The organism is Gracilibacillus sp. JCM 18860, from assembly GCF_055395245.1.
In genome coordinates this window covers 3,262,653-3,493,338 of record NZ_AP043868.1, presented here as the reverse complement: position 1 = coordinate 3,493,338, position 230,686 = coordinate 3,262,653, and the positions used below count along the sequence as shown (strand labels likewise).

Below are 230,686 nucleotides of genomic sequence, written 5' to 3'. Positions count from 1 at the left end.
GGAAATAATATGAATGGTTTTCTTTTGTTGACTCACGTAAAACTCCTCCAATTTGTGTTGGATATTTTCCTTCCTCATCCATCTTATCTTTCTAATTATGTATCTATAAGAGATGGAGCAATGGCTCGTCATCCTACTTCAGTAATAGATGTCAATAACGAGCCATTGATTTGGAATAGATTAGTTTTTCGCCCAGCGATCATATGCATCCTGATAGATCTCTACATAACGATCAATATTCATGTTTTCAATTGTTTCGATATATTTATCCCAATTGGTTAAAGGCTCTACACCCGTAATAAATTTTGCTTCCATTTGTTCCACATATGATTCCAAATCCACTTCAATTGTGTTAATTTCTTCTTGCTCTTCTTCTGTTAAGTAAACTAATGGATACGCAGTCTCTGCATATGGATCTACTTTGGCTTTTGTTTCTTCTTCAATAAATAAGTCAAATTCAGATCTTGGTGCATTTTCTACTAAATCTACTAACATTGGTGTAGTAATCCCATATGCTGGTGTTAATGTACCACGATAATCTTCACTACTTTCAAATTCTTCCGGCACTTCTTTAAATACCCTTTGTCCATCCTCGCCTTCTTCCCATAAATAACCTTCTGGACCTTGATCAAAGAAATCTCGTCCTTCTTGAGAATATAAATAGTCAATCCATCTCATCGAAGCTTCTGGATGATCATTATTTGAAGTAATCGCAAAAGCTCCTCTACTTATTCCCGGATTTCCTGGTAAAACAATCTCAGGTGACACCTCACTCGTCAAAGGATGGAACATTGGATTATTCATCGCTTCTTCTTCTGTTTGTCCAGTTGTAAAGAAAGAGAACCAGTCAGGAAATAGTCCTAATCTATTTTGTTGACCCTTTGCCTTTTTCTGTTCATCCGCTTGGGAGAAGGTCTCCGGATCAAGTAATTTCTCTGCATATAATTTATTCATATAGGTCAAATATTCTTTGTAATTTTCCGTAACAGGAGCATATCGAACTTTTCCTTCGACTTCTTCAATGCCCCACTCCTTCATTCCAAATGCGGCTAGAAGCCATCTTCTTGTACTATTCATTTTGACATCGACTAAAGGAATCTCGTCGGCTTTGCCGTTACCATTAGGATCTTCATCACGAAAACGTACTAATAAATCGTATAACTCATCCGTTGTTTTCGGTAATTCCTCTACACCTAATGCATCTAACCATGCCCCGTTATACCACATGGGGCCTGCTGGCCAAGCTGCTGTGGGATGTTGATTGATTGCTGGCAAAGCATAGATATGCCCATCTGTTGTGGTTATCGATCTTTCTATTTCTGGATTTTCCTCCATAAGTGCTTTGAAATTTGGGGCATACTCATCGATTAAATCCTCTAATGGGATTAAAACACCTTGTTCACCGTAATCAACTTCCATACCTGGTGTTAAGTCCGCCGTTCCTGCACCAAAAATAATATCTGCGATATCACCACTTGCAAATGCTAGGTTTAATTTTGTTTGAAAATCACTTAATGGTGGTGTATCGTATTCAAAATTTATGTTTGTTTTCTCCGAGTATTGTTGTAATGTCGGCATGTCTTCCCACTCTGCAAGACCAGTACCTGGAGCCATTAATGATAAGGTTATTTCTTCCTCTACAATCGGATAGCCTTCTTTATTTACAGCAACATCCTCAGACTGATTATCGTCATTATTATCAGCTTGATTCGTTGTGTCATCATTACTACACGCTATTAAAAAAATGAAAAGTACTGTAAACACTACGGATAACCATAATTTTCTCTTCATTACTTAACCCCTCTCCTTATTAAATGCATGGTATATTGTTCTTACAGGTAACAATCCTTCCACATCACCTCCTTAAATAAGCTTCCGATTTATCGATTTATCCTTTTAATGAACCAATCATGACACCTTTTACAAAGTACCTTTGTAAGAAAGGATAAACAATAATGACAGGTAACGAGGACACGATCATTACTCCATATTTAATAATGGCTGCCAACTGTTGATTACTATTGATTAACTGGGCCGTTTCACCAGTAATATTGGTATTATTAGAAGACATATCTTGTAACACTAATATCTCTCTTAAGACTAACTGTAATGGGAATAAATCACGATCCGAGATATAAATTAAGGCATTAAAGTAACCATTCCAATGTCCCACACCATAAAACAATGCCATGACCGCTATAATTGGTGCAGATAGTGGTAAGATTATTTTAAAAAACAATTTAAGGTTAGAGGCACCATCAATAATTGCCGCTTCTTCAAGTCCTTTTGGAATCGTTGATTGAAAAAACACTCGCGCAATAACAATGTTCCAGACTGCTGCAGCATTTGGTAATACCATTGCCCAGATTGTATCGATTAAGCCTAAATCTCTTACAACTAAGTAAGTGGGGATAAGACCACCTGAAAAGAACATAGTTAAAACGAATATGGCGGTGAAAAATCCTCTCCCATAAAAATCTTTTCTCGCTAACGCATACGCTGCTGGAATCGTTACTAATAAATTGATAAATGTACCTAATGCCGTATAAACAAGTGTCATTAAGTACCCTTGCCATATCGAATCATTTCCAAAAATCAGTCGATACCCTTCAAAGGTAACGTCTTTTGGAAGTAACCACATTTCTCCTGTATTTACAGCTGTAGGATCACTAATCGATGCACTAATGATATAAATCAATGGATAAAGCACTACCACCAAGGCGACCGTTAAGCAGAAATATACAATCAACTTAAAAAACTTATCTGTTTTCGTTTCATACAATGTTGTTGAATCCATTTCTCCACCCCTTTACCATAAGCTTGTTTCACTTGTTTTCCGTGCAATTTGATTGACTGCGATTAATAAAATGGCATTAATTACTGCATTAAATAAACCTACCGCTGCAGCAAAACTGTATTGTGCGTCTAATAAACCTGCTTGATAAACAAATGTAGCAATAACATTAGAAGATTCCATGTTTAATGGATTTTGTAATAATAAAATCTTCTCAAAACCTAATGCCATAATGTTCCCTAGGTTCATAATGAGTAAAATAATCATCGTCGGAACTAATGTTGGAATATTAATATAAATAATTCTTTGGAACCTTGAAGCACCATCTACAATTGCTGCTTCATGCTGCTGGGGATCGACACCAGATAATGCTGCTAAATAAATAATCGTACCCCACCCCGTACTCTGCCAAACACCTGATAAAACATACACTGTTTTAAACCAAGCCGGATCACTCATAAATGCAATTGGTTCCAATCCAAAAAATTGAATAATATGATTGATAATCCCTGTTGTAGGAGATAAGAAGGCAATGATCATCCCTGAAATAACAACAACAGAAATAAAATGTGGTGCATATGTAACCGTTTGAACCGTTCGTTTATAAATACCATCTTTCGCTTCGTTTAGTAACAGTGCTAATAGAATAGGTAATGGAAAACCTACAATTAACTCATATATACTAATCCCAAGCGTGTTCTTTAATAAATCCCAGAAATAATAAGAATCAAAAAATCGTTCAAAGTGTTTGAGACCAACCCATTCACTTCCCAAAAACCCTAATGAGGGAACATAATCTTTAAACGCTATTTGAATACCGTACATTGGTACATAATGAAAAATAATAAAGTAAAGGAGTGCTGGCAAAATAAAAATGTACAATTGCCAATTCTGAATTATTTTTCTATTCTTCTTCGTCTTTAGTTTTACTTTTTGTTTATTAGTTACAGCTGAATTTACACTGCCCATAAATTGCTTTCCTCCTTTTCCAACTTTTCCATTCGCTATCTGATATCATCATAATGACTAAAAGTAAGCGTTATCAATATGTCGTTTTTGCTTTGACTTGTCATTATTGCTTTATCTAGATGCTAATAAGTTGGTAGATAACGCTTTCAAAGAAAGTCAATATGTAGAAATTGATCTATATGTGGATTTTGATATATGTCTTTCTTGTCATTTGTCAGATCTACAATCTAACAATCTCCTACCCCATTTTTGCTGCACCTTAAAACTTCGACTATGTCGAAACTTCTACTGTGTAGAAATTTTATACTTCCAAACATACTAGAAAAACTCGCATTCGCTCGTCCTTTTAGCGGATGCGTTAGCTTTTCTTATACTTTGGACTTCAAAATTTCCGCTTCGTCGCTTTACTACTTGCAAAAATTTTATACTTTCTAACGTACAAAAAAAGAAATGAACTTCTACAATTAGAAATCCACTTCTTTTCCTTACTTTTACATTTCTTCACTTATCTGCTTACTATATAGTTGCCGATATTTTCCTGGTGTCATTCCAACAATACCTTTAAATTTTCTTGTAAAATTAGCTACATCTTTATAACCTACATCTACGACAATATTCTTTATGGGAGCATCTGTTGCTATTAACTCCTCCTTCACTTTTTCGATGCGTAAATTTTGCACATATTGTTTGAAGTTATACCCGGTTTGTTCTTTGATAAATCGACTTACATAAGAAGCTGATAGTTGAAATTCTAATGCTATTTTTTCTAAAGATAAATCATACAGGTGATAATGTTCATCTAAGTATGTGATGATATTATTTCTTAATTGATCATTATGACTTTTCTTACTACTATTCACCTGATCACAAGCTAGATCAATGATGCTATAAAGCTCATTGTAAAGTCCTTCAATTGACTGAAAATCAAAAACGGACTCTAATTGACCATGCTTAGGGGTAATCCCAACCTCTGTTATCGTTTTAATCACTGTATTAATGATTTCAAAACTAATCGCTCTTAAAAAAGAAGGAGATAGTTCTTTATGCTTCATTGTATCGAATATTGTAGTTAGTGATTCTTGAGCAACTTGCGTATCACCATGTTTAATGCTTTGCACAATCTTTAATAATTCTTCTTTCGGATAGCCTAATGAAGCAGTTGGCTCTTTCTCAATCTCTTCAAAATAAATACAACTACCTTGTGCATAGTAATATTTATATTCTAAAGCGGCTAATGCCTCGATATAGGACCTGTTAATGAGGGTAATATGATCAACAATAGAGCCAGCACTAATAATTGGCTTTACCCTTAATTTTTCCTTTGACTCTGTTCGTAATCTTTTTACAAAGTTTTGACGCTTTTGGGTGACAGTTGCTAAATCACCATCCATTTTAATAATTAAAGCAACTGCATCTACATACAACAAATCTACGCCAAATGCTTTTACATCATCTAATCGAAAGCTATTTACTAGCTCATAGATCGTTTCTTTTTCGATTAATTTCTTGGAGGACGAGCGACCACTTTCTAATGAAAGAATAAGAGAAGCATAATAGTCACCAGCTATATCTAAATGTAACGTATTATTGTAGTTTGTTATCTCTTCTTCCTTATTAAAATCCCCTTTTAATATTTTAGTAATAAATTGATCACGTGCAAATGATTGATGCTTATAAACGGTTTCGCTCAATTTTTCGTGGTCTTCAAAAACGGACGTGACCGTTCGTTTAATGGTCTCCAGTTCATTAATGGTAGCATTTACTGTTTTATTACGACTTACGGAGTTAAACAAGGAACGAATAGGATGATATTGTCTTCTCGCAAGGATAACGGCTAGTACTCCCCCTAATATAAAAACTCCAATACATAATAAGATAATAAGTAACCTCGTATTGGCTAATCGTTCAAAAAATTGATCTGTTTCCATTATCGTGACAAACTTCCATTGAGATATCGTTGACTCAACTGCAGCTAACGAATAATCTTCATTATTCAACTCTATTGTATTAATTTTTCTAAATTCACTTTTATCCAGTTTTACTTCATTGATGTTGATGGTCTTATCTTTAATCGTTGAAGCGAGAATTTCATTATTACCTGATACTATGTAGGCATTGCCTTTAAAATCACCCATTACATTCTCGATCAGTTCATTTAAGCTTTTCTCCTTAATTAAATATAATACAGAACCATACGTACTATTACTATCTAACGTAATTGGAGTAAAGTAGGCAACAAATTTATCCTTACTTCCATAGTTATTTTGTTTCTCAAAAAGGACATTGTTTGGAATATTCGTGTGAAGAAGCTCATCGAAATCATTTAATTCGATGTAATAAAATTGGTATTTATTCAAAAATGCAGGGAGACTAAATGACCCTTCTGATGAATAAATCGTGTTACTTTGATGATAAAAAATTAACAATTCTTCTAATATCGAACTATTTGCTTTATACTTTTTCAACTCAGCTACTGCCTCGAGCCCATAATACGGGTGATGAATCATATATGGAGTCAATCGTGGATCATGTGCAATCCTGTTCGAAATGGATTCTAATTCACTCATTCTCTCATTTGTAATAGCTGCAACCTGTTCCAATTTGGCTAAATTGGATTGTTCGATTTCTTCCTTTAAATTACTTACAGAATTTAAATAAATAATGGAACTCATAATTACAAAAGGGACAAAGAAAACGATTAGATAGGAAACAATATAATTAATAAACAATTTAGATTTAATCAAAATACCACCTTCTCCCTATACAAGCAATTAACTCCTTCCATAGGAGGGGGTTTTACTTTTTTGTTTTATTTTTTGCTGATTTTCTTCCACACCTACACACGCCCTATACGAAAACCAAAGAATGGGGTACAAGGTTAAAGGCACGCCTACAAAAGCCGTTAATACCGGAAGATACCAATATAAATAATACAAAATAATAAGGGAGATAAACATAGCGATCGCTTCAAAGGGTCTAGCTAAGGCTATAAGGATGGATTGTTTATAATACTGTAATAAGGTTAGATCATAACGTACATAGACAATAAGAAAGTGACAAAAACTCGCCAAGCCAACGATTATGAAAAACATTAATACTAAATGAAAATAAAAAGATTGGATATATGTTTTAGATACAAAATAATCGACATATAAGAATAGACCAATCAATAACCAACCTAAAAATAAAACATTTGTTTTTATAAAACTTTTCTTGTATGTATTCCAAAACTCTTTTACAATTGGAACTTCCTTATTCTCTGAAAACCACTTATGTATAATAGATGCCATTGCTACTGTAGCAGGAGCAATCCCAAATACCCCGACACCTAACAAGGTTAAGATAATCCAACAAATATTTAAAATCATCATTCTAGCTAACCAAAAGCCAAACGTATATAGATATTTAAAAAATCCGTTAACGAATACCACTGTATTTCCCCCTAACTTGTTATTTTCTCTATCATATCAAAAAAGCGCTCAAAAAAGAAAGCCCTTTCAAAATTTGCAAAATATTCAAAACAGAATTAATTTCAGGAAAAACATCTCTTAAAACCATCAAAAAACCTACCACTTCTTAACCAGAGGTGGTAGGTTTCAAACTTAGCTTAGCTGTTCTATTAATTGCTTTACTCTTTTCGTTAATTGTTCCTTTGCACTTGCCGAAATAAAGCGTTCCATCGACCGTTTCTCTACTTGTCTTTCGAACTTGGCAAGGAACTTACGCGCTTGTTTAATGGAGTCTTTTTCATAATGGTGGATCATTTGCCTATACGTATTGGTCAATTGTTTTGCCAATGGACCTCGCAGGTCTCCCGACTCGATGTATCCATCCATTAAATCTTGTAGGCTAGACAGCTGAACAGGAAATTCAACAGTGGGAACGGGAACTGTTGACCAATCCATATCCGAACCAAAATAAAAGCTCGTATAGGATGGTTGATTATAGGACGTATTTTGTCTCGCCACCTCTGCACGATACTGTGGATCATGCATTAACGTATAAAGCTTGTGATCTGTTACTTCTGTACTCAAGTAAATACGAATAGCTGAGCTATCCTCTGTTCTTACTAGTAACTCCTCACGCCAGTCACCAAATATATCTGCAACAAGGCTTGGATTTCCTTTCGTCCAGTTATTGGTTCTCGTACCTTCTGCCGTTAACACAGTACCCTTCTGCCAATCATCAATGGTTGGAGTTTGGTCTCTAGATCCATTAATAAGTTGAGTCGTCATATCAGCAGACCATTTAATGCTCATGTTGGTTCCAGGAAGCCCCTTGGATTCAGTAATGTCTTCCCCCTCAGCCGTTTGTAATTTAACAGCCCATGTTTCTAAGCCTGGTTTCGTTGGATCTATATCACCGATCATTCCGCGGCCAGTATCTTTTCCTGTGTAATCACCATAAAGAACCTCACCAGTCGCAGCATCTCTTAGTGCATAACCATAAGGAGCCCAAGCACCGCCTTCAAAAACCATATACATTTCCAAACCAGGTCTGTTCGGATCAATATCGGCAACATGCATGGCATCTCCATGGCCTAAACGAGCGATTCCTTCTCCAGCTGCTTCCTCCGGCATCTCATCCATCGAGCTATACAATAAAGAGCCATCATGATCAATCGTAGCCGAGCCATAAACAATTTCTTGTTTTCCATCTCCATCAACGTCTGCTGCACTTAAGGAATGAAAGCCTTGAGTGGTAATACTTCCAAATTCCTTGTCCGTTCCATCCACACCGTGTGGACCATCATTAAATGGGTTGCTCATCGGTGTCCAACCACTGTCTACATACCAATTTTCACGAAGATGCTCCCCATCCCAGTTGTAAGTGACAATCGTAGCTCTTGTATAATAACCTCTAGCAAAAACGGCAGAAGGCCGTTGCCCATCTAAATACGCAACACCTGCTAGAAAACGATCGACACGATTACCAGGCTCGATACGGGACATAGCATAATCTCCCCATCTTAATCCATCATCTCGACTCCCAGGCTTGTAATGAATTGTCTCTAACTCTCCACCAGTTTCTCCATCAAAAACCGTCACATACTCTGGTCCTTCTAGGATAAAGCCTTCAAAATTGCGTAAATCGTTACGACTACTTCTTTCTGGAGCATAGACATCGATAAAATAATCAGCTAGATTTTCTGCGTCCTCCTGTGATAAAGGATAAGCATATTTCGATTCTATTCCAAAGCATTCCTCTAATGTAGCAGGCCACTCTCCACTAATAACCTCTTCTTGCTCATGCCAGTTTCTAAATAAGTCTACGATATGTGCATAATAATCCTCACTACTCATGCGATAATCATCATGATGACTGTACCCCTGTTCCTTATCCTCTTCTGGCATCGTGATAAATTCTTCCGATATTACTTCACCGTTTTCATCATATCTGAGTACCTTCGTACCAGGAGCTGTCTTTAACATTATTTCTGACTTACCATTGCCGTCAAAATCATATACTAAAAACTGTGTATAATGTGCTCCTGAGCGGATATTGACACCTAAATCGATTCGGTAAAGAAGTTTTCCATCAAGAGTGTACGTATCAAGATAGGTTTTTCCAGTATAGCCAACCTGAGATACATCCTTAGCATTAGACGGCTCCCATTTGACAACATACTCGTATTGACCATCTCCGTTCATGTCCCCAACACTCATATCATTCGCGTGGTAAGTAAAAGATTCCCCTGCTAGTGTTATTCCATCTGCAGGCTTTTGTAATGATAAATCATAATACGCTTTGTCCCACGGGAGAATCGTTTTACTTTCTTCGACCTCTTTTCCATTTATTACGGCATGAACCGCATATTCATGATTGCTAGAGCCTGCTTTATCCAAATAGTTCGTGCTTTCCTCGACTGTTGCAATCTTTTCACCATCTCGATACACATGGAAATTCACACCTGTTAGCCCTGTTTCAGAATAGCCAGTGACTTCATTAGCTAGTAAACGCCAGCTCAAGAAGACACCTTCCGAAGTAGATGCAGCTACTAAGCCTCGATCTAATTTTTCTAGCTGGATACTGTTCATTGTACCTTTTTTCTCTACTGCTGAAATATTAATCACACCCGAAAATAGTAATACTAACGTACTAATGGAAACTAGTGTCTTTTTTGCCCATGATTGCTTTAACAAATAATCACTCCTTTTTGAAATCGCTTACAAATTTTAGATTAAGAAAAATTTACCTCCCTTCCTGTTTTCGATTATACCAACATAGCTTGGTTACACCATTAAAAAATCAGTGAAACTTATTGAAAAATCAGAGGTTTTTTCTAAGGAGAATAGTCTCCTATTTCTATCACGAAAAAAAGCATCCTTCTATACGTAAGTATACTTTACAAAATGCAAACGATCCTTTACAATGGTATATAAGGAGAGATCATAATGAAGAATCGGCTTAAGGAGTATCGAGCGCGTTATGGCTATTCACAGGAAAAGCTGGCAACTCTTATTGGTGTAACGCGGCAAACGATTGGATTTATTGAAAAACAAAAGATGCTCCCATCCGTATTACTAGCAATGAAGCTAGCAAAGGTTTTCCAATGTAAAGTGGAGGAGTTATTTTTGCTAGAAGAGGGAGATGAGGACTTGTGAATAAATTTAAGCTCTATCACCCACTAATTATGGCATGTTTCTACTTTGCCTTATTACTATTCTTCGGATATGTTGATTTCATTATGAATAATCCCGACCAAGCCATCTTAACCATAAATGGGTTTAGAATCCACTTATTTATGGTCATACTAATCATTGGATTCATTGGTTTTTCTAGCTTTTTAATTGTCTATACGTACTATTATCAAAAGTGGAATAAAGGGAATCCTTTGTCACTTAAACCACCAGAAATCAATGAAGAAGATGAAGGAACCCAACATATTTATACGATCGCTACGAAACGAATCTATATGTTTTATACAACCGTGATTCCGATTCTTACATTGATTGCGTTTTATTTGCACATGATTTCCTTTGAATTAAGTGCAAATATGGTAGTATATGTTCTCTTAAGTATTTTGACGATTCATTATTTCCTTTATTATAAAGTGATTTGGGATTTTATGAAATAAAATCCTACAAAGAAGCATATATACTATCAAATGTTAGATTGTTGCATTATAGGAGTACATCCTATTTGCATATTAGAAAAACTCGGCATTCGCCATGTCCAATACCGAGTGCCGAAGTTTTTCTTATACTATCAACAAATAAGAATTTTATCTTACTGATAGTATAATAAGCCTTCTAAAGCTAATAGCTTTAGAAGGCCCCCCATTACACACATTCAGCTTTTACACTAACACCCCACTTGTGCCAGCTCCAGTTACCACTGAAAGAACCACCTTGGTATACAAGACACCAGATAGTTAAACCAGCAAAGATAGTGAATGCAAGTGTTAAAAGTACTGCTAATAACACGATAAACCAACCATCGAATTGCACTTTACGATTTTCAACCATTGCAGTAAGATTGCTTTTCAAAGATGCAAGAGTAAGTACAACTAATAAAGATAAACGATTAACTAATGCCATTTTTTTCACCTCCTTTCAAGTGTAGAGTCTTTATGAAATATTGCTTTTATTATCATCATTCCATCACCAAGTGGTGGAATGATGTTAATAACATGGAACACATACAAAAAACCGGTAAACATGAGGAAATTCTGGTTTGTCCATTTCGCAAAAATAATCAGAACAAGTCCGATAACTAGTAGAATAAAAAGTGGCATCGCTGCTACCTTCATCATTTCCTTCGATGTTAAAGTGAATTTCGGATAGATAGTAATTTTGGCAAAGGTGAATTCTACCTCCAACTCTCCTTCCTCCCTACTCTTTTTCAATAAGATTGCATGCAAGTATTCATGAATAATAAAGGAAAGAAATAAGCCACCAAAAAAAATAACATAAAATTGAAGGATGTATCGAGCCATTGTCCAGCTTGTATCTATTACTAATGGAAGTAGACTGAATACTACCATTGCCACAAGTAATTTTTTGTAATGTCCAAGGAATAGTTGGACAAAAAGCCAAAAGCTCACACGATCTAGCGAATAGACAACCTTCATGAAGCTGCCGACTTTCGCTTAAACAATGATAGGATAAAAATAAATAGGACAAACAAAATAGCTATCGTTATAAAAATTGGAATACCATTAGCAACACCAAATTGCATTTCCAATGTATCCTCCGATGTTGGGGTACTATTAAAGAAGAGACTACCAAAATAGGTAGTTCGATAACCTTCCTCCCCGCTACTAAAAAGCATGATTAGGAAACTAGCCGTTAAAATAAATAATGTCGTGATAACAGCTGCTATTAAACTATTAATGTATGTCAACAAATTTTTCATTTCGAAAACTCCTTCTCAGATTGATTAAGCCCTGAATACTGAATAATATCATGACCAAGTAGAAAAAAATCAGAATAGCTATATTCATCCAAAGGCCCAAATTCATGAAGGTTAGCGAAATCCCTATCACAAGTATCGGAATCATCACAACAGCAATACTCGTGATAACGGAAAATGGATTGTCATTATAGGGGGGAAATAATATCCCTGCTAACACGAAAATTAGCACACCGAATGTAACGACAACATATGGAATGATGAAATGAATAACCGTTGTAATCATGATAAATCCAGATAATAATAAGGGGATCGAAACAAGATAAATAATAATTAGCTGTGAGACTAATAAATATAAATAATCCTTCCATGCCACATAATCAAATTTATACATCATTTGTCTCAGATTTTGTGAATGGATAAAGCTATAGATACCATTAAAACTAAGTAAAATCATCGTATAAAGGATATATTCACTTAAATTAAAAAGAATAAGTATAATTGCTGCTAAATACACAAGTGCTATCGTATTCAATGTATTCATATTTCGAAAAGTGCTTAATACATATGCTTTCATAACAGAAACGTTTTTTGCTTGAAAGGCAAGAAGATGCTTGGAGTTCGACATATGAGATTGGTCAGGGATCACAATAATGAGTCCAGTCAATATAACGACAAGACCGACATACAAGAGAGTCGTTAACCAAAAACCATAATTCTCATGAAATTGTTGAAAGAATAAGAGTATACTCTCCGTTGTATTGGTTTCTTGAATCAAATCATTAGCAAGCTCCTGTACCAATGTTTGTGCTTTTCTCAAGAAAACCGCAAAAATAAAAACAAGAATAGATAGATTAATAATGTGGAAGAGCTTTTCTATTTTGAAAAAGGTACAAGCAAAGGAAACTAGCTTGGAAATCACCTGTAACGAGAGATAAGCAAAAGTACTGACATATAACAAATTCACCATTAATACATCGATAAATGCGAATTGATGGATCAATACCATAGACAGGACAACGGAAAAGGAAAGTAGAAATATTACTACAAAGGAAATCAATGTCTCATAAAGAAAAACAGAGAAATTCCGCTCCTTACTACTAATCGGAAAATTAATCGTCATCCGTAAAAATCCATCCACTTTGGAGAAGATCACTTTGAGAAAAATCGTGACAACAATCGTCCAAAGTATGATTGTACTAGAGTATGTATTCAACAGAAATAAAACGATTTCTTCTGTCTGTAATGCTTCAGAGAAAAATATAAATACAGACACTGCAATGACTGTCATTAAAATAAGAAAGGCAACAAGTAACAAAATACGAATAAGTGGATTTTTTAATATGCCAAAGTTTAGTACTTTTCGCATAAAAAAGGTGCTATATAAATGAACTAGATGCTTAATTGGATATAATCTCATTTTTGCCCTCACTAATAGCTTTTAGATTTTTATTTACTTAGCTCGAGATAATCTCATTTTTTAAATCTTCATGATTCATTATCCCTCTAAAAATAGAGAGCAAGCTCGTAGTTTGGCGGACATCGTCAATCTTCTTTTCGGTATGAATTTTTCCTTGGTAGAGAATAACGACCTTATTACACATTTCTTCTAATAGATGCAGATCATGTGAGCACATAATCACGATCTTATTCGGCCCAGAAAAATTCATTAATAGTAGTTTCGTAATTTCTCTTGATTCGACATCCATTCCATTCAATGTTTCATCAATAATTAATATTTCAGGATCAATCAACATCGCAGCAATGAGCTGAACCTTCTTTTTCATCCCATTGGAATATTCCTCTATGAGGACATCTAATGCTGAATCAAAGGAATAATATTTGACTAAACGGTGAAAACGTTCTTCATCCATAGAGGCATTATACATTTTTAGCATAAGATTTATGTATTCTTTTCCAGTTAGAAACTCTGGAAGGACATCATCACTCGGTAAATACAATACAGCATTCTTAACTTTAAAATCATTATGATCAAGTCCGTCAAGCTTAATCGAACCTTTTTGTTTTTCTAAAAGGTCACAAATCAACTTGATTAAGGTTGTTTTTCCACAGCCATTCGGACCAATTAATGCTAGAAAGTCACCTTGTTGGACAGTTAGGTTAAGGCCATTCAGTACCGGTGTTTTTTTATCATAAGAGAAGTGAAGTTGTTGAATTTCTAGCATGACATTTACCTCCTTAGGCAAGAGTTAAAAATAGTCATTCGAAAGTCTCCTGTTTCATTCATGGAGGATTTAATCTGAAGGAATTTTCTAAAGTGATTATAACAACCTAAAAATAAGCAATCAAGGTTATTTTCCAAATTTAACATTGTTTAACAATTCCTTAACAAAGTCGTAATAGGACTAATAAAACTATTAAAACATCAATCAGTGGGAGGATTTATCCTCCCACTGATTTTCCTAGATATGCCTGTTTCATTTTTTTTAATCCATATGCAGCAACAGCTGTTGGCGTTTGATTTTCAAAGCTTTCCATAAAAAGCTCAAGTGATAAATACCCCTGATAATTTATGTTTTCTAAATAGCTGACAACTTTTTCTGTTGTTATCACCCCGTCACCTGGAAACAGACGCTCTCTATCTGTAATTTGATTTCTTGTAGGATATTTTGGATAATCATTGACATGAAAGATACCGATGTTTTCCCGTTTTAAGTAGGCTAAATTATCAAATGAACTTCCACCTTTATACATATGAAAAGTGTCTAATAAAAATTTAACATTGGGAAGTCCGCTTTCCAATGCGATAAACATTGCCTCGCTTAATGTTGCTAATTTCTTAGCATGCCCCCAAAATTCTAAATAGACATCCAAACCAATTTGTTCTGATAAAGTAGTTAATGTTACAAAATGGTCTGCAATTTCAGCTAAGCTTAGATTCTCCATATTCTCACAAGGAGGCGCTGCGACAGCTCTACTTCCTATTTCTTTCAGTATTCTCATCTCTTCTTTTGCTTCCTTCAATCCTTCTTTCATTTTTTGTTCATCCTCATCTGACCAGTTGAAAAAGGTAATCGTATTCACTAAGGAAATTCCATGATCCGTAATACAATCTCTTAATTCTCGTAATGAGCCTCCACTTTCCAAGAAAGTTACTATATCCTTCATCCAAAGTTCTATTCCGTCATAACCTGCTTCTGTAGCAATTCTGATTTGTTCTAGAATGTTCAAATTAAATGGGAACAAGGTCGAGGAATTTAGCGCAAACTTAACATGCCGCATTTGTTTCATCCTTTATCAAGTATTTGTGTCCACTCCTCACTGTTACTCGAGCATGATGGCTATATTTTAATCCCTTGCTATCGTTTAAAATAATGTCGTAAATGTTTAACCGCCTTAATAATTCCCTGTTGTTCTGCCTCAAGGGATTCACTATAACGATGATCTTCTAATTCAATACTGATAGGTCCTTTATATCCTATTCGTTCCAGACGAAGAGCAATCTTCCCCCAATTAATTTCACCATCTCCAGGAATGGTATAGCGCCATGAACCTTCAGAAAACAGATATTTTTCGCCAAAAGTTGATGGCAGGACACCACATTCATAAAGCTCATCATGTAGAATCTCCGTATCTTTACCGTGACAATGGTTGACTCTCTCACCAAATTCATTTAATACTCGAATATAATCAATACCTAGTCGTACTAAATGTGATGGATCATAAGTCATTCCAAAGTGTTGAGATGGAATGGTCTCAAACATTGCTCGTAACATTTCAGGTGTACAGCCAAGCGTAGGATAATACGGAGCTGGTCCTGGCCATCCTTCGATTGCAATATAAAGACCTGTTTGTTCAGCATGTTTTACTATTTCGGGAAATGTCTCCTTCCAAATAGCAAAGCCCTTTTTTCGAGATAATTGAGGATCCTCTGGCACGAGACATATAAATATTGTTCGTGCTCCTAACGATGATATGTGATCCATTTGCTGTTTTAAGCTGTTTACAGCATTAGCTCGACTTTCTTCATTTATACTAAGCAATTGTCCTACATTTTTTACATCAACTGTTCCGACAGTAATACCTGCATGATCACATGCTTTTATTACGTCTGGGGTTAGTTCTGGGACATCAAGGGAATCTAAGCCAACTTCTGCCGCCCAATTAGCCACCTTTTCCATACCTTGTTGACCAATCTGCCCTGGAATACGCATTCCAATTTGAAAATTCATATGTTTAGCCTCTCTCCTATTCTTCATCCATTTCATAAGGCTTGTAGCCTGCAGATTTATAAACCATTTCCGAAAATTCGACTACTTTTAATGCAAAATCTCCAGGTACCTTTACCTCATGTTTACCTAGGATTGCATCAATAAAGCTCTTGTCTTGATTAGTAGTTTGCTTAGGAAGTTCTGGGATAATCATTTCCCCATTGGATAAGTACACCTTTATTTGATCATTATCGTAAAAAAGAGCACCTTTCTCTCCACAAAAAACATATGTTTCATGCCATATAGGAGCATAACCAACAAGATTTAGTCCAGCAATGGCTCCTTCTTTAAAACGAATCGAGGTAAAAGTATCAATTTCTACTGGCGCACCCTGTTGAGAGAGCTTTGTAGATATTTCTATTGGTGTTAAACCAGTTGTCCAGAGGAGAACATCGATGATATGACTGCCAGAATCCATCAAAAATCCTCCACCTGATAATTTCGGGTCTTGCCTCCATACGTACTTATCCTGTCTTCCCCTCCACCACTGTTGGTACAGAGATGCCGTTATAGATGTTACTTTACCAAGTTTTCCACTTTGAATGATATCATGGATATAAATAAATTCTGGTTGAAAGTGACGTTGGTACGAAACTTGCATCATTTTACCCGTCCGATTTGCTGTTTCCATTAATTGTCTTGCCTCTTTTGAAGAGCAAGTCATCGGCTTTTCGATTAACACATGTAAACCTTTTTCTAATACAGCGGTTGCTTGTTCAAAATGAAGGGTATGTGGCGAACAGATCACTACACCATCTAATTCAACCTGTTCAAGCATGTCTTGATAATCAGTAAATTGCTCGACCCTTTGTAAATCATTCCTTACTATAAATTGATTTCGTGCTGTTTCACTAATGTCAGCAATTGATTTAATCTCTACATTTTCTAACTCTAAAAGTTGTTCGGCATGTACTTGAGCCATTCCCCCTGTACCAATAAAACCAATACGAATTTCTCTCACAGTTTTCACTCCTCAACGATCCTTATTTTAGGGTGATCTCCATCAGTTGTTCACTGATGGTTAGCGAAACTTAACATTTAGCAAATGAAGGTCTTAAGAACACTTTATTCTATGTTAAAGGGATTTATTTAAGATTTCTTGTATTGCTTTATATACTTTGTTCGTTATTGCTCCTTTGTCTAACCCTTTTTCTAAATGCTTCTTAAATAATTCTAAGTGATTTACTGCTTGTTTAAGGCGACCTTTATCAAGGTGATCGTTCGCTTGCTTTACTTGATTGCCAAGCTTTTTAGCTAGTACTTTATCAAGCTGATTATTTTCCTGATAATTGGCAATATGTTCCTCTAATGACGAGGTAGTTTGTTTTAAAATAATTGGTTCTAATTGTGCAGCATGCTCCATCAGCATTACACCACTTAGTTGTTGGCTTAGCTCAATTGGTAATTTATTTTTTCCTTCCCAAGAGGACCCAAATAAGATTTCAGGATCTAATTTAACCTTTTTCCAGACGTTTTTTGCATTATCTACTATCCATTGTGCTAACTGTTCCTGTGACGGATCAACCTTGACTAAATCGGTTACATAACGGACAAGGATTCCTTTAAATAGTCCACCATCACCGGAACCTCCTTCGTAAATAATATGGTTGTGATTGGAAAATATATTTTTGGCTGTATTGGCAGTTCTGACAGCTGAATTTAAATACTTTTCCTCACCTGTTACTTGATAGAGCTCTACAGATGCCCCGATATAAACTCCTTGGTTATAAGTGAATTCCCATTCTTTATCGATCTTCCCATCACCAGTTCTGTTAATTCCATCCCAAACAAATCCATTTGTCGGATCCACTAGTGTATCAGTGAGCCAGTTGTAAATTTTCTTAGCCCATTGTAAATCTTCATCATTTCCGTAGTTTTGATAAAGTCTAGTCGCTAGTATTACTGCAGGTGCGTTCGAAGGTGTGTTTTTATAGTCTAACTGAGATTTATTCCAGGCAATTCCGCCACCATATTCATTACTCCATCCTGTCTTTATATCCTCCCACAATGTAAAAACAGCTTGTTCATGTTCAGGATCATTCGTGAATTGATGGAGGCGTTGTAAAGCAAGAGCCATCCAAAGCATGTCATCATAAAAATCGTTGCGGATATCTCCCCCATTTCTCTCTTTTACTGCTGCATATAAAGCAGTCGCCTTGTCAATATATTGACTATTACCAGTTCGCTCATAGCCATCCATTAGTGTGTCTATACCATGTGCCAGCCACCAATAATGAAAGCGGTTATTCTCCTCATCATCTGGATATTGGTTGCGAAACATACTCGTTTCATTATCCCAAAAGTTATCCTCGAGTGATTGTTGGGCTAGCTCTGCTTCCTCTTTTAAATCCCATTCTACAGACTGTTTTTCACTAGGTTCTTTTACAATTAAACTGTCGTAATTCAGCCAATTGGTACTACCTTTTGCGGAATCAAAACCAAGAGTAATGGTATTCACCCCCGAGGTTAGATAAACATCCTTTACATAAGTTGTTTGCCAGTCCCCCCAGCTACCTGTTCCAGAGAAACGCACCTCTTCGATCACAACCTCACTATTAACAGATAAGTAGCGGGTAGCTGATCCTGCAGCAGCTGAATAGTTAAATACGAAAGTGTAAGCACCTGCACTAGGGACACTCACTTCAAGTTGTACAAACTGCCCATTACCATTCCAACTCGCAATGTATCCATTGCCAAAGTAACCAGCTTCGGAGTTTTCGACTGCAACATTATGCAGTTTACCTTCTGTTGCATCATACTCTTCACTCCATTCCGTTGCTGCTTTTACCTCCAAAGGATTAGAAATATTTACTAAAAACAATGTACTTAGAGGTACTAAGATCGTGGCAACAATCAATTGATTTGACTTCAAAAACAAGACTAACACTCCCTTTTATCGTTTATTCTTAAAGCTTTAGATAATATATTAACCATTACTACCCGACACCTTTTTAACTGGAAATATGCTCTTATCTTTGGAATAACTAAATTTATTAAACACCGGCTTTAAAACGATCATGGTCAAATAAGCTGAAACACTAACCATAAAAAATAAGAATAAAGCGGGAAAAACGATGAGAATGTTGGAATAAAAAATCACACTGAAATTTAAGACAAATAAGGAAAATAGAACAAATGATACTACCGGATGCCCTAAAGCAATAAATACGGAAAGCTTTAAATGGTTAATAAAAGTTCCTTTAAAGTAAGAAAAGACGGGCAGGACATATAATGAAACAATAAATGTCAATACGGCAATTACCAATACAGGCACTCTAATTACCATAGACCAATTATTGAGGGAATGAATGGCTAATGAGATAAAACAGACATTGAGAGTTGTTACAAAATATCCGTAACCATTAGCTTTTATGAAATTCTCCACAAAATAGTTTAGGAAGGAGGACCATACAACCTTGTTATTGTTCTGTGTTAAATCTCTACAAACCATTAGTAAAGCAACTGTCGCAGGGAAAAAACCGAATAAGATAAACCCAGCCAATGTTAGTAGAATCCACATGATATTCATCAAGGAGATTTTAGCAGTCCACTCCATTAACTTATACACCACATACACCTACTTTCATTACAGAGAAACTAATCTTAACTTTTGATTCCAGAAAAATTTGCACCTTCAATGAAGTATTTTTGTAAATACATGAAAATAAGGATAATTGGTAGAATGATCACAATAGTTGCCGCCATCATAGGTCCATAAGCAGTTTGTTTGTCGAAGGTAAATGCCTGCAATCCGATTTGTACGGTATAAAGCGATCGATCATTTAAAACAATTAAAGGCCAAAGGAAACTATTCCAGCCTGCCTGGAAGGTAAAAATTCCAAGTGTAGCAAGAGCTGGCTTTGTTAACGGTAGATATAGATTCCAGTAGATCCTGAATTCACTGCAACCATCAATTCTAGCAGACTCCATATATTCATCTGGCAATGTTTTAAAAAACTGCCTCATAAAAAAGACGGCAAATGAACCCGCTGCACCTGGGAGGATAACCGCCCAAAAGTTATTTAATAAGCCGTGTCCACCTTGACCAAGAATATTGTTTCCACCCATTAAGGGTATGTGATTTAATACGATATACTGTGGAATCATCACAACAACTCCTGGTATCATCATTGCTGCGAGCAGAATAGCAAATATTACCTTTCTCCCTTTAAATTTCAACTTGGCAAAAGCATAGCCACTCATCGAACCAAATAATAGATTAAAAAACACCCCCATGACAGCAAGATAAAGGGAATTAATCAGATAACGCCCAAATGGAACTGCTTCGAATGCTTCGATATAATGATCAAAGGTGATGATCGAAGGGAGCCACTGCAAAGGAATGCGGAATATTTCATCATTGGGTTTAATGGATGTTAATAAGCTCCAAATAAATGGCATTACCATAATGACGGTAATGGCTGAACCTAGGATATAAAACAGTAGCTTCTTAATATTTTCTCTTCTTCTCAATTCTTTCCCCTCCTTCTAGTAATCATTACTTTGATTAATTTTAAAGTTAATAGCAGTAAAGATTAATATTGCCAATGTAAGTACTAGCGCCTGAGCCGAAGCATAACCCATCTGCAATTGCTCAAATCCAGTGGTATATATGTGATAAACAATTGTCTTGGTTGAATTTGCCGGCCCACCTTGAGTTAATACATATGCCTGATCAAATATTTGTAAAGCACCGATAATCGTCATCGTACTTGTCAGCAATGTCGTTGGCCTCAACATGGGGATAGTGATATAAATCAATTGCTTAAATGCTGATGCACCATCAATTTTGGCCGCTTCATACAGCTGTGCAGGGATTCCTTTAATCCCAGCCATATAAATAATCATGTTTCCACCTACCCCTAGCCAGAGAGTTACCCCTATAACGGATGCCATTGCCGGTCCTGACTCAGATAGCCATGCTGGTCCCGAAATACCGACATAACTTAGAATTTGATTAATTAAACCAAACTCAGAATTCAAGAGCCACAACCAAACGATCGATGCTGCAACAGCAGAAGTTACAGTCGGCATATAGAAGGCAAGTCTGAAAAAAGTCACTCCACGATAGGGCTGTGTTACTAAAACCGCTAACAATAAAGAAATAATAACCATCAACGGTACATAAAAAAAAGCTAGTAGACCGACATTACGAAATGTCTGCCAAAGAATACTGTCATCTATTAATCTTTTAAAATTTTCCATGCCTACCCAATTCATTTGACTGATAATATCGTATTCCATAAAGCTTAGAACTATCGCCATCCCGATTGGTATCACCATAAAAATGATAAAAAGGATCAAAGCAGGAGCAATTAGAATATACGCAGCTCGAGACTGATAGCGGTTAAAGGAGCTTTTTCTAGGAATAGAGTCAATGGAGAGTACATTTTCATGGACTCTATATTGCTTATTCAGCTTCATTTTCTTCTAGCATCCTATCTCCCGCTTCTTGGGCTTTTTCCAAAGTTTCTTCTGCGGATTGCTTCTTTAAAACGAATTTCTCTAAATTCGGAATTAAGGCATCCACCTCTGCAACAGGATAACCGGGGTGCTGAGGACGAATCGTTGCAAATTCTAACGTATCAACAAATGGCTTCCAGAACGGATTGTCTTGGAAAAACGGGTCTTCCAGCGCAACTTTATTACCAGGGAGGTTCAAACTTGTTTTTCCCCATTCTAACGCAATCTCAGGATCTGCTAACCACCATTTGATAAACTCCCATGCAGCCTCTTTCTTCTCTGAGGCTTCCGTTATCGCTAGACCGTAACCACCCATTACCGCACCTTTGTCGCCATCCGGTCCAGCAGGTGGTGGAACAACCCCGTAATTTAATTGATCAGAATATTGATTGTAAGTTTGCACATCCCACGGCCCGGTATAATGCATCGAAACTTTTCCTGTAATAAATGGGTGCTGTGCACCTTCTAGCCCTTTATCAAATCCTGGCTTATATACTCCATCTTCATAGATTAATTGATTCCAAAAATTTAATACTTCTAGACCATCTTCACTATTGTAGGCAGTAGCTGATAAATCTTCTGTCATCATCTGTCCGCCCGCTTGTTGTAACCACATACTGAACAAGCCTAAATCCATTAAAGAAAAACCTGCCCGTTCAAGATCATTTCCATCTTTTATCGTTAACTTTTTTGCAACTTCCCGTAATTCATCCCAATTGGTAGGAGGCTCTAAACCAGCCTCTTCAAAATGATCTTTATTATAGAAAAGTGCTCTTGCATCAACTGTAAGGGGAAGGCCATATAACTTATCACCATAACTCAGTTCCTTTAAAGCTTCGTTGTAAAAGTCACCATCTGAAACACTGTCTTCGTCCATAAAATCATTAATTGGATGTAGTACACCCTTTGGTGCATAAAGAGCTGTTCTCCATCGATCCCAGATCATGACGTCAGGAACTTGACCTGAAGTGATACCTGTCATAAATTTAGTGATTAAATCCTCCTGAATAACGTACTCTACTTCGATGCGATCTTGTGATTCGTTAAACATTTCCACCATGTGATTGATTTGTTCTTCACCATCCCCTGTCCAATCTCCCCAAAAGGTAAGCTTTACTTCTTCATCTGAACCACTATTTCCATCAGAACTCGCATCGTTATCACTACTACATCCCACTATTACTAGACTGATCATCAAACCTAACAGCAACATACAAATAAAACGACTCTTATTCATCTCAGCACCTCTTTTTTAATCAATCATTTTTTAGAGATTTTTCAATATAGTCCAATATAAATTCACAGTACATGGAATTCGCCCATGAAAACCACTTGCGCGTAAACTTTGTTGGATCATCTGCATGGAAGCCTTCATGCATATAGCCAGTATTAGCATCCGTATTTTCAAAGAGTGTCAAGATTTCATTTTTTTCTTCCATAGATTTAGCAGTAAGACCTTGTATAGCTAGTGCTATATGCCAAACATATTGGTCGGGTGTATGCGGACTGCCGATTCCTTTGGCATATTTCCCGTGGTAATAGTAAGGATTATCTTCACTTAAAATAAAGGCCCTCGTATTTTGGTAAATTTCGTCTTCTCTATTGCCATAGCCCAGATAAGGGATGGACAATAAACTTGGGACATTTGCATCATCCATTAGATTATAATTGCCATACCCATCCGTTTCGTATGCATATATCGTTCCATATACTGGATGTTCTACGATCCCATATTTTTCTATCCCAGCTTGTATTTCTTGCTTAAGTTTATGGACACGTTCGATTAATTGGTGCTCATGATAGACTTTACTCAGAATCTCTTCCATATATCCTAGAACCACACTTGCGAACATATTAGAAGGTATTAAATATCCATAAATACATGCATCATCACTTGGACGAAATCCAGACCAGGTCATTCCCGTATATTGAACTGGATGTCCAAGACCTTCTCTAATTAGAGTATCCGATGGAGGACAGTCTGGTCGTTGAAAGCGATAAGAAGATTTTTCCTCGTGATACTGTTCTGTTTGCCATACATTGATAATTTTTTGCATTGCTTCAAGAAAGCTCTTATCAAAGTGATAAACACTACCAGTTTCTTTCCAAAATAAATAGGATAACTGGATAGGGTAGCATAGTGAATCAATTTCATATTTCCGTTCCCAGACCCAATCTGACATATCAGTTATATCACTTTGTTGCCCAGCGCCTGAAGCTTCTTTATTGAATGCATTCGCATAAGGATCAAGATTAATATAATCAATCTGCCTTTTAATCACTCCCTCGATGATAGAGGCGAGCAGTGGATCCTTTTTGGCAAGCGTTAAATACGGTTTGATTTGTGCGGTAGAATCTCTTAGCCACATTGCAGGTATATCTCCAGTGATAATAAAAACAGAATTGTCTTCAAGCTGTTCGACCGTTGTTAATAAAGTATTTTTAAAACAGTTGCAAAATATCTCCCCTAGCTTAGGGCGATTTCTAAAATATGCTCTTACTTGATCCATCTTCTTAATCATGGATTCTGGAATGGTTATTTGAGATTGATTCATCCTTTCATTCACCTCCCCTCCTTTGTAAAAGCGCTTACAAATAATATAATTGATATATTAATGATATGTCAATAGAAATTTAATATTACATGTATATATCATTTAAAGAAAAATAAAAAAATAGAGCCACCTATTAATTAAGGGTAGCTCCTATCTGTTACCTTTCATGATAGCTTATTCTGCTTTTTCGATGAAACCTCTGCTGTAGAATCTCCAACTACCAGACTGGCATCCAGTAACAAACGCTTTGGAGTTTCTTCTTGCTCCTCTTTACTTTTCAGCTTCAATAAAAGATCAAATACTTTTTGGCCCATTTTTTCCTGGTCCTGAGATAAATAAGTTAAATGAAAATCCCCTATTCGACGTGGAGGACTATCAAAACAAATAATAGAAATGTCCTCTGGTACTCTCATTCCTAATTCCTTTACCGCTTTCTTTGCCATCAGAGCAATATAATATTCTGCTGCAAATAAGGCTGTAATATAAGGAAATTTCACCAAATGGTCTTTTATCTTTTTAATATCTTGAGTAAAATTAGGCGGTCTAAATGCATTGGGCAGTGTGGAAGTTATATTATTCAACCATAAGTTACGGTCAACCATAACCCCTTTCTCCGCATGTGCCTGGACAAAACCCTCAATTCGATCCTCTAATGCTGTTGTATCTGTTGGCGGTGGAGTGAGGAGAGCTATATGCTTATGCCCCAGTTCCAAAAGGTGCTCAGTCCCTTTTTTTGCTGCTGCAACATTGTCAGTACTAACGGATGCAGTGGAAATACCTTTTAAATGGCGATCAACCAGAACAAGTGGAAATTTTTTAATTACTAATTTTAATATTTCCTCACTAAAATACTCAGCTTGAGATGGGAAAACAATAAGTCCATCGACTCCTAATTCCACTAATTCTTTGATTGCTCTTTCTTCCAATTCTGGTTTTCCGAAGGACCTTCTAAGGATTAAAAAACTCGAATGCTTTGTTGAGCATTTCTCCAGTGACGAAATTAATTCGGTACCATAGCTATCATCAAAATCGGTTATCACTAAACCGAACAGTAAAGCAGTCTGTTCACCTTTTTGGTTATTCACCTTCATTTTATGATTAAATCCTGAAGCCCGTTTGACAAAAGAACCTCTACCAGGCTGTCTTGTAATCAAATCATCTCCAGCTAATAATTCAAGTGCTTTTTTAGTTGTAATGCGACTAACACCATATTGCTGTGATAATTCCTTCTCTGACGGCACTCGATCCCCTTCTTTGTAAACTCCTGAAACAATATCTTTTTTAATATTTTCATACAAAACCTTATACAATGGCTTCGACAACCGAAACACCTACTTTCCTACCAGTAAAACCTTACTTGTTGTTATATCATGTTATATCATATATGTAAAGAATCTTCATCTCATACCTCTTTGCCTTTAAACTACTTTTTCTGTCTTTGGTTTAATATTCCACGATATCCTTAAAAGAATGGCAATGACTAATTTTAATTCCCTATTAAAATCTTAAGAATTTCAATTAAATAGAATATGACAATATATATTGACATAATTTTATTAAGGAATACAGTTTCTCAGAAAAGAGGAGGTATAACATCATATCTAAGCGCTTACAGTTTATGGTACGTATGTTGATTTCACACAAAAATGACAATTAAAGGAGAGTTATTATGGATAGAAACATTGGAAAAAAAGTGTTGTTAGCAGGATTACTTATTCTGCTTATTCTTTTTACAACAGCTTGTTCAAATAGTGATTCCGATACTGGTTCTACTGATAAGGAAAATGATCCCAAAAAAGCGAAAAATAATGAACTCACTATAACCTTCCGATCTGGTGGAAGTACCAACCAAGGTTTAATAAATTGGTTAAATGATATGGTTATCCCTAAATTCAATGAAGAAAATCCAGAGGTAAATGTTCAATTATCTCCTTTAGAAGTTAGTGAAGGCGATTATTTTGCTAAGGTTGCATTATTGCTTCAGTCAGAGGATACAGCTCCAGATATTGTTACCGAAGACACTTTTATGGTCAATTCCGATGCCAGTGCTGGCTATCTTGAAGCACTTGATGATCGCATTGAGTCATGGGATGGCTGGGATAAAGTTACCGACACAGTCAAAAAAGGTGTTATAGCGGAGGATGGAAATATTTATGGTGTCCCCTATAATACAGACACTAGAGGACTCTGGTATAACAAGGAATTATTAGCAGACGCTGGCGTGTCCGTTCCATGGGAACCAAAAAACTGGGATGACATTATTAACGCGGCAAAGGCTGTCAAAGAAACATTCGAGGATGATGTTGTACCGATGTGGATGAATTCTGGTAAAGCTACTGGAGAAGCCACCTCGATGCAGACATTTGAGATGCTTTTATACGGAACAGATGATCCGCTATATGATTATGAAGAGGAAAAATGGATTGTCAAGAGTGATGGATTAGTCGATGCCTTTAAATTTATAGATACCATTTATGAAGAGGGGCTTGGACCTAATTTATCACAAGTTCTTAATGGCCAAGGTAGTAGTATTGCCTACCAGCAACTAATGCCAGAGGGGAAACTGGCAATTGGGCTGGACGGTATGTGGCAAACAGGTAACTGGCACGAAAATGGTTCTGCACCATGGCCAGAATTTGAAGATAAATTAGGTTTTGCCGCGATGCCTACTCAAGACGGGAATGATCCTGGAACTACTTCGATGTCTGGTGGCTGGGCGTTATCTATTCCGGCAAAATCAGACAATAAGGATTTGGCATGGGAGTTTATTAAAATGGCATCTACTCCAGAAATGAATTTGGAATTACAGCTAAATGATCGTAATATTTCACCATACAAAGAGGTAGCCGAAAATCCTAAATATCAAGAATTACCGTTTTTTGAAGAAGCAACCTCTTTCCTAGAAAATACCAACTTTCGACCTGCTGTTGATAAATATCCAAATGTTTCTACTGTCATTCAATCGCTGGTAGAACAAGTAGTGACAGATTCCATTTCTCCTGAAGAAGCAGCAGAACAGTATAAAGTTCAAGTTACTGAAATCGTTGGTGCTGATAAGATTATGGAAAAATAATTCATTCCTAAGATCAGATATAATTTTCCATTTGCCTCAAAATGGTTTCAACTAGCTTGGATAATCGTAAGCTTCCAAGTCTTTGCTTACATTTTTTACTATACTACTACTCTTCTAAAAATAAACAAAATGTGATCCGCGATAGATTGCCCTTATGGCTGATTGTTTCTACTCTTTGTTCACTTGTAGTTGTCAGGTGGTAAGCTATTGCAAGAATACATCATGGTAGTGCCTTTCTAGACAATTCTATATGTGAGGTGATCTTGTGAATACTGCGTCAAGGGCGATTACATTAAGATCGATATTTTTTTTATTACCATCATGGATACTTCTATTAATATTCTTTATCGGACCAATATTATTAACCTTCTATTTTTCATTCACTGACCTAGCCCTAACAGGGGCACAAGCACAACAAATGGCATTCGTCGGCTTTGATAACTTCATCGAAATGTTTCAGGATCCTAATTTTCGAATCAGTGTAACGAAGACCATTCTATTTTTGTTTATCTCTGCCATAATTGGACAGCAGGTTCTAGGATTTTTGCTGGCATATTTAATGAAAGAAAAAAACACGACATTCCGAAGAATTATTGGAATTGTCGTCATTGCGGGATGGGTAACACCAGAGATTGTCGTTGCATTCTGCTGGGTTGCTTTTCTAAACGATAGCGGTACACTGAATGCCATCCTGCAATCCTTTGGCCTTGAGACGATCACTTGGTTGTACACCTTCCCTCTTATAAGTGTATGTGTAGCAAATATTTGGCATGGAACTGCTTTTTCTATGTTAGTTTTCCAAGCATCGCTTGACGATGTGCCTAAAACCATTGAAGAGGCAGCTATGATTGATGGAGCATCCAAATTACAAATACTAATCCGAATTATTTTACCAACAGTGAAGGGTTCGATTGTAACGAATATGATTCTAGTTACTTTGCAAACACTTGGTGTATTTACTCTAATTTATGCAATGACTGGAGGCGGACCAGGAACGTCAACTCAGACATTGCCAATCTTTATGTACAATCAGGCATTTGTTAATTACCAGCTTGGGTATGGTACTGCCATATCACTCGTCCTGTTACTTATTGGAGTAATAGCTAGCCTTTTTTATATTCGTTCAATGAAGGTTCAAATATAGGAAGGAGGTCAATTGTGAATCGATTTAAATTAGAAAAAAAACTCTCCTATATTGTATTGACGTTTATTGGTATTTTGTTTATTTTACCACTTTTGTGGGTAATCCTTGCTTCCATTGATGCAAATGCAAAACAGGCGTTAACAATACCTTCTGAATTTACGCTAGATAACTTTACGGCTATTTTATCTGATCCAGCAACTATTCGTTCCTTTATTATTGGGTTATTTATATCTCTAGGCCAATCTATTCTTGTAGTTGCAGTGGGGGGCCTCGCAGCATACCCACTTTCACGATATGCACTTAAATATAAAAAGCCTTTTATGCTGACGATTTTATTCATGACTTCATTACCTATTACCGCTGTTATGGTGCCAGTTTATCAATTATTTATGTTCTTAAATTTACAAGATTCCTTGGTCGCTACTACGTTGTTTTTAACAGCTTCTGGATTGCCCTATGGAATATGGATGCTAAAGAACTTTATGGATGCTGTCCCTCTAGAATTGGAGGAATCAGCTTGGGTCGATGGAGCTTCTATTTGGACCTGTCTTAGAAAAGTAGTAGCCCCTTTAATGATTCCAGGAATTTGTACTGTTGGAATTTTCACCTTTTCGATGAGCTGGGGAAACTTTTTTGTACCTTATATTTTAATTCAATCACCCGATAAGTTTCCAGCATCTGTTACCATTTATCAATTCTTCGGAACTTACGGAATGGTCGAATATGGAAAGCTAGCTGCATTTTCATTAGTTTATACGATGCCAGCTGTTATTCTTTATTTATTTTCACAAAAATTCATGTCACAAGGTTTTAGTTTCGGCGGTGCAACGAAAGGATAAAGTTATTGGAGAGAATGAAATGTATTTTAGCGAAAAACATAATCAAGGAGTTGAAGTATGACTGCACTTTATCAGCAAGTATATCGTTCCATAAAACATGATATAATAAATGGAAAATTCAAACCAGGAGACCGAATTCCATCTGAAAAAGATCTAGCAGAGCAGTTTCAAGTAAGCAGAATTACAAGTAAAAAAGCAATTGAAAAACTGATGATAGAGGGTTTAGTTTATCGACAACGTGGGAAAGGTACCTTTGTTTCAGATAAAGACAAACATTCTCCTGATCATAAAAAACCAAGCAAAAAACCTTTGTTTGGACTAATTATGACAAGTCTTGATGCAAGTTTTGGTAATGAATTAGTTACCTCCCTATTGCAAGGACCTGAGGAATCACACAACTTTATTCTTAGAGTTTCTTTAGGTATTCCTGAAAACGAAAAAAGAATAATTCAAGAATTAAGAGAGCTAGGTGTTGATGGCATTGCCATAGCACCTGCACATTCTGAGCATTACAATTCCGAAATATTAAAGATGGTTGTCAATAAATTTCCACTTGTTCTTATTGACAGGTCTATTAAAGGGATCGGTGTCACAACTGTCTCAACAGATAACGAAGCAGCAGCTCAAATGGGAGTTAATTACCTATTTCAACTAGGGCATGAACACATTGCGATTCTCATGCCCTCTAATTATAAGACTACTTCTATTGAAGACCGAATAACCGGAATTGTTCAAGCTTACGCAGAAAATAATCTGATTGTGGACAGACAATTATGGTACTCGGAAATCCACAGCACTCTCCCCTATCCACTTTCAGCGAAATCCGAAGATGTGGAAAGAATAAAACATCACATTCAAAGCCATCCAAAAATTACTGCCATTTTCGCTCTAGAATATAATATTGCTTTACTTGCTAAGAAAGCTGTGGAGGAGTTGTATTTGCAAGTCCCAAATGACATATCGATTATCTGCTTTGACAGTACGCCATTCAGTGACATGGAAAGCAACTTCACTCATTTAAAACAAAATGAACAAAAATTAGGCAAGATGACAACTAAACGACTGATCGATATGGTTAATGGAAATAGGAAAATTGAAAATGACTATATAGACGCTACTTTAATAAAAGGGATAACGACGAAAGCAATTGACAAGTAGATTAAAGGAACCACCACTCTCTAATCTATTCACAATTAGAGAGTGGTGCCAAATTGCTTAATTAATACCTGTTGCAGTAATTCCCTCTAACCTAAAAAAGATATCTCTTAGTTAATATACTTTCCATAATCTGGTTTCGCAATTTTATCAAAGTTCTTATCCAATTTATCTAAACTCTCTGTTAGTAATTCGCCGGAAAGTGGTGATCCATGACCAGTAAGGGCTATCGTTGGTTTTAGAGAAGCTAATTTGTGAACAGATTCCTTGGCTGCTTTCCAATCTGTTGTTAAATATCTTGGTGGACCACTAATTTCTTTATCTTGTGTTAAGACCTTAAAAAGATTTTCTTGTTTTACCGTAATAAATGCATCTCCTGCAATCAAGACCCTATCACTTTCCCTAAAAAAGGAAACATGACCAGGTGAATGACCAGGAGTATAGATCCATTTGAATTCTGGCATAGATGGTATAGATCCATCAGTAGGTAATGGCATTACATTCTTCCCTAAGTTAATGGCTTCATTAGGAAAGAATGGAGACATTTTAGCAACCATTCCTCCTTCAACAGTTGGGTCTGGTTCTGGATAACTCTTTTGGCCAATTAAATAAGGAATCTCATTCTCGTGTGCATAGACTGGAACCTTCCAATGTTCGACTAACTCTATAATGGCACCAACATGATCAAAATGACCATGGGTTAATATAATAGCCTTTGGTCTACTATTTGCACCAAACCGTTCTTCTGTTACAGAGATAATCTTTTCTGCTGAACCTGGCATCCCCGCATCAACGAGCACAAAATCATTAGTGTCCGGCTTCCCTACTAAGAAAATATTCACTATTTGTATCGTGTAATGAAAAATATCAGGTAAAACCTCCATCCCCATACCACTTCCAACCGAAGTAACGGGAATGTACTTATAATCACTACCGTAATTCATTTGACTGTCCACAGATATTGCCTCCTTTTAATCAAATTCATTCTTAGCGTTCCCCAGAAATTATTTAAAAATTACCAAAAATGTTATATGCTTAACATTCAAAGTGATGTAGCTTAACAGCCAATTCGACTAGAGATTTTTGGTGTAACTTTACTTTTATTGGAGGAACTATTATGTATTTATTACTATCAATTTTTTTGTGCACAATATTGGGAATTTCGTTATTTTTCATTCCACCCTATATAGGAATCATCCTTAGCTTTGGAATTGTTATTGGTTCTCTATTTCGGGCACTTTATATTCTGAATGATATTCATAAGAGAATATCAGATGCATTACCTAGAAAGAATCTTTGGGAAAAATCTTACGAAAGACATGTAGAAAAAAAAGAAAGCGAAGTTTAATCAAGAATTAACACTACTGGAGGTCCTACATGAGATTGCTTTTGACTTTTCTTCTTTTATTTATGGTGCCCATCACTTTATTAGGCTGTATACAAAGTCCAGGGGAAAAGGAAGGTGGTATCTTAAGCAAGGAGCAAGTGTTAAAACGAGACCCAGAGGCTGATCTCTTTGAATTTAATGGGAAAGTTTATCGTACAGGTATAGGTTGGATAGAAAAAAAGGAATTAACAAAAGGGAAAAGAGTTGGAGAAATATCGAAATGGTCGGCAACTAAGCTACCAGTTGGTGCAACAATCTACACAACAGAAGAAAGAGGAGACATCTTAATTGTTGAATATGATGGAATGGAAAATAGATATTTGTTACAGATTGGTGAGTAATATTAATATCTTTCTATTTGGGTGCCGGTGATAGGTGAATTCTTATTATTTGAGAATTATAATGGAATTTTATGTTAAAATAATATTTGATATCTTCATAGGATTATAGCGAATTTTAGGTTGAGATCAAAGGAGAAATTAGATGACAACAAATAAAGTAATCTTTCTTTTCGCACTCTTAACATTCCTATTGATCGGTTGTTCCCAAAACAAAGAAGAAATGGTTATTAACGGGACAATAACTCTTATTGATGAGAACAGTGGGGATATGGAAGTGTATGGGGAAATGATAATCAAAGAAGCTGTGTCCCCATCAGAGTCCTTTGAAATTGTACAAAATTCTATATCACATGTGATAAGCGTATCCAATCCAGAAGATTATGAGATAGGACAACGCGTGAAAGTTAATGCTACCAAAAATGATGATGGAGATAGCTGGGATTTGAATAATTTAAAATTTGAAGTAGTAAAAATAAATTAAAATAAGGTGGGGACGGAAGACAGGAGGGGTTTCCTTGAGTAAAATTGTTCTATTTTCAATCTTATTGATATCTCTAGTTGGCTGCAATCAGAATAGTGAAAATAAAAATAACTATACCACTCTAAATCTACAAACTCACCATCAAGTAGAATCCAATCCAGATTATCAAAATTTTATTATCGAAGATGTGAAAGAGACGTCTCTTTTCATTACTCCACCTGCAACAGATCTAGAAGCATCATATCCTGTGTATGAAATATATGTGGATGAAACGACACAGATAGTGGGCTATAAAAATAATCTTGATGAGTTAGCAAAAGGAGACAATGTTAAAGTTTGGGTTCAAGAAAAAGACAAAGAGCCTGCGGAAAAGATTTTTGTCAATGAGTAATGATCGAGCCTAATTAAACTAACTTAATCTCAGAAAGTAAAATGGTTAAACAGATAGGAGCTATAAAATGTTTGATCAACTAATTGGTGAGAAAGTAAAAATTGTTCCAATGGAAAAAAAACATGTACAAGGTTTATATGAAATTGCAGTAGAACAAGACGTTTGGAATCATTTACCTGAAAACGTACAAACAATAAATGATATGCAGTCCTTCATGGAAAAAGCATTAGAAGGTAAAGAAAGTAAAAAGGAATTTCCCTTTGTTGTCTTAAGCCATAACGAACAAATTATTGGATCTACACGTTTTCTTGATATATCAAATACAAATAAAAGCCTGGAAATCGGTTGGACCTGGTATAGTCCCGCTGTTTGGGGAACAAATACAAATACCGAATGTAAATATTTATTATTAAAGCACTGTTTTGAAACCATGAATCTGATTCGAATACAATTTAAAACAGATGAACAAAATATTCGATCACAAAAGGCTATTGAAAAATTAGGCGCAGTGAAAGAAGGCATCCTAAGAAATCATATGGTCCGTGCCAATGGAACCTACCGTAATTCTGTTTATTACAGCATTATTGACAGTGAATGGAGAGCTGTAAAAACTAGATTAGAAGATATTTTAGAATAGAATGGAAAGATATTTAAGAAAATCAGATGTATATGGTGATCGTTTTGCTTGAATTTCAGAAGAATAGAAAGCCTTCATCAGAGAATTCATGAATGAAGGCTTGAGTGATGATTTTTGGCTAAAAGTTCAAGTTCTATGTTGATGACTTCTCTGGACGTTGTTTATGAGTGCCAGACCAAACAATGACCGGAATAATGAATAATGAAAGCATTGAGCCAATAATCGAGAGAGTTGCGTAACTAGAATATGCTACTACTATCCCAGATAGCCCCCCTCCTAATGCTCCTGAGAAAGCAATCCAGACATCTACTGAACCCTGTGTCTTAGCACGAGTAAAAGGAGTGGTAGAATCGACTATGATGGTCGTACCACTAATCAAACCAAAATTCCAGCCAACACCGAGTAGCACGAGTGCGATAGTGATAGAAATGAGTGAATCTGTCGGTCCAATGGCAGCTAATACACCTGCAGCAAGTAATGTAACGATGGATGCGAAAGCCATAGTAGTACGTCCAATTTTATCTACAAGTACACCAGTGATAAAAGAAGGGAAATACATTCCAGCAATGTGTAATCCAATCACGACCCCTACAGCATTTAAAGAATAACCGTTGTTGCCCATATAGATTGGTGTCATTGTCATAATTGCTATCATAACGAATTGTGTTAACACCATCACAGTAGCTCCAGCTAAAACACCTCGTCTGTCTGTCGAAACCAAATTCGGACTATTTTCTTCGACATGTTGATTTTTTTCTCTTTGATTGTCAGATATTGCTTTTGCAACGATAAAAGGATCAGGACGAAGAAAAATAAACAAAACAATACCTGCCAGTATATACGCTACCGCCGCTAATATAAACGGACCAGCTAATGCAGGAATACCGACTGCCATCGCAAATTTTCCCATAACATCGACCAAATTCGGTCCCGCAATAGCACCAAAAGTGGTGGAAAACAAAGCCATACTAATCGCTTTTGCTCGTTGAGTAGAAGTGGCTAGGTCCGTTCCAGCGTAGCGTGCTTGTAAATTGGTTGCCGATCCAGATCCGTAAATAAGTAGGGAAATAAATAAAAGGAATACATTATTCATTATTGCTGAAATAACAACACCTATTGCACCAATCCCTCCTGCTAAGAAGCCTGATGCGAGGCCAGAACGACGTCCAAATCGCTGGGATATTCGCCCAACAAGTAACGCAGCCCCTGCCGATCCAAAGGTAAATACAGCCGTAGGAAGTCCAGTTACACTATCTGTTCCCAACATATCCTGTGCTAATAAAGCTCCAACTGTTATACCCGCCGCAAGTCCCGCTCCTCCAAAAATTTGAGATATAATGACAACAATTAATGTTTTCTTATATAACTGTTGTTGTTCTTTAGAATGAATATAACCTTGTAAACTGTCAGATTGAGCATCTAATTTTTCACCTCTACCATCTACCATAATTCTACCTACCTCTCTATTTAACAAGTGAAATACTGTTATTCTATGTATTATCTAACTCCTTAGTATTACAAACAAGTCCATACAGCCTTAAAATGATAAATTATATAGTCTTTTTATAGTATTTTTTCTTTTGATTCCATAAAAAGAAGCAGAAATCTGATTGCTACAGTTATGTAATTAAATACAATGAGTTTGATATTAACCATAACATGCACAAATAAACCATACAATATAATAATTGTATGGCAAACAATTTAATTTAATGCGTCTAGTAAATGTTTCAGAATGTTCAACCCTTGCTCCAAATCCTCCATGGTTTTAGGTGCACAAACTGCTATTCTTACAGCTCGCTCTGGACAGCTATTGCCAACTACAAAGCGTTCTGCTGCATACACTTGCACTCCTCTCCGTGCAGCTAAAGATTCAAATTCATTCCCGGTAATTTTTCCAGGTAATAATAGCCAACGAAAGATACCTGTTTCATACCCCAAACACGGATAATCTGCTAAATATTGATGGACTATTTTATTTCTACAAAGCGTTTGTTCTTGATGTTTCTCGATTAATACCTCAAATTGTTTCGAGACAATCGTTCTTGCTGCTAATTCAGCTAATAAAGGCGAAACAGAAACATTTAAATTATACAGTGCCTTTGAAATTTGCTCCTTAAACTTATTAGGCACTGCAACATACGCCATTCGTAACCCCGGCGCAATTGATTTAGATAAGCTTGCAATGTAGATGGTCTTCTCTGGTACAAATGATGCAAGAGCTGGAAGTGGTTTTTCGTTATAAAGATGATATGCTGCATCTTCGATAATGAACAGATTACATCTTTTGGCGATTCCAGCAATCTTTCTTCGATTTTCAATGGACATTTGGCTCGCGGTTGGATTATGGTAATCTGGTATCACATAAATTCCTTTTAGGTTTTCCTTTTTACATGCTAGTTCCAAAGCAGTAGCGCTCATCTCACCATTCTCCGATTTTATCGGCACTAATCGAATATTAAGCATGGATGCGGCCGTTTTTAAGCCTGGATATGTGTGATCATCAACACCAATCCGATCTCCAGGCTGGCAAATTCCAGCTAACGTAGCAGCAATTGCATTTTGACCACCATTAGCAAATAAGATATGATCTACTGTTGTTTCATACCCCCCTCTTTGGATTAATTTTACAGCAGCGTCCTTTTGCCAAAGATTCTCACCTTGTCGACCATAACTAAACCATTTTTCGTAATTTGGCTCTTTCAGCATACCTTTAAGTTCTTCCATTAACGGGTGATAAGAATCATTATCAGGTAATGTTGCACCCATTTCGATTAAATGATTTGGTTTCATGTCTTCTAGTAAGTAAGCATTTGCTAATGCATCATACGATATAAATGTGCCGTTACCCACAGTTGCACTTAACAATCCTTTTGATTCACATACTTTAAATGCTTTGGAAATGGTACTCACATTTAAATCTAAATAATCAGCCAATTCTCGCTGTGGAGGAAGTTTGGTACCAGGTAATAAAACACCATGAGCAATATCTTCTCTTAATTGCTTTGCAAGTGATTTGTAAATTGGTTTCTTCGTTCTATCAATCGACGGCTTCCAGCTCATCGGATAATTTTCAAAAGAGTTAACCGGCATAATACTCTTCCTTTTTATATGATTATAAGATGACTCCCAAATAAGCTAATAAAGCCGCATTCTTTCGTTGAAAAATGCAGCATTTAAAAAAGTTCTTAACATCAGCACTTCATACTTATAGGTCCAAGCTTTAGGTCATTGACTAATTTCAAATACTTCTAAATCAATATTAAGCTCCTTCATTCATATCCCGTCTATTATAACCAAGGTAACCTATTACCATCAATGAAATACTAATCACAGTTATAGTAATAAAAATTGGTGCATCAAATTCTTCCATCGGCATTTGTGGAATCCAGCTTTGAATGGCTGTTTTCGAAAACCATTCTGGTAAATCTAAAATACCACCAAAGTAGTTAAGCAAAAAGGAGTAGGCGAGGTAAACATAAACCACTTTTCCTAGCTTCGGAGCCCAACCAAGTGCTAAAGCTGCAAGACCTGTAAAAAATAATACGGAGGGTAAAAAATTGTAGCCAGCAGCCAAAAAATCAAATATATCCATCGCCCTACTATCCCCCATGACTGAGATAGCTGTCCCACCGAGTCCTACTGCAGCTAATAATACTCCTATTACACCCGCAAAGGTCGCTAAAATAATACTGGTCCAATACCATTGGCTGCGAGACACTTTTGTTGCATAAAGCTGACTTAAATGCAAGCTTCTTTCTTCAGAAAACAATTTATTGACAATGGCAATTGGTAAAATCGAAACCAAACCAATCATTACCATCATAATCGTGCTAGTAAATGATTCTTCAATGGAAACGCCTGATTGAGTAAACATCTGTTGCATCATTTCGTTACTTTCCAAGAAGGTCTGCATGTCTCCATATATCGAACCATAAGCTGCCCCCATAATAACAAAAGCAATCAACCAACCAATTATTACGCCTTTATTAATCTTGATAAGTAAACCACGGACAGACAACAAGGATTTTTTGGCGCTTTCTCGACCTTCTCTTTCTGGAAGATAACCAGCTCCCATATCACGAGCCTCTTCAAGGGCGAAAGCAATAATCACAACAATTACACTAAAAATTGTTGCAAGGATAAGTGGAAACCAGTTATTTTCCGTAAAGGGATAAGTTAAATATGTCCAACCAAGGGGATTGATCATGGATAAGTCAACGTTAGATACATCTGTTCCCGCACGAACAATATAAAGTAATCCTATAATTCCAAGTGCTGAACCTGTTGCCCCAGATGAAGTTGACATAATTTGTGCCATAAACAGAGCAATTCCAGCACCAATAATACCAGACATTCCGACTGATGCACCAAATAAAAAGGAACCTTCAGCAGAAATGGTATCGGTACCGAAACTCATCATAATCCCCGCAATAAAAAGTGCTAATAAGACATTAATGAAAACTATCTCTATAGTTGCAGCAAGAGAGTTTGCTTGACGACCTATTTGAAATGACCGCACAAGCTCCATTAGACCAAGATCTTCTTCTTTACGTGTGTGACCTACCATGTGTAAAACAGCTATTACCATCGCAAATAAACCACAGAACAGTAACATTTCTTGCGCATACATTGCTCCTAAAGTATAATCACTTGCAGTATCTACTGGAGTTGTGCCCACCATAGATATCATAGCAGGATTTTGCATAGTTTCATACATTCCGAGCAAACCATTCCCTTTTGCTATTTCTTCAAAAGCTGGAACATAAGCAGCTGAAAACAAGCCAAGTCCTAAAACCCACACAATAATTTTTTTCCAATCTCGTTTAAGATATTGTAGAAACAGTATATCCCAACGAGCGAATTTTTCCTTCATCGTATTCCATCCTCCTTTCTGGTACTTAACCTTCATAATGACGCATAAACAAATCTTCAAGAGTTGGCGGTATAGATTCAAATTTTCTGACACCTAATTTGCTTGCTTCCATTAAAATATCGTTGAGATATTGATTATCCGCAGAGAAGGTTGCTTGATTATCCTTTTGTTTGAAATCAAAAACTCCATTTACGGTGGCCATTTTAGCTACATCACCTTCTGTTGCTATAGTTACAGTAGAACGGGTCAAGTGACGCAATTCATCAAGAGTACCAGTTTCCACAATTTCACCTTGGCGAATGATGACAACCTTATCTGCTAAACGTTCTACCTCACTCAATATGTGAGAGGATAGCAGGATCGCTTTACCTGATTTTTTGATTTTTTCTACTTCTTCTTGGAAGACAGCCTCCATCAAAGGGTCAAGACCAGAGGTTGGTTCATCAAATATATATAAATCCGAATCAACAGATAATGCCGCAATCAAACCAACCTTTTGACGATTTCCTTTCGAATATCCTTTGGCTTTTTTCTTAGGATCCAATTCAAAGCGTCTAATTAAATAATCGCGTTTTTGCTTATCTCCTCCACCATGCAATTTAATAAACAAATCAATAATTTCACCACCTGTTAGACTTCCCCACAGAGAGACATCCCCAGGGACATAAGAAATACGCTTATGAATTTCAAGACTGTCTTTCCAAACGTCCTTACCGAATATTTCCACATTGCCAGCATCTCGCTTGATAATTCCCAATAAAGTACGGATAGTTGTCGATTTACCAGCACCATTTGGACCAATAAAACCAACAACTTCTCCAGCATCTACCGTGAAGGTCACGTCACTTAATGCTTGAAACTTACCAAATTTTTTTTGCAAACCTTGCACCTCTATAATTTTTGTCACGACACTGCCACTCCTTCTTTTTGATAGTATACTTTTATATTTAAAGAGAAGTTTAAAATTCTAGATAAAAACTCCTTCTTCGTTAAATATCTTACTTCTTATGCACTGATATTTAATCCTTATTTATAAAAGCTGTACTTCAGTATTTCAGAATAATTCTTCCATTCTTTGAGATATTGCTCTCCAAATTCACCAATGTTTTCAAAGGAATCTATTTGTTGGAGCGCTTTCTCTACAAATCCAAACATCGTCCAATTCAAGATTTCCATCACCTTTTCAATATCAATCCCTTCCCGGAATTTAGAGTAATCAATATCTTTATATATTTTCTCCTTGCCCTCGTCATAGATTGGATCAACTTTTTGCTTAATAATATCCTTTACCTCAGCCGATTCTTCTTGAATGGAAGAGGCCAGGAAATCAAATACATGTGGGAACTTTTGTTGGATATGAAATTTCTGTAATCCAATATTTTGGATTCTTTTAAAAAGATCTGTTTCATTATAGTCAATCTGTTCATAAATCTTTTCGATAACTTGAATACTGTGGTCGATTAAATAATAATAAAGATCCTTCTTGCTATTAAAATAGTTAAATAATGAACCTTTAGAGATGTTCGCCTCTTTGACAATTTCATTTGTAGATGCTTTTTCAAAACCACTTTTTACAAATTCTTTTATTGCAGCATTGATAATATGCTGTTGTTTTTCTGATTTTAGACTGTTAAATTTGGAATTGATAGTGATTACCTCTTTTCTGCTACGACTACATTGACCAATGTGGTCATTTCTAATATAACACAAATGACCACATTGGTCAATATGAATCAAAGAGAGGAAGAGACAGGTATGGTTGTTGATTAAATATCCTCCCTAAAATTATATGTTATGATAAAAAGTGGAATCGATTCTGTAAAAAAGTGTAAACAAAACGGATTTCCTTCGTGCAAATCGTATAAAAGTATAAAAAATTAGTAATTCCTCTGAATAAGTACACCGTGCATTTTCTTAAAGAAAGGAATTTGGGTGTTAAAAAACATTAGAAAGGTGGTTCAAAATTGAAAACCAATAATCATTTTTCAAACATGGGGATTACACTGTTCAAACCAACAGGTGTAACACATGCTTTTCCTCTAATTGATTTACAAAATAAACGCGTAACCGGAACTGTTACATACAAAGGGAAGGTCTATATGACGGTTCATATCGATTTAAAAAAGGATACAGTGGAAATCAAAGGTAGTGTTGACGAATTACAAAATATTTCAATGGATCAACAATCTTACTTAGACATGTTTAAGAGTCAGGCCGAATATTTTATCGAAAATAATATATCTGATCCACAGTAGTCTATTGATCAAATAAGAAAACCGTCACCTCACAGTAACGGTTTTCTTGTTGCTATTGCCAGAAGGCTCCACCATAAAATTTCACAAAAAATCATTCTTCTTAATTTTCGAAAAAACGGTCTCCAACGATCGATGAAACGAAATGGCCTCCTCGATTTTGTGCTCAAGTAATTTCTTTTCATCATTTGGACAATTCCCCATAGTATCTTGAATATCCGCTAAATTATCAATTTGTAGATTAAGAGAATCCAGCCAGCGATTGACGTACGTTTTCATAAATTTTTTATATAAATCTTGACGAGCCTCATATAAATCTTGACGAACTCCCTTCTGAAAAACACGTTCGACTAAATTGAACTCCAATAATCTTCTAATCGAGTAACTCATTGCAGTCTTACTCTTCCCTAACGCGTCCCTCATCTCATTTAGAGTCATGGGTGCTCCATTTAGATATAAGGTGACGAATAATTGCGCCTCTGTTTTATTTAAAGAAAACATCTCTAATGTTTTGGAAAATTCAGAAATAATCTGATTATTAATTTTTTCAAGCTCTAATCGCTCATTTTCATTTGTCATAAGTGAAAGTAATCCTCCTTAAATTCTCCTACTATCTAATTTACACTACATAGCTTCAAAATCAATGGGAACATTAAAACTATCGTATAGGATCAAAATAAAGTTTGTAAAGTTTTAACTTTACAAACAAAACATTCTGAAAAATCTAATCATATCACTTGAAATGTTTCGACAAAATCTGTAGCATTATAAAAGTGAGTATAATTTCCTAGAAAAAATCGAAGAAAATGAGGAGATATAAATTCATGTCTTTAATTAAGGTTACAAACTTATCGAAGATCTTTGGTAAGAAAACAAAAAGTGCTCTCTCCTTACTCAGAGAGGGACACTCAAAAGAAGAAATCTTGAAGAAAACTGGCTGTACAGTCGGTGTCAATCAAGCAAGCTTCGAGGTAGAAGAAGGAGAAGTCTTTGTGATCATGGGACTTTCTGGTAGTGGGAAATCCACCCTCGTTCGCTTGATGAATCGTTTGATTGAGCCTACAGAAGGCGATGTCGAAATCAGCGGGGAAAATCTTGCCAAAGTTGGTAAAGATGCTCTACGCAAAGTCCGACGCAAAAAAATTAGTATGGTATTCCAAAAATTTGGTCTCTTTCCATTCCGTACGGTTTTAGATAATGCTGCATTCGGTCTTGAAATTCAAGGCATCGGTAAGGAAGAACGAACAAAGAAAGCACAGGAAGCATTAGAATTAGTAGGATTAGGAAATTTTATTCACCAATATCCGGATCAATTATCAGGTGGTATGCAGCAGCGTGTTGGTTTAGCGCGTGCACTTGCTAACGATCCAGAGGTCCTGTTAATGGACGAAGCCTTTTCCGCGTTAGACCCATTAATTCGTAAAGAAATGCAAGACGAACTCTTAGACCTTCAGCAAAAAATGAAGAAAACCATCATTTTTATTACCCACGATTTAGATGAAGCATTAAGAATTGGCGATCGAATCGCTCTTATGAAGGATGGTGCCATTGTTCAAATCGGTACTCCTGAAGAAATTCTCGTAAACCCAGCGAATGATTATGTGGAGCGCTTTGTGGAAGATGTAGACCGTTCGAAGATTTTAACGGCAAGCCATATTATGAAGCGTCCAGAAACGGTAGATATTGAAAAACACGGTCCAAGGGTTGCCCTAGAACGGATACGTGAGCAAGGATTATCCAGTATTTACGTTGTAGATCGCTCTAGAAAATTAAGAGGATATGTAACAGCGGATGATGTCAAGCAAGCTCGCGAAAACGGTGAGAAAGACTTACAAGGCATTCTTCGTACAGATATGCGAACAGCAGAACTAGAATCACCAATTCATGAAATATTTGAAATTATTCATGATGCACCAGTGCCAGTTGCTGTTGTAGAAGATGGAAAATTAAAAGGAATTATTGTAAGAGGTGCTGTTATCGCGGCATTAGCGAATGGAAATGGAAGTGAGGTGCTAGAGAATGCTTGATTTCGTACCTGAGATTCCAGTAGCTGATTGGATTACTTTATTTGTAGAATGGGTGCAAAATACATTTGAATTTATATTCGACCCAATTAAAGAAGATTTTGGTGAATTCATTGAATGGACATCCGCTTCATTAAGCACTATTCCACCAATTGTAGTGATTTTAATTGTGGCCATACTCGCCTTCTTTATTACAGGGAAGAAGTTTGGCTTAGCTGTTTTTTCTATCGTTGGACTTTGGTTCATTTACAACCAAGGCTTGTGGGAGCATTTGATGTATACATTTTCTCTTGTGTTATTTGCAAGTATTATATCGGTCATTATCGGAATTCCTACTGGTATTTGGATGTCTAAAAGTAAATGGGCACAAACCATTATTACACCAATCTTAGACTTTATGCAGACAATGCCTGCATTCGTCTACCTTATTCCGGCAATTTTATTCTTTGGGATAGGAATGGTGCCAGGTGTTTTTGCTTCTGTAGTCTTCGCAACACCACCTGTTGTCCGGTTTACGAACCTTGGTATTCGTCAAGTGTCACAGGAACTCGTGGAAGCTGCGGATGCATTTGGCACAACTGGATCACAGAAACTATTTAAGGTTGAACTGCCAATGGCACGAAAAACGATCATGGCAGGGGTAAACCAAACCATTATGCTTTCATTATCCATGGTTGTTATCGCATCAATGATCGGTGCACCTGGTCTTGGAAATGATGTTTTAACTGCCCTACAACGCTCACAGGAAGGCCCTGGTTTTGTGGCAGGTTTAGGTATTGTTATTCTAGCAATAATTATTGACCGAATTTCTCAAAATTTAAACAAAGGCTAAAAACTTTCCCGGTTTCCTCCGGGAAGTTTCAATAAAATTTATAAAAAAGGGGAGATCATTTAGTATGTTTAAAACACGTAAAACTTTTGGATTGATGGCTGTACTAATATCTTTAGCATTAGTCCTTGCTGCATGTGGTGGCAATGATAATGGCGATGCTTCAGGTGAAGACACTGTTGGTCAAGGCAAAGAAATCGAACTAGTCTATGTTAACTGGGATACAGAAATTGCATCTACTCACGTGATTGGTCAGGTTTTAGAAAATTTAGGCTATGATGTTAAATTAACTTCTCTAGAAAATGCGGCAATGTGGGAAGCTGTAGCAAATGGGGAAGCTGATGGTATGGTAGCAGCTTGGTTACCATTGACACATGCATCACAATATGAAGAGTTTGGCGATAAAGTAGTGCAATTAGGACCAAATCTAGAAGGAGCAAAAACTGGACTCGTTGTACCTTCTTATATGGATGTTAATTCTATTGCCGACTTAAAAGATCAAGCAGAAAAAACGATTACTGGTATTGAACCAGGTGCTGGTGTAACTGCAGCAACAGAAAAGGCAATTAAAGAATATGACAACCTTAGTGACTGGACATTACAAACTTCTTCTAGTGGCGCCATGACTACTGCACTTGGTGATGCGATTGATAATGAAGAAGAGATTGTAATTACAGGCTGGTCTCCACACTGGATGTTCTCAGAATATGATCTTAAATATTTAGAGGATCCAAATGGTGGATTTGGTGAAGCGGAAACGATTGAAACAATGGTTCGCGAAGGGCTTGAAGAAGACCTGCCAAATGCCTACAAAGTACTTGATCAGTTCGAATGGACACAAGATGACATGAACTCCGTAATGGTTGAAATCATTGTAAACGGAGAAGATCCAAAGGATGCTGCTGAAGCTTGGGTAGAAGAAAACCAAGATAAAGTAGATAAATGGACAGAGGGCGTAGAATAATATAGGAAAAACTGCTTCCATTAGGTAGATACCCTTTTGGAAGCAGTTTTTTATTTCTTATACAGGATTTTGTCCACTATCCAATAGAGAGAGAGGAAGGCAATACTTGAAAACAATGGGATTGTCACTAGACCCATACCAAATTCCTTTCTACGAATTTCCCCATCCGAAACATCCCCTACCAGATAATGTCCTTTCAAATAGAAGATCCCCCTCCCCACTCTTTCACCAATACCAAGCTTAAGATAAAAGAACGTATAAATCGCAATGGATAAAAGAGTAAAAATAAAAAAACTTGCGAAAATAACTAAATAGGTAGGGAATTTTTGAACTTTTCTCTGCATTACAAAGCATATCCCTCCTCTGTTAAAAGCATTCGAAGCTTTGCTCTCGCTCGCTTGCCACAATTTTTTACTGCTCCGTATGTCTCGGCTTCCTTCTGTGCAAATTCTTTTAATGGATATCCATGTAACAAACAATGCTCGAACCATTTCCATTGTTTCATCGTTAAAGCATTCTGAATTTTATGAAGTAACTGTGGGTCTAGTTCGTGGGCTAAATCCTCTACCATTAAATCTTCTATACGAACAGTGTTTAGCCATTTTTCATGCTTTTCCTGTACGCGTCTGTTGTGATCGATTAAGTGCAATAACTCCCTCCTAACACATAGATAAGCATAGCTCGAAAACTTGGATTTGCTACTATCATATTCCCGCCAGGCCTGCCATAGTGCGATTAACCCCAATTGATAAAACTCCCCGTCTTCATCTCGAATCCCATATTTATGAATTAAATGAAAAATAATGCGTTCATGATGCTTCAATACCTTATGGAAATCTTCCATTATTCAAAGCCCCATATGTAAAGGCGCCCTTACTTGTATTCCGCGGTAAGACAAGCATAACGTTGCTTAGATTGAGCGTCATCTTCCCTTATTTAGCTGAAAAGTAGAGAAAATGCGATTTTCATGCTTGAATTTTTATAAATTACCTAACAAAAACATCATTTCTACTACCCAATTACAAATTCACCACAAATATTTTTTACAATAAAAGGTTATACTAATATCCCTTTACAGTTATATAACTGTATGGTAATATAAACTCATGAAAACAACTAGGAGTATTTTTGATATCATTTCAGAACCTAACCGCCGATTGATATTAGATTTGTTAAGAAAAAAAGCAAATTCAGTGAATGAGCTAGTTCAATTAACAGGAATGAGCCAACCAGGAGTTTCCAAACATCTTCGTATATTGAAAGAAGCAGGATTAGTAGAGGTACAGAGCGAGGCTCAAAAACGTGTTTATTATTTATGTCCTCTTCCCTTATCTGAGGTGGATAAATGGTTAGAGCCTTATCGAAATTTTTGGAAGGACAATCTTGCTTCATTGGATGAATTTCTTGAAAAGGAGGAAGCAGAAGATTAATTTATCGAATGGCACGAATTAAACCCAAATAATTATAATAGGAGTTGATTAGTATGACAAAATCAAAGGCAGTTGTTACCTACCAATTTAACGCTTTACCAGAAAAAGTTTATGATGCATGGATAAATCCTGAAAAAATAAAGAAGTGGATGTTCCCTAATGGAAATATAGTAAGGTGTGAAAACAATCCTAAAGTAGGAGGTTATTTCATTTTTGTAGACAGACGAGAAGGTGATGATATTGAGCATATTGGGCAATATTTAGAACTGGATAAACCAAATCTAATTAAATTCACGTGGGCAACAGTGGATGACCTGCCTGATATAGATATGGTTACTGTGGAAATTCAACCATCAAAAAACGGTGCCATTGCTACGTTAACACATGAAATAGATCCTAATTGGGCACAATATATCCCTCAAACAGAAAATGCTTGGAATGAAATGCTGAAAGCAATGGAAGAAGTATTGAACTAAGCGAGGAGATATTCTAAAAGATCAAATCACCTATGTAGGTTAATTCAACCATACATAGGTGAGCCTTAATATGTGCTACAATCCACTAGCTTTTCCTCACGTTAACGATTGTCATCTCCAACTGACCCCTCCAATTTACGAACTCCAAAACCTCCTGTAATCGGTGCCAAAAATCCATACAGTGCTGAAAATACAAAGCCTCCAAGATTAAAAATCGCCCAAGGTAAAAATTCAAAATTGTCAACTCCTAAAGTGGTTGCCATAAATACCCCCGAAACAGTCCAAGGCATTAACACTTCGGTAATGGTAATAGAGTCCTCCATATTACGAGACAAATTGACTGGGTGCAAATTATTTTTCTTGTATACCCTTCCATAGATATCCTGAATTAAGAAATAAGATACTAAGGCGTTGGAAGTACAGTTAATTACAGCAAAACCTGTTACAAGTGCTGAAAAAGTTATACTTCCGACTGTTTTTAAATGCTTAATAATACTCTCTAGGATTGTATTTAATGCCTGTGATACTTCTAATGCCGATGCGAAGAAAAACGCTACAAAGACAAAGAATGTGGCATTATACATCGAATATAGTCCACCTCGATTTAACAACTCTTGTAAATCATCGCCGATGTCGACTCCTACCAGCATATCCACATTAAATCCAGATACGGCAGAAGCGAATAAATTAGCTAATGACGCACCTTGGAATAAAATTGCTATAATCATGGCAGTAACAGATGAAGTAAATAGCACAATAAGTGGTGGTTTTTTCATTAAGGATCCCACAATGACCACCACAGCAGGTATTAATAGCCAGAGATTCAACTGAAATAACTGATCAAGATTTGCAACCATTTCTTGAATATTCGATAATTGGGCAGAATCGGTTTCAATCCCTAAACCAACTATGGAAAAGATGATAATAGCAAGTATAGAGGATGGAATGGCTGTATAAAGCATGTGTTTTATGTGCTCATATAAATTGGAACCAGCGGCAATCGAACTCATATTGGTCGTATCCGATAAAGGAGATAACTTATCACCAAAATAAGCACCAGATACGACAGCTCCAGCTGTTATCGCTAATGATAAATCCATTGTTTGAGCAATACTCATTATTGCTACCCCGATAGTTCCCGCTGAACCCCATGAGGTTCCTACACAGGTTGATACAATCGCAGTAACTAAGAATGCGAGTAAATATAAATAGTTTGGATCAATAATTTTAAGACCATAATATACAAATAAAGGGATCGTTCCGGATATCATCCATGTCCCGATTAGTAACCCAATACAAAACAAGATGAGAATGGCTGGAAGTGCCTTTTTTATTTTGGACCCCATCACCTCTATTATTGTCTCCCACCGATTTCCATGAAATATAGCAAAAATCGCAAAAACTATTCCTGCAAATAATAGCATTAACTCTGCGGGATATTTCATTATTCCAATACCCAAAATAAAAATAGCTAATGAAATAACGATCGGAATTAAAGCCATACCCAAGGAGGGACGTTTCAAATTATCTGTATTCATCGTTTAACTCTCCCTTTCAAGGATTTTTATCATAATTGTTGAAATGCCTTTTCTAAATCATCAATTTGCAATTCAGAGCCTTCCAGCCCAATAGATAAACGAATTAAGCCTGGTGAAATTCCTTGCTCATTTAGTTGTTGTTCATTATTATCTTTTACAGGAGAGTTTACTAAGCTTTCATATCCTCCCCAGCTGACGCCAATTTTAAATAAAGATAAGGCATCAATGAAACGAGAAACACTCAAAAAATTCGCTTCTTTAAGCTCAAAACTCAGCAGTCCTGTGAATCCTTTCATCTGTTTATCTAGATAAGGAGAATCCTTCTTTACTAGGCTGGGATGATAAATACTTGCAACCTCAACTTTTGTTTGTAAATACTCAATAACATTCAAAGCATTTTCCTGATGTTGCTTCAGACGGATAGGTAATGTACGCAAACCACGATTTATCAGATAGGCGTCATGTGCCCCTAAAACTGCTCCATTCAACTGATACCCATATTGAAAAATTTCGTCCACTAGATCCTGATCACCGATCACTGCTCCACCAATAACATCACTATGACCACCAATATATTTTGTCAAGGAATGGATCGACAAATCAAACCCTAATGTTAACGGTTTCTGAAAAATCGGAGTGGACCATGTGTTATCTATCGCAGTGACGATCCCCTGCTCTTTTGCTATTTTTGTTACTGCCTGCAGATCAACTACTTTCATTAGCATCGTTCCCGGGCTTTCTACATAAATCAATTTAGTATTTTCTTGTATCGCTTCATAAATATTGGTTAATTGGTGATCTACCACACTATATGATATATGGAACTTCGATAAATAATGAATTAACTCGGTTGTAGGACCATAAATATTATTGATTACAACAACATGATCTCCACTTCGCAAAAGTGTATGAAACACCGCACTAATTGCGCCCATCCCTGAGCTAAAGCACTTACATTTTTCTCCTCTCTCTAATGCTGCTAATTTTTGCTCTAGAATTTGTACGGTAGGATTAACCCCTCTTGAATATACATAATTTTCTCTTTCTAGCTTCTGTGCTTCCGTAAACTCTTTAAAGCTCTTGAAGGCAAAAAGACTAGTTTGATAGATAGGAGGAGAAACCGATCCATGATATTGGGAGGGATCATCCCAAAATTGTGTACAAATTTCTTCATCCGTATATTGCATAATTAATCCCTTCTTTCTCATGATGAACTTCATTTCTTTTTCATTCTATCATACTATCAACCTGTATGAAAGGTTATATTATTTTGAAATGTAAGTACACATCTATTATTGGATTAATCGTTGATAATATAATAAACTTAGAGCATAATCATTTCGAGGTGAACCGTATGAAAACGTTAAAGAAGAAACGATTATCAGAAATTGTTGCAGATGAAATAAAGAGATATATTAAAAAAGAAAAACTGAAAGAAGGAGATCGTCTTCCATCTATATCCACACTCATCGAAACCCTGGGTATCGGAAGATCCTCCCTTAGAGAAGCTCTCCAGTTGTTAGAAACACAGGGATATGTTGAAATTTTAAACGGAAAAGGTACTTTCGTAAAAAACAATAAAGCTTTTCATATTCAAACTTCTTTTGATATTGAAAATGAACGAAAATTTTTATTAGATGCTCTAGAAGTTAGAATTGCTTTAGAAGGAAAAGCAGTGGATCTAGCAGCAAAAAAAGCCACACAGGATGATATTAAAAAAATGGAAAGTTATCTAAAAGAATATGTGATGTATATCAACAATAAAGAGCGGGATAAAGCAAACGAGTCTGATTCATTGTTTCATCAAACTATTTATGAAGCTGCTGACAATGATTTATTAACTAGTATTATTGACTCTGTCGGGGATACTTTTAACCAATTTTGGAATGAACCATTTGGGATTGAGGACATATTTGATAAAAGCTATCCCTTTCATGAGGAATTACTTCAAGCAATAAAAGAGCAGAACCCTAATAAAGCATCTGACGCTTTTTTAAAGATTATGGATTCTGTTAAAACATCCATTGAGAATATCTAGTACCCCACTTTTTCAGAAGGCTAAGCCGAATTTGGTTTAGTCTTCTTTTATTTATAATTTTTTCCTTGACGACCGAACCAATATATGGTTATAATTTAAATCGTAATTATTACGATTTGATAAGGAGTGTTTATTTTGGTTTCATTATTAAAAAGATTTGGTTTCATCATGGTTGGTGTGTTAGTAATTTTAGTAGGCTGTCAATCGGAAGACTCGTCCACAGAAGATACTGATGCATCAAGCGAATCTCAAACAGAAACAACGGAAGCAGAACAAGAAACAAAAGATAAGGACGAACATGATCACGATCATGATCACGACCACGACGAGCACGAGCATGAACATCATCATGCACATGACGAAGAAACAGAAGAAATTTACAATGGTTATTTCGAGGATAGTCAAGTTCAAGACCGCACACTTTCTGATTGGGAAGGAGATTGGCAATCAGTCTATCCTTATTTACAGGACGGTACGCTTGACGAGGTATTCACTCACAAAGCAGAGCATGAAGGGGACAAAACAGCGGAAGAATATAAGGCTTATTATGATACAGGATATCAGACAGAAGTGGAACGCATTGTGATTGATGGAGAGATGGTAACCTTTGTTGAGAATGGGGAGGAAAACACAGCCCAATATATCTCAGATGGATATGAGATACTCACCTATGATGCTGGTAATAGAGGAGTTAGATACATATTTAAATTAGCAGAGGAAGCAGAAAACCTCCCACAGTATATCCAATTCAGTGACCATAGCATCTATCCAACGAAAGCTAGCCACTACCACCTTTATTGGGGCGATGATCGCGAAGCTCTATTAGAGGAAGTAACGAATTGGCCAACCTATTACCCCTCTGAAATGGATGGACATGATATTGCGCATGAGATGATGGCACATTGATTTGATACTTTCTTAAAGAATTGTAAATTCTATGAAAAAGGATTGATCGATAGTAAAAAAAAGATTACATTGAATTCAATAGAGATTATTCTCCAGACCACTGAAAGGAGAGATTGATATTGAAAAAAGGTGTTGTATGTTTGCTGTTAAGTATGTTTTTGGTAATTGTTTTTTCCAGCAGTGTAGCTGCTACAGGTAAAGGAAAAGAAGTAAACCTCAAGGTAATGTCATTCAATATCCATCATGGTGAAGGCTTAGATGGAGAATTGGATATTAAGCGTACTGCCAAAGTTATGAAGGATACAGGCGCAGAAATCATTGGCATTCAAGAGGTGGACCGATTTTATGGTGACAGAAGTGATTTTCAAGATCAAGCAAGGAAACTTGCAAAGTTATTAGGCTACCATTATGTATTTGGCGCCAATCTAAATCTAGAACCAGAAACCAGCAATAAAAATAGACAATATGGTACTGCCGTTCTCAGCAAGTATCCCATCATCGATTCAGAGAATATTCATTTAAGTAGTTTTGGCAATGAACAACGAGGTCTTCTGCGTACCAAAATTAACGTAAAAGGAATTCACGTCCATTTCTATAACACACATCTAGGTTTAAATGTAGCCGAAAGACTTGCCCAAATAGCAGAAATCAATGAGGTGAAGTCGTCCTTTTCAGGTCCTAGTGTTCTAGTTGGTGATTTAAACGCAGAGCCAGATAGTAAAGAGCTTCAATTATTATTACAAGAAGGTAACTTAGTAGATGTCTTTGCAAATGGGGATGAATCAAACACCTTTCCAGTAATAAACCCAACGAAACGAATTGATTACATCCTCACCTCTCCGTCCGTTTACCACCTGGATAGTCAGGTAATTTATACAGAAGCTTCCGATCATCTACCAATAGTAGCAGATATCGTTATTACGCGTTAGCAAAGCTGAGATTTTTGCATGGAGCTAGTTTATTAAACTTGCATCCATGCATTTTTTATCTTGGCTACTTCTCTTGACATATGCATATTGGCCAAGATATATGCTTTTATCTTGGCTATCTCGCTTAGCACAGACAGGATGACCAAGATATCACCTCTTGCCTTGGGCTTTCTCCCTTAGTACTTCGATTATTCCCAACATATATTCATTACTAACCCTCTCTCATTCTAATTAGAATATATTACCACTAAATTTTCAAATTTTTTTCGACATTATTCTTAATAACGAATCCTTTTCTGCCGATAATAACAATATGCTCTTATTTGATTTAAATAATTTCTTTATTATTTATATAGCTCTCTACTGATCACTGGAGGTGATAATTTTGCAAAATGTTGTAATAGTAGAACATAGTACTTTGTTTCGAGAAATGATTTCGAATATGATTAATGATATGGAGAACTTTCACGTTCTCGAAGCTTTTGACAATGAAGCAAAGGCAATACAGTTTCTAGAAATTTCAAATATCCCTTCGTTATGTATTATTGGTACCTATTTATCAAAAGAGGATCGAATTGCCTTTGCTAAGCAATTGAAAGCTATGCAGCCACTTATGAAGGTAGTATTAGTAGCGTCTGATAAAGATGATGATGCGATTGAGGCTTTTCCAAGTACAAATTTAGACGGTTATTTAGTAGCAGATATGGGATTAGGTGATTTTCAATCTATTATTCGTTTGGTTATGGATGGCATGTTTGTTGCACCACAAACAATGATCCAACAGTATGTAAACAAATTACATTATATAGCTACCCATGAGGATAGAGATCAATTAAAACATTTACTAATGCTTGAAGATGTCGAATTAAACATAGATATAGAAGAAATTGTGTTGCAAAAGTCTATCTTTACAGACAGGGAATTTCAGATTTTCCGTTTGCTTAGAAAAGGCTGGTCTAATAAAATGATTGCAAATGAGATTAATTTAAAAGAAGGTACCGTTAAGAATTATGTTTCTATTATTTATAAGAAACTGGAGATCAAAAATCGAGATGAGCTGATGCAGTTAGAATCGGCGAATGTTTAAAGGATATTACCATCCATGGTTCAGCTATCCCTTAAGGGGTGTAGCTGAACTTTTTTTCTAATAGTAACAAGAAATGAAATCCGTAAATAGTATACTGCTACCCCTCGCAATATGCTATAATATTTGTAAACGATTACAAATGAAGGAGACGAAAGAACTTGATTCATTCAAAATGGTATGCTGTTTTAGAAATGATCACTAATTTCATACTATTAAACATATTATGGTTGCTCTGTTCTCTTCCCATCATTACTTTATTCCCTGCTACTGCTGCAATGTTTGGCGTGATTCGAGATTGGGAAAATAACGAAAACGTAGGGATTTTCAAACAGTTTTTAATCAACCTTAAAAATCATTTTAAGCATAGTATATTCTTTAAAGTATTATTTTTGATTTTTATTGTTATTTTAGTTTTAGATTATGCCATACTTAATGAATTAAACTCACCAATCATGATCTCATTAATAACTGCATTATTATTCCTTGTCACCATATTTACTTTGTTTATTAGTATGTATATTTTTCCGCTTATGGTTAGTTACGATCTTTCTTTCAAAAATTTAATGAGAAACTCCATTTTATTCTCAATGCTGTATTTCCCATCCACTTTACTGTGTTTAATTATTGTTAGTGTTGCTATTTTCATTGTGGCCATTATTCCTATCGTCAGCTGTATTATATTTAGTCCAATGGCATTTTTAATTTTCAAAATATGCAAAAGAAATTTCGATAAAGTGAGTAAAATGACAAAGACAAAGAGTATTTATACTTAACTCCTATAAAAAACAGTAGGAACTTGTAAGTTGTTCCCACTGCTATGAATCATTTCCTTATTAAATTTCCTCGATATTCTTTGGGTGTCATACCTGTTACTTTCTTAAAAAAACGAGTAAAGGAATGTGCAGAGGCATAACCAACTGCAACACCTACATCTCGAATTTTTAGTTTTCGATTTTCTAGAAGTTCCTTTGCCTTAAGAATTCTACATTTTTCAATATACTCTGATAAATTCATTCCATACTCTTGCTTGAAAAAATAAGATAAATAGGAAGGATTAAAGAAGTGAATCTCGGCTAATTTAACAAGTGATAAATCCTCATTTAAGTGATCTTCTATGTATTTGCAAATATTTTCTATTATGCAAGAAGCTTTATCTCGTTCTCTTATTTTATGTATATGAAGGATTTTCTCTGTAGTATCTTTTAAAAAATGAAATCCATCCATTATAGATCGATGGTCATCTATGCGCAACAATTTATCATAGTTAAAAATGTGTGTATTTAATTCTAAGCGATTAATATAGGAATATAAACTCAACGCAATAGCATAATAAGCTTCCATCAATTGATGAACATCATCTGTTGCTATCTCAGAAGTTATAAATGTCTGAAGATGGATAAAAAATTCTTCAATTTTATTGGAATCTAAATTTGCAACCATACTCTCCATTCTATATTTTTGCGTCGTTTTATCAGCTGGAGATTTTTGATTTTGTTCATTATGAGTATCCCATATAATCATTGGAATATTCCTTCCAACTTTAAATTGCTGTAACTGTCGCAACTGCTCATATTTTTCCGTAATTCTATTCCATTGACATGAATGACTACTTACAGTAAATATGATGGGCAACTCTAACAAATGTATACTTTCTTGTTGGACCAATTCTAAAGAGCCTTCCAAATATTTTGAAAATCGGCCATCTAAATCATCATTCGTGTCAAGGCATGGTTGAATAAACCACAGAATATCACCATACTTATCTATAATATCCATACTTTGTAATTTTTCAGAAAGGTGATATTCCCACATATCTCTAACTGCAGATAGAATATTTGATTTTTCTAGATATGTTTTCCCTTTAGGATATGTTAAACGTCCTAATACTAACCAGACACCTTTGTTTAGATCTAAGCTTATTTCGAGCTCATTAAACTCATTACGTAATATTTCCATATCCTTCCCCAAATACTTACTATCTTGTAATAAATGCCTCATATATTCACCTTGTGCCATGAACTGATAGGCATATAGTTGCTCTCTAGATCGTTCTATCCATTTACTTGTAAATTTCTCTTGATAAATTTCATTCATCACAACTTCAACTGTGTCAATTATCTTATCATAACCTTCCGTTTTTAATAGATATCTAACATTTGTCATCTGTATCGCTCTATAGGTATACTCAAAATTATTATGACCAGTTAAAAAAACTACTTTACATTTAGGCCAAAAGTTTTGTACCTTCTCGATTAATTCTAATCCATTCATCCCTGGCATAGCAATATCTGTAAGAATAATATCAATTCTACTGCGTGCGAGCCATTCTAAAGCTTCCGTAGCCGAGTATGCTTTATATACATCTAGTTGTTCAGGATTATAACTACTGAATACCTCATACAGTCCATCTGTAATAATTTCCTCATCATCCACAATTAATAGTCTATACATTCGAATCATCCTCCTCTAGATTTATTCGAATTTCTACCTTTAAACCATTTGTTTCACTTCGCGACAGATATAGACCACTATTAGCACCATAAGTTAATAAAATCCTTCTATGAATATTTGTCATTCCTGTTTGTTCTTGATAATCTCTTGCTTCATTTAAAAGAGAACGCATATCCTCTATTTTCGAGGTACTAATTCCATCACCATTATCTTCTACAACTATATAAATCGTGTGATGCTCTTTTTTAAAATGAACCCACAAATGTCCTTCGTCGACTTTCTTTTCTAGACTATGTTCGAATGCATTTTCGATAATAGGTTGGACAATTAGTTTAGGTACCTTTATGTGTTCCATTTCTTCTGGTAATTCATCAAACTGAACCTTGATTCTTCTTGAAAATCGAAGCTGTTGAATTTCTGTGTACATTCTAGCATGCTTCATTTCTTCGGATAATGTTACGTGCTCTTCCTCATTCCGGGTAATAAATTTAAAATACTCTCCTAGCATACTAGTAAATTGTTCCATACGTTCCGTGTCCTCTGTCTTTGCTAAGGAATTTAATATAAAAAAACTATTATATAAAAAGTGCGGATTTATTTGAGATTGTAATTGTTTTAATTCCGCTTTTTGCATCATTAGCTTTTGTTTATAATCCTGCTCAATAAGTCGTCTAAGTTTATATAGCATAATATTATAACGATTATATAGAAAGCCAAACTCATCCTCCTGTTCATGCTCAATGGGATTATTTAGTTCCCCATCTTCCATTCGTCGAAAGCCATCAACTAATAAGACTAAGGGTTTATGGACCATTCTATATATCAAGTAAGAGTAAAGGATGATGACCACTAAAGAGGTAATGGCAAATCCCCAAGCCCACCTACTAAACTTTTTTAATGGGAGTTTAACTATGTCTTCAGGAATAAAGGTTACAACAGAAAGCTTTAAATCCTTAGAATAAGCACTATTTATATGAAATCTTTTATCCTCAAAAAAAGTTACATTGTCATTATTTTCTTTTGACCTCATGGTGTGATAATAAATGTTAAAAGCATTACTTGTTTTTTCGCCACTTTCTAACAGTAATTCCTTGTCATCAGACACTAGAAATGTAGAACTATTTGGATACATATTTAATGTGTTTAAATCCTCACTCATCTTTTGTTTATCTAATTCGATGTGGACTACGATTTGGGGATGTTCCTGCAGATCATTCCCGATTATTGAAGCACTTAAACTTAACGTATCCTCAGTTTGTATTAATCGTAATCCTGTTTGTGATTTGCTAGTGCGTATTTTCTCATACTCTAATTTATTAAAATCTTGTGCTGCATTCATCACAGAAATGGTTTTGTCAATGGATGGTAAATGGATCGAGATATCTTTAATATATATATTTGTGTTTTTTATGGAGGTAAGTCGATGTATGATATAGTTCACACTATCTTTTCGTTCGATATTGTCCATCATATCCCACGTATACGCAATCTTTCTTAGTTCCGTTTCTTGTAAAATATCAAATTGCTGAATTTCAATCCATTCGATTTCACGATTTAGGTTCCCTAGATATGATGTTAATTGTACTACTGTATTCTTTGAAATTTCCTGGCTTGTATTTTGATAGGTCCAATTGTACAAATAAATACCGAAAACGATAATAGGTAAGATTAATATAAAAAACATAATAAGTAGTCTTGCAAAGATAGTTTTACGCAATGAATTAACTGGAATTTTTAGCATTCCTGCCCTCCAATAGTACGATTAAACCATACTCTATTGATTTACTTGAACAGTATTTTCACTTTGATTTTGATACCATTCGTTTACCTCTTCTGTCATTTCCCTCCCCCCCATTTCCTTCCACTTTTCTACAAATAAATCAAATTCATTCATCGAACGACCTAAAATAAATTCCACATAGGAATCATGTATATAATTATCTAAAATGGTTTTCATCTCAACCATTGTGGTAGTAGGTGGCCCATAAAAACGATCATATAACAAGCTATCATTTTTAATATATTGTTCTAGTATGGAAAAGGCCCCATTTACTCCGTAAGTTTTTTCCCAGCCCCAGCCCGCTTCGTTATTCTCTGTAAAATAATGAATGATATTTTCATAGATTGATTTTGCCTCTTGCTCAAGCTCTGCAAAATTACCACTTGCTCTTACAGCTTCCAATTGGCGAAAGGCATCTAAATTTTTGGAAGCGGGATAAGGGTTTATTGGCGACAACTGCCAGACTGGATAAGGAGTGCTATAAAACAATTCGTACTCTGAGGTTTCTCCCCAATTTTTCTCTAAATAAAGATTAATCATCTTCATTATTGCCTCAGGGTGAGTGGTACCTTTTTTCACAACTAGGTAACTATTCGAATTATACTTTAAGGGAACTTTCACTTCTTTACCCGTTACGGAGACAATAGGGAGGGGTTTCCATTGTGCATCAGGATTCTGTTCTCGACTAACACCTGCTACAAATGATCCCCACTGTTCTCCATATAATATTCCAATTTTACCTGCTGCAATTTGTTTCTTCACCTTGTTCCCATCTTTTAGAAAAAATTCATCATCTAAAATACCTGCTTTATACATGTTTTGTAAAACAGATAGAGCTTCTTTCACCTCCTCTTGAACTCCTCCATTCACAAGCTCACCATATTCATTTTCTATCCAAATACCTGGATAAGCATCAAACCCAGCCATAAAATTAGTTATTCCCATTACTGGATCCCATAAATGTTTAGTAATAGCTAGGCCTAACGTGTCGTCAATATTGTTTTGATCAGGATCTTCAAAAGTAAACGCTTTCGAAATCTCAATCAGATCATTCATCGTTTTAGGCTCAGCTAGTTCTAAATATTCAAGCCAATCCGTTCGTATCCAAATATACTGCGCTTTTTCAATGGTGGAATCGATTTGGGGAATTCCCATCATTTTACCATCTATTGTTGCACTTTCTATTAATCTAGACCCTTCCATTGTGTACACTTCTTTTGTGAATGATGTTGCATATTCCTCGTACACTGCTGTTAAATCCTCTATCAGTCCAGCACGATACAGTTGTCTTAATTGTTGATCATTAACCCACACTACATCAGGTATATTTCCAGAAGTAATAACACTTCCTAATTTACGAGAAAATACATCTCCTTCCGCTTTCCAATCATATATAATGTTAATGCCTAGCATTTGTTTATAGAGTTCAGTCCATCTATTTTTTTCTAGGGTTTCTCCAGGTAAATGATTGATTAGTTCGTTCAAGCCTTGTCCTGTTTCTCTTACAAAATGAAGTTCAATCTCTGGTTCATACTTCGCCAATCCTTTATGTGCGTAAAATTTACTTTCTTGGGGTTGTACCTGTATAAGAGAGTCTTCCTTTGTATCAATTGAATCATCATCACATGACATTAAAGTAACTGAGGCAACGATAAATAGGAATAGAATGATATAAATGGATATATTCCGCTTATGCAAACTGTTTCCTCCATTTCATAATTAATCCATTAATTTATAATTCATTATCCTATTTGATTACTTATTTATCAACCTCCGTTAATAAAGCCCTTACAGAGGGAACAAATGCACTATAAATCTATCTCTTTTTATAATGAAAGAAATCAAAATCAACCATTCCATTTATATTTTGTGTTGCATAGTTGAATAAACCAACCCTACATCCCATAAAGTGATCTAATGTATAATGTAATTTAATTTTTTGACCAATCATTTCCCAAGTGATTCCATCATTTGAATAAGAAAATTCAACAAAATCTTTACTATTTTCAAAGTCAAAAGAAGCCTTCAAATAAACAGTATCCGAAGTATACAAGGTTGATGCTGTAATATCCTCTTCTCCCAAATCTCCTTTTTCACCGATCCCAATATAAAAATCCTGCTCATTACCTGCTAGTACACCGATCCAAGCATAATGTGATTGTAGAGCAACTAACCCTGCTCGATCACCAGGCTTCATTTGTTTAAAGTCAAGCTTTGTAATTGCAGTGCAACGTGGTCCTTCCGTTCTTTGAGTTAAAGTATTTCTAGCAAATTCTACACTTTTTGTAATGTGTCCTGTTCTAAGACGTAAATACCCTTTTCGTTCCGTTAATGACCATAACTCGTTGTTCGGGTTATGGTTCCATTGCCAATTTAAGGCCAGTTTATTCGTTTCATATTGGAACTCATCACTAATAACCAATGGCGCTTGTTGAGTTTCAGGCAAAGGAGAAATAAATTCACTTGGTACCTTTCCACAGGTCCCAAATATAGGCCAATCATCCTCCCAACTAACTGGGACTAGATGAGGAATACGCCCAACCGCATCATGATCTTGAAACAATAAAGCAAACCACCTTCCTTCTTTTGTATCTACAATACCCCCTTGTGCTATTCCTTTATTGTGATAGCCCATATCATCATCTAATACAACACGCATCTCATATGGACCAAGTAGATCCTTTGACCGGTAACAAATTTGTCTACGTCTTTGGTTACCATCTGCAGGCCATTCAATAAAGAACAAATAATAATAGCCATTTCTTTTATAGGCATGACACCCTTCACACCTTAGCCTTATATTTTTGGAGGCAGTTGACAATAATAATCGATGAATACCGTTCTCTTTGACTTTTGTTGCTTCTGGTGTTAGTTCTGTAATTCGAATATCTCCATTACCGTATATAACAAATAAACGATCATTATCAAACAACAAGCTTGGATCATGATAAAGACCATCAAAAACAACCCGATTCCAATCACCAGCTTCAAGGTTTTTTGTTGTGTAAATATAAAATTGTTGCATATCATTACTGGAAAAACATACATAGAAAGTTTTCTGATGATACCTTAGGCTTACCGCCCAGGAACCTTTTCCATAAATGTGTTGACCATTCATTAAATTGTGAGCATCGTTATCTTCTAATGTTTGAAAAACATAATTGATGATTTCCCAATCCTTCAAATTTTTTGACTTCATTATGGGACACCCTGGCATGGAATGCATGCTAGTACTAACCATATAATAAATATCATCTACCCTAATTACACTTGGATCAGGTACATCTGCCCAAAGGATTGGATTGGTGACAAAGGATTCTTTCATTTCTATACCTCCATTGTTTATACAATATTAACAAGCAAATTAATTCTTTTCCATAACCCGCCAAAATGCTTGTTTAGGTTGATGGTTAGTATCGAATAGAAACGGCCAGTTTTTTCTTCCTCTTACTGGAAAATTATCTAACCACGTATAATCATCAGCTACTCCCCAAAAAGTCACAGAATCGATATAATCCTTATACTCTTTGAATAGTTGAAAGATTTGATAGTACCTTTCTGCCTGAAGCTGCATCATCTGTTCTGTTGGTTGCTTTAAATCTGTTCGGCTATCATGATGATCGAAGACGGATAGATCAAGCTCTGTAATATGCAATTGCACATCTAAACTTGCATATGATTCTATTGCTCGCTTAATATGCTCTAAGGAAGGTGAGTGTAAATTCCAATGAGCTTGCAGGCCGATTCCGTGAATGGGTACATCTTTTTCTTTTAAAGATTTAACTAACCTAACTATCTTCTCTCTCTTGCTAGGTACAGATTCATTATAATCATTATAAAATAACTTTGCCTTTGGATCAGCTTCATGAGCAAACTGAAATGCTTTTTCGATAAATTTTTCACCAGCGATATCAAGCCATTTGGAAGGCCGTATAAATTCACCATCCTTATCTGATACCGCTTCATTCACAACATCCCATGCGTAAATGTTATCTTTATATCGATTTATCACCGTATCAATATGATTCTTCATTCTATTAAACAATGTATCACGATCAATTAAGCCACCGTCTTTATCATGAAATACCCAATCAGGAGTTTGATTATGCCAAACCAAAGTATGTCCTCTTACTACCTTTTTATTTTGTTCAGCAAAAGTAACCACTTGGTCTGCGGAATCGAATGTAAAATTCCTCTCGGATGGTTGGATATGACTAAACTTCATTTCATTTTCTGCTGTTAAACTATTAAAATGCTTCTTGATTAAACTTTCTTGACTTTTTATAGTCATCGGGTTCACTGCAGCTCCGATTTTAAAATAGTCCTTCATCACTTTATAAAGTTGCATTTGATTATCCTTTGAATTACCCAATGTAATTCCTCCTCTTATATAGTTAGTAATTTTTCGATAAAAATGAATGTCCTTACGAAAGAAGTTTTGCGACTCATTCGCAAGATACTATTCAGACCATGATTACCCTACAATCCCAGATCGTTCGATACTTTCAACAAAATAACGTTGAACGAATAAGTAAATAATAATAAGTGGTAAGATAGCAAGCAATATCCCCGTATCTTGTACCATACTCATATAAAATGGATCTTTATTTGTCGCAACTCCACCTTCAAGCTGAATTGACAAATTATAAGGTAATGAGGACAATTGTGTAGCCATTACATTACTTGATGTTAAATAGGTTGTTGTAAAGAAGCTATCATTCCACTGCCAAACAAATGAAAAAAGCATTACTGTAACAATTGCCGGAAAGGCATTAGGTAGCATAATACGTAAAAAAGTCTTTCCCACACCAGCTCCATCAATATAAGCAGCTTCTTCAATTACCTTTGGAATCCCTCTAAAAAATTGCCGGAAGATAAAAATATACAATCCGGCTTTTAGCGAATTTGCCGTAACAGATGTTAAAATAAAGGGCCAATATGAATTTAATAAATTTGCAGAATCACCTGTCAATAACGGAATAATTCCCATCAGTGTGAAATCTTTTAAATTCATATAAATTGGAATTAAAATAGTCGTTGGTGGTACTAAAATAGTTAGTATGACACCAGCAAATAACAGTTTACTTCCTTTAAAGCTAAGTCTAGCAAAAGCATAGCCTGCTAGGGCACAAGAAGCAGTTGTTAGAATGGTTGTAATGCTCGCTAACAAAAAAGTATTCAATAGAGTGTCCCAATAATCCATAATCTTTATAGCATTCTTAAAATTCTCTAATGTGAAATGTTCTGGAATCCAAACAACAACAGGGGAGTATAAATCACTTTTATGTTTAATGGCAGTCGCTATTTTTTGTAGAATTGGATACAAAATCACAAAAGATAAACCGACAATTAAAACAAATCGAACCATTGCCCATAGCCACCGCTTCCAATTTTCCAACGATAATAATTTTACTATCATTATCCTTCCCCCCTCTATTCCTGATAGAATACTTTTTTAGATATAACATACGTACTTACCATTAGAATGATCATTATCGTAACAAAATAGAGCCAAGCCATTGCTGAGCTTAATCCGAAATTACTGTTATCAAACCCTGTTGATAGGATCAATTCTGTGATCGAGCTACGCGAAAAAGAATCAATAATCGTATAAATTATATTAACTAAAATCAGTGGTGTAACCAGTGGAAAAGTGATTTTCCAAAATGCTTCATAGCCTGTTGCGCCTTCCATCTTGGCAGCTTCATAGAGTGCAGGAGGGACAGTTTGAATACCGGCTAAAAAAATTAATATTTGGACACCTGACTGGCTCACAATCTGATAAATTCTGTCAACTGCACCTGTAAGATAAGCTACAATCGTTTCATTTACTCCAGAACGAAGCATAATTCTCTCTAATTCAAATGCCCCAAAACCGCTAGTAACGCCACCTGAGTTCGCATTTTGCTCATTAATGGCTTGCACCAAGCTAGTTGATTCCAAGTTTAAAATGACACCTGAGGCAAGAATAACTGGGAGAAAGAAAACACCTCTCGCAAACGATCTACCAAGGAACTTTTGGTTTAATAGCACCGCTAAAAACAAACTGAATATAATGATTAATGGGATGTTTACCACCATGTTAATAATAGATTCTATTAGTGTCCTGTTAAAATTTGTGTTTACAGTAAGGGCTTCGATATAATTTTTCAAACCAATGAAGGTAATTTTCATTCCTTCCGAGCTTGCTTGTATCTTGCTAAAGCTAAATCGTAAGGAAGTAAGTAAAGGAATTAAAAAGAAAAAGATAAACCCAAGTAACCAGGGTAGAACAAATAGAAAACCCCAAAAGGCCTTTTGTCCTTCATAAGACTTTGGCATTATTGTTAGTTTTTGCATCGCTTTCATTTCTCATCACCCCCAGTTACTGTTACATAATTCATTGCTTCAATTTTTTTCCCATCTACCGTTACTTCTGTCTGATTATAGTTCACGATAATAGCTACACCATTTCCGTATACTGTTTTGAAAACTCCATCTTGTAATTTTTCATGTGTTTGTATTTGTTCATTAACTACCTGGCTCAACACTTGATTTATTTCTTGGTAAATTTCTACTGCTTCCTTCATCCATGCAGCATAATTAATAGAATATAAATAATCAAATTCCGTATCCTTTACCTCATGGTTCGGTGCATAACCCCATTTAAAATGGACACCTGAACCGTACTCTATACTTTTTAAAATATATTCCCTTGTATCGGTAAACTCGGAAAGGTTATAGGGATTCCCAGTATAATTAATAAACCCACGGATAACCATTTGGTAAAATGGAATCTCTTCATCTTCTAGCTTGTATCCACTATTACTCATTGGAGCATTGGTCAGACTTGTTATATATGGTAATGTATAAGCATTTCCACCGTTCGCCAATAAATCAAGCTCCTGGGCTCGTATTGCTTGAAATGCCTTACTCACCATTTCTTTCGATTCGTTCCGATAAATTTGTTTATTCTTTCTAAAATCACTATTTAATTGATCCGCTAAATCTCGTAAAGACAAGCCTCTCAAACCGATTTCTTCTATATTTTGAAGCATATCTACTGTGTACTTTTCTATTTGTTTAGGTGAAACAACATACGAAGGCGACTTATCTCTGTCTCTACGATTAAGTGTTATATCAATGGGATAGACTGCTGCTGACACACCTTTTAAAGTTCTTGAGGCTTCAGATTCCGCATCGAAACCACCACCATTATATATCGATAGAAGCGCGACATCTGGGAACAAAGGAATATCATTCTCGTTTGTATACTCCATCAATCGTTTCAATCCTTTACTACCACCTATTACATCATCTACCTTTATTTTCGTAGGTACCTTGTGATTAACGCCACCATTAAACCATCCTGAATACTTTAATTGAATATGATTGATATTTTTTGACTTTAACTTAGCTAAGATTACTTTTGCTTCTTCAAAGCTTGTCAATGATTCAAGTGCATGATAAGGGATACCTACAAAATGCTTTTGTTTATTAATTGCCCCTACAAGATCTAAAAAGAAAGGTACATCTTTTTTATTGTTTTTACTCTTAAACTGAGGCAATCCATCTCGCCTTGCCAAATATTCTTGATAAGACTTTGCCATTCCACTATAAGTTGCTTTATCTCCATTTAAAAATATATATCTAACTGTATAATCTGTTTTCATTGGTTTTTCCTGAAATTTTGGTAAGGTGCGTTCTTGTTCATTCGCTTGGAGTGTCACTTCATCCTTATTGATAACGGAAAAACTTGGATAAATATAATTATAACTATTTAGTCTTCCACTTATATCCGCATGAATATTTGCTACAGGTGCCCCTCTTTCAATGATTCCTAGTACAGCACTTGTATCATACAAAATACCGAATACCGGTAACCTCACCTCTTGTTCCATCGATTGGTTTTCTCGAACATTCAGTGCTAAATCCTCTCCGTAAACTGGCTGTTGATAAGAAGGATACTCTGTTTTCCCATTGTTAAAATGAATTAGCGCACCAGACCCATCTGGCACCAATAACGAACCTTCATCTTCGGTTCCCGCAGCACCAAAAAAATTCAATAAGGAAATCCTGTTAATTGGATAATTCTCTGGATAATGAATTCTCTCTATCGGCACATTCACTACTAAACTGTTCTCTTCAAGTGTATATTCTATTGCTGCTTCAAAGACACTCGAAGATGCATTTTCCTGAGTAAAATTTAATTCGGCCATATCCTCCTGTAGATGCTCCTCTGTATAACCAGCATCTTCAAACGCTTGTAATGCCTTTTCCAATTGCATACCGTTTAATGCACTATCATTTCGTTCATAGACATTCGTCTCCTTGTTCTCTTTATAAGCAATCATTAACGATCGTTGCCCATTCTTGTCTAATTTATTATTTAATTCTTCATACCTATCCTTACTAAGCATTAATGGTAAATCCTCTACAGATTTTTCGGTTTTTCCAAAACGATAAGTAACTCGAATTCCATCATTCACTTCTTCTACTCTTATCTGTTCATTAGCTACACTATCTGAAAATGTATTCACAGAATTAAGCTGATTAAATCTGTTATAAAAATCTATTTGCATCTGTGCTGATAGTAAGGATTTATTTACGCCCGTCGCAATTGCATCATTCGCTCTTTCAGGCGGATTACTGTACCAAACCTTTCCTGTCTTTTTATGATGAATAGCTATATTACCATTCTTATCATCTATAAATAACTGTAAATTCTCATTTTCTATAACACCTTTCATCCCTGCGACTTTCTCATCTGTAAATTTAGACAGAAATACCTGCCCTTGTTCGAATGGTTCAATACTCTCTGCTTCACTTCCCTTTTGTTCCTTTGATGCCGAAGTAGAGCAGCCTATTAATAGAAACAAGGTAAAGGCTATGGTAGCTAGCAATGGAATTAATTTGTTCACTCTTCCCCCTCCTTTCTCAATATCTAATGACAATTTCTTGATAAATGGCGGAAATAAATGCAATGATTTGTTGAATCAAACTAAAAAACAATAAACACAAAAATGCCATAAATCCCATAGCAATTACAGTAAGTATCATGATGGTTATCGATTTCAATGGGGTAAATTGATGTACGGTCATATTCCCGATAAATAACAAGAAGAGAAACCAAATTAATGCAAAGCTATTGGTGAAATAGTAAAAAGCTGTTTCTTCCATAGAAATTAAATTGCTGATCCAGATCCAAGGAAAATTTAAGAGAATTAATGGAATTAGTGCAAAGCAAGTGGAAGTGAAAATCTCTACAAATTTTCCTTCACCATCCATTAATGTCGTAAGTGACCAATTAGCTATACACCAAAATAACAACGGAACGATGACATATAAGATCTCTAGGAAGCTATTCATATGATTTGGGTTATAAATATTCACTAAAAAGCCACTGTATTGTGTGCGCAAAATATTGGTTAATACCATTAAAAATATAACGAGAAATGAAATAATTAAATTAATTCGTTTATTCATTTCATATTTCAAGTCCCAGTATCCATTAAATGGGTGAACAATTAAATAGAATGGGAATTTCATTATCTCCTTATTCAATAGTTATCTCCTTCCTTCTCTTTATTAATTTTCTATAAAACCTCCATACAAACAATCCGATTACAGCTACCAATATCGTTGTTAAAATGGTTGGAAAATAATCCTTTAACACTTCTTTACGATACAGCAGAAACGCTTTCGAATAATTTTTTTGATCTAAGCTTTTTTTAAAATTTTCCATTGCCCCTTTGTAGTCACCTTGTCTTAGCAATGCTTTTCCAATACCTGCATAAGCAAACTCTAAATTAGCATTCATCTCAATTACTTCTTTAAAAAAATGATATGCTGACTCCTCATCACCTTCATAGTAACTACGAACCGCTTGATTAATCATATGTCCGTAATTTGTTGCCTTAAAAACCGTAATTTCACCTAGAGCTTTGTCTAATACTAAAAATTGCTCGCTAACTCTTTCAATAGCTACAGGCGTATGAAACAATCCACGTCTATTTCCTATTCCGCCAAAAACATACATTAAATGACCATCATTATTGTAAGTAAAAATTCGACCACGTTTACTATCAAGAACGGAATACATTTCACTGTCTGATACATCGATATCAATTAATCTAGATGGACCAATATCTATCGGATAACGAATATCTCCGATCGGATCAAAATAACCCTCTCTTCTCAGAATATCCGTCCCTCTTGCATTTAATTTTTTGATTTTATCACTACTGTTATCTCCATTTGTTGCATAAATAAAGCCTTCTTCATTTATATCTAGATTGGTAAATTCTGTTGGAATAAACATCACCATTTGACTACGTTGAGCTTGTGTCGATAATCGCTTCCATAACAATTCAATAGGATCTACTTGGACACGATTTGCTCCGATAAAGGTATTAAACTCCCCGTTCACATTGAACTCCATAAATCCATCAAATACACCTTCTGCCATTGTATAAACTCTTCCAGCATTATCGACAACCACCCTTAATGGCTGGAACACAAAATCATCCTTTAATAGATCCGAGCTTGGTTGTTCAATAATTGTTACTAGTTGATAATTCTGATCCAATTGAACAATTCGATTATTTCCCGTATCTGCGATAAAAATTTGCTTTTCTTTTGTAACAAAAATACCCTGTGGATTAGATAACTGATCCTTTTTCCCATTATTATCAAAAGAAGCAACCGTATCGATTAACTGGAATCGATGGTTCAGCATAACTACTCGATTGTTACCTGAATCTACTACATAGATCATCTGATCTTCAGTGACGTGTATATCACTAGGTTCTATAAAAGGGCCAATCCCTAAGTCTTCCCCATTTACTAGTGTCGTAGGTTTATATGCATCAGGAGCTGAAATCGAATCACCCCAATAGGAATAATTATAGGAAGGTGCTTGCCCATTTGCCTGAACGTGGAAAGCTCCCATACTTATACCAGTAAAAATCACGATGGAAGCGACAAGTAATTTAAACGATCTCTCCGTCTTACCCAAAATTTTTTCAACCCCTTTCCTAATCTTTAATTCCTGAATTCGCCATTGTTTGCATGACACTACTCTGTGAAAAAATGAATAGGGTTATTGGCACAATCATTAGGAATAAAGCAACAGCTGCACCCACTCCAGCTCTTGCTATCCCACCCTGTATAATTTGTCCTAATGCATAATGAAGAGTTTTCAGATTTTCACTATAAATGAAGTTACCACCATCTGTTCCCCATAACATAGGAAATTGTAATATCATCAAGGTTAACCACGCTGGCTTCACATTCGGCATTACAATGCTCCAGAAAATCCGATACTCACTTGCCCCATCTATCTTCGCTGCTTCTAATAATGGATTCGGAATCTGCTCCATAAATTGTTTCATTAGAAATAAACCTAAAGGAAATGCCAAGGAAGGTACGATAATCGAAGCTTGCGTATTGATCCACCCTAGCCAAGACATCACCATATAGTTTGGAATCGCAGTGACATGTGGTGAAAACATCAAGGATAATACAACGATAGAGAAGATGGTTTTAGATCCGATGAATCGGTATTTTGCTAGTGGATATGCAGCTGCAGATGCCAATAAGATATGTCCTGCAGTTCCGATGATGGTAATTAGTAATGTGTTCGTGATATAACGAGACAATGGGACCCACGAATTCCCCATTAATGAAACGAGGTCAAAGAAATTATCAAGAGTTGGATTTCGGACAAAAAATCTCGGCGGAAAAATAAATAATTCATCTAATGGTTTAAAGGCATTGTTTATCGCATACACCAATGGCAATGCCATAAATGCACCAAATAAAGCTAATAAGGCAAACATGATAAAAGTAACGATAAATGATCGATTTAATTTCTTATTAGCTCGAAAAATTCTCAATGTTGTTACAGACAATGCTATGCACCTACCTTTTTAAGTAATTTCTGCACGATTATATTTGTACCAACCATGATGGTAAATAGTACGGTTGCAATTGCGGATGCATAACCCATTTCAAATCGAATCGTTCCATAATCGATCAAGTGAGTCACTACAGTATGTGCAGCATAATTGACACTTGGAAAGCCAGCTAAAGCAATAGAAATTTCCGCAACAGCAAATGACTGAGTAATTTGCATGACAGCACCAAACATAAGCATCGGACGCATAGATGGAAGTGTAATAAACCAAAGCTCTTGCCACCTGTTTTTGATTCCATCAATTGCTCCTGCTTCTATTAATGAGCGATCAATTGTTTGAAGACCTGCAATAAATGCAAGGAAACCAGTACCTAAGCTAAGCCATAATTGAACAATAATAACTACTGCTAAGATGTATTGTTCATCCTTTAACCATTGAATGGGCTCCAGAATAATCCCTAAATTCATAAGAAATCCATTAAGATAACCATAACTGTCACCTGAAAATATAATGAGCCATATAAAGAATACATTTCCTGAAATAGATGGCGCATAGAATACGACAGTCATAAATGCACGAATTTTGGGAGATAACTCATTAATAATCCACGCAAATATAAAGCAGGCTATATAACTAATCGGGCCTGTTATAATAGCAAACATAAACGTATTTTTTAAAGCAATACTGAAAATATCATCGTTTAAGAACAACCGTGTATAGTTAGACCATCCGATAAATCTAGGAAACTCTAGCATGTTAAAATACGTAAAGCTAAGTCCAAAAGAGATGATTACAGGGATAACTGTAAACAGAAGAAAAATAGTTAAATATGGTGCCATTAAAACATAGTAATGCTTGTTTTTACTTATTTCTTTCATTAAGTTTGCTATACGAGATTTCTTTTTCGGATAGCGAGATTCTTCTAATGATTGCTCGATAATTTTCGATTGCATTTCCTTCCTCCCTTCCTAATTCGGTAAATTAAATTCATCTCTTTTCATTTCAATTTCATCATTCATATACAAAATATAATCAGATAAAGCTTCCCTTGGATTTTCATTTGCATTTACCACTTTTCTAAACGCATTATCTAAATGACGGCCTGTAAAGTATCCTCCTGGGACTTGCGGGATACCTCTAACCCACTTCCACTGACTTTCGAGGTTATTATAGTCATCCACAGGCCATGGCAATTCCTTCAGAGCTTCTATATTTGCTGTTGGATAACGTGCCGCTTCTCCCATTAATCCTTCCATTTCCCGTCCGAAGGCAATTTGAGTTTCTTTATCTGTCCACCACTTCATAAACTCCCACGAAGACTTTTTATCAGAAGCGTTTTCTAACATCATTACTGCTGTCGTGTGGCTTGCAACTTCATGGTTAATGGTGTCATCGTTCGCTTTAGTGCCAGGAACAACGGTAAAGTCCCATAAGCCTTTTATTTCTGGTGCAAGCACTGTTAACATATTATAAGTGGTGTAATCAGCAATCCCAATTGGCATTTCACCAACACGGAACCGATTAGGGAAATCTGCCATCAATGGGAACTTGTAATTAGTGTAGAACTGAGTCCATTTTTTGAATTGTTTCATCGAAACCTCTGAGTCTAAAGCACTTGACTTCTGATCGTTCGCATAGAACTGTCCCCCATTTTGATAAAGCAACATCGAAAAAGTAGCATTCGGTACCATGTTTGTTTGCTCTTGTGCTTGGGGATCATCGATTGGTAAAAAGAATTCTAAATTATGCTTTTGTAGGACAGAAATCATATTATAGACATCCTCCCATGTTTCAGGTGGGGTTAATCCAAGTTCATTCAAAATATCTTTTCTATAAAAAAGCATTGGGAAAATTTGTTGTTCCGGCAATGCATATACTCCACCATCAAATTGATATGGTGTTAGTCCACTTTCCCTAAAGCGACCTGCCACTTTTTCAAAATCATCGAACTGGGATAAATCTGCAGCTGCGTTTCTCATCGCATAATTAACTGGTACTTCTTCTCCAATTTGCATGGCAACATCAGGTCCTTCTTTTGCTAATGTTGCTGGGAGGAGAATATTTGGTGGCACCAATCTTAATCTCACAGAAATATTAGTTTGTGGGGTAAACATGTCATCAATAAGTGATTTCAGAACTTGAGCTTGATCTCGTCCAGTGGTGATCCAAACTGTAATAGACTGTTCACTTTCTGCAATATTACCGATACTGTCATAATCTTCCGTATAAGAAGCTAATAATGCACCTGTCTCATGTTGAACAGTTTCCATTATTGTCGCATTTGCCTCTGGAAGCTCTACATCTGGGGAAGATATAACTAAATAATCAAGGGTTAGTGGTTGCTCACGAACGGTTAGCATCCAGGTACCTAGCCCACCAACGTTCACTTTAAAATCATCTAATCTTCTTGCTATCGTATCTGGTTTTTCCACCATGTCATTAAGCTGCCTTACCAGCGAATGGAGAATAGCCACCTTATCACTTCGTTCACCTGTCGATTCTTCCAAATAATCAGCGACACTGTTAATAATTTCACTTTGTTTCGTAAACACGTCAATCATATCTGGGATCCTTTTTTCTAGTTGATAATCACGATATGGATCTGGTGTATTGGAGGTAATCATTAAGATCTTTCGGTACATTTCATTTAATTCAAGTACACTTGATTCAATGGTTTGTAGAAGTGGCGCCATATCACCTAAAGAAACCATCAAACGGATTCGATGTGTTCCTTTTGTTAAATGAAATAAATACGGTTCCTCTTCTCCGAGCAGATCCAACTGCCAGTTCATATTATGATGAAAGCGAATTCTTTCTACTTCTTTAAAAGGTGTTTCCCCATCAATGGTTAGGCTTCTAGTTGCATATACGCCTTGAAGTTGATCTTGTTTATGCTTTAATGCAATCTGATACAACCCATCTTCTTCTACATCAAATTCCCATTCCATCCATTGGCCAGGCATTTTCCAATTCAATCCGCCAATTGTATTCATTCTTAATTTTGAAACATGATATGGTTCTACCGTTGGGCTTGATCGGTCGGATAAAGGATACAACGTAGGTGATGATTTTCGTACAGCATCCTCTGCTTGTATAACAATGGATTGACCTTTAGTAGGCTCTAATTCTTTTGTTTTATATTCGTCCACTACTTGTTCATAATTCTTTGATGGTTTATCTTGATATAATTCAATATAGTCAATAGCCATTGGTTCACGTAGAGATGTCAAGGAGATCTCTTGAACACCTTGATGAAAATAGAATTTATAAGGCTCTTCATAATAACCCTCACTATCTATAAATGGCCGTGTAATCCATTCCGGTTTTTCCACCTGACGAGGTCGTAATTCATTTCCCCTATCATCTACTTGGATTTTATCGAATCTGTTATCCCATATTCGATGAAATAACAATAAATCTGCCCCTTCAAAAGGCACTTGATCATTTATAGCAAGCTCTCTTTCAATGGCAGAACTCTTTCCTTCCATTGGATAATAGTGAATCCTTACATTATATAGTCCCGTTTCATCTATTGGAATTTCCCATTTTATCGTGCCTTCTTCTGGTGTCAAAACCGCTTTACCATTAAGTCCCTCGAAATTCTCTTCGATTAAAAACTTATCATTACTTGCGTAAATAAAATTTTCTCCCTCAATCTTTATTGTTTTTTCAGGTTTGGCTTCAGAAATGTACTTCTTCAAGTAAGAATCATAACTATTTTCATTAGTCTTATTCGTAATTGCTTCAAAATCATCCACAGCCTTTACTTGATTAGAAGCTGGTGAATCAGAAGGCTTCAATGCCCACAATAAGAAAAGTAAAATTGCTACGAAAGATAGAATTTTTATCTTATTCTTTTTTATTTTCTTCACACTTTCCCCTCCTGTAGCAAGGTACATCCGTTTTGACTTTTTTAATTGTTTTAAGGTACTTGATAAATGACAAGTACCCTAAAACTTTAATACTATTTCACATGCCTTTTAATTTCCCCATACTTCATCAATTGCTGATTGGAAGAGTGGTTTGTATTTCTCCACAACTGTTGATACAGATGTACCACTTCCAATTTCAGCTACAAAATCGTAGTAGCCTAAGTTAGGATAAGTATTATAATCCAATACTAGTAGATTTTCAGATACCATACGTAGATTATTAATATCTTCTTCATTCGTGTAATGACTTTCATAACTTGCCTGGCCTGGATAATCATAAATCGATTCAATATCATTTATTTTCTCCCAGATATACATTAATTGTTCAGGGTTTTCTACTGTTTTTGGAATCGTTAATGCTTGCAGTAATGCTTCAGCTGAATAATATTTATCTACACTTGGACCTTTAGGAAATGGAATAAAACCAATATCATAATCCGGCATATCCGTTGAAAGTCCATCAATCTCCCAATCAGCACCAGCATACATTAACGTATTACCTTGACGGAAAAACTGCCCTGGCTCTGTCCAATCTCCACCTTCAGTAGGTCGTGGAATTTGCTCTGTTACAAGCTGTGATTCAAATTCCAGAGCTTCTATCGTTGCAGGATCATCTAAATTATGTTCGTTGCCTTTTACTAAATCCGTGTTATTGGACATTAATGCAAATTGCATTAAGGATGCATTGGCTAGTCCCCATGTATCCAATTTTCCATCATTATTTGTATCCTTATTCGCTGCCTTCGCTACTTCAAGAAAAGTATCCCAATTCCAATTGTCTTCATCCACATATTCTTGAAGTGGTTTAAGCCCTAATTCATTCATTAACGTTCGATTGTAGAAAATTCCTTGTGCTAAGTTTTTGTGATCCTCTGTAAAGCCATAACCTTTTCCTTCATACGTATATAGATTACTTGTCATATTCTGATTAAAAGCATTTGGATTCTTTGTATATTCATCGATGGGCCATAATAAATCTTGTTTCACTAATGCCGGTACTGTATAGGTTTTACCGAGTCTTACGATATCACCAATTGGTTCACCAGCAATTAGAGATGCGGTAACTTTTTCTTGGTACTCGCCATAATCAATCGCAATATATTCCACTTTAAAATTATGTTTTTCCATCAATGCTTCTAAATTCTCACGACGTTGGATATTGTCTGGATTATCATCAGGTATAGTCATATCCCACCAAGAAACAATCTTTATTGTTTTACCACCTAAATCAAAGTCCATCTCAGGTGTCTGATAATAGTCAGCTTCCGATTCTTCTGGTGCGTCATTTTCCGTATCTTGATCGTTCTCCTCATTAGTATTTCCTGTGTCGTTGTTAACGCTTTCATCATTATTGTTACAAGCTACTAGGAAAACAAATAAAAAACACAAAAAAAGTGATAATAACAATTTCCTTCTGTCCATAACTAAAGCCCTCCTTATAAAGTTTATTTCTTATAATTTTAAATTTAGCATCGGGCAAATTTGTTCACAACCTGTTGCATACTAGTATTTCCACCTGTGAAATTATGGATGTTATTAATTACCATCAGCTAGTTTCCTAGCAATACTGACCTTAGAAGGACAAACTTTCATATGATCAGTACAGGACATAAAGAAATGTTACAAACATTTGGGTATTATATAAAGAAATGCACATTTTATTGTTTTCAAATATTACATATAATGAAATCGCATACATTAGTTGTTGCTGTTCCTTAAGAGAATTCCAAAATAGGGGGTATAATATGTATAAAATTTTACTTATTGGCTCAAACAAGCATTCAACAGAGGCATTTCGACATATGGTTGATTGGAACCAATTAGGATTCTGTCTTACAGTGTGCTTAGAAACACCAAATTCTGTAATGGAGTTATTCAATAAGGATAGGTTTTCCTTCATAATCATCAATATGACAGATTTAAAGGATAAAGGTCTCCAGCTTTGTGAAGCCCTACGAAAAATAAGCTCCATACCTATTTTGTTAATTGGTGGGAACAAAGATTTTCAAATCATAAGAAAAGCCTTGAATCTCCAGGTCAATGATTATATTCCTGATCCAGTGAATCCTACTGAATTGAAATCATCCTTACTATTAATAAAAGAAACACTTTCCTCTGCTCATTATAAATCTAATACTCTACTCCATCTTGCCAAGCCGATTTCAAACCAAACAAGTGATATTATTGAGAAGGTAAAAAATTATGTGAATCGATCATTAAATGAGTCGTTAAGTAAAAAAATCACCTTAAAAGAAATAGCCGATCAATTAAACTATAATTGCTCCTATTTAAGCCATAAATTTAAATGTCGAGAGAACATGACCTTCAATGAATTTTTATTAAAACAAAGAATGGAAAAAGCAAAATTATTATTAGAAAAAACAGATATGAAGATTTATGAGGTTGCTCAAGAGGTTGGATATGTTGAACTAGATTGGTTTTACAAAAAATTCAAAACATATACAGGCGTTAATGCCAACAAATATAGACAACTGGCTGGTTCCAAATAGTTTAATAATAAAGTGAAAGGCGAGGAAAATATTCCTCACCTTTCTACTACTATAATGATTTATTTTTTCTTCTATGCACAAATAAAATAATAGTGGCTATTGTAAGTAAAATTATACCTACTAACATATAGGTAAACATAGATGTCGCTGTTTCAGGTAGTTTATCATTACTTTCCTCAATAGACTGATTGTCACTTGATGAATTGTCATTATTCTTAGATCCTGAATCTGTTTCTACTTGTGCAAAAACTCCATATACGGAAAAATGAGGTACAGATAATGTAATAAAACCATTCTCCACTTCACCATTTCGCTTTTCCCATACATTCTTCCCTTCATTAAAGTAATAAATGCTTACTTCTTTTTCATTATATTTCTTCTGATCATAACCTAACGTTAACTTAAATGGTCCTTCAGAATTTTTATTGTCAGGATATTTAAAATGGACATCTAAAACATCGCCTGCAATCACATAACCAGGATGCTGGATGTCTTTTGTTTCTAGTCTATTAATCATTACGGTAGTTCCTACCGGAAGATCATCTGGCAACGTAATGGATGCGTTTGTACCTTCCACCTCAAGCGTTGCTCCAGCAAATACTGGTGTTTCTTCTCCGATCTTGATAGATGAAGTGTAAATGGTAATTTTAATTTGCTTGTTAAAGCTAGCAAAGGAAACATTCAAGTTAGTAACACCTGCTTGTTTCGCAGATATTTTCCCTTGCTTTGTTACAGTCGCGATACTTGAGTCCTCTATATGGAATTCAGCATCTTTCGTAACGTCTTGAGACGATCCATCACTTAATCGAGCAGTGACTTCTACAGTTGCCTTCTCTTTTTTGGAAAGGGAGATATCCTGGTAATTAAGTTCTATATCCACCACAACTGGTTCATTAGGAAGATTAATAGATTCCTTGAAAGTTGTTACAGCCTTCTGCAACTTAGATACCGCTTGATCGACTCTACTTTGGGCGTTGGATTCCAATGCTTCTTTCGCTTTGCCAATTGCACGAATAAGCTTCTCATTTGCAGATTTCGGATACTGACCTGGCTCTGTTCCAATTTCTGCATCTTCCAACAAGTCCTCCGCTTTTTCAATCACTGCCGATAAATCACTAGTATCTACAGATGGATACTCTACTTCAATCTTTAACTTATTGGAGTTCACTTCTGTTCCATTCATTGTAACTTCAGCCATCACTTCAATGAAATCCAGCTCGTCTGTATCTTTGGATAACGTAAGCCTGTCGTTATCAAATACTACAAAATCACTGTTATTGCTGTTAAATTTAATCGTTGCATTGCTCAGATTAGCTTTTGAATCATCACTCATCCAGCCTTCCACATGAAGCATAGTATTTTCTCCGGGTTCCAGAGATAACTTATCAGCAGATAATTGAATTTTTTCTAGAACAGGTTTAGCTATTACTGTTATTTTTGCTACAACTTTGACATCTGTACCATTGATGCTACCTCTCACTTCAAAGCTTCCGGGTTTCTCCAGTTGAGAGGGATCAATAGGATTCCATGTCACTTCAAGCTGTTGTCTCGATCCATCTTCATATGTTACCTCGATAGATGTGGGAATTTCTGGCATAATTCCTGTTTCCGTTTCAACAAGTACTTCTTCTATGTCTGCTATTACCGGAGCTTCTCCACCCTCTTTATAAATTGCATTAACTTCTTCAGCTGTCATGGCGTAGTTATAAATCCGAAAATCATCGAGTCCAGTCTGAATGAAACCATCATTGAATTGTGGATTCGTGTAGCCTAAATATTTGGGATCATCCGTTGCTGTAATACTCTCCAGTCCATCTTCTTCAGCAATCGTTACTTCCTGAGGTTCCCCATTCTTGTAAATCGCCGCTTCCTTTGTATCAGAATCAAACGTTGCGACCACATGTGTCCATTCATTCAAAGGTAGAAATTCGTCTGCAGACTCGTCAACATAAAAGCGATTGAATCCATCTACTACCATAAATGAGGAGTAGCCAGAATCATATGTTAAATACCAGCCTTCTTGGTTCCATCCACCGTCAGGTTTCGCCCAGAAAATATTATTTTTACCCATTTCTCCTGTTCGCTTCATCCAATAGGACACGGTAATATTGGATGGCTGCAGTTCCTGGCTATTGCCAACATCAATAAAATTTGTTTCACCGTTAAATTGAAGGGCGCTACCATTCACACCTTCGATCCAATTTGGTTCCCCATTAAGTTCACCCTCATTACCTTTGGGAGAAGAATCCGTAATAATGGTTCCTTTACCCTCATCAAACGTATACCTTAATACCAATTCTTTTTGGGGTTCTGTTTCAGGTTCCTTTACCGTGACGAAAGCGATAGCTGAAATATCTGTACCGTTTACCTTACCCTTCACTTCAAAGCTTCCTGGTTTCTCGTATTGAGCTGGAGCTAATGCATCCCAAGTCACCTCAACTAATTCTGTACTATCATCATCGAATAACCCCATCACAGTATCCGGTAATATTGGTTCCACACCAGCTTCCGTTGTTACTTCAACTGGCTCTATTGAGATGAGCTCAGGATCCTCTGGCTGTGGTTGCGGCTCTTCGTTTTCAGTTTGTTCCACTGTCACATGTAACAACGCTTCTTTATCTGTCCCTTCTACATCACCACTAACAGTGAATTCACCTTCTTCTGCATAAAGAGAAGGGTCTATTTCTTCCCACGTTACTCCAACATTGACATTATCCATAGAGCCATCATTGTACTGTACTTCTACAGTTGGTGGTAAAAATGGTTCTATTCCTGCTTTTGTTACAATCTGTTGATCTGCAATTGTATTGATGGTAACACTCGATTCCTCTCTTACATAAATAGTTGCTGGGATCATTTGAGAGGATGACGCAAGTGACCCCCAAATAGTAAATTGCGTATCCGACTGCTCCAATTTCTCTTTACTAATCTCATTCCACGTTACCTTCGTATCTTGACGAAGACCGTCAAACACCTTTTGTACAGTTTCCGGCAAATTGGGTTGTTCACCAGTCTGAACACGTACTTTTACTTCTTCAGGATACAGTCCGAGTACAGGTGGTTCAAAAACTTTCCATTCTAGGATTCCCGTCCACTGAACCCCCCTTGTAATCGTCATTCGTAATCCTGTCGTTACTACTGGATCAAATGTTGTCGTATTGTACTTATCTGGTTCTGTGCCCATACCTTCTATAACCTTAACATGTTCCCATTTGCCTTCTTCGGTCATATACTCCAATGTGTAAGATTCTGGCATCAGTATTCCGCCACCATCTGTCCACCAGTATACATCTGATTGATTAATGACAACAGGATCCTCCCAAGTGTACTGGACCCATTCTGTTTCAGAATCGTTGCCCCAGTTACCATAGGCTCCACCGTTTTTGTCTCCAGAATTCTCTGGATCAATGCCGTTATTAATCGCATTCAAGTCTTCCCAAGATGAAACAAAGGAAGTTGATGGCGTCGCACTCTGTGCAAGGTTCATGTTTTCCTGTACCACATCGAGTTCAATATCTTCAGTAGTTGTATACTCCCCATCATCCGCTGTTACTGTTAACACATACTTACCTTCTTCACTAAAACTCGCAACAGTTCTTATAGAGTTTGGGTTATCAAAAATAACTTCCCCTGGTCCAGATGTTTTTGACCACGATATTTCCGGAAATGCTTTAGGTTGTCCATCGTCTTCAACGGAAGCAATGAACCGCTTTTTCATCGGTTGATTGAAATCTTTATCAATGAATACACTTACTTTTGGAGCTTTATTTGGCTCAGCAGGAACTTCTATTCCTGTTTCAAAAACTTGGATTTCTTTTAGACCAACCGCAAAACCAGGGAACGGTCTCATCGAAACCCTTACTTTTTGTGAAGTTACTGCATTAAATTGTACTTCATTATAATTCGCCTGAAGCCGACTTTTCTTTTGATATGGTATATTTACCCATTCTTCACCATTTAGGTACTGGATATTGTAATACAATGGTTCACGATAATTACCTAAATGTTTATCACTGTAGAAGTATAATTTCACGTTATCAAATGTAGTTGATTTACCGAAATCTACTTCAAACCATTCTTGGTCATTATCCGAACCTTTTGTTCCCCAAATTGGATTTGGCGCTGCATAATGATTGCCACGAGTCGTCGGTAATCCACTGACCGTAAAACCATCCACAGCATTCTCTGCCTTTGTTACTTCCTCTGGTGATGTACCTTGTGAGGTATAAGAAGCTTGTACCGGCTTCCCTTTTGCAAGGTTTTCTGCGTTAGACGTTTCCACTGAAAGATCTACACCCGCTTTTTGGAACATATCTACGGCTTTTTCATTGGATGATAATGTGACAGAAGTTGCTTTCTTAAATTCATCTTGCTTCGCTTCACTGTGTAAAATCGATGCTTGGCTTTTTTCGTCCAAAATTGTAACATCACCTGTTGCGGGATCATAGCTTACATGAACTAGATCATCAATCGTGAATACACGCTGTCCATCCAGATAGAGCGAATACCCTTCAGGAGCATTTTCATAGTGTTTGTCATCATCTACTCGATCCCAGACAATCGTTAGATCACTACCATGATATTTTAAATTATTCACCGTGAAGTAATCGTAGCCCATATCAATAGGCCATAGCTCCACCACGTCATCTTCTCTAGGTTTCATCCCTGCTATATCTTCGATAATGGAGAAATTATAAGCACCTAAAATATTGTGATGTATCCAAGAGCGATATTCTATCTGACCTGTTTCTTCATTATAACTATTCCAAAACTCATTGTTATCTGGATATCGGTTGTCTCCATTCTTATATTGTGTCCATGTTAACCATTCGATTAATTTACGGTACATTGTTGGTGTAATATACTCAGAAGGATATTTTCTAATTGCTGTTGCAAACAACCTCGCCTGCAAAGTAGCGTTTATATTGGAGAAATTATTAGTACCTCCTACACCTGCTTCAATAGCTTGCTGTTTGTCATATTGATTAGCAGTAAAGAATGGCATGATTGGAAATTGCTCTCTATCCGCATAAAAGCGTAGTGCTTGCTTGTACTCGTCCGTATTTGGTACTAATTCATGTGTAAACGGTGAAAAGTTTTGCTGGTCTTTCCATGGTACCAATTCATTAGATTCAATATCTCTTTGCTTAAATACTTTGCCATTCTCTCCTTCAGAATCATCCCATAACACATCGAGCAATGATTGTTTAATATTATCAGCTAATTCATTCATCTCCTGGGCTTTCTCTTCTTCACCTAAAATAGAATAGATTTCCGCAGCTGCTAAAGCACCAGAATAATTAAATGCACTTTGATCAGTTCTTTCTTGATCCCGATCTCTCCAATTTAATGCAACGGCATCTGCATCATTTCCTGTAAGCGAGCCCCAGTCATATTGGACAAGGTAATTATTGTTTGTATCATATTTATCCAACTGTCCTTTTACATCGCCTTCTGCATAACGCGCAAGATTTTTTAGGATTTTTTCATCTCCACCATGCACTTTGTAAGATTCCCACGCTTCATCAGCAATCCATTGCTCGTATGTATTATTCCAATGAGCAGGATCACCAGGATTGTCCTGAAACGCAGAATATTTAGAACTTTCTCCAGAAGACAACCAATTACCATAAGAATAAATAGGGTCTCTGAAATATTTCAAATCTTGCATATGCATAGGCTGCGTCAACTGAATCGCATTATTATAACCGAGAATCCCCTCAATCGATACCGGAAATTGAAAATCATTTCCTGGAATGTTGGCATCAACGTAATTATAACGATTCAGGAATGTCCGGTAATAGGACATTTTTTTTATATTTTGATCAGGAATATCAATATAAGGAACGTTTTCATGCCACCACTCGTTATATTCATCCAATTGCGTTAAGTAAGCGGTCTTTGCATCATACTTCTTATAACGCTCGTAGTCAGTGGTTGATTCAGGAATTTCCTTTGTAGTTACCCCCATCTGCACTTTGATAGTAGTTTGTTCACCTGGGTCTAGATCAATTGTTTTAGTTAACACTTCATCCTTTACAGTAAAACCTTCCCCACTTAAACGTGGGTACATGGTTGTTAATTCATATCTTGCTTCTTGCACCCCAGTTAATTCTGTTCCATTCTCACTTGCCGTCCTTGCAATCGGAGAGGATACTATAGCCTCTGTATTGACAACGCTTTCAGAATTGTTTGTAATATCTAATATTGTTACAGCAACATTGTTGTACGTAATAAATTTTCTCTGTTGGATGTTTAGAGTGTTGGTTTCATCGATGTGAGAACTGATCCAATGACTTGGATACTGTTTTCGAGTAGAGGATTCTTCTGATGTATTAAAATCGGTTAGTTGAATAGTATACATATCTTGTTCATTTCCTGTTGGCATTTCACGGTATGCATATCCACCTCCAAAGCCAAGCTCGTTTGGGTTATGGACAAACATATAAAGTGCTCTTCCTTTTGTAAACAAGTCTGAACCGCCTTCAGACCCTTTCCTTTCTAGTATTCTATCTATCCAAAAAGTGTCACCACCTTCTTCGATGTCAATTTTATAGATGTCCTTTAACATGGATCGGGAAGGATCATAGGATACCCTCTCGCTAGGAATCGGATTTTCATCCCCTTGATATTCAGGTGTACCAGGATCAACAGCTTCTGGAATATCATGCGTATAAGCTGCCAAGACAGAGTTGGCATTACCTAGTAAGAGAATCCATATTGCTACTGCTGTAAAAACTCCCTTAAACCATTTCCTCATTATTTCACCTCTCATTTAATCATTTATCACACAGAACTTGTTTTATCACTGTCAACATAATGAAGAAAATCTATCACCTCCTTAAAGTAAACTTATATATTCTACTCTTTAATTGCCCCTGCTGTTAAACCACTAATGATATATTTTTGCAAGGCAATGGAAATAAGAACAATTGGTATAGTTGCAGTCACTGCCGCTGCAGTCATTTGCCCCCAATTTAAGGAATGAATACCCTGAAATTGAGATATGGCAACTGGAACTGTTCTAGCATTGTCAGAAGAGGTAAAAATTAAAGCAAATAAGAATTCATTCCATGATAAGGTAAAGGCAATAATTCCTACTGTTAAAATTCCTGGTAATGACAATGGCAGAACAATTCGAGTGATAAGTTTAAACACACTACAACCATCCATAATCGCTACCTCTTCAATTGCTGGAGGTATCGTTCTAAAGAATCCAGTGAGAATCCAAACGACAAGTGGTGTAAAGTACGCTACATAAGGGATAATTAACGCAAAATAAGTATCAATTGCTCCAATACTTCTTAAAAAGCTGAAAAGCGGACTTATAATAAATATCCCTGGAAATATCGTAATAAATAGAACTAACATAAATAATATATTTTTTAGCTTAAATTGCATACGAGCGAAGGCATATGCAGCTGGTACTCCAATCAAAATACACACCAATGCCGTTACACCAGACACGAAGATACTGTTAAAGATATTGGTCAAAAATCCACTTTGGGTGATTACCGCTACATAATTATCTAAAAAGAATGTCTCTGGTAAAATTTTAACATCGTAAATTTCTCCTTGCTGTTTCAGAGAGGTAAGGACTGTCCACAAATATGGAATAATGTTAATAAGAATAATTAACACTAAACCAATCCAAAACAACAAACTTTTTTTCTTTTTCATGTTTGACTCCTCCATTTTTTTCGTTTAGGTATCCATTTGTTTGTTCATGTTTCGGCTATAGAGGTATATTAATATACCAATAACCGTTACTCCAATTACTGCCATCGCACCACCTAAACCAAAATCGAGATATTGGAAGAACACCTTATAGTTGTAAAGTGTGAATATTTCTGTTGCTTCTCCAGGACCACCACCAGTCATTACATAAATTATATCGATGACATTGATTGTTTGGAGAGTTGTAAAAATCAACCCCATTGCAATGAATGGACGTATTAATGGAAGGGTTATATGATAATACTTTTTCCATGGACTGGCACCATCGATATCTGCTGATTCATATAATTCCTTTGATATCGTTTGAAGACCAGAGATAATAATTAAAGTCAGAAGTGGAGTAGTCTTCCATACGTTCGTTAAAATAACGCTCATCATCGCATGATCAGAAGAAACTAACCAAGGAATATTCTTTTCGATCAATCCTAAGCTTTTCAATATATGATTGATAATTCCGAAGTCGGTTTCAAACATGAATTTCCATGCCTGAGCAGCTACTACCGGTGCAACAGCCCATGGTAATAAAATAGTTGCCCGAAACAATGACCTTCCTTTAAATGCTTGATTGGCAAGCTGTGCAGTAATTAAGGCTAAAATAAGCATCCCAATAACACTTCCAGCAATATATATTAAACTGGTAAGCAGTGATGAAATAAACCGATCATCCTGAAAAAGTGCTACATAGTTATCCAATCCAATAAAGTTTGCTTTTTCTTCTGTATTAGTTAGACGATATGATTGAAAACTATATATAATTGTTGTTACCAGAGGGATAAATACCACCACAATGATCATTGTAAATACAGGCACTAATAACAGGTAAGGTAAATATTTGTATTTCAATGTTAAAACTCCCTTACTTGCGGTTGAAGTGATGTTAAACCCCAACCGCACATCAATTTTATTCTAGGTTTTCCAACTCTTCAGCTAATCCGTCCAATGCCTCCTGAGGACTTAAGTCTCCTGATAGAGCCTGGTGTATGTGAGATTGAGCAATATCAGATAGTTTAGAGTATTGTGGGTGACTTGGACGTACAGATGCATCCTCAAATACTTTTGTATACTCTTCCAAATATGGTGCAGCTTTAATTACTTCTTCATCAGAGTAAATTTCTAGCTGTGTACCTGCATACCCACCATTTATTAGCATTTCTTTTTGATTTTCAACAGAAGTAAACCATTTGATAACTTCCCAGGCTTCCTCCGGATGGTTTGAACTACTAGAAATAGCAAAATTCCATCCACCTACAGAGTTAGCTTTTTGTCCGCCTTCAAACATAAAATTACTTGCTACCCATGTTTTATCTTTTACAGCAGAGTCGTCTGCTTGATTAATAGAATAGACATATCCCCAGTTTGGATTAAATAATGCTTGTCCTTGTGTAAATGGAATTCTTGAATCTTCTGGTGTGGAATTCCCAACTGCCGAAGGAGACACCACTTCATATTCATTCATCATATCCACCATAAATTGCAATGCTTCCACTGCCTCTGGACTATTAACCGTTACATTGCCATCTTCATCAAAGAAATCACCATTGTTTGCGTGTAAAAATTCAGTAAAGCTTACAATTAATTGTTCTGATCTGCCCCAGTGCATGGTGAATCCTTGAATCCCCTCTTCTTCCTGAATGTGCTGAGCAATTTCTACTGCTTCTTCATATGTTTCTGGAACATCGTAACCATATTTCTCTAAAAGATCAGAGCGGTACCAAAGTGGGTGAAGATCATTAAACCAAGGTACTGCCCATGTTTGGTCATTGTATTTCACCGAATCAACCTGACGAGCTATATAATTAGATTGCATATCCTCCGTAAACATTTCATCAAGTGGAAGGAGCCAACCCGATTCTGCAAATTCCGCTGTCCAAACTACGTCCATGTTTACGATATCAAGGTTGTCTGAACCAGCCGATAATTGTGTAACCGTCTGATCATGCATTTGTGAAGCATCATTTGACATTGGGGTAAATTCTAGTTGAATATTGTCATGTTCCTCATTAAAGCGCTGTCTTGCAGCTTCCATTTGTCCTCCTGGATCATTCTCAAATACAGCCATATGGATAGTTACAGCTCCATCCTCACCTTCATTACCTGAAGAATTATAGTTATTATTACTGCATGCAGCCATTACAAAACCAGTACCCACCAATAATAAAAATACAAGTAATTTTTTCATTCTACTTTTCATTTATTGACCTCCTATTTTTCATAATCTTTGCTATTTTCCATTAAGATTCAACTGTGAGTAGAACAAACCACCTCCTCAATATTAGAATACGCTTTCAAACGACTTCGCTAATATGTTAATCGTTTAATCACAAATGATATATTTATGTTCATAACTTGATTTAACCGCTAATAACATATGTAATAACCGTTCTTTTCACAAGTTAATCACCTTTTGATAAAACGTTTAATCATTTTTTTCTTTAGACTATCACAGGTTTTAAAAGTCGTCAAGATTTTTTTTAGATAAGGAAGAAGCCTACACTCTCCTTCCTCTTAAGAATTTAAGTATTCATCACTTGTTGCCAAGTATTATTCCATTTCTTTATACTAACTTTATTCATGCCTTTTTGCACTTCGATGTCATCCATTTCCATATGATAGAACTTTATCTCTTTTGGAAATGCTGCAAAACTAGTAATTGTATATACTCCATCTTCTTCTTTCAATTCCCCATTTACACATATCAGCTTGTCGTTTTCACAATAAACATAAGTCTTTGTGCCAAATCCATCTAAATAGGCGACTAGCTCTTCCCCCATATCCCAGTCATCACCTGTCGCATTACCAGCAAACAACTCAGGCTCATCTTCCATAAATACTGATTGTCCGAAACGATTATGCGATAATCTTCGTTTGTTTAAGTTAGGATAAGCAACACTATAAGTAGAGGCTGCTTCTCCTTTTATTATTCGATTATTTGTGGCAGTCGCATTCCAATCATAACAATACAGTACTGACATCATTGAATTATAAGCAGCATGTAAATACCTTTTGTCGCCTGTAAGTTCAAAAACTACTAGGGCAGAGTGAGAAACAAGTCCTCCCCATAGGGAATGAATCATATAGCTTAATGCCTCCCACCAACGATCAGGATTTTGATGACGAAAATCATTGCTTGTACCGATATTTGCTAGAATTAATTCACCATATCTTTTTGCAGCTTCCACATCTCCATATAGAGACAAAGATTCAGCCGTTGGCCCAAATCCTGCATTATCATAATAATGTTCTGTAATAGCAGCAGTAAATTGTTCTTTTTGGTTAATAATATTTAGACAAAATCTATTCCACAAGTCTTGTAGTGGTTGATATAAATGTGATGAAAAAAATTTTAAATCCTTTAATAGGTCTTTAATAAATAAATTAAAGACACCATTCATTTTTGTTTCTTCTTTTTCACGTTTTTGGGAATGCATGGTTTCATCAAATCGTAAAAGCATCACTTCTGCCGCCCATTGCAAATATGTTTCTCTGTCATTTAATTGCAATGTATCATTACCATAGCAGGACAATAAATAAAAAACATGTGCAACATAATCAAAGTCTATGATTCTATAAAAATCACCATGAATATTAATAGGTTGTTGGAAGTTTCCATTCACAAACCATTTATTTTTTATATAATAAACAGCACTTTTTTCTACTTTTTGAACTTCTTCCTCGTTTATTTCAGATAACAGATTCTTTTTTAAGAGAAAACACAACTTACCTAGTGACTCTCCTTGATTAGAAATGGGTTGAAAACCATATTTATTTGATTGATTACTATCCTCTATAAATGACCGAGTAATCAGATATTCCGCTCTAGAATTAATTATTTCTTCCACCGGAGGCATTACATTAAACACTACAAAATCTGTTCTGTTGTTAGAAAAAATCACTTCTAATTTCTTCTCACCAAGCTGTTCTACAGGAAAACGTATGGAATACTTATTAACAGAAATCTTTTTCAAAAATGAATGAATTGAACTCCTGCTATCTTTCTTTACAAGTATTATATCTTTAATTTCCATTTTTTCTGGTAGCTCTATTACTGCCTGAAATTCATGTTTTGAAATGACAACAGGAGAATAATCAATTGTAGGGTGTAATTGATATTTATTCCTGTCTGCCGATTCCACCATAAACTCAAATGTCCATTCTCTAACCGATCTTGATTCTAGAACATTATTGGTCTTTATCTGATCATATATCCAATCACCATTCGAGAATTCTTTATCAATAAGGATTATTTGGTGAAACAATGCTCCGTCTAGGGAAGGTGATACTTGCTCTCGAAATCGGTTTGTATACCGACAAAATGTTCCTACATTCTTAACAGACCCTTTTATACAATACATTCCAAGGTCAGGTCCCTTATTATCTCTTTTCTTCGCTATTAGTTTTGTAAAATTCTCGGAGATATGTGGAAAAACAGCACACGAATGACTCATATTTCGTGCTACATTTACATCTCTAAACATCAAATATGCTAAAGAAGTCCATATAGCAAACTTATTAATGATTAAATCTTCATCTATAGTACTTTCTAGGGCTATTTGATATTGGAGTGCTCTGTCACTCTCAGTCCTGTATGAGAGAAACAATAAAAAATCTGAGAAGTCATATACAAACACTATCTCATTATCATTTACATTAACTGCAGGAATCATCGTCTTATTTGTGTAGATTTTATGATTTACAATCAGTTCAAAATTTCCAAAAAGTTTGTCATTATCAGGGTAGTTGTGTTCCTCTAAATAATCTTTATCAATGACCCAATTCATGTTGACTGCATCATGAACAATATGAAGTTTATCTAAAATTCCCTTTTCATCTGTTAATAAGGAAAAGTTTTTATTTGATAGGGCATACATTTACATTCCTCCAATATAGTTAAACGATTAATCTTTCGTTAAAAATGGGATTATGAAGAATCCCTCTCTATTAATTCACATAACAATTTTATTTTGTTAGTTTTAATATTGTTACCGTTGATCACATCAATCAATGTTTTAATAGACCTTTCCCCCATATCATGAAGAGGCAGTGAAACAGTGGAAAGCTTCGGTGTGTAATAACTGCTGATCTCACGATTATCAAATCCAAAAATAGCAAGTTCAGCCGGAACATCTAAGTTTAACTCCTTTGCTGCTTTTAGCACACCACCAGCCATTAAGTCGTTCATAGCTAAGATTGCAGAAGGCCTTTTTTCTTCCTTTAGTAGATCCATCGCCATCATATAGCCTGATTCAAATTCCCAATCACCTGTTTTTACATAATTAGGATTGAATTGAATACTACTATCCATCAATGCTTTACAATAACCGTTAAAACGCTCAAGTGCAGATTCTGAATTAATAAGACCACTAATAAGTGCAACTTCTCGATAACCTTTTTTAATCAAATAGTTCGTTGCATCGAATGACGCTTTATAATCATCATAGTTTATCGAGATATCTGTATCATTAGAAGTGTCACAATAAGTATAGACTACTGGTGTATTGCTCTCAGGTAATATTCCGCTCACATTACGACGATGAATCCCAATATAAATAATCCCCTCTACTTGGTTGGATAATAATTGATGAAATAATGGCATTACCATTTCCTTGTAGGTATCTACATCGGGAAATTGATTGCCGAATTTCTTAAACAATCGCAAATTTGTTAATAATATGGAGTAATCATTCTCCTCTGCAAATTCATTTATGCCATCAATTATTTCTGGAGCATTAAATACAGAAAGATCTTCTACAATGACACCAATCGTATGTGTTTTATTCATTTTAAGACTTTTAGCTACTCTGTTAGGTTTGTACTCCATCTCTTCTACAATTTTTAATATTTTTTTTCTAGTTTCTTCTCCTACACGTCCTCTGTTATTTAATACATTGGACACAGTAGCCACTGAAACTTTAGCTAAATCTGCTATGTCTTTTATATTCGCCATTATTCTCAACCTTTTATTCATATTGATAAAACGTTTAATCAATATGATAATACAATATTCTTTTATACTTGTCAAATGAGGTTAATTTTTAAAGCTTCTAAAGGAGAGACTGCGAAGACTCAGAAATTTATGTTCGTTAACCTAAGAAAAGGGATATTGTTTCAATTGTATTATGTTATCTACCATTGGGAAAAAACTGAATAATTATCACAGCTATTGCCTTCTGGCTTTAATTATATAAAGTACCATATTGTATATTGATAAGAAAAAAGAATGAATTTAATCATACAAAAATATTTGAAGATTCTCATTATTATCAATCGTAGCCAATAATATATCGTTCAACTCTACATTATATATTTCCTTTATTTTCATTAACAACCATTGTTCATCTTTTCCAAGCTTTTTTAATTCATGGTAATCTATCATTTGTTCTTTAATAATGACTTTAGTGAAACGAAATGGTTCCATGGCTGTAGTTAAATTAGACTGAGTAATTGGCTGGTATTGAGGATATAAGAATACAGATATAAATCCTCCAGGCTCCCATAATGCAAGTGCAACCTTTTGAATATCTTCTGCTTTTTCCCTTCGTAGTTCGGATAAAAGAAAATCAATCGATATTTTAGCCTTATTTAAATTATAATAATTAATTTTCCCATATTCTACTAGTGGTAGTGGAGAAGGTTCAAATACCTTTCTAATCCCTTGCCACTTCAAGCTCAGTAAAACGCCAGTAAGGTACAAAATTACGAGCACACTTATAGTAATAGTAGACCCTTTTAACCCTAGCTGTTCATCAGACAAAGGGTGTGCAATAATGTTTCCTATTAGCAATGCGATGACAAAATCCAAAAATCTTAGCTGTGAAATTGATCTCTGTCCCATTATCTTAGCTACGAATAATAAAAATAAGAAACTGACAATTGCTCTTAGAGCCCATTCCAAAGCAGTAAGCGATTCCTGACCACCTAAAAAATCCATAAAAACCACTTCCTAGTATATTAAAATGTGATAAAATCTCCCCATTTTATTCTTACCTTTTAAAAATTAGATATGTTATCAATATTTGTATCTTCATAGACAACATAGCCAACCATAAACATCCCTTATGCTTAAACAACAATTTACCAACTCCCCCTTCTACAGGACTTTAGGATATTTATAAAGGGGTAACTTCCATCAAGCCTACAGATAGTCAGCGTGGTAGGATTTGACATACAAGCTCTGATATTGTTTTATCCATTAGTTGATGGTGGTAGTTCTCTATATTTGATTTCATTTTTTCAAGATGTTCTTTACTTTTAAAAAAAGTGAGTAGCTGACTCTCCATATGGTCCCAGCTGTTTAGATAGAAAACCACTCCTAGCTTTTGTAATTGGTGAAGATTGATAACCTCTTGTCCCGGAAGTGCATGATAAATAAAAATAGGCTTTCTTTTCCTTAAGCCTTCACTTATTGTCACTCCACCAGGTTTTGTTAAAATACCGTCTATCGAATCATAAAGTTCATTCATTTCCTTTCTACATGAAATATAGGTTAAGGGAATAAAGAATGGATTATTTAAGCTTTTCAGCCTTTGATACAGCCGGTTATTTTTCCCACATAAGACGAAATATTTTATTTTACCAGTAGTTTCTATGCTTTTTAATAAATCCTCCAACGCCCCTACCCCTAAATTTCCACCAGTCACTAAAATGGATAAAAATGGGGAATGATGTTTCATAGCTGGATTGGTATTTGGCCTGATCTCATGATGAACAGGTATCCCTGTATACCAAATACGTTGTGCTTGAATTCCTTTTTTTATTAACAATTCCTTCATATAAGGAGTAGAAACTAAATGAAAATCGATATACGTTGTCCCCCAAAAGCTGTGTATAAAAAAATCAGTATAAACATTAATCACAGGGGTTTTGATCGTATTTTTTTCTTTCAAGGCATTTAGCATATAAGAAGGCAGTGCATGGGTACAAATTATACAATCTGGTTGCATCTCTTCTACTAATTGTTTCATTCGAGCTAGAAAGAGTAGTTCATACATCCTAAATTTTTTGTTTTGTTCTATATTTCGATAAACACTTTGTTGATATACCCAATTGTATAGATTAGGAAATAAATGGATCCATTTAAGATAGAAAGCTGACACAAAAGATTCCATTTTTCCATAACTATATGACAGTATTTCTGCTTTTTCACATTCCATTCGTGCTTCATTTGATTGAATATCCTGAATTAATGAATCGGCAACTTGTTGGTGACCTGAAGGAATTTTTAAAAATGGGAGAACTAATATCTTTTTTGAATGGATTTTCATGATGCACCTCTTTATAAATCAAAATCTATGTTGGTAGCTTATCCATTTATTACCTTACAAATAAAGGAATTTATTCTGTATAATTAGTACTAGAGGAGTGATATCCATATGTTAATATTTGTTTGTTTATTTATTGTAATTACCTTTTTTATTTTCAAAGCTTATAAAAACACACAAAATATTGTTGTTAAAAAAATTAAAATAGATAACAAAAATCAAAGTACATTTACTTCGAGCTTAAATATTTTACACCTTTCCGATTTGCATCTAGAGAATATTTCTATATCTGCTGATAGATTGTATGAAGAGCTAAAAAATGAAAGCATTGATTTAATTGCCCTTACAGGAGATTTTCTTGATCGAAAACGGACAATTCCAAAGCTTGTCCCCTATTTGAATGCTTTAAATCGATTAAACCCTAAGTATGGTATTTATGCTGTTTTAGGTAATCATGATTATGTTTTAAAAGGAGAAAGCCTACAATATTTGATAGATACACTTAAGAAATATAATTGTAACGTGATGCAAAACAGAAATGAGACGATTTATATTGACAATCAAGCATTAAACATTATTGGAATCGATGATTTCAGTACAAAACGTAGTGATTTAGAAATTTCTTATAAAGATATCCAAAATGGAATGAACTTAGTATTAACACACGACCCTAATATTGTACTTGAAATGAAAAAGTACCACTTTGATTATTTGTTAGCTGGCCATTTCCATGGTGGTCAAATTTGTTACCCAAAAGCATACCATCTTGCGAAAATGGGGAAGCTTGCTAGAATGAATATTATCAAAGGACTTCAATCACAGGATGGACGTCCTTACTATATAAGCGAGGGATTAGGCCAAACCGGGGTAAACATTAGGATTGGAAGTCTACCAGAAATCACGATTCATCAACTATCCATGGCAAAGAGAAATACGAGTTTACTTTCGGCTATTTAGGGGTATCCTGTTATGGCTCAATAGGCTTATTATTCATTAGATGAGTAAGAATATACATTCCTTCCAGAATTGTATGAAGCAATAGAACTTCTGAGTAGCAGCAGGAGTTCTTTCTTTTTTATATTACTTGTTGTGTATATATTTGTTTAGCAAGGTTTCCTTCGACATGAATAGATAACATGGCGAATGCTTCTTTAAATGATGTATGGAAAGTGAACGAACGGAAAGCCAATATATAGGGAGTAAAGCAGAATATTTAAAGGATTTATACAATAAACTGCTAATTTCTACAGAGTCAAAGCCTAATTTAGAGCTTCCTCGATTCAACATAGTGATACCTATAACGCCTTTTATCTCACTGAAATTAGAATGGTTTTTTACATATTCAGCAAGTTGAGGTAACGATTTTTCCACACTTTGATGAATGACCATAGCCTTTCTAACATCACTTTTTATATTTCTTACATTTTTTATTAATAGAGCATTATGTAGATGGATTTTAACTAATATATCATTTCTTTGTATGATAGTACCGTCCGATAGCATTGATTCTTTTCCTTTATATCGTGTTAAACGCACCCGAAAAATATTACGGTCGTCCCCTTTTTTATTATCTATATAGCGGAGACGAGTAAACATAAAGTAAATCGGATCTATCATTGACCATAATGTAATTACATATAACTTAATCTTCAATTTTCTTTTCCTCTCTTAAATAATTCCATTACTATTTTGCCAAATCGACTTGCGATTATTCCGGGAAAATTTTCAACCACTCTAAAAGCCATCCAGTTTTTGTTATGGTGTGAATTGGAATAAACAGTTATTTATATATATGGAAGAATTGCAAAAAATAGATTTTGTAATAAAAATGTAAAAAAGGAGTGAACAATAGTGACAGTTATAAATGATGTAAAAACGACCTTAGCAGGTTTAAAAACGGCACAAGCAAGTTTTGAAACCTTCGCACTCAGCACGGACAATCAACAAGCTAAACAACTATACGAGCAATCAGCGCAAGACACACAATCTATAATAAATAACTTGGAAAGTCGTGTTCATGAAATGGAACAAGAGGAACCGCAATACAAGCAACAGTAATGATTAAAGGAAAAGTTTTGCTAATTAGAGCTAACTTTTCCTTCTTCATCCAGCTTAGATGAAGATAAAAAATAAAACACTCTAAAAGAAAAAACATAAAAGTAGGTGTGTTCATGTCCAATAATCAAAAAAAGAACTTGACCCCTGTTCAACAAGAATATCAACAATTTCAAAGTGAACGTGAAGTAAAAAGGCCTATCCTTAAGAATTGTATAAAAGCTTTCTTAGTCGGCGGATTTATTTGCTTGATTGGTCAGTGCATCCAAACTTTTTTCATGTATTATTTCGATTTTACGGAACAAACAGCTGGTAATCCAACTGTAGCCGTATTGATCTTTATTACGATGTTTTTAACAGGATTTGGTGTCTACGATAGATTTGCTCAATTCGCAGGCGCAGGGACGGCTGTACCCGTTACAGGATTCGGAAATGCTGTTATATCGGCAGCAATTGAACATCGCACGGAAGGATTTGTTCTCGGAGTAGGTGGAAACATGTTTAAGCTTGCAGGGTCTGTTATTTTATTTGGGGTATTTTCTGCTTTTGTAATCACCCTAATAAAAACAATTTTGATTCAGTGGGGTGGCCTATAAAATGCGCACATGGATTTTCGACAACAACCCCGTAATCGTCTCAACAGGTACAGTTGGTGGTCCATTTGAGGCGAAAGGAAAAATAGCCGAAGATTATGATTTGTTACATGAGGATCTCTGGTTAAAGGAAGATTCGTATGAGAAGGCTCATAAGGTCCTATTGGAAGAAGCATCCTTACGAGCGACAGAAAAAGCGGGTATTACTAAAGAAAAAGTCGAGTATTTCCTTGCAGGTGATTTAATTAACCAGATTACACCAACAAGTTTCTCAGCGAAAACGATTGGTGCAGCTTACTTAGGTTTATTTGGTGCCTGTTCTACATCAATGGAAGGACTAGCATTAGCCTCTTTCATTGTAAATCATGGTGGTGCCAACTGTATATTGACCGGCTCATCTAGCCACAACGCAGCAGTTGAAAAACAATTTCGTTATCCAACGGAATATGGAGCACAAAAACCACCAACATCCCAATGGACGGTTACAGGTGCAGGTGTATCGTTAGTCATGAATAAAGGAGAAGGTCCTGTTGTTACTTCTGCGACAATTGGAAAAGTAATTGATATGGGATTAACCGATCCATTCAATATGGGAGGTGCAATGGCCCCTGCAGCTGTCGATACCATCGAAACGCACATGAAAGAACGAAATATTGATCCTTCTTACTATGACTTAATCGTGACAGGGGATCTTGGACATATTGGGAGAGAATGTGCACTTGATCTTTTTAAAAAACATCACACTCCCATAACAGAAAAACAGTTTCAAGATTGTGGATTAATGATTTACCGGGAAGACCAGCCTGTATTAGCAGGAGCTAGTGGTGCAGGATGTTCAGCTGTAGTGGTTTATGGGCATTTGTTGAATCGAATGAAAAAAGGAGAAATAAAACGAATGCTTGTAGTCGCTACAGGTGCATTACTTTCCCCTTTGACTATTCAGCAAAACGAAACAATACCTTGCATTGCACATGCCGTTTCGATTGAACATCAAAATATGAAAAAATAACTCTTTAAACAAAGGAGTAACAATCAATGACAGTGAGTTCTAATGTAAAGCAATGTCTTGCCACATTAAAATCAATAGAAGCCGGGCTTTCATCACTTGCAATTAACTCAAGTGATGAAGAGGCAAAACGCCTCTTTCATGAACAAATGCTTGTAATGGAAGAAATTAAACAAGACATCATGAAACGAATTGGTGAATTGGAGCGAGAGGAAGAGCAATATAAAGGATTTTAACCCAAGGAGGTATATTGATGCCAGAATGGTTAATTATAGTCGTCAGAGTCATTCTCTTTTTAGTCGCTTTATTTCTTTTGACAAGACTATTAGGAAAAAAACAGTTGTCAGAATTAAGTTTTTTCGAATATGTATCAGGAATTACGATTGGTAGTATAGCTTCCGAGGTTATTATTAATACAGACAATAAAGTCTGGCATGGCATTATAGGGATATGTGTTCTTTCTTTACTAATCTATCTCGTAGAATTTATTTCCGTTCACAGCAAAAAATTCCGTGATTTTGTAGAAGGATCTGGAACGGTAATCATTAAAGACGGAAAAATACTTGAAGAAAACTTAAAAAAAGAAAAATATACGACAGATGAGCTGTTACAATTACTACGAGGTAAAGATATATTTGATCTGTCAGAGGTAGAATATGCTGTTCTTGAAGCAAAGGGGTCGTTAAGTGTTCTCCCTAAAAAAGATTTTCGTCCCCTTACACGCAAGGATATCGGTCTAGACAGTGTGAATGAAAAAGAAACGCAATCGGTCATCATGGACGGAGAAATTTTAGATGAAGCTCTAACAGCCATCGGAAAAAATCGTAGGTGGTTACAAACAGAGTTAGCTAAGAAGAATGTTATGCTCGAAAATGTATTTCTGGGACAAGTAAATTCTTATGGAGCCCTAACTGTCGATTTATTTGATGATAAAATACAGGTTCCAGAAGATCAAGAGAGACCACTTATACTTGCTCATTTAAAGAAATGTCAAGCCGACTTAGAGCTCTTTGCCTTGGCAACTGATTCTAAGAAAGCCAAAAGTCTTTATATAAATAATGTTAAAAAGTTGGAAAATTCGATACAAAAATTAACACCATTTCTTAAAAATTAATTTTTGTACAGCAAGGGATCCAAATAACTACGTTTTGATGTCATTCAAAAAATAACCGAACTACTAATCAACTGTTGATTTCTAACAATAGCTTTACTAAGCTTTTTAAAAAGTCCTTAATTACAATTCATCGTTTATAGGGTAAGCACCTATTTCTTCTCCTGTTCATACGCTAGACTGAATAAACTAAAAAGGAGAAAGAAAATGAATCATACTCATCATCAAACACTTGCCTGGCATGAAACACTTGAGCTTCATGAGCTGGTTGCATTTCAATCCATCGGTTTAATGAAACTAAAAAATGGATTAAACAATATCCAGGACCATAATCTGTATAATATCTATTTACAGACCATTCAAGAACTTGAAGTGAACTTAAAGGAGTTACTCCAATTTTATCCTTTTGCGCCTCACCCAGGGCCATCAAGTGAATACCGTGTAACAGACAGCTTCTTAGCAGGAGATTTATTAGCCTTCGCAAAAACATCAGTTAGGAACTATGGGATTGCAATCACTGAAACATCGACCCCTGCATTGAGGGCGGTGTTTAAGAAGCAACTAAATCTAGCGATTAATTGTCATGAGCGAATTTATAATTATATGTACAATAACGGTTTATATCCTTCTTATGACTTAAATAAACTTCTGAATCATGATATGATGCTTGCAAAAAGGGCTTTGACTATGTAGTAATTCAGTCATATCGATTTATAATCCAAGAAATGAAGTCTATTCTTAGAAGCTGTACAATTAGCCAAGAAATTAATGTTGCTGAGTCGGTGTTTGGTTTCCAGATAAGCTGATCCGTCAACCAAACCTATAACGAACTTGTTCGACTTTACACAGAAGTCCAACTGCAGAACATAATTGGGTAAACCCCACTAATCCTATTCGAGGAAAAATGGTCTTACTGATTGACTTATCATTGAAGCATTTCTAACCCATCCTGATTTTGGATGGGTTAGTGACCAAGACATTATAGATGGAAATTCTAATTATAAAGGAAGTATAGAACCAAGTAATTGAAGCAATAATTCCAACAAAGATGAATCAATAGGTAAATTAGGTAGATTTTCCATTTTAAACCCTCCTTTCTTAAGGAAATTGTACAATGTACATTGAGAAGCCGATATAAGATTACTCAATAATTTAAAATTATCTTAGTATAGATTTAAGTAAAAACCTACTTGCCATAAAGACATGTGGGTATAAGATTTAAGCATGCTTAATGATACAACCTTAGAGAATCATCGAAGCTTTTGAATATACTTTTGGCAATCCAAAGTAGGATACCCCTTATATTGAAAATCACTAATTAAACGATCTAATTCTTTGGAAGCTTTGATAACATTAGGAGAATCTATCCCTTCTACACTAGCAATATCGTACATTTCCTTTCTTTTTAATTCCATACTGTGCAAAAGTAGAGATACATCACATTTATTCATCTGACCCCTCCATACGGAAAAATAACGCATCTTCTAAATAGAAACAGGACTAATAGAAGCTATTAACATAAACAGGGAGTTTACTTATATATACATAATAATCCGAAATATCCCAAGACATTATAAGTTTCATCACTATTTTATAATGGAGTAAAGAAATATCATAAATCCCTTTTATAAACTAAAACACCTTTCGAAACTCCCCTATTTCTAACGACATATTTATTAATTTCAATATATGATTATTGGACTGATGATACAGTTTCTCCTTTCATGTTCAAATCTATAGAATTTAGAACCATTTTCGAGCAAAGCATATACATGATTAACGCCCCACCTATCCTTAGCTGAGACGTTAATGTTATATATATTATAGATGTCCCTTATTTTTTATCCATATAATGGTCCAAAGTTACTACATGCCTGATAGTCTGCAAATTCTAAATTTGCTGTGCCAAAGGCATTCCATGCAGATGGGCGGAATATGTTATCACTACTAACATTGTGCATATTTACGGGTATTCTTAACATAGACGCGAGTGTAATTAAGTCCGCCCCTATATGTCCATAACTAATTGATGCATGATTGGATCCCCAATGATTCATCACATTGTACACATCTTTAAAAACACCTTTTCCAGTTAAGTTTGGAACAAACCATGTTGTTGGCCATGTAGGGTCTGTCCTATCATCTAATGTTTTACTAATTTCATTTGGCAAGCAGACGGTGTATCCTTCTGCAATTTGTAATACAGGTCCTAATCCATCCACTAGGTTTACCCGAAACATGGTGACAGGCATTTCAACATCTGTATAAAATTGTGAAGAAAACCCTCCTCCACGGAAATATTCTGTATTGGCAGGATACCATGTAATATCAGCAAGTGTATTAGATATTTCCTTCTCTGTTATTTCCCAATAAGATTTAATAGCTGGATCTTTTCCACTGTACATTTCACCTGCAAAATCGATCGCAGCAGATCCGGAATTTTTCAGATGGATAATTCCTGTTTTTGCTAAGCCCTGCAATTGATATCCATCACAAACACGCTGAACAGCTTCTGGGCTCCAATAACTTCTAACATCTGCAAATAACTGAGGAGTGTTGGTTAACAAATGACCAAACATCATCGAGACAGCATTTAAATTATCATTCTCTGTTGCAAACACTATCGGTGGCCTTAATCCATTCCAATCGAAAGAAGAATTTAAGATAGCCTCCATGAAATCGCCATTTGGGAAATGATCCGTCCATTGTCTTTGTCCCTGAAATCCAGCAATCAGTGCATGATGTCCTTCCGCTTCTTCCTCATATCCCATTTCCTTTAATAGAGGATTTCCCCTCATTAAATCTCTAGCAATCAAAGTCATCTTAATAACAAAATTCCAGTCACTCTGTTTTTGTTCTTCTGATCTTTGATTTTTAGGGTTATTTTTATCTTCACCTTGGGCGCAATTCTCTGCAACCCATTTTCTCGCTTTTTCAAATTCATTCTTATCATAAATTCCTTGTTCAATTCTTCTTATGAATTCAGTCATATCAATAAATTCATTTCTCATCCCTAAATATTTTTGAAAAAAATCTGTTTGGACATGAGATCCTAATATTCCCATTGATACTGTTCCCATTGCAAGATAGGACTTATCTTTCATCATACCTACTGCCAATCCAGCCCTTGCAAAAAGCAATAACTTCTTTTGTACATCTACAGGGATCGAATGATCATCAACATCTTGCACTTCTTCCCCATATATACCAAATGCTGGTATTCCAAGTTGATTATGTGCTGCTAAAGCTGCAGCTAAATAAACACTGCCTGGTCTTTCAGTACCATTAAATCCCCAAATCGCTTTTGGCCGTGCAGGATCCATATCAATCGTTTCAGACCCATAAGCCCAAGATGGTGTTACACTGATCGTTAAAGTTACGTTATTTTTCTTAAACTTTTCCTCACACTTATTCGCCTCTGCCACACCACCTATTGTCGTATCTGCTATCACACACTCTACAGTCTCTCCGTCTGGATAGTGAATATGCTCTTTTAAAAAGTCGACTAGCGAATGAGCCATCTTCATTGTTTTTGCTTCTAACGATTCCCTAATCCCTCTTCTTCTCCCATCGAGTATCGGCCTAATCCCGATTTTTGGTTTCCATTCGTAAATATTATTCACCTAAATACTCCTTTCAAGCTTGTATATCGTTTCTATGCATATACTCAATAAAAGCTCATTTGTTGTTAATGAATAAATTGAAATAACTCTTCTTTGCTCGGCATACCGTTTTGGGCACCTTTTTTCAATGTGGAAAGTGCAGCTGCAGCGTTGGCAAAATGACAAGCCTCAACCAATGGATGCTGTTTTGCAATAAAATAGGCAAAAGCACCGTTAAAAGTATCACCAGCACCTGTGGTATCAACTGGTTGTATTTGATATGCAGGAATGTGAACTTTCTCACCATTTTCAACTACATATACCCCATCCTTACCTGCTGTTACAATCAACTTGTTTTCCAATCCGGCTACATGTTGTACTTTAATCGATTTTTCTTCAATTGAGTTTGGTGTTAAATAAGTAACCTTTTCTAATAGATTACTAGAAAGATCTGCTGCTGGAGCAGGGTTTAAGATAAAAGGAATGTCATACTCTTTACATATTGTGGCTGTTTTCTCTACAGCTGCCATCGGAATCTCCAATTGTGAAACTACCAGATCACTCTCTTTCAATAGGTGCTTATGTTGTTCAACATAAGCACCATTCACGCTATGATTAGCCCCTGGTATAAAAATAATGCTATTGTCTCCATCAGCTAGTGTAATAAATGCAACACCAGTAGCCATGGATGGTTCCACTTTAATTCCCTTTACATCTATCTTTTCATTCCTGAGATATTCTATTAATATTTTCCCATATTCATCATCACCAATTTTTCCAATAAAATTTACTTTTGCACCTAGACGCGCCATTGCAATTGCCTGATTGGCACCTTTTCCACCTGAAAAATGATGATAGGAACTACCCTTAATGGTTTCCCCTTTATCAGGACGACGTTCCAATTCAATGGAAATATCCATATTAATACTTCCAAGGACCGTTATAACAGGCTCTCTATTCATAGTTCTCAACCTTCCGTGTCTTGATAAAATTAATTCAATAAATTTTCCGGTTGTGCCCCATTCTTCACATCAATAATCGCTTTTGCCGTCAATAAACTTACATTATGATACACCTCAAATGTCTCTGCAGCTGTATGTGGTGTGGTTATTACATTATCTAGCTCAAATAGTGGATTCTCCTTATTCGTAGGCTCTTCCTCATATACATCAATAGCAGCTGCGGTCAAGCTACCCGATTTTAACGCTCGATATAATGCTTTCTCATCTACTAAAGACCCTCTTGATGTGTTAACAAAATAAGAACCTTGTTTCATTTTGGTAAATTTATTATCATCCATAAAATGGTGCGTTTCTTCTAATAATGGTAAATGCATGCTGACTATATCACATTTTTCAAGTATCTCTTCATATGGAACGATTTGAACATTTAATTCTCTGGCAATTTGTTCATTTGGATATTTGTCATATGCATAGATATCCACATCAAAGCCTTGTAATTTTCTTGCTACACTTTGAGCGATATTACCAAATCCTAATAAACCAACACTTCTGTTTTGGAGCTCATTTCCTACGAACCGTTCCCAATTACCTTTTCTCGTAGACTCATGTAGATTTGGCGTATTTCGTAATGCATTTAAAATAAAATTAATCGTAAGCTCTGCTACAGCATTTGAATTTAACCTTGGTGCATTAGTTACTCTAATTCCATGTTCTTTTGCTTTATCGAGATCAATATTATCTACTCCTACACCAAATCTTGAAATAATCTTTAGTTTTGGTGCAATGGCAAACACAGCTTCATTCCATGTATCTACTCCTGCTACAACAGCTTCTATATCTGTTACAATTTCCTTTAATTCATCGAATGTCATCGGGCGATCATGGGGATTTTCCATTACTTCGAATCCATTATTCTCAAGTAATTGCTTTGCTTCTTCGCATAATATTGAGTAATTTGTTGCTGTCACTAGTACTTTCATTCTCTTATCCTCCTTGATTAAGGTAATAATAGATTGATTTGCGGTAAAAAGGTTACGATCATAAGTGCTAATACCATTAAGAAAAACATTGGAACAATCGCTTTACTTAAATCCCATATAGATAACCGCGAAATACCAATCCCTACAAATAAACTCCCTCCTATTGGTGGTGTAATCAAGGCAATTGCTAGATTTACAACAAGAATAATACCAAAATGAATTGGATCGACACCGATCTCCAATGCAACAGGTAATAATATTGGAGTAAGAATAATAATAGAAGCAATGACATCCATGAAAGTACCAACAAATAAGAGGAAAAGATTGATTAAAATTAATAATATAATTGGATTATCTGAAATACTTGTTATCGCAGACGCTACTATTTCAGGTATATTTTCAATAGATAGGATTCTTCCAAAAAATGTTGCCGTACCTGTAATAATTAAAATAACAGCTGTTGTTAATGCTGAATTTCTAAAGACATTGTATAATTTCTTTAGATCCAACTCCCGATACACAAACACACCAATAATCAAACCGTAAACTGTTGCAACAACAGCTGCTTCAGTTGGAGTAAACACCCCACCGTAAATACCACCAAGGATAATTACAGGCATAGCTAATGACCAAGCAGCCTCTTTGAATTCATTCCATAATCTCTGGAAAGAAAATGATTGAATATCCTTTTCATAGTTATGGAATTTTGCATAGAAGTAACTATACAAAATGAGCAATAACCCAACAATTAATCCAGGAATAATTCCTGCCATAAACATATCTCCAATAGAAGCCGAAGCTGAGACACCATAAATCACCATAGGAATACTTGGAGGAATGATTACACCGATTGTACCAGCTGCTACTATTATAGCTGTTGCAAATTTCTTATCATAACCTTGTTTAACCATCAGTGGGATAACCATTCCACCAATAGCTGCAACAGTAGCAGGACCTGATCCCGAAATCGCTGCAAAGAAGATACATGTAATAACTGTTGCAATAGCTAATCCTCCAGTAATATTGCCAACAAATATTTTCGCAAAATCAAATAGTCTCTTTGAAATACCACCTTGTCCCATTACTTCACCTGCTAGTATATAAAAGGGTATTGCCATTAAGGGAAAGGAATCGGCTGATGTCACTAACCCTTGCACTAAATATTGGGGCGATACCGAACCACTGTAAAAAATGGTAACTAGACAAGCTAATCCAAGTGAAAATCCGATTGGAACTCTTACAATCATAAAAAAAATAAACGAAACAAATAATAGTAAAGCAGTCATTTCTTATCCCCCCTTTTAGAACAAATCCTCTTGCAGTTCTGTAACATCTCCATTCTTGAATACATATACCATGTTTTGAATCACTCTTAGGATAGTCAAAGCCATCCCAACTGGAACAGATAGATAAACATAAGCCATATTGATTCTCATCGCTGCACTTTTTTGTCCAAAACTCACAATTTGTTCAATCATGAAATAGCTATAATAAATGACTACGATTGCAAAAATTCCAACTAGTATATAAGAAGCAACAAGCATTACTTTCTTAACTGGAATTGGTACAATGTCATAAACAACATCTAAGCATATATGTCTTGACCTTTTTACACCATAAGCAATGCCAATATAAATAAGCCAAATAAAGCAATATCTTGCTAATTCTTCAGACCATGCCAAAGAATTATCAAAGATAAAACGCATACAAATTTGCAATGTAATAGAAGACAAGGACACTACAAGTAACAGAACTAGCATCCATTCTTCAATGTGTTGGTTTAATTTCTTCATTATGGTCATGTTTAGACCTCCTACTTAGACTTGCATGATATCATTTGTTATTTTCTATCCTCATACACACTATTTTTTACTAAGGGATAGGAAGATGTTACAATCCTCCCTCCCTGACTTACTATTTATTACGAGAAGCGCCTAAGAATGTATCCACTACTTCGGCACCGATCTGATCTTTGAATTCTTCATAAACAGGTAATGTGATTTCTTGCATCTCTTCCAATTGCTCCTGTGAAAACTCATACACTTCCATACCCTGCTCTTCTAATTCTTGTCTAGCTGTTACTTCTTCCTCTTGTGCTAATTCACGGTTATGTTCAATAGCTGCTTGAATAGCATTATCGAAAATAGTTCGTAGGTCATCTGGAAGACTATCATAGAATTCTTTGTTGGTAATAATAACATTAGGTGCATATACATGGTTCGTTACGGTCAAGTAGTCTTGTACTTCAAAAAATTTATTAGCAAGAATAAGTCCAAATGGATTTTCTTGTCCATCCACTGTGCCTTGTTGTAATGCGGAATATAATTCGCCAAAAGCCATAGGAGTTGGATTAGCCCCAAGCAATTCCCATGCTCTTATATGTGTTTGGTTTTGCATTGTTCGAATCGATAATCCTTCAAAATCCTCAACAGATTCAATTGGCTGAACATTATTAGTAACATTTCTGAATCCGTTTTCGAAATAACCAAGCCCTTTAAAACCTGAACTCTCTAAACCATCTAATATCATTTGACCAGGTTCCCCGTCTAACACTTCATATGCTATTTCACGATTAGTGAATAAAAATGGCATGTCCAAAATGGCTACAGACTCGTTAAATCCTCCAAGTGCTGCAGGTGAAGGTGATGCTAAATGCACTTCCCCCATTTGCATTGCTTCAATAATTTCTCTATCTTCTCCAAGTTCACCAGCTACATTCAAATCTACCTTAAATCTTCCATCCGATTTTTCCTCAAGTTCTTCTTTTATAAAGTTAAAGGTTTTAGTTAAAGAATGTTCTGGCCCTACAGCTCCACCAGCTATTCTAACTGTATATTGCTCTTTGTCACTATCTCCACTAGATTTATTAGCGCCACATCCAACAATCATCAACACTAAGCCCATTAATAACAAACCTTGCAATATTTTTTTCATTTTTACCCCTCTTTCTTTTTAACTAGTTTAATGTTAGGAACTCATTATCAATTTGTTCTAATTCTTTCTTTAATTGTGTAAAATCTTTGTCCTCGATATCAAGATGAGGAGCCTTCATCACACCAGCATCTATGCCTCGTAATTGCAACGCTTTTTTGAAGTAAGACATGTTACTACCATTTTTCAATGCATCACAATATTTAGTTGCGACTCGCTGTATTTTTTTCGCCTTTTCGAGTTCTCCATTCTTAAAAGCATCATAGAGTGCCACAAACGGTTCAGGATACACTCCTGAAATTCCTGATACTGTACCTTCACAACCTAATGCTAAAGCAGGTAAAAACAGATGATCTGGTCCAAAGACAACATCAAAGTCACCATTATTTACTTCTAAATACTTACTTGTCAGAGTAAAATCAGGATAACTATATTTAATTCCAATAATGTTTTTACACTGTGCCACGATTTTCTTAACTATTTCAATATTTAATTCATTAGCTGCACATTGTGGAATACTATACAAATAAATTGGAAAATCTTCTGGTAAACTTTTTGAAATTTTGACATAGAACTCCTCTGTTTCTCGGTTATTTACACTGAAATAAATTGGAGTGACAACACCTATCCCATCTGCACCAATATTATGTGCATGTTGTGCTAATTCCAAAATATTTTCGAAATGAATATCACCAACGTGAATATATACGGTTACTCTATTTTTCGCTGTTTTGACTACTGTTTCTGCGATTGCCTTTCGTTCTTCGACAGTTAGTTTCAGCATTTCTCCTGTTGTTCCAAGAGGATATAAACAATGCACTCCTTTTTCAATTAGAAACTCTGTTAAATTTGCCAATTTCTCAAGGTTAACGCTTCCATCTTTGTTAAATGGGGTTACCATCGCAGTTGTTACACCATATAGTTTTTTCATTCAAATTCTCCCTCTATTGTTTGTCAATTTTCTGTCTTGATAACTTATTCCTGCTCGTCTAGTAGGGTAAATCACCTCCTTAATAAGAATATGTTTACATTCATACCTTAAAGTTTAGCTAAAACGTTATAGCTTTTAAGACAAAAAACTAGCAACTTGCTAGTTTGTCGCAATTAGCAACTTTTTCTTTCGATTATTTTTGTTTCAAATCTTTCATTGCTTGGTGTCGAAATTGTTTGATTAATTTGTCCCATTAACTGTTTTACGCAAGCATTTGCCATTTCTTCTACAGGTAAATGTACGGTCGTTAGTGCTGGTGTCGTAAATGGTGTTTGCTCATCATTATCATGGCCAATGATCTTCAAGTCGTCTGGTATACGTACACCATACTCATGACATGCACTGATTGCACCTACCGCCATTGGATCACTTAGGAAAAAAAGTGCTTCAGGTAGTGGGTATGAAGCTTTTATTAATGCTTCCATAGCTTCATAGCCGCCTTTTTCACTGAAGTCACCATTTTTAATTATCGTATTATCCATCCCTAACGTCTCTATGCCTTCTATAAATCCTTGGCTTCTTCGTGCAACAGCCTGTGACGATAGGTTCGGTATAACCATTCCTACTTTCTTTATGCCTTTTATGTGTAGAAAGCTGGCAACATCTAAACCTGTTTTTTTACTATCAACATTTACAGTACTATACTTGTCAGAATGCCTTTGGTATAAAACAATTGGAACCTTAAGATTCGCATTATCTAAATATTGCAAATCCTTGTCTGATGCATTTGCAATAATAGCACCATTATATTTATTTCCTGTTCGTAAGCTTTCTAGCTCACTCAGTTTTCCATTTTCATAAGGCTGTATTAATATTTCAAACTGGTTGCTTTTAAATAATGTCTTATGTTGAAGACCTTGAAGGAACCTACTTATTAATGATGCTCTTGTGTCCAATGTCCATAAAATCGTGATAAAAGGGATATTAATTGCTTCACTATTTCTTAAACGCCTTGCTGATATACTGGGGAGATAACCTAAATCTTTTGCGATTTTAAGTATTTTTTCCTGCGTTTTTATCGATATCCTCATTTGATCACCTTTTCCATTCAGAACAAAGGAAACGGTACCTGGTGAAACTTTAGCTTTTTCAGCTATTTCTCGTATTGTAGCCATCTTACGTATCTCCCAAAAATATTTTAGATTTCTTGCTAAATCGTTATAGCATTCTTTCTGTCTATCAATTTACTATATCTTTTTTGCTTTGTCAACGCTTCCAAGATAATTTTTTTGAGATACCAGAATTAGGTACTTTCTCTAATCGAATTACTTTCTATTTTAGATTGCAAATAAACAACTTCTATTATTTATTCCTATACTTTTTATTATGGACGATAAAGATAATTTGAACGATTTTATTGTATAGCATCCCCAAAAATATTTTGTGCATTATTTTTACAAAGTAAGCTACCATCAATGGGGTGTTTTCTTTATCCCCTACTGATTTGTTAGAGAAACCTATCAGGATGTTTAGCATCTGTGTTTCTTGAAGACACTTTCTTTGGACCTCTAGAATCTTGAGTGAGGGTCTTACAGACGCTTAGTCTCTACGATAAATAAATTTTGCCTATTTGCTTCCATTCTCCCGTCTAACATGATTCAATAAGAGATAGAACATCCCATTTACAACTAAAGGGGGCAAACGGATGAGCAATATACTATTCGATATTCCAGCCAATACCTATAAAACATTGAGCGAAACAGAAAAATATTTACTAGAATATATTCACAATCATCTAGATGAGATCTCTTCTATGTCGATCGTCAAGCTTAGCGAACATGCGAATGTATCCACTGCCACGATTGTTCGATTAATGAAAAAAATTGGGTATGATGGCTACACTTCCTTTAAATATAGCCTGAAAGAAAAAGTAAAACTTTCTGATGAGAATAATGAAATGGAAAATATCGATCAAAAAATTAAACAAGCCATCCAAAAAAATGAGCATGAAGTAAGCAAGACGATACAATTACAAAGTATTGGACAAATTGAAGATGCCGTTCAAAAGATCCATGATGCGGAGAAAATTTTCGTATTTGGTCGTGGGTTCTCTGAAATGATTGCAAAGGAAATGACGATCAAACTACAGCTGATGGGGAAAAATTGTGAGGAACATACTGACCCGAATATCATTCGAATTAAATCAAGAAGCATCCAAGCCAATGAAATAGCTATCTTTGTTTCTCTAAATGGCGAAACAGAGGAACTAGTAGAGGCTTGTAAAAACTTAAATATTAGACAAATTACCACCATCACCCTCACGACAAGAATGGAATCAAGTCTCGGACAGATGTCAGAAATGACGTTTGTTGGCTATAAAGGAACCCAGTCCTATTTTCCAGATTATGAAGTCCGTTCTCGTCTACCTTTGAGTGTTATTTCCAGAATATTATTAGACGCATATGCAATACGAATGCTATAAAGCTTGGCAAATACGCCAAGTTTTTTTCTTTTACAACAAGCGAAAACCTTTACATATCCTGAAAACATTTACAACATATCCTGTGCCATAATGAAATTAACAAGACAACAAGGTAGGTGAGCACATGATATATACACTAACACCAAACCCAGCCATAGATCTCTATGTAGGATTAGACCAATTAACCCCTGAAGTTGTGAATCGGACATATGAAGAAGATTATCAGCCAAATGGGAAAGCGATTAATGTATCGATTATGCTGAGCAAGCTAGGAATTACCAATACGGCCATGGGCTTTATCGGTGGATTCTCTGGAAAATTTATTGAACAAGAATTAAAGAAATTGTCGATTCACACATCCATGGTCGATGTCGAGGGCATTACGAGAATAAATGTATTCGCTAATGCAGATCGAGAATACAAAATTGTGAATAAAGGACCACTAATATCCAAAGAAAAAAAGGCAGAGATGCTTGAAAAAATTGAACAAATACCAGCAAATAGCACACTATTCGTCTCAGGTAGCTTACCGAGAGGAATCCAGGATGAGTTTTACATTCATCTCGCAAAAATATGTCACCACAAAAAAATTAAGTTGATTTTAGATATTAGTTCCCATGCTTTACTAGAATGCTTGAAATACAAACCATTTCTAATCAAACCGAATGAGGACGAGCTAGCATCTTTCTTTCAATTATCAACAGCTGATCTTTACTCAGAAAAAATCATCGAGCTAAGTCAAGAACTTTTAGACAGGGGAGCTCAGCAAGTACTCGTTTCACGAGGGGAAAAAGGAGCGATCTATACTTCTCCTCACCACACGTTAAAAGTGAGTTCCGCAAACGGACAAGTAGTAAATACGGCTTGTGCTGGGGATGCTATGCTAAGTACTTTCATTGGAAAATTAGAACAAAATCACTCACTGGAAGACGCGTTAATCTATTCCTCTGCTGCAGGAGCAGCTACAGCTTTTAGTAAAGGACTTTGTAGCCTTTCACATATTCAAGCACTTATTCCAGCTATTCAATTAGAGAAAATAAAGGAGGAGAGTTTTGATGGCACCTATTAAAATTGTTGCAGCAACAGGTTGTCCCACAGGTATAGCACATACCTTTATGGCAGAAGAAGCATTGAAGAAAGCCGCAAGCAAGCTTGGAGTAGAAATTAAGGTAGAAACACATGGACAAGTTGGGGTAGAAAATGAACTTACCAAAAAAGATATTGCTGAAGCGGATGGCGTTATTCTTGCAGCGGACAAAGATGTGTATGCCTACCGTTTCCATGGAAAGCCAACCGTAGAAGTATCTGTCGCAAAAGGAATACATGAAGCAGAAGAGCTCATTCAAACCATCATTGATGGAAAAGCAACAGTATATAAAGCGAAGAAAAGTGACACTTCTGATGAGGAAGAGAAAGAAGCATCAGAAAAAGGTAATAATAATTTTGCTCATTCTATTTACAAGCACCTCATGAACGGTGTCTCTCATATGCTTCCATTTGTGGTTGGAGGCGGGGTCCTAATTGCCATATCCTTTTTATTTGGAATCCATTCCGCTAATCCAGATCATGAAAGCTATCATCCGATCGCAGCCATGTTAAATGATATTGGAAGTCTTGGCTTTCAAATGATGGTACCGATCTTGGCTGCCTTTATCGCGGAATCGATTGCCAAAAGACCAGGGATGGTCGTTGGTTTTATCGGTGGGCTAATAGCAAGTAATGGGGGAGCCGGATTTTTAGGCGGTATTGCAGCTGGTTTCATCGGTGGCTTCATTATCGTATTACTCGGTAAACTACTTGAAAAAATGCCGAAATCACTCAATGGATTAAAATCGATCTTTTTATATCCTTTAATTGGTATCCTGTTCGTCGGTGTGATCATGACATTGTTAGTAGAGCCAATGACCGCAATTAATGAAGGTATGATCTCTTTCTTAAGTAATTTCCAGAATGCCAACCCTATTCTACTCGGTATCATTGTGGGCTCCATGAGTGCCTTCGATATGGGTGGACCAGTTAATAAAGCTGCTTATGTAACAGGCACTGCTTTACTAGGCGAAGGAAATTATTACTTTATGGCAGGCGTTTCTGCTGCGTGTATTACACCACCGCTGATTACAGCATTTGCCACATTATTTTTCAAAAAATACTTTAACCAAGCAGAGCGCAATGCCGGTGGAGTCAACTTTATCCTTGGATCCACTCACATTACAGAAGGAGCGATCCCATTTGCAGCAAAGAATCCAATTGTGGTCATTCCCATCTTAATGATTGGCTCTTCTGTATCAGCTATTTTGACCTATATGATGAAAATCCAAGTACCAGCACCACATGGTGGATTCCTCGTATTACCTGTTGTGACAGGGGCAATACAATGGATAATCGCTATATTAATCGGCTCACTAGTTGGAGCATTCCTCTACGGCTTCTATAAGAAGCGTAGTTATTCAAAAGATCAACAATCGAAAGGAAGTGAAAACGATGGACAGCAAATTGCTTAATAAAAATCAAATCAAAATAAAACAACCGCTTACGACACAGAAGGAAGTATTCCAACAGATTGCAGCAATCGCTGTAGATCAAGGAATCACATCTGACCCTGATGAAGTTATTGATGGATTATTGAAGCGTGAGCAAGAAGGTACAACGGGCTTTCAAGACGGATTTGCGATTCCTCATGTACAGGTAGATGCGATTAAACGCCCAGCTATCATCATCGTATCTTCGAATTCTGGAGTAGAATGGAACGCACTAGATGGAAAGCCTGCATCCTTTTTCATCTCGCTATTAGTTCCCAAAAAGGAAGCAGGTACTACTCATCTTCAAGCACTTGCCTCTATTTCGAGAATGTTGATTCACAAAGAAAAACGTGAAGTGCTCGCAAGTGCCGAAAACACGACAACCGTAATGGAAGAGCTCGCAGGGGCGTTCGCATAAAATTTCAGTTAAGGAGAGATTCAAATGACACTCGTATCATCCACACCAATGCTAAAAGAAGCGAGAAAATCTGGTTATGGAATCGTCGCTTTTAATATCCACTCATTCGATATGCTTTACTCGGTCGCAGAAGCAGCAGCAGAGCTTGATGCACCAGTCATTATTCAAACAACTGTTGGCACTGTTCAAAATCTAGGACCAGATAGTATTGTAAAAACAGCACGTGCTGCTGCAGAAAAATTTCATGTTCCAATGGCACTTCATTTGGACCATTGCACGGATTTAGATGTTATCATCCAATGTATTCGCGCAGGCTACACCTCTGTCATGATTGATGCTTCGATGCATCCATTTGAAGAAAATATCCGTCTTACCAATCAAGTAATGGATATTGCCAAATATATCGATGTGAATGTTGAGGCAGAACTAGGGAAAGTTGGTGGTGTAGAAGATAATATCGTTGTCTCCGATAAAGATGCTGAAAAGGCGGTACCAGCTGAATGTAAAGAATTTATAGAACGGACCAGTGTACCAACCTTAGCCCCTGCGATTGGAACAGCACACGGAATTTACAGTGGTGATCCCGATATCGACTTTGACCGTATAGCGGAAATCGCCAGCCTCGTCGATGAACCACTTGTTCTACATGGTGGGTCTGCTATACCTGAAGATGATGTAAAGCAATGTATAGCATTAGGGATGGCAAAAATGAATGTCTCAACAGAATTAAAAAATGCCTACTCAGAAGCGATTAAAGAACACTTTCTAGAAGCACCAGATTCATTGGATCCTAGAAAGTATCTAGCAAAAGCCAAAGATGTTGCGAAAGAACTCGCAAAAAGTAAAATGATCCTAGTAGGTTGTGCCGGAAAAGCACCTGAGATAAAGGAAAAGGTTTATTCGAATCCATATATAGTAGATTCATTACGAGGGTAAAAGAAGCCGTTCAAAAAGTTCCATATTATCCTAACACGAATATTTTGTTAATTTCCTAGATAAAGAAAAATAAGTGGGGTAAGTCCCCTTCTATCCTTCAATTTTATCCAGCAAAAAAGAGGCTGCACCTCAAAAGCCGTTGTTCACCAACATTTTAGGGCAGCCTCTTTCTTTAATCACTAGATATCATCTTCCTACACTAACTTTAAAATCTTCATCCTTTTTTATATTTAATTCAACTGCTCAGCAAAAGCTTCGGCTCCTTCCATTAATACTTCTTTTGCATCTGCTGTAATATACTTCTGCATCGATGGCTTGTCGATTTGAGTCAAATACTTTTCGATAAACTTGAGGGCTTGATCTTTTGAATCTTTCTCATAATGATGAACCGCTTGTTTATACGTGTTGATCAATTGCTTTGCTAATGGGCCTTTTAAATCACCCGACTCTATATAGCTATCCATTAATTCTTGGAGATAAGTTGGATTTTTCGGTAAACTTTGAAGTGTAAAGTAGTCAAAATCAGCATTAATATCTCCAGCAAAAGTTGAAGTACCGTAAAATCCTACTTTTATATTTTCTAATGAAATCGCCACTGGGTCTGCTGCTTGTACCCATTCTGTTCCATTCCAATAATAAGAAGTCACTTGATCATCTATTTTTTCTAACTTCAAATAAATAGTGTCTGTTTCAGGGTGTGCCACCATGTTATCAGGCTTAGAATACGTACCATCTTCTTCTTTAGCTGTCTCAATACTGTAACCATCTGTAGTACTAGTATCCCAAACATGCCCTAACCGGACATAGTTATCTTCATCTTCCCAAATATACAAGCCTGCTTGTTGATGATTTTGGCGAATCGGTGCAGTAACCTTCGTAGTAATTTCAAAATCACCATCAGGAGCATCTCTTAAAAAGAGATTTTTCAAAGAATTGGAGGCTTCGTGAGAATCACCTTCTGATGTTAAAATTCTTAACTTACCAGGTACATCTGTTAAGCTCCATTTGTCTTCCACTTCTCTATGAATAGACCATTCTTCGGCTAAAGTATCACTATCAAAATGGTCTACTATTGCGCCTGAAGCAATTGGAGGATTTACCTGATCTTTAAATTGTTCAATTTCTTTTTCTAGAGCCTCTATTGCTTCTTGGAGGAGTTGATCGGAATCTTCATTTTGTTCTAAAAATTCCTGTGCACTATCGATTGCTGATTTTAATGCCTCTACTACAGCTTGACCATATTGTCCTGGTTCTTCACCTATTTCCGCATTTTCAAGTAATTCTTGGGCTTTACCGATTAGCTTTTCTAAGTCACTATTCTCAACTATACCAATTAAACTTCTATGAGCTTCACGCAATTTGTCAAAGTTAGCCTTTTTGACTTTTCTATCGTAGCTAAGTAAACCGTTAATTTCAATCTCCACGTCTGTTATTTGTGTGTAGACAGCTGCACTTAGTCCAGGATCTTCTTTCAATTTTTTAATACCATCAATTAACCCGAGGTAGCGGTTAGTCAATTCCTCTTTACTGCCTTGCATTTCATAATTAAAAACATTGCCACTCCACTCATTGCCAGGAACCTGTAATCCAAGACCACCGTACTCACCTAGTACAGCAATACGATCCTCGGTAGGTGTTGGAGAATCTGGCCCTACATATGCATGGAAGTCAATCACATCACCTGCACCTACATCAGTCCATCCACTAGCATTAGATACAAGTCGAGTTGGATCTAACTCTTCTACCCAATTAGTAATTCTTTCTGTATCATATTGTCCCCATCCTTCATTAAATACAGTCCATAAGTATAATGAAGGAGAGTTATAGTGCTCGTTAATCATTTCTTCAAACTCTTGCTCAAATTGTGCAGCAACTTCCGGTGATGGATCAGAATCAAACATACTCGGCATGTCTTGCCAAACTAACATTCCCATTTTATCCGCCCAGTAATGGAAACGTTGTGGTTCTAGCTTGGCATGTTTACGAATCATGTTAAATCCGAGTGATTTTGCTTGCTCAATATCAAATTTTAACGCTTCATCTGTTGGTGCCGTATAAATTCCAGCTGGCCAATAACCTTGATCAAGTGGTCCCATTTGAAATACGAATTCACCATTCAGTAAAGGACGCAGTGTTCCGTCAACCATCCCTGTTGAGATTTCTCTCATACCAAAGTAACTAGATACTTGATCAATAATCGTATCTCCATCCTTCAACCGCACTTCCAAATCATACAAAAACGGATCTGTAGTTGACCATAATCTAGGATCAGGTACTGGCAATTGAATGTTTTCTCCAACAGCACCTGTTACTCTGCCAACTTCTTCCCCTTCCTTCAGTGCGATAGCTTCCACTTCTAAATCGGTATTTTCGGTTGCGTTCACTTGTAATTCTAAGTTTTCATGATGAATTTCTGGTGTCATTTTTAAGTTGTTAATATGCGCGTCACTAACAGGCTCTAACCAGACTGTTTGCCATATACCTGAAACAGATGTATAAAAAATCCCGCCAGGATTTAATCGTTGTTTCCCAAGTGCTTGACTCATTGAAGTCGAGTCTTTCACTTCGACTATCAATTCATTTTCTCCTTCTACTAAATAATCACTAATATTAAAGCTGAATGCATCATATCCACCTTTATGTGTGCCTACTTCATTGCCATTTACATAAACATTTGTTTCCCAATCAACCGCACCAAAATGTAGTAAGACGTCATCGCCAGACCAACCTTTAGGGATCGTAAAATGCCGTTTATACCACATATGCTCCTCATGTCTTTCCACACCTGATAATTTGGACTCAACAGCAAATGGTACCAGAATTGTTTCATCCAAGGTTTGCCCAGTTGGAACGGTATCATCAGCCAATGCTGATTCAAACTGCCATTCACCATTTAAATTCATCCAATCATCTCTAACCATCTGTGGTCTTGGATATTCCGGCAATACGTTATCTGGATCGACATCTTCTGCCCATGGTGAAGCAATAATATACTCAGAATTATTGATAGCAAATGTTGTAAAACTTTCAATTGCGTCTCCTTCTGCGGTTGTAATTGGGCCATTTCCATCATAAGATACATATAGGTAGTCATTATCTTTTGCAGTAATTGGGTGATCTAGTTCCAAAATAACTGTGGAAGGATCATCCTCTTTTCTTTCAGCGTGAACCACGTTCTTATTACCTATTGTTGAAAAATAACTGGAAGTTTCATCAGGTAATTCATTTAAAGCGCTTTCAAATCTTAATGAAACTTGCATTCCATCTGTGGAAATAACCCCATTATTAGGACCTGGTACAGAGTAGTCCTCTGGCAAGTATAGGTTTTGAATAGGAATCACTTCTTTTGGCTGTGAATCACTCGACCAGCTTAACTTTAAATTAGAACCACCCATGTCTTCAAAATACTCAATTTTAATATCGTACATTTTGCCCGCTTCTAATGAAATGGGAGTGCTTTTCTGTTCATTATCCCAATCATTCACCCAGTGGTCGATTACTAGTTCATTGTCTATCCATAAGCGAAAGCCATTATCCCCTATCATTGAAAAGGTATAATCTTCAGTGAACTCTGCCTTTAGTTGGCCTGTCCACCTAACAGATACATCATCAGCTTGTCCTGTTAATTCTTCTAATAATGACTCTAAATCACTAAAGTTGATATTTGGTGTCACAACTGTTTCTTTTTTCTCATCGAAATCAAATGCGCCTGGTTCTGAACTAGTATAAAAATCTCCCTTTAAACCATTTTTTCTATCATTTTGTGAATCAGCTATTAATACGGAGAGTGGAAGCAAACACATAATCATGAGTAAAAAGACAATAATTAATTTCCTAGTCATTTTGGCATTCATAGAATCCTCCTCATAATCTAGTTAATACAAAGTGATCACACTCTTACACGAACTTCTTATTAAAAATTACACTTAGATCACCTCCTTTCATTATAATAGCAATCTTTGTACATCAAAAGGGATTAAATATCCAATTGATTCCTAGCAAGCGTTTCATTGTCAGGCTTGACTTTTATTTTTTTATTAAATTTCATCTCCTTTCTTCTCCTATTTAAGACAACAAGTCGCTGAAGAACGATAAATATAAAAAGTAAAAGGCCAACAGCTATTTTTGTCCACCATGAACTAAGTGTACCTTGGAACATGATGATCGTCTGAATAATACCCATGCTTAAGACTCCAAGCATAGGCCCTATTAGGTAACCAAATCCTCCCGTTAATAAGATCCCTCCTATCACACATGCTGCAATCGCATCCATTTCCATACCCAATAAATGCAAACCATATCCTGAAAGCATATAAATGGTAAAAACAAAGCCTCCTAGCGCGGAACAAAAACCTGAAAACATATATACTAAAATGGTGGTCTTCCTTACAGGAAGTCCCATTAACCTTGCAGAACTTATATTACCTCCAATAGCGTAAACATTCCTCCCGAACCTCGTATATTTGGCAATAAATGTAGCGATTATTACTAACATTAACGCCATAATGGCTCCAATAGATAGATAGCCTCCCCCGAAGACCGGTAATTTCACACTTGAAAAATAACTATATGTTTCGTTAGTAATTACAATACTTTCTGTACTAATCAGAAAACTAGCACCTCTAGCTAAAAACATACCAGCTAATGTGACAATCCAAGGATGCAAATCAAATTGGCTAATTAGATATCCCTGAAATCCGCCAAAAAGAACTCCAATGATAAGCGTAAAAGCAATAACTAAATAAGCATTGAATCCAATTTCTAACAGGGTAGCTGAAACCATACTGATAAACGCCACAAATGCTCCCACTGATAAGTCAATGCCACCAGTAATTATGACAAAAGCCATCCCAGTTGCCACAATAATAAGATAAGCATTATCAATAAATAAATTCAAAAAAACTTGAGTACTAAAGAAGCCAGTAAAAGAAAAAGATCCATATCCATATAACATTACAATTAATATAGTAGTTGCAACAATGAAAATATGTTTTTCTATCAATGCTAGGTCAAAAATCCTCATGTGTATGACACCTTCTTTTTGCCCAAATTTGTAAAGATTTTTCTAAATGATTCCGACTGCATTAAACACACCAAAATCACTACCAACGCCTTAACCACCATGACAATTTGCGGATTTACTCCAACCGAATAAATAGTAGTTGATAATGTTTGAATAAATAATGAACCAACTACTGTCCCACCTAAAAAATATCTTCCTCCACGCATTGACGTACCGCCAATTACAACGGCGAGTATTGCATCCAGCTCTATCCACAAACCAGCATTATTTGCATCCGCACTATTGACATTTGCGCTTAGGATAATCCCAGCGATCGCAGCACAAAGTCCACAAATCGTATAAACAATCAAAATAATTTTTTTTGGCTGAATTCCTGCAAATTTACTGGCGGTCATGTTGTTACCAATAGATTCAAGAAATAACCCCATTGCTGTCCGTTTCTTCAAGAAAATCATGATAAAAAAAATAAGGATGCCAATGTAAATAGGGAAAGGAAAACCTAACAAAAATCCAGTACCGATATAATCATAAATTGGGTCATTCGTTGTTAAGATTTGCCCACCAGTGATCAATTGAGCAATTCCTCTTCCAACTACGAGCAAAATTAGAGTTGCCACCATTGGCTGTATTTCAAATACTGACACAAGTAAACCATTCCAAAAACCGCAGACAGCCCCAACAATTAAAGCAACGATTAAAGCAAGCCAGATGTTTTGATGTTCCATAATTGCAACTGCCGTAGCACCTGATATTGCTAATACTGAACCAACTGAAATATCTATACCTTCTTTTGCAATAACTAGTGTCATTCCAATGGAGATTATCACAAGTGGTATCGAACGATTTAAAATATCAATAAGACTGCCAAATAAATGATTATTCTTTATTTCAATTACAAAAAAACCAGGATCTATAAACAGATTTAAAACAAGTAACAAAGCTAATGCTGTTAATGGCCAAAATATTTTTTGCCTAGAAAATTTAAATAGGTAGTACTTCATTTACAACATCTCCTTTAGCAATCATGTCCATAATCTTAGCCTCCGTCATCTCCTCCCCTTGTAATTCTCCAATTTTTTGACGGTCTCGTAAGATAATCACCCGATCACAACAAGCTATAGTTTCTTCAAGTTCAGCAGATATGAATAAAATGGTAATTCCCTCTTTTGCCAAATCAAAAATTAATTGTCTAATTTCTTGCTTAGAACCAACATCAATTCCTCTAGTGGGCTCATCTAAGATAAGTAAAGTTGGATTTGTAGCTAGCCATCTAGCAAGAATGACCTTTTGCTGATTTCCACCACTAAGATTATCAATGCGTTGTTCCATACTCGGTGTTTTTATTTTTAATAATTGGATATATTTATTAGCTATCCTTTCTTGCTCTTTCATAGAAATGTATTTTAATAATCCTTTTTTTGTTTGTAACCCTAAAATTATATTTTCACGTATGGTTAGATCATTAATTATTCCTTCTACTTTGCGATCTTCTGGGCAGAAGCTCAAACCTCGTTCAATTGATGATTTTGGGTTCAAAGATCGAATCCTATCATTATTTATATATACTACCCCTTGATCTAGCTTATCAATTCCAAAAATTAATTTAGCTAATTCGGTTCTACCAGACCCTAACAATCCAGCTAACCCTAATACTTCTCCCTTACGCAACTCTATATTTAATGGATTAATAGATCCTTTTCTTGCTAGATTAGTTCCGCGAAATAGCAAATCAGATGTTTTTAAATTTTTTATTTGTTTTTCTTTATGTTTAGAATTTTCATCCCATTCCCGTCCAATCATTTTTGATACTAAGTCTTTTCTGGGAAGCCGATTCATTTCATATTCTCCGATATATTGACCGTTTCTTAAAACCGTAATTCGATCGGATATTTCATAGACTTGCTCCAGAAAATGACTAACAAATATAATTCCCATTCCTTCCTCTTTCAAAGCTCTCATTACCTTAAATAATTGTTTTACTTCATTTTTATCCAGACTGGAAGTAGGTTCATCCAAAATTATGACACCATTAGACATATCTACAGCTCTTGCTATGGCTACCATTTGTTGAATGGCGGTAGAATACGAAGAAAGAACTTTAGTTACATCAATTTCTATATTCAGTCTTGTCGAAAGTAATTGCTCTGCTCTTGTATTAATTTCTTTCCAATTAATTCTTCCTTTTTTCTTTGGTTCCCTACCAATAAAAATATTTTCTGCTACAGTGAGGTTTTCACATAAATTAACCTCCTGATAAACTGCACTAATCCCCATGTTTTGAGCACTTTGGAGAGAATCAAAATCCATTTTTTCCTCTTTAAAAGAGATGGAGCCTTTATCCATTTTGTGCACCCCTGTAAGCACTTTAATTAGTGTAGATTTACCAGCACCGTTTTCTCCCATAAGAGAATGGATTTCACCTCGTTTTAGAGTGAATTTTACATTGGATAAAGCTTTAACGCCTGGAAAAAACTTAGATATTCCTTCTGCCCTTAATAAATATTCTGAATCCATGTAGAACACCTTCTTATTTGTGTGTTTTAACCTATTGCATAAAGTAAGAACAGGCTTGGTTAAAGTATAATTTTTTCCTGTAATTTTGTATTTAAAAATAAAAGTCTTTTTTTACACATTTCCGCTTAATAATTAAATACGATTAAAGGTATTAAGCCAGAAGGGCTAAGCTACAATTTACGAGTAGTGAAACGACGTGAGCAAAAAGGTGTTGAATGGGTTATAATGATAAACAAAATATCCCCGCTTCTCTTAGTGAAACGGGGATAGAATAGATTAATAAGTTATTTCAGACTTAACAGTAAACTAACTCAATAATTCCTTTTTTTTATTTCTTTTTTTGCTTCCTCTTGTGTAAAGGTTTCTTCCGATGTGATTATCCTCATTGGTATTTCTCTTCCATTTTTCAATTCTTTAGCCGCTTGCATAATTTGTGGTCCCAACAATGGATTACATTCCACAGTAAAATTTAATTTACCAGTACTTAGAGCTTTAAAGGCTTTATTGGTAGCATCTATAGAGATAATTTTTATATCACTTCCAGGTCGTAAACCATATTCCTCAATGGCTTCAATTGCTCCAATAGCCATGTCATCATTGTGCGAATATACAATATCAATTTTATTGCCAAACTGTTGTAACGCCTTTTCCATCATTTCTTTACCTTTCCCCAATGTGAAATCGCCTGTTAATGAATCTATTATACGAAGATTGTGATGGTTTTCTAGTACTTCTTTAAACCCTTGTTTTCTATCTGTTGCCGGAGCTGAATTCTTTGTACCCTCTAACTCAATAATATTTAGAGTTTCCTTACTTGATTCCACTTGATCCACTACCCATTGAGCAGCTCTTCTTCCTTCTTCAACAAAGTCTGATCCAATAAAAGATGTCCAAAGTGAATCATCTTGAACCTTTATTTCCCTGTCAGATAATATGACAGGGATCCCTGCATTTTTTGCTTCCTGTAATACTTCTTCCCAACCATGTTCTACCATGGGGGAAAATGCAATGACATCAACTTTTTGTTTAATGAACTCTCTAATTATTGCTATTTGTTTTTTTTGATTATTATTTGCATTTTTTAATTGAAGGTCTACGTTTTCATGATCAGCTGCTTTTATAATGGAATCTGTATTCGCTGTCCTCCATGCACTTTCATTCCCTACTTGTGCGAATCCTAGTGTAACTTTCCCGTCAGTGTCTAAATGGTCAGTTAACTCATTTCTCTTTAGATAAAAGTCCTTCACATTTTGAGAGGTTACTTCATGATTTCTTAATATTATTTTTTTCGGAATTTCTGAATCTTCTGCTAGGATACGAATAGCATATTGTACCGCTTGTTTCCCTCCTGTAGGAGTTATAAATGTTGTATCTATTTTCTTTTGATTTACAAGACGAAGTCCTCCATTTGGCTTATCAACGCCATCACTACCAATTATTTTAATATCGTCGATGTCTAACGAATCAAGTGCTTTATACACACCTAAAGCCATCGCATCATTGTGGGCATATATTAGATCAGGTTGATCAATACTTGTTTTTAGTAGTGCTTTTATTTTATCTTCTGCTTTATCCCTTTGCCAGTTAGCAACAAGTGTGTTAACAATTCTAATATTTTTCGTTTGATTTATTTTTTCTCTAAAACCACGACTCCTCTCTTCTGCTTGAACTGTACCCGTTAAGCCTTGAACCTCAACTACTTCGCCACCTTGATCGCCTAATAATTTTATAGTGGCATCAGCAGCCATTTCACCTATTAAATAATGGTCAGTGCCAATATAAAGTGTATAATTATAACCATCTACACCTCTTCCTAACACAATTACTGGGATTTCATTATATACGTTCGATATGACTGATGTCATTGCTATTGAATCTTCAACAGACACAATTAATAAATCAATACCATATCCCTTTAAACCATTAATATCATCAATTTGCTGTTGTGTATTTTGCGCTGCGTCAGTGTAAATTACTCTTATATTAGGATATTTTGCTGCTTCCTGTCGTAATTCTTCATTCATTGAAATTTGCCAGGGTTCTAGTAGATTAGGTTGTGATACTCCAATAACGTAATCGACTTCCGGCTCTGAATTAGAATTCGAATGATACATTTTGAAAGTTATAACTAATACTAAACATACCATAAGTGTTCCAAACAATATAATAGTAGTGATGTTTCTATTATTCATGTATTCTTTCCCCAGTACGATAAACAGTAGGTGAAAACCCAACCACCTTCTTAAAGGCAATGCAAAAATAATGTTGAGTACTATAACCAACCATTTCAGCTACTTCATATATTTTCAAATAAGGATCCTTCATTAAGGTTAAAGCTTTATTAATTCGTACGTTTGTAAGATATTGAACAAATGAGACACCCAGTTCATTTTTAATTTGTTTACTTAAGTATGTTGGATTCACTTGCACATGGTTTGCAACCTTTTGTAACGAAATAGATTGGCTATAATAGTGTTGATCAATATAATTTTTGGCTAATGCGACAATGGGTGTCATTTTATTTGCTGATTTTAAATCACTTATTATTTTTTTATATTCCTTAGGGAAACTCAAAAATGAAGTTAATAGGTATTCTCGGCAAGTAACAGCTTTTCCTAGAAAACGCTCTAATTCTAATACTATTTTTCGATTGATATCAAATAAAGTTTCTGTATCTATCTTTGGGATAAGTAAGACAATATGACCAGATTGGTCCTCAAACATTTCCTTTGATTCATATCCACTTAAAAGATCACTAATAATATTTTTTATTGAAAAACTTAATAAAGCATCACTCCAATTTTGCTCCATACTTCCTATGTTAATTTCTTTTATAACTTTAAATACCGATAATCCAGTATGCTTTGTTAAATCGATACCAAGTAGCTTTGCATGGTTCTTCATTTCTTCTTCTTGATAATGTCCACGACTCCAATTCAATAGAAATTTTTCCTTAAGAAGTTGTTTATTTCCTTCCAATTGTTTTTCACGGAGCCTATTCCTAGACTTTCTTTTCAAGATGTTAACAGCATCCTCAACTGTCCTCTTTAATTCCGTCTTCTTCACTGGTTTTAATATATAGTCTATTGTTCCCATTTTTATAGCTTTTTGGGCATAAATGAACTCATTGTAACCTGAAATAACAATAAAAACAGCATTAGGTAATATCGGACGTAATTTTTCCATTAATTCTAATCCATTTAAAAACGGCATGTTGATATCGATAAAAAGAATATCTGGTCTCAATTCTTTAGCTTTTTTTAACGCTTCTTCTCCATCTTCTGCTTCACCTATCACATTAATGGAATAAGCTTCCCAATTTAATGATTTTTTCAACCCTCGTCTAATAATACTTTCATCCTCGGCAATTAATAATTTCCACATTAATTAGCCCCCCTTGAAAGATTAAAATGGCTTAAGAGGAAGTATTGCAAAAATTGTTGTACCTCTTTTAAATTCACTATAAACTTCCAGGCCATAATCAGTTCCGTACGATAATTTGATTCTTTCGTTAACATTGAACAAACCATACCCCTTAGATTTAGAATCAATTTCCTTTAGATAATTATTAATCTCTCGTAATTTATCACTTTTCATCCCATTACCAGTATCATGAACTGTAAATAGTAGCTTCCCATCTTGAGTATCAATGTTAATTAGAATCTTCCCTTTTCCTTTCTTATTTCTTATACCATGGTAGATTGCATTCTCCACTAGAGGTTGTAATATAAGCTTTAAGACTTGAAAATCTTTTAAACTATCATCCATGTTTATCTCATACTCTAACTTTGATTCGTATCTAGTCATTTGTATAATAAGGTAGCTTTTAACGTGTTCAACTTCTTCTTCCACTGTAATAAATTCTTTTCCTTTATTTAAGCCTATACGAAAAAGTGTTGTTAGCGCATTCACTAATTCAGTTATCTTTGTAGCACGATATTCGTCCGCCATCCATTGGATAGTATCTAACGTATTATATAAAAAATGTGGTTTGATTTGCGCTTGTAAGATTTCTAACTCTGCTTCTCGCTTCTTTTTTTGTTCTTTATAAACTAATTCGATTAAACGTTCAATTTCATCAATCATTTTATTGTAACTCTTACCTAGTTGTCCTATTTCATCTGTATATTTAGAATGGAATCGTAAATCAAATCTCCCTTCTTCCACATTTCCCATTAATGTTTTCAATTTATTAACCGGTTTTGTAATCATATTTGCAAAAAACAAGGAAAACATAGATCCCACCACCAAAGTAATTAAAGCGATTACAAAAGTGAGTTTCTGAACCTCTGAAACTACTTTAGTTGTTTCATCTAGAGAAAAAACACCTGCTACTTTCCACCCGATATCAGAAATAGTGTTGTAAATAATTTGATAATTATTCCCTTTAATAGTTTGTTCAATTGGTGAAGAGTTTTCATTTTGTAACCAGCTAGGGTGTATTCGGTAAACAATATCATTTACTGGTGCATACACAACTTTACCTTTCTCATCAGATATAAATACAAAACCACTTTTTCCCAACCTAATAGATTCAATTATATTCTTGATAAAATCTAATTTTAAGTCTATCAAAATAACTCCCATTACTTCCTTAGTAACTACGTTTCTGTATGCCCTTACAAGCGTAAGTACATTATTTACTTGATAACTTGAATTGTTTTTTATATTCCTTCCAATTGGATTACTAATTAAATGTGTTTTTTCAGGTGACTCTATTGCTTCTACATACCATGGCTCTTTTGTGAGTGGATCTCTTGAGATACGTGAGATTTCATTACTTATAAACCTATCATGCTTATTTAAGACTAATATTCCCGCAATCTCAGGATGTCTATTTTTGTAGATTTGCATTTTGTTTTTTATTAACTGTTCGGAGGTACTATTACTCACCTGTTTCATCATAAACTCTTTTACTACGTCTTCTTGAGAAAGATAAAACATTATGTTTTCGTTTTCTTTTATACGAGTTTTTATATTGCTCCAAACTTGATTAATCATTTGATCAGTATGCATATTTGCTTCTTCTTCTATTGAATCTCTATAGATATTTCCTCCAAAAAAACTTAATGTAGCTACACATAAAATTATAATAATAATAAAATAAAATAAGAGCTTAAATCGAATACTTTTGTTATTAAAATATAACATCACTTTTTTTACATTGATTGTTCTCCCCCCTTTGTAAAATTCTTAGATAAACCTATTATTTATTATTAAGAATCTTTTATCAAGAGGAACTGAAATATGAATAAAAACCGAGATTGAAAATACAATCCCGATTTTTACGACTTAATACTTTCGATCAGGTAAGGCTGCTTCAGCTTCTTCTGAACCCACAAACACTGTCTCTTCTGTTTTAATCCATCTTTCAATTTCTTTTCCTTCCATTAAATCTTTTGCTGCCTGTGCAAGCTGTGGTCCTAATAATGGATTACATTCTACAATAATATTTGCTTTACCTGCAATAACTGCCTCAAAGATATCACTAATTCCATCTACAGATACAATTTTTATATCTTGCCCAGGCTTTAATCCATATTCTTCAATGGCTTGTATGGCTCCTAATGCCATGTCATCGTTATGGGCATAAACGGCATCAATATTCTCCCCATCAGATTTTAAGAACGCTTCCATAACTTCCTTACCTTTTGACCTTGTAAATTCACCAGTTTGAGATTTAATAATATTATATTTCTCATTTTTACTTATAATATTTGCAAAACCTTCCATTCGATCATTTGCTGCACTGGCACCTACAGTTCCTTGAAGTTCTACAATGTTCGTTTCTACCTCCTCTCCAATGAGGTTAATTAATTCTTTTGCTGCATTCTCACCTTCAAGAATAAAATCTGATCCTATAAAGCTTGTATACAACGATTCATCTTCTACCTCAATACGTCTGTCTAATAAAATAACTGGAATACCAGCTTCCTTTGCCTCTGTTAAAACAGTTTCCCAGCCAGATTCTACTACAGGAGCCAATGCAATTATATCTACTTGTTGAGCTATGAAACTTCTTAGCGCCTTTATTTGGTTTTCTTGTTTTTGTTGAGCATCAGAGAATTTCAGTTCAAACTGTGGATCATTTTCTAATGTTTCTTTAATAGATTCTGTCTCAGCAGTTCTCCATCCACTCTCTGCACCGATTTGTGAAAAACCAACAACAATAGGGTCAGAAGAAGCTTCGTTATCATTTGAAACTTCACTATTGTTGTCTGTCTCACTGTTAACATTAGTTGAGTTTTCTGTACTACAAGCTGAAAGAATCAATACTACTGAAAACATAGTAATAAAAAATAAAAATACCTGTTTCATACTTTTCACGTTTCTCTCCCCTTTTATTTTTGTTTTGACTCCTTCTCATGATAAAAAGAATCTCAACAAAAGTATTTACAATATTGCTTGTTTATTTATAAATTTCCGTACATTTATATTGAACAATTAAATAAGTCGTTTGAAGTTACGTCCACATGACAAGGAAGTGCATATGGATTCACAAGGAAATTTTGGAATGGGAAGGATCTGATTAATGAGGAGCCTGTAGAGGATGTAATTACCAGGAATAAAGAAGTCCCCTACAAAAATCGAGCCTCCTCACCTGGAGCATTACATTGTAGAACGATCTATTAATCGATGTAAGCCGTAAAAAAAAAAATCGCCAACCTGTGAAGAATCCCTTGTGCTACACGGTGAATCTACTATTTCTGAAGATGATGTAAAGAAGTGAATATTACGGATGTAAAAATGAATATATCTTCGACATTTAATTAAAGAAGGCCTAGAAAAGTAGCTAAAGCAAAAAGTAAGCTAATATTAGTAGGTTGCACAAATTCATTAGGATTTTAAATAGAAAGAAGTATCCAGAATAATTTTCTGGATACTCCTTTTACTAAAGCTTAACTTTAGAACACTAAACGTAAAATGAGAATAATTTCTTTTTTGGGACAATTATTTAGAAAGATTTCTCCTTAACTAATATACCTTTTCACGATTACATAACCAGGATTTATTCAATATAAAAATCTTACTTTCCTGCTATTTACTCCTTCATCACATCTTTCAAGAATTCAATGACCATCTTTCGGTTGTGAATATTTAATTTTCTATAACACCTGCTGACATAATCTCGAACAGACTTTTCTGTTAGTTGGAGAGTATCAGCAATTTCACTATTTTTTTTATTAAGATACATTAAATATAAAATCTGTGATTCCCGATTTGATATTGGAATATTGTAATCATGTAATCTTTTTCTCATTAATTCCTCACCAAAATATCCATTATATTTAATTTCCTTCAACATCTTCTCAGCAATTTCACCTGATAGAACATATTGATCTTGATAGACATCTTTAATCACACTTATGAACTTCTCCGAGGTTAAATTATATAATAAAAATCCATCCACATTATGTTCTAGCCCATAGTAGACCATGTATTTATTAAAATTTGAAAATAAATAGATCAGTTTAACCTGAGGGTACTTCTTTTTAAATTCGTGAATACTATCGACAGTCTTTTCGCTTAAAGCATCAATATGTATTAATATAACATTAGGACTTAAATCTTTTAATTTTTTTAATAGGTTAGGTTGGCCCCTGACAATTCCAATAGAACTCATATCCTCTTCACTATTGATGATGAATTCTAAACCTCTGCTGTAAATATTCTTTTTATCTACTATAACAATCTTAATTATAATCTCCATCTCCCATCTAGTGCTTGAAGGATTAACTAGTATAAAACTAGTGATAGAGAACCCTTAGCAATTCAAGCTTTACACTATGCTAAGTATAATGATTTCTACTTAACAAATTCAGAACAATATGAGTAATAGTAAAGATAGCAACTAGGCTAATAGCACTAAATTTAAAGACTAGATGACGACTAATTTTGAACTTGTTCCTACATGAGGATGGATTCTTATAGATGTTATTGTTATTGAACTAAGCTTGTCATATTCTCCCAATGTAAGAAAGAGCGATCGCTTCCTTTACTTAAAGTGGAATGTGAAAAGATACAGTTGTACCATGTTCCAATTTACTTTTAATCGTAAGCCCTTTGCCATAAAGCTGAATCAGCCTACGATCAATGTTTCTTAGTCCAATTCCTGCTCTCTCCTTAGAGTGTTCTTCAATCTCATAAAGCTGTTCAATCTCTTGTTCTAGCATTCCTCTTCCATTATCTGAAACAGAAATGCTAATATAATCAGAAAATGCTTTTATTTGAATACAAATAGTTCCCCCTTCTTTTCGTTGTAATATACCATGTCTTACTGCATTCTCAACTAGTGGTTGTATAGACAATGGTGGTAAAAATACATTAATATTAGGCTCAATTTCCCAGCACACCTTTATACGATCTCTAAATCGTTCCTGTTCAATATATAAATAGGAGCGAACAAGCGAAAGCTCATGCTCAAGCGGGACCATCGGATCCGAGTTTTTAAAATCAAAACTTAATTGTAAATAATTACTAAATTCTTCTAAGAGAGCCTGCATTTTCGGTAGATCGATCTCTCCTAGTGCTGCAATGGAGTTTAATGTATTATACAAAAAGTGTGGTTGAATCTGGGATTGTAGCCATGCCCCTTCCATCCGCACACGTTCTTCGATGGACAGTTTTAATTCAATTAACGCCCGGACTCTTGCTTTTAATTCAGTAGAGTCTACCGGTTTTTTCACATAATCATTGGCACCAGATTGAAAACCTGTCAATATATCCTCATTACGAGTTCGTGCAGTTAATAGTAGGATAGGTAATTCCGAGATCGAATAGCGTTCTCGAATCAGTCGTGTTAATTCATATCCTGAAACTTGTGGCATCATCACATCGGAAATTACGAGGTCATACCGTTGTTTTTCTAACTGGGCTATCCCCTCCATAGCACTTGTAACCGTAAAAATCTCATAATTTTCCCTTTCTAGGAGATAGGTTAGCACCTGAAGATTCACACTATCATCATCAACAGCAAGTATTTTAGTTTTTTTACTGATCTGATGCGATGCTGTTCTCGATGGATCAGTCCCATTTGCTGCTATTATATTATTTATTATTGGAAGAGTGCCTGTTGTGCTTACTCCTTCTCTCTCCTGATATATTGGAACGGTAAATGTGAATACAGAGCCTTTATGAAGAGTAGAGTGAACGGATAATGTCCCCCCGTGTAATTCTACTAGCTGCTTACAAATGCTTAATCCAAGTCCAATTCCATCACTATCTCTTGCTGCATCGTGGTGTGCTTGTTCATATGGTTGGAAAATTCTATTAAGAGCCTCCTCTTCAATACCTACCCCCGTATCCTCGACATGTATGTATACCGTTCTATTCTGACAATTAGCGCGGATTTTAATGGTTCCTTCATCCGTGTATTTTACTGCATTATGTACTAGGTTAAAGATTATTTGAACTAGTCTATTCTCGTCTGCATGAACTGTAGGTAAATCGTCAGGTATATCAACTTGTAATTGAACATGCTTACTCTCCAGCATAAAGCGGATCATATCGACGACACCAGCTATGATAGATGGTAGTGCTACCGCTGTAAGTTTTAGTTGTATGGCGTTTTCTTTCAATCTCGTAATATCTATTAAATCATTTAACATTAATGACATGCGCTTGCCGATATTTTCCATCGTCTCCAAGCGCCTTCGTTGGTCAGACAATACAGATTCATTCGAGTCCTCTAGGAGGGAATTAGTCAAATTAATGATAGCATGTAAGGGGTTTCTTAATTCATGTGAAGTGTTGACCAAAAATTCATCCTTTCGTTTGTTTTCAAACTGCAATTTTTCAGCTAGTTGCTTAGTCTTCATGTTCGTTCGAAAATAACGTCGGAACCAATAGGACGAAAAAGCTAGTATTACAATAATGAGATCAAATGGATAGTGCATCCATTCTACATATTGAGTTTTATTTATCATAACAGTCCATAAGAAGTTTACCCCAATTGTTATACATCCAATAAGGAGAAAAAACAGATCCTCGGTATTCTTGATCTTTTTTCTAAGAATATTTACTGAAATGATTACCGATAGCGGTATGACTACAACTAATAATAAGCGCAAGAGACTTTCAATATGAGAATAAGGTACCACTAGGACTAGCAAGGCATAGAACAGACAAAAATATTGGAAACCTCGCAATGCTAGCTGATTGATTTTGCTAGGGAACAATTGGCTAATAGTAATAGGGATAAGCATTGCCACACCAATATAAGAAAAGTAAATGACCTTCTTAGACCATTCATATGGTAAATCAATCCAAACCAATAATAGCTTATCATCAGAAACTAGGACACTGAGAGAAGCAAATAGAATGAGTACAAAAAAGTAGAGTAATCCCTTGTTTCTCACACCTAGAAAAAAGAAAAGAACAGCGTATATACTATGAAGTAATAATACGACACATAGTAAAACCTGTAATCCCATAGAAAGGTTTGTACGAAATTTAATAGCATCCATTGTACCAAAACGAATCGGCTCTGTTATTCCGGCTGCTCCGGTATAGGTATAAGTTGCCACGTGTATTACTAGATCAATTTCGTTTTGAATTGGTTCGATTTCTATTGTGTAAGGTAGATCACCTGCTTGATAGTTTTCTATTTTTGTTGCAGGCTTTCCATAACTGGCTATCTTCCTACCATTCACATAAATGGTTGAAGCGCTTCTAATTTCATTTATTCGTAAACCTAGAGCCTTTTGATGTTCATCAAGCAATATACGTAGCCTATATGTTCCATAATGAAAAGGATTATCACCTTGATCAGCAAAGGCCTCATCCCAGGTCTTAGGAACAGTTAATGGACGTTTGTCATCATCCAATATATTTATATCTTTCTCCGGGGAAACAAACGCAGACGGATAAAAGTCCCACTCCCCTTTTAAAGATAGGGTTTGATTGCTTGAGAAATCCCATCCGCGAAGGTCCAACACACCGTTTTCTACAGATGGCTTTTCGGTATATTCAATGGTTGTTAAAAAATTCATCCATACTAATCGGATCGCTGTTATCACTAACATAAAAACTACTAGAATGAATATCCATTTCTTTTTATATTTTTGCTTCATTATATCCTCTTCAGATCTTTAATTTTTCTATTTTTTTACTTCCTACCATGATTATATCTCTACTGGTAATTTATTTCTATTAACTTATACTAAAAAATACCCCTTTCTAGTAAAAGACTACTAGAAAGGAGTTAAAGCTTAAAACTATACATTCTATTTCTATATTTTGTTATTTTCTCTTTAGAATTACGATTGCTCTTTTTTTCTATATACCAGTAATATTACTACCCCAACTATTAACACGCCAATTCCATAGGCTATGATATTGAAGATACTTGTTGCCGTATTTGGTAATGAACTCTCCTCACTTACCGCACCTTTTTCTTGACTCCCCTTTTGAGATGATCCAAATTCTTCATCTGTCGTTGTGTTTTGGTTATCATTTGCATCTGGCGTAACCTCATCCGTATTTTCTTCCTCTGTCGAAATTGGTAGGAGTGTGTTGATAATTTCGTAGCCATTAATCGTAGTTTCATAACCTTCAACTGGTTGTTCTTGAACAACATACTCATAGGCTACTCCGTTCTCGTCATACTTAGCCAAGTCTGTAAAGCTATATTTCCACTCATCTTCTTCAGTCACTTCTGTTGTATCGATTACTTCTCCACTTTGAAGTAATTCTACGGTTATCGATGTTGGACGGTCTTCAGCATTGTCATCCTTCCATGTTTTCGTTCCAATCACTTCGGTTGTTCCTACACGAACATTGGTGATGTCATAGCCGTCTACTGTTGCTTGATATCCTTCGACTGGCTGTTCTTGAACAGTATATTCATATGCAACACCATTCTCGTCGTACTTAGCCAAGTCTATAAAGCTATATTTCCACTCATCTTCTGCAGTTACTTCTGTTGTTTCAATTACTTCTCCATTTTGAAGCAATTCTACGGTTATCGATGTTGGACGGTCTTCAGCATTGTCATCCTTCCATGTTTTCGTTCCAACCGCTTCCGTTGTTCCTACACGAACATTGGTGATGTCATAGCCGTCTACTGTTGCTTGATATCCTTCGACTGGCTGCTCTTGTACTGTATATTCATATGCAACACCATTCTCGTCGTACTTAGCCAAGTCTGTAAAGCTATATTTCCACTCATCTTCTTCAGTCACTTCTTTTGTATCGATTACTTCTCCATTTTGAAGCAATTCTACGGTTATCGATGTTGGACGGTCTTCAGCATTGTCATCCTTCCATGTTTTCGTTCCAACCACTTCCGTTTTTCCAACTCGAACATTCGTGATATCATAGCCGTCTATCCTAGTTTCATATCCCTTAACCGGTTCTTCAGTTACTGTATATACATAAGCGATACCATTCTCATCATAAGCTTCAAGATTTGCGAATGTATGCTCCCAGCCATCTGCCTCGGTCAATTCTACGGTTTCAAATTCTTTGCCGTTTTGTTGTAAGGTTACTTGAATGGATGTCGGTCGATCAGTTGCTCCATCATCTAACCAACCTTTGGTCACTTCTACAGAAACTTTCTCTGAGCGTGTATTGGTGATATCATAGCCATTCACTTCTGATTTATAACCTGGAACACCTTGTTCTTTGACCTTATAATCATATGCAACACCATTTTCATCATATTGATCTAGATCTGTAAAGCTATATTCCCAGTTGTCTTTTGCAGTTACTTCTGTTGTTTGGATTACTACTCCATTTTGAAGTAAGTTAACTTTAATCGATGATGGACGAGCCTCGGCATTCTCATCCTTCCATGTTTTACTTCCAACCACTTCTGTTTCTCCAACTCGAACATTGGTAATGTTAAACCCATTTACTGTTGTTTGATAACCTTCAACCGGTTTCTCTTGAACGGTGTATTTATACACTACACCATTCTCATCGTATTTAGCCAAATCTGTGAAGCTATACTTCCAGTCATCTGCTGCGGTGACTTCTTTTGTATCGATCACTTCACCATTTTGAAGCAATTCGACTGTAATCACCGCTGGTCGAGCTTCAGCATTACCATCCTTCCATGTTTTGCTTCCAACCACTTCTGTTTTTCCAACTCGAAGGTTAGTAATATTATAGCCATCTACAGTTGTTCGGTAACCATTGACTGATTTCTCCTGAACTGTGTATACATATGCTACACCATTCTCATCAAATTTAGCTAAATCTGTAAAACTGAATTTCCAGTGATCCTTTGCAGTTACTTCTTTCGTGTCGATGACTTTACCATTTTGAAGTAAATCGACCGTAATTGTTGATGGTCGATCCTCCGCATTGTCATCCTTCCAAATTTTGCTGCCTGTTACAGCAGTTGTTCCAACACGTAAATTGGTAATATCAAAGCCATCTACTGTACTTTGGTATCCTTCTACTGCTCTTTCTTTTACCTCGTACTCGTATGCATTCCCTAAAGCATCCGTCTTTGGTAAATTAGGAAAATGAAATTGCCATTGATCATTTGCTGTTACTTCAGTTGTTTTCCATACTTCACCATCTTGAAGCAGGTCAACAACAATCATTTCTGGTCTGTTTGGCGAATTTCCATCTTTCCAAGTTTTCTCCCCTGAAATAGAAGTTGTTTCAATAGCTTTATTTTTAGCTGTTACTTTTACTACTTCTGTGGCTTCTTCACGGATCGTGAAGGTAATAGGCTCTTCATTCAATAAATAGCCATTAGGTGCTTTTGTTTCCACAAATTGATAATCTCCAGGCTCTAAATCTGTCACAAGGATAACACCATTTTTATCAGTTGTTATTCCTTGTCTAATTGTTTCAAAGGAGTCCTTAACCTTCTGTAGCAGCTTGAATGTAGCCCCTTCAAGTGTTTGGTTAGTTTCTTCATCCAATTTGGTAAGCTGTACTTCATACATAATAGGCTGGTTTTCTATGGTTACAACGTTCCACTCATTTGTTTCATTTACATCTTTATTAATCGTAATCGTTTGTCCATCTGTATAGTTACTTATATACCCTTCTGGTACTTTTGTTTCTTTTAAAACATAGTCTCCAAATCGAAGGTTATCAAATATAATCTTTCCATCTTGATCGGTAGTCGCAGAGAATAAAACAATTTCTCCAGCCTTATCGAATAGTGTGAATTCCGCTCCTTCTAGCGCTTCCTTCGATCTAGCATCAATCTTATGGATTTCAAGCTTTCCTACCTTTCCACTTGCACCACCATCACCACCGGAATAACGAACAGTCACCTCTTTTTGTGAATCAGTTTTCTCTGTGGTTATTTGCTCTCCTGTAAGATTCGCATTATTATTGACTTTTTCTCCATGGCCTGCCATTAAGAAGGTACGATAATCTAGCACATATGGACGATCAATTTCATCTAGGAAAGTAAGTTCAAAATATGCTTTACCCTCTTCGTCCTTTTTAAATTCAAGCGAGTAGTCTTTCCCTTCGACTAGAAGATCATCAGGGTTTTTCGTTACATCACCATTTTCATTCACAAGGCTTCCATATAATTCGAAAGAATCCTTTAAAAGAATTTGATTAGCACTTGGTTTATCTACTAGTTTTACATTAGAAATAGTAGATTGAGTGTTATTAATATTTACCGTCCATTGTAAAATTTGTTCATTTTGTGGATCTTGTATTGCATCCTTACTCGTATAGTCCCCACCGTTGTTCACCGAGACCTTTGCATGAAGCGGGAACTCTGTGTCACCATCTATTAAGATCGCTCTATTGTTATATTCTTTTACAATTAATTCGTCATCAAGCTTTGTAGTAAACTCGATGCGATAGGCAGAATCTATTTCACCTAAATTCACGCGAACTTTTGGCTGTCCATCTTCTGTTTCGGATACTTCTACTGTGTAATCTGTATCCTCTACAAGAGGTTCTCCTACTGTTGTCCAAGAACCATCTTTGTCAATGTTCATTTTGTATACTTTCAATGAGGAAATGTCTAGATTTTGGTTTCCTTGAATGATATCTTCCACAATGGCTTCCTCAATATTTCGATAGTTGTAATTCACACCGACCTGCCATGTAACCTCTTTTGTTTTGGCATTATAAGAGCCACCTTTTGCTCCATTTAGTTTCGTTAAATCATTTGGATAGAAGGTGTCACTATCGGTCTTTTCTCTTGGTTCATTTTCCCCTTCTGCAATCCATGACAGTTTGGCTTTATTGGTAAAGGATGTTTTTCCTTCTCCGATCTTATTGTAATCAAATTTTGTGGTATATACGATATAGATTTCATGGTTAACTGGATTTAGCGGTCCATTTGAAAAATCAAAGGCCATTTCTCCAGTTTCTATATTATACGTATGGTCAAAATGCTCACCATCATTTAACTCTCTGGATTCATCATTCTCCCCATCATAATATAGAACTTGATAATCTATTAACTCCAAACCTTCAGGTAATTCATCTGTTAGGACAACATTACGCATTGGATGAGAATCCTGATTAATACGAATACCCCATTGTGTTGTTTTCTCGTTATAATCCGTCGTATGGTCAAGGTGAAACTTATCAAAGATTTGCTGACGAATCCATTGGTTACCTGATTCTGTCTTTCCGTTTGCTTCTATTTTATTTTCTACATTTTCGACATCATATATTCGTTCATTGGCTTTAGTTTTATAAGTAATTTTATATGCCTTATCAATATCTTTTTTAAATTGAAACTTGAAACCATTTAGGTCGTCTTCTCGATCAGTAATTGTATAATCATTAAATGGAATTTCACTTTTTACTGCCCCAGATTGAGGATCGATTTCGACTTCTACAACAGTAAAGCTATCTTCAATCAAAACCTGATTGTCACTTAACTCATCGATTAAATAGGCTTGTTCCTTTGAAATATACTTTTCATTATAGTTATATTTCACTTCCCATGTAATGGTTTGTGTCTTCGGATCATAATGTGCTGCCCGCTTTTCCAAAGCCTTTCCGCGATTGATAGTAACTGTAGCATCTGCAGATAGACTATCATCTTTCCAGGTAAGCTTTGCTTCATTCGTATACTGTACGGCTTCTTCATCGGTTATTTCTGTTTCAAATACAACTCGATAAGCGTCACGATCGATATCACTGAAATTTAATGGGAATTCATCACCAAAGCTATGATCAGTAATTTCTTCTCCTTGTATAACCGATCCATCTAGTTGCACATCTAGTGAATATATTTTGATAGATCCAGGAACAAATTTTTGATTTGCTTCAGGAGAAATTGGATCTGATAACACGGCATCTTCCAGAAATTTTTGATCTTTATTAAAATCAATTTCCCATTCAATAGAAGTTGCATTATAGGACTGGTTAGGTGTTCCCCTTTTATCAATCGAGCTACCTACCTTTGACTCAAAATGAAGGTCAATTTCTTTTACTTCATCTTCTCGTATAGGCACCTTAATCGTTTGCTCTGTACCGCCCTCTAAGTATTTATCAATAACCGAATAGACTTCTAAATATCCCGTTATGTCAGACTTTAACTCAATATTTTTATTAAACGTGAAGGTGACTGTTCCATCTGTCGTAACCTCATATTGGCCATAATCCCCTAACTCTCCTGTTACCATATTATAAACGGTTAACTGTTCTGGTAGCTGAAAAGTGAAGGTTGAACCTGCAGCATATTCATGGTCATTCGGCAGGGCAAAGTCATAGTGAACCTTTAATTCTAATTCCTCGCTTGGGTGTGGTAATGGATCTGGAAGTGGACTTCCATCTCTTAAGGTTAGCTCAAAATCGGTAATCAGGTTTTCTTTTATTTCTGTTTTGGTGAAGCTTGATTGGACTGTTTGATCCTTTTTTGGTTGTGTAGTTTCTTCTTCCTGTTCTTCTGAAGCGGACCTATTCTTTTTGTCTAAAGGCTTTTCTTCATTTTCAACTGGCTCCTTATCCTCTGGCTCGGAGGGTTCTTCTGGTTGATCGGATTCAGTGACTGCTGATGCTTTTAATAAAAATGTTCCATTAGCATTCGCATGCTCCTCCACTTCCTTATAGAAGATCAACTCAACATTTCCATCTATAGAGGCTTGAAAGGTCCCTACTTCAATCTCCTCATAAGTCAGTGATCCAGTCTGTTCCTTTTCTAAGTATAGTCCAGAAGGAATAGTAAAGCTTTCCGTGGTCCCTTCTGTCACATCGATGTCTTTAACAGACCAATCTACTTGAATATTTTCAGGTGATGCTGTAGGAATATCTGCAATATTAAGTACATTACCCTCATCATCTGTGATCGTTACTGCGGTTACAATACTTTGTTCTAATTCTTCCGCATCATTTTCTGCGGAAAAAACTAAACTACTTGCTATTGTTTGATAAAACAGCAAGAAAACTAGTAAGAAGCTTAGTTTTTTATTCATTTCGTCTCCCCCTAACATTAATTATTAGTTGTTTCCGAACAATCTGTTCAGACCACCAATGAATTATATGGGTTATAACTTAACGAATACTCTACAATTTTTTTAAAAGATTTTATCGAATGAATACATAACACTATAAATATTCATACAAGCGTAAAAATTACATTTTTCTTGTACAGCAATCTTTTTTTTTCTATTTTTTTTGCTCTTGATTATTACTAGTTATAATTAGATTTGTAGAAAAGATGATTCTTAATAACCAAAACGAAATAATTCGTATACATATTTTTGCCTAACCATCTCTTATAACCTATAATTCTAGATAAAAAGTGGAATGGTTTTGCTGATTAAAGGAGGATTTTGATGAAAGCCATATTGATTGATGATGAGCTACTTGCCTTGGATTATTTAGAAATTCAAATAAAGAAAGTGAGCAATATAGAGGTGTCAGGAAAATATTCGAATTTCGAGCTTGAAGAAGATGATGAGCGTGTAAAAGAAGTGGATATTGTATTTCTAGATATTGAAATGCCAGAAGTGAATGGTCTAGAACTAGCCGAACAAATTCTTGAGGTTAACCCAAACATAACCATTGTTTTTGTTACCGCTTTTACTAATTATGCAGTGAGGGCATTTGAGGTTGATGCTTTGGACTATATTCTAAAGCCTGTACAGAAAGATCGATTAAAAATAACATTGGATCGTATTGAAAAGAAGTTGAAGAATACTCCAAGTCAACCTTTATCAGTAGAACAAACCTTATACATAAATGTGTGCGACGAATTAACATTTTTTTTAAAGGATAATCTAGAAATTCTAAACTGGCGAACAGCAAAAGCTCAGGAATTATTTTTATATATGTTACAGCAACTTGGTAAAACCGTTCAAAAATCTGAATTGATTGAAATACTTTGGAAGGAGAGTGAACCAAAAAAAGCATATGCTCTCTTGTACAATGCCATTTATCACGTACGAAAAGCATTAAGTAAATATTCTGACCATATTACAATTAAAAGTGTGCAGGATGGTTATATGCTTCTAGCACATAACATTTCAATCGATATTAAGGAATGGGAAGAGAGATTAGCAGCTGCTCCCCTGATTAACAATAGTACAGTCAAAGACTATGAAGCTATTATGCATTTATATAAAGGAGCATATTTACATAAATACGACTATTTATGGATTGAATCAGAAAGATATCGGTTAGAACAGCTTTGGAAGAAGATTGCTTACCAATTAGCAAATTTTTATAAAAAGCAGGAGGATTTAGAAAAGGCAGAAATTTGGTATGTAAAAATCTGTGCACAATTACCAGAGGAAGAGGAAGCTCATTTCTCTTTAATGAAATTATATGCTACGTTAGGACTTGGTTTACTTGTTGATCATCAGTATAATCGTTTAAACCAAGCTATGGAAGAACTAGGGATTCAAGTTAGTTTAAATATCCAGCAATGGTATGAGGAGTGGAAGCAAACTGGACGGTCTAGTTTAATTTATCAAAACAACATGGATTGATACTTCATCGAGAAAGCTATAGTGTTCACCACCATAACCGGGAATTCACTCAACTTGTCTGTTATCCTAATATATTGGACAGCTTGGGTTGAGGATTCGCTTATTTTGTCCGTTATCCTAATATATTGGACAGCTTGAGACGGGGATTCACTCATTTTGTCCGATATCCTATTATTTAGGACAGCTTAAGACGAGGATTTCACTCATTTTGTCCGATATTCTATTATTTAGGACAGCTTGAGATGGGGATTCGCTTATTTTGTTCGATATCCAAGAAGATCCTTTATGTAAGAATGCACCTCCCCATTATAGAACCCACTCAGACATCGTAAAAACTACCCTCCAAAAGGAAGGAGGGTAACCGACCGTCATACCGCATCCTTGGGTGCTTGCGATTCTTTTAAAAAAGGATAAATCGCACCATACAATGCCGCATGATTATGTAAAGTAGCCATCCTTACTTTTGTTTTCAGGAAATTCTCTGGTAAATAGTAGGGTATTTCTTTCTGAATAAAATCTAAGAGATAATCACCTTGCTGAGAAATTCCCCCACCAATTACGATATATTTTGGATCATAAAGCAATATAATTTGCGCTAGTCCATTCGCTATTTCCTTTGCCCAGTTATGAATGATAGTTAAGCATTCATGACACCCCAATTTTGCACGTTCAAATAACGTTTCTGGTGTAACTGTATCATCAAGAGATTCCTTTATTTTTGAGATTAATGCATTGGTAGAAGCTCTGGACTCATAGTTTGTGCCTGTAGCTGGATCATATAATAAATAGCCAACAGAATTCGCTTGTTGAAATGCACCATCTATCAATTGATGATTATAGTAAGCTCCACCAATTCCAGTGCCAATAGTGATGCAAAAAATATTATTTTTATCTATCATGGAGCCTTTCCATTTTTCCCCCAATAATGCGGCATTCACGTCATTCTCAACAACTACTGGTACGCTGAATTTCTCGATTAAAGGTTGCTTCCATTCCATTCCTTTATAGAAGGGTAATGTTGGTCCTGCATAAACAATCTTTCCAAGGGCTCTATCCACAATACCAGCAGTACTAATTCCAATTCCAGATATGTTGTATTTTTCCATTATCTCTTTAATAATTTGTTCTATTTGTTGAAATAAAGCTCGTTTACTAGTTGTTTTGGTTTGCTTCTTCCGGTGATCTGTTAACACTAGGTTCTCATTTAAAATGGCGTACTTAATATACGTTCCACCTATATCGATCGATAAATATTTCATCATACCCCCCCTATAGCTTTGCTCGTTTTATATGATTATTCAATAACTTCTTTGCTAGTTCCGGGTCTTTGTTTTGAATGGCTTCTATGATGGATTGATGCTCACGAATAACCTGCTGATATTCTTCGGGACTAAGCTGGATGTACTCCGTTTCAAAAAAGTAGCTGTTAATCATATTCGTCATTTGAATAAATAGTGGGTTTTTGGTTGCTTTGAGTAGTTGTTTGTGGAACAACATATCAAATTTTCTGTATTCCTCCATGGTATGAGCAGTTTTACTCTCGATTAAAAGTGTTTGAATTGTTTCCATCTCTTCCATATCGACTTGTTTTACAATCTCTTCTATAGCACTTGACTCAAACATAATACGGAGACTCATCATATCTTCAATCTTGCCTCCGTTTATTTGCCAAAGAAAAAAGAAGCTGTCTAGAAGTGTATCCATATTAGATTCATTTAAGTAGGCTCCCTTTCCTTGAGTAGTCGTTATTACTCCCGTGTTTTCTAAATAGCTTAATGCCTCTCTTACAACAGATCTGCTGACTTGAAACATTTCCGTTAGCCTTCGCTCTGCTGGAAGTTTGTCCCCAGACGATAATTCGTTCTCGATAATATAGTTTTTAATTTCTTGGATCACCATTTTCTTAAGCGAGAATCTCTCCGTACTTTGAATTGGTTCTATCTTCACGATTCTTCCTCCATTTGCTTCATAAATGTGAATATAGGCTTGAAGTGCTGTGTCATCGTTTGCTGTGCTTTACTCAAATTTTTTTCAGCAACTGCTTTTATGATCTGCTCATGTTCATGATAAGATTTCATGAGGTCTTCCTTATTTTGAATAAGGTCCATTTTTGCAAGTAAGAAATATTCATGAATAATTTCACTAAAATGATAAAACGTTTCGTTTTGAGTTGTTTTGATAAGTAACTGATGGAAATCATTATCATATTGGTTTGTATCCTTATTGTTCATGATTGACTGGTAATAGGAATAATTAATGTCGTAAAATTCTTCTAGATGAACATCTATATTTTTTTCTATGATTAAACGAAGTGCTCCAAGCTCAATCACTTTACGTATTTCCACAAGCTCTTTAATTTTCACACCATAGGTTTCATAGTGATGTTTTAGAATAGAAGTAATGGCATGGAGTTTTGTATCTGCAACAAAAACCCCGCCACCAGCCTTAACCTTGAGAATCCCCAATGCTTGAAGAGAAATTAATGCTTCTCTAATAACTGTCCTACTTACCTGCAATTGTTCTACTAGTTCCCCTTCAGACAAAAATTTATCATTTGGTTTAAGGTTATTGTCAATAATAGACTTTTTAATTTTTTCGATAACTACGTCCACTAATGATTGTTTTTTCACTTTCATGCTAATCTCCCCATCCATTCACTAAACCATTGATACAATGAGGTTTGTGATGATTGTTATTCATATCATATCATACTGCAATAAAAAAGCCCTTACAAAAAAGGGTTGACTTTTACAGATAAGGAAATTATGATGAAGTTACTTTAAAAAAATTGGTCTGACCATATTATAACTTGAATGAATTTATAAATCAATACATTACTGGAGGGGACAACATGAAAGGAATATTTTCTGCATTACTTGTACCATTTGATGAAAACGGAACTATAAAAGAACAGGGATTACGAGAGATGATTAGGCAAAATATCGATAAGCAAAAGGTAGACGGATTATACGTAAATGGTAGCTCTGGGGAAAATTTTATGATGACTACTGAACAAAAAAAAGATGTATTTCGAATAGCGAGTGAGGAAAATAACGGGCAAGTAAAGCTGATTGCTCAAGTAGGCTCGATTAATTTACATGAGGCAGTGGATTTAGGGAAATATGCGACAGAATTAGGCTATGACAGCTTATCTGCCGTTACCCCATTTTATTACCCTTTTTCATTTGAGGAAATTAAATATTACTATGAAACGATTATTAATGAAACGAATAATAAAATGATTATTTATGCCATTCCTGCTTTAACGGGTGTATCGATGTCATTACATCAATTTGATGATCTTTTTCAAAATGAGAAAGTAATCGGGGTAAAATTTACGGATGGGAACTTTTATTTATTAGAGCGTCTAAGAAAAAAGTATTCGAATAAGCTAATTTACTCCGGATTTGATGAGATGTTAATATATGGTGCTATTTCAGGTGTGGATGGCGCAATAGGAAGCACATTTAACATTAACGGAAAACGTGCCAAACAAATACTTTCACTTTGTCAGGAAGGTAATGTTTCAAAAGCGTATGATATCCAACATGTAACCAATGATTTAATAGAGGAAATTTTAGACTTGGGTTTATATCAAACACTGAAAGAAATTTTAAAAATGACTGGTATAGATGCTGGAGTCTGTAAAGAACCTTTTGAAGCATTTAACCCCGACAAACTAGAAAAAGTGAGAAAATTAGTAAGTACGTTTGATCTATAAAATGGATGGAAACGGTGCTGTTGGTTTCATGCATCAGCACCGTAAAATATAAATAAGGAGGAATTATTCATGGATAAGGTAGGTTTGGGAGCAATAAACTGGATTGTTTTAATTGTTTATCTAGTATCTATGCTGGGTGTAGGAGTATATTTTACCAAACGTTCGTCAAAAAATACGGATGCTTTTTTTACAGCAAGTGGGAAAATTCCTGCCTGGGCAGCAGGGTTTAGTATTTACGCTACCACCTTAAGTGCCATCACGTTTATGTCCACACCTGAACAGGCTTTTTTAAGTGATTGGTCTTATGCTGCTGGTAATCTAGCCATTTTTGCCATTATCCCAATACTCATTTATTTTTATATCCCCTTTTTTAGAAAACTCAACGTAACTACGGCCTATGAATATTTAGAAGAGCGTTTTGGTCCTTCATTAAGAGTAGTTGGTAGCCTATTATTTGTGCTATATCATATAGGTAGGGTAGCGATTGTTATTTATTTACCTACTCTGGCCATTACATCGGTTTCTAGTATAAACCCAATTATAATCGCTTCTGTAGTTGGTGGGCTATGTATTATCTATACCTTCTTAGGGGGGATGGAAGGAGTTATTTGGAGTGATGTTATCCAAGGCATTTTATTAATTGGAGGAGCAATTTTAGTGCTCGTTCTAGGTATATTAACGATAAATGGTGGATGGTCAACTGTCATAAACGATGCATTAGCAAATGATAAATTAATCACAGCCGATAATTTTAAACTTGGAACAGCAGCTGCTGCCATACCTATTATATTTATTGGATCCATCTTCAATAATTTACATCAATATACTGCTAGTCAAGATGTTGTTCAGCGTTATCAAACAACAAAATCAATAAAAGAAACGAATCGATCCTTATGGACAAATGGTATTCTAGCATTAATCACCATACCGATATTCTATGGAATGGGTACCGTTCTTTTCAGTTATTATTCAAATATGGAGACGCTTCCGGAAGGATTTAATACGTCTGCTATCGTTCCTTACTTCATTGTAACAACCTTACCAGTTGGTGTAGCTGGTTTATTGATTGCTGCCATTTTTGCTGCCTGTCAGTCAACGATATCGTCTAGTTTAAATAGTATCTCTGCTTGTATTACGGTCGACTTTAAACAACGATTTTTTGACAAAGCATTTAGGCTCAATGATGTGATCATAGCGAGACTAGTTATTATCGTTACAGGAACTCTTGGTATGATTGCCGCACTATATCTTGTTTCTACAAATCAGGCGGAAACTTGGAATCTCTTTTTGGCTATGACTGGGCTATTTGGAGTTCCAATTGCAGGAATATTTGCTCTTGGTATTTTCACGAAGAGAGCGAATGCTCCTGGAGTACTGATTGGTTTAATATTAAGTGCCATTACCTCCTACTTTATTCAACAGACTAGTTTTTCCCCATTTGCAGTTAGTGTGATGGCTTTCTTTTCATCGTACATTTTTGGATATGTTGCAAGCTTCTTTTTCCCAGCTTACAACAAAAACACTACCGGACTTACGATTTATACAAAAAATGATGATTTTATTAAGTCAGATGTTAAACAGAATATTTCTTAAAAACATTAAAATGAATGCGCTTGAATATTGTAATTTTTAGAATATAAGTCCCAGGATGAAATTTTATATATCTTGGGACTAATTTAATATAGCTATCCCTCATTCCATAATAATCATCCTATTTGATTGCTGAATTGCACCAACCTGTTTTCCTATCAGCAAAAGAATTACTTAGAAAAGTTGCCATTGAAATCTATGTTATAATCAAGATAACTATGGTATTGGGGGAAGCATCACATGAGTTCAATCTTGGATCAAATCCAACTCAATTATCAAACACTTAGTAAAACAGAAAAAAAAGTAGCTGATTATGTTTTAACGTACAATGAGGAATTATTGAATATACATATTAAAGAGCTTGCCCATCAAATAGATGTGTCTGTTGCTACGATTACACGTTTTTGTAGGAAAATCGGGGCATCTAGTTTTGTTGAATTTAAAATTTTATTACGGGATGCTGTAAAAGTTCAGGAAGTAACAGAAGATGTTATTAACAGTGTTCATCAATTTTATGAATCTGTCATTAACTCTACTAACTCCTTATCTAACCTTTCCATTTTTCAAAGAGCTTGTCAATGGATCTTAGAGGCAAAACGTATTCATGCATATGGACTGGGGAGCTCAGGATTGTCGGCTGAAGAATTAAAGTTAAGATTATCAAGAATGGGACTAACGATAGATACACATAAAGACTCCCATGCGATGATTATTGCCTCTTCCTTTTTAACAGAAGAAGATCTTGTGATTGCCATCTCTAGTTCAGGGCAAACAAAGGAAATTATTGATGCAAGTGAGCTAGCCAAAAGAAAAAATGCCAAAGTAATCTCTATCTCCAACTATTCAGAAACACCCCTAGCGAATTTGTCTGATCTCATGTTGTACACGGCAAGTATTAAACCTTATCTAGCACAAGGCTTTTTGAATAGTCAGCTTTCCATTCTTTACGTACTAGATGTTTTAAGCATACTACTCACCAATCACCAAGACACGATGAAAACCTATCAACATACCCTTCACGCTCTTGATGAATACAAGAAAATATAAAAAAATGGCAATTCATAAGCGAACTGCCATTTTTTCTTTACTCTAATTCCTTGATTGCATTTGCAAATTTTTCTGTTATCAATTGCGGACGGGTAATAGCACTACCTACCACTGTGAAATCAGCACCCGCTTCCAATACATGTCTAGCCTTATTAGGATTATCCACTTTCCCCTCCGCTACTACGGGGATAGAGACACTCTCTCTGATTTGTTTTATCATAGCAAAATCGCCATCTGCAATATTTTGACCTTTTGTCTCCTTTGTGTACCCTACCAAAGTGGTGGATACACAATCAAATCCTAGTTGCTCCGCCATAATGGCTTCTTCCACTGTTGATATATCTGCCATTAATGCAATATCCTGAGCATGGAGTTTTGCATATTGAACGATGTCCTTCAAGCTCTCGCCATGCGGTCTTTCATGGTCGGTTGCATCCATTGCGATCATTTCTACCCCCGCCTCCATTAGTGCTTTTACTTCTTTCAAGGTCGGAGTAATAAACACTTCGCTATCTGGATAGTCCTGTTTAATAATTCCGATAATTGGCAAGTCCACATTCCTTTTTATTTCTTGTATATCTACAACGGAGTTTGCACGAATACCTGATGCACCGCCTTGCTGGGCAGCGACAGCCATTCTACCCATTATCATGGGTGAATGGAGTGGCTCCTCCTCTAATGCTTGACATGATACAACTAGTTTATTTTTCAACTGTTCGAATACTCTCATATTAACTATCTCCTAACGCTTCTTCCACTTCATTTTTTATTCCAGAAACTTCTGGCCCGTACACTACTTATTAGCAAACACTATATTTCCCGCTGAACTCATAATGGTAGATTGCTTGTAGCCAACCTACATTTAGAAAAGGATATGCCTCTATTGTGGCAGCATTACTGAAAGCCCCACCAATTCCTAATAACAAACCTGCTGCAGGTAATACTGCAATCGGCAACATAAATGATTTACCAAATCATTGTGCTTTTTCAAAGAAAGAATTATTTTTTTTTCATCATTTCACCTCATTCCTTCATATATAGTGAAAATTATTTACACTTTTATATTACTATTGAAAACTAAATACATCAAGGTTATTTGAACAATTATTTAATTAAGAAATAATGCTTCTTAATAAAGCTAAATTAGGAAAAGGAAAAAATACATAATCAAGGAGACAACCATTAAAAGAACAAAGACCAGCCTTTTATCAAGGCTGGCCTTTATTTACGAAGGAAATAAAGTACCTCCGTCTATCATGATAATTTAAATTGTTCCACCGTTTGTTCTAATTCCCTAGCAATTTCGGTAAGTGATGTAGCGAAGTTTGATATTTCTTCCATGGATGCTAGCTGTTGTTCTGTCGCAGCAGAGACATTCTGGGTTTCCGCTGTAGTATTTTCAGCAATATCACTTATTTTCTTAAACGCTTGCGTGAACTCTTCTGCGCCATCTGAGATAGCTTCTACCTTTGATACAACATTTTTAATTTGAGCTGTAATAGTATCTACATAACCAGTAATATCTGTAAAGGACTCACCGGCATTGTTAGCAACTTCCATCCCTTTTTCCACCTGTTTGTTAGTTGTATTCATCGATTCGACGGTTTGAGTCGTCTCATTTTGGATTTTTCCAATCATTTCTTTAATTTGCTCGGCAGAATGAGAGGATTCTTCTGCTAAATTTCTCACCTCATCCGCAACTACGGCAAATCCCTTTCCATGCTCTCCAGCTCGAGCAGCCTCTATTGCTGCATTTAATGCAAGTAAATTCGTTTGTTCAGAGATATTCGTAATAACATCAATAATATTACTTATTTGTTGAGAAAGATTCCCTAATCCTTCAATTCTATTTGATAGCTGAAGCGTATTTTTCTTAATAGATTCCATTTGAGTTAAAGTTGTCTCAATTGCCTTGTTGCCTTCTTTGACCGCATCCATTGTACGATTAGATGTAGTAGAGACTTCATTCGAGCTAGTTGCAATATCTTGAATCGAAATAACCATTTCTTCAGCCGTTTTTTCACTCGTGGATATTCCGCTAGACTGATTATCCATACCAACAACAATATCCTGAATAGAGGTTGAAATTTGTTCTGTTGCGGTGGTATTTTGTTCTGTGCTGGCATTTAATTCGTCACTAGAGTTCGACAAATTATTAGCTTTATCCCGTATATCTTTAATGAGTTGATTTAAATGTTTTCTCATGCGATTAAAGGATTGTGCTAACTGACCTAGCTCACTATTGCCTTCCATACTAATTTCAACACTTAAGTCTCCTTGACTTATTTGATCACTTGCTTTAACTAGCCTGTTTATAGGCATGATAATGGAACGGATAATAAAGAAAACGATGAATCCACTTATAACAATAGAAATTGTGATTACCGTAATCGTTGTATTGAAAATCGGGCGCACTTCTTGGTCAACTTCACTATATAACATCGTTCCACTAATTTTCCAGCCAGTAAGTTCATTTGTTGCAAAAGCCATTTTCTTTTTATCTCCGTCCATCACATAATCAAACTGACCAGAATCGGATGTATATAAATTCTGATAAAAATCTCCCTCAGCCTCCGCTCCAGCGTCTAATGTCGGGTGACTGATCACATGACTTGTTCCATCCAAAAGAAAAAGGTATCCTTCGTTCCCGACTGTCACACTACTAATAATCTTCGCTAAGCTTTCTAGCTCTAAGTTCATTGCAACAACACCTTGATTGTTTGGAGTTGTTTTTGCTATTGTTACAACCACTTCACCTGATGAATTAGATATATATGGATCGGTAATAATAATCTGGTCTTTATTTTCCATTGCTTGCTTGTACCATGGTCGTTCACGTGGGTCATAACCTGGCGGATTTTGAAATGATGTCGGTGCATTCATAAATTCCCCTGTTACGGTACCAACATAGTGTTGTTCTGCTACATCCTCCTTAGCTGATTGAATCGTATCTAGAATATTTCTTGTTTGTGCATCTTTGTCTTGTTCAATATTCTCAGGTTGAATCGTGTTTGATAAATATTCAACACTTTCCATTTGGGCTGATATAAATTCACTAATCGTATCCTCAACAATACTTACATTTTTCTGTGCAGAAGCCATTAATGTTTTCTCAGTTTTGTCCTTTGCACTTTGATAGGAGAACAAACTAATACACAAGCTTGGCACTAATAAAATTAATACAAAAGATGCGATAAGTTTGTTTCTTAAACTTAAATTAAGCTTCATCTTTTTCTTTTTTTTCAATATAATTGCCCCCAATAATATATGATATAAAAAAGAAACTTTTTCTATATAAAAGTTCTTCTTTCTATTAATATCGGCATAAACCTTCTTATTCTTGAGAAAAAAATTTATGTTAGATCTAACATACATCCAAAAAAATCCCCACCTATCATTAGATGGAGACTTTTTTAAAGCTTAATTATGCCAATGATTACGTTAGTACATCAATGAAATTAGTTTTTAAAGCACAAGCACCCACTTTATTTTTCCCAGTTTCGAACTGGTTTGTAACCTGAATGATGGATAAAATCATGTACAGTTTCTTCACTAAGGCCATTCATCGGTATCCCTTTCTCTAATGCAGTTATATGCATTTTGGCAGAATACTCTAACGTCTGTAATGCAGTACGAGCTTCTTTAAGGTTCACATCACAAACGATGATCCCATGATTTTCTAGTAAAAATATATTCGCCTCTTTTGCTCTATCTTTTACCGCATTCGCAAGTTCCTTACTGCCAGGATTATAAAAAGGCACTCTCGTAACACGCTCTAAATAATACATAGATTCCACAAAGTAATTGGAAGGAAGCTCTAAGTTCGAATTAGCGATTAATGTACTGTAAAATGGTGAAGCATGCAAAACGGCATTAATCTCTGGCCGTTCTTGATAAATTCCTTCATGCATCAAAAATTCTTTGGATGGCTTTTTCCCCTCCATATGCTCTCCTTCTTTACAGTAAGAAAAGTCTTCCATCTCTAGTTCCCCTAAATATGTTCCTGTCGCAGATATTATATAACCATCGTCGCTTCTTCCACTAATATTGCCTGCAGTTCCCCAGGCCAAATCCTTATCCATCATGAATTTCCCTGTTCGTTGAAGTTCCTTTAATAGTTGATTATCCATTTTCCCACTCCTCGTTAGTTTATTTATTTCAGCCATTCCACAAGACTCATTGTCACAGAAGGAATAAAGGTAATAATAATTAAACAAATGAGTATGGCCATATAGAATGGGATTAATCCTTTCGTTAAATGATCAATTCTCACATTACCGATTTTAGATACTACAAAAAGATTTAGTCCAAGTGGTGGAGTGACCATACCGATAGCTAACGTTACAATCATTACGATACCAAAGTGGACCGGATCAAGCCCTAGCTCTACTGCTACAGGTACTAGGATTGGTGCTAAAATAATAATAGAAGCATTCGTCTCCATAAACATTCCGACTAATAGTAGTAGGATCACGACAATTCCTAAGAATATCATCGGACTGTCTGAAATAGAAGTGATAATACCAGCAACCTGTTGTGGTATATTCTCGATAGTTAAAATCCAACTAAACAATCCTGCTGTAGCAAGAATAAACATAATAGTAGATGTCGTTACGGAAGCTTGTGTCAAAATTTCCTTAATGTTTTCTCTAGTAATCGCTTTATAGAAAAATACACTAATTACAAATGCATACGCTACAGCTACACCTGCTGCTTCTGTTGCAGTAAAAATACCACTGTAGATACCACCTAATATGATAACAGGCATAATGATTGCTGGTATTGCTTCTACAAACGCCTTGCCTATTTCTTTTCCTGATTTTTTTGGTTCTTTTAAATAATTTCGTTTTTTCGCGAGAATATATACGGTGATGACGAGTCCAATTCCAATAATAACTCCAGGTACCATACCAGCAATGAATAAATCTCCAATGGAAGCACCAACCGCTGTACCATATAAAATTAACGGAATACTCGGTGGAATAATGATTCCTAACGTACCAGAGACCGCTTGAACACCGGAGGCAAGCTCTTTATCATAACCACGTTTAGTCATAGCTGGTATTAAAATCGCCCCTAGTGCAGCTGTAGCGGCAACACTTGAGCCTGATATAGCAGCAAAAAACATCGTAGTTACAACGGTTACAATAGCTAGTCCACCAGGGACATGTCCTGTAATCGCATTCGCTAAATTTATCAAACGTTGCGAGATCCCCCCATATTCCATTAATGCTCCTGCAAGAATAAATAACGGGATAGCCAATAAAGGAAACGAATCAAGTGAAACAAAGGCACGTTGCGCTAATGTAAGCAAAGGAATATCACCTGCAACTAATAGTGCTAGGCTTGAAGATAACCCTAAGGAAATCGCTACAGGAACCCCTATTAGAAATAATATGACTAACGATATAAGTAATACAAATATCATCGAAGCTCACCTGCCATTTCGTCTGTATCATCATTGTTTGGACTCAACAATGCAGCAACAATATTGCAAAGCATGAAAAATGAGCCAAGTGGGATGGCAGCATAAGCAAAAGCCATCGAATATTGTAATGTTGGTGTTGTTTGCCCGATTACAATATACGTTAAATGTGCACCATAATAAGATAATACAAGGCAGAAGATTGCGCTAATCCATAAAACAATTTTTTGCAATCTTTGCTTATTTTTTGCATTAACAATCTCCCACAAAAAGTCGATTGCGATATGCTGATTATGTCTCATTGCTAGGCCCGAGCCTAAAAAGACAATATAAATCATCAAATACTTTGCTAACTCTTCTGTCCAGCTAAGCGGTATATTGATAACAAATCGAGTAGTGACTTGTAAGACAACTAATATTGCTAATACAACTAACAAGAATGAAACCAAATATTTTACCCACTGATTGATATTGTCCATGATTTTCACATACGTATTCATTGGCTTCACTCCCTCATTTCCTGAATAGTGTCATAAAGTTCTCTACCATACTTATTTGCTAATTTTTCATTAACTTCTTGTACAGCTTTTCTAAAAGGTTCTTGATCTACTTCAATAACCTCTACTCCTTGATCCAACATTTCTTGAAGTGCCGCTTCCTCTTCCGAGAAAACGAGTTCATTTTGGTATTCTCGAGCTTCTTTAGCAGCTTCTATTACAGCTTCTTTTTCTTCCTCTGTTAATCCTTGAAATGTCTTTTCACTCATTAACAATTGTACATAACCGAATACATGATCGGTTTTCACCAGATAATCCTGCACTTCATGAATTCTCGCACTTGCCGTAAATGCAATGGGATTCTCTTGGGCATCAATTACCCCTGTTTGTAATGAGGAATATACTTCTCCAAAGTTCATTGGAGTTGGGCTAGCGCCCATTGCTGTCCATCCCTCTACAGAAGCTTCTATATTTGGAACACGAATTTTCACACCTTTTAAATCTTCTGGAGATTCTACTCGTTTATTTGTCGTTAATTCTCTAGGACCACGCAACCAGAATTCTAATCCTCGTACTCCCGTCGCTTCTAACATATCCTCCTGCAATTGCTCGCCTTTGGCACCGTATACAAACTCTTCCAAGTGATCTAAATCTTCAAATAAATACGGTAATTCTAAAATAGAATAAGGTTGATAAAAGTTCGACATTACACCAGCAACAAGCGCAAAATCAACTGAGCCAATTTGCATTCCTTCTATGAGATCACGGTCCGCACCCAAAGTAGAGCTTGGATAAACCTCTACTTTGACTGTACCATTCGTTTTCTCTTCTACTAGTTCAGCAAATTTAACCGAACCTTTATGCCAAGCGTTTGATTCACTTTGAATATGCCCTAATCGCAAAACCTTCGGATCTTGCGCACTCGCTGTTCCTTGATCACATGCTGTTACTAACAAAGCAACTAGTGTTAATAGTAATAAAATGATTTTGGTTTTCATGTTTATTCACCTACTCGAATGAAACAAGTACTTTCACAGAATTATCTTGCTTTTTGTTTACGATGGTGAAGCCTTTGTCGGCTTGTTGATAAGGTAATTTATGAGAAATCACTTTCTCAACATCTAATTCTCCCTTTGCAATAATCTCCAAGGCTTCCTCTGTATCTGGACGATTATATGTCATGCATCCAACTATTTCTTTTTCATTTTGTTGTAGTTGTTCAATATCAACAGACTGTTGGCCATGGAACATAGCTACAGTAACTACACGGCCACCTTTTCTCAATAAATTCAAGGAATCATTAATAATGCCAGGGACACCAGCAGTGATGAATACTTTGTCGAAAGACCCCTTGTCTAACGTCAGTTTTGCTTCCTGAATCCAATTCGCATTATCCTTGATATTTATAACATTAGATGCCCCCATCTCTTTTGCTACATCTAAAGAGTAATCTAAAACATCTGTAACTACAATATCTGTTACCCCTTTTGCTTTCACTGCGATAAGTGTAAGTAAACCAATTGGGCCTGCACCTAAAATGGCTACACGATCCGTTGACTTAATATCTGCCTTATAAGCAGCATGAACCCCAACTGCTAATGGCTCTACCAAAACTCCCTGATCATAACTAACAGAGTCAGGTAATTTAACCGCCTGAGCTTCTGGTGAGACAAAAAATTCTGCCATTGTCCCTAACCAATCACCCATTCCAGGAGCCAAGCGCTCATCGGAATAATTCACATTTCCTGTCATGATTCCTTCACTCTCACCAGTACCGATTTGTGGCTCCACTGTAACACGGTCTCCCACTTTAAAATTCGTCACAGACTCTCCAATTTGTACTACCTCACCCGCAACCTCATGTCCAATAACAACTGGTGGTTTACGGAATGGATGTAATCCTTTATACGTATGGATGTCCGATCCACAAATTCCTGCAACTGCCACTTTAATAAGCAATTCATCTTCTTTTAATGCCGGTACCTCAATATCTTTGATGCTAATTTGCTCTGCTGCCTCTACAAATACCGCTTTCATATATGATCTCTCCCTTATATACTATCGATGTTATTGAAAGTACATCATTTTGGATTCCAAAAGATGCCTTTTCATCAACTCAGAGCATCTTTCATCTCTATCTTTTAATGCTTGTAGAATTTCTAAATGCTCAGAGTAAAATTTCTGTACCCTTGCAGGTTCCTTTTTTAAATGACGTAACGTAATACGTCGCAAATGATCTTGATAGTTTAATAACACTCTCGTGATTTCATTATTTCCACTAAACTCACTTATTGCTAAGTGAAACTCATGATCTAAAGTGGCAAACAATCGTACATCTTTATCTGCAGCCGCCTTTTTCGTCGCTTCTATATTTTCCTGCAATTCTTTTAATTGTTCATCTGTAATGCGCTGATAGATTTCTTGACAATTAAATGTTTCCAAAGCAATTCGCAAGCTATAAATATCATTAATTTTCTCAATCGAAATATCATTTACGATGATTCCTTGCTTAGATGAAACGGTAACAAAACCTTCCGATTCTAATCGAACAAGTGCATTTTTAATTGGTGTCTTACTCATCCCTAATTCATCAATTAAGGTTCGTTCTGATAAGAATTGTCCTGCTTCATAATGTTCTTCTAAAATTCTCTCTTTTATTTTTTGGTAGGCAACGTCTTTTAATAACATATTCTTTTCCATCCTTTAGATTTTTATTTGGAGCCAGATTGATAGACTTTTTCAAAATACTCTGGACCACCTAGCTGACCACTTTTTAATGATATTTCTAATCTATCAAATTTTGCTCTCTCTGAATATGCTAAACATAAAGGAGCTCCTGGCGCAATAGAATCGATTACTTCTAAAGCATAAATATCCAAATTCGATGTAACAAAGCCAGATGTATCCCCACCAGAAATAATTACTCTTTGAAGTTCAACTATATCAAGCAATTGCTTGGTCCATTTTCCTAGCTTCTCCCCAATAAAAATACCTATATCCTCTCTTTTAACACCATGGTTCATTAAATGCTCTCGCGTTTTCGAAATATGAGGATCATCTGCACCCCTAGCTGTGTAGATGATTACTTTTTTATCTTCTTCTATTCTTTTTGCAACTTTTAATAAAAATGAATGTACCTTTGAGTCATCTGAAAATAATTCATATGGTATTCTTAAAAGATGAAAGCCAGCCTTTTCCGCTTTATCTAATTGTTGCTTTGTAACCTCAGATACACTACCGGAAACAGCAAAAATCTTCTTCACTTTAGTCGGCTTGGTATCGCGTTCCTTTCTCTGGACGTCCCCATGACGCTGCATCGCATCTCCAAGTGCATATTCTACTCCTGAAGAGCCCACGATAAATTGAATTTCTTCATCGCGTTTTTCCCATAATACCTCGGAAACCTTCTCCATATGTGAATTATTCAATGCATCATATAGTACAATATCAGCTTCCTTATTCTCTTGTTGATTAATTTCAGATACAGACTTTGTTTCCAAATCCATAATATTTACATTTATTACTTTTTGAGTCGTTTGTCTCGCTAGATACTTTACTAAGTTTGCCTCATCCATAGGAGTTACAGGATGCTTTGCCATGACTGGGTGCCTGTCCAATCGATAAATTTCCTCTTTAAATTTGGCAAAGTGATTCCCAAACACTGTATATCTACCTAAATTAGGTGCAGCTACCAATAGTGGGTAGCTCCCATCTGGAAAGTATTTTCTCGCCAAGTCGCTCGCGAAACCGATACTCCCTACCTCTGGTGAAGAGTCAAAAGTCGAACAAACCTTATAATGAACAAAGAATGGATTCATTTCCTTGAGAAATTCAAACACTGGAGAAATCTCTTCCTCCATGCCTTTCAATCCCTTTGCTCTCGCAGTTCCTGCAACCCCGATACAATCCACATCCTGAAATTGATTCAGCTTTTCCTGATCAGGTAGCTTAAGAAATAGTATCGTTTTCAAACCATATTGGTCGAGCGCTTCCATTGCATCCGTGGAACCAGTGAAGTCATCACCATAAAATCCTAAAATATGTCTTTTCAAATCACTCACCACCATAAAATCTAACTTAGATCTAAGTTGTATCTAAAATAGTATCAACAAAAGAAAACGATGTCAACAGTTAAAATTTTTCGTATACAGATTTAAGATTACTAACTATTATTCGTAACGCTTTCCTATATTACAAAATAGGCATCAAAAACATATGAGTTTTTGATGCCTATTTATCAAGAAATTGTTAACTACATGATTTTTTTAAAAAATCATGATATTCATTTATTCCATCTTCAATCGAATAGGAAGGCTTGAACTTCAGTACCTCTCTAGCTTTTGTACCATCAAGCGGAGAAATTTCATCATATCCAAAATCACCTGGACCTAATTCAAATACTGTATTTGGAAACAGCTGGTTCAGAACAGCTATGATTTCTTTTGAATTTGTTAAGCTCCCATTTCCTATATTTAATGTTAATCCATTTGCATTATTAGAAGTTATAGTTAACCATATCGCGTTAACGACATCCTTAACATAAATATATTCTAAGTTTTGGTCTAACCCTGTATTTTCTATTACATTTTCATTATTTAAGGCTTTTTCTAGCATATACTTAATTGGATCATGCGTCACCCGGCCAGGACCGTACACAAAGGGAAGCCTTAATGAGGTTGTCATTATTCTATATTTTTCGAAATAAACTCTAGCTAAATATTCACCTGTTACCTTAGTTACACCATATATAGAGGCTGGCGTAGGCAAAACTCTTTCATTTAAGCTAGTATTTTTGTTATTACCATAAACAGCTGCTGAGCTTAAATAAACAATTTGCTGTACATCAAAAAGTCTCCCTGCCTCCAGTACATTTGAAGTTCCTACTATATTTGTATTAATTATCTTATTTGGGGAATTTTCAAAACCTTTTGGGTGAGATATTCCACCACCATGAATAATTTTATCAATTTTATATTTTTTTAACACGGAAGCCAAAAAGGGAAAATCATCGACACTTCCCTGTTCAAAACTAAAATGAGGTAATCCTTCTTTGGGCTGATTCATATCAACACCAATAACACGAAGGTTCTTTTGTAATAAAAAATCTACTAAGTGGCTTCCTATCAAACCATTGCTACCTGTTACTAATATATTCATTCTGTACCTACCTCTTCGCGAGGCCAGTCACAAAATCTATTTCGATATAAATATTTTCCACGGCCTGTTTTTCCAACAATCTGTTTATCCATAACGATAACTTCTCCTCTGGATAAAACAAAATCAATATCCCCTTGAACCTCCATACCTTCATATACGTTATACTCTGTTCCCTGTTTCTGAGTTTCTTTCGTGATAACACTAGATTTATTTGGATCAAAAATGACTATGTCACCATCACTACCAATATTGAGGCTTCCTTTTCTTGGATACAAACCAAAAATCTTAGCAGGATTCTGGCTTGTTATTTCAACAAGCTTTGGCAACGTTATTCTACCTTCATAAACTCCGTAATGATAGAGTAGTTGAAGGGTGCTTTCTATACCTGGTAAGCCGTTCGGAGCTTTCGTGAAGTTATTAACTCCTTTTTCTTTACCATCTACATATGGATGAGATGCATGATCAGAACCAATAGTAGAGATGGCTCCTAGTTTAATTTTATCCCAAAGTGCTTCTTGATCTCTTTTTGTTCTTAATGGTGGAGAACAAATATATTTAACGGCCTCCTTATCTTCTTTTTTTAAATAATTCTCATCCAAAACTAAATATTGAGGACAAGTCTCTCCAAAAGCGTTGACTCCTCTTTCCTTTGCCCTCTTAAATTCTGTCAATGCCTCTTCAGAGGATATATGAACAATATAAGTTGGAGCTTCTGTAATCTCGGCAATTCGTAATACTCTCGCTGTTGCCTCTGCCTCCAATGATGCAGGTCTAGTATACGCATGATAAATGGCTTTTGTGTTCTTTCTGTCCAATGCCTCTTCAATAAGCTGATCGATTATCCTACCGTTTTCGGCATGGACATTGGTTACCATCCCTTCTTTTTTCGCCGCTTTCATTAGCAAATAAATCTCATCATCATTTACCATGTTTTCCTTGTATGCCGTAAACAATTTAATGGATGTTACCCCTTCTTCTGGTAGTCTAGATATTTCTTTTAGAACATCTGAGTTACATTTATTAATGATGGAGTGAAAGCCGTAGTCTATTAACGATTTTTTGGCCTTATTTTTCCATTCCATTAAATCTTCTAAAAAAGTTTGTGAATTGTCGGGATCTGTAAAGTTGATAATAGTAGTTACTCCACCAGATGCTGCTGCTTTCGTGCCAGTTTCAAAGTCATCTAAAGTACCGTTAAGTGCAAGATGAGTATGTGGGTCAATTAAACCTGGAAGTACATATTTGTTCGCAGCATTGATGATAGTATCTCCTTTTTCACCATTTATGTGATTAGATATCATACTTATTTTTCCATTATTTATTTTTAAATCTGCTTGAAAAGTGTCAGAAGCTGTAACTAATATTCCGTTTTGCACAATTGTAGCCATGTTACCCTCTCCTGTCTTTATCGGTTTATATAATGAATGGCAGTATTAGCTAATAAATCTGTCCCCAGCTTAATATCCTCTGCTGAAGCAAACTCTTTCGGATTATGACTTCCATTTTCAGATCTAACAAATATCATGGCCATATCTGTAATTTCTGCCATTAGCTGTGCATCATGACCTCCACCACTCGGCATTTCATAAGTCTTCAAGCCAAGCTCCTTGCTTTTATGTTTCATAGTTTCTAATATATGGGTAGCTGACTTCGCAGGATTGGCTTTTAATTTACTCGTAATCTCGTTCTTTAACTTCCTCCGTTCGCTGATTTCCTTCACTCTTTTTTTGAGCTCATGAAGAATAGCCTCTCTCCTATCTAAATCGGTATCACGAATATCAATAACAGTAGAAACTTTACCTGGAATAATATTCACTTGACTTGGTTCCACATCCATTGTGGCAGCTGTTCCTACGGCATTTCCTCCATACTTATTGACAATTTCTTCTACTGCTAAAGCTGTTTCACTTGCGCCTAATAAAGCATCATAACGTAAGTCCATAGGAATCGCACCCACATGATTCGATTCCCCTTCAAAAGTCACCTCTGTTAAAGATAGACCAGTAATTGCCGTTACAATTCCGACTGGGACATTTTCCCGAATCAAAATTGGCCCTTGTTCCACATGCATTTCTAAATATAGTTCAAACTCATCCCCACTTCTTATTGCTTTGGCCATATTATCTGGGTTTAAACCAAAATTTCTTAGCACTTCATACCTCGAATCGCCATTACTATCGATTACGTTAAGGTCTTCTTCCGTTAAATTACCTGTCATCGCCCTGCTTCCAAAAACACCACCAGATTGAAACCTTGATCCTTCTTCTTCACAAAATGCTATTACTTCTATAGGTCGCTTATTTGGAATACCTTCTTCCTTTATATGCTGTGCAACTTCTATTCCTGCAATAACACCAACTGTCCCATCATATTTTCCACCATTTCCAACAGAGTCGACATGAGAGCCTAATGCAACAGCCTTTAGTCCAGGCACTGTTCCTTCTTTTCTAGCAATTAAATTTCCTGCCTGATCTAATTTAACCTCCATTCCTGCCTCTTGCATCCATTCGGAAATTAAGTCCAGTCCTTGTCTATATTCTTCCGTTAAAGCTATTCTAGTAACACCTCCATCCTTAGTTTTTCCAATCTGAGCTAACGCTTCTATTCTATGTTCTAATCTTTCTTTATTAATCACAACAGAGACCTCCATATCATTTTTTGGACATATCAGTTTAAATTACTTTATCACTTGAATCTTTAGTTTTAGCATCCATCATAGTTTTTCTTTTTGACCACATTAAAATAAGATAAGTTACAGCCGCCGCTCCAACACCAATAAACCAGTTATAACTATATAAGTAGCTGATGGATGGAATGATTAATCCACTGTATGCAATTAAAGCTCCCACTATAAACGCTATTAATCCGTCTCGATTCCAGCCGCCATATATTCCATCGTGTCGGAATAAGCTCCCAAGGTCATAGTTTCTTTTCCGAATAATAAAGAAATCTACTAACATAATCCCTAGTACTGGAGCCATTGTTGCTCCAATTGCCCCTAACACCATATCTAATGATCCACCTTCTTCATACCAGAGCCAAGGTGCAGAAATAGCACCGATTGTTAAAGCGATTGCACCAGATTTACGAAAATTCAATTTAGATGGTGACAAGTTTGTTAAATCATATCCAACCGCAACTCCATTTGTTGCAACGTTTACTGATAAGGTTGAAATTAAAATGGAGACTGCGCCGACTATTATAATGAAAGGGTTTTCAAATTGAGCTAAAACATAAATTGGATTGGTTATCGGTTCTTCAAATGCATACATCGTACCTGCTGTAGTTAATAGTGCCATTAACGAAAACAGGATAAACATTGTCGGCATCCCCATTCCTTGTCCGATAATATGATCTTTTTGAGATCTTGAAAATCTAGTTAGATCAGAAATATTTAATATAAGAGTCGCAACTGTACCAAGTAAAGCAGTCATCCCTAGAAAGAATGTCGGCCAAAAATCATTATTTGATATGGTTGAATTGATGGATACTAAATTACCAAACCCATCGGCAACATTTACAGCCCAGACTACTAATCCTACTGCAATGATCATAATTACTGGACCTGCCCATGATTCAAATTTTCTTACTCGTTCCATTCCATGGGTGATGACAAAAGCGTGTAATATAAAGGTAATCGCAAATGCAACAAATTCATTTAAACCAAGACCTAAGACATTGATATCTCCGAGGCTATCCCATGCTGGAAAGGAGGAAGCGAGAATGACATTTACAGCAATACTTCCAATGTACATATGAACGCCAAACCAAAAAATTCCTAAGCACGCTCGAATAAATACAGGTATTTGTGCACCTTTTGTTCCAAAGCTAGCACGGATTAGTACAGGAAATGGTACACCATACTTTGATCCCGAATAACTATTAAATGCAATTGCGATAAAAGCAATTAAATAAGCACAAGATATACAAGCGAATGCTTGCCAAAAACTCATTCCTGATACGAGTAAATTGGCAGCGACTTCCCATGCAACTATATTGTGTACAATCCCCATCCAAATTGCTGCATAGGCCCACCATGTCCAATTTTTCTTTTTACCTGTCAATGGTGCAAGGTCAGAGTTATACAAATTTTCATGTGGCTCTTTACCATCAATTAAAACCCTTTCATTTTCCACTTTTATCCCTCCCATTAAGTTTAAAATATTACGTTTAAATTAAAACATCACATCTCCGCAATTTGGTCCTAGTGTTTGGCCTGTATATAGATTCCCATCAGGATCAGAGGCAAGAAAAACAGCGGTAGGAGCTACCTCCTCGACTTTACCAAATCGAGGAATAACCAATTCATTCTTCTTGTTATCCTTCCAGGTTTCACTTACTTCGTTCATTAGTTGTGTTTCTATAGGACCAGGGGCTATACAATTTGCTGTTATCCCATAGTTTCCAAGTTCTAATGCCACAGACTTAGTAAATCCAATAACCCCAGCTTTAGCTGCAGCATAATGACTATGTTCCACACTACCTTTTTGAGCAACCTGTGAAGATATGTTAATAATCCTACCAAATTTATTTTTTATCATATACGGAACCACTAATCTTGTAGTTAGAAAAACACTAGTTAAGTTAACTTCGATCATCCGATTCCATGTTCGTAAGTCCATTTCATGAATAAGAGTGGGGGTTGAGATTCCGGCACTATTTACCAAAATATCGATTTTGCCATACTCACCGATTGTATTAGAAATTAATTTGTTCGTCGTTTCTTCTTTAGAAATATCCCCCTCTGTTATCATCACTTTATCTCCAAATGGCTCCATTTCAGTTTGAAACTTTTCCTTTTCCTCAGAATTTCTTGCCAGATAGTTTAACGATACATTTGCCCCTTCCTGAAGGAATGCTTTGGCTATAGTAGAGCCGATACCCCCTCCAGGCCCTGCCCCAGTAATAACTGCTACTTTATTTGCTAATTTCAATCAAATCACTCCTTCTACATCTTACAATTCAGCAATAGCATCGATTTCAATAGGTATTCCTTTTAAATCACACCCAATTGTCGTTCTCACTGGTAGATTATCAATAAAGAACTCCTGATAGACTTTGTTATATGCTTCAAAATCTTCTAAATTAGTTAAATATGTGTTTACTTTAACAACATCTTCTAATTTAGCATCTGCTGCTTCTAATACATTCTTAATATTCGTTAATGCTTGTCTTGTTTGTTCCTCTATCGTTTTCGGAATTTCACCTGTTTTTGGATCCACTGGTGCCTGTCCTGCAACATAGATCGTTTGATTTACTTTAACTCCTTGTGAAAAATGTCCACCTGGTTTTGGTGCCAAGTTTGTATTAATAATTTCCTTCATAATTATCCCTCCCAAATATTTTTACTATGCTTTCTGTTCACTACGTACTACATCTAAGTAATTATAGAGTGTGTATTTTGAGATATTAAAGTAATCACAGATTTTATCACCTGATTTTTGAATAAGAAAGGCACCCTTTTCGTCTAGATACTTTATTCCCTTCATCTTATCTTCTTTACTCATAAGCGCTACTGGTGTACCTATGTGATTTTGAGCTTCTTGGATTAAAACTGCTAATACATCATTTACGTTATTTACGAATACTTCTTTTACATCAGTGTTTACATTGCTTAAATCTGTGAATTCTTTAATAGCTGATTCTGCCACCATAAGGCTTGTAATATCGTAATTAATACATATACACCCTATAGGTCTCCCTTTACTATTTCGAATGTACATGGTAGTTGACCTTAACATTCTTCCATCCTTAGTCTTTGTTAGATAGTTGTGTTTATCTCCTTCGCGATCCGTTCCCCTTAAAACTTCCAATCCTAAATTAGTTCCTGTATCCCCTACTTTCCTTCCGGTTACATGACCATTTTCAATCAATACAATTAAACCGCTTCCATATTTTTCGTGTTGTGTTAAATCCAGAAGTACCACCTCGCAATTATTTCCAAACTGCTTAGCAATACCTTTTACCATTGAAGTTAAAAATTCCATTTCATCATTAATATGTTCCAATTTTAAGAGCTCCTATCTATGAAATTTCATAATGACATCATAATTAATTTTTTTTAGGTTGTCAATATTTTTTTTAGTTTATTAATTATTTTATTCTAATTGTTGCAAAAATTTTCGACCACCATTTATCAAAAAGAAACAAATGAAATGGTTTGAAAACCAAAATCACATAGATATTGAACAATAGAAAAATGAGCTATAGATAGAACGGTCCTCCAAGTCTTTGTCTATGGCTCATTTCTAAACACTGTCTTATTTATCTGTTTTTTGTATGTAGAAGTATTCGTCAAAAAATATATTTAAAAATTTACAATTAAACTATCTGAGAGATTAGTAATAGAAGGAATGATAGGACCCGATGTGGAAATATATATAATAGTATAAAGTGTTTAATCCTACCTTATTTTCATATATATAAGCTAAGGACTCGAGCAAAAGGAGGGTCTGTATATGCGAAATTTTTATTCTGTAGTTTCTTTAGTATTTGTGATATTAAGTATGGTACCACTAATAGTCAAGTATGATTACGAATGGGTTAAATTAGTGACATTTGATCAAAAGGGACTCATTGGGGTGCTACTCCCTATCATTTATGGATTAATTAGTATAATGTTCGGTTTCGTGTCAAGAAAAGGGACTGTTAAGACATTGTTACTTGTCTTTGGTGTGAGTTTCCTTATATTGAATTCAGCCTACGTATTTGTAGCTATCTTTGGCTTTCAAGATCCTTAAATTATTTTTTAATTAAAGCTTATAAAAAGGAACTCTTCACTATTAGAAGCGAAGGAGTTCCTTGGTTTCTACCCATTCAGTCAGTATATAGCCTTTTTCTGAATCGTGACCTAACGACTCGTATACCCTGCGTCCGCATTCTGAATCCCAACAATATACCTCTTATGACATATATTATGTGAAAGTAAAGATTAGGGCATGTTCGTCTAATGATTCACTGTATCTTATCGTAGAAGATGCCGTTAATCGATCTCGAGAAACGATATCTTATAATTCTTTGCGCATTATTTCTATTGATTTCAGTGCTCATGATAGACTTATTTTTTTTCCTTAATCTCCTCTACCCTTTTATATACATCTTTACTCTCAATATTAAAAAGAAACTGCCTTATAGGTGCTCTCCATTTTAAACTCCATATTTTAACTTCAAAGAATACCTTGTCTCATTCGACATAATATGATAAATTACAAAAGTAAACAAAACTTTATCATATAATCCTGGTAATATGGTCTGGGAGTTTCTACGGAGCAACCGATAATTGCTCTACTATGGACGTTGAATGTTAGAATGCTTCATTCTTGTAAAAGCTATCATTCTTTAATTCTGTATAAATTTTTATATACAAACGTCTATGGATACCATAGGCGTTTTTTTGTTTTTCTCTCCTATTTTCTGTAGCAGTGTAATAGAGGTTCGCTCCGTAGAGAACAGAAAGGTAGGAGTACGATGGAAATACTAAAAGACATCTTAGCTGCCCTTAGTGGTGTGCTAAACGGTTTGCCTCAAGGACTACTTGCACTCGCATTTGGATTTGCCTCCGTTCCAACAGCAATGGCCTTTATTGTAGGTGCATTAGGGAATAGTCTAACTGGATCTGTTGCGGTTATCTCTTTCCAAGCAGAAACCATTACGGTAGCAGGCTCGATGGGGAAAAATATGCGCGAACGATTGTCTATGATCTTTTTTGGTGCCTTGATCATGTTTGTCATTGGCGCTTTTGGCGCTTTAGAAATGATCATTGATTGGATTGGCCCAGTCATCAGTAATGGCATGATGGCAGGTGTTGGTATTATGCTAACAAAAGTTGCATGGGATATGGCGAAAGGTGATAAAATCCCTGGAATCGTTTCTTTCGCTACAGGTTTAATCACCTATTTAGCGACACAAGACTTAGTATACACGATAACCATTTCTGTTATTTTATCTAGTATTGTTGCTTTTTTTACTAGTAGAGATAAAGAGACGAAGGAAAAGAAACCATTTGTTAATGATCGTTTTCAGCGATTACAATTTGTGATGAATCCAATGGTTATTCGTGGAGCTCTAGCAATGGTTTGTTTAAATATCGGTGCAAACATCGCCTTCGGAAATATTAATAGTGATATTGCAGGACGAGATGTAAATGTAGATATCCTTGCGATGATTAGTAGTTTAGCAGATATGGCATCCTCCTTCTTTGGTGGTGGTCCAGTCGAGGTGGTGATTTCCGCTACCGCAAGCGCTCCCCATCCCGTCTGGTCTGGTGTCGTCATGATGGCGATTATGGCCGTTATTCTGTTATTGAAGCTTTTACCTAAAATTGGTAAATATATACCAACAGCCTCTATTGCTGGTTTTTTGTTCGTATTAGGTGCTATTGTGACACTTCCTGGAAACGCAGCAGCAGCATTAACTGCTGGAGAGGGATCACAAAGTATCGTTGGGGCAATTACGATGGTTGTCACCGCTATAACTGATCCGTTTCTTGGCATGTTGTCAGGAGTAGTTATCGAATTTTTGATGAAAATACTTGGATTTTAATCGAGGAGGAGAACCATGTCAGAAACATATAAACTTATGATTAACGGATTAGAACGAGAATTACCGATCATTGAGATCAATAATCAGCTAAGTATTGCGAGCTTCGTGATTTTAGGAGATACAGAGCTTGTTTGCCATGTCGCTCCATTACTAGCAGAAAAACTACCATCTGTCGATTATATCGTAACAGCTGAAGCAAAAGGAATACCACTTATCCATGAATTAACAAGAATCATGAATAAAAAAGAATACATTATTGCACGTAAAAGTGTTAAAGCATATATGAAGAATCCAGTTATCAACCGAGTAAATTCAATTACGACAAAGGATGAGCAACTACTTTGCTTAGATGGAAAAGATGCAGCATTACTAAAAGGAAAGAAAGTGGCTATCGTTGATGATGTGATCAGTACTGGGGAATCAATTCGTGCGCTGGAGGAGCTTGTACAACAGGCTGGAGCCATGGTTGTGGCTAAAGCAGCGATTCTAGCGGAAGGCGATGCTGCTGATCGGGATGATTTAATCTTTTTGGAAAAATTGCCTATATTTGAGTAATCTCGAGTATGATTATCTTGTCTTTGACTTATCCGATAGTAGCAGGCATATATCCTATTCCGTATATGCCCTGCTATTGGAAGGTCGATTTATTGTATATTGGTATTAACTTATAGAAGATACCCCAAAAATGCTAGGCAGACCTTCAAGCACTCACCGCATTGTTTATCGATACAATGAAATAATAATAACATTGCATAGACAACCACGTCCATTGCTTTTATTTCTTACTAGAAAATATTTTACTATCGAATGCTAACCTCCCGGACGAAATAATTCACCAATTACTGTCAGTATTTTGCAACTAGAATTTTACTTTGTCTAGAATAATCATAAGCCTTCATTCCAATTAATCTAATGAATGATAAATAGCTACACGTTGGGAGCTCCATGCTTTCTTATTCGTCCACATGTCAGCTTCCTCTTGCCAAAATGGATGTCTTTGTGACAAACCTAATGGAAGGAAAAGAAAGCTACACAAATACAAGCTGCCTGTTGATATGTAAAATTCCCCTAACTCAGGTTGATGGCCTGCTAATCCAATCTGTAACCAGCCTTTTTCATCAAACAAATCGGAGTTACGAAAAGTAGTGCGCAACACTGCTGTTAAGCCAGCTCTTAATTGGCCGAAAGCCAATTCTTCTGGAAGCTCTTCACGCAGGACTTGATTAGCCAGATGATGGAAGGCACCAAATCGATAAGCAATCGATCGACCAATAACAGGAAATGTTCCTTCTGGTGAAATCATACGTTCTAAAATACGTGTATATTGAAGCGCTCTTTCCTTTATTTTTTTCTTACTATCCGACCAACCTTGATCATGCTTACCTACTATATCGACAATATCTAATAGCATCGGGTGAATAACATAGCTGTTATAATAATCAAAATGAAAGGATGCCCCATCACTATACATACCATCACCAACATACCACTGCTCAAATTGCTTGATCGCATAATCAATACGCATGGCATCCCAATCCACTTCGCCTAATTCATATAAAACAGCTTCAATGATGGCAGAAAATAATAGCCAATTTGAAAAAACCGGTTTAGTATTTCTCGTGGCTTTTAACGCCTGCAGGATATTTTTTTGGACACTTGTATCCAACTGCTTCCATAACACTTCTGGAGCACGATGGATCGCCTGTGCTAAAAAGGCACTGTCAACAAGAGGCTGACCACTTTCACCGAAATTCATATAATCCTTTGAGGCAGGATCTGTCGCATGTTCCAAACACTTTTGGATCCGAGCAATATATGTTAATCTAAGTTTTTCCTCAGCTGGATCCTCTGCCTGCCGCTCTAACCATGGTGCCATCCCATTTAATAATCTAGCAAAACCCTCTAAATGGCTAAAAGCCTCACGATTACTACCAGGAATTTGCTCTACTGGCATGTTTTCTTTTAGGGTTTCACGTTCAAGCTCTGTGATTAATGGCTCCGCAATCGCTAACATATTATTCAACCAATAAGATCGATCATCTGTCATGGACTATGTTCCTCCTTTTTTCTACAACAATTTTGTTCTCGATTTTTTGAATCGATTGATAGGCAAACCACATAACAATAAAAGTAATTCCACTCCCTAAGTATACACAGATTATTCCCGGAAAAAAATAACCAATAAAGAAAAAGGCGATGACATTAATTAGAATGAAAAGCGAATGGACCGGAGAGATGAGCGCGATCATTACTCCATGAAGAAAATAATCTATCAATCTCGCTTGATAATGAACAAAGGCTGGAAAAATATAAATGGCAAGAATAGCGAACAAAAAAGCGAAACCATATAAGATAAAAAGCAAAAGAGGCTCCAGCCAATTATTAAGTGAGCTGACAAGCGTCATATTCAAATAGATTAAAAAGCATGCTACTACTAAACTATAGCCGATAATATTAGCTGTGATAAAATTTTGCTTGAATTCTAGCCAGAATGTTTTCAAGATAGTAACATCCTTTTCCCCTCTTATCCATTTTCGTTCAATGGCAAGCATGGCAACTACTGCTGGGAAAAAGCCAAAGACTACAAGGCCAAAGATACTAAAACAAATCCACAATAAATTAAGAAACGCTAGTCGTGAAATCCAAGTGGCTGAAGTATATATGATTCCCCCATTGTACATGAAGCTTCTCCTCCCATTCTCTTAAACATTTTTACAAAAGCTAGAAACATAACTGCGCCTGTGCATCACAGGTGGATCAACATTGGTCAGAGGACGTGACCGATTCAGTCGATGAAAGAACGGTATCGTCTCTCGTTTTTTCGATTGGCAAGCCTTTTTTAACGTAGTTGCAAGGTGCCTTCCAGGGTAAAGGATATATTGGACAGTTTAGTTGCAGGTTCTCTCATTTTGTCCCATATCCTATTTTATTGGACAAGTTCAGTTGCAATTTCGCTCCTTTTGTCTTATATCACTGATATGCAACTAAAATTTCACTAAGCACAAAACGAAGGGCAAGAATGTAGTGCTCTCTAAAACTATCATCTGAACTCCCTAAATGCATGGGCTGTTGCTATAGTAGCCACTTTTTCTTGCCTTCGCTTGTGAAGGATCTTAGATAATAGATACTTCCCTTTATCTATTGTCTAGCCATGCCTTACTTTCCTCCTGTGCTTTATCTAAGGCTTCTTTGGCAGATCTTTTTCCAGCTAATGCTGCTTCAATTTCCGAGGTTAAGATAAAACGAGGCTGAGAGGATGCCCAAGGATAGCGCGGTGTCCATGGTGTTCGCATTGCTTCGATGGTTGGATTCATCATTTTTTCTACTTCCTTATAGCTCTCCCAGTCTTCAGCTGCTTTAATAACAGGCATAGCATTTGCTTCTTCAAATAGATATCTTTGAAAATCTTCACTAACAGAAAATTTAATCCATTCCCAAGCTAACTCCTTATTATCACTTTCCTTTGCCATTGCCACAGGGCTTCCCGCAAACATGCCACCAATACCATCATCATTGTTAAATTCTTGGGCTATTCCAATTCGATCTTCAAGTCCTTGTGCATACACTGGGAGAATTAAATCACCTGGTCCTTGATTCAGCATAATGGCAATATTGTTACGATCTGTTAACCACCTTTCTGCCCCTTGATTACTAATTAAGCCATCTGGAGCATATTCTTGCATCTCTAATAGCCACTCTAGGCCATTGACCATTTCTGGACTGTTATATTCAAATTGAATCTCATCCCAGGCAAAACCTGTGCCCCAGCGTCCGTTCTGACCCTCTGCCAAGTTTACTAAGGTGAAGGCAGACGACCAGTCACCTCGAAACCAAATGCCGTAGTTCTCCTCACCGGTTACAGGATTGGTCCCTGTCATTTGTTTAGCTTTTCTAGCTATCTCCTCCATTGTTGGATTATCCGAGAGATATTCTACCCCCCATTGATCAAACAGTTTTTTATCGTAATTAATAAAACGCGCATCTCCGATTAAGGGGAGTCCGTAAATGGATAGCTCGTCACTGTCAGGTCCTAACACCTTCCAGCCACTGACTTGATTTTCAATAAATACGTCTAGGCTAAATTCGGGATCCTCTTCGATATATGATTGGAGCGGTTCAAGCACTCCTTGGGCAGCGAAATCTGCTAAGCCTGGCATCTGATAAACATCAGCCTCATTGGAAGTAATCATCGCTTGTGTTTTTTCCGTATACCCTTCCCATGGCATTAAAATAAATTCAACTGTTGCACCAGGATGCTGCTTTTCAAATTCCTGTTTTATTGAGTTAAGACCCTCATTTGTTTTTCCTGTAATAGGATCTGTTGCATCCTCCATGGAAAAATCACCTATTAAATGCACGGTCAACGTTTGCCCTGCCCACTTTCCTTCTTTTTTCGATGTACTCTCTGTTCCACTTTCACTTGAGGAACACCCAGCCATTATGCCTAACATTACTATGAACCAAACAACTAGCCACTTTTTTTGTACTTGCATGACGCCAACCTCCTTCTTTCTCATCATTTATTCACCCTTTACACCACTTAGAGCAATACTTTGAATAATGTAACGCTGTAAAAAGAGATACAGGACAATAATTGGTAGGATACTTACCGTAGCTAAAGCCATCGTAAGCCCTGCTAGACTGGTTCCATTTTCTAAGGCGAAGCTTGAAAGATATAAAGGAACCGTATGCAAATCTTGATCACTTAAAACGACAAGAGGCCACATAAAGTCATTCCAGCTCCAAATGAAGGATAAAATAACCATTGTCGCTGCAATTGGACCTGCTAAAGGTAAATAAACAGTGAAAAATATCCGAAATTCTCCGGCCCCGTCAATTTGTGCTGCCTCCCGAAGTGTTGATGGTAGCTGATCAAAGAACTGTTTACAAAGAAAAATTAGCATCCCATTAATCACGGTTGGTAGAATGAGTGGCCAAAAGGTGTTAAGCAGATCCACTTTGTTAAATAGTGTATATAATGGAATCAATCTAGGCTCCATTGGGATCATCAATGTACATAGCACAAGTAAAAAAAGTAATTTTTTATACTTAAAGGTACCCTTGGAAAAGGCGTAGCCTGCCAACAATGAGGCAAAAACCTGTAAGAGAACCGAACTGATGGTGACAATAGCAGAATTAAGATAGGATTGGACAAGTCTGCCATTCTCAAAGACAATTTTATAGTTAAAGCTTGCTACCTCTTCTGGAATCAACCTTGGTGGAAAAGGCAGAGTAATATTAGCGGTTCGATCAAAGCCAACACTTACCATCCAAATAAATGGAATCATAAGTAATATACCGAAAATAAGTAAGACGACAAACTGGGCAATATTTGTTACTTTTTCATTCATTTTTGGATTCATAGAAATACCTCCCTTTCGCTCGTTATAGCTTCATTTTTGATACCTTTAAATTAATAAAGGTAAAGACAAGAATGATGATAAACATAATGTAGGTGGCTGCTGAAGCAATACCAAACTCAAAACCAGTAAAGCCTCGCTCATAAATAAAGGCTCCCATAGTTTGAATGGACCTTGCCGGGCTACCACTCGGGCCACCTAACACATAGACTTCATTAAAGCGTTGTAACCCACCGATCCAGCCTGTAATTAATAGAAACGCAAATGTTCCAGACATGTTAGGCAATGTAATAAATAGCCACTGTTGAAATTTGTTTGCTCCATCAATGCGTGAAGCTTCATACATTTCTGGTGAGATAGCCTGCAAGTTAGCTAGACAGATAATAATGACGAAGCCAATCCAATGCCAAATCGCTAAGAGAATGACCCCCCATTTTGAGGTAGCTGGATCGGAAAACCATGAAGAAGCAGGTAACCCCAGGGCTTCTAAAGCGTAATTTGCCACCCCTAAATCAGGATGTAAAACGAATTGAAAAATCATAGCTGCTGCAACGATAGAAGTAACGTGTGGTAAAAAGTAAACTGTTTTTAATAAATTTTGTCCAAACTTAACGGAGTTAATTAATGAAGCAAAAATAAAACCTAAAGGGATCGTAATAATAATTTGGAAAAAGGCGATATAAAAAGTATTCCACACCGAGTTCCAAAATGAAGTAGAGGTTAATACCTGTTGAAAGTTCTTAAGTCCGATAAAATTCTCGATCGTTCCATTAGATTGATAGAAACTTAAACGAAATGATTCTACGATAGGATAGACCATAAATAACAAAATACCTAAAAAGCTCGGGAGTAAAAAGACATACCAAATCCACCTATTGTTCTTTTTCTTAGCTTTCAATGATTGAACATGGACACTTGACGACATTGAATGGTTCATACTTACCTTGTCTTTCGCCAATTTTTTTCCCTCCTTTTGAATTACATGGCAACATTACCACTTGGCACCGCTTACAATACTTGAAAAATTTATTACAAAGAAATCTTAGAGCTCATAATAGTTTCTGAGCATACTAGACATATCTCCTTTATTTTCTCGACTACGATATTCTGAAGGCGTAACATAATAAAATTTTCGAAATTTACGACTAAAATGGGCAGCACTAACAAAGCCAGATTCTAATGCAACGTCTAATACTGATTTTTCCGGATATATATCCAATAAATATTTGGCACGCAATAATTTGCGTCGCATCATATATTGCATAATGGTAATACCAGTGACACTTTTGAATATCCTTGACATATAGTACTTGCTGATATGAAGCTGCTCGGAAATTTGATCAAGTGAGAGATTTTCATGGTAGTGATAATCAATCCAAGTCATTATCTCATTTACCTGCATAATCTTGTGGTTCTTCCCTGTAGGAACGGGTACTACTTGAGTCTTCGTTAATTCATAAATAATAAACAAGAGTTCAATTAACAAAGTAGTTGTGACACCTTCTAGCATGCGCCTTTCAATGGTTAGCTCGGTATGGCTCATCATGGTTAACTGTTTTTCATGAATCTTTTTTAGTAATCCCTGAATCTCCTCAAACTTTTTGGGACAAATATCACGTAGTAAGATATTTTCTAACTGGTTAAAGGGTGTCAATATTTCTGGAACATTTAATCTATTAATAATGGCCCTTATCCATTCAGGCGAAAAGTTGATTACCGACCGCTCATAGGGAACGTTATGGTTAGGGGCAGGCCCGTGTAAAGCAGATCCATTCATCACGATAATATCATTTTCGTGTAGTTGAATAATTTGATTGTTTAATAAATACTTACAATCACCACGATGAAACATATAAATTTCAAAATAATCATGAGAGTGGACATAAAAATCTTGTGAGTGAAATAAATAGTCTTTTTCATTCAAATTAGCGCCCATTCTTCGATAAAAGAAATGAAAATTTTCAAATTTATCCATAGACACACCCCTCGTATAAGTTGTTTGAAAAAGTTACTTTTCGTAATTATATTATACCTAGGCTAGACCACGATTATTTTTAAAAATCTACCTCCCTCATCATTTATCGATCCTTTCACTTGTAGCATTAGTTATAACACTTTCATAAAAGCTCCCTGATCAGACAGCTAAGGCAATATCTGTCAAACCCTTATTCTTGCTTCATTGCTTAATATAGTCAGTCAATTTTCGAAGCAGGGGATTATATCTGTGCATTAAAGATAACATTCACTTTCTCCTTGTGCTGTTTTAAAATTGTTTGCTTCTTGTCTGAAATTGCTTTCAATAGATGGAAATTGCTTTTTTTAGTAAAACAACCATTAAAAGTCCTTACACGTGCTAATGAGGATTTGTTTCATTACATTAATATATTAATCATAGTTATTCGAAGGGCCTATCACTAATTTGACTAGAACTCAAGTATGCAACTAGAGAGCAATCAAAGCATATCGTCGGGTGAAATAGACAGACTGTTCTCTCTACCTGAAGCCTACATTACAAAAAAACACGTTGATCTGGGAGTTAATCCAATCAACGTGTTTTCATTTTTGCTTCCTACTTTTTATTAATCTTTTTTCGGTGAAACATTATTACGATTATCTCTACAAGCAGCAAGGTAATAGCAACATGATCGACAGTATTTAGTACAAGCCTAACTTTTTTATCAAAATCCTATTTTCTATTCTGACAAATTTGGGTAGATTTTGAACTTCTGTATCAATTACCTCATCGTTGTTATAGGCAACCTCTACTAAATCTTTTACTTTAGTTTCTTGAAGCAATCAAAGACATATACACTAATCTATGATGTCAAAGTGAAAAAAGGATCACTTACCCCAAAATATGTAAAAGGAAAAATGTTTTATTTGAGAGAGTTTACTGAAAAAGAACAAGGTTTATTCCTTTTACCGCAAAGCATAACACCGTATTCATTCAATCCTATACAACTCCAGCTTTACTGTATGTAGCAAGCTATATATCCTTGATTATCTTTTGATAAATTCTTATTTCTTCATCTAATAATTCGCTATATTCTAAAGTAGAAGGTGCGGTTAACCCATCTCGAAAGCCAATATCTAATAATTCTCTGCGCATTATTTCTATTTTTTCTAATAAAACCCCTATATCGTCAACATTACTCTCCTTACTCATTTATCATGATTCACTCCTAAAATAGTACAGTTATAAAAATCTTTATTTTTACTAATAACTCACTGCTTTGCTGTTAAGGAGTGGTAATCTCCCTTACTGAGATGACTTCAATCGCCATATACATTATATACAACAAAATGTTGTTTGTAAATAAATCCAGCACCTTTTTGTTGTATTTTTATTTTCATCCAAGATAAAGTTGTATAATGCACCAAAAAAGGAGATTAGAATGTTAGTTTTTCAAGAACGATTAAAAGAATTAAGAGAGCAAAATAATATTAAACAAGAAGAAATGGCAAAAAAATTAAATATATCTACTAGTGCATATGGATATTATGAGCAGGGAAGAAATGAACCCTCTTTGGAGACGATTCAAGCGATAGCAGAAACATTCCATGTATCTACTGATTATTTACTCGGATTAAAAGATAATAAAAGATCTGATATCCAGTCCATCAGTGATTTACAATTAACCTATGAAGAACTAGACACAGTTTATCTTATGAAACAAATTGGGCTATTAAAAGAATTATCTCGCGCTTCAGAAGCAGACTTACAACGCATGCAACGATTATGGAAATTTTTACAGAATGAAATGCAGATGGAGAAATCGCGGGATTGAGGAAGATTTTGTCATCCGAGGGTAACCTTGAAGAATGGGAGTTACCATTGTATAAACAAAAAGAAATTACAGCCAGATAGTTAATTACTTTAAATGGTATCAAGGACACAGAAGGTTGCAATTATTTCGTTCTAATTAAAGGAGTGATTGTAACTGTATCTATTTATAGCTTTAATAATAGTATTCACATTATTACATATTATTTCTGGTCTGTACTTCTTAATAATGAAAAAAATAAAAATAAAACTGGTTTGATTTTAGGATATTGTTATTTATTTGTTGGGGCTATAGGGATTTTTATAATCATTTATTATTTGATTTAGATTTTTGTCTGTTGCAAAAAAGCAACATTGTAATAACTATTCACGGAACGAAAATAGTTTGAGATGCGGCTCCACTCACTTTGTCTGATATAAGGCATTGGAGAAAGCAATAATAGTAATTAATTTGCTCCTGATGTAGAAGATAATGCTAATGTTTGTACCCCAAAAATTAGATTTTCACTCTAACTTTTGGGATACATTAATAGTTAGGACATGTATTTACTTTTGGTTTTTGATAAATTTATTGTATTATTCTTTATTAAATGAACTAATAAGGCGATTAAAGGCAAAGTTGTTCCAATGAGTAAAGTTACTTCACTATTAAATTTATAGTAAGAATAACTTCCAATCCAAGAACCAAAGGCTCCTCCCAAAAAGAAAATAGTCATATATAATCCATTAAGTCTGTTTCTTAGCTCGGGATTCAAACCAAAGATAACTTTTTGACCTAATAATACATTTCCTGATACCCCAATATCGATGCTAACTCCGGAGACAAGGATTAAAATTACACTCAATAGTGAATGATCTTGAACAAAAAATAATAGTACGATAGATAGTATTACGAGCGCCATTGATACATTCGTCATGGTAAAAATATAACCTTTATCTGCTATTTTACCAATAGTAGGAGATAACAAAGCTCCAGCTATTGCAACAAAGCCAATTAATGCAATTTCATTATTTGAAAAGTTTAATGGCTCAGACCTTAATAAAATCGGCATTATTGTCCAATAAAGACTAAATGTTGCAAATAAACATGCGTGATAAAAAGCTCTTTGTTGTAAAGGAGAAGTATTTATTAGTAGCTTCACCATAGAAGCAATTAGTTTTGAATATGACATGTTACTATTTGAAACTACTTCATAGTTAGGCAAAAATTTTATAATTAACAGTAATACGGCAACTAGCGTTATTAATGAAAATAGAAATACCATCCTCCAGCCGAACCAGTCAGTTATTCCGATAGATAATGGGCGTGCAATCATAATTCCAATCAATAAACCACTCATCACCTTACCTACATATTTACCTGTCTCTTCAATGGGCACAACCCTCATTGTTAGTGGAACTAATATTTGAGCCGTACAGGCCCCAATGCCAATTATGGTTGTTAATATTAAAAAAATAATTCCTTTTGTCGAAATAAGAGTACCAATTAATGAAAAAATAGAAAGCACAATAAGAATAACAATTATTTTCTTACTTTTAAATAAGTCAGCCATTGGTACGATAAAAAATAATCCCAATCCATACCCAATTTGTGTCAAGGTAGTGAGTAATCCAGATAAATCAGAAGAGATGTTCAGATCTTTTGCAATGAATTGTACAATTGGTTGAGCATATTAGCAGCAAGTGAACCACAACTAATTGCCAAAATAAATAGTAGAAAATTTGTCTTTTTAGTCAACTTTATCATTCCTTTTGTTTATTTTTATTTTTTTGGTACGTTCGTTCCGAAATACTAAAAAAAAAGAAAGACTATAGGTCTGCAATAGTCTTATCCACTAGATGATAGGCCAGATTTTTCTCTTTTTTGTATCTGGACATTAAATTAATGCTATGATTTAGACTTAATAAAGAATATGCAACTAATTCGGAGTTAGCCTCTTGTGAAATTTCTCCTTTCTTTTTTCCTTCTTCAATGACTTGCTTAAATACTTTTTCAAGTTCATTAAAATCATTTATAAGTATTTCTTCTATGGAAGGATCAATATGTCCAATAAGCAGTGAAGAATTAGTGATAATACAACTTTTTGGAATGTCATCTGAATAGCATTTTTCAATTTGTTCATAAAAAAAGGATTTAAATGATGCTTTAATGTTTTTACCACTAAAAAGTAAATTTCTTCTTCGATAGCCATAGTTTTTATAATGTTCTAAAACCAGTTTAAATAGTTCATCCTTATCTCCAAAACTATCGTAGAGAGTAGATCGACTTATTCCCATCGTTTCAACAAGATCTGAGATATATGTAGCGTCATAACCTTTCTCCCAGAATAAATACATAGCTTTATTCAAAGCATGTTCTTTGTTAAAACTAATCCTTCTACCCAACTTACAACACCCCCATTCATATAATTTAGTATAAAGTTTACGGAACGATAAGTCCAGAAAAACTTATCTTGAAATCAAGTCCTCCGTTTAAGGCCGCTTTTACGGAGGAACATAGGTAGAAAATGTTTATTAATTCAGGGAAAAAGAATCCATTTTGATCAATATTTTTTCAAAAAGGATTCTTTTTATTTTGCCTAAAATGGGGTTCTGTGGGGTATTTTTAATCAAACTTTATTTTAAAGCTACATTTGTTTACACACGCAAAATAAATACAAAAATAATGCAAAAAATCTCCAAAAGTAACAGTTTGAAATGCGGGCCCACTCTTTTTGTCCGATACCTTTTTATATTGGGCAATTTGAGGTGCGATTCCACTCTTTTTGTCCGTTATCACTTATATCCTTCATTTATTACATCTGTTGGACAACATTCCTACTGCTTGAGACTTAATTTTCCACTAAGCCACAAGTTAGTAAAAAAGCGACTGTTCCTTGAACAATCGCTTTTTCTAATTAAATCTTATTCATTAGAATTTTTATAATAAATTAGATTATCTGTCCATTCTCCAAACTCGAATATAAACCTTTTTCTTGTACATTCATACTCCATACCGACACTCTCTGCTAATTTGATGGAAAAAGAATTATCAAGAATTTGAAAGCAATATTAAGGGCTGCTGATTACTGCCACTGGAATGTACCACCGAATGCCAGATTGTTTACCAACTCAAACCTCTTATATAATTAGTGAGCACACCTATGTGTGACACTTTTTATATATAAAGTAAATTAATCAATTATAAAAGTCCTACAGCTGTTGGTTTAAAATAAAGTTTGATTATTTTCTACCTTTGATCTTCAACAATCGCGCCCGTTGAGGAAGCTCAAGGGTGAATTTAACCACACGTTAAAATTTGCTGTGGACAGTACTTTAAGAGACAGGAACATACATACACCAAAAAAGATCTTCGTTTCCATCCACGTGGGTAGCGGAATGAATGCGGAAATGATTGGTTTGGCCTTGCTCATTATTTATCGAAATAAAACTAACCTTCTTCTGCTCAATGTGATGCTGTTCCCATAGATTTTGAAACAACTTGCTTTGCTGTTTTAGATTTACAACGAGTTGATTAAGAATGGGGTCCTCCGGAAAGCGGTCATAAATGCCCCGAAAGACTGCAACCGAATAGGTTGAAAACTCGTCCCAATTTTGAATACGATCCCGAATACTTTCCTCCAAAAATAGGAGTTGTAGTAAATACCGTTCTTCGGAAGCACAAGAAGAAAACGGAAAAAGCATTGTTTCGGCCCCTCGATTCCAAAAAATAACCTTGGAACGCTGATCTGTAATGAAGGATGGAAATGGTAAATCGTCGATTGTGACTTGTAATGAATCATTATATTGTTCTTCATTCGGCAATGATAATGCTTCATTATACGCTAAATTGAAAAGATGTTCTTTCTCGTCAGGACTAAGCTGTAACGCCTGGCCAATATTCATTAAAACCTCCCGTGAAGGGTGAATGTCTTTTCCCTGTTCTAACCATGTATAATACGTCACACTAACGTGGCTAAGATAAGCAACCTCTTCCCGGCGCAGGCCCGGAGTTCTTCGTCTTCCCGAGGTCATGTGAATACCGGCTTCTTCAGGCTGAACCCGTTCTCGCCTGGACTTTAAAAATTGGCCAAATACCTTAGAATGTACACTTTTTTGCATAATACTTGATTCATTCCTTTCTCATTGCATTACCAGTATAGCTTTCAATTTGCTTAAGATAAAATGATTTGTTCAACTTAACTGTTGATACAGGTGTTTTAATATGGGCAATTTTTAAATCCTGTTAATAACATTAATAGTATAAACATGCAGTGGTTATAGCCAAGTTTATTCGTTAAGATAAAAGCATATCACGAATCAAAGGAGGACATTCTTATGATTAATAATCAAGACGTTCCAAAACGAAAGCTAGGGAACGAAGGGTTGGAAGTTTCCGCTATCGGACATGGTACGATGACCATGCCCGACAACCAATCTTCTGTTGATACAATTCGTGGAGCTTTGGATAATGGTGTCACTTTGTTTGACACCGCAGACCTTTACGGAAATGATGGTTATCTTCAGGCAAGGTTTGGAGATAATGAAAAGCTGTTGGGCAAGGCATTAAAGGGTAGGCGTGATGAAGCTGTGATCGCAACAAAATTTGGGATCACTCATAATCAAGGTTATAAGGGAGATCCGGCTTATGTTAAAAAATCGGTTGACGCCAGCCTGTATAGTCTCGGAGTCGATTACATTGACTTGTACTATCAGCACCGCTACGATCCGAATATTCCTATTGAAGAGACTATGGGTGCTTTAGATGACCTAGTCAAACAAGGCAAAATTCGTTATGTTGGTCTTTCTGAGACTCCAGCTGAAATTATTCGACGCGCACATGCGGTACACCCGATAACCGCAGTGGAGACCGAGTATTCTTTATGGAGTAGAGACGTGGAAGATGAAGTTTTGCCGCTTCTCAAAGAACTAGGGATTGGTCTCGTCCCATACAGTCCACTAGGGAGGGGATTCTTGACAGGTCAGATTAAAAAATTGGAGGATTTATCAGAAGATTACCCACAGGAGCATTATTCTCGTTTTCAAGGTGAAAATTTCACTAAAAATGTAGAATTAGCCTCCCGCATTGAAAAAATGGCTATGCAAAAAGGGTATACGACTGCCCAGCTTGCATTGGCATGGCTCTTGGCACAGGGAGATCAAATCGTCCCAATTCCAGGAACCAAACGGTTGGAACGAGTCAAAGAAAACCTCGAGGCCACCCAAATTTCCCTTACAAATGAAGAGTTGACAGAAATTGAACGTATATCACCGAAGGGAGCAGCCTCTGGGAGCCGGTTCTAGTTGAACTGATTTATTGTTTGAAATGTTTATATAAAATCAAAACAAAAAGGCTTAGGCTATTCTTCTGAAATGTAGCCTAAGCCTATTTCCATAGTTTTCCAATGAAGCGCATGCCTTCCCTATTCCACAATATGACCCGATAATGGAATAATTCTTGATTTTATTGTAACCGTAAAAATCCCTTTGGACAACTCAAATCTAAAGGGTAAAACATCGCATCTTTTTTACAAACGTCGCAATTTTATTTTAAAGCTACAACAGCTCATTAGAAACGATGTCTGTAGGGCTTTACAAATTTATTGGTAAACACAATGGCAATGAGTGATAAATTCCTTGTCATTCAGTGGTAAAAAACATGGCAAGGCTGGTAAGGCAGTAATCAGCTGCTTTTACTGCTTCTTTACCGTAACCTATTCTCCAATACTGATTATGGATGGTATATCCTATTCTTCCCCATTGAAAATCATCTCTAGCTAAAGTTGAAAAATCGACCATACCTAGTGTACACCATCTTCTCTTCTAAACACTCCAAAAACGTGGGCAGTATCTGTAAGTGCTAACTCTTGGTGTTTATCTACTAGACTATCAAACCACTCCCGCGTACGTTCGCTCATATCTATTTTTCCTTTGTCATGGCGATGCTGAGATGGATAACGGTTTTCAAATTCATTTAGCCAATTTTCGTAGTCAGCTTTCTGTAATGGTCTTACTACTAATCTTTCTGTTTCTAAAATATACTCAAATTTTTCTTTCTCCGACTTCAATGTGATATCTACTCTGCATAGACTTTTTCCGTAAAACAAAACCTACTTTATTTCCGTCATTTAGTTTATATGCCATAAGAGATCACACCTTTCATTATGTAATATAAATCTTCTCTATTTAGCCTATTATCTAAATATATTCCCAGAATGATGGTACTCGAATTAATTCGAGTACCATTCTAAAGCATTCCTATACAATATCTTATCGGCAGCTTTTTCATCAAATAAATTTTGAATCAATTCAATGTCTTTGTACTCAAAGGGTCTTTTCGCTCTTGTAGAAGGCAAATCGGTTCCAAACATAAGGGCATCGGGATTAATATCATAAATTGTTTTTAAGGCATTTTCAATATTCAATTCTACACGACCAAAACCAGTGGCTTTCACTCTAATACCTTTATCCACGAGTTTTAATAAATATGGTAATCCATCTTCAGATAATCCTAAATGATCAATTGATATAGCAGGCATTTTTTCAATAGTTGACGAAATATCGGATAAATCCTTCGCATCAATGTAAAGTTCACTATGCCACCCAACCAAATCATAAACTCTTTTAGCAAAGTAATCGAGCTTCGATAAATCTTCTGAACCACCTCGTTTGATATTAAATCGTAAGGCTCTTACACCATGGTTATGTAGGCTAATAATTTCCTCATCAGTTACAGTAACTGGCAATTGTGTAACGCCACAAAATGCCTCTCCCATTTGCTTAAGTGCTTTTAATAAGTAGTTTTGATCAAATCCTTGGAAAGATCCAGACACAATGGCTCCACCTAATACATTTAAATCCGTAGTTTCTTTTTGATAATCTGATACAACATAGCTAGGTGGTGTATATCCATGATTTTCGATAATCGGAAAATCAAAATCAATAATATGAAAATGCGCATCAAAAATCCTCATTAAAATCCCCCTTTCTTGCACAACGTAGATTCTTTTACGAATTACATCTGTTGCTGTCACTACAGATGTCTGTTAATGTAAATTAACCAATTACTCAAAGGAATGAGCAATTGGTTAAATTAAGCGTATCTGGTTCATGCAGCATTAATCTCTACTAAACAAATCCCGAGTATACACCTTCTCCGAAACATCCTTTATATCATCTGTTAGTCGGTTTGCCACGATAACATCCGACATTTCCTTAAACTCTTTAAAATCCTTGATTACTCTCGATCCATAGAATTTTTCTTCCTGCAATACAGGTTCGTACACAACCACTTCAATCCCCTCTGCTTTTATTCGCTTCATCACACCCTGAATAGCAGATTGTCTAAAGTTATCAGAGTTTGTTTTCATCGTGAGACGGTAAATACCAACAATGTTAGGCTTTTTGGCGATAATGCTGTCTGCTACATGGTCCTTTCGTGTTCGATTGGCATCTACGATGGCCTGCATAATATTGTTAGGAACATCCTCGTAATTAGCTAGGAGCTGCTTCGTATCCTTTGGCAGGCAGTAGCCACCATATCCAAACGAAGGGTTATTATAATGGGTCCCAATACGTGGATCTAGACCCACTCCTTCAATGATCTGCTTCGTATTTAAGCCACGGACCTCTGCATAGGTATCTAACTCATTAAAAAATGCAACGCGCATGGCCAAATACGTATTCGCAAATAGTTTAATAGCTTCCGCTTCGGTGGAATCTGTAAATAGGATATCAATCTTTTCCTTAATCGCTGCATCAGCCAATAGATTGGCAAAAACCTTTGCTCGATCAGATTGTTCTCCAACAACGATTCGTGACGGATATAGATTATCATATAATGCCTGTCCTTCGCGTAAAAACTCTGGGGAGAAAATAATATTATTCGTCTTATATTTTTTGCGTAATTCTAGTGTATAGCCAACAGGAATGGTAGATTTAATCACCATTACTGCATCTCGGTTAATGTCGAGCACTGTTTCTATTACATTTTCAACAGATGACGTATCGAAGTAATTCCGGTCTGGATCATAGTTTGTCGGTGTCGATATAATGACAAACTCCGCATCCTGGTAAGCTTTTTGAGCATCAGACGTTGCTACGAGATGGAGAGGTTTTGTCTCTAAAAATTGCTGAATTTCTTCATCTACAATCGGCGATTTCTTGCTGTTAATCATATCTACTTTATCCTGCACAATATCTAGTGCGATTACTTCATTATGCTGTGCTAATAAAACCGCATTCGATAATCCGACATAGCCTGTCCCCGCTACTGCTATTTTCATCATTATCACCTTCACCCTTTTTTATCTTTTAGCTAAAAACCAACCATTTAACAATTCTTCTCGATTATAATAGAATCGTTCTCCATCTTCATGTCTTGTAACACTTCCACCAGAAGCTTCTACAATCGCTTGACCTGCTCCTGTATCCCATTCCATGGTTGGAGCATATCGTGGATAGTAATCCGCTTTTCCTTCCGCTACTAAGCAAAATTTTAGTGAGCTTCCAGATGATACAACGTCCACGTTACCATCTAATTCATTAATAAAATCCTCTGTCTCCTTAGACATATGGGAGCGACTTGCCACTACATGAATGGCATCCTTATCTTTTACACTCGGCAATAGAATGCTTTTTTCTAGTAAATCATCAAGCTTAGTAATCTCTTGCTCTGATGCCCTTTCTAGCTTATAAGCACCTTGTCCTTGCTCTCCAAAGTAGAAAGTATCTAATGCAGGGGCATAAATAACCCCCAATACAGGGTACTTATCATCTATTAATGCAATATTAACAGTAAATTCCCCATTCTTCTTCACAAATTCCTTCGTCCCATCGAGTGGATCCACTAGCCAAAATTGCTTCCACCTCTTTCGTTCTCCATAAGGAATAGCTCTTCCTTCTTCACTTAATACAGGGATGGATGAATCGATTCTAGCCAATCCACTTTCTATCGCTTGATGTGCTCGCTTATCCGCTAGCGTTAACGGGGAGTCATCCTCTTTAAATTCCACATCAAAATCCTGTGCATAAACATCTAATATTTCTTTTCCTGCGTCTAGACACACTTGAAACAAATCGAACATATGATTTTTCATTTTTATGCCCACCTTTATTATGTGATTAAAACCAAACAACATTGACAATACTTACCGTTACAATCATTACTAACAAGCTCAAAGGTGTACCGACTTTGATATAATCGATGAACCGATAGCCTCCAGGTCCATATACAATTAAATTCGTCTGATAACCAATTGGGGTAATAAAACTTGCCGATGCTGCTATCGCAATCGTGACAGCAAATCCCATATAATCTACCCCAAGGCTAGATGCCATTTCAATTCCAATCGGAAGCATCAAGACAGCCGCAGCACTATTGGTGATTAATTCTGTAAAAATATTGGTTAGCAAGTATACGAGTAAAATAAGTACCACTATACCATAAGGCTCGCCTATAGATAGCATACCATCGGCAATCCATTTTGCGAGACCAGATTTTGTCATCGCCATCCCAATCCCAAAAGCACTAGCAATTAATAGCAAAACATGAAATTGAATGTTCTTTTTGGCTTCTTCTGCGGTAATGGTTTTCGTAACGAGCAGGACGAGGACGGCAAGTAGCATTGCCTTGAACATACTTAACCAACCGACCGTCACCATAAAAATCATCAAGAGTAAAACACCTATGGAAAACAGACCTTTCTTTTGATTTCCCTGCAGATTAGAAGGAGTATCTAAAGAGGATACGACATAAAAGTCGGACGATTGCTGATAAGTCCTAATAAAATCAGAACCCGCTAGCAAAAGTAGCACATCCCCGGGGCGTAAAATAATATCGCCTATTTTACTTTTAATTCGCTCATTATTTCGATGGACGGCTATGACACCTGCATCGAATTTGGAGCGGAATTGGGATTGCTTAATTGATTTTGATAGTAAGGATGATTGATGAGAGACCACGGCCTCCACCAATTCTACATGGCTATTTTCTAAATCATCTAATTCTAAATGCGAACCTGTTTCTAGCTGAAGACCTCTCATATGTTGTAGCTCTGCAATCGTGGAAATAAGTCCGGTAAAGATTAATCGATCCCCAGCCTTGATAATCGTTGTCGATTTAACTGGAGAGATACGTTCATTTTCTCGGATGATCTCTACTAAATATAAGCCCTTTAATTCACGCAATCCAGCTTCCTGTACCGATTTATTCACATGAGGGAACTCTTTTTTCACCGTCATTTCGGCCATATATTCCTTCGTATCGGACTGAATTTGATCACGAAAACCACGATTAGATGGCAGCAACTGGTAGCCGACCGTGAGTAGATAAAGAAAGCCAACGATCGTAATCGGAATTCCGACGATAGCTAATTGAAAGAGACTAAAACCTTCTAGATCAAAATCTAATAACATCCCGTGAACAACTAGATTCGTAGAGGTACCCATCAACGTAATCGTTCCACCTAATATCGTAAAATAAGATAAGGGGATTAGAAATTTAGAAGGAGCAATCCCCTTCTCTTCACACCATTTTTTGATCATAGGGGTAAAGGTTACGACAATAGGTGTATTATTGAGAAAAGCAGAAGATAGAGATAACGGGATAAAAAAACGAATCATCGATCCTTTTACATGCTTTCCTTTGTTCAACCACTTTTTCATTATTCGGTCAATGATTCCGTGCTTCTGTACAGCCCCTGCTACGATAAATAGAAGGGCAATCGTCAGCATACCTTGATTGGAAAAACCATTAAAGGCTTCTTCTGGCGTTAATAAGCCTGTTAGCACAAAAATGACTAATGCCGAGAAAACAATGATATCAGGCCTTGCCAATTCTAGTAAAAGTGCCGCAAACATCAATATAATCATAGATAATACAAAAACCATTTCTAGAGTCATCGAAGGAGATCACCCCTTTCGGGCATATGTTTTATCAAAAAAGTTATGTATATCCTAGGAAAGCTACTACCATTTTACTTTTGATAGTAGCTTTCTCTAATGTCTAATCTAAATATTTCATGATCTCTTTTACCACATAATCGGTTGCTTCCTCTAGGGAATACTTACTTGTATCAATTTCTACCTCAGGGTTCTTCGGTGCTTCATATGGACTAGAAATGCCAGTAAAGTTAGGGATCTCTCCTGCCCTTGCCTTCTTATATAATCCTTTGACATCTCGTTTTTCACATTCCTCTAAAGGTGTACTCACATAGATTTCGATATATTCTTCTCCAATGATTTCTCTCGCATTACGACGATCACTTTCATATGGAGAAATAAACGAGGTCAAGGTGATCAGCCCCGCATCATTCATTAGCTTCGCTACCTCTGAAATTCGACGAATATTCTCGACACGATCCTGTTCCTTGAAGCCCAAGTTTTTGTTTAAACCATGGCGGACATTATCTCCATCTAAAAGCATCGTATGATGTCCTGTTGAAACTAAACGTTTCTCTACCTCATTGGCAAGTGTCGATTTACCAGAGCCTGATAAGCCAGTAAACCAAAGGGTAAGAGGCTTTTGACCTTTTTGCTGTGCTCTAATCTCTCGGGTGATATCCGTTTCTTGCCATACCACATTGGTAGAACGACGTAACGAATGCTTAATAACACCACAGGCAGAGGTCATATTGGTCACTCGATCAATCAGAATTAATCCACCTAATGACTCATTATTTTCAAAGGTATCAAATATCATATTTTCGGAAAGGGAAATATCGCACGCTACTAATTCATTTTTAAAGATACGATCTGCAGGAACTTCTTTCCCTGTATTAATATCTATTTTATGCTTAATCGACATAACCGTTCCAGGTAGTAATTTTGTTCCTACCTTCACTAAGTAATTACGCCCTTCCACTAGTTCTGTATCATCCATCCATAGGATCGTTGCGGTGAACATATCGGCAACTTGAATCTGATCAGAGGTAGTCAAGACACAGCCACGAGAGACATCCACCTCTCGATCTAATTGAACCGTCACAGGCTGGCCATACACAGCTTCCTCTGCTTCTTGATCTGTTACAAGGATGCTTTTCACCTTAGCTTTTTCTCTACTCGGGAGAGCAACAATTTCATCCCCGACTTTAATCTTTCCTGCTTCAATTTGCCCTTGGAACCCTCTAAAGGTATGATTCGGGCGGCTAACACGTTGAACAGGTAAGAGGAATTCTTCTTGATCTGCATCATCTGTGACATCGATATCCTCTAAATGAGGTAATAAAGCTTTGCCATCATACCATGGCGTATTCTCTGACTTTTTAGTAATATTATCCCCTTCTGTTGCAGAAACCGGGATAACCTGAATACTTTCTAAATGAAATCCATAGGTTAATTGATGAAAGTCATTTTTAATTTCTTCAAAACGTTTTTGGTCATAGCCAATTAAATCCATTTTATTTACTGCTAATACGATATGCTTAATTCCCATTAATGAACAAATTCGAGCATGACGTTTCGTTTGAGAGATCACACCTTTCGTTGCATCTACGAGAATAACTGCTAAATCAGCAAAGGATGCCCCTACTGCCATATTTCTTGTATATTCCTCATGACCTGGAGTATCGGCCACAATAAAGGAACGGTTGTCTGTCGTGAAGTAGCGATAGGCGACATCTATCGTGATCCCTTGCTCACGCTCTGCCATTAACCCATCTAATAGGAGTGAATAATCAATCTCTCCCCCTCGACTACCAACCTTAGAATCTAGTTCTAAAGCTTTTTCTTGATCTGCAAATAGTAGCTTTGCATCATACAGCATATGTCCAATTAAAGTTGACTTACCATCATCGACACTTCCACATGTAATAAATTTTAGTAAACTTTTCATTCTAGAAATACCCCTCTCTCTTACGACGTTCCATGCTACCAGCAGCTTCTTGATCAATAACCCGACTCGTACGTTCTGATGAAACAGCACCTAATGTCTCGTCGATGATTTCATCTAACGTATCCGCCTCTGATTCAATACCACCAGTAAGAGGGTAACAGCCTAGTGTACGGAAGCGAACCTTTTTCTGTTCAATCTTTTCACCGGGTTCTAATTTCAATCGATCATCATCTACCATCACGATATTTCCATCTCGGTAGACGACTGGTCTTTCCTTTGCGAAATAAAGTGGAACGATATCGATATTTTCTTGGCGAATATACTGCCAAATATCCTTCTCTGTCCAGTTAGAGAGTGGGAAAACACGCATACTTTCACCTTTATTAATTTTGGTATTATATAGCTTCCACATTTCCGGTTTTTGATTTTTCGGATCCCATGCATGATTTTTATTACGGAAGGAGAAGATACGCTCTTTCGCGCGAGATTTTTCCTCATCACGACGCCCTCCACCAAAGGCAGCATCGAATTGGTGCATGTCTAGCGCTTGCTTCAACGCTTGTGTTTTCATGATATCTGTATAGGATGAACCATGATCAAATGGGTTGATTCCTTGCTCTATCCCTTCTTGGTTAATATGTTCAATCATTTCAATACCAAGTTCCTTCGCTTTTCGATCACGAAATTCTATCATTTCTTTGAATTTCCATGTCGTATTAACATGTAAAAAAGGAAATGGTGGTTTCTCCGGATAAAAAGCCTTCATGGCTAGATGTAGCATAACAGAGCTATCTTTACCAATAGAGTAAAGCATTACTGGTTTTTCACACTCTGCGGCTACTTCGCGTATTATGTAGATTGCTTCTGCCTCGAGTTGGTCGAGGTGTGTAAGTTGTGTCAATTTATTTCTGCCTCCTTATTGCGTTTAATTATAAAAATTTTTTATTACCTCAATAACCCTGTACATATCTTCTGCAGTATATCGATGGTCACAAGGGATTGTTAGAATGTTTTCTGATAGGTCGTAAGATTTCGTATATATTTCTTTATTAATATAACTTGGTAATTCCCAATGAATTGGTGGATATATTTTATTTTTTATCAAATGTAATTTTAAGCCTTCACGATTAGAGCTTAAAACCGGAAAACCTAAAGGAACAATATCATCTACGTTGGATAATTGTTCTCCTACCATTTTAATACTATCATTTAAACCTTTTAAACCCTCATAAAGTATTTTGAAATTCCTAATTCTTGCATCCCTTATTTCCTTAATATCTATTCTTTGGAGTATATTTTGTGAATAATTATCTATTTTAGTGACCTTAATCTCATTGTCGTCTAAATCATTCTCTGCATCTTTAAATAACTGCATAAATTTTTCTTTTAACTTTGGTTGCTCAATTTCGTGAACATACGTATTTTTCAATACTTGACCTAAGATTCTATATTGGTGGAAAGTAGACTGCATATCACTCATAAGACTGAACTCTTCTAAATCTATATTCTTATTATTTGAAATAATTATTCCACCTGATGGTAGTGCAAACCATTTACGAATACTACCTATTAATACATCTCCGAAATCTTTCCTTCTTCTATTTAATAGTGTATGGGTAATATCTTCTATAAGAATTAAATCATTATTTGACTTTAAGTCTAAAATTTTCTTTTTAGTCTTTTCGTTAATAGATATATTAAAATAATTATTAACGAAAATTGCCCGAGTATTTTCATTTATTCTACTTTCTAAGTCATCTAAATTTATTGAGAAATCCTTATTAATTTTATAAAATTCTACAACCACATTCATTTCGAGGAATGGTTTAACCATACTTGCACATAAATAGGAAGGTAAAAGAATATGTTTCTTATTATTATCTTGAATTAAACTTATTACTGCTTTTATAGCGCTTCTTCCAGTATTGACTAGTTTATATTTTCTTTCAGATAAGCTAAATAATTCATTTAAATAAAACAAAGAAGGAGAGTTGGCTTTCTTCATTAATGATATGTAATCTAAGTCAAATTCTCCACCGATTTCATTTATCGTATTCATCATAGAAATATCCCTAACTCTGTATCTTTTAAATCATTGTAAATCTTATTAACTATTGATTCATCAAGTTCATTTTTCCAATCATTTACATCTTTCGGACCTTTGTATACACTATAAACATCCTCTTGTTTAATATTAGTTGAGTCTTTAATAAATTCTTTGGTTTGATCACTGAAGTCTAAGTCACAAAACTTGTATAGCTCCATTGATTTACCCAATGGATCCTTCACTAAATCTTCATACTTTAATAAAAATACTCTTTCAGGATATTTATCTTTCATATCTAAGAATAATTTAGCAGCTTCTTTCCATTTATGATAACCAAAGTATTCCTCAGGGCGAAATTCATTTCTGCATTGTCCAAATTCCCATTGTTCATTAAAATCCCATAAATCCTTTTTAAATTCTCTAGGTGCATTTTTCCATGATTTTAAAGAACCACATGGGTTTCTGACAATAAAAACAAATTTTATATTTTCGATATTTTTAAGTAAATGAGGAACTAGGTAATGGTACCTTACCATTTTGGTTACTAGCCATAGAGGCGAATTTGTTTTATCTTTAAACGTAGGGTGAATTCCAGTTTCTTTTTGTTTTATTTGGTCTAAAAACTCATCTGATTTATTGTAAAGTTGTTGATAAAAGTTCAATATATCTGTTTGTGTGCTTTGCAAATTAATTTTATTTTTAAATGTATAGGAAAATAAAGGTTGATACTTATACTTTACTTGAGGTGAACTATCTAGAATTTGACCTAACCACGTAGTCCCAGATCTAGGTACGCCGTGAATCGAAATAATTTGTTTGAAATCCATTTTTTTCACTCCAATTTGTTAATGCCTAAAATTGCAATATATACTATTATTCTAATGTGTAATTACTTAACAGATATCGAATTTCCTTTTTAGAGTTATTCATTAATACATCGATAATGGAAAGATTCGGTACAAAATTATTAGTATTTTGTTCATAAGTTAAATCCTCATTAGTCCTTAAAAAGTTTAACTCTATACCTTTTTCTTCAAAGTACTCTTTTGAATACAACTCTTTTCCACCAATTGCATTAATATAATGATTAGTATCTAGTAACCTATTTATTTCTATAATTCGTTCGGCCCTATTTTCTGAGGACTTTTCCAAATCTGAAGACAGAATAAACTGTGTGTCGATTCCGAGGTAATCAGCTATCATTTTTATACTTCTTGTTATGACATCAGAAATGTTTTGTTCTTGTATATTAACCTGTAGAGATTCTTCAATTAGTGGAAAAACTTCATTGAAATTTGTCGCTTTCCCATAGCTCTCTGTTATAGTTTTAAGGAACTTTTTTCTTTCTTTATTAAAATTTTGATTAAAGTATCTTTCGTTTATATTTTTTTCAAAAGAATCCTTCTTTACACTAAAGGTAAAGGTATATGGACTTTTGTTTACTAAAACTCTATTTCTGTTTATCCATCCCCCTTTCATGTATTGAACATCATCATAAATGACAAATTTATCGACAGCCTGAATCAATTGAAAATAACCTATATAAGGAAATAGATAGGGTTGCATTATGGCTAATTTCATTTATCTGCACTCCTAATCTTAAGTATTAGTTTATCTGGTATTGCTCATCGAAATATTTTTTATACTCTTCATTAATTATTGCTTCCCACCATTTTTTATTTTCTAGGTACCAATTAATAGTATGCTCAATACCGGTATCAAAATGATATTTTGGCTTCCAACCTAGCTTTTCTAGTTTAGTAGGATCTATCGCATAACGTTTATCATGTCCTAAACGATCTTCAACAAATTCAATTAAATCCTCTGATTTACCAAGTGTTCTTATTATCGTCTGAACAACTTCTAAGTTCGTTTTTTCATTGTGCCCACCAATATTATAAACTTCACCAGAGCTTGCTTCATGCATGACTATGTCAATAGCAGAACAATGATCATAAACATGGAGCCAATCGCGTATATTCTTACCATCGCCATAAACTGGAACCTTCTCGTTATTTAGCACTCTAGATATAGTAAGTGGTATTAATTTTTCAGGAAAATGATAAGGACCGTAATTATTGGAGCATCGTGTTATATTCACAGGTAAATTATATGTTTCATGATATGCCCTAACTAAGAAATCCGAAGATGCTTTACTAGCACTGTAAGGACTATTAGGCCGGAGAGGTGTTTCCTCTGTAAAAAAAGTATTCGGATCAAAATCTAATTCTCCGTATACTTCATCTGTAGAAACATGAACAAATTTCTTAACATCCATTTGCTTTGCTGCATCTAATAGAATCTGTGTACCTAATACATTCGTTCGAATAAAGATTTCTGGATCAGAAATTGATCGGTCTACATGACTTTCAGCTGCAAAATGGACCACATAGTCAAATTGCATCTCTTTAAAAATAGACATAATACTTTCGCGGTCTGCTATATCTACTTTAATAAAATGGTAGTTTTTATTATTCTCTATTTCTTTGTGCTTTGTAAGATCACCTGCATATGTCAAGAAATCAAGATTATATATATCATAATCTGGATATTTATCTACCATGTATTGAACAAAATTCCCACCAATAAATCCTGCTCCACCAGTGACTGCGACCTTCATTCAACCTCTCCTTCCAACTTTATTAAATCCATTAGATATTTACCGTAATCGGTTTTCAATAACGGCTTAGCCAATTTCTCGACCTGTTGATCATTGATATAACCTCTACGATAAGCAATCTCTTCAATACAAGAGATATAGAGGCCTTGTCTTTTCTGTACTGCTTCTACAAAATTAGATGCTTCCAACAAGGATTCGTGGGTTCCAGTATCTAGCCATGCTAAACCACGACCAAGTAATCGGACTTTTAATTGGCCATCGTTCATGTACCTTTCTATAACAGAAGTAATTTCTAATTCTCCTCTATCTGAAGGCTCTACTTCTTTTGCATATTGGACAACCTTTGAATCGAAGAAGTAAAGTCCAGGAATTGCATAAGATGATTTTGGGTGTTCAGGTTTTTCCTCTATTGATATAGCATTCTGCTGATCATCTACTTCCACTACCCCATAACGTCTTGGATCCTTAACAAAACAACCGAATATTAAACCACCTTCTCTTATGTTGGCTTCTTTCTGAACGATATTACCAAAGTTAGAACCATAGAAGATATTGTCACCAAGTACTAATGCTACTGGTGATCCCCCAATAAACTCTTCCCCTATAATAAATGCCTCTGCCAAACCTTTTGGTCTCTCTTGAATCTTATATTGAATCTCCAATCCAATTTGACTACCATCCCCAAGTAATTCCTGGAATAATGGTAGGTCTCTTTCAGTTGATATAATCAATACCTCTCTAATCCCTGCAAGCATTAATACTGATAATGGATAGTAAATCATTGGCTTGTCATATATTGGTAACATTTGTTTAGATGTTGCTTGAGTTAAGGGATATAGTCTCGTACCTGAACCTCCAGCTAGGATAATTCCTTTCATTTTGTTCACCTACTTCCTTTACTCAAATTTTTTATAATATCACATATTTGTATCACTTCTTGATCAGATAACTCTCCATAAAATGGCATTGCAAGTACCTGTTCTACCTTTTGATAAGCGGTAGGAAGATTTTCCTTCTGTGCAGTTGGCAATTTTTTATACCATTTAAAATCACTACATAATGGATAAAAATACTTTCTCGTAAACACGTTAAATTCTTTTAATCTTTCATGTAGTGAATCACGACTCATACCAAACTTTTTGTCATCAATTTCTATCACAAAGTATTGGTAACTGCTCTCTTCTTCTTTATGTATAGTAATTATTCGAATACCTGAAATTTTTTCTAAGTGAGTTTCATACAATTGTTTAATCTGATTTCGTCTGTATTTTTCTTCAGGTACAACTTTTAAAACCTCTAAGCCCATTGCAGCTTGTACATCATTTAATTTAGCATTTAATCCAGATAACTCTACAGTTTCCGGATTATCAATTCCAAAGTTTTTTAAAAGATTCAATCTCTTATTTAGACTTTCATCTCTAAATACTAACGCTCCCCCCTCAATCGTATTAAACAGTTTGGTCGCATGGAAACTAAACATTGTCATATCACCATATTCTCCTATAGGGATTCCATTAAGTTTAGTACCAAATACATGAGCACCATCATAGATAACCTTCAAATTATATTTATCAGCAATCTGTTGGATTTCATTAACATTACATGGATTACCAAAAACATGGACCCCAAGTATCGCACTTGTCCGATCAGTGATTAATGACTCAATTTTTTTTGTATCTATATTTAAAGTACTTTCATCAATATCGCAAAAAACAGGTGTTAAACCGTTCCAATCTAATGCTTCTACCGTTGCAGGAAATGTGAATGGGGTTGTAATAACTTCCCCTTCTAAACCTAAAGCCTTTATACCTAATATTAATGCTAAAGTCCCATTATTAAATAGAGAGATATTTTTAACAGATAAGTAATTTTTTAGTTCTTCCATTAATTCTTTATTTTTAGGTCCATTATTCGTGACCCATTTATTTTCCCAGACATCTTCTAGTTGATTATTAATGGAATCTAAATCAGGTAACAGTGGACGTGTAACCATAATAGGGCTATTAAAACTCTTCATCACTGGATTTTCTCCTTCAATCTCTTAAGTTTTCTCTTTAGCTTAATAATTTTACTATTCTTATTAGCTCCAATATCAGATGTCTTATTCTCCCATGGGAAATCGTTGTAGGGAGGTGATTCAATTTTAAGAAATTCACAAAACTTTTTGAATGCATCCTTCTGGCTTATGTTAATTACTAGCAAGTCATCTGGTCTATCTTTAAAATATTCTTTTACTTCAGCGTTATGTTTTTCATAATTACGAATCATAATCTCTTTATCATAAGTATTTTCGTCTGTAATACCATAAATATGTTTATGTACAAGCCAGGGTTGCCCTTTAAATATATATGTAGCATTAATTAGATCTTTTTTAGTAGGTATTCTCTTACCATCAGCAAACTTTTTTGAATGAAATTTAGTAATGGAGTTATACCATTGTTCGCTACTATCCCTTTCTGTTAGTATAAATTTGCTACCTGGAAAAGCTTTGTCTATATGTTTATATGTATCTGGCCAGCTAAATGGGACATCTTGGAATACTTCTGCTGTATTACAGTAGTTAACAATTGATTCAAAATCATGTTCAATATAGTTTATGAGCAATTTTTCTGCATCTCGTTGGTTGCCTACTTTATAATTAAGATCCTTGAAGGCTTTCTCTAGAGAAGTTGTTCCAGTTTTATTTCGTCCAATACAAAATATTTTTGACATCCAATCATTCCTTACAATATATTTTAGTTCTTTCTAGAATTGATCAAACTTATGGCAGATTTAAGTTCCCAGTTATTCATTATAATACTTAATAATATATAAACTAATAAACCACTAATAATTTGTATGGCTAGATTTATAAAAGGGTTGAACACTAGATAACCGCTAAGTGTATTTACAATAATGTATAAGATTACTACAGATAACAGTAATTTCCCCAAGTGGAAGAGTTGTCGTATGAATGTATAATTTATATATCTACTTGTAACATAACAGTGAATAAGTAATGCTATATATGAATTAACAATGGCTATAACTATTAGACCTTCAATACTGAAATCATTATATATACCTATACCTAATAAACTAAAATGGATTGAAACTTTTATTAAAGACAGTATTAAAAAAATATCCGTCCGTCCTATAACATTTAGTACATTTAAATTTAGAGATTGGATCGGATATAATGCGCCAATAATACATAATAATTGAAAAAAAGGTACTACTGGCTCCCATCTTTCCCCCAATAATAATGGAATGAATATCGGAGATGTAACAGCAAGTAATGTAATTAGCGGAAAATGTATAAATCCAGTACTTCTTATTAATCTTTCATATTGCTTGGATAGTTGACTAATATTATCCTTATTTCTACTTAATACTGGATAAGTTACTCGTTGCAATGCTTGTGAAAGAGACTGTGCAGAAATCTCACGTAATTTAGCAGCATTTGTATAATAACCCAACTGCGTTGTAGGAAATACTTTACCAATTACTACGTGATATATATTCTTCTGAATTACATTGATCAAACTAGCCAAAAGTAGTTTATATCCAAAGTTAAAGTATCGCTTAAATAAAATGGTGTTAAAAGTAAAAGAGGGTATCCATCTATTTGTTAGTAATAATAATAACATGGTCAACGTTTGAGCGACTAACTGCTGAGAAACTAAACTCCAGACTCCTGCACCTAAAAACGCTAATAAAACGGCAATTATTCCTGAAGTAATATTTGAAATTACCGTAATTTTAGTCTGTGCCTTAAAATCTATATTTCGAACCAGTATTACACGTTGTATAACTGACATTGAATTAATAATAATAACTAACATTAAAACACGCAGAATTAATACTAATTCTGACTCTCCATAGAATAAAGCAATAATTGGTGCTGTAAAAAAAATAATTAAATAAATGAATACAGCAACCACTAGATTAAAGTAAAAAACAGTAGAATAATCCTGCTGTCCAACTTCCTTTTCTCGAATTAATGCCTGATCTAAACCGCTTTGTACTAGTGAAGTTGAAATAGCTACAAATATTGTGATCATTCCAATCAAACCAAAATGTTCAGGTAATAATAATCTAGCCAATACTATTTGGATCAAGATACTTATACCTTGTTTAGATACAAGTTCAGTAAAACTCCAGAATAACCCTATAATAGCAGAATTTGATTTGATTTTATTCTTTTCCATAATACTAAATCCCCTAATAAAGTCTAATGATGGTAAAAAGTTTCTATTTTAATTATGATATAAATTTTCTCTTTGATTTTTTAAGAAGATTATATCCTGCTGGTGTTAAATGTTGTAGCAAGAAGAATATCTTTTTTTTAATAGGAAGAGTTCTAAAGTAATTTCTTAATATATAATTTTTAAATATGTCCATTTTGTTAAAATCCTTTTGCAATTTTAAAATTTGAAATTTTATTTTTGCACAATATTTATTTATATCTGAATCGTATCTAAAGTTAGTATAATTATTAAACTCTTGTAAAATAATAATCATTTTTTTTTGAGAAGCTATTGCCTTGATTTTATTGTTTTGAATAGTATTATTCCATGAGACGGAAACATTTACTCTATAGACTGACATATGTTTCGCCATAAAATAAATATAACCCTTTGTTTGCAGTATTAATGCAGTTGGTGTATCGCCAAAAGGAGCTTTGAAAAACCAATTCGGTGGATTATCTAAAAATTCTTTTCGATAAAAAATAGAACTGCTTGGATTTGTCCTTCCTGCCCCGTAAAACAGATGTTCATTTGATATCAACTTATCAAACGCAGAATAACAAATCTCTCCATCAAATTTTTTATTAGCATCATCATAAATTTTGGCTGAATGAAATACAAAACTGCAATCTGGATTTTTTTCCATATAATCGTATTGTTTTTGTAATTTATATTCATCAATCCAATAATCGTCACCGTCGCACATAGCTACATATTTTCCTGTTGCTCTTAGATGATTAAATTTATAATGCATTCTTGTATTCTTATGATATTGATTTTGTTTTTGATAGATTGGTTTAATAATTTTTGGATATTTTTCCTCATAGTACTTAATTCTTTTTTGTGTATCATCTGTAGAAGCATCATCATGAATTAGAATTTCAAATGGAAAATCTGTTTTTTGTTTTAAAAAGCTAGTGATTGCATCATCAACATAGTTTTCATGATTGTAAGCAATGTAACTTATACTCACTTTCGGTAAATCTTTATTCCATGTCTCCATAATTTTATTTTCTGATGATAAATTAGCCATATTAAGACCTCTTTTCATAATCTTTTTGCAAAGTATGTATTTATTTGAATATTAGGAGTATGGTTTTTCAGAATATCTATTTAAACTAAAGTCATATTAAAGAGTTGAATTTTAGTTATAATTTAGCTGCTTCGTAAGCTTTTCTTTCTAATTTACAAATTTCTTCCCATGTAAAGTTCATTGAAATTCTATTACTTAACTTAATTGCATTGAGGTTATAATTAGGATCATTAATTAGCTCTATAACTCTTTTTGCAACTTTCGTTGGAAAATTATTATTTATAGAAAAAACATTATCACTCACTCCAACAGCTTCTGGTATACCACCAACATCACTTCCTACAGCAGGTATTCCCATTGCGTTGGCTTCTAAAATTACCATGCCTAAACCTTCCATTCTACTTGGTACAACTAAGACACTGACCTCCTCTAGACATCTTGGCACCATATCTGGTTTTACATTTCCTGCAAATTCGACTCTACTTAGTAAATTATTTTTTTTCAATTCTTCTAGTATTTCGCTTTTTAAAGGACCATCTCCAATTATTTTAAAGTTAATCGAAGAATCTAATTTGTTTATCTCACCAAAAATTTTTGGAAGTAGATCTGCACCTTTAATGTTCTTTAATGCACCAACATAAGCAATAACTTTAGACTTTTCATTAGTAGTTTTTAGATTAAATTTTGATCTATCTACACCATTATATGTAACAATTGCATTACGTCCAGAGTATCCCTTTTTGATAGCAATTTTTAACAGTGAGTTACTTACAAAAAAACACTTTTTTGCATTCTCCATAGCAATTAATAGTTTATTTTGGTCAATTCCTTGTAATTTATTTATATCAGTCCCATGAAATGTAATGAAGTAAGGAATATTGTATTTTTCACTTAATAAATATGCAATATACCCATGTGGGAAACCCCAATGAGCATGTATAATATCTGATTCATTCAATTCGTTACTGAATTTTTTGTAGTAGTTCGCTGCAACATTTTCAATTGATGTTTTTTTTATCAATCGTTTTAAGTAATAAATCATTGATAACCTAATGTTTGAGTTTCTAACTCTGAGTCCATCCAATATAATTTCTTCATTAAGTTTTTTATCATGTTCAAATTTTTTTCCTATCATTCTTAATACAGTCTTAATTGAAACACTTGGATAAGTATTCTGGTTAATTATTTCCGTTGAATAATAGTTGGAATGTCTTTTTATTCTCTCAAATGTTGCATTATATAATCCGCCTGGCTTTCTAACATCTAAAGTGGTAATAAAAAAAATTTTCAAATTAAATCAACTCACTTAACAAATAATTAGCTATCAATATACGCTAAGAATTCTTTCTTTGAAACTCCTTTAAGTTATTATCATTTATTTGATTAGAGTGTACTCTGTTTTTACTTATATGAAACAAACTTGAGCAAATAAAAAAATAAACAAAGTTACTCTGTGGATAATGGAATGGATTAAATGTTAATAAAATGAAAAAGGTTATAATATAGCCTGTATACATAAATATATTTTTTATTGGTCTATACATAAATAAGTTAATTACAAATATACTAATATAAATACTTGCTCCAATAATACCTAATTTAGCGAACGAATCAAATAATTCTGAATGTCCACCTATTAAGTAATTTGTCATTAAGCCACTAATTTCTATAGTACCTATCCAAAAATTATCTAAAAAAGTACTTATAGATTGCATATAAAGATTTATTCTTGCAGTTAATGTACCACCTGAACCTTCTCCCGTTAACATATTTCCTAGCAAAATCAATCTACTCTGATATAGTTTATTAAAATTACCGGAAATATCTATTAAATAATTACCAATTCTATTTGTTGACAATATAATAGAGAAAATTATTAAACTAATTCCACTCATTATACTTATAAGTAAATACTTACTTCGACCTTTATTTACTAACGTTCTCACAAAGAAAATAAATATATTAATTACTAAACCAATTAACAATGCTATTAGTGTTATAGTGGAACCAGTTTGGAAACACAAAAATATACTAGTAAGCACAATAAAAATAATTATAATTTTTTTTGGTTTAGAAATGGATTGAAATAATAAATAACTTATACTAACACCTAACAACGCAGAACCGAAGGCTAACCCATACCCTTCACCTATTGCCACATTTCCATATTGTTCACCTTGATGGGAAATTATATCTCTTGCTGCAAATTCATTTTTATTATAAAAAATTATTGCTTTCCAACAATAATATATCCATATAGCTAATAAAACATAAACTAATTTTTTAAATGTTTCAAATGAGTATTTCTGCCTATAGTATAGAAACATTATGATACCTATAAACAAAGATAATTGACCTAAAGAATATCCTATACTAGTAATCAATCCTTCTGTAATGAGAGACACTATAAATGTATAAAATAAATACATACCTAAACATATTATTAATTTATTTGTTATGATTGTTTGAATAATTTTAAAATCAGTGACAAAAATTAAAAAAACCCACATTAATGTCAGAGCAAATACAAGATTTTGTTCACTAGACACTCCCCTAAGTGTAAATATATAGAATAATATAAAAAAAATCAGTGAAACATCAATTTTTGTTGGAAACCTTTGATTGATAGTATGCATTTTTAATCAACTTTCTTATTTAGTATTTATCTTTTTTGTATTCATTATCGTAATATTATTTAATATTTTTATTGAAAAAAATATTAAATTCTGATACTAAACTAGTGTATCTTTTTAACTTATAGCTTTTACGAAAAAAATATTGCTTTGTTATCAGCTATCTGCTTTATTTCTTTCATAAATTATATGTAATTTTTTTAACTCCTCTAAGTATTTTTCAGACAAGTAGTATTGTGTCATTTGTTTTGTAGTTTTAACAGCATTATTTACTATATCTGCTTTAAATTCTCCATTTAAAGCTTTAATGAGTTTTAACCGTAAATCATTAATATCTCTTGGTTTGCACAAATAACCATTTATTCCATCTAATATAATACCATCAATCCCTTCTCCTTTTGAACCTATTGTAATACAACCTTTGGCCATAGCTTCTAAATAAACTAATCCAAGAGTTTCTGAAGAGCTAACCATTGCAAAAACATCCGCCTGTTCCATGTGGTGTAACACTTCGTAATGCTCTAAATATCCTAAAAACTCTACATTATTCCATATATCTAGATCTCGTACTAACTTTATTAGTTTCTTCTTCTCTGGGCCATCCCCTGCTATTTTTAGTACAGTATTAGGAAAACTTTTGAGATGAGCAAATGCCCTAATTAATATATCAATATTTTTTCTTTTCCTCATTGATGCGGCTATGAAAATCACTCTAGATCTTCTATTTATTTTCTCTTTAACTTTTTCACCACTAATAATATTTTCTTTATTAATTCCTGAATAAACTAAAAAAGTATCCTTTTCACAGTAACCTAATTTAATATACGCTTCCTTCAGCATATCACTTCTAAATCCTATCTTATCAATATTATGTAAAATATTATTAAACTTGTAACGCTTATGTTGACTATTCTGTAAGTGATTGATGTCTGTTTGATGTAGCGAAAAGACTAAAGGAATTTTGAATTGTTTTTTTATAAGACTTGCTATATATAAAGATGGATTCATCATGTGACAAACAATTACGTCTGGTTTATTATGAGAAAGTATAGATGTGATATGTTTAACTGAATGAATAATATCCTTACTTTGATAGTTTAACTTTGGATATTTTCTTACTGGAACTCTGGTAACATTGACCTTGTCTATTGTAAAAGACTTACTATGATTAAGCTGGTCAGCAATTTTACTTTTCATAAACAAATTAAACAAGGTTGGGTATGTTGGCATTATTTTTATTACTTGAACTTCATTTTCCATGGATACCCAATTTTTAGCAAAGTCATGTAAAGCATATGACATTTGTTGTCGGGATTGCGTTGGAAAAGCAGGATATAAAGTGGTTATTAATAAGACTTTCATAGTTCACACTACTTTCTCCTTTAATACTCTAAATTATGATAAATATTATTGTAATCCTGTGTTAATTTATTCCAATCAAATAAATTAGATTTTCTTGTACAATTATCAGATATGTTATTATAGTTATGTGAAATCATCAATATCCTATCTGCGATTTCCTTCTCATTAAAACAATCCACACTATAGCCAACTACACCGTTAGTAAATTGACCATCAAACCCTTGATTTTTAGTATATATGATCGGTAGTCCTTGACTCATAGCTTCTACATACACTAGCCCAAATGTTTCATGTATAGATGGCATTACAAAAATATCATGTTCTCTATAGATATTGATTAATTCTTCTTTTTCAACTGGCTTAATATAATTTACTATTGTCTCTTTAACAATTTTATTAAATATTTTATTATCTTTAACTTTACCAACTATTGTAAACTTTATATAACACCCTTCCTTGATCAATAACTTAATCGCTTTGATTGTGATTAATAGATTTTTATTCTCATTTATATCCCCAACATACAAAAGGTTGATTTTTTTAGGTTTTAACTGCTTTCTATTTCTAAATTTATTTTTAAACCAAAAATCATCGATACCATTTGGAATCACATGTGATTTAAATTCTAAGGTTCCCTTTATTTTATCTGGCACATATTCATTGATTACTAACTTTTTATATGGTTCAGATAAAAAAATAACTCTTTTAGCATTTTTTAAGATTTTCAGTCCAATTCCTCTTAAATGATACAATTTCTTAAAAAACCAATTAACATCAGTATTTCTAATTGCTACTATGTAAGGTATATTAAATTTTTGGTTTAATTTATAAGCAATAAACCCATTTGTAAACAGTGAGTGTGCATGTATAATATCGTAAGAATATATATCAAATTTAGTTTGGATTTCCTTTAATATCTTATATTGCTTCAAGAAGTAACTATATCTATCAAAGGAGTTGTAACATTTACTTACTACTGAATACTCTCCAAAGTCTCTATCATCATTACGGAAGGATTTAGGCACAGGTACAAAAACGTCTATATCAAGATTATGTCCAATTTGCTTATCATAAAGATTCTTATAAAATTTACCTGTACTAAAATATGAGTTTATATGTAAAATCTTCATAGTTTTCACCACTTTTTTATAGTCGCCAATATAAGAAACCTTTTTCTTTTACCTTCTCGTTATCAAATTGACTTTTAACATCAATCAATATTTTCTCGTTATTTGGCATATCATTGTATAGTGTATTTATTTTGTCTAGATCTAATGATTTGAATGCTTCATGTCCAACGGCAAATACCATGCAATCGACTTCTTTAATATCATCTAATTCAACTAATTCTAAATTATATTCACTTTTTACTTCCTCATTGTTAGCAACTGGATCTACAATCAAGCAATCAACGCCATATTCCTTTAGCGCATCTATAATATCAATTACTTTAGAGTTTCTAGTATCTGGAGTGTTTTCTTTAAAAGTCAATCCAAATATTACTATTCTCGATTGTTTTATAATTTTATTTGCTTCGATTAATTTTTTGATAATAGCATCAGCAATAAATTTGCCCATTCCATCATTTATTTTCCTACCTGACAAAATGATTTGGCTATGATACCCAAGCCTTTCAGCCTCGTATATAAAATAATATGGATCTACTCCAATACAATGACCACCTACCAAACCAGGTGTAAAACCAAGAGCATTCCATTTAGTACTCATTGCATCGATAACATCCTTTGTATCAATGTTCATTCTATCAAATACCATGGCTAATTCATTCATAAAAGCGATATTGATATCCCTTTGGCTATTTTCTACTACTTTAGCTGCCTCCGCAACTTTGATTGAACTAGCTTTGAATACCCCTGCTTCGATTATTAATTCGTATATCTTTGTTAGTTCTTCTAGACTATCATTGTCGATAGAGGAGACTATTTTTGTTATTTTTTCAAGTGTATTCACTTTATCACTTGGATTAATACGTTCAGGTGAATATCCTACCTTGAAATCTTTCCCACATTTCAACCCTGACTGTTTTTCAAGTATAGGAATACAGATATCTTCAGTTACACCTGGATATACAGTTGATTCATAAACCACTGTACTTCCTGTAGTTAGATTTCTACCAATTACTTCACTTGCACCAACTACAGGATCTAAATTAGGTGTCTTATCTAAATTAATCGGCGTTGGCACTGCAACCACATGAATTTTTGCTTCTTTCAATTTTCTCTCATCGGAAGTGAATTCAACAGTTGTATTTTTAATCTCTTCATCTCCTACTTCGTTTGTAGGATCAATACCTGACTTATATAAGTCCACCTTGTTTTCATTTATATCAAAACCAATTACATCAATTTTTTTTGCAAAAGCTACTGCTAAAGGCATCCCAACATACCCTAGTCCAATTACTGATAATTTTGTTTTATTACTGACTAGTTCTTCATATAACATTTTTCTATCCCCCATAACAGTTATCTTGTACTTTCAGCTTTTTCCCAAAAAGGTTTAGCTCTTCCTGAGACAATTTTAATTACTCCAAACCACTGTGCTAGAATTGTTACGCTATAATAATATATTAAAGTTAATAACTTATTCTCTGATTTAGTGACTGCCTTTAACAAGGCTAATAAGTAAAATAAAACTTGTCCTACAAACATCATAAGATAAAACCATGATTCATATATTAGTAGTAGACTAGTTAACAACAATAATAAATGTGAAACCCATAATAAGTATCTACACGTTCGATGACCAAAATAGAAATATGAGAACCATTTGTACTTAAATATATTTAAGATCCTCAAGTCGGGCAAGATATACTTAAGTATAATACGATTCATTCTTACCTTACGACCAAATTCATCTTCAATAACTTCTCCTGCTTTCTCATATGCGATCGCATCATGGTTAGCAATAGCTCTCTTACCTTGAAGAGCGTATAAAGGGGGCATAGCACTGTCGTGACAAAGTACTGGATCAAAATCATGATAATCTTCAGTTCTACAGGCATAAAGTGCTCCATTACCAGCTGTGATTGTTTGAATCCTTCCTTCGATCTCACGAATGGCAAGGTCACTATCCCAATAACTTCCCTCCGCACCACTTACATCGCTTGTGTCTTTATTTACTATCGATAATCTACCGGATACATAAGCAATATCTTCCGATGTAAAAGCTGCCATAAGCTCTTTTACAGAATTTTTATGCATGATAGAGTTAGCATCTGTCATTACGAGGTACTCTGTCGTAACTAGTTTATGTGCTTCATTCTGAGCATTTGTTTTTCCTTTTCGCTGATTCACTCTATAAAGTCTTATATTTAAATCTTCATGTTCTCTTATAAATTGTTCTACTATTTCATTAGTTCTATCAGTACTATTGTCTGAAGCTATTAAGAATTCAATGTTTTCCTTTGGATAATTTAACTCTTTAATATTATTAAGTTTTTCATATATTACCTTTTCTTCGTTATGTGCAACAACCATAACTGTGACGGTTGGCTTGTGATTATAATCTTTTTTTAAACTGCGATTTTTATAGAATTTACCTATAAATACAATAGAAAAAGGATATCCAATCATCGCCCAGATAATTATAAAACCACTTATAAAAAATAAAATCTTATACAATAGTTCCATATGATTTTACTCCTATTTTTCATTATTAATTAATTTTCTGGCAGGGATTCCGACGTATGTGCCAGGTTCTTTTATATCTTTTACCACAACTGCTCCTGAACCAATATTACAATTACCCGTAATATTCAAATTGTTGTTCACTATGCTTCCTATTCCTAACCAGGTCCTTCTTCCAATTTCAACGGTGCCAGCCGTATGAACTCCAGGTGATATATGGACGAAGTCTTCTATCACGTTATCATGATCTACAGTACAACCAGTATTAATTATTGCACCTTTACCAATTTTCGTACAACAATTAATAATTGCTCCGCTCATAACTACCGACCCTTTTTCAATTTTCACTCTATCGCTAATAATGGCAGTTGGATCAATTAATACTGGAAAATTTGCACCTTTATTCTCTAGTTTTAGAAATACTCTTTCCCTGATTGTGTTACTACCAATTGCAACAAAGATATCATATTCATCGATATAGGAAAAAGCATCTTTTGTGGTACCAATAACATCTATACCTAAAGAGGACTTTATTGTTTTATCATCATCAAGAAATAAAATTGTTTTCCATTTATTCATTTTCATTGCAATTTCAGCTACTACCTTACCATGTCCACTGGCTCCAATGATAATAAGTTTTTCTTTATTCATTGTAAACTTTCCTATTCGACCCTCTAAATGGTTCAACTGTTACGGAGTTATCAGAATGAATCCCTTCTCTAGCAAAGACTTTTTTAATTGTTAGAAGAATAATCTTACAATCTAAAGCAAAACTTACTTTATTCACATATTCAACATCAAAATTGAATTTATCTTCCCAGTTAATACTGTTTCTTCCATTAACTTGAGCCCAACCAGATAATCCCGGCCTTACTTCATGACGACGTCTTTGAAATTCATTATAAAGGGGCAAGTATTCAACCAAAAGGGGCCTAGGTCCAATCAAGGACATGTCTCCTTTTAAAATGTTTATTAGTTCAGGTAATTCATCAAGTGATGTTGATCTAAGAAATTTACCGAATTTAGTTAACCTTATATTATCCGGGAGCAATTTCCCTTTATCATCTTTTTCATCAGTCATAGTTCTGAATTTATACATGGTAAAGATTTGATTGTTTAAACCTGGCCTTTGTTGTTTAAATAAAATAGGACTTCCTAGTTTAGTCCTTACAAGAAAGGCAATAATTATAAAGACAGGACTTAGTATAATAAGGGTTAATAATGAAAGAAGAAAATCTAAGAATCTCTTTATAAATCTTCTATATAAACCATCATTTAAAGTATCCATAACTTATTACCATAACCTCCTTATTATTTCTACAACCCTTTCCAATTCATTATCATTCATTTTCGTATCACTAGGCAAACATACACCTGTTTCAAACAGTTTTTCCGAAACTCCATCACCAACGAAATCATATTCTTCAAAAAATGGTTGCTTATGCATTGGTTTCCAAATAGGTCTTGATTCAATATTTGCATGTTCTAATTCATCCATAAGTTCAGTCGGAGAAACTTGGCCATGCAAAGTGAGGCAACTTAACCAATAGTTCGGTGAATCCCATTCATTGATTGGCATAAATTGAACACCTTCCAAGTTACCTAGTTCTTTCTTATAATATTCAAATATATATTTTTTCTTCTGGACTCTTTCTTCTAGTACTTTTAATTGGCCTCGGCCTATCCCAGCAACTACATTACTCATTCTATAGTTATAACCTAATTCACTATGTTGATAATGTCGTGCTTGATCACGAGATTGAGTTGCCCAAAATCTAGCTTTTGCGATTTTATCCTCATTATTAGATACTAGCATTCCTCCACCAGATGAAGTGATGATTTTGTTACCATTAAATGAGTAAACTCCATAGTCCCCTATTGTTCCAGTAGCTGTTCCTCTATAGTAGCCACCTAGACTTTCTGCAGCATCTTCAATTACTGCTACATTATGTCGTTTACATATAGCCATTATTTTGTCCATATCTGCTGACAAACCGTATAAATGTACAACGATAACTGCTTTTACATCTGGATATTTTTCAAATGCTTCTTCAAGTGCTTTCGGATCCATATTCCACGATTTTTCATCACTATCAATGAAAACAGGAATGGCTCCTTCATACACAATTGGATTTGCTGTTGCTGAGAAAGTTAAAGTTGAGCAAAAGACTATATCTCCTTTTTCAACTCCAGCCGCCTTTAATGCTAGATGAATGGCACTTGTACCAGAGTTAAGAGCTGCAGCTGCCTTTACACCGACCTTACGAGTAATCTCTTCTTCAAATTTGTTAACATTTTCTCCTAAAGGCGCTAACCAATTGGTATCAAAGGCTTCTTTTACATATTGTCTCTCATATCCTTCATCACTCATATGAGGTGAAGATAAAAATATTCGTTGTGACATCAAAATAAACTTCCCCTCTGTTAGACCTAGATACTTTTTTGCATCTTTTTTTCTGCATATACAATGTTCATTAACTGATCTTTCAGTTGCTCTTTAGACTTCGAGTTAAACTGCTCTATCAATTGCATCAAACAATGTTGATCTACTTGAACTGTTTTTCCAATATATATTTTTTCATAAATCGCCTCAGGATGTACCTCATTCTCCCCAAGCAATTCCTCATACATTTTCTCACCAGGTCTAATACCAGAAAACTTAATCGGTATCTCCTCTTCACTATAGCCTGATAGTTTAATTAGATTCTTAGCTAAATCTACTATTTTTACTGGTTCCCCCATATCTAACACAAAAATTTCTCCACCACGAGCTACTGTACCAGCTTGAATAACAAGTCTTGAAGCTTCAGGTATTGTCATAAAATATCTTGTCATATCAGGATGCGTAACGGTTACTGGACCGCCTTGTTCAATTTGCTTCTTAAATAATGGAATAACACTTCCACGGCTTCCTAATACATTTCCAAAGCGAACAGCTACAAACTTCGTCTTACTATGTTTTGCCAAATCTTGCACAATCATCTCTGCGATGCGCTTTGTCGCACCCATCACATTTGTAGGGTTCACGGCTTTATCAGTAGAAATTAAAACGAAAGTATGAATGCCATAAGTATCAGCCGCATCCGCTACATTTTTTGTTCCGATTACATTATTTTTCACAGCTTCATGAGGGTTATATTCCATTAACGGTACATGCTTGTGCGCAGCCGCATGATAGATAATTTCAGGCTTATACTGCTCTACAATTTCAAATATCCTTTTGCGATCTTGTACATCAGCGATAATTGGGAGTATTTCAATATTTTTCTCTCCGTATTTTTGACGCAACTCCATATCTATCGAGTAGATACTAAACTCACCATGACCTACTAATAGAATACGTTCAGGTGTAAATTGCATTAGCTGTCGACAGATCTCTGAACCAATGGAGCCACCTGCACCTGTTACCATTACGGTATTGCTTGTGACATATTCTGAGATTGAGTTAATATCAAGCTCGACCGGATCACGACCAAGTACATCCTCGACATCCACGTTTTTGAGGTTACTCACAGAGATTTTCCCTGAAACAATATCCTCTATCTTTGGTACCATCTGTACTTTTGCATTGGTCGCATTACATTTCGCAATAATTTCTGTCAATGCGCCATTTGTTAATGATGGTATCGCGATAACAATGTGTTCGATCTCCAAATCTTTTGCAATTTGTTGAATATCCTTTGAATTTCCTACAACTGGAATATCGTATAATTGCATTTTATGCTTATTTAAATCATCATCAACAAATGCTACTGGACACAAGTCTGTATGGTGTTGTTCATTTTTTAATTGTCGTGCAATCATGGCACCAGCGGAGCCCGCGCCTACGATTAAGGTGCGTTTCTTATTTTTCTTCTCGACGATATACCGATCACGGAAAATTCTCCAGATAAATCTTGATCCACCAATGAGAATTATATGTAAGAGCCATGTAACAATAAGTGCTCGTCGATATAGATTAAAATCATTGGCTAGGTATTGAACAACTCCTGCCGCAAGAATAGAGAAGGTAATAGCTTTTACAATTGCCATTAATTCTCCCACACTTGCATAGGACCAGACCTTATTGTATAGCTTATAAATGGCTGCAAATAGATGATGAAAGGCAAGTAGCGCAATCGAACTTATCCATAGTGCATGAAGACTTCCAAATTCTGTTGATGGATAAACGATCCATGCCGCAATAAAGATGGCTGTACTGACAATGACAGAATCTAATATTGCTAATAATGCGATTCTAAGTTTATAACCCATTTGGGTCTTCCTCTCTTCATTAATTTACTTTCACTTGCTCTACAAGTTCTTCTAACAAGTTTCTAACCTCGTCACCAATTTCTTCATTTTGCAGAGCAAATTCTAAGGTTGTTTTCACAAAACCGAATTTTTCTCCGACATCGTAACGCTTGCCTACAAAATCATAAGCAAAAACGCTTTGTGTTTCATTTAACTGTTGAATGGCATCTGTTAATTGGATTTCTCCACCTGCACCTAGTTCTTGTTGATCTAAGTATTTAAATATTTTTGGTGACAGGACATATCGACCCATAATAGCTAGATTAGAAGGTGCCGTTCCTTGTGCTGGTTTTTCCACAAAACGATTGACCGAATAATTTCTATCATCTGCTTTTTCGCGAGGGTCAACAATCCCATAACGGTGCGTTTCATGATCCGCTACTTGTTGTACACCAATAATCGATCCACCTGTTTGTTCATATTGTGTGATCAATTGCTTCAAGCATGGCGTTTCTGCTTGCACAATATCATCACCAAGTAGCACCGCAAATGGCTCATCTCCTATAAACTTACGAGCACACCATACAGCATGACCTAAGCCTAATGGTTCTTTTTGTCTTATGTAATGAATATCCACTTTTGCTGGCTGTTTTGCTTTTTCTAATAATTCTAGTTTTCCTTTTTTTAAAAGATTATCCTCTAGCTCGAAATTGTTATCAAAGTGATCTTCTATTGCCCGTTTCCCTTTACCTGTCACGATGATGATATCCTCAATCCCAGAATCGATTGCTTCTTCTACAATGTATTGGATTGTTGGCTTATCCACAATAGGCAGCATCTCCTTTGGCATTGCCTTGGTTGCTGGCAGAAATCGTGTGCCTAATCCTGCTGCAGGTATGATCGCTTTTCTAACTTTTTTCATGGTTAATCCTCCAGTAATTCATTTTCAAAATTTTCACACATTAAACAGTATATTAAGCTTGTTAGCCCTTTAAGACTAAAATAAGCCTAAGATTTTCTTTTTCTTAATTCTCACTGGGCTTTCTCCTACTACTAATTCTCCTTCAGCTAGAAGCTGAGAATTCTCCATAAACCAGTATAATAGCGAAGTTCCGTATGCACTTTTTATCACGGAGTGTGCCTCCTGCATCGCAAAGCCTCTTGTTGTGACATTGTGAGCGTCTGATGCAATAAAGTGTGTTAAATTGGATTCAATTAATTGCAGGCTAAACTTCTTAATCTTCTTACCAAATTTCCCTGCAACACTTGCTGCTGTTATTTGGGTTAATGTCCCATCACGGACGAGCTCATACAAAATATTGGGATTTTCCATTAATTCTTTATTGCGTTCTGGGTGCACAATAATTGGTTTGACCCCTTGCACTTGAAGATCAAACATTAGTTGGTTCGTATAGCGTGGAACATGGTTGGAAGGTAGTTCCACGAATAAATAACCACTTGTTTCGTTTAGTGGTAGTAGGTGACCATCTTCTAAATCAGCTAACATATCTCCATTTATTCGTGTTTCTTGTCCGGGTAGTATAGTAAGAGGAATATCTTCTGCTTGTAATTGTTCATTTAATTGCTTCACAGCCTCAATTATATCAATCTTATAATTATCATAACTGCCATTTAAATGATGTGGTGTCGCAATAATCGTGGTAATTCCTTGAGAAACAGCAGATTTCGCCATTTCCATGCTTTCCGTCATATGCTTTGCACCATCATCGACACCTGGCAGGATATGACAATGAATATCAATCATGTTATTCATCGTCCTTTCCTATTTAATCAAGCATTCTATTAGAATACTTATCACCCATTCACTTTTTAAAGTATAGCAGTAATTACCACAAAAAAAAATAGCATTTCCTACTTATTTTTGATAGCTACTGTCGAATACTACTCAACGGTTGTATTTACATGCTTTACTCAGATAAACACTGTACTTTGTGCCTATTAGAAACACACTAATTATATTACAATTTTATAACATTAGTAATTCCTATTTCCTACCTCGTGACTTATATATGACTCTGTAAATGACTCGTTTTTATATTTTGTTCTTTATTTCTTCCTATTAAATTTATCTTTATTTCAAAGTTTTCTGCTGATTGTCCCTTACATATTATCTCCTTTCTATCATTTATTGTTCTTAATAAAGAATACCAGAATCAATCTATTTTGCAAATCATATGTAATAAATGGTCGAAACATTCCGTGGATAGGGTAATCATTGTTTGCGTGTGATCAGGTTGTTAGGCGTATTTTTTGTTTAGTAGTGGTGGTGGGTTCAATATTTCTAAGTCGAGCTGCCTTCTTTGCTTTTGTTGATTCAGCTCTTTGGTTTGTGGGGTGATCTTTTTCTTTGTGAGCTCAGTATATTTGATTGTGTGTTCGATTCGCTCTTTTGTGAGGTGAGGTCTTTTTTTTGTGTGCTCGGTTTGGTTGATTGCGAGTAGAATCATCAGGTGAATAAAAAAAGACTTGATAGGCTCAAGTCTCTTAATTCGCACCATAATAATAGTAGCTTCCCTTTTTCATTACTTTGTCGTTTAAGACGACGCCTAGTAATTTGGCTTTTCCAACCTCTAGAAGGGCTTTCGCTTTTTGGGCGGATTCATATTCAGTTTGTTTACTTCTTACGACCATGACGACTCCGTCACAAATATTAGCTAATATTTGTGCGTCCGTTACCGCTAATACTGGTGGGGTGTCGAAAATGACTAAATCATATTGTAAAGAAGCTTCAGATAGTAATCTTTCCATTGATTTTGATCCGAGTAGTTCAGACGGATTAGGTGGCACTGGACCACAAGGTAGTAAATCTAATCCTTGTATATCACTTTTCGTAATGGATTCTTCAAATGTGGTGCCACCTACCAGTACACTACTAAGACCTTTTCGATTATCCAGTCTAAACGTATAATGTAAGGTTGGTTTACGCATATCCGCATCAATTAATAATACCTTTTTCCCTTGCTGTGCGAAAACAACAGCAAGGTTCGCTGTAACAGAGGATTTCCCTTCTGAAGGGGCAGATGATGTGATCAGCATACTGTTTAAATCTCCATCCACAGCAGAAAATTGTAAATTCGTTCTTACCGTTTTATATTGCTCTGAAATAGGTGAACGTGGATTAATCTTTGTAATAAGATGACGGATATTGGTTTGCTTAAACGGTTTTCTTCCTCTGACCACTTATAGCCCCCCTTTCTCTTCTTACATTACTAGAACGCGGTACGGTTGTGACTTTAATATCATCTTCTGTAACATGGGAGATGACCCCTAATATAGGTAACTCCAATTTATTCTCGACATCTTCTTCTGTTTTGATCGTATTGTCTAAATATTCAAGCAAGAATGCTAATCCAACACCAACCATAAGTGCTAAAACTACTGCTATTGCAATATTTAGCAATGGCTTTGGACTTACGGGGCTTGGATCAGCCGCTACGGTCGCTTCCGTTAATACGTTAACATTATTGACATTCATCAATTCTGGAAGATCTGTTTGAAATATTTGTACGGTTGTATTGGCGATTTCTGCTGCAACCTCAGGATCAGCATCTGTTGCGGATAATGTTACCACTTGTGAACTCTCTGCGCTTGATATACTGATTTTCTCACCTAATGCACCGGCAGAAATAGTTAAATCTAATTCTTCTACTACTTGATCTAATATTCTTTTACTACTAATAATGTCGTTATATGTATTAATAATCTCGACATTGGAACGTATTTGATTAATATCTACTGCATTATTTTCATTTGTATCTTGATTAACGATAAATTGCGTACTGGCTTGATAGGTTGGCGTGATGATAAAATAACTTACGATGGCACTAACTAAGATGGCTCCTACCACTAACAATACAATAAGCATTAACCTCTTCTTTAAGACGCTAAATATTTCCTTAAGCGAAATTGTTTCCTCCATTACGTATAAACCTCCAAATTCATGTCCTTTTCATTAAGATGTAGACACACCATAAAGCGAATTATATCATAATCTTGTAGAATTTGACATAAAAATTTGGGAATTTTTTATGTCATATTTTGTCGAATAAGATCATAGTCTAGTAATAGCTTCCGAAGTAAAGTTTTAATATTCGAAATTATAGATTCCGATATTTTAGTTTAACATCTATTGACATCTAAAACAAAAAACCCTTTCCCTTCTATTGAAAGGGAAAGAGCTTAATCTCTTAAAAGGGGTGTCACTTCAATAATTCCGCTTCTCTTTCTCTAAAATAATCAATGGTTTGCGTTACTAATTTATTGAGTTCATCTTTATTAGGGATGGAATTCATAGCGGGATAAGGATCTCCTCCTGGTCCAAGAGGCTCTGGAGTAACAAATTTCCCATCTTGATTGAAGCCAATTAAGTATAAAGCCATGATCACTGTATCGATATCTAGGAAGCCTTCTCCCAATGCCCTTCTGTTACTATCCGCTAAATGCAAATTTATTAATTGATTTCTCGCATCCAAAATCGCTTGACTAATATGTGCTTCTTCACTTTGCATATGATAAAGATCTCCATTGATATGCATGACACCTTCATGGCCTACTGCACGAATAAATCTTTTAGCATCTTCAAAAGTATGAATAAAGCTGACTTCTGCAGACCGGATTGGTTCAATCGCTGCTTTAACATGATGCTTTTTAAAAAGAGGGGCAAGTAGCTTTAGGGTTTGTACACTACGGTAAAATTCAGCATCATCATATTTATTTGGACGACCTACTGCACCAGGAACTACTAATAAATAATGCCCACCGATTTTAGAAGTGAATTCTACTTCTCTTCTTATATAATCTATTGCTGCTTGCCTACTAATGTGCGAATTACTAGATAAATCATTTTCTGCGGAGAACATTCCACAAACACCGGAGACTTTGATATCATATTTTTTCAATAGTTTTTGTGTTTCTTCTATATTATATCCTAAGTCATCCCCGTAATGATTCCCATGTAGTTCGATATAATTAACTCCTGCTTGCTTTAGTCGTGTGAGTGAATCTTCTAGATCCTCTAAACCAAATCCCCAATTGCTCCATGATACATTTAATTTTTTCTTTAGTCGATTTGGATGTTTCTCTTTAAGCTCCTCGAATTTGCTTTTGATTTCATGATTGATTTTCTCATAGTTTTGTATCTTCACTTTATCCACTCCTTTTATGACATAAGGAATACAAGGACGTTGTTAACTCTGTAAGATTGCTTTCATTCGCTTGACTATAGTTTCCACGGTAAAGCCATATTCCTTTACTAACACTTCCCCTTTTGCTGATGCACCAAATGTTTCCATACTTATTACATCACCGGAATCTCCCACATATTTGTGCCAACCTAAAGAGGAAGCCATTTCAATCGCTAATTTTGCTTGGATAGATCTAGGTAAGATTTTTTTCTTATATTCTAGCGATTGTTTTTCGAATCGATCCCAGGATGGCATACTGACAACCGATACATAGATACCTTCCTTTTGTAATGCCTTTTGTGCTTCGATAGCTAAATGTACTTCCGAGCCTGTTGCTAATAGTTGTCCTGCAGGAGCGTAAGGTGCTTCAGAGATGATATAGGCACCTCTTTTTACCCCTTGTTCCGCTTGCTCGCGTGATACAGTTGCTGGAGGAAGTTTTTGACGAGTTAGTACTAATACGTGTGGAATGTTTTTACTTTCTATGGCTAATTGCCAAGCTGTGGCTACTTCATTTCCATCCGCTGGTCTTATCACACATAGGTTAGGCATTGCTCTTAATGATGCTAAGTGTTCAATAGGCTGATGGGTTGGACCATCCTCCCCAACCGCGATACTATCATGTGTCAGTACATAGGTGACAGGAACCTTCATTAAAGCCGCTGTCCGAATAGCAGAACGCAAATAGTCCGAAAATACAAAAAAGGTACCACCGAATACTTTCATTCCACTATGCAATGCCATTCCATTTAATGCTGCACCCATCGCAAATTCCCTCACACCAAACCAAATATTTCGTCCATCATAACTATTTGGGTGAAAGTCTCGCTCTTGCTCAATCATTGTTTTCGTTGACCCTGATAAATCTGCTGAACCACCTATAAAGAATGGGATCTTCTTAGCAATTTCATTTAAAACTTTGCCAGAAGCATCTCTAGTCGATACAGGTTCTGTAAAGGAGTAGTTTGGTAATATTGGTTGCCAATTATCAGGTAGCTTGCCTTGCATAATTGCTTTTAATTCGTAAGCCTTTTCATTATAAGCTACTTGATAAGCTTCCCATTGTCGCTTCCACTTTTCCTCTTTTATTTGCGCTTCTTTTTTTAATCTTTGATAAAAATTCTTGACTGATTCAGGAATGGTAAATGGTTGATCAAATGTCCAGTTGTAATACTTCTTTACTAATTCTCTTTCCTCTTTCCCTAAGGCTGTACCATGTGCAGCTGCCGTACCAGCTTTATTCGGAGCTCCAAAGCCAATGATGGTTTTCACTTCGATCAAGGTAGGTTTTTGCCTATTTTGTTTCGCTAGTAGAATGGCTTCATCTATTTCATTCAAATCATTACCATCCTCCACCTTTAACACTTGCCATCCGTAAGCTTGAAACCTCTTCGCGACATCTTCTGAGAAGGAACGACCTAATTCACCATCCAATGAAATATCATTGGAATCATACAAAACCATTAACTTCCCCAGCCTTAAATGACCCGCCAATGAAGCTGATTCATGTGAAATCCCCTCCATTAAATCTCCATCACTACATAAACTATACGTAAAATGATCGATAATGGAATGACTTCTTTGATTGTATTTGGAGGCAAGGAAACGTTCGGCCATCGCTATACCAACAGCAATTGAGATTCCTTGACCGAGAGGTCCTGTTGTAGCTTCTACTCCTACTGTATGACCATATTCCGGATGACCAGGTGTCTTACTTCCCCATTGTCTAAAATTCCTTAATTCTTCTAATGGAATATCATAGCCATGCAAATATAACAGACTATATAATAAAGCAGATCCATGACCTGCTGATAAAATGAATCGATCCCGATTAAACCAATGAGGATTTGCTGGGCTATGCTTTAAATGCTTTGTCCACAAAACATGTGCCATTGGCGCAGCTCCCATCGGTAGACCAGGATGTCCCGAATTTGCTTTTTCTACCATATCAATAGAAAGCATTCTTATTGTATCAATGGCTAACTGGTCTATTTCCCTCGTAGCTGACAAAATAACTCCTCCTCTCTTATTTCGGTACCTTTTCCCAATCCGCTAAAAATTTTTCAATACCGATATCGGTTAATGGATGGCTCCATAATTTTGGAAATAATGATCCTGGAATGGTAGCAATATCCGCCCCTGCAATCGCTGCATTTTGTAAATGACTGATATTTCGTATACTCGCCGTTATGATCTCTGTATCGAATTGATATTCATTTAGGATTTGTTTCAAATCTTTTACTAGATTTACTCCATCTGTTCCGGTATCATCTATTCTCCCTACAAATGGACTGATATAATTCGCACCCGCTTTTGTAGCCATTAAGCCTTGGGCAACCGAGAAAATTAGTGTTACATTTGTTTTGATGCCCTCTCTTGATAAAATATGAACAGCCCGTAATCCCGCTTCTGTCATAGGAATTTTCACTACTACATTGGTGGCCCATTTAGCTATTTCTCTTGCTTCCTGCAACATCTCTTCTGTTTCCTTTCCGATGACTTCAGCACTTACTGGTCCTTTCACCACACTACAAATTTCTTTAATGACTTCTTCAAAATTCTTTCCTTCCTTAGCAATAATGGATGGATTAGTCGTAATCCCATCAACAAGACCTAATTGGTTTATCCGTTTAATTTCATTTATGTCTGCAGTATCAAGAAAAAACTTCATCCTTGCCCTCCTCTGAAATTACTATTCTATTAAATATGCTTTCACCTCATTTAACGAGCTCCTGATAATTAGAATGTTTACACTCGATATATCTTATATGCTTATTTTGACCATTTAATAGTAGAGAATGAGTAACATAATTGGAATCAGTATCTAATACAATACCTTTTAACAAAATATTTTCCGTAATTCCCGTAGCTACAAACAAACATTTATCCGAGCTGATTAAATTATGAAGCTTCAATATCTTATTAGGATTGTCTAAACCCATTTCTACACATCTTTCATACTCCGTTTTATTTTTTGGGAGTAGCTTTGCCTGCATGTCTCCTCCAAGACATTTAACAGCAACTGCAGCTAAAACACCTTCAGGGGCTCCCCCTATTCCATAAAATAAATCTATTCCTTGTTTCTTCATACAAGTTGCAGCTGCATAAGTTATGTCTCCTTCATCAAATAGATACACTTTTGCCCCAATATTTCGTACCTCATCAATTAATTGGGTATGGCGTTCTCTATTTTGAATAAGAATTCTCATGTCTTTTATATTTTTTTCATTTGCTTTTGCAACGGCATACACATTTTCTACTAATGAAGCATTAAGATCAATTTCTCCCTTGGTTTCTGTTCCTACAACGATTTTTTCCATATACATATCTGGCGCATGGAGGAGTGTGTTTCTTGGTGCTGCAGCAATAACGGTAAAAGCATTTTCTTGTCCATTTACGGTAGAAGTTGTTCCTTCGATAGGATCTACCGCAATATCTACCTTCGGATTGACACCTGCCCCTACTTCTTCCCCTATATATAGCATTGGAGCATTATCGATTTCTCCTTCACCAATTACGATCTTTCCATCAAAATCTATTTTATTTAGTGTATCTCGCATGGCATTCGTTGCAGCACCATCCGCCTTTAATTTATCTCCACTGCCTACCCATGGATAAGCTGCTAAAGCTGCCTGTTCGGTAACTCGCAAAAAATCAAATGTGAGGTCTCGCATCCTATTACTCCCTTCTCCGCATTTTCAGATGGAAGGCTAGTTCGTAGATTTTTCGATAAACTCCTTTTCTTTTGCTGTAATTTTGTTTACTTTTCTTTCAGAGCCACCTGCCCAAGAGGAATTTAAATAAGTTGCTACTACTTTCTTAGCTAATTCTGTTCCAATAATCTGTCCACCCATTGTAATGATTTGAGCATTATTACTGAGTTGGGCTCTTTCAGCCGAATAGGTGTCATGACATAGCGCAGCACGAATCCCTGGATATTTGCAAGCAGCTATCGCAACCCCAATACCTGTTCCGCATATCAATATCCCTCGATCTACTTTTCCTTTCCTTATATCTGAAGCTACCTGGAAAGCAACATCAGGATAATCAATGGCATCACACGTATAACATCCATAATCGACAAATTGATAATTTTCATCCTGTAAGTAAGCTTTTATCGCTTCTTTCATGTTAAAGCCGTTATGATCGCTACCAATGGCAATTTTCATTTTACCATCCTTTCATTATTATTTGTTTTCGTTTTCATTTTATTATAATTTTTGTTTTATTTCAATATTTATTTTCGTTTATTTTCGTTTTTGTTATTCAATTTCGTATTTACACCCGGTGATGTAGTTATATTTATGAATAAATATTTGCATTTTTAATTTAATCAATAAAAAGCGAAATGTTTTTAAGCGTATAATGTTAAGAAAAGAAAATATTTCAATATATTTTGATTACGTTTGTTATCATAATGTGATACACTTATTAGAAATGCAGAGATATTAGACTGGTATAAGGGTGATTATATTGAGTAAAATGTTTGCAGCGGAACGCAGGAACGTCATTTTAGAAATATTAAAAGACAAAAAAAGGATAACAGTGAAAGAGCTATCTCAAATGTTAAATGTTTCTGAGGCAACTTTAAGAAGTGATTTGTCCCAGATGGAGAAAAAAGGATTATTAACGAGAACACATGGTGGAGCAGTACTTGATTCTCCTATCAAAGCAGAAAATACATTTTCCGCAAGAGAAAAGAAAAATAAAGAAAGCAAGATAGCTATTGCAAAAAAAGCAATGAGTCTAATACATGACAAGAACTGTATCTTCTTAGATGCTAGTACAACCGCTTTGGAAATTGCACGCTTATTAAAAGAAGAAAATATTCGTCTAACCGTCTTAACGAATGGTATTTCTACTGCCATCGAATTACGAGATAACCCCGCTATTACCGTTATTCTTCTAGGGGGAATGTTAAGGAATGGATCCATGGCATTAGAAGGCCCATTTGGAACAAGTATTCTTAATCAAATCCATGTAGATATCCTATTTACCTCTGCAAGAGGCTTTACGGTGGAAGAAGGTTTAACGGATTTTAGTGTCTATGAGGTGGAATTAAAAAAAGTTATTGTCAATAAGGTAGAAAAAGTGGTAGCCATCGTTGATCATACGAAAATCGGTGATAACTCTATTGCTTCTTTTGCAAGTGTGGAGGATATTGATTTATTCATTTCTGATGAAGATATTAATCAAGATCTCAAAGAAGTCTTTGAAAAAAATCACGTTCAATTTATGAAGTCATAAAAAACGAAAAGGACGAAACATCTTTTGTCCCATTCGTTTTTTTATTTACTCATTAGAATAGTAATGCAATGATTAAGTTACGGAAAATAAGCTTTTTTGAAAGCATTCCAGTATGAAATAGATGGATGTGGCACCTGGATCCAAAAATCCTTTGGAGCGCTCTCCTAATCTGCTGGATCTCCCCTTTTTAGAGATCATTTCTTTAGTCGATAGCATTCCATTTTCGGCAGATACTAATGCTTGATCAAATATTTCAGAAAATGATTGATCCTCCCTTTTTTCCCTTAAGGACTGGATAAAGGGTTGAATCGTATCAATCATCGTTTTATCGCCAACCTCTGCCTGCCCACGTTCTTTAATCCCATCACCGAAAGCAATCCAGAAATCTAATAATTCTGAGTGATTAAATTCTGTTTTTCCTTTCAAAACCTTACTCCCTCTTAAAAAACCCGTGGCATACAACGGGCCAACTGACGATCCAACAGCATTAAGGAAGGTTTTAGCGACTACCTTACTGATCTCTCCCCCATCTCTTTCATTTTGTAGTTCATTATCTAATTTCTCCTTTACTGCTTGCCATCCAATAGACATCGTGACACCATGATCACCATCTCCTAGTTTTCGATCCAATTCTGAGAGGTAATCTTTTTCCTTTTCCATCATCTCAATCACAGCATACAAAAATTGCTTATAGTTTTCGATTGTGTAAGTCATGAAATATTCCCCCCGTCTCTTATAATTGTGCATACATCGGACAATCTGCTTCAGCGTCTATTAAGCTAATTAACTCCTCATCTAAATTCGTCAGCGTAACGGAACATCCTCCCATTTCTAAGGAAGTGCTATAGTTACCAACATAGGATCGGTATATTTCTATCCCTTGTTTTGCCAATATTTGTTCCACTCTTCTGAAGACAATATAAAGCTCCATTCTTGTCGTAGACCCTAAACCATTGACAAGTACAGCAACCTTATCTCCATTTGACATAGCCATATCATTTAAAATATCTTGCACTAATCGATCCGCAACTTGATCTGCTTGCTGCAATTCGCCTTTCTCTACACCAGGCTCGCCATGATGACCCAATCCAATTTCCATTTCATTTTCCTTCAGAGAGAAACTCGGCTCATTCGTTTGTGGTAAATAACACGGGGTTAAGCCTACTCCCATTGTACGTGTCCGTTCATTTGTCCTCCGCGCAACATCCGCTACTTCTTTTAAGCTGTACCCCTTCTCAGCGGCAGCTCCAGCTGCTTTTGTGACAAAGAACTCCCCAGCAATTCCTCTTCTCTTTTCTTTTTCCTCACTTGAGGCAGAAGCAACATCATCATTCACGACTACTAGCTCTACATCGATATCTTCTTCCATTTCAGCAAGCTCTGCGGCCATCCCGAAATTCATGATGTCACCGGCATAATTTCCGTAGATATAAACAACCCCATTGCCTTTGTCGATGGCTTTTGTTGCTTCGACAATTGGCTCAGGTGGTGGAGAAGCAAAAATGTTTCCAACCGCTACACCATCTGCCATACCTCGACCGACATACCCCATAAAAGCAGGTTCATGACCTGAGCCTCCACCGATTAGAACACCTACTTTATCCTTCGTTTCACTTGCGATCACAATAGAACGTTTATTTTCCTCCAACCTTCTTACTTGGTTGGGATGTGCTTTTATATAGCCTTCTATCATTTCATCCACCACATCATTTGGATTATTTATTAATTTTTTCATTATTATTTCCTCCTCTGATTACGGGCTATGTAGGAATAGCAGATCCTGCAGTAGAATCTGCTATTCTATTTAAGGCACTAAAACTACTTTGAGAGAATCCTTTCCGCTCTTAACCATTTCAAATCCTTGCTCGAAATCTTCTAATGGTAATTGATGGGTTACGACACCTTCTGTCGGAAAATCCCCCTTAGCAATACCATCGATAACAATTGGATAACAATATGGCCCAAGGTGTGAGCCTAATACATCTAACTCTTTACGATCCCCGATAATACTCCAATCAATCGTTACAGGGTCTTTAAAGACACTAAACTCAACAAATCTCCCTAGTTTTCTTATGGCAGATAATCCTTGTTCTACCGATTTTGGATGTCCTGTTGCTTCAATATATATATCACATCCATATCCATCCGTCAGATCTTTAATTATTTTCACTGCATCTTCCTTAGCAGGATTAATGGTTAAATCAGCGCCGAATTTTTTAGCAAGCTTCAACCTATCCTCTAATAAATCTAAGACAATTAATTTACCTGCACCTGCTTTTTTAGCAGCTCCAACCATTCCAAGCCCTAACGTTCCTGCACCTGCGATCACCACCGTGTCACCGATTTGGATTTGCGCTCTTTGGACTGCATGTAAAGAGCAGGCATATGGTTCAATTAGAATGGCCTTTTCTATTGGTAGGTCTTCTGGCACTTTATAGTTAATAGCTTCTTTTGTGAACTTCATATACTCTGCCATTCCACCATGGACATGATATTGGAATCCATATAAGTCGTGTTTTTCACACATCCAATAGTTTCCACTCTTACAAAAACGACATTCCCAACAAGGTACAATTTGTTCCGAGATAATTCTATCTCCCACTTTAAAATCCTTAACAGCCGCTCCTAATTCTACGATTCTTCCAATAAATTCATGTCCAGGAATGACAGGTGCCTTAATATATGCTGGCTGATAGTCATCTCCCCAAAAAGAAACGGCTCCAGCATGTGCTTTGGCATCTCCAGCGCAAATTCCGCAAGCTTCTACTTCCACAATAATCTCTTGATCATTCTCGAGTTTAGGTGTTTCTACTACTTCTAAGCGATAATCACCTGGTGCATAAGCTACAACTGCTCTCATTTCCTCTGGTAGGGCTTTCATTGTTTTTGTCATTTGCTATTCCTCCTTAAAAAATTAGATAAGTACTTTTTGTTTTTCAACACGTTCGCCTGTATTCACATCAAAGATATGAATACGATCGGAATCGAATTTAATTTTGATACGATCACCCGTATCAAGCTTATAAATTTCCTCCGACACAATACTTAAAATGTTATCTTCTTCAATTTTTATATGAATTCTACATTCTTCCCCTACATTTTCAAATACAGTAACATTTAATTCCGTAGAATACGGTTGGTCATCTGTTACAACAGAAATATCGGTTGGTCGAATACCAAAGCGGTACTCCTTGCCCTCTTCCAAATAATCTTTATATTTGTCAGGAACATTAAACCGCAATTTCCCATTTTTCGATACTAAATAAACAGATCCTTCTTTAAAGGTAGCGAAAACAGTAAATATATTCATAGGGGGTTCCCCAATAAAACCAGCCACGAACTCATTTTGAGGATGGTTAAATACCTCTAGTGGTGTTCCAAATTGCTGAAGAACACCGTCTTTTATAATGGCAATCCTATCAGCTAAGGCCATTGCTTCCAGCTGATCATGTGTAACAATAATTGTTGTACAATTTATTTCATTATGAAGATGTTTAATTTCTGTTCTCATTTTCTGTCTAACTTTTCCGTCTAAATGTGAAAGTGGTTCATCCAGTAATAAAACCTCTGGTCTCCGAATTAAGGCCCTTGCAATATTTACCCTTTGCTTCTGACCACCAGATAAAGCACTAGGATTCATCGCTAATAAATCCTTTAGATCTAATAAACTAGCCATTTTATCTATTTCTTTTTTTATCGTTTCTTTTGGTACATTTTTTGCCCTCATGTTAAAACTAATGTTGTCATACACGGATAAAGGTGGATACATCGCATAGTTTTCAAATGCCAAGCCGATATTTCGGTCCTTTGGATGCAGATCATTTAGTTTCCGTTCTCCAATCAATACTTCTCCACTTGTGATATCTTCCAAACCCGCTATCATTCGCAAAGTGGTCGATTTACCACAACCCGAAGGACCCAATAATGCAACAAACTCTCCATCTTTGGTTTCTATACTTAAATCACTAACTGCATGTATCGCTTCTCTATTCTTATAGAATGTTTTATTTAAATTTTTTAATGTTAGTTTTGCCATACTACCTCTCCCTTCGCATCTTCTCTATATTTGGAAAGAAGGTTCATTTTATTAGGACCAAAAAAGATTGCTTTGTTAACATCTAATTGAATATAAACAGGTTTATCCATAGCTACTTGAAGGGTAGATGGTACGGTAAGCCTTATTTGATTGCCATCTTTTTCAACCGTCAACACCGCTTTTGCTCCCAACGGTTCAAAACTATAAGGGATACACTCCACACAATTCTCATTTTCTTTTGTAAAGCTATACTGAATATTTTTAGGTCGTATACCTAACTTGACTGAAGTAACATTCTCTTTTACATAACCTTTTATAGTTTCCGGTAGAGGTTGATTTTTTGCTTCCTCAAAGATAGATAGTTGGTTATCCTTCGTTACACTAGCGCGGAAAAAATTGATCTCTGGTTCACCAAATGAACTCGCAACAAATTCATTATGGGGGTAATAATAAATTTCATCAGGTGTTCCTATCTGCTCTATTTTCCCTTCATTTAGAATGGCAATTTTGTCTCCTAGGCTCAACGCCTCTAGATAATCATGCGTAACATAAATAGTGGTAGTGTCTAAATTTTTCTGCATTTCCTTTAGTTCTGCTCTCATTTGATGCCGAAGCTTAGCATCGAGATGGGTGATTGGCTCATCCATTAAAAATACATTCGGATTTCTTACGAGTGCTCTACCTAAACCTACTCGTTGTCTTTGGCCATTCGATAATTCTGATATATCTCGTTCTAATAGGTGATCAATCTTTAAAATGTTAGCTACTCTACTAACTTCTTTTTCTACTACTGCTTTTGGTTCTTTATATCTTGGGCTTCTTAATGGAGAAGCAATGTTATCAAAAACAGTAAAGTGCGGATATAAGGCATAATTTTCAAAAACCATCGCTATGTTTCTATTTTCGGGTTCTACATAGTTATAATGCTCTCCATCTAGATACACATCACCATAATCGGGTAAATACAAGCCTGCAATTACATTTAACAAGGTGGTTTTACCTGCACCAGCAGGGCCGAATATAACAAAAAACTCTTTATCTTTGATTTTCAAATTTATATTGTCTAGCGCAATATCTTTTTTAAATTTCTTAGAAACGGATTGTAAAGTTACATCTGCCAATGCTCTGCCTCCTTTCGATTATCCTTTTACCGAACCCATACTCAACCCTCTTACAAGGTGTTTTTGGATCGATAATGCTAATATAATAATTGGCAATGAAGCAATTAAAACCGCTCCAGCCATTTGTCCATAATGCACAGTATCTGACGCTACATACTGTAGCATGGCAACTGTTGTCGTGGTGACGTCTTGACCTGCTAACAATAACGAAAACGTAAAGTTATTCCAAACAAAAATTAATGATAATAAAGCAGAAGCAACTAAACCAGGACGAATAAGAGGCATGACAATTTTGATAAAAACTTGCCACCAGGAGTATCCATCAAGTCGTGCTGCATTTTCCACCTCCACAGAAATATCTTCAAAATATCCCCGTAAAATCCAAATCAACAAAGGTAAAGACAATACTTGAAATACCCAAATTAATCCTACATAAGTGTCATAGAGGCCTAATTCTTGATAGAGTAGGAATAGTGGTAAAACTACTAATATTTCTGGAGCAAAACGGAAGGACAAGAAGGTGAATGCAATCCCATCCCTTCCTTTAAAGTCAAAACGGGCAAGTGCATAAGCTGCTGGTACACCAACTATAATCGATAAAGCAATGGCTCCAAAACTAACAATGATATTATCTAAAAAGTATCCTATATATTCTCCATCCGAAAATAACATTCGATAGTTTTCTAATGTTGGTGTGAAAATAAAAGTAGTGTTAAACATGTCTCGATCGTGTTTAAAAGATAAAATTACTAACCATAGTAGTGGAAATATGGCAAACATTGCATATAAGACGAGTGCTGCATTTTGTAAAAAAGCTATGATTTTCTTCTTCATATTCATCCTACTTTCCTGACGCTTTATTTTGAGTATATGTCCAATATTTAACGATGAAATGACTTAAGAAATAGACAAATAGATATAAAATCAACATGAATGGTAAGGATACACCTAATTCTTTATAGGTAAATGCTTCTGTATAAGCAGTCAGTGGTAATGTCATTAAGGTATCTCCAGGTCCACCTCTTGTTAAAGCAAAAATAATGTCAAACATTTGAAGTGACAACATTAGTCGGAATAATACCGCAATGATTAACATTGGCATAATCATAGGTAAAGTTAGATTCTTAAAGGTAAACCAAGCAGATCCTCCATCTATCATTGCCGATTCAAATGGCGCCTTCGGTAAGGAACGTAAGCCTGCTAGAACCAAAATGGTTACAAAAGGTGTAAAAACCCAAGCATCAATAATTAATACAGTGATCAACGCAGTAGAAGGATCCGCTCCCCAATTAAAGTTTGTAATTCCTAATTGTCTTAACCAATCACTATAAATACCAACTGAGTTATTGGTCATTAGTTGCCAAATAATAGTGGCAATTACTGGAGCGATTACTAATGGAAAGATTAAAACAATACGCAAAGACCTTGCTAGCATATTCTCTCGATTCAAGAGGAGAGCAATTCCAATGCCTAGTAATGTTTCGATCAAGGTTGCTAAACCCGCATAGGATAAGGTGACGCCAACACTATGCCAAAAACTTGGCGATGAAAACATCGCTATCCAATTTTCCAAACCAACAAACATATATTCAGCATATTTAAAGGAATAGTTCGTTAATGAAAAATATATAGCCATCCCAAATGGAATTAAAATGCCAATGGTTAGTAAAAATGCTGGACTAAGGATAAGAAAAGGTCTCATTTTGATTTTCCAAGGTACTTTATTTGTTAACTGCCTTTCTTTCATTGCTTGTTTCTCATATGCCTCTGTTGCCATGTGCTTTCACTCCTTGTATAACAGGGCGGATAGCCCACCCGCCCTATGTAATTGCTTATTCCGCCCTTATTCTAGAAACTCTCTTTTCAATATCATCATTTAATTGGTTCATGCGTTCCTCCGCATCTGCTCCATTCACAATATCTTGTAATGCCGCAGCCCATTCTGTTGTCGTATTAAAAAATTCTGGCTGAGGTGTAAACTTAATGGTTGATTCGTCAATTAGTTCATTAAATGTCTCTACATAACCTTCAATGTCACCAATTCTTTGTTGGTATTCTTCACTTTCAAAGACAGATTTTCGTACAGGGTCTACCACATTTGCTTCAATGGCACCCCATTGCATATGCTCTTTACCAGTAAAGTATTGCATGAAGAGCCATGCAGCGTCTTTTTTCTCTGATGATTTATTCATGGCTATAGACCAGACCCACATATTCGTACCAAGATCTCCTTCTTTCGTTCTAGGTGGTGTTGTCACACCAATATTGCCAGCTTCAGGCGCTTCACCTGGTACGTTATGGAAGATCGCCCAGTTACTTGCGTCATATGTCATCGCTGCTTTACCTTGTGCTAAGTCATTAGAGACTTGATACCATGTATAACTTGACCAGTCAGAAGGTCCTGCTTCATTAACTAACTCTGCAAACATATTAGTAATCTCAATCGATTCTTCACTATTAAGGTGAGGGACTAAAGAACCGTCTTCTACTGTAAAATCTACGGCTCCATGGTTGGTGAATGAAGTCATGTATCCTGGGTGAATGGTTGCCCATGATCTAGTTCCACGAGTACCAACACCATAGCTACCTTCCCCATTCCATCCCTCTAATTGAGCACCTACTTCTATTAATTCTTCCATAGTTTGAGGTGGTGCCTCTAATCCAATCGATTCTAACGCCCGTTTATTATAATGTAATAAATTAAATTCATATGCTAATGGGACCGTATAGAGATCTCCTTCCCCTACAGGATGTCCTGGTACACCATCCCAACGTCCTGCACCTAGAATGCCTTCATAGAAATCATCTACATCATACTCTGGAGAAGTTCTAGTTTCATCCTCGATAAAGGAATCTAATTCTTGGATATACTCAGCAGTTGCATATTCCCATACCTGATATGCACCCGTCATAAAAACATCAGGGTTTCCGTTCTGTGCATTTAATGATGTGGTAAGCTTGTCGAAATAATTCTCCTCCGGGGTTAAAGAATGGTTGACAGTAATTCCTGTTTTCTCTTCAAATTCTGGGATTCTTTCAATCATCGCATCTGCATATGGATGCTGGTTCAACATAACTTCAATTTCTTCACCATCAAAGCGCTTCCAATCAAATTCATCAAACGGTTCTCTATTTGCTGATTCTGCCCCACTATCTTCACCACCATCTTTTGTAGCGCTTTCATTCGAGCATGCAAATAATAACATTAAAAGTAATAAACCTACTAAAGCAAATAGCGTTTTTTTCATTTTAAATTTCCTCCCAACAATAGCCTTGTTTTATTACCTAATTCCTTTTGATTGATCGGTGATTGCCTTCATGCCTCCTTACTTGTTTTTATTATTTCTTTCGTTTTATTTTACATTATTATCTTTTAATGTCAATATATTTCGTTTATTTTCATTTATTCATGTTATTTTAATGATTCATTATAACTTATTTTGCTTTTATTATTTTTATCGATGAGTAATTCTCCTTCATTCGCGCTAAGAAATCGTCTGGCGTATTATCATTTGTAATGAATACATCAATTTGTCCTAACTCAAGTGAAGTAATGACTGACTTGCGATTTATCTTCGTATGATCTATTAAGGCTATACATTGATCTGCCCTTTCTCTCATCATCCTTTTCAATTGTGCTTCGTGTATACTAAAGTCATTTAAACCATTTTCCACTGTACAACCATGAGCAGAAGTAAAAAATATATCCGAGTTGATTTCTGATAGAATAGACTTGCCCAAAGAACCTTCTATTTCTGTACTGCCTGGTCTCGTTAATCCTCCCACCATTATGACGCTTAATTTTGGATTCTCTGCTAGTATTTGAGCTGTGACTAGTCCATTAGTAATGACCGTTAAATTGTTCCTCGTTTCCGCTACTTTCTTTGCTAATTCTAAACAGGTAGAACTGGCATCAATCGTAATACAGGTCTTCTCTTTAATTAATGTCAATGCGGCATTACTAAGTTTATTTTTTTCGGACTGATTCTGCTCTAATCGAGAACTAAATTTTAAGCTGGAATCATATCTTGCTGGCAGCACGGCACCACCATGTGTTTTAACAAGAAAACCTTCCTCCTCTAAAATCTTCAAATCATTCCGTAAAGTGCCCTCTGATACGCCAAGCTCTTTCGAAATATGACTAATAATTAATTGTTTTCTTTCATTTAAGATTTGGATAATTTTTTTCCTTCGGCTAGGTACTAGCATATTTCCACTCCATTCTTATAAATTATGATATATTGATTTTTATTATTAATTACTTTTGTTTATTGTCGATTGATTGTATTTTTATTATTATCACACTCATTATATCTTGTAAAGTTTGTTATAATTTAATCTGATCGAAAATAAAAATAAAGATAAAATAAATAAGCAACTAAAAATTGATAATAGAAAACCTCACTTTTAGTTGCTTATTTCGAATATCTCTTGTATTGCCGGAACAATAGTATTTATTATAGACAAATCACCTTATAGATTAATAACATCATTATTTCTTTGAATTTTCATAACAAAATTGACCTATATTTATATTAAACTGAACTCCCTCTAATAATTAGAGAAGGGGGTATTCATCCTAGAAAATTACCAGATAGGAATAATACCAAACCCCCACAGAAGAATTGAGATAAGAGATAGAAGGAAAAAACAAAGAACCCTTTCCCTTGAAATTTAGGGAAAGAGCTCTTTTGTTTAATAGTTAGCAGAAAGTAGCTATTATTCGAACTTACCTTTTTTCTTTTTGCGGTACAATATGGTTGCACCAGAAAGAAGTAATAACAAGCCCACTAGAATTAAATTCATGTTGTTTGTTGCTGTATTTGGTAGCTCTTCTTCTTTATCTACTTCATCATCAATTGGTTGTAATTGCTCAGGTTGCTTAGGTTCTGTAACTTCAGGTTTTTCTTGTGGATCTTCTTCACTAGGGTCTGGTGGAGAAGTCACTTCTTCCTCGACCACAATTTCTTCTGTTGGTTGCCCTGGAACCTCGATGTTAGTCGCTTCTACAGTTGCAACATTTTCAATCGATGTTCCTTCATAGCCTGTTTCAATGGTTGCATGGAAGGTCACTGTACGCCATTCCGTATCCGTGACATCTCCAAAGCTTGCCGTAATCGTTCCACCATCGATATCAGCTGTTCCTTCATGACTCACTTCTAGGCTTCCCTCTAGATAAGCAAGTCCTTCTGGTAATACATCGGTAATTTCTAGATTTTCTATGATACTATCTTTTACTGTATTTCGGGCCTGAATCGTATAAACAACAGTGTCCCCTACTTGGAATTCTTCTTTCTCTTCCGCTAGATTCACAGCAGTTTTTTCCGATTCTAATTTTGGTGCATGTGGATTAACAGTAATTTCTTCACTTGGTTGGTCTGGTTCATCTACGTTTTTACCATTTACTGTTGCCACATTCTCAATTGATTTACCAGATTGACCAGATTCTATTTTTGCGTGGAATGTTACCGTATGCCATTCGGTATTTGTTACGTCACCGAACACTGCAGTAATCGTTCCATCTTCTATGTCTCCAGTTCCGCCTTCACTCACTTCAAGGCTTCCTTCTACATAGACAAGTCCTTCTGGCAACACATCGGTAATCTCAAGATTTTCTATAATACTATCTTTTACTGTATTTCGGGCCTGAATCGTATAAACAACAGTGTCCCCTACTTGGAATTCTTCTTTTTCTTCCTCTAAGTTCACAGCAGTTTTTTCCGATTCTAGCTTCGGTTCACGTGGATAAACTAACACTTCTTCATTTGGCTTATCTGGATCATCAATATTGTCGCCATCTACCGTTGCGATGTTTTCAATATCCTGTCCAGCTTGGCCTTCTTCTACTACAACTTGGAACGTCAACGTATGCCATCCCGTATCTGTTACATCACCAAACTTACCTATGATTTCTCCATCAACAGAATGTCCAGCATCGTCACCTTCTGTATCGGTAACGGCTTGGCCATCAACGGTTAGCGTTCCTGCCACATACTCCAATCCCTTTGGTAGTACATCGCTGATCGAAAGATTTGACACAAGACTATCTTCGATCGTATTGCGTGTTTGAATCGTATACGTTAAGGTATCACCTACTTCTGGGTGCTCGGCATCTGTGTTTCCATCTGCTTTTTTCGCAATACTTGATGTTTTAGTGGATTCGAGTTTTGGTTCCTTTGGATCGATCGTAATGTCGGTGCTCGGCTTGTCAGGATCGTCCACATTATCCCCATCAGCAGTCGCCACATTCTCAATCGTGTTGCCTACTAGTCCTGAATCAATCGTTGCTAGGAAGCTCACGGTGCGCCATTCGGTATCCGTCACGTCACCAAAGGTTGCCGTAATCGTTCCATTTTCAAACATACCTTCTCCATCATGACTCACCTTTATGCTTCCTTCCACATACGTAAGACCTTCTGGTAATACATCGGAAAGGACAAAGTTTTCGACGACACTATCTGTTACGGTATTGCGACTTTGAATCGTGTAAACGACGGTATCGCCTACTTCAAATCTTTCTTTGCCTATCTCTAAATTTACTGCTGTTTTTTCGGATTCCAGATTCGGTTCTCTTGGGTAAATATTCACTTCATGTTCTGGTTTGTCTGGATCATCGATATTATCTCCATCGACGGTTGCGATGTTGGTAATATCTTGACTTGCTTGT

At 35.5% G+C, this 230,686-nt stretch carries 192 protein-coding genes, 3 pseudogenes and 1 riboswitch (2 of these 196 only partly in view); of the genes and pseudogenes, 44 read left to right on the top strand and 151 right to left on the bottom strand.

The window, feature by feature from the left end:
- From ACZ5R4_RS17415 to ACZ5R4_RS17385, 7 genes are all read right to left on the bottom strand, one after another.
- On the bottom strand, positions 1 to 36 hold the 5' end (the start) of the coding sequence (locus tag ACZ5R4_RS17415; protein WP_464367711.1) for an alpha-mannosidase. The gene continues 2,694 nt to the left of window position 1, outside the view; 36 of the gene's 2,730 nt are visible here — the first part of the coding sequence; the start codon lies at positions 34 to 36; its stop codon lies beyond the left edge, outside the window.
- A 144-nt stretch (positions 37 to 180) separates the two neighbouring features.
- Positions 181 to 1,791 carry an extracellular solute-binding protein gene (locus ACZ5R4_RS17410; protein ID WP_109985384.1) on the bottom strand — a complete coding sequence of 537 codons (1,611 nt, stop codon included), beginning with the start codon at positions 1,789 to 1,791 and terminating at the stop codon, positions 181 to 183.
- Positions 1,792 to 1,888: 97 nt separating this feature from the next.
- Complete coding sequence (locus tag ACZ5R4_RS17405) at positions 1,889 to 2,797, bottom strand: carbohydrate ABC transporter permease (protein ID WP_109985383.1); 909 nt, start codon at positions 2,795 to 2,797, stop codon at positions 1,889 to 1,891.
- Positions 2,798 to 2,809: 12 nt separating this feature from the next.
- Positions 2,810 to 3,763: an ABC transporter permease gene (locus ACZ5R4_RS17400; RefSeq protein WP_109985382.1), complete on the bottom strand. Its 954-nt coding sequence runs from the start codon at positions 3,761 to 3,763 to the stop codon at positions 2,810 to 2,812.
- A gap of 491 nt (positions 3,764 to 4,254) precedes the next feature.
- Positions 4,255 to 6,507 carry a helix-turn-helix domain-containing protein gene (locus ACZ5R4_RS17395; protein WP_109985381.1) on the bottom strand — a complete coding sequence of 751 codons (2,253 nt, stop codon included), beginning with the start codon at positions 6,505 to 6,507 and terminating at the stop codon, positions 4,255 to 4,257.
- A gap of 27 nt (positions 6,508 to 6,534) precedes the next feature.
- The gene (locus ACZ5R4_RS17390; protein WP_109985380.1) at positions 6,535 to 7,194 is read right to left on the bottom strand and encodes a YesL family protein; all 660 of its coding nucleotides are present in this window, start codon (positions 7,192 to 7,194) and stop codon (positions 6,535 to 6,537) included.
- Between the two features lie 171 nt (positions 7,195 to 7,365).
- The gene (locus ACZ5R4_RS17385) at positions 7,366 to 9,906 is read right to left on the bottom strand and encodes a rhamnogalacturonan lyase family protein (protein ID WP_347835228.1); all 2,541 of its coding nucleotides are present in this window, start codon (positions 9,904 to 9,906) and stop codon (positions 7,366 to 7,368) included.
- 252 nt (positions 9,907 to 10,158) lie between these two features.
- Here ACZ5R4_RS17385 and ACZ5R4_RS17380 point away from each other — a divergent pair, with 252 nt between their 5' ends.
- Both ACZ5R4_RS17380 and ACZ5R4_RS17375 read left to right on the top strand, forming a co-directional pair.
- Positions 10,159 to 10,368 carry a helix-turn-helix domain-containing protein gene (locus ACZ5R4_RS17380; RefSeq protein WP_054788403.1) on the top strand — a complete coding sequence of 70 codons (210 nt, stop codon included), beginning with the start codon at positions 10,159 to 10,161 and terminating at the stop codon, positions 10,366 to 10,368.
- The gene (locus ACZ5R4_RS17375) at positions 10,365 to 10,841 is read left to right on the top strand and encodes a hypothetical protein (protein ID WP_054788404.1); all 477 of its coding nucleotides are present in this window, start codon (positions 10,365 to 10,367) and stop codon (positions 10,839 to 10,841) included. The genes ACZ5R4_RS17380 and ACZ5R4_RS17375 overlap by 4 nt, the downstream gene beginning before the upstream one ends.
- Positions 10,842 to 11,046: 205 nt before the next feature.
- Here the strand turns inward: ACZ5R4_RS17375 and ACZ5R4_RS17370 are convergent, their stop codons facing one another.
- The 15 genes from ACZ5R4_RS17370 to ACZ5R4_RS17300 form a co-directional block, all read right to left on the bottom strand.
- Positions 11,047 to 11,304, bottom strand: a complete 258-nt coding sequence (locus tag ACZ5R4_RS17370) for a hypothetical protein (protein WP_054788405.1) — start codon at positions 11,302 to 11,304, stop codon at positions 11,047 to 11,049.
- Between the two features lie 5 nt (positions 11,305 to 11,309).
- Positions 11,310 to 11,837, bottom strand: coding sequence for a metalloprotease family protein (locus tag ACZ5R4_RS17365; RefSeq protein ID WP_054860344.1), 528 nt, complete (start codon positions 11,835 to 11,837; stop codon positions 11,310 to 11,312).
- Complete coding sequence (locus ACZ5R4_RS17360) at positions 11,834 to 12,121, bottom strand: hypothetical protein (protein ID WP_277678073.1); 288 nt, start codon at positions 12,119 to 12,121, stop codon at positions 11,834 to 11,836. The genes ACZ5R4_RS17365 and ACZ5R4_RS17360 overlap by 4 nt, the downstream gene beginning before the upstream one ends.
- Positions 12,096 to 13,538 (bottom strand): hypothetical protein, encoded by a 1,443-nt coding sequence (locus ACZ5R4_RS17355; protein ID WP_464367710.1) that lies wholly within the window; start codon positions 13,536 to 13,538, stop codon positions 12,096 to 12,098. The genes ACZ5R4_RS17360 and ACZ5R4_RS17355 overlap by 26 nt, the downstream gene beginning before the upstream one ends.
- Positions 13,539 to 13,575: 37 nt before the next feature.
- Positions 13,576 to 14,304: an ABC transporter ATP-binding protein gene (locus ACZ5R4_RS17350; RefSeq protein ID WP_054860340.1), complete on the bottom strand. Its 729-nt coding sequence runs from the start codon at positions 14,302 to 14,304 to the stop codon at positions 13,576 to 13,578.
- A 217-nt stretch (positions 14,305 to 14,521) separates the two neighbouring features.
- Positions 14,522 to 15,361 carry a sugar phosphate isomerase/epimerase family protein gene (locus tag ACZ5R4_RS17345; protein ID WP_464367709.1) on the bottom strand — a complete coding sequence of 280 codons (840 nt, stop codon included), beginning with the start codon at positions 15,359 to 15,361 and terminating at the stop codon, positions 14,522 to 14,524.
- Between the two features lie 77 nt (positions 15,362 to 15,438).
- The gene (locus ACZ5R4_RS17340; RefSeq protein WP_109985373.1) at positions 15,439 to 16,311 is read right to left on the bottom strand and encodes a sugar phosphate isomerase/epimerase family protein; all 873 of its coding nucleotides are present in this window, start codon (positions 16,309 to 16,311) and stop codon (positions 15,439 to 15,441) included.
- A 16-nt stretch (positions 16,312 to 16,327) separates the two neighbouring features.
- On the bottom strand, positions 16,328 to 17,311 hold the full coding sequence (locus tag ACZ5R4_RS17335; RefSeq protein WP_109985372.1) for a Gfo/Idh/MocA family protein: 984 nt from the start codon (positions 17,309 to 17,311) through the stop codon (positions 16,328 to 16,330).
- Between the two features lie 114 nt (positions 17,312 to 17,425).
- The gene (locus ACZ5R4_RS17330; RefSeq protein ID WP_464367708.1) at positions 17,426 to 19,228 is read right to left on the bottom strand and encodes a glycoside hydrolase family 76 protein; all 1,803 of its coding nucleotides are present in this window, start codon (positions 19,226 to 19,228) and stop codon (positions 17,426 to 17,428) included.
- Between the two features lie 48 nt (positions 19,229 to 19,276).
- Positions 19,277 to 19,918, bottom strand: a complete 642-nt coding sequence (locus ACZ5R4_RS17325) for a YesL family protein (RefSeq protein ID WP_464367707.1) — start codon at positions 19,916 to 19,918, stop codon at positions 19,277 to 19,279.
- A gap of 35 nt (positions 19,919 to 19,953) precedes the next feature.
- On the bottom strand, positions 19,954 to 20,823 hold the full coding sequence (locus ACZ5R4_RS17320; RefSeq protein ID WP_245902375.1) for a carbohydrate ABC transporter permease: 870 nt from the start codon (positions 20,821 to 20,823) through the stop codon (positions 19,954 to 19,956).
- Positions 20,824 to 20,838: 15 nt separating this feature from the next.
- Positions 20,839 to 21,774 carry a carbohydrate ABC transporter permease gene (locus ACZ5R4_RS17315; protein WP_464367706.1) on the bottom strand — a complete coding sequence of 312 codons (936 nt, stop codon included), beginning with the start codon at positions 21,772 to 21,774 and terminating at the stop codon, positions 20,839 to 20,841.
- Positions 21,761 to 23,050, bottom strand: coding sequence for an ABC transporter substrate-binding protein (locus ACZ5R4_RS17310; protein WP_464367705.1), 1,290 nt, complete (start codon positions 23,048 to 23,050; stop codon positions 21,761 to 21,763). The genes ACZ5R4_RS17315 and ACZ5R4_RS17310 overlap by 14 nt, the downstream gene beginning before the upstream one ends.
- Positions 23,051 to 23,069: 19 nt before the next feature.
- On the bottom strand, positions 23,070 to 24,368 hold the full coding sequence (locus tag ACZ5R4_RS17305) for a glycoside hydrolase family 125 protein (protein ID WP_464367704.1): 1,299 nt from the start codon (positions 24,366 to 24,368) through the stop codon (positions 23,070 to 23,072).
- A 164-nt stretch (positions 24,369 to 24,532) separates the two neighbouring features.
- Positions 24,533 to 25,666 carry a GntR family transcriptional regulator gene (locus tag ACZ5R4_RS17300; RefSeq protein ID WP_464367703.1) on the bottom strand — a complete coding sequence of 378 codons (1,134 nt, stop codon included), beginning with the start codon at positions 25,664 to 25,666 and terminating at the stop codon, positions 24,533 to 24,535.
- A gap of 371 nt (positions 25,667 to 26,037) precedes the next feature.
- Here ACZ5R4_RS17300 and ACZ5R4_RS17295 point away from each other — a divergent pair, with 371 nt between their 5' ends.
- From ACZ5R4_RS17295 to ACZ5R4_RS17280, 4 genes are all read left to right on the top strand, one after another.
- Positions 26,038 to 27,441, top strand: a complete 1,404-nt coding sequence (locus tag ACZ5R4_RS17295; RefSeq protein ID WP_464367702.1) for an extracellular solute-binding protein — start codon at positions 26,038 to 26,040, stop codon at positions 27,439 to 27,441.
- A 265-nt stretch (positions 27,442 to 27,706) separates the two neighbouring features.
- Positions 27,707 to 28,585, top strand: a complete 879-nt coding sequence (locus tag ACZ5R4_RS17290; protein WP_109985365.1) for a carbohydrate ABC transporter permease — start codon at positions 27,707 to 27,709, stop codon at positions 28,583 to 28,585.
- A 14-nt stretch (positions 28,586 to 28,599) separates the two neighbouring features.
- Positions 28,600 to 29,424, top strand: a complete 825-nt coding sequence (locus tag ACZ5R4_RS17285; RefSeq protein WP_464367701.1) for a carbohydrate ABC transporter permease — start codon at positions 28,600 to 28,602, stop codon at positions 29,422 to 29,424.
- A 57-nt stretch (positions 29,425 to 29,481) separates the two neighbouring features.
- Entirely contained in the window at positions 29,482 to 30,582 is a 1,101-nt protein-coding gene (locus ACZ5R4_RS17280) for a GntR family transcriptional regulator (protein WP_464367700.1), read from the top strand.
- A gap of 107 nt (positions 30,583 to 30,689) precedes the next feature.
- On the opposite strand, the gene ACZ5R4_RS17275 is transcribed toward ACZ5R4_RS17280, so the two are convergent.
- Positions 30,690 to 31,535: an MBL fold metallo-hydrolase gene (locus tag ACZ5R4_RS17275; protein ID WP_464367699.1), complete on the bottom strand. Its 846-nt coding sequence runs from the start codon at positions 31,533 to 31,535 to the stop codon at positions 30,690 to 30,692.
- Between the two features lie 421 nt (positions 31,536 to 31,956).
- On the opposite strand from ACZ5R4_RS17275, the gene ACZ5R4_RS17270 reads away from it, so the two are divergent.
- The 4 genes from ACZ5R4_RS17270 to ACZ5R4_RS17255 all read left to right on the top strand — a co-directional run bounded on the left by ACZ5R4_RS17270 (position 31,957) and on the right by ACZ5R4_RS17255 (position 33,816).
- Positions 31,957 to 32,307, top strand: coding sequence for a hypothetical protein (locus ACZ5R4_RS17270; protein WP_464367698.1), 351 nt, complete (start codon positions 31,957 to 31,959; stop codon positions 32,305 to 32,307).
- A 142-nt stretch (positions 32,308 to 32,449) separates the two neighbouring features.
- Positions 32,450 to 32,788, top strand: a complete 339-nt coding sequence (locus ACZ5R4_RS17265) for a hypothetical protein (protein WP_277678059.1) — start codon at positions 32,450 to 32,452, stop codon at positions 32,786 to 32,788.
- A 34-nt stretch (positions 32,789 to 32,822) separates the two neighbouring features.
- Positions 32,823 to 33,179, top strand: coding sequence for a hypothetical protein (locus ACZ5R4_RS17260; protein ID WP_054860326.1), 357 nt, complete (start codon positions 32,823 to 32,825; stop codon positions 33,177 to 33,179).
- Between the two features lie 67 nt (positions 33,180 to 33,246).
- Positions 33,247 to 33,816: a GNAT family N-acetyltransferase gene (locus tag ACZ5R4_RS17255; protein ID WP_464367697.1), complete on the top strand. Its 570-nt coding sequence runs from the start codon at positions 33,247 to 33,249 to the stop codon at positions 33,814 to 33,816.
- Positions 33,817 to 33,949: 133 nt separating this feature from the next.
- On the opposite strand, the gene ACZ5R4_RS17250 is transcribed toward ACZ5R4_RS17255, so the two are convergent.
- The 5 genes from ACZ5R4_RS17250 to ACZ5R4_RS17230 form a co-directional block, all read right to left on the bottom strand.
- A complete protein-coding gene (locus ACZ5R4_RS17250) occupies positions 33,950 to 35,263 on the bottom strand; it encodes an MFS transporter (protein WP_109985356.1) in 1,314 nt (437 codons plus the stop codon).
- A gap of 257 nt (positions 35,264 to 35,520) precedes the next feature.
- The gene (locus ACZ5R4_RS17245; protein ID WP_464367696.1) at positions 35,521 to 36,909 is read right to left on the bottom strand and encodes an aminotransferase-like domain-containing protein; all 1,389 of its coding nucleotides are present in this window, start codon (positions 36,907 to 36,909) and stop codon (positions 35,521 to 35,523) included.
- A 169-nt stretch (positions 36,910 to 37,078) separates the two neighbouring features.
- Positions 37,079 to 38,692: an ABC transporter permease gene (locus ACZ5R4_RS17240; protein ID WP_464367695.1), complete on the bottom strand. Its 1,614-nt coding sequence runs from the start codon at positions 38,690 to 38,692 to the stop codon at positions 37,079 to 37,081.
- 25 nt (positions 38,693 to 38,717) lie between these two features.
- Positions 38,718 to 39,599 (bottom strand): ABC transporter ATP-binding protein, encoded by an 882-nt coding sequence (locus ACZ5R4_RS17235; protein ID WP_054860325.1) that lies wholly within the window; start codon positions 39,597 to 39,599, stop codon positions 38,718 to 38,720.
- A 119-nt stretch (positions 39,600 to 39,718) separates the two neighbouring features.
- Complete coding sequence (locus tag ACZ5R4_RS17230) at positions 39,719 to 40,429, bottom strand: TetR/AcrR family transcriptional regulator (RefSeq protein ID WP_347835200.1); 711 nt, start codon at positions 40,427 to 40,429, stop codon at positions 39,719 to 39,721.
- Between the two features lie 227 nt (positions 40,430 to 40,656).
- Between ACZ5R4_RS17230 and ACZ5R4_RS17225 the strand changes: the two genes are divergently transcribed.
- A complete protein-coding gene (locus ACZ5R4_RS17225; RefSeq protein ID WP_464367694.1) occupies positions 40,657 to 40,947 on the top strand; it encodes a hypothetical protein in 291 nt (96 codons plus the stop codon).
- 81 nt (positions 40,948 to 41,028) lie between these two features.
- Here the strand turns inward: ACZ5R4_RS17225 and ACZ5R4_RS17220 are convergent, their stop codons facing one another.
- Entirely contained in the window at positions 41,029 to 41,523 is a 495-nt protein-coding gene (locus tag ACZ5R4_RS17220; protein WP_109985353.1) for a GbsR/MarR family transcriptional regulator, read from the bottom strand.
- Between the two features lie 245 nt (positions 41,524 to 41,768).
- Here ACZ5R4_RS17220 and ACZ5R4_RS17215 point away from each other — a divergent pair, with 245 nt between their 5' ends.
- From ACZ5R4_RS17215 to ACZ5R4_RS17205, 3 genes are all read left to right on the top strand, one after another.
- Positions 41,769 to 42,971, top strand: a complete 1,203-nt coding sequence (locus ACZ5R4_RS17215; RefSeq protein ID WP_054788933.1) for a quaternary amine ABC transporter ATP-binding protein — start codon at positions 41,769 to 41,771, stop codon at positions 42,969 to 42,971.
- On the top strand, positions 42,964 to 43,800 hold the full coding sequence (locus ACZ5R4_RS17210; RefSeq protein WP_109985352.1) for an ABC transporter permease: 837 nt from the start codon (positions 42,964 to 42,966) through the stop codon (positions 43,798 to 43,800). Before ACZ5R4_RS17215 ends, ACZ5R4_RS17210 begins: the two co-directional genes overlap by 8 nt.
- Positions 43,801 to 43,864: 64 nt before the next feature.
- Entirely contained in the window at positions 43,865 to 44,761 is an 897-nt protein-coding gene (locus ACZ5R4_RS17205) for a glycine betaine ABC transporter substrate-binding protein (RefSeq protein ID WP_054860321.1), read from the top strand.
- A gap of 50 nt (positions 44,762 to 44,811) precedes the next feature.
- Here the strand turns inward: ACZ5R4_RS17205 and ACZ5R4_RS17200 are convergent, their stop codons facing one another.
- Both ACZ5R4_RS17200 and ACZ5R4_RS17195 read right to left on the bottom strand, forming a co-directional pair.
- Positions 44,812 to 45,105, bottom strand: coding sequence for a hypothetical protein (locus ACZ5R4_RS17200; protein WP_109985351.1), 294 nt, complete (start codon positions 45,103 to 45,105; stop codon positions 44,812 to 44,814).
- Entirely contained in the window at positions 45,105 to 45,605 is a 501-nt protein-coding gene (locus ACZ5R4_RS17195) for a sigma-70 family RNA polymerase sigma factor (RefSeq protein WP_464367693.1), read from the bottom strand. Before ACZ5R4_RS17195 ends, ACZ5R4_RS17200 begins: the two co-directional genes overlap by 1 nt.
- Before the next feature lie 262 nt (positions 45,606 to 45,867).
- Here ACZ5R4_RS17195 and ACZ5R4_RS17190 point away from each other — a divergent pair, with 262 nt between their 5' ends.
- Both ACZ5R4_RS17190 and ACZ5R4_RS17185 read left to right on the top strand, forming a co-directional pair.
- Complete coding sequence (locus ACZ5R4_RS17190) at positions 45,868 to 46,191, top strand: ArsR/SmtB family transcription factor (RefSeq protein ID WP_054860319.1); 324 nt, start codon at positions 45,868 to 45,870, stop codon at positions 46,189 to 46,191.
- A gap of 53 nt (positions 46,192 to 46,244) precedes the next feature.
- Positions 46,245 to 46,667, top strand: coding sequence for an SRPBCC family protein (locus tag ACZ5R4_RS17185; RefSeq protein WP_277679969.1), 423 nt, complete (start codon positions 46,245 to 46,247; stop codon positions 46,665 to 46,667).
- Positions 46,668 to 46,768: 101 nt separating this feature from the next.
- On the opposite strand, the gene nhaC is transcribed toward ACZ5R4_RS17185, so the two are convergent.
- Together nhaC and ACZ5R4_RS17175 are read right to left on the bottom strand one after the other, a co-directional pair.
- Positions 46,769 to 48,205 carry a Na+/H+ antiporter NhaC gene (nhaC, locus tag ACZ5R4_RS17180; protein WP_464367692.1) on the bottom strand — a complete coding sequence of 479 codons (1,437 nt, stop codon included), beginning with the start codon at positions 48,203 to 48,205 and terminating at the stop codon, positions 46,769 to 46,771.
- A 29-nt stretch (positions 48,206 to 48,234) separates the two neighbouring features.
- Positions 48,235 to 49,413 carry a trans-sulfuration enzyme family protein gene (locus ACZ5R4_RS17175; RefSeq protein ID WP_464367691.1) on the bottom strand — a complete coding sequence of 393 codons (1,179 nt, stop codon included), beginning with the start codon at positions 49,411 to 49,413 and terminating at the stop codon, positions 48,235 to 48,237.
- Positions 49,414 to 49,559: 146 nt separating this feature from the next.
- On the opposite strand from ACZ5R4_RS17175, the gene ACZ5R4_RS17170 reads away from it, so the two are divergent.
- The 5 genes from ACZ5R4_RS17170 to ACZ5R4_RS17150 all read left to right on the top strand — a co-directional run bounded on the left by ACZ5R4_RS17170 (position 49,560) and on the right by ACZ5R4_RS17150 (position 53,938).
- A complete protein-coding gene (locus ACZ5R4_RS17170; RefSeq protein WP_054860317.1) occupies positions 49,560 to 50,243 on the top strand; it encodes a FadR/GntR family transcriptional regulator in 684 nt (227 codons plus the stop codon).
- 132 nt (positions 50,244 to 50,375) lie between these two features.
- On the top strand, positions 50,376 to 51,149 hold the full coding sequence (locus ACZ5R4_RS17165; RefSeq protein ID WP_425454598.1) for a metal-binding protein ZinT: 774 nt from the start codon (positions 50,376 to 50,378) through the stop codon (positions 51,147 to 51,149).
- Between the two features lie 119 nt (positions 51,150 to 51,268).
- Positions 51,269 to 52,078, top strand: a complete 810-nt coding sequence (locus ACZ5R4_RS17160; protein ID WP_277679973.1) for an endonuclease/exonuclease/phosphatase family protein — start codon at positions 51,269 to 51,271, stop codon at positions 52,076 to 52,078.
- A 385-nt stretch (positions 52,079 to 52,463) separates the two neighbouring features.
- Complete coding sequence (locus tag ACZ5R4_RS17155) at positions 52,464 to 53,165, top strand: response regulator transcription factor (RefSeq protein ID WP_464367690.1); 702 nt, start codon at positions 52,464 to 52,466, stop codon at positions 53,163 to 53,165.
- 158 nt (positions 53,166 to 53,323) lie between these two features.
- Positions 53,324 to 53,938 carry a DUF624 domain-containing protein gene (locus ACZ5R4_RS17150; RefSeq protein ID WP_054860314.1) on the top strand — a complete coding sequence of 205 codons (615 nt, stop codon included), beginning with the start codon at positions 53,324 to 53,326 and terminating at the stop codon, positions 53,936 to 53,938.
- Positions 53,939 to 53,987: 49 nt separating this feature from the next.
- On the opposite strand, the gene ACZ5R4_RS17145 is transcribed toward ACZ5R4_RS17150, so the two are convergent.
- The 14 genes from ACZ5R4_RS17145 to ACZ5R4_RS17080 form a co-directional block, all read right to left on the bottom strand.
- Positions 53,988 to 55,616: a response regulator transcription factor gene (locus ACZ5R4_RS17145; RefSeq protein ID WP_109985342.1), complete on the bottom strand. Its 1,629-nt coding sequence runs from the start codon at positions 55,614 to 55,616 to the stop codon at positions 53,988 to 53,990.
- Positions 55,609 to 57,357 carry a sensor histidine kinase gene (locus tag ACZ5R4_RS17140; protein ID WP_464367689.1) on the bottom strand — a complete coding sequence of 583 codons (1,749 nt, stop codon included), beginning with the start codon at positions 57,355 to 57,357 and terminating at the stop codon, positions 55,609 to 55,611. Before ACZ5R4_RS17140 ends, ACZ5R4_RS17145 begins: the two co-directional genes overlap by 8 nt.
- A 33-nt stretch (positions 57,358 to 57,390) precedes the next feature.
- Complete coding sequence (locus ACZ5R4_RS17135; protein ID WP_464367688.1) at positions 57,391 to 59,094, bottom strand: extracellular solute-binding protein; 1,704 nt, start codon at positions 59,092 to 59,094, stop codon at positions 57,391 to 57,393.
- A gap of 118 nt (positions 59,095 to 59,212) precedes the next feature.
- Entirely contained in the window at positions 59,213 to 60,721 is a 1,509-nt protein-coding gene (locus ACZ5R4_RS17130; RefSeq protein ID WP_109985339.1) for a glycoside hydrolase family 43 protein, read from the bottom strand.
- A gap of 39 nt (positions 60,722 to 60,760) precedes the next feature.
- Positions 60,761 to 61,768 (bottom strand): endo-1,4-beta-xylanase, encoded by a 1,008-nt coding sequence (locus ACZ5R4_RS17125; protein WP_430735840.1) that lies wholly within the window; start codon positions 61,766 to 61,768, stop codon positions 60,761 to 60,763.
- A gap of 102 nt (positions 61,769 to 61,870) precedes the next feature.
- Positions 61,871 to 62,815, bottom strand: a complete 945-nt coding sequence (locus ACZ5R4_RS17120; protein WP_425454591.1) for a carbohydrate ABC transporter permease — start codon at positions 62,813 to 62,815, stop codon at positions 61,871 to 61,873.
- Positions 62,816 to 62,829: 14 nt separating this feature from the next.
- Complete coding sequence (locus ACZ5R4_RS17115; RefSeq protein WP_464367687.1) at positions 62,830 to 63,744, bottom strand: carbohydrate ABC transporter permease; 915 nt, start codon at positions 63,742 to 63,744, stop codon at positions 62,830 to 62,832.
- Positions 63,741 to 66,296, bottom strand: coding sequence for a DUF5696 domain-containing protein (locus ACZ5R4_RS17110; RefSeq protein WP_464367686.1), 2,556 nt, complete (start codon positions 66,294 to 66,296; stop codon positions 63,741 to 63,743). Before ACZ5R4_RS17110 ends, ACZ5R4_RS17115 begins: the two co-directional genes overlap by 4 nt.
- Before the next feature lie 16 nt (positions 66,297 to 66,312).
- Complete coding sequence (locus ACZ5R4_RS17105) at positions 66,313 to 66,924, bottom strand: YIP1 family protein (RefSeq protein WP_425454597.1); 612 nt, start codon at positions 66,922 to 66,924, stop codon at positions 66,313 to 66,315.
- Between the two features lie 7 nt (positions 66,925 to 66,931).
- Entirely contained in the window at positions 66,932 to 68,395 is a 1,464-nt protein-coding gene (locus ACZ5R4_RS17100; protein WP_425454596.1) for a hypothetical protein, read from the bottom strand.
- A gap of 16 nt (positions 68,396 to 68,411) precedes the next feature.
- A complete protein-coding gene (locus ACZ5R4_RS17095; protein ID WP_425454595.1) occupies positions 68,412 to 69,215 on the bottom strand; it encodes a carbohydrate ABC transporter permease in 804 nt (267 codons plus the stop codon).
- 74 nt (positions 69,216 to 69,289) lie between these two features.
- The gene (locus ACZ5R4_RS17090; protein WP_109985332.1) at positions 69,290 to 70,246 is read right to left on the bottom strand and encodes a carbohydrate ABC transporter permease; all 957 of its coding nucleotides are present in this window, start codon (positions 70,244 to 70,246) and stop codon (positions 69,290 to 69,292) included.
- Between the two features lie 15 nt (positions 70,247 to 70,261).
- Complete coding sequence (locus tag ACZ5R4_RS17085; protein ID WP_464368509.1) at positions 70,262 to 73,156, bottom strand: extracellular solute-binding protein; 2,895 nt, start codon at positions 73,154 to 73,156, stop codon at positions 70,262 to 70,264.
- Between the two features lie 117 nt (positions 73,157 to 73,273).
- Positions 73,274 to 74,647, bottom strand: coding sequence for an ABC transporter substrate-binding protein (locus ACZ5R4_RS17080; RefSeq protein ID WP_109985330.1), 1,374 nt, complete (start codon positions 74,645 to 74,647; stop codon positions 73,274 to 73,276).
- 323 nt (positions 74,648 to 74,970) lie between these two features.
- On the opposite strand from ACZ5R4_RS17080, the gene ACZ5R4_RS17075 reads away from it, so the two are divergent.
- A complete protein-coding gene (locus ACZ5R4_RS17075) occupies positions 74,971 to 75,735 on the top strand; it encodes a response regulator transcription factor (protein WP_054860302.1) in 765 nt (254 codons plus the stop codon).
- Between the two features lie 49 nt (positions 75,736 to 75,784).
- On the opposite strand, the gene ACZ5R4_RS17070 is transcribed toward ACZ5R4_RS17075, so the two are convergent.
- The 8 genes from ACZ5R4_RS17070 to ACZ5R4_RS17035 form a co-directional block, all read right to left on the bottom strand.
- Positions 75,785 to 82,495 carry an Ig-like domain-containing protein gene (locus ACZ5R4_RS17070; protein WP_464367685.1) on the bottom strand — a complete coding sequence of 2,237 codons (6,711 nt, stop codon included), beginning with the start codon at positions 82,493 to 82,495 and terminating at the stop codon, positions 75,785 to 75,787.
- 101 nt (positions 82,496 to 82,596) lie between these two features.
- Positions 82,597 to 83,415 (bottom strand): carbohydrate ABC transporter permease, encoded by an 819-nt coding sequence (locus ACZ5R4_RS17065; RefSeq protein WP_181397633.1) that lies wholly within the window; start codon positions 83,413 to 83,415, stop codon positions 82,597 to 82,599.
- A 24-nt stretch (positions 83,416 to 83,439) separates the two neighbouring features.
- A complete protein-coding gene (locus tag ACZ5R4_RS17060) occupies positions 83,440 to 84,315 on the bottom strand; it encodes a carbohydrate ABC transporter permease (protein ID WP_109985327.1) in 876 nt (291 codons plus the stop codon).
- A 58-nt stretch (positions 84,316 to 84,373) separates the two neighbouring features.
- Entirely contained in the window at positions 84,374 to 85,663 is a 1,290-nt protein-coding gene (locus ACZ5R4_RS17055; RefSeq protein WP_464367684.1) for an ABC transporter substrate-binding protein, read from the bottom strand.
- A 322-nt stretch (positions 85,664 to 85,985) separates the two neighbouring features.
- The gene (locus ACZ5R4_RS17050; RefSeq protein WP_464367683.1) at positions 85,986 to 88,340 is read right to left on the bottom strand and encodes a hypothetical protein; all 2,355 of its coding nucleotides are present in this window, start codon (positions 88,338 to 88,340) and stop codon (positions 85,986 to 85,988) included.
- A gap of 50 nt (positions 88,341 to 88,390) precedes the next feature.
- Positions 88,391 to 89,416, bottom strand: coding sequence for a substrate-binding domain-containing protein (locus ACZ5R4_RS17045; protein WP_054860291.1), 1,026 nt, complete (start codon positions 89,414 to 89,416; stop codon positions 88,391 to 88,393).
- A 279-nt stretch (positions 89,417 to 89,695) separates the two neighbouring features.
- On the bottom strand, positions 89,696 to 90,400 hold the full coding sequence (locus tag ACZ5R4_RS17040) for a DUF421 domain-containing protein (RefSeq protein WP_054860290.1): 705 nt from the start codon (positions 90,398 to 90,400) through the stop codon (positions 89,696 to 89,698).
- Between the two features lie 214 nt (positions 90,401 to 90,614).
- Positions 90,615 to 91,733 carry an MGDG synthase family glycosyltransferase gene (locus tag ACZ5R4_RS17035; protein ID WP_109985323.1) on the bottom strand — a complete coding sequence of 373 codons (1,119 nt, stop codon included), beginning with the start codon at positions 91,731 to 91,733 and terminating at the stop codon, positions 90,615 to 90,617.
- A gap of 102 nt (positions 91,734 to 91,835) precedes the next feature.
- Here ACZ5R4_RS17035 and ACZ5R4_RS17030 point away from each other — a divergent pair, with 102 nt between their 5' ends.
- Positions 91,836 to 92,687: a metallophosphoesterase gene (locus ACZ5R4_RS17030; protein WP_109985322.1), complete on the top strand. Its 852-nt coding sequence runs from the start codon at positions 91,836 to 91,838 to the stop codon at positions 92,685 to 92,687.
- Positions 92,688 to 92,810: 123 nt separating this feature from the next.
- On the opposite strand, the gene ACZ5R4_RS17025 is transcribed toward ACZ5R4_RS17030, so the two are convergent.
- Positions 92,811 to 93,383, bottom strand: a complete 573-nt coding sequence (locus ACZ5R4_RS17025; protein WP_342767754.1) for a YkoP family protein — start codon at positions 93,381 to 93,383, stop codon at positions 92,811 to 92,813.
- A gap of 198 nt (positions 93,384 to 93,581) precedes the next feature.
- Between ACZ5R4_RS17025 and ACZ5R4_RS17020 the strand changes: the two genes are divergently transcribed.
- The 6 genes from ACZ5R4_RS17020 to ACZ5R4_RS16995 all read left to right on the top strand — a co-directional run bounded on the left by ACZ5R4_RS17020 (position 93,582) and on the right by ACZ5R4_RS16995 (position 97,188).
- Positions 93,582 to 93,788 (top strand): DUF1657 domain-containing protein, encoded by a 207-nt coding sequence (locus ACZ5R4_RS17020; protein WP_054860289.1) that lies wholly within the window; start codon positions 93,582 to 93,584, stop codon positions 93,786 to 93,788.
- A gap of 113 nt (positions 93,789 to 93,901) precedes the next feature.
- Positions 93,902 to 94,381, top strand: coding sequence for a stage V sporulation protein AC (gene spoVAC / locus ACZ5R4_RS17015; RefSeq protein WP_109985321.1), 480 nt, complete (start codon positions 93,902 to 93,904; stop codon positions 94,379 to 94,381).
- A gap of 1 nt (position 94,382) precedes the next feature.
- Positions 94,383 to 95,387: a stage V sporulation protein AD gene (gene spoVAD / locus ACZ5R4_RS17010; protein WP_464367682.1), complete on the top strand. Its 1,005-nt coding sequence runs from the start codon at positions 94,383 to 94,385 to the stop codon at positions 95,385 to 95,387.
- Positions 95,388 to 95,413: 26 nt separating this feature from the next.
- Complete coding sequence (locus ACZ5R4_RS17005) at positions 95,414 to 95,620, top strand: DUF1657 domain-containing protein (RefSeq protein ID WP_054860287.1); 207 nt, start codon at positions 95,414 to 95,416, stop codon at positions 95,618 to 95,620.
- A gap of 17 nt (positions 95,621 to 95,637) precedes the next feature.
- On the top strand, positions 95,638 to 96,498 hold the full coding sequence (locus tag ACZ5R4_RS17000; RefSeq protein WP_464367681.1) for a DUF421 domain-containing protein: 861 nt from the start codon (positions 95,638 to 95,640) through the stop codon (positions 96,496 to 96,498).
- A gap of 204 nt (positions 96,499 to 96,702) precedes the next feature.
- Complete coding sequence (locus tag ACZ5R4_RS16995; protein ID WP_109985317.1) at positions 96,703 to 97,188, top strand: spore coat protein; 486 nt, start codon at positions 96,703 to 96,705, stop codon at positions 97,186 to 97,188.
- Positions 97,189 to 97,745: 557 nt separating this feature from the next.
- Here the strand turns inward: ACZ5R4_RS16995 and ACZ5R4_RS16990 are convergent.
- The 9 genes from ACZ5R4_RS16990 to ACZ5R4_RS16950 form a co-directional block, all read right to left on the bottom strand.
- Positions 97,746 to 97,946: an aspartyl-phosphate phosphatase Spo0E family protein gene (locus tag ACZ5R4_RS16990; protein WP_054860285.1), complete on the bottom strand. Its 201-nt coding sequence runs from the start codon at positions 97,944 to 97,946 to the stop codon at positions 97,746 to 97,748.
- A 390-nt stretch (positions 97,947 to 98,336) separates the two neighbouring features.
- A complete protein-coding gene (locus tag ACZ5R4_RS16985; protein ID WP_464367680.1) occupies positions 98,337 to 100,118 on the bottom strand; it encodes an L-fucose isomerase in 1,782 nt (593 codons plus the stop codon).
- A gap of 65 nt (positions 100,119 to 100,183) precedes the next feature.
- Positions 100,184 to 101,059: a ribokinase gene (gene rbsK / locus ACZ5R4_RS16980; protein ID WP_464367679.1), complete on the bottom strand. Its 876-nt coding sequence runs from the start codon at positions 101,057 to 101,059 to the stop codon at positions 100,184 to 100,186.
- A 29-nt stretch (positions 101,060 to 101,088) separates the two neighbouring features.
- Positions 101,089 to 102,039: a phosphoglycerate dehydrogenase gene (locus tag ACZ5R4_RS16975; protein ID WP_109985314.1), complete on the bottom strand. Its 951-nt coding sequence runs from the start codon at positions 102,037 to 102,039 to the stop codon at positions 101,089 to 101,091.
- Between the two features lie 17 nt (positions 102,040 to 102,056).
- Complete coding sequence (locus ACZ5R4_RS16970; RefSeq protein ID WP_109985313.1) at positions 102,057 to 103,325, bottom strand: TRAP transporter large permease; 1,269 nt, start codon at positions 103,323 to 103,325, stop codon at positions 102,057 to 102,059.
- Between the two features lie 15 nt (positions 103,326 to 103,340).
- Positions 103,341 to 103,841 carry a TRAP transporter small permease gene (locus ACZ5R4_RS16965; RefSeq protein WP_054860283.1) on the bottom strand — a complete coding sequence of 167 codons (501 nt, stop codon included), beginning with the start codon at positions 103,839 to 103,841 and terminating at the stop codon, positions 103,341 to 103,343.
- Positions 103,842 to 103,953: 112 nt separating this feature from the next.
- Entirely contained in the window at positions 103,954 to 104,973 is a 1,020-nt protein-coding gene (locus ACZ5R4_RS16960; RefSeq protein ID WP_109985312.1) for a TRAP transporter substrate-binding protein, read from the bottom strand.
- A gap of 22 nt (positions 104,974 to 104,995) precedes the next feature.
- Positions 104,996 to 105,901 (bottom strand): dihydrodipicolinate synthase family protein, encoded by a 906-nt coding sequence (locus ACZ5R4_RS16955; protein WP_109985311.1) that lies wholly within the window; start codon positions 105,899 to 105,901, stop codon positions 104,996 to 104,998.
- Between the two features lie 173 nt (positions 105,902 to 106,074).
- The gene (locus ACZ5R4_RS16950; RefSeq protein ID WP_109985310.1) at positions 106,075 to 107,076 is read right to left on the bottom strand and encodes a LacI family DNA-binding transcriptional regulator; all 1,002 of its coding nucleotides are present in this window, start codon (positions 107,074 to 107,076) and stop codon (positions 106,075 to 106,077) included.
- A 530-nt stretch (positions 107,077 to 107,606) separates the two neighbouring features.
- Between ACZ5R4_RS16950 and ACZ5R4_RS16945 the strand changes: the two genes are divergently transcribed.
- From ACZ5R4_RS16945 to ACZ5R4_RS16925, 5 genes are all read left to right on the top strand, one after another.
- Positions 107,607 to 108,383 carry a MurR/RpiR family transcriptional regulator gene (locus tag ACZ5R4_RS16945; RefSeq protein ID WP_109985309.1) on the top strand — a complete coding sequence of 259 codons (777 nt, stop codon included), beginning with the start codon at positions 107,607 to 107,609 and terminating at the stop codon, positions 108,381 to 108,383.
- Between the two features lie 124 nt (positions 108,384 to 108,507).
- Positions 108,508 to 109,452: a 1-phosphofructokinase gene (pfkB, locus tag ACZ5R4_RS16940; protein ID WP_464367678.1), complete on the top strand. Its 945-nt coding sequence runs from the start codon at positions 108,508 to 108,510 to the stop codon at positions 109,450 to 109,452.
- Entirely contained in the window at positions 109,439 to 110,884 is a 1,446-nt protein-coding gene (locus ACZ5R4_RS16935) for a PTS fructose transporter subunit IIC (protein WP_109985307.1), read from the top strand. Before pfkB ends, ACZ5R4_RS16935 begins: the two co-directional genes overlap by 14 nt.
- A complete protein-coding gene (locus ACZ5R4_RS16930; RefSeq protein ID WP_464367677.1) occupies positions 110,865 to 111,320 on the top strand; it encodes a PTS sugar transporter subunit IIA in 456 nt (151 codons plus the stop codon). The genes ACZ5R4_RS16935 and ACZ5R4_RS16930 overlap by 20 nt, the downstream gene beginning before the upstream one ends.
- Positions 111,321 to 111,344: 24 nt before the next feature.
- The gene (locus tag ACZ5R4_RS16925) at positions 111,345 to 112,256 is read left to right on the top strand and encodes a class II fructose-bisphosphate aldolase (RefSeq protein ID WP_464367676.1); all 912 of its coding nucleotides are present in this window, start codon (positions 111,345 to 111,347) and stop codon (positions 112,254 to 112,256) included.
- 230 nt (positions 112,257 to 112,486) lie between these two features.
- Here ACZ5R4_RS16925 and ACZ5R4_RS16920 read toward each other — a convergent pair whose 3' ends face one another.
- The 11 genes from ACZ5R4_RS16920 to ACZ5R4_RS16870 form a co-directional block, all read right to left on the bottom strand.
- Positions 112,487 to 116,110: an FIMAH domain-containing protein gene (locus ACZ5R4_RS16920; RefSeq protein ID WP_464367675.1), complete on the bottom strand. Its 3,624-nt coding sequence runs from the start codon at positions 116,108 to 116,110 to the stop codon at positions 112,487 to 112,489.
- Between the two features lie 122 nt (positions 116,111 to 116,232).
- Positions 116,233 to 117,279, bottom strand: a complete 1,047-nt coding sequence (yjfF, locus tag ACZ5R4_RS16915) for a galactofuranose ABC transporter, permease protein YjfF (protein WP_464367674.1) — start codon at positions 117,277 to 117,279, stop codon at positions 116,233 to 116,235.
- Positions 117,276 to 118,280 (bottom strand): ABC transporter permease, encoded by a 1,005-nt coding sequence (locus ACZ5R4_RS16910; protein WP_464367673.1) that lies wholly within the window; start codon positions 118,278 to 118,280, stop codon positions 117,276 to 117,278. The genes yjfF and ACZ5R4_RS16910 overlap by 4 nt, the downstream gene beginning before the upstream one ends.
- On the bottom strand, positions 118,261 to 119,793 hold the full coding sequence (locus ACZ5R4_RS16905; protein ID WP_464367672.1) for a sugar ABC transporter ATP-binding protein: 1,533 nt from the start codon (positions 119,791 to 119,793) through the stop codon (positions 118,261 to 118,263). Before ACZ5R4_RS16905 ends, ACZ5R4_RS16910 begins: the two co-directional genes overlap by 20 nt.
- A 311-nt stretch (positions 119,794 to 120,104) precedes the next feature.
- Complete coding sequence (locus ACZ5R4_RS16900; RefSeq protein ID WP_464367671.1) at positions 120,105 to 121,985, bottom strand: substrate-binding domain-containing protein; 1,881 nt, start codon at positions 121,983 to 121,985, stop codon at positions 120,105 to 120,107.
- Complete coding sequence (locus tag ACZ5R4_RS16895) at positions 121,978 to 123,177, bottom strand: response regulator transcription factor (RefSeq protein ID WP_464367670.1); 1,200 nt, start codon at positions 123,175 to 123,177, stop codon at positions 121,978 to 121,980. The genes ACZ5R4_RS16900 and ACZ5R4_RS16895 overlap by 8 nt, the downstream gene beginning before the upstream one ends.
- A gap of 21 nt (positions 123,178 to 123,198) precedes the next feature.
- Positions 123,199 to 124,944 (bottom strand): cache domain-containing sensor histidine kinase, encoded by a 1,746-nt coding sequence (locus ACZ5R4_RS16890; RefSeq protein WP_464367669.1) that lies wholly within the window; start codon positions 124,942 to 124,944, stop codon positions 123,199 to 123,201.
- Positions 124,945 to 125,085: 141 nt separating this feature from the next.
- Complete coding sequence (locus tag ACZ5R4_RS16885; protein ID WP_054860363.1) at positions 125,086 to 126,111, bottom strand: substrate-binding domain-containing protein; 1,026 nt, start codon at positions 126,109 to 126,111, stop codon at positions 125,086 to 125,088.
- Positions 126,112 to 126,835: 724 nt separating this feature from the next.
- The gene (locus ACZ5R4_RS16880) at positions 126,836 to 127,504 is read right to left on the bottom strand and encodes a LuxR C-terminal-related transcriptional regulator (RefSeq protein WP_054860270.1); all 669 of its coding nucleotides are present in this window, start codon (positions 127,502 to 127,504) and stop codon (positions 126,836 to 126,838) included.
- A 289-nt stretch (positions 127,505 to 127,793) separates the two neighbouring features.
- Entirely contained in the window at positions 127,794 to 130,865 is a 3,072-nt protein-coding gene (locus ACZ5R4_RS16875) for a hybrid sensor histidine kinase/response regulator (protein ID WP_464367668.1), read from the bottom strand.
- A gap of 186 nt (positions 130,866 to 131,051) precedes the next feature.
- Positions 131,052 to 137,156: a Cna B-type domain-containing protein gene (locus tag ACZ5R4_RS16870; RefSeq protein ID WP_464367667.1), complete on the bottom strand. Its 6,105-nt coding sequence runs from the start codon at positions 137,154 to 137,156 to the stop codon at positions 131,052 to 131,054.
- A 363-nt stretch (positions 137,157 to 137,519) separates the two neighbouring features.
- Between ACZ5R4_RS16870 and ACZ5R4_RS16865 the strand changes: the two genes are divergently transcribed.
- On the top strand, positions 137,520 to 138,674 hold the full coding sequence (locus ACZ5R4_RS16865; RefSeq protein ID WP_054860268.1) for a response regulator: 1,155 nt from the start codon (positions 137,520 to 137,522) through the stop codon (positions 138,672 to 138,674).
- 368 nt (positions 138,675 to 139,042) lie between these two features.
- Here the strand turns inward: ACZ5R4_RS16865 and ACZ5R4_RS16860 are convergent, their stop codons facing one another.
- Genes ACZ5R4_RS16860 through ACZ5R4_RS16850 form a run of 3 tightly spaced genes read right to left on the bottom strand, consistent with a single transcriptional unit; the run spans position 139,043 to position 141,310 of the window.
- The gene (locus tag ACZ5R4_RS16860) at positions 139,043 to 139,933 is read right to left on the bottom strand and encodes an ROK family protein (protein ID WP_464367666.1); all 891 of its coding nucleotides are present in this window, start codon (positions 139,931 to 139,933) and stop codon (positions 139,043 to 139,045) included.
- Between the two features lie 10 nt (positions 139,934 to 139,943).
- The gene (locus ACZ5R4_RS16855; protein ID WP_277679378.1) at positions 139,944 to 140,621 is read right to left on the bottom strand and encodes a FadR/GntR family transcriptional regulator; all 678 of its coding nucleotides are present in this window, start codon (positions 140,619 to 140,621) and stop codon (positions 139,944 to 139,946) included.
- Complete coding sequence (locus tag ACZ5R4_RS16850) at positions 140,618 to 141,310, bottom strand: FadR/GntR family transcriptional regulator (protein ID WP_277679377.1); 693 nt, start codon at positions 141,308 to 141,310, stop codon at positions 140,618 to 140,620. Before ACZ5R4_RS16850 ends, ACZ5R4_RS16855 begins: the two co-directional genes overlap by 4 nt.
- A gap of 215 nt (positions 141,311 to 141,525) precedes the next feature.
- On the opposite strand from ACZ5R4_RS16850, the gene ACZ5R4_RS16845 reads away from it, so the two are divergent.
- From ACZ5R4_RS16845 to ACZ5R4_RS16835, 3 genes are all read left to right on the top strand, one after another.
- Positions 141,526 to 142,395, top strand: coding sequence for an N-acetylneuraminate lyase (locus ACZ5R4_RS16845; RefSeq protein WP_109985301.1), 870 nt, complete (start codon positions 141,526 to 141,528; stop codon positions 142,393 to 142,395).
- A 69-nt stretch (positions 142,396 to 142,464) separates the two neighbouring features.
- Entirely contained in the window at positions 142,465 to 143,988 is a 1,524-nt protein-coding gene (locus ACZ5R4_RS16840; protein ID WP_109985300.1) for a sodium:solute symporter family protein, read from the top strand.
- 237 nt (positions 143,989 to 144,225) lie between these two features.
- Positions 144,226 to 145,032 carry a MurR/RpiR family transcriptional regulator gene (locus ACZ5R4_RS16835; protein ID WP_464367665.1) on the top strand — a complete coding sequence of 269 codons (807 nt, stop codon included), beginning with the start codon at positions 144,226 to 144,228 and terminating at the stop codon, positions 145,030 to 145,032.
- Between the two features lie 37 nt (positions 145,033 to 145,069).
- Here the strand turns inward: ACZ5R4_RS16835 and ACZ5R4_RS16830 are convergent, their stop codons facing one another.
- The 17 genes and pseudogenes from ACZ5R4_RS16830 to ACZ5R4_RS16750 form a co-directional block, all read right to left on the bottom strand.
- Positions 145,070 to 145,762 (bottom strand): N-acetylmannosamine-6-phosphate 2-epimerase, encoded by a 693-nt coding sequence (locus ACZ5R4_RS16830; RefSeq protein WP_464367664.1) that lies wholly within the window; start codon positions 145,760 to 145,762, stop codon positions 145,070 to 145,072.
- Positions 145,763 to 145,831: 69 nt separating this feature from the next.
- Positions 145,832 to 145,991: pseudogene (locus tag ACZ5R4_RS16825) on the bottom strand (PTS transporter subunit EIIC); the annotation flags it as partial.
- Positions 145,992 to 146,286: 295 nt separating this feature from the next.
- A complete protein-coding gene (locus tag ACZ5R4_RS16820; RefSeq protein ID WP_464367663.1) occupies positions 146,287 to 148,278 on the bottom strand; it encodes a methyl-accepting chemotaxis protein in 1,992 nt (663 codons plus the stop codon).
- 239 nt (positions 148,279 to 148,517) lie between these two features.
- The gene (locus tag ACZ5R4_RS16815) at positions 148,518 to 149,162 is read right to left on the bottom strand and encodes a class II aldolase/adducin family protein (protein ID WP_464367662.1); all 645 of its coding nucleotides are present in this window, start codon (positions 149,160 to 149,162) and stop codon (positions 148,518 to 148,520) included.
- 23 nt (positions 149,163 to 149,185) lie between these two features.
- Complete coding sequence (locus tag ACZ5R4_RS16810; protein ID WP_277679171.1) at positions 149,186 to 150,460, bottom strand: TRAP transporter large permease; 1,275 nt, start codon at positions 150,458 to 150,460, stop codon at positions 149,186 to 149,188.
- Positions 150,457 to 150,957, bottom strand: coding sequence for a TRAP transporter small permease (locus ACZ5R4_RS16805; RefSeq protein WP_054860263.1), 501 nt, complete (start codon positions 150,955 to 150,957; stop codon positions 150,457 to 150,459). The genes ACZ5R4_RS16810 and ACZ5R4_RS16805 overlap by 4 nt, the downstream gene beginning before the upstream one ends.
- A gap of 5 nt (positions 150,958 to 150,962) precedes the next feature.
- Complete coding sequence (locus tag ACZ5R4_RS16800) at positions 150,963 to 151,952, bottom strand: TRAP transporter substrate-binding protein (RefSeq protein ID WP_054860262.1); 990 nt, start codon at positions 151,950 to 151,952, stop codon at positions 150,963 to 150,965.
- A gap of 10 nt (positions 151,953 to 151,962) precedes the next feature.
- Entirely contained in the window at positions 151,963 to 152,991 is a 1,029-nt protein-coding gene (locus tag ACZ5R4_RS16795) for a zinc-dependent alcohol dehydrogenase (protein ID WP_277679174.1), read from the bottom strand.
- Between the two features lie 30 nt (positions 152,992 to 153,021).
- Positions 153,022 to 153,642 (bottom strand): GntR family transcriptional regulator, encoded by a 621-nt coding sequence (locus ACZ5R4_RS16790; RefSeq protein ID WP_054860261.1) that lies wholly within the window; start codon positions 153,640 to 153,642, stop codon positions 153,022 to 153,024.
- A 23-nt stretch (positions 153,643 to 153,665) separates the two neighbouring features.
- Entirely contained in the window at positions 153,666 to 155,015 is a 1,350-nt protein-coding gene (locus tag ACZ5R4_RS16785; RefSeq protein WP_464368508.1) for a four-carbon acid sugar kinase family protein, read from the bottom strand.
- Positions 155,016 to 155,202: 187 nt separating this feature from the next.
- Positions 155,203 to 156,111, bottom strand: coding sequence for an NAD-dependent epimerase/dehydratase family protein (locus ACZ5R4_RS16780; protein ID WP_464367661.1), 909 nt, complete (start codon positions 156,109 to 156,111; stop codon positions 155,203 to 155,205).
- Positions 156,108 to 157,499, bottom strand: a complete 1,392-nt coding sequence (gene hydA, locus ACZ5R4_RS16775; protein ID WP_464367660.1) for a dihydropyrimidinase — start codon at positions 157,497 to 157,499, stop codon at positions 156,108 to 156,110. The genes ACZ5R4_RS16780 and hydA overlap by 4 nt, the downstream gene beginning before the upstream one ends.
- Before the next feature lie 17 nt (positions 157,500 to 157,516).
- Positions 157,517 to 158,746 carry a M20 family metallo-hydrolase gene (locus ACZ5R4_RS16770; protein ID WP_464367659.1) on the bottom strand — a complete coding sequence of 410 codons (1,230 nt, stop codon included), beginning with the start codon at positions 158,744 to 158,746 and terminating at the stop codon, positions 157,517 to 157,519.
- A gap of 37 nt (positions 158,747 to 158,783) precedes the next feature.
- Positions 158,784 to 160,247: an NCS1 family nucleobase:cation symporter-1 gene (locus ACZ5R4_RS16765; RefSeq protein WP_464367658.1), complete on the bottom strand. Its 1,464-nt coding sequence runs from the start codon at positions 160,245 to 160,247 to the stop codon at positions 158,784 to 158,786.
- A 39-nt stretch (positions 160,248 to 160,286) separates the two neighbouring features.
- On the bottom strand, positions 160,287 to 161,045 hold the full coding sequence (locus tag ACZ5R4_RS16760) for an SDR family NAD(P)-dependent oxidoreductase (RefSeq protein ID WP_464367657.1): 759 nt from the start codon (positions 161,043 to 161,045) through the stop codon (positions 160,287 to 160,289).
- Positions 161,046 to 161,066: 21 nt separating this feature from the next.
- Complete coding sequence (locus ACZ5R4_RS16755; protein ID WP_054860255.1) at positions 161,067 to 161,435, bottom strand: Rid family detoxifying hydrolase; 369 nt, start codon at positions 161,433 to 161,435, stop codon at positions 161,067 to 161,069.
- Between the two features lie 24 nt (positions 161,436 to 161,459).
- On the bottom strand, positions 161,460 to 162,119 hold the full coding sequence (locus ACZ5R4_RS16750; RefSeq protein ID WP_464367656.1) for a helix-turn-helix transcriptional regulator: 660 nt from the start codon (positions 162,117 to 162,119) through the stop codon (positions 161,460 to 161,462).
- Positions 162,120 to 162,569: 450 nt separating this feature from the next.
- Between ACZ5R4_RS16750 and ACZ5R4_RS16745 the strand changes: the two genes are divergently transcribed.
- The 3 genes from ACZ5R4_RS16745 to ACZ5R4_RS16735 all read left to right on the top strand — a co-directional run bounded on the left by ACZ5R4_RS16745 (position 162,570) and on the right by ACZ5R4_RS16735 (position 165,207).
- Positions 162,570 to 162,851 carry a hypothetical protein gene (locus ACZ5R4_RS16745; RefSeq protein WP_054860253.1) on the top strand — a complete coding sequence of 94 codons (282 nt, stop codon included), beginning with the start codon at positions 162,570 to 162,572 and terminating at the stop codon, positions 162,849 to 162,851.
- Positions 162,852 to 163,319: 468 nt separating this feature from the next.
- Positions 163,320 to 163,421, top strand: a riboswitch (purine riboswitch).
- 157 nt (positions 163,422 to 163,578) lie between these two features.
- Positions 163,579 to 164,652, top strand: a complete 1,074-nt coding sequence (locus tag ACZ5R4_RS16740; protein ID WP_109985292.1) for a guanine permease — start codon at positions 163,579 to 163,581, stop codon at positions 164,650 to 164,652.
- A gap of 15 nt (positions 164,653 to 164,667) precedes the next feature.
- Positions 164,668 to 165,207 (top strand): phosphoribosyltransferase family protein, encoded by a 540-nt coding sequence (locus tag ACZ5R4_RS16735; RefSeq protein ID WP_109985291.1) that lies wholly within the window; start codon positions 164,668 to 164,670, stop codon positions 165,205 to 165,207.
- A gap of 349 nt (positions 165,208 to 165,556) precedes the next feature.
- On the opposite strand, the gene ACZ5R4_RS16730 is transcribed toward ACZ5R4_RS16735, so the two are convergent.
- From ACZ5R4_RS16730 to ACZ5R4_RS16700, 7 genes are all read right to left on the bottom strand, one after another.
- A complete protein-coding gene (locus ACZ5R4_RS16730) occupies positions 165,557 to 166,699 on the bottom strand; it encodes a DUF2264 domain-containing protein (RefSeq protein ID WP_464367655.1) in 1,143 nt (380 codons plus the stop codon).
- Positions 166,689 to 167,333, bottom strand: coding sequence for a YesL family protein (locus ACZ5R4_RS16725; protein WP_277679180.1), 645 nt, complete (start codon positions 167,331 to 167,333; stop codon positions 166,689 to 166,691). Before ACZ5R4_RS16725 ends, ACZ5R4_RS16730 begins: the two co-directional genes overlap by 11 nt.
- 453 nt (positions 167,334 to 167,786) lie before the next feature.
- Positions 167,787 to 169,145, bottom strand: coding sequence for an extracellular solute-binding protein (locus tag ACZ5R4_RS16720; RefSeq protein ID WP_181397632.1), 1,359 nt, complete (start codon positions 169,143 to 169,145; stop codon positions 167,787 to 167,789).
- A 27-nt stretch (positions 169,146 to 169,172) separates the two neighbouring features.
- Positions 169,173 to 170,015, bottom strand: a complete 843-nt coding sequence (locus ACZ5R4_RS16715) for a carbohydrate ABC transporter permease (protein ID WP_464367654.1) — start codon at positions 170,013 to 170,015, stop codon at positions 169,173 to 169,175.
- A 22-nt stretch (positions 170,016 to 170,037) separates the two neighbouring features.
- On the bottom strand, positions 170,038 to 170,970 hold the full coding sequence (locus ACZ5R4_RS16710; protein ID WP_109985287.1) for a carbohydrate ABC transporter permease: 933 nt from the start codon (positions 170,968 to 170,970) through the stop codon (positions 170,038 to 170,040).
- An 84-nt stretch (positions 170,971 to 171,054) separates the two neighbouring features.
- Positions 171,055 to 171,987, bottom strand: a complete 933-nt coding sequence (locus ACZ5R4_RS16705; protein WP_109985286.1) for an AraC family transcriptional regulator — start codon at positions 171,985 to 171,987, stop codon at positions 171,055 to 171,057.
- A 1,011-nt stretch (positions 171,988 to 172,998) separates the two neighbouring features.
- On the bottom strand, positions 172,999 to 173,178 hold the full coding sequence (locus ACZ5R4_RS16700; RefSeq protein WP_054860249.1) for an aspartyl-phosphate phosphatase Spo0E family protein: 180 nt from the start codon (positions 173,176 to 173,178) through the stop codon (positions 172,999 to 173,001).
- A 229-nt stretch (positions 173,179 to 173,407) separates the two neighbouring features.
- On the opposite strand from ACZ5R4_RS16700, the gene ACZ5R4_RS16695 reads away from it, so the two are divergent.
- Positions 173,408 to 173,800: a helix-turn-helix domain-containing protein gene (locus tag ACZ5R4_RS16695; protein ID WP_054860248.1), complete on the top strand. Its 393-nt coding sequence runs from the start codon at positions 173,408 to 173,410 to the stop codon at positions 173,798 to 173,800.
- 529 nt (positions 173,801 to 174,329) lie between these two features.
- On the opposite strand, the pseudogene ACZ5R4_RS16690 reads toward ACZ5R4_RS16695, so the two are convergent.
- The 3 genes and pseudogenes from ACZ5R4_RS16690 to ACZ5R4_RS16680 all read right to left on the bottom strand — a co-directional run bounded on the left by ACZ5R4_RS16690 (position 174,330) and on the right by ACZ5R4_RS16680 (position 177,897).
- Positions 174,330 to 175,543 (bottom strand): annotated as a pseudogene (locus tag ACZ5R4_RS16690) (MFS transporter).
- A gap of 62 nt (positions 175,544 to 175,605) precedes the next feature.
- A complete protein-coding gene (locus ACZ5R4_RS16685; protein WP_054860247.1) occupies positions 175,606 to 176,181 on the bottom strand; it encodes a TetR family transcriptional regulator in 576 nt (191 codons plus the stop codon).
- A 930-nt stretch (positions 176,182 to 177,111) separates the two neighbouring features.
- Entirely contained in the window at positions 177,112 to 177,897 is a 786-nt protein-coding gene (locus ACZ5R4_RS16680; protein WP_464367653.1) for a helix-turn-helix transcriptional regulator, read from the bottom strand.
- A 216-nt stretch (positions 177,898 to 178,113) separates the two neighbouring features.
- Here ACZ5R4_RS16680 and ACZ5R4_RS16675 point away from each other — a divergent pair, with 216 nt between their 5' ends.
- Positions 178,114 to 179,079 carry an aldo/keto reductase gene (locus ACZ5R4_RS16675; RefSeq protein WP_054860246.1) on the top strand — a complete coding sequence of 322 codons (966 nt, stop codon included), beginning with the start codon at positions 178,114 to 178,116 and terminating at the stop codon, positions 179,077 to 179,079.
- A gap of 381 nt (positions 179,080 to 179,460) precedes the next feature.
- On the opposite strand, the pseudogene ACZ5R4_RS16670 reads toward ACZ5R4_RS16675, so the two are convergent.
- The 35 genes and pseudogenes from ACZ5R4_RS16670 to rpiB all read right to left on the bottom strand — a co-directional run.
- Positions 179,461 to 179,843 (bottom strand): annotated as a pseudogene (locus ACZ5R4_RS16670) (GNAT family N-acetyltransferase); the annotation flags it as partial.
- A gap of 162 nt (positions 179,844 to 180,005) precedes the next feature.
- Positions 180,006 to 180,749 carry an amidohydrolase family protein gene (locus tag ACZ5R4_RS16665; RefSeq protein ID WP_054860245.1) on the bottom strand — a complete coding sequence of 248 codons (744 nt, stop codon included), beginning with the start codon at positions 180,747 to 180,749 and terminating at the stop codon, positions 180,006 to 180,008.
- Between the two features lie 144 nt (positions 180,750 to 180,893).
- Positions 180,894 to 182,060: a nucleotide sugar dehydrogenase gene (locus tag ACZ5R4_RS16660; RefSeq protein WP_464368507.1), complete on the bottom strand. Its 1,167-nt coding sequence runs from the start codon at positions 182,058 to 182,060 to the stop codon at positions 180,894 to 180,896.
- A 21-nt stretch (positions 182,061 to 182,081) separates the two neighbouring features.
- Positions 182,082 to 182,873: a 3'(2'),5'-bisphosphate nucleotidase CysQ gene (cysQ, locus tag ACZ5R4_RS16655; RefSeq protein ID WP_464367652.1), complete on the bottom strand. Its 792-nt coding sequence runs from the start codon at positions 182,871 to 182,873 to the stop codon at positions 182,082 to 182,084.
- A 25-nt stretch (positions 182,874 to 182,898) separates the two neighbouring features.
- The gene (locus ACZ5R4_RS16650) at positions 182,899 to 184,677 is read right to left on the bottom strand and encodes an SLC13 family permease (RefSeq protein WP_464367651.1); all 1,779 of its coding nucleotides are present in this window, start codon (positions 184,675 to 184,677) and stop codon (positions 182,899 to 182,901) included.
- Positions 184,678 to 184,780: 103 nt separating this feature from the next.
- Positions 184,781 to 186,607, bottom strand: coding sequence for an adenylyl-sulfate kinase (gene cysC, locus ACZ5R4_RS16645; RefSeq protein WP_464367650.1), 1,827 nt, complete (start codon positions 186,605 to 186,607; stop codon positions 184,781 to 184,783).
- A gap of 1 nt (position 186,608) precedes the next feature.
- Positions 186,609 to 187,508 (bottom strand): sulfate adenylyltransferase subunit CysD, encoded by a 900-nt coding sequence (cysD, locus tag ACZ5R4_RS16640; protein WP_054860243.1) that lies wholly within the window; start codon positions 187,506 to 187,508, stop codon positions 186,609 to 186,611.
- Between the two features lie 24 nt (positions 187,509 to 187,532).
- Positions 187,533 to 188,666 carry a DegT/DnrJ/EryC1/StrS family aminotransferase gene (locus ACZ5R4_RS16635; protein WP_347835073.1) on the bottom strand — a complete coding sequence of 378 codons (1,134 nt, stop codon included), beginning with the start codon at positions 188,664 to 188,666 and terminating at the stop codon, positions 187,533 to 187,535.
- Positions 188,666 to 189,481 carry a sulfotransferase gene (locus ACZ5R4_RS16630; RefSeq protein ID WP_054860241.1) on the bottom strand — a complete coding sequence of 272 codons (816 nt, stop codon included), beginning with the start codon at positions 189,479 to 189,481 and terminating at the stop codon, positions 188,666 to 188,668. The genes ACZ5R4_RS16635 and ACZ5R4_RS16630 overlap by 1 nt, the downstream gene beginning before the upstream one ends.
- 46 nt (positions 189,482 to 189,527) lie before the next feature.
- Complete coding sequence (locus ACZ5R4_RS16625; protein ID WP_464367649.1) at positions 189,528 to 190,235, bottom strand: WbqC family protein; 708 nt, start codon at positions 190,233 to 190,235, stop codon at positions 189,528 to 189,530.
- A gap of 25 nt (positions 190,236 to 190,260) precedes the next feature.
- Complete coding sequence (gene rfbB, locus ACZ5R4_RS16620; RefSeq protein WP_464367648.1) at positions 190,261 to 191,274, bottom strand: dTDP-glucose 4,6-dehydratase; 1,014 nt, start codon at positions 191,272 to 191,274, stop codon at positions 190,261 to 190,263.
- Positions 191,271 to 192,152: a glucose-1-phosphate thymidylyltransferase RfbA gene (gene rfbA / locus ACZ5R4_RS16615; RefSeq protein ID WP_464367647.1), complete on the bottom strand. Its 882-nt coding sequence runs from the start codon at positions 192,150 to 192,152 to the stop codon at positions 191,271 to 191,273. The genes rfbB and rfbA overlap by 4 nt, the downstream gene beginning before the upstream one ends.
- A gap of 5 nt (positions 192,153 to 192,157) precedes the next feature.
- A complete protein-coding gene (locus ACZ5R4_RS16610; protein WP_464367646.1) occupies positions 192,158 to 193,291 on the bottom strand; it encodes a DegT/DnrJ/EryC1/StrS family aminotransferase in 1,134 nt (377 codons plus the stop codon).
- Positions 193,291 to 193,986, bottom strand: coding sequence for a sulfotransferase (locus tag ACZ5R4_RS16605; RefSeq protein ID WP_347835069.1), 696 nt, complete (start codon positions 193,984 to 193,986; stop codon positions 193,291 to 193,293). Before ACZ5R4_RS16605 ends, ACZ5R4_RS16610 begins: the two co-directional genes overlap by 1 nt.
- Before the next feature lie 23 nt (positions 193,987 to 194,009).
- Entirely contained in the window at positions 194,010 to 195,464 is a 1,455-nt protein-coding gene (locus tag ACZ5R4_RS16600) for a lipopolysaccharide biosynthesis protein (RefSeq protein WP_464367645.1), read from the bottom strand.
- Positions 195,465 to 195,516: 52 nt separating this feature from the next.
- Positions 195,517 to 196,536 (bottom strand): glycosyltransferase family 2 protein, encoded by a 1,020-nt coding sequence (locus ACZ5R4_RS16595; protein WP_464367644.1) that lies wholly within the window; start codon positions 196,534 to 196,536, stop codon positions 195,517 to 195,519.
- A 115-nt stretch (positions 196,537 to 196,651) separates the two neighbouring features.
- Positions 196,652 to 197,827 carry a glycosyltransferase gene (locus ACZ5R4_RS16590; RefSeq protein WP_464367643.1) on the bottom strand — a complete coding sequence of 392 codons (1,176 nt, stop codon included), beginning with the start codon at positions 197,825 to 197,827 and terminating at the stop codon, positions 196,652 to 196,654.
- Between the two features lie 43 nt (positions 197,828 to 197,870).
- Complete coding sequence (locus tag ACZ5R4_RS16585) at positions 197,871 to 199,172, bottom strand: hypothetical protein (RefSeq protein WP_464367642.1); 1,302 nt, start codon at positions 199,170 to 199,172, stop codon at positions 197,871 to 197,873.
- Between the two features lie 153 nt (positions 199,173 to 199,325).
- Complete coding sequence (locus tag ACZ5R4_RS16580) at positions 199,326 to 200,531, bottom strand: glycosyltransferase (RefSeq protein WP_054860234.1); 1,206 nt, start codon at positions 200,529 to 200,531, stop codon at positions 199,326 to 199,328.
- 20 nt (positions 200,532 to 200,551) lie between these two features.
- On the bottom strand, positions 200,552 to 201,661 hold the full coding sequence (locus ACZ5R4_RS16575) for a glycosyltransferase family 4 protein (RefSeq protein WP_464367641.1): 1,110 nt from the start codon (positions 201,659 to 201,661) through the stop codon (positions 200,552 to 200,554).
- Between the two features lie 16 nt (positions 201,662 to 201,677).
- Positions 201,678 to 202,994 (bottom strand): nucleotide sugar dehydrogenase, encoded by a 1,317-nt coding sequence (locus ACZ5R4_RS16570; RefSeq protein ID WP_054860231.1) that lies wholly within the window; start codon positions 202,992 to 202,994, stop codon positions 201,678 to 201,680.
- 20 nt (positions 202,995 to 203,014) lie between these two features.
- Positions 203,015 to 204,181 carry a glycosyltransferase family 2 protein gene (locus ACZ5R4_RS16565; RefSeq protein ID WP_464367640.1) on the bottom strand — a complete coding sequence of 389 codons (1,167 nt, stop codon included), beginning with the start codon at positions 204,179 to 204,181 and terminating at the stop codon, positions 203,015 to 203,017.
- Positions 204,182 to 204,193: 12 nt separating this feature from the next.
- Positions 204,194 to 204,829, bottom strand: a complete 636-nt coding sequence (locus ACZ5R4_RS16560) for a NeuD/PglB/VioB family sugar acetyltransferase (protein ID WP_054860230.1) — start codon at positions 204,827 to 204,829, stop codon at positions 204,194 to 204,196.
- A complete protein-coding gene (locus ACZ5R4_RS16555) occupies positions 204,822 to 205,466 on the bottom strand; it encodes a sugar transferase (RefSeq protein ID WP_464367639.1) in 645 nt (214 codons plus the stop codon). The genes ACZ5R4_RS16560 and ACZ5R4_RS16555 overlap by 8 nt, the downstream gene beginning before the upstream one ends.
- Positions 205,467 to 205,472: 6 nt before the next feature.
- Positions 205,473 to 206,582 carry a DegT/DnrJ/EryC1/StrS family aminotransferase gene (locus ACZ5R4_RS16550; protein ID WP_464367638.1) on the bottom strand — a complete coding sequence of 370 codons (1,110 nt, stop codon included), beginning with the start codon at positions 206,580 to 206,582 and terminating at the stop codon, positions 205,473 to 205,475.
- Between the two features lie 26 nt (positions 206,583 to 206,608).
- Positions 206,609 to 208,432 carry a polysaccharide biosynthesis protein gene (locus tag ACZ5R4_RS16545; RefSeq protein ID WP_464367637.1) on the bottom strand — a complete coding sequence of 608 codons (1,824 nt, stop codon included), beginning with the start codon at positions 208,430 to 208,432 and terminating at the stop codon, positions 206,609 to 206,611.
- Between the two features lie 19 nt (positions 208,433 to 208,451).
- Complete coding sequence (gene galU, locus ACZ5R4_RS16540) at positions 208,452 to 209,333, bottom strand: UTP--glucose-1-phosphate uridylyltransferase GalU (RefSeq protein WP_054860226.1); 882 nt, start codon at positions 209,331 to 209,333, stop codon at positions 208,452 to 208,454.
- Between the two features lie 75 nt (positions 209,334 to 209,408).
- A complete protein-coding gene (locus ACZ5R4_RS16535; protein ID WP_464368506.1) occupies positions 209,409 to 210,176 on the bottom strand; it encodes a tyrosine-protein phosphatase in 768 nt (255 codons plus the stop codon).
- A 740-nt stretch (positions 210,177 to 210,916) separates the two neighbouring features.
- Entirely contained in the window at positions 210,917 to 211,612 is a 696-nt protein-coding gene (locus tag ACZ5R4_RS16530) for a CpsD/CapB family tyrosine-protein kinase (protein WP_054787672.1), read from the bottom strand.
- A complete protein-coding gene (locus tag ACZ5R4_RS16525) occupies positions 211,587 to 212,351 on the bottom strand; it encodes a YveK family protein (RefSeq protein ID WP_109985260.1) in 765 nt (254 codons plus the stop codon). The genes ACZ5R4_RS16530 and ACZ5R4_RS16525 overlap by 26 nt, the downstream gene beginning before the upstream one ends.
- A gap of 280 nt (positions 212,352 to 212,631) precedes the next feature.
- Positions 212,632 to 213,576, bottom strand: coding sequence for a sugar phosphate isomerase/epimerase family protein (locus ACZ5R4_RS16520; RefSeq protein WP_464367636.1), 945 nt, complete (start codon positions 213,574 to 213,576; stop codon positions 212,632 to 212,634).
- 42 nt (positions 213,577 to 213,618) lie between these two features.
- Positions 213,619 to 215,628, bottom strand: a complete 2,010-nt coding sequence (tkt, locus tag ACZ5R4_RS16515) for a transketolase (RefSeq protein ID WP_464368505.1) — start codon at positions 215,626 to 215,628, stop codon at positions 213,619 to 213,621.
- Between the two features lie 13 nt (positions 215,629 to 215,641).
- The gene (fsa, locus tag ACZ5R4_RS16510) at positions 215,642 to 216,286 is read right to left on the bottom strand and encodes a fructose-6-phosphate aldolase (protein WP_464367635.1); all 645 of its coding nucleotides are present in this window, start codon (positions 216,284 to 216,286) and stop codon (positions 215,642 to 215,644) included.
- Between the two features lie 46 nt (positions 216,287 to 216,332).
- Positions 216,333 to 217,289, bottom strand: a complete 957-nt coding sequence (gene glpX, locus ACZ5R4_RS16505) for a class II fructose-bisphosphatase (RefSeq protein WP_464367634.1) — start codon at positions 217,287 to 217,289, stop codon at positions 216,333 to 216,335.
- 36 nt (positions 217,290 to 217,325) lie between these two features.
- Entirely contained in the window at positions 217,326 to 217,784 is a 459-nt protein-coding gene (gene rpiB, locus ACZ5R4_RS16500; protein WP_464367633.1) for a ribose 5-phosphate isomerase B, read from the bottom strand.
- 313 nt (positions 217,785 to 218,097) lie between these two features.
- Between rpiB and ACZ5R4_RS16495 the strand changes: the two genes are divergently transcribed.
- On the top strand, positions 218,098 to 218,862 hold the full coding sequence (locus ACZ5R4_RS16495) for a DeoR/GlpR family DNA-binding transcription regulator (RefSeq protein ID WP_464368504.1): 765 nt from the start codon (positions 218,098 to 218,100) through the stop codon (positions 218,860 to 218,862).
- 72 nt (positions 218,863 to 218,934) lie between these two features.
- Here the strand turns inward: ACZ5R4_RS16495 and dhaL are convergent, their stop codons facing one another.
- The 10 genes from dhaL to ACZ5R4_RS16445 all read right to left on the bottom strand — a co-directional run.
- Positions 218,935 to 219,576 carry a dihydroxyacetone kinase subunit DhaL gene (dhaL, locus tag ACZ5R4_RS16490; RefSeq protein ID WP_464367632.1) on the bottom strand — a complete coding sequence of 214 codons (642 nt, stop codon included), beginning with the start codon at positions 219,574 to 219,576 and terminating at the stop codon, positions 218,935 to 218,937.
- 19 nt (positions 219,577 to 219,595) lie between these two features.
- On the bottom strand, positions 219,596 to 220,597 hold the full coding sequence (locus tag ACZ5R4_RS16485; protein ID WP_464367631.1) for a dihydroxyacetone kinase subunit DhaK: 1,002 nt from the start codon (positions 220,595 to 220,597) through the stop codon (positions 219,596 to 219,598).
- A gap of 69 nt (positions 220,598 to 220,666) precedes the next feature.
- Positions 220,667 to 221,755 (bottom strand): zinc-binding dehydrogenase, encoded by a 1,089-nt coding sequence (locus ACZ5R4_RS16480; protein WP_464367630.1) that lies wholly within the window; start codon positions 221,753 to 221,755, stop codon positions 220,667 to 220,669.
- A gap of 21 nt (positions 221,756 to 221,776) precedes the next feature.
- Complete coding sequence (locus ACZ5R4_RS16475) at positions 221,777 to 222,898, bottom strand: ABC transporter ATP-binding protein (protein ID WP_277679028.1); 1,122 nt, start codon at positions 222,896 to 222,898, stop codon at positions 221,777 to 221,779.
- The gene (locus ACZ5R4_RS16470) at positions 222,886 to 224,019 is read right to left on the bottom strand and encodes an ABC transporter ATP-binding protein (protein WP_464367629.1); all 1,134 of its coding nucleotides are present in this window, start codon (positions 224,017 to 224,019) and stop codon (positions 222,886 to 222,888) included. The genes ACZ5R4_RS16475 and ACZ5R4_RS16470 overlap by 13 nt, the downstream gene beginning before the upstream one ends.
- An 18-nt stretch (positions 224,020 to 224,037) precedes the next feature.
- Entirely contained in the window at positions 224,038 to 224,853 is an 816-nt protein-coding gene (locus tag ACZ5R4_RS16465) for a carbohydrate ABC transporter permease (RefSeq protein WP_109985394.1), read from the bottom strand.
- 7 nt (positions 224,854 to 224,860) lie between these two features.
- Entirely contained in the window at positions 224,861 to 225,796 is a 936-nt protein-coding gene (locus tag ACZ5R4_RS16460) for a carbohydrate ABC transporter permease (protein ID WP_054860218.1), read from the bottom strand.
- A 55-nt stretch (positions 225,797 to 225,851) separates the two neighbouring features.
- Complete coding sequence (locus tag ACZ5R4_RS16455; RefSeq protein WP_277679025.1) at positions 225,852 to 227,267, bottom strand: ABC transporter substrate-binding protein; 1,416 nt, start codon at positions 227,265 to 227,267, stop codon at positions 225,852 to 225,854.
- A 187-nt stretch (positions 227,268 to 227,454) separates the two neighbouring features.
- Complete coding sequence (locus ACZ5R4_RS16450; protein ID WP_054860217.1) at positions 227,455 to 228,228, bottom strand: DeoR/GlpR family DNA-binding transcription regulator; 774 nt, start codon at positions 228,226 to 228,228, stop codon at positions 227,455 to 227,457.
- 510 nt (positions 228,229 to 228,738) lie between these two features.
- A protein-coding gene (locus tag ACZ5R4_RS16445) for an isopeptide-forming domain-containing fimbrial protein (RefSeq protein ID WP_464367628.1) crosses the window boundary here: on the bottom strand, positions 228,739 to 230,686 show its 3' end. 6,734 nt of this gene lie beyond the right edge of the window; only the last 1,948 of its 8,682 coding nucleotides appear in the window; the start codon falls outside the window, past its right edge — the gene reads right to left on this strand; it ends in the stop codon at positions 228,739 to 228,741.

Coding starts and splice junctions, on each gene's coding strand:
- ACZ5R4_RS16465 (WP_109985394.1), bottom strand. CDS start 224,853: ATGAAGAAGAAAATCATAGCTTTTTTACAAAATGCAGCACTCGTCTTA.
- ACZ5R4_RS16900 (WP_464367671.1), bottom strand. CDS start 121,985: ATGAATAATAGAAACATCACTACTATTATATTGTTTGGAACACTTATG.
- ACZ5R4_RS16740 (WP_109985292.1), top strand. CDS start 163,579: ATGGAAATACTAAAAGACATCTTAGCTGCCCTTAGTGGTGTGCTAAAC.
- ACZ5R4_RS16955 (WP_109985311.1), bottom strand. CDS start 105,901: ATGAAAAAACTATATGGTGTAACAACTGCGATGGTAACCCCATTTAAC.
- ACZ5R4_RS16995 (WP_109985317.1), top strand. CDS start 96,703: ATGAATCATACTCATCATCAAACACTTGCCTGGCATGAAACACTTGAG.
- spoVAC (WP_109985321.1), top strand. CDS start 93,902: ATGTCCAATAATCAAAAAAAGAACTTGACCCCTGTTCAACAAGAATAT.
- ACZ5R4_RS17080 (WP_109985330.1), bottom strand. CDS start 74,647: ATGGACAGAAGGAAATTGTTATTATCACTTTTTTTGTGTTTTTTATTT.
- ACZ5R4_RS16495 (WP_464368504.1), top strand. CDS start 218,098: ATGTTTGCAGCGGAACGCAGGAACGTCATTTTAGAAATATTAAAAGAC.
- ACZ5R4_RS17365 (WP_054860344.1), bottom strand. CDS start 11,837: ATGAAGGTTGTCTATTCGCTAGATCGTGTGAGCTTTTGGCTTTTTGTC.
- ACZ5R4_RS16780 (WP_464367661.1), bottom strand. CDS start 156,111: ATGAATATATTAGTAACAGGTAGCAATGGTTTGATAGGAAGCCACTTA.
- ACZ5R4_RS16695 (WP_054860248.1), top strand. CDS start 173,408: ATGTTAGTTTTTCAAGAACGATTAAAAGAATTAAGAGAGCAAAATAAT.
- ACZ5R4_RS16860 (WP_464367666.1), bottom strand. CDS start 139,933: ATGAAATATTTATCGATCGATATAGGTGGAACGTATATTAAGTACGCC.
- ACZ5R4_RS17380 (WP_054788403.1), top strand. CDS start 10,159: ATGAAGAATCGGCTTAAGGAGTATCGAGCGCGTTATGGCTATTCACAG.
- ACZ5R4_RS17115 (WP_464367687.1), bottom strand. CDS start 63,744: ATGAAAGCGATGCAAAAACTAACAATAATGCCAAAGTCTTATGAAGGA.
- ACZ5R4_RS16830 (WP_464367664.1), bottom strand. CDS start 145,762: ATGAGAGTATTCGAACAGTTGAAAAATAAACTAGTTGTATCATGTCAA.
- ACZ5R4_RS16910 (WP_464367673.1), bottom strand. CDS start 118,280: ATGAAGTACTACCTATTTAAATTTTCTAGGCAAAAAATATTTTGGCCA.
- ACZ5R4_RS16535 (WP_464368506.1), bottom strand. CDS start 210,176: ATGATTGATATTCATTGTCATATCCTGCCAGGTGTCGATGATGGTGCA.
- ACZ5R4_RS17130 (WP_109985339.1), bottom strand. CDS start 60,721: ATGAAAGAATCCTTTGTCACCAATCCAATCCTTTGGGCAGATGTACCT.
- ACZ5R4_RS16635 (WP_347835073.1), bottom strand. CDS start 188,666: ATGAATACGATAAATGAAATCGGTGGAGAATTTGACTTAGATTACATA.
- ACZ5R4_RS16605 (WP_347835069.1), bottom strand. CDS start 193,986: ATGTCAAAAATATTTTGTATTGGACGAAATAAAACTGGAACAACTTCT.
- hydA (WP_464367660.1), bottom strand. CDS start 157,499: ATGGCTACAATTGTGCAAAACGGAATATTAGTTACAGCTTCTGACACT.
- ACZ5R4_RS16835 (WP_464367665.1), top strand. CDS start 144,226: ATGAGTTCAATCTTGGATCAAATCCAACTCAATTATCAAACACTTAGT.
- ACZ5R4_RS16580 (WP_054860234.1), bottom strand. CDS start 200,531: ATGAAAGTCTTATTAATAACCACTTTATATCCTGCTTTTCCAACGCAA.
- ACZ5R4_RS16975 (WP_109985314.1), bottom strand. CDS start 102,039: ATGAAAGTACTAGTGACAGCAACAAATTACTCAATATTATGCGAAGAA.
- ACZ5R4_RS17195 (WP_464367693.1), bottom strand. CDS start 45,605: ATGGAAGATTTCCATAAGGTATTGAAGCATCATGAACGCATTATTTTT.
- rbsK (WP_464367679.1), bottom strand. CDS start 101,059: ATGAATAGAGAGCCTGTTATAACGGTCCTTGGAAGTATTAATATGGAT.
- ACZ5R4_RS17400 (WP_109985382.1), bottom strand. CDS start 3,763: ATGGGCAGTGTAAATTCAGCTGTAACTAATAAACAAAAAGTAAAACTA.
- ACZ5R4_RS16545 (WP_464367637.1), bottom strand. CDS start 208,432: ATGGGTTATAAACTTAGAATCGCATTATTAGCAATATTAGATTCTGTC.
- ACZ5R4_RS17270 (WP_464367698.1), top strand. CDS start 31,957: ATGAGATTGCTTTTGACTTTTCTTCTTTTATTTATGGTGCCCATCACT.
- ACZ5R4_RS17065 (WP_181397633.1), bottom strand. CDS start 83,415: ATGAAAAAGAAAAAAAGTTTGTTGTTTTGGATTGGTTTAGTGTTAATT.
- ACZ5R4_RS16595 (WP_464367644.1), bottom strand. CDS start 196,536: ATGGCTAATTTATCATCAGAAAATAAAATTATGGAGACATGGAATAAA.
- ACZ5R4_RS16475 (WP_277679028.1), bottom strand. CDS start 222,898: ATGGCAAAACTAACATTAAAAAATTTAAATAAAACATTCTATAAGAAT.
- ACZ5R4_RS17140 (WP_464367689.1), bottom strand. CDS start 57,357: ATGCTAAAAATTCCAGTTAATTCATTGCGTAAAACTATCTTTGCAAGA.
- ACZ5R4_RS17000 (WP_464367681.1), top strand. CDS start 95,638: ATGCCAGAATGGTTAATTATAGTCGTCAGAGTCATTCTCTTTTTAGTC.
- ACZ5R4_RS17240 (WP_464367695.1), bottom strand. CDS start 38,692: ATGAAGGAAAAATTCGCTCGTTGGGATATACTGTTTCTACAATATCTT.
- pfkB (WP_464367678.1), top strand. CDS start 108,508: ATGATATATACACTAACACCAAACCCAGCCATAGATCTCTATGTAGGA.
- ACZ5R4_RS17120 (WP_425454591.1), bottom strand. CDS start 62,815: ATGATAGTAAAATTATTATCGTTGGAAAATTGGAAGCGGTGGCTATGG.
- ACZ5R4_RS16630 (WP_054860241.1), bottom strand. CDS start 189,481: ATGGATTTCAAACAAATTATTTCGATTCACGGCGTACCTAGATCTGGG.
- ACZ5R4_RS17345 (WP_464367709.1), bottom strand. CDS start 15,361: ATGCGGCATGTTAAGTTTGCGCTAAATTCCTCGACCTTGTTCCCATTT.
- ACZ5R4_RS17090 (WP_109985332.1), bottom strand. CDS start 70,246: ATGCAATCGAAAATTATCGAGCAATCATTAGAAGAATCTCGCTATCCG.
- ACZ5R4_RS17205 (WP_054860321.1), top strand. CDS start 43,865: ATGTTTAAAACACGTAAAACTTTTGGATTGATGGCTGTACTAATATCT.
- ACZ5R4_RS16665 (WP_054860245.1), bottom strand. CDS start 180,749: ATGAGGATTTTTGATGCGCATTTTCATATTATTGATTTTGATTTTCCG.
- ACZ5R4_RS16675 (WP_054860246.1), top strand. CDS start 178,114: ATGATTAATAATCAAGACGTTCCAAAACGAAAGCTAGGGAACGAAGGG.
- ACZ5R4_RS16480 (WP_464367630.1), bottom strand. CDS start 221,755: ATGACAAAAACAATGAAAGCCCTACCAGAGGAAATGAGAGCAGTTGTA.
- ACZ5R4_RS16725 (WP_277679180.1), bottom strand. CDS start 167,333: ATGTACAATGGGGGAATCATATATACTTCAGCCACTTGGATTTCACGA.
- ACZ5R4_RS17105 (WP_425454597.1), bottom strand. CDS start 66,924: ATGAAATTCCCATTCTATTTAATTGTTCACCCATTTAATGGATACTGG.
- ACZ5R4_RS17405 (WP_109985383.1), bottom strand. CDS start 2,797: ATGGATTCAACAACATTGTATGAAACGAAAACAGATAAGTTTTTTAAG.
- rfbA (WP_464367647.1), bottom strand. CDS start 192,152: ATGAAAGGAATTATCCTAGCTGGAGGTTCAGGTACGAGACTATATCCC.
- ACZ5R4_RS17310 (WP_464367705.1), bottom strand. CDS start 23,050: ATGAATAAGAGTCGTTTTATTTGTATGTTGCTGTTAGGTTTGATGATC.
- ACZ5R4_RS17190 (WP_054860319.1), top strand. CDS start 45,868: ATGAAAACAACTAGGAGTATTTTTGATATCATTTCAGAACCTAACCGC.
- ACZ5R4_RS16550 (WP_464367638.1), bottom strand. CDS start 206,582: ATGTCACAACGAATATTTTTATCTTCACCTCATATGAGTGATGAAGGA.
- yjfF (WP_464367674.1), bottom strand. CDS start 117,279: ATGAGGATTTTTGACCTAGCATTGATAGAAAAACATATTTTCATTGTT.
- ACZ5R4_RS16970 (WP_109985313.1), bottom strand. CDS start 103,325: ATGACTGCTTTACTATTATTTGTTTCGTTTATTTTTTTTATGATTGTA.
- ACZ5R4_RS16895 (WP_464367670.1), bottom strand. CDS start 123,177: ATGTGGAAATTATTAATTGCCGAGGATGAAAGTATTATTAGACGAGGG.
- ACZ5R4_RS16720 (WP_181397632.1), bottom strand. CDS start 169,145: ATGCAAGTACAAAAAAAGTGGCTAGTTGTTTGGTTCATAGTAATGTTA.
- rpiB (WP_464367633.1), bottom strand. CDS start 217,784: ATGAAAATTGCCATTGGTAGCGATCATAACGGCTTTAACATGAAAGAA.
- ACZ5R4_RS16575 (WP_464367641.1), bottom strand. CDS start 201,661: ATGAAGATTTTACATATAAACTCATATTTTAGTACAGGTAAATTTTAT.
- ACZ5R4_RS17095 (WP_425454595.1), bottom strand. CDS start 69,215: ATGTTTGCCTTATTAGCTTTATTTGGTGCATTTATGGCATTGCCATTG.
- ACZ5R4_RS17055 (WP_464367684.1), bottom strand. CDS start 85,663: ATGAAAAGTAGAATGAAAAAATTACTTGTATTTTTATTATTGGTGGGT.
- ACZ5R4_RS17340 (WP_109985373.1), bottom strand. CDS start 16,311: ATGAATTTTCAAATTGGAATGCGTATTCCAGGGCAGATTGGTCAACAA.
- ACZ5R4_RS16880 (WP_054860270.1), bottom strand. CDS start 127,504: ATGGAGATTATAATTAAGATTGTTATAGTAGATAAAAAGAATATTTAC.
- ACZ5R4_RS16870 (WP_464367667.1), bottom strand. CDS start 137,156: ATGAATAAAAAACTAAGCTTCTTACTAGTTTTCTTGCTGTTTTATCAA.
- ACZ5R4_RS16845 (WP_109985301.1), top strand. CDS start 141,526: ATGAAAGGAATATTTTCTGCATTACTTGTACCATTTGATGAAAACGGA.
- ACZ5R4_RS17305 (WP_464367704.1), bottom strand. CDS start 24,368: ATGAATCAATCTCAAATAACCATTCCAGAATCCATGATTAAGAAGATG.
- ACZ5R4_RS16800 (WP_054860262.1), bottom strand. CDS start 151,952: ATGAAAACCAAAATCATTTTATTACTATTAACACTAGTTGCTTTGTTA.
- ACZ5R4_RS16565 (WP_464367640.1), bottom strand. CDS start 204,181: ATGGAACTATTGTATAAGATTTTATTTTTTATAAGTGGTTTTATAATT.
- ACZ5R4_RS17005 (WP_054860287.1), top strand. CDS start 95,414: ATGACAGTGAGTTCTAATGTAAAGCAATGTCTTGCCACATTAAAATCA.
- ACZ5R4_RS16560 (WP_054860230.1), bottom strand. CDS start 204,829: ATGAATAAAGAAAAACTTATTATCATTGGAGCCAGTGGACATGGTAAG.
- ACZ5R4_RS16705 (WP_109985286.1), bottom strand. CDS start 171,987: ATGGATAAATTTGAAAATTTTCATTTCTTTTATCGAAGAATGGGCGCT.
- ACZ5R4_RS16715 (WP_464367654.1), bottom strand. CDS start 170,015: ATGAATCCAAAAATGAATGAAAAAGTAACAAATATTGCCCAGTTTGTC.
- spoVAD (WP_464367682.1), top strand. CDS start 94,383: ATGCGCACATGGATTTTCGACAACAACCCCGTAATCGTCTCAACAGGT.
- ACZ5R4_RS17145 (WP_109985342.1), bottom strand. CDS start 55,616: ATGTATAGACTATTAATTGTGGATGATGAGGAAATTATTACAGATGGA.
- ACZ5R4_RS17255 (WP_464367697.1), top strand. CDS start 33,247: ATGTTTGATCAACTAATTGGTGAGAAAGTAAAAATTGTTCCAATGGAA.
- ACZ5R4_RS16455 (WP_277679025.1), bottom strand. CDS start 227,267: ATGAAAAAAACGCTATTTGCTTTAGTAGGTTTATTACTTTTAATGTTA.
- glpX (WP_464367634.1), bottom strand. CDS start 217,289: ATGCGAGACCTCACATTTGATTTTTTGCGAGTTACCGAACAGGCAGCT.
- ACZ5R4_RS17245 (WP_464367696.1), bottom strand. CDS start 36,909: ATGCCGGTTAACTCTTTTGAAAATTATCCGATGAGCTGGAAGCCGTCG.
- ACZ5R4_RS17370 (WP_054788405.1), bottom strand. CDS start 11,304: ATGGCATTAGTTAATCGTTTATCTTTATTAGTTGTACTTACTCTTGCA.
- ACZ5R4_RS16810 (WP_277679171.1), bottom strand. CDS start 150,460: ATGATATTTGTATTACTTATATCGTTAGTCATATTATTTCTAATAGGG.
- ACZ5R4_RS17355 (WP_464367710.1), bottom strand. CDS start 13,538: ATGAGATTATATCCAATTAAGCATCTAGTTCATTTATATAGCACCTTT.
- fsa (WP_464367635.1), bottom strand. CDS start 216,286: ATGAAGTTTTTTCTTGATACTGCAGACATAAATGAAATTAAACGGATA.
- dhaL (WP_464367632.1), bottom strand. CDS start 219,576: ATGACTTACACAATCGAAAACTATAAGCAATTTTTGTATGCTGTGATT.
- ACZ5R4_RS17315 (WP_464367706.1), bottom strand. CDS start 21,774: ATGAAGCTGAATAAGCAATATAGAGTCCATGAAAATGTACTCTCCATT.
- ACZ5R4_RS16805 (WP_054860263.1), bottom strand. CDS start 150,957: ATGAATACGTATGTGAAAATCATGGACAATATCAATCAGTGGGTAAAA.
- ACZ5R4_RS16965 (WP_054860283.1), bottom strand. CDS start 103,841: ATGACCATAATGAAGAAATTAAACCAACACATTGAAGAATGGATGCTA.
- ACZ5R4_RS17280 (WP_464367700.1), top strand. CDS start 29,482: ATGACTGCACTTTATCAGCAAGTATATCGTTCCATAAAACATGATATA.
- ACZ5R4_RS16930 (WP_464367677.1), top strand. CDS start 110,865: ATGGACAGCAAATTGCTTAATAAAAATCAAATCAAAATAAAACAACCG.
- ACZ5R4_RS16660 (WP_464368507.1), bottom strand. CDS start 182,060: ATGAAAATAGCAGTAGCGGGGACAGGCTATGTCGGATTATCGAATGCG.
- ACZ5R4_RS17200 (WP_109985351.1), bottom strand. CDS start 45,105: ATGCAGAGAAAAGTTCAAAAATTCCCTACCTATTTAGTTATTTTCGCA.
- ACZ5R4_RS16755 (WP_054860255.1), bottom strand. CDS start 161,435: ATGAAGGAAATTATTAATACAAACTTGGCACCAAAACCAGGTGGACAT.
- galU (WP_054860226.1), bottom strand. CDS start 209,333: ATGAAAAAAGTTAGAAAAGCGATCATACCTGCAGCAGGATTAGGCACA.
- ACZ5R4_RS16890 (WP_464367669.1), bottom strand. CDS start 124,944: ATGTTATATTTTAATAACAAAAGTATTCGATTTAAGCTCTTATTTTAT.
- cysQ (WP_464367652.1), bottom strand. CDS start 182,873: ATGAAAAATCATATGTTCGATTTGTTTCAAGTGTGTCTAGACGCAGGA.
- ACZ5R4_RS16525 (WP_109985260.1), bottom strand. CDS start 212,351: ATGGAGGAAACAATTTCGCTTAAGGAAATATTTAGCGTCTTAAAGAAG.
- ACZ5R4_RS17075 (WP_054860302.1), top strand. CDS start 74,971: ATGTATAAAATTTTACTTATTGGCTCAAACAAGCATTCAACAGAGGCA.
- nhaC (WP_464367692.1), bottom strand. CDS start 48,205: ATGAATACAGATAATTTGAAACGTCCCTCCTTGGGTATGGCTTTAATT.
- ACZ5R4_RS16990 (WP_054860285.1), bottom strand. CDS start 97,946: ATGAATAAATGTGATGTATCTCTACTTTTGCACAGTATGGAATTAAAA.
- rfbB (WP_464367648.1), bottom strand. CDS start 191,274: ATGAAGGTCGCAGTCACTGGTGGAGCAGGATTTATTGGTGGGAATTTT.
- ACZ5R4_RS16865 (WP_054860268.1), top strand. CDS start 137,520: ATGAAAGCCATATTGATTGATGATGAGCTACTTGCCTTGGATTATTTA.
- ACZ5R4_RS17045 (WP_054860291.1), bottom strand. CDS start 89,416: ATGGCGAATATAAAAGACATAGCAGATTTAGCTAAAGTTTCAGTGGCT.
- ACZ5R4_RS16935 (WP_109985307.1), top strand. CDS start 109,439: ATGGCACCTATTAAAATTGTTGCAGCAACAGGTTGTCCCACAGGTATA.
- ACZ5R4_RS16555 (WP_464367639.1), bottom strand. CDS start 205,466: ATGGATACTTTAAATGATGGTTTATATAGAAGATTTATAAAGAGATTC.
- ACZ5R4_RS17295 (WP_464367702.1), top strand. CDS start 26,038: ATGGATAGAAACATTGGAAAAAAAGTGTTGTTAGCAGGATTACTTATT.
- ACZ5R4_RS16905 (WP_464367672.1), bottom strand. CDS start 119,793: ATGGATTCAGAATATTTATTAAGGGCAGAAGGAATATCTAAGTTTTTT.
- ACZ5R4_RS16945 (WP_109985309.1), top strand. CDS start 107,607: ATGAGCAATATACTATTCGATATTCCAGCCAATACCTATAAAACATTG.
- ACZ5R4_RS16920 (WP_464367675.1), bottom strand. CDS start 116,110: ATGAATGCCAAAATGACTAGGAAATTAATTATTGTCTTTTTACTCATG.
- ACZ5R4_RS16570 (WP_054860231.1), bottom strand. CDS start 202,994: ATGTTATATGAAGAACTAGTCAGTAATAAAACAAAATTATCAGTAATT.
- ACZ5R4_RS17040 (WP_054860290.1), bottom strand. CDS start 90,400: ATGGATTTTTTAGGTGGTCAGGAATCGCTTACTGCTTTGGAATGGGCT.
- ACZ5R4_RS16700 (WP_054860249.1), bottom strand. CDS start 173,178: ATGAGTAAGGAGAGTAATGTTGACGATATAGGGGTTTTATTAGAAAAA.
- ACZ5R4_RS17185 (WP_277679969.1), top strand. CDS start 46,245: ATGACAAAATCAAAGGCAGTTGTTACCTACCAATTTAACGCTTTACCA.
- ACZ5R4_RS16850 (WP_277679377.1), bottom strand. CDS start 141,310: ATGAAAGTGAAAAAACAATCATTAGTGGACGTAGTTATCGAAAAAATT.
- ACZ5R4_RS17035 (WP_109985323.1), bottom strand. CDS start 91,733: ATGAAAATCCATTCAAAAAAGATATTAGTTCTCCCATTTTTAAAAATT.
- ACZ5R4_RS17175 (WP_464367691.1), bottom strand. CDS start 49,413: ATGAGAAAGAAGGGATTAATTATGCAATATACGGATGAAGAAATTTGT.
- ACZ5R4_RS16625 (WP_464367649.1), bottom strand. CDS start 190,235: ATGAAATTAGCCATAATGCAACCCTATCTATTTCCTTATATAGGTTAT.
- ACZ5R4_RS17210 (WP_109985352.1), top strand. CDS start 42,964: ATGCTTGATTTCGTACCTGAGATTCCAGTAGCTGATTGGATTACTTTA.
- ACZ5R4_RS16925 (WP_464367676.1), top strand. CDS start 111,345: ATGACACTCGTATCATCCACACCAATGCTAAAAGAAGCGAGAAAATCT.
- ACZ5R4_RS17360 (WP_277678073.1), bottom strand. CDS start 12,121: ATGAAAAATTTGTTGACATACATTAATAGTTTAATAGCAGCTGTTATC.
- ACZ5R4_RS17265 (WP_277678059.1), top strand. CDS start 32,450: ATGACAACAAATAAAGTAATCTTTCTTTTCGCACTCTTAACATTCCTA.
- ACZ5R4_RS17215 (WP_054788933.1), top strand. CDS start 41,769: ATGTCTTTAATTAAGGTTACAAACTTATCGAAGATCTTTGGTAAGAAA.
- ACZ5R4_RS16610 (WP_464367646.1), bottom strand. CDS start 193,291: ATGAAGAGTTTTAATAGCCCTATTATGGTTACACGTCCACTGTTACCT.
- cysC (WP_464367650.1), bottom strand. CDS start 186,607: ATGAAAAGTTTACTAAAATTTATTACATGTGGAAGTGTCGATGATGGT.
- ACZ5R4_RS16650 (WP_464367651.1), bottom strand. CDS start 184,677: ATGACTCTAGAAATGGTTTTTGTATTATCTATGATTATATTGATGTTT.
- ACZ5R4_RS16960 (WP_109985312.1), bottom strand. CDS start 104,973: ATGAAAAAAATATTGCAAGGTTTGTTATTAATGGGCTTAGTGTTGATG.
- ACZ5R4_RS17170 (WP_054860317.1), top strand. CDS start 49,560: ATGAAAACGTTAAAGAAGAAACGATTATCAGAAATTGTTGCAGATGAA.
- ACZ5R4_RS16840 (WP_109985300.1), top strand. CDS start 142,465: ATGGATAAGGTAGGTTTGGGAGCAATAAACTGGATTGTTTTAATTGTT.
- ACZ5R4_RS17250 (WP_109985356.1), bottom strand. CDS start 35,263: ATGGTAGATGGTAGAGGTGAAAAATTAGATGCTCAATCTGACAGTTTA.
- ACZ5R4_RS16485 (WP_464367631.1), bottom strand. CDS start 220,597: ATGAAAAAATTAATAAATAATCCAAATGATGTGGTGGATGAAATGATA.
- ACZ5R4_RS16950 (WP_109985310.1), bottom strand. CDS start 107,076: ATGGCTACAATACGAGAAATAGCTGAAAAAGCTAAAGTTTCACCAGGT.
- ACZ5R4_RS17220 (WP_109985353.1), bottom strand. CDS start 41,523: ATGACAAATGAAAATGAGCGATTAGAGCTTGAAAAAATTAATAATCAG.
- ACZ5R4_RS17070 (WP_464367685.1), bottom strand. CDS start 82,495: ATGAGGAAATGGTTTAAGGGAGTTTTTACAGCAGTAGCAATATGGATT.
- ACZ5R4_RS16585 (WP_464367642.1), bottom strand. CDS start 199,172: ATGCATACTATCAATCAAAGGTTTCCAACAAAAATTGATGTTTCACTG.
- ACZ5R4_RS16460 (WP_054860218.1), bottom strand. CDS start 225,796: ATGGCAACAGAGGCATATGAGAAACAAGCAATGAAAGAAAGGCAGTTA.
- ACZ5R4_RS16795 (WP_277679174.1), bottom strand. CDS start 152,991: ATGAAAGCGGTATTTGTAGAGGCAGCAGAGCAAATTAGCATCAAAGAT.
- ACZ5R4_RS16745 (WP_054860253.1), top strand. CDS start 162,570: ATGCGAAATTTTTATTCTGTAGTTTCTTTAGTATTTGTGATATTAAGT.
- ACZ5R4_RS16885 (WP_054860363.1), bottom strand. CDS start 126,111: ATGAAACAGGTATTTTTATTTTTTATTACTATGTTTTCAGTAGTATTG.
- ACZ5R4_RS17050 (WP_464367683.1), bottom strand. CDS start 88,340: ATGTATGCCCTATCAAATAAAAACTTTTCCTTATTAACAGATGAAAAG.
- ACZ5R4_RS16790 (WP_054860261.1), bottom strand. CDS start 153,642: ATGTTATTAAAAGACGTTGCCTACCAAAAAATAAAAGAGAGAATTTTA.
- ACZ5R4_RS16730 (WP_464367655.1), bottom strand. CDS start 166,699: ATGACAGATGATCGATCTTATTGGTTGAATAATATGTTAGCGATTGCG.
- ACZ5R4_RS16875 (WP_464367668.1), bottom strand. CDS start 130,865: ATGAAGCAAAAATATAAAAAGAAATGGATATTCATTCTAGTAGTTTTT.
- ACZ5R4_RS17410 (WP_109985384.1), bottom strand. CDS start 1,791: ATGAAGAGAAAATTATGGTTATCCGTAGTGTTTACAGTACTTTTCATT.
- ACZ5R4_RS16735 (WP_109985291.1), top strand. CDS start 164,668: ATGTCAGAAACATATAAACTTATGATTAACGGATTAGAACGAGAATTA.
- ACZ5R4_RS16450 (WP_054860217.1), bottom strand. CDS start 228,228: ATGCTAGTACCTAGCCGAAGGAAAAAAATTATCCAAATCTTAAATGAA.
- ACZ5R4_RS16680 (WP_464367653.1), bottom strand. CDS start 177,897: ATGCAAAAAAGTGTACATTCTAAGGTATTTGGCCAATTTTTAAAGTCC.
- ACZ5R4_RS16600 (WP_464367645.1), bottom strand. CDS start 195,464: ATGGAAAAGAATAAAATCAAATCAAATTCTGCTATTATAGGGTTATTC.
- ACZ5R4_RS17350 (WP_054860340.1), bottom strand. CDS start 14,304: ATGCTAGAAATTCAACAACTTCACTTCTCTTATGATAAAAAAACACCG.
- ACZ5R4_RS16815 (WP_464367662.1), bottom strand. CDS start 149,162: ATGGATAATCAACTATTAAAGGAACTTCAACGAACAGGGAAATTCATG.